This window comes from Longispora urticae (genome assembly GCF_053902585.1).
In genome coordinates this window covers 227,866-403,580 of the sequence record NZ_JAQZSH010000041.1, presented here as the reverse complement: position 1 = coordinate 403,580, position 175,715 = coordinate 227,866, and the positions used below count along the sequence as shown (strand labels likewise).

At 73.4% G+C, this 175,715-nt stretch carries 166 protein-coding genes, 4 pseudogenes and 1 riboswitch (1 of these 171 running past the window's edge); of the genes and pseudogenes, 84 read left to right on the top strand and 86 right to left on the bottom strand.

The window, feature by feature from the left end; genetic code table 11:
• Nucleotides 1-5 precede the first annotated feature (5 nt).
• On the bottom strand, nt 6-371 hold the full coding sequence (locus tag PT931_RS29595; protein WP_456248989.1) for an ArsR/SmtB family transcription factor: 366 nt from the start codon (nt 369-371) through the stop codon (nt 6-8).
• Nucleotides 372-556: 185 nt separating this feature from the next.
• Between PT931_RS29595 and PT931_RS29590 the strand changes: the two genes are divergently transcribed.
• Nucleotides 557-1,393, top strand: coding sequence for a hypothetical protein (locus tag PT931_RS29590; RefSeq protein WP_456248988.1), 837 nt, complete (start codon nt 557-559; stop codon nt 1,391-1,393).
• A 122-nt stretch (nt 1,394-1,515) separates the two neighbouring features.
• Here PT931_RS29590 and PT931_RS29585 read toward each other — a convergent pair whose 3' ends face one another.
• Entirely contained in the window at nt 1,516-1,614 is a 99-nt protein-coding gene (locus tag PT931_RS29585) for an ArsR family transcriptional regulator (protein ID WP_456249005.1), read from the bottom strand.
• Nucleotides 1,615-2,159: 545 nt separating this feature from the next.
• Between PT931_RS29585 and PT931_RS29580 the strand changes: the two genes are divergently transcribed.
• The gene (locus tag PT931_RS29580) at nt 2,160-3,143 is read left to right on the top strand and encodes a hypothetical protein (RefSeq protein WP_456248987.1); all 984 of its coding nucleotides are present in this window, start codon (nt 2,160-2,162) and stop codon (nt 3,141-3,143) included.
• Between the two features lie 37 nt (nt 3,144-3,180).
• Here the strand turns inward: PT931_RS29580 and PT931_RS29575 are convergent, their stop codons facing one another.
• From PT931_RS29575 to PT931_RS29560, 4 genes are all read right to left on the bottom strand, one after another.
• Entirely contained in the window at nt 3,181-3,456 is a 276-nt protein-coding gene (locus PT931_RS29575) for a hypothetical protein (RefSeq protein WP_456248986.1), read from the bottom strand.
• A gap of 206 nt (nt 3,457-3,662) precedes the next feature.
• Nucleotides 3,663-4,223, bottom strand: a complete 561-nt coding sequence (locus PT931_RS29570) for a DUF4352 domain-containing protein (RefSeq protein WP_456248985.1) — start codon at nt 4,221-4,223, stop codon at nt 3,663-3,665.
• A 123-nt stretch (nt 4,224-4,346) separates the two neighbouring features.
• Nucleotides 4,347-5,333 (bottom strand): methyltransferase, encoded by a 987-nt coding sequence (locus PT931_RS29565; protein ID WP_456248984.1) that lies wholly within the window; start codon nt 5,331-5,333, stop codon nt 4,347-4,349.
• A complete protein-coding gene (locus PT931_RS29560) occupies nt 5,330-5,536 on the bottom strand; it encodes a hypothetical protein (protein WP_456248983.1) in 207 nt (68 codons plus the stop codon). The genes PT931_RS29565 and PT931_RS29560 overlap by 4 nt, the downstream gene beginning before the upstream one ends.
• 3 nt (nt 5,537-5,539) lie before the next feature.
• On the opposite strand from PT931_RS29560, the pseudogene PT931_RS29555 reads away from it, so the two are divergent.
• The 3 genes and pseudogenes from PT931_RS29555 to PT931_RS29545 form a co-directional block, all read left to right on the top strand.
• A pseudogene (locus PT931_RS29555) lies at nt 5,540-5,863 on the top strand (transposase); the annotation flags it as partial.
• Between the two features lie 57 nt (nt 5,864-5,920).
• The gene (locus tag PT931_RS29550; RefSeq protein WP_456249004.1) at nt 5,921-6,046 is read left to right on the top strand and encodes a DUF6308 family protein; all 126 of its coding nucleotides are present in this window, start codon (nt 5,921-5,923) and stop codon (nt 6,044-6,046) included.
• On the top strand, nt 6,010-7,137 hold the full coding sequence (locus PT931_RS29545; protein WP_456248982.1) for an ROK family protein: 1,128 nt from the start codon (nt 6,010-6,012) through the stop codon (nt 7,135-7,137). The genes PT931_RS29550 and PT931_RS29545 overlap by 37 nt, the downstream gene beginning before the upstream one ends.
• A 27-nt stretch (nt 7,138-7,164) precedes the next feature.
• Here PT931_RS29545 and PT931_RS29540 read toward each other — a convergent pair whose 3' ends face one another.
• Nucleotides 7,165-7,668: a hypothetical protein gene (locus PT931_RS29540; RefSeq protein ID WP_456248981.1), complete on the bottom strand. Its 504-nt coding sequence runs from the start codon at nt 7,666-7,668 to the stop codon at nt 7,165-7,167.
• 94 nt (nt 7,669-7,762) lie between these two features.
• Between PT931_RS29540 and PT931_RS29535 the strand changes: the two genes are divergently transcribed.
• Complete coding sequence (locus PT931_RS29535; RefSeq protein ID WP_456248980.1) at nt 7,763-8,428, top strand: type 1 glutamine amidotransferase domain-containing protein; 666 nt, start codon at nt 7,763-7,765, stop codon at nt 8,426-8,428.
• Nucleotides 8,425-9,063, top strand: a complete 639-nt coding sequence (locus PT931_RS29530; RefSeq protein WP_456248979.1) for a TetR/AcrR family transcriptional regulator — start codon at nt 8,425-8,427, stop codon at nt 9,061-9,063. Before PT931_RS29535 ends, PT931_RS29530 begins: the two co-directional genes overlap by 4 nt.
• Nucleotides 9,064-9,117: 54 nt before the next feature.
• Here PT931_RS29530 and PT931_RS29525 read toward each other — a convergent pair.
• Both PT931_RS29525 and PT931_RS29520 read right to left on the bottom strand, forming a co-directional pair.
• Nucleotides 9,118-9,294: pseudogene (locus PT931_RS29525) on the bottom strand (MerR family transcriptional regulator); the annotation flags it as partial.
• A 717-nt stretch (nt 9,295-10,011) separates the two neighbouring features.
• Nucleotides 10,012-10,974, bottom strand: a complete 963-nt coding sequence (locus PT931_RS29520) for a helix-turn-helix domain-containing protein (protein ID WP_456248978.1) — start codon at nt 10,972-10,974, stop codon at nt 10,012-10,014.
• Between the two features lie 66 nt (nt 10,975-11,040).
• Here PT931_RS29520 and PT931_RS29515 point away from each other — a divergent pair, with 66 nt between their 5' ends.
• The 5 genes from PT931_RS29515 to PT931_RS29495 all read left to right on the top strand — a co-directional run bounded on the left by PT931_RS29515 (nt 11,041) and on the right by PT931_RS29495 (nt 17,499).
• Complete coding sequence (locus PT931_RS29515) at nt 11,041-11,880, top strand: inositol monophosphatase family protein (RefSeq protein ID WP_456248977.1); 840 nt, start codon at nt 11,041-11,043, stop codon at nt 11,878-11,880.
• Nucleotides 11,881-11,972: 92 nt separating this feature from the next.
• Nucleotides 11,973-12,302 carry a hypothetical protein gene (locus PT931_RS29510; RefSeq protein WP_456248976.1) on the top strand — a complete coding sequence of 110 codons (330 nt, stop codon included), beginning with the start codon at nt 11,973-11,975 and terminating at the stop codon, nt 12,300-12,302.
• A 110-nt stretch (nt 12,303-12,412) separates the two neighbouring features.
• Nucleotides 12,413-15,673 carry a BTAD domain-containing putative transcriptional regulator gene (locus PT931_RS29505; RefSeq protein ID WP_456248975.1) on the top strand — a complete coding sequence of 1,087 codons (3,261 nt, stop codon included), beginning with the start codon at nt 12,413-12,415 and terminating at the stop codon, nt 15,671-15,673.
• Nucleotides 15,670-16,419: a VOC family protein gene (locus tag PT931_RS29500; protein ID WP_456248974.1), complete on the top strand. Its 750-nt coding sequence runs from the start codon at nt 15,670-15,672 to the stop codon at nt 16,417-16,419. Before PT931_RS29505 ends, PT931_RS29500 begins: the two co-directional genes overlap by 4 nt.
• 141 nt (nt 16,420-16,560) lie before the next feature.
• A complete protein-coding gene (locus PT931_RS29495; protein ID WP_456248973.1) occupies nt 16,561-17,499 on the top strand; it encodes a hypothetical protein in 939 nt (312 codons plus the stop codon).
• Nucleotides 17,500-17,551: 52 nt separating this feature from the next.
• Here PT931_RS29495 and PT931_RS29490 read toward each other — a convergent pair whose 3' ends face one another.
• Nucleotides 17,552-18,274 (bottom strand): hypothetical protein, encoded by a 723-nt coding sequence (locus PT931_RS29490; protein WP_456248972.1) that lies wholly within the window; start codon nt 18,272-18,274, stop codon nt 17,552-17,554.
• Nucleotides 18,275-18,553: 279 nt separating this feature from the next.
• Here PT931_RS29490 and PT931_RS29485 point away from each other — a divergent pair, with 279 nt between their 5' ends.
• Complete coding sequence (locus tag PT931_RS29485; RefSeq protein WP_456248971.1) at nt 18,554-18,913, top strand: cupin domain-containing protein; 360 nt, start codon at nt 18,554-18,556, stop codon at nt 18,911-18,913.
• Between the two features lie 60 nt (nt 18,914-18,973).
• Here the strand turns inward: PT931_RS29485 and PT931_RS29480 are convergent, their stop codons facing one another.
• Both PT931_RS29480 and PT931_RS29475 read right to left on the bottom strand, forming a co-directional pair.
• A complete protein-coding gene (locus PT931_RS29480; protein ID WP_456248970.1) occupies nt 18,974-19,294 on the bottom strand; it encodes an NIPSNAP family protein in 321 nt (106 codons plus the stop codon).
• Nucleotides 19,295-19,371: 77 nt separating this feature from the next.
• On the bottom strand, nt 19,372-20,121 hold the full coding sequence (locus PT931_RS29475; protein WP_456248969.1) for an alpha/beta fold hydrolase: 750 nt from the start codon (nt 20,119-20,121) through the stop codon (nt 19,372-19,374).
• Between the two features lie 239 nt (nt 20,122-20,360).
• On the opposite strand from PT931_RS29475, the pseudogene PT931_RS29470 reads away from it, so the two are divergent.
• A pseudogene (locus PT931_RS29470) lies at nt 20,361-20,758 on the top strand (CoA-binding protein).
• A 103-nt stretch (nt 20,759-20,861) separates the two neighbouring features.
• On the opposite strand, the gene PT931_RS29465 reads toward PT931_RS29470, so the two are convergent.
• On the bottom strand, nt 20,862-22,793 hold the full coding sequence (locus PT931_RS29465) for a M4 family metallopeptidase (RefSeq protein WP_456248968.1): 1,932 nt from the start codon (nt 22,791-22,793) through the stop codon (nt 20,862-20,864).
• A 517-nt stretch (nt 22,794-23,310) separates the two neighbouring features.
• Nucleotides 23,311-23,658, bottom strand: a complete 348-nt coding sequence (gene pth2 / locus PT931_RS29460) for a peptidyl-tRNA hydrolase Pth2 (RefSeq protein WP_456248967.1) — start codon at nt 23,656-23,658, stop codon at nt 23,311-23,313.
• 41 nt (nt 23,659-23,699) lie between these two features.
• Here pth2 and PT931_RS29455 point away from each other — a divergent pair, with 41 nt between their 5' ends.
• The 4 genes from PT931_RS29455 to PT931_RS29440 all read left to right on the top strand — a co-directional run bounded on the left by PT931_RS29455 (nt 23,700) and on the right by PT931_RS29440 (nt 26,753).
• Nucleotides 23,700-24,029 carry a DHCW motif cupin fold protein gene (locus PT931_RS29455; protein WP_456248966.1) on the top strand — a complete coding sequence of 110 codons (330 nt, stop codon included), beginning with the start codon at nt 23,700-23,702 and terminating at the stop codon, nt 24,027-24,029.
• Nucleotides 24,030-24,160: 131 nt separating this feature from the next.
• Complete coding sequence (locus PT931_RS29450; RefSeq protein WP_456248965.1) at nt 24,161-24,814, top strand: response regulator; 654 nt, start codon at nt 24,161-24,163, stop codon at nt 24,812-24,814.
• A 251-nt stretch (nt 24,815-25,065) separates the two neighbouring features.
• Nucleotides 25,066-26,349: a sensor histidine kinase gene (locus PT931_RS29445; RefSeq protein WP_456248964.1), complete on the top strand. Its 1,284-nt coding sequence runs from the start codon at nt 25,066-25,068 to the stop codon at nt 26,347-26,349.
• Nucleotides 26,334-26,753: a VOC family protein gene (locus tag PT931_RS29440; protein ID WP_363720830.1), complete on the top strand. Its 420-nt coding sequence runs from the start codon at nt 26,334-26,336 to the stop codon at nt 26,751-26,753. Before PT931_RS29445 ends, PT931_RS29440 begins: the two co-directional genes overlap by 16 nt.
• 115 nt (nt 26,754-26,868) lie before the next feature.
• Here the strand turns inward: PT931_RS29440 and PT931_RS29435 are convergent, their stop codons facing one another.
• Both PT931_RS29435 and PT931_RS29430 read right to left on the bottom strand, forming a co-directional pair.
• Nucleotides 26,869-27,192 (bottom strand): hypothetical protein, encoded by a 324-nt coding sequence (locus tag PT931_RS29435; protein WP_456248963.1) that lies wholly within the window; start codon nt 27,190-27,192, stop codon nt 26,869-26,871.
• Nucleotides 27,193-27,407: 215 nt separating this feature from the next.
• Nucleotides 27,408-28,610: a trypsin-like serine protease gene (locus PT931_RS29430; protein WP_456248962.1), complete on the bottom strand. Its 1,203-nt coding sequence runs from the start codon at nt 28,608-28,610 to the stop codon at nt 27,408-27,410.
• 433 nt (nt 28,611-29,043) lie between these two features.
• Between PT931_RS29430 and PT931_RS29425 the strand changes: the two genes are divergently transcribed.
• The 4 genes from PT931_RS29425 (at nt 29,044) to PT931_RS29410 (ending at nt 33,599) form a co-directional block, all read left to right on the top strand.
• Nucleotides 29,044-30,015, top strand: coding sequence for a fatty acid desaturase family protein (locus PT931_RS29425; protein WP_456249003.1), 972 nt, complete (start codon nt 29,044-29,046; stop codon nt 30,013-30,015).
• A gap of 135 nt (nt 30,016-30,150) precedes the next feature.
• Nucleotides 30,151-30,852: a GAF and ANTAR domain-containing protein gene (locus tag PT931_RS29420; RefSeq protein WP_456248961.1), complete on the top strand. Its 702-nt coding sequence runs from the start codon at nt 30,151-30,153 to the stop codon at nt 30,850-30,852.
• 160 nt (nt 30,853-31,012) lie between these two features.
• Entirely contained in the window at nt 31,013-31,777 is a 765-nt protein-coding gene (locus PT931_RS29415) for a SigB/SigF/SigG family RNA polymerase sigma factor (protein WP_456248960.1), read from the top strand.
• Between the two features lie 238 nt (nt 31,778-32,015).
• Nucleotides 32,016-33,599 (top strand): putative Ig domain-containing protein, encoded by a 1,584-nt coding sequence (locus PT931_RS29410; protein ID WP_456248959.1) that lies wholly within the window; start codon nt 32,016-32,018, stop codon nt 33,597-33,599.
• A gap of 120 nt (nt 33,600-33,719) precedes the next feature.
• Here PT931_RS29410 and PT931_RS29405 read toward each other — a convergent pair whose 3' ends face one another.
• Nucleotides 33,720-34,736: a LysR family transcriptional regulator gene (locus PT931_RS29405; protein ID WP_456248958.1), complete on the bottom strand. Its 1,017-nt coding sequence runs from the start codon at nt 34,734-34,736 to the stop codon at nt 33,720-33,722.
• 84 nt (nt 34,737-34,820) lie between these two features.
• Here PT931_RS29405 and PT931_RS29400 point away from each other — a divergent pair, with 84 nt between their 5' ends.
• From PT931_RS29400 to PT931_RS29390, 3 genes are all read left to right on the top strand, one after another.
• Nucleotides 34,821-35,162 carry a hypothetical protein gene (locus PT931_RS29400; RefSeq protein ID WP_456248957.1) on the top strand — a complete coding sequence of 114 codons (342 nt, stop codon included), beginning with the start codon at nt 34,821-34,823 and terminating at the stop codon, nt 35,160-35,162.
• A gap of 230 nt (nt 35,163-35,392) precedes the next feature.
• On the top strand, nt 35,393-35,827 hold the full coding sequence (locus PT931_RS29395) for an AAA family ATPase (protein ID WP_456248956.1): 435 nt from the start codon (nt 35,393-35,395) through the stop codon (nt 35,825-35,827).
• A gap of 182 nt (nt 35,828-36,009) precedes the next feature.
• Complete coding sequence (locus PT931_RS29390) at nt 36,010-36,582, top strand: hypothetical protein (RefSeq protein ID WP_456248955.1); 573 nt, start codon at nt 36,010-36,012, stop codon at nt 36,580-36,582.
• Here the strand turns inward: PT931_RS29390 and PT931_RS29385 are convergent.
• A complete protein-coding gene (locus tag PT931_RS29385) occupies nt 36,545-37,366 on the bottom strand; it encodes a hypothetical protein (RefSeq protein WP_456248954.1) in 822 nt (273 codons plus the stop codon). The two genes, PT931_RS29390 and PT931_RS29385, sit on opposite strands and share 38 nt — an antisense overlap.
• Nucleotides 37,367-37,637: 271 nt before the next feature.
• Between PT931_RS29385 and PT931_RS29380 the strand changes: the two genes are divergently transcribed.
• The gene (locus PT931_RS29380) at nt 37,638-38,810 is read left to right on the top strand and encodes an alanine--tRNA ligase-related protein (protein ID WP_456248953.1); all 1,173 of its coding nucleotides are present in this window, start codon (nt 37,638-37,640) and stop codon (nt 38,808-38,810) included.
• Between the two features lie 81 nt (nt 38,811-38,891).
• Here the strand turns inward: PT931_RS29380 and PT931_RS29375 are convergent, their stop codons facing one another.
• Nucleotides 38,892-39,461, bottom strand: a complete 570-nt coding sequence (locus tag PT931_RS29375) for a TMEM165/GDT1 family protein (RefSeq protein WP_456248952.1) — start codon at nt 39,459-39,461, stop codon at nt 38,892-38,894.
• Nucleotides 39,462-39,845: 384 nt separating this feature from the next.
• On the opposite strand from PT931_RS29375, the gene PT931_RS29370 reads away from it, so the two are divergent.
• Together PT931_RS29370 and PT931_RS29365 are read left to right on the top strand one after the other, a co-directional pair.
• Complete coding sequence (locus PT931_RS29370; RefSeq protein ID WP_456248951.1) at nt 39,846-40,097, top strand: hypothetical protein; 252 nt, start codon at nt 39,846-39,848, stop codon at nt 40,095-40,097.
• Nucleotides 40,098-40,192: 95 nt separating this feature from the next.
• Complete coding sequence (locus PT931_RS29365) at nt 40,193-40,498, top strand: hypothetical protein (protein WP_456248950.1); 306 nt, start codon at nt 40,193-40,195, stop codon at nt 40,496-40,498.
• 15 nt (nt 40,499-40,513) lie between these two features.
• Here the strand turns inward: PT931_RS29365 and PT931_RS29360 are convergent, their stop codons facing one another.
• Entirely contained in the window at nt 40,514-41,389 is an 876-nt protein-coding gene (locus tag PT931_RS29360; RefSeq protein WP_456248949.1) for an SMP-30/gluconolactonase/LRE family protein, read from the bottom strand.
• Nucleotides 41,390-41,589: 200 nt separating this feature from the next.
• Between PT931_RS29360 and PT931_RS29355 the strand changes: the two genes are divergently transcribed.
• Together PT931_RS29355 and PT931_RS29350 are read left to right on the top strand one after the other, a co-directional pair.
• Nucleotides 41,590-41,937, top strand: a complete 348-nt coding sequence (locus PT931_RS29355; RefSeq protein ID WP_456248948.1) for a PadR family transcriptional regulator — start codon at nt 41,590-41,592, stop codon at nt 41,935-41,937.
• A complete protein-coding gene (locus PT931_RS29350; RefSeq protein ID WP_456248947.1) occupies nt 41,934-42,950 on the top strand; it encodes a hypothetical protein in 1,017 nt (338 codons plus the stop codon). The genes PT931_RS29355 and PT931_RS29350 overlap by 4 nt, the downstream gene beginning before the upstream one ends.
• 453 nt (nt 42,951-43,403) lie before the next feature.
• Here the strand turns inward: PT931_RS29350 and PT931_RS29345 are convergent, their stop codons facing one another.
• Nucleotides 43,404-43,535, bottom strand: coding sequence for a hypothetical protein (locus tag PT931_RS29345; RefSeq protein ID WP_456248946.1), 132 nt, complete (start codon nt 43,533-43,535; stop codon nt 43,404-43,406).
• Between the two features lie 518 nt (nt 43,536-44,053).
• Between PT931_RS29345 and PT931_RS29340 the strand changes: the two genes are divergently transcribed.
• On the top strand, nt 44,054-45,040 hold the full coding sequence (locus tag PT931_RS29340) for a serine hydrolase domain-containing protein (RefSeq protein ID WP_456248945.1): 987 nt from the start codon (nt 44,054-44,056) through the stop codon (nt 45,038-45,040).
• Here the strand turns inward: PT931_RS29340 and PT931_RS29335 are convergent.
• The 3 genes from PT931_RS29335 to PT931_RS29325 form a co-directional block, all read right to left on the bottom strand.
• Nucleotides 45,037-46,053 carry a carcinine hydrolase/isopenicillin-N N-acyltransferase family protein gene (locus tag PT931_RS29335; RefSeq protein ID WP_456248944.1) on the bottom strand — a complete coding sequence of 339 codons (1,017 nt, stop codon included), beginning with the start codon at nt 46,051-46,053 and terminating at the stop codon, nt 45,037-45,039. The genes PT931_RS29340 and PT931_RS29335 overlap by 4 nt on opposite strands.
• A gap of 156 nt (nt 46,054-46,209) precedes the next feature.
• The gene (locus PT931_RS29330) at nt 46,210-46,617 is read right to left on the bottom strand and encodes a VOC family protein (RefSeq protein WP_456248943.1); all 408 of its coding nucleotides are present in this window, start codon (nt 46,615-46,617) and stop codon (nt 46,210-46,212) included.
• 106 nt (nt 46,618-46,723) lie between these two features.
• Complete coding sequence (locus PT931_RS29325; RefSeq protein WP_456248942.1) at nt 46,724-47,539, bottom strand: NAD(P)H-binding protein; 816 nt, start codon at nt 47,537-47,539, stop codon at nt 46,724-46,726.
• A gap of 136 nt (nt 47,540-47,675) precedes the next feature.
• Between PT931_RS29325 and PT931_RS29320 the strand changes: the two genes are divergently transcribed.
• Together PT931_RS29320 and PT931_RS29315 are read left to right on the top strand one after the other, a co-directional pair.
• Nucleotides 47,676-48,644 (top strand): AraC family transcriptional regulator, encoded by a 969-nt coding sequence (locus tag PT931_RS29320; RefSeq protein ID WP_456248941.1) that lies wholly within the window; start codon nt 47,676-47,678, stop codon nt 48,642-48,644.
• A 136-nt stretch (nt 48,645-48,780) separates the two neighbouring features.
• On the top strand, nt 48,781-49,302 hold the full coding sequence (locus tag PT931_RS29315; RefSeq protein WP_456248940.1) for a hypothetical protein: 522 nt from the start codon (nt 48,781-48,783) through the stop codon (nt 49,300-49,302).
• 67 nt (nt 49,303-49,369) lie between these two features.
• Here the strand turns inward: PT931_RS29315 and PT931_RS29310 are convergent, their stop codons facing one another.
• The 6 genes from PT931_RS29310 to PT931_RS29285 form a co-directional block, all read right to left on the bottom strand.
• Complete coding sequence (locus tag PT931_RS29310; protein ID WP_456248939.1) at nt 49,370-49,555, bottom strand: hypothetical protein; 186 nt, start codon at nt 49,553-49,555, stop codon at nt 49,370-49,372.
• A gap of 10 nt (nt 49,556-49,565) precedes the next feature.
• A complete protein-coding gene (locus PT931_RS29305; protein WP_456248938.1) occupies nt 49,566-50,117 on the bottom strand; it encodes a hypothetical protein in 552 nt (183 codons plus the stop codon).
• A complete protein-coding gene (locus tag PT931_RS29300) occupies nt 50,114-51,727 on the bottom strand; it encodes a WG repeat-containing protein (RefSeq protein WP_456248937.1) in 1,614 nt (537 codons plus the stop codon). The genes PT931_RS29305 and PT931_RS29300 overlap by 4 nt, the downstream gene beginning before the upstream one ends.
• 72 nt (nt 51,728-51,799) lie before the next feature.
• Entirely contained in the window at nt 51,800-54,052 is a 2,253-nt protein-coding gene (metE, locus tag PT931_RS29295; RefSeq protein WP_456248936.1) for a 5-methyltetrahydropteroyltriglutamate--homocysteine S-methyltransferase, read from the bottom strand.
• A gap of 254 nt (nt 54,053-54,306) precedes the next feature.
• The gene (locus tag PT931_RS29290) at nt 54,307-54,513 is read right to left on the bottom strand and encodes a cold-shock protein (protein WP_363720878.1); all 207 of its coding nucleotides are present in this window, start codon (nt 54,511-54,513) and stop codon (nt 54,307-54,309) included.
• Between the two features lie 260 nt (nt 54,514-54,773).
• Nucleotides 54,774-57,818: a proprotein convertase P-domain-containing protein gene (locus tag PT931_RS29285; RefSeq protein ID WP_456248935.1), complete on the bottom strand. Its 3,045-nt coding sequence runs from the start codon at nt 57,816-57,818 to the stop codon at nt 54,774-54,776.
• Between the two features lie 193 nt (nt 57,819-58,011).
• On the opposite strand from PT931_RS29285, the gene PT931_RS29280 reads away from it, so the two are divergent.
• Complete coding sequence (locus tag PT931_RS29280) at nt 58,012-58,734, top strand: hypothetical protein (protein ID WP_456248934.1); 723 nt, start codon at nt 58,012-58,014, stop codon at nt 58,732-58,734.
• Nucleotides 58,735-58,759: 25 nt separating this feature from the next.
• On the opposite strand, the gene PT931_RS29275 is transcribed toward PT931_RS29280, so the two are convergent.
• Nucleotides 58,760-58,948 carry a DNA-binding protein gene (locus PT931_RS29275; RefSeq protein ID WP_456248933.1) on the bottom strand — a complete coding sequence of 63 codons (189 nt, stop codon included), beginning with the start codon at nt 58,946-58,948 and terminating at the stop codon, nt 58,760-58,762.
• A 94-nt stretch (nt 58,949-59,042) separates the two neighbouring features.
• Between PT931_RS29275 and PT931_RS29270 the strand changes: the two genes are divergently transcribed.
• The 4 genes from PT931_RS29270 (at nt 59,043) to PT931_RS29255 (ending at nt 62,904) form a co-directional block, all read left to right on the top strand.
• The gene (locus tag PT931_RS29270; protein WP_456248932.1) at nt 59,043-59,603 is read left to right on the top strand and encodes a uridine kinase family protein; all 561 of its coding nucleotides are present in this window, start codon (nt 59,043-59,045) and stop codon (nt 59,601-59,603) included.
• Between the two features lie 106 nt (nt 59,604-59,709).
• Complete coding sequence (locus tag PT931_RS29265) at nt 59,710-60,597, top strand: MurR/RpiR family transcriptional regulator (protein ID WP_456248931.1); 888 nt, start codon at nt 59,710-59,712, stop codon at nt 60,595-60,597.
• A 21-nt stretch (nt 60,598-60,618) separates the two neighbouring features.
• Complete coding sequence (locus PT931_RS29260) at nt 60,619-61,380, top strand: sugar isomerase domain-containing protein (protein ID WP_456248930.1); 762 nt, start codon at nt 60,619-60,621, stop codon at nt 61,378-61,380.
• 246 nt (nt 61,381-61,626) lie between these two features.
• Nucleotides 61,627-62,904, top strand: a complete 1,278-nt coding sequence (locus tag PT931_RS29255) for an MFS transporter (RefSeq protein WP_456248929.1) — start codon at nt 61,627-61,629, stop codon at nt 62,902-62,904.
• 47 nt (nt 62,905-62,951) lie between these two features.
• Here the strand turns inward: PT931_RS29255 and PT931_RS29250 are convergent, their stop codons facing one another.
• Nucleotides 62,952-64,892, bottom strand: a complete 1,941-nt coding sequence (locus PT931_RS29250) for an ABC transporter ATP-binding protein (RefSeq protein WP_456248928.1) — start codon at nt 64,890-64,892, stop codon at nt 62,952-62,954.
• Between the two features lie 207 nt (nt 64,893-65,099).
• On the opposite strand from PT931_RS29250, the gene PT931_RS29245 reads away from it, so the two are divergent.
• The gene (locus tag PT931_RS29245; protein WP_456248927.1) at nt 65,100-65,957 is read left to right on the top strand and encodes an ion transporter; all 858 of its coding nucleotides are present in this window, start codon (nt 65,100-65,102) and stop codon (nt 65,955-65,957) included.
• A 51-nt stretch (nt 65,958-66,008) separates the two neighbouring features.
• Here PT931_RS29245 and PT931_RS29240 read toward each other — a convergent pair whose 3' ends face one another.
• Entirely contained in the window at nt 66,009-66,740 is a 732-nt protein-coding gene (locus PT931_RS29240; protein WP_456248926.1) for a LamG-like jellyroll fold domain-containing protein, read from the bottom strand.
• 307 nt (nt 66,741-67,047) lie between these two features.
• On the opposite strand from PT931_RS29240, the gene PT931_RS29235 reads away from it, so the two are divergent.
• Together PT931_RS29235 and PT931_RS29230 are read left to right on the top strand one after the other, a co-directional pair.
• Nucleotides 67,048-68,238: a LuxR C-terminal-related transcriptional regulator gene (locus tag PT931_RS29235; RefSeq protein ID WP_456248925.1), complete on the top strand. Its 1,191-nt coding sequence runs from the start codon at nt 67,048-67,050 to the stop codon at nt 68,236-68,238.
• Entirely contained in the window at nt 68,235-68,387 is a 153-nt protein-coding gene (locus PT931_RS29230; RefSeq protein WP_456248924.1) for a hypothetical protein, read from the top strand. Before PT931_RS29235 ends, PT931_RS29230 begins: the two co-directional genes overlap by 4 nt.
• On the opposite strand, the gene PT931_RS29225 is transcribed toward PT931_RS29230, so the two are convergent.
• The 3 genes from PT931_RS29225 to PT931_RS29215 all read right to left on the bottom strand — a co-directional run bounded on the left by PT931_RS29225 (nt 68,371) and on the right by PT931_RS29215 (nt 71,806).
• Nucleotides 68,371-69,069: an adenylate kinase family protein gene (locus PT931_RS29225; protein WP_456248923.1), complete on the bottom strand. Its 699-nt coding sequence runs from the start codon at nt 69,067-69,069 to the stop codon at nt 68,371-68,373. The two genes, PT931_RS29230 and PT931_RS29225, sit on opposite strands and share 17 nt — an antisense overlap.
• A 117-nt stretch (nt 69,070-69,186) precedes the next feature.
• Nucleotides 69,187-69,681, bottom strand: coding sequence for an N-acetyltransferase family protein (locus tag PT931_RS29220; protein ID WP_456248922.1), 495 nt, complete (start codon nt 69,679-69,681; stop codon nt 69,187-69,189).
• A 61-nt stretch (nt 69,682-69,742) separates the two neighbouring features.
• Nucleotides 69,743-71,806, bottom strand: a complete 2,064-nt coding sequence (locus tag PT931_RS29215) for an MMPL family transporter (protein ID WP_456248921.1) — start codon at nt 71,804-71,806, stop codon at nt 69,743-69,745.
• A 234-nt stretch (nt 71,807-72,040) separates the two neighbouring features.
• Between PT931_RS29215 and PT931_RS29210 the strand changes: the two genes are divergently transcribed.
• A complete protein-coding gene (locus PT931_RS29210; RefSeq protein WP_456248920.1) occupies nt 72,041-73,402 on the top strand; it encodes a UDP-N-acetylmuramoyl-tripeptide--D-alanyl-D-alanine ligase in 1,362 nt (453 codons plus the stop codon).
• On the opposite strand, the gene PT931_RS29205 is transcribed toward PT931_RS29210, so the two are convergent.
• Nucleotides 73,399-74,847 carry a UDP-N-acetylmuramate--L-alanine ligase gene (locus PT931_RS29205; RefSeq protein ID WP_456248919.1) on the bottom strand — a complete coding sequence of 483 codons (1,449 nt, stop codon included), beginning with the start codon at nt 74,845-74,847 and terminating at the stop codon, nt 73,399-73,401. The genes PT931_RS29210 and PT931_RS29205 overlap by 4 nt on opposite strands.
• A 358-nt stretch (nt 74,848-75,205) precedes the next feature.
• On the opposite strand from PT931_RS29205, the gene PT931_RS29200 reads away from it, so the two are divergent.
• Both PT931_RS29200 and PT931_RS29195 read left to right on the top strand, forming a co-directional pair.
• Nucleotides 75,206-76,507 carry a Tat pathway signal protein gene (locus PT931_RS29200; protein WP_456248918.1) on the top strand — a complete coding sequence of 434 codons (1,302 nt, stop codon included), beginning with the start codon at nt 75,206-75,208 and terminating at the stop codon, nt 76,505-76,507.
• Nucleotides 76,508-76,531: 24 nt separating this feature from the next.
• Entirely contained in the window at nt 76,532-77,026 is a 495-nt protein-coding gene (locus PT931_RS29195) for an SAM-dependent methyltransferase (protein WP_456248917.1), read from the top strand.
• Between the two features lie 61 nt (nt 77,027-77,087).
• On the opposite strand, the gene PT931_RS29190 is transcribed toward PT931_RS29195, so the two are convergent.
• Nucleotides 77,088-79,166, bottom strand: a complete 2,079-nt coding sequence (locus PT931_RS29190; protein ID WP_456248916.1) for a restriction endonuclease — start codon at nt 79,164-79,166, stop codon at nt 77,088-77,090.
• A gap of 239 nt (nt 79,167-79,405) precedes the next feature.
• Nucleotides 79,406-80,347, bottom strand: coding sequence for a LysR substrate-binding domain-containing protein (locus PT931_RS29185; protein WP_456248915.1), 942 nt, complete (start codon nt 80,345-80,347; stop codon nt 79,406-79,408).
• Between the two features lie 106 nt (nt 80,348-80,453).
• Here PT931_RS29185 and PT931_RS29180 point away from each other — a divergent pair, with 106 nt between their 5' ends.
• The 10 genes from PT931_RS29180 (at nt 80,454) to PT931_RS29135 (ending at nt 90,597) form a co-directional block, all read left to right on the top strand.
• Nucleotides 80,454-81,872, top strand: a complete 1,419-nt coding sequence (locus tag PT931_RS29180; RefSeq protein WP_456248914.1) for a 2-hydroxymuconic semialdehyde dehydrogenase — start codon at nt 80,454-80,456, stop codon at nt 81,870-81,872.
• Nucleotides 81,869-82,642, top strand: coding sequence for a 2-keto-4-pentenoate hydratase (locus PT931_RS29175; RefSeq protein WP_456248913.1), 774 nt, complete (start codon nt 81,869-81,871; stop codon nt 82,640-82,642). The genes PT931_RS29180 and PT931_RS29175 overlap by 4 nt, the downstream gene beginning before the upstream one ends.
• A complete protein-coding gene (locus PT931_RS29170; RefSeq protein WP_456248912.1) occupies nt 82,639-83,430 on the top strand; it encodes a 2-keto-4-pentenoate hydratase in 792 nt (263 codons plus the stop codon). The genes PT931_RS29175 and PT931_RS29170 overlap by 4 nt, the downstream gene beginning before the upstream one ends.
• Nucleotides 83,431-83,495: 65 nt before the next feature.
• Complete coding sequence (locus tag PT931_RS29165; protein ID WP_456249002.1) at nt 83,496-83,957, top strand: RidA family protein; 462 nt, start codon at nt 83,496-83,498, stop codon at nt 83,955-83,957.
• Complete coding sequence (locus PT931_RS29160) at nt 83,954-84,505, top strand: 3-hydroxyanthranilate 3,4-dioxygenase (RefSeq protein ID WP_456248911.1); 552 nt, start codon at nt 83,954-83,956, stop codon at nt 84,503-84,505. The genes PT931_RS29165 and PT931_RS29160 overlap by 4 nt, the downstream gene beginning before the upstream one ends.
• Nucleotides 84,502-85,509: an amidohydrolase family protein gene (locus PT931_RS29155; RefSeq protein WP_456248910.1), complete on the top strand. Its 1,008-nt coding sequence runs from the start codon at nt 84,502-84,504 to the stop codon at nt 85,507-85,509. Before PT931_RS29160 ends, PT931_RS29155 begins: the two co-directional genes overlap by 4 nt.
• Nucleotides 85,506-86,408 (top strand): acetaldehyde dehydrogenase (acetylating), encoded by a 903-nt coding sequence (locus PT931_RS29150; protein ID WP_456248909.1) that lies wholly within the window; start codon nt 85,506-85,508, stop codon nt 86,406-86,408. The genes PT931_RS29155 and PT931_RS29150 overlap by 4 nt, the downstream gene beginning before the upstream one ends.
• Entirely contained in the window at nt 86,405-87,529 is a 1,125-nt protein-coding gene (gene dmpG / locus PT931_RS29145) for a 4-hydroxy-2-oxovalerate aldolase (protein WP_456248908.1), read from the top strand. Before PT931_RS29150 ends, dmpG begins: the two co-directional genes overlap by 4 nt.
• Nucleotides 87,526-88,791 (top strand): kynureninase, encoded by a 1,266-nt coding sequence (kynU, locus tag PT931_RS29140; protein WP_456248907.1) that lies wholly within the window; start codon nt 87,526-87,528, stop codon nt 88,789-88,791. Before dmpG ends, kynU begins: the two co-directional genes overlap by 4 nt.
• Before the next feature lie 24 nt (nt 88,792-88,815).
• Complete coding sequence (locus PT931_RS29135; protein WP_456248906.1) at nt 88,816-90,597, top strand: hypothetical protein; 1,782 nt, start codon at nt 88,816-88,818, stop codon at nt 90,595-90,597.
• A 147-nt stretch (nt 90,598-90,744) separates the two neighbouring features.
• Here PT931_RS29135 and PT931_RS29130 read toward each other — a convergent pair whose 3' ends face one another.
• The 3 genes from PT931_RS29130 to PT931_RS29120 all read right to left on the bottom strand — a co-directional run bounded on the left by PT931_RS29130 (nt 90,745) and on the right by PT931_RS29120 (nt 92,482).
• A complete protein-coding gene (locus PT931_RS29130; protein ID WP_456248905.1) occupies nt 90,745-90,975 on the bottom strand; it encodes a helix-turn-helix transcriptional regulator in 231 nt (76 codons plus the stop codon).
• Nucleotides 90,969-91,397 (bottom strand): hypothetical protein, encoded by a 429-nt coding sequence (locus tag PT931_RS29125; RefSeq protein WP_456248904.1) that lies wholly within the window; start codon nt 91,395-91,397, stop codon nt 90,969-90,971. The genes PT931_RS29130 and PT931_RS29125 overlap by 7 nt, the downstream gene beginning before the upstream one ends.
• A 101-nt stretch (nt 91,398-91,498) precedes the next feature.
• Nucleotides 91,499-92,482, bottom strand: a complete 984-nt coding sequence (locus PT931_RS29120; RefSeq protein WP_456248903.1) for a DUF5937 family protein — start codon at nt 92,480-92,482, stop codon at nt 91,499-91,501.
• A 158-nt stretch (nt 92,483-92,640) separates the two neighbouring features.
• On the opposite strand from PT931_RS29120, the gene PT931_RS29115 reads away from it, so the two are divergent.
• Both PT931_RS29115 and PT931_RS29110 read left to right on the top strand, forming a co-directional pair.
• Complete coding sequence (locus PT931_RS29115) at nt 92,641-93,204, top strand: tetratricopeptide repeat protein (RefSeq protein ID WP_456248902.1); 564 nt, start codon at nt 92,641-92,643, stop codon at nt 93,202-93,204.
• Between the two features lie 64 nt (nt 93,205-93,268).
• Nucleotides 93,269-93,877: an NIPSNAP family protein gene (locus PT931_RS29110; protein WP_456248901.1), complete on the top strand. Its 609-nt coding sequence runs from the start codon at nt 93,269-93,271 to the stop codon at nt 93,875-93,877.
• A 30-nt stretch (nt 93,878-93,907) separates the two neighbouring features.
• Here PT931_RS29110 and PT931_RS29105 read toward each other — a convergent pair whose 3' ends face one another.
• Both PT931_RS29105 and PT931_RS29100 read right to left on the bottom strand, forming a co-directional pair.
• A complete protein-coding gene (locus PT931_RS29105) occupies nt 93,908-94,279 on the bottom strand; it encodes a VOC family protein (RefSeq protein ID WP_456248900.1) in 372 nt (123 codons plus the stop codon).
• Nucleotides 94,280-94,439: 160 nt separating this feature from the next.
• A complete protein-coding gene (locus PT931_RS29100) occupies nt 94,440-94,841 on the bottom strand; it encodes a hypothetical protein (RefSeq protein WP_456248899.1) in 402 nt (133 codons plus the stop codon).
• Between the two features lie 230 nt (nt 94,842-95,071).
• On the opposite strand from PT931_RS29100, the gene PT931_RS29095 reads away from it, so the two are divergent.
• Entirely contained in the window at nt 95,072-96,484 is a 1,413-nt protein-coding gene (locus PT931_RS29095; protein ID WP_456248898.1) for an alkaline phosphatase PhoX, read from the top strand.
• 56 nt (nt 96,485-96,540) lie between these two features.
• Here the strand turns inward: PT931_RS29095 and PT931_RS29090 are convergent, their stop codons facing one another.
• The 3 genes from PT931_RS29090 to PT931_RS29080 form a co-directional block, all read right to left on the bottom strand.
• Nucleotides 96,541-97,827, bottom strand: coding sequence for an alpha/beta hydrolase family protein (locus PT931_RS29090; protein ID WP_456248897.1), 1,287 nt, complete (start codon nt 97,825-97,827; stop codon nt 96,541-96,543).
• Between the two features lie 61 nt (nt 97,828-97,888).
• A complete protein-coding gene (locus tag PT931_RS29085) occupies nt 97,889-98,857 on the bottom strand; it encodes a class I SAM-dependent methyltransferase (protein WP_456248896.1) in 969 nt (322 codons plus the stop codon).
• Complete coding sequence (locus PT931_RS29080) at nt 98,857-99,150, bottom strand: hypothetical protein (protein ID WP_363723382.1); 294 nt, start codon at nt 99,148-99,150, stop codon at nt 98,857-98,859. Before PT931_RS29080 ends, PT931_RS29085 begins: the two co-directional genes overlap by 1 nt.
• A 58-nt stretch (nt 99,151-99,208) precedes the next feature.
• Here PT931_RS29080 and PT931_RS29075 point away from each other — a divergent pair, with 58 nt between their 5' ends.
• Entirely contained in the window at nt 99,209-99,844 is a 636-nt protein-coding gene (locus PT931_RS29075) for a TetR/AcrR family transcriptional regulator (RefSeq protein ID WP_456248895.1), read from the top strand.
• A gap of 69 nt (nt 99,845-99,913) precedes the next feature.
• Here the strand turns inward: PT931_RS29075 and PT931_RS29070 are convergent, their stop codons facing one another.
• Nucleotides 99,914-103,018 carry a BTAD domain-containing putative transcriptional regulator gene (locus PT931_RS29070; protein WP_456248894.1) on the bottom strand — a complete coding sequence of 1,035 codons (3,105 nt, stop codon included), beginning with the start codon at nt 103,016-103,018 and terminating at the stop codon, nt 99,914-99,916.
• Nucleotides 103,019-103,998: 980 nt separating this feature from the next.
• Between PT931_RS29070 and PT931_RS29065 the strand changes: the two genes are divergently transcribed.
• Complete coding sequence (locus PT931_RS29065) at nt 103,999-104,397, top strand: hypothetical protein (RefSeq protein WP_456248893.1); 399 nt, start codon at nt 103,999-104,001, stop codon at nt 104,395-104,397.
• Nucleotides 104,398-104,454: 57 nt separating this feature from the next.
• Here the strand turns inward: PT931_RS29065 and PT931_RS29060 are convergent, their stop codons facing one another.
• Nucleotides 104,455-105,750: an MFS transporter gene (locus PT931_RS29060; RefSeq protein ID WP_456248892.1), complete on the bottom strand. Its 1,296-nt coding sequence runs from the start codon at nt 105,748-105,750 to the stop codon at nt 104,455-104,457.
• A 373-nt stretch (nt 105,751-106,123) separates the two neighbouring features.
• On the opposite strand from PT931_RS29060, the gene PT931_RS29055 reads away from it, so the two are divergent.
• The gene (locus tag PT931_RS29055) at nt 106,124-107,125 is read left to right on the top strand and encodes a GNAT family N-acetyltransferase (protein WP_456248891.1); all 1,002 of its coding nucleotides are present in this window, start codon (nt 106,124-106,126) and stop codon (nt 107,123-107,125) included.
• A 125-nt stretch (nt 107,126-107,250) separates the two neighbouring features.
• Here the strand turns inward: PT931_RS29055 and PT931_RS29050 are convergent, their stop codons facing one another.
• The 8 genes from PT931_RS29050 to PT931_RS29015 all read right to left on the bottom strand — a co-directional run bounded on the left by PT931_RS29050 (nt 107,251) and on the right by PT931_RS29015 (nt 114,934).
• Nucleotides 107,251-107,886: a hypothetical protein gene (locus tag PT931_RS29050; RefSeq protein ID WP_456248890.1), complete on the bottom strand. Its 636-nt coding sequence runs from the start codon at nt 107,884-107,886 to the stop codon at nt 107,251-107,253.
• Between the two features lie 13 nt (nt 107,887-107,899).
• Nucleotides 107,900-110,302, bottom strand: a complete 2,403-nt coding sequence (locus PT931_RS29045; RefSeq protein WP_456248889.1) for an ATP-binding cassette domain-containing protein — start codon at nt 110,300-110,302, stop codon at nt 107,900-107,902.
• Nucleotides 110,303-110,305: 3 nt separating this feature from the next.
• Nucleotides 110,306-112,285, bottom strand: a complete 1,980-nt coding sequence (locus tag PT931_RS29040) for a serine/threonine protein kinase (protein ID WP_456248888.1) — start codon at nt 112,283-112,285, stop codon at nt 110,306-110,308.
• A gap of 119 nt (nt 112,286-112,404) precedes the next feature.
• Nucleotides 112,405-112,986 (bottom strand): SRPBCC domain-containing protein, encoded by a 582-nt coding sequence (locus tag PT931_RS29035; RefSeq protein WP_456248887.1) that lies wholly within the window; start codon nt 112,984-112,986, stop codon nt 112,405-112,407.
• Nucleotides 112,983-113,345: an ArsR/SmtB family transcription factor gene (locus PT931_RS29030; RefSeq protein WP_456248886.1), complete on the bottom strand. Its 363-nt coding sequence runs from the start codon at nt 113,343-113,345 to the stop codon at nt 112,983-112,985. The genes PT931_RS29035 and PT931_RS29030 overlap by 4 nt, the downstream gene beginning before the upstream one ends.
• Nucleotides 113,346-113,459: 114 nt before the next feature.
• Nucleotides 113,460-113,798, bottom strand: coding sequence for a hypothetical protein (locus PT931_RS29025; protein WP_456248885.1), 339 nt, complete (start codon nt 113,796-113,798; stop codon nt 113,460-113,462).
• Between the two features lie 123 nt (nt 113,799-113,921).
• The gene (locus PT931_RS29020) at nt 113,922-114,125 is read right to left on the bottom strand and encodes a hypothetical protein (protein WP_456248884.1); all 204 of its coding nucleotides are present in this window, start codon (nt 114,123-114,125) and stop codon (nt 113,922-113,924) included.
• Between the two features lie 155 nt (nt 114,126-114,280).
• Nucleotides 114,281-114,934, bottom strand: a complete 654-nt coding sequence (locus PT931_RS29015; protein ID WP_456248883.1) for a 3'-5' exonuclease — start codon at nt 114,932-114,934, stop codon at nt 114,281-114,283.
• A gap of 230 nt (nt 114,935-115,164) precedes the next feature.
• Here PT931_RS29015 and PT931_RS29010 point away from each other — a divergent pair, with 230 nt between their 5' ends.
• Both PT931_RS29010 and PT931_RS29005 read left to right on the top strand, forming a co-directional pair.
• The gene (locus tag PT931_RS29010) at nt 115,165-115,791 is read left to right on the top strand and encodes a flavin reductase family protein (RefSeq protein WP_456248882.1); all 627 of its coding nucleotides are present in this window, start codon (nt 115,165-115,167) and stop codon (nt 115,789-115,791) included.
• Between the two features lie 10 nt (nt 115,792-115,801).
• Nucleotides 115,802-116,458, top strand: coding sequence for an NAD(P)H-binding protein (locus PT931_RS29005; protein ID WP_456248881.1), 657 nt, complete (start codon nt 115,802-115,804; stop codon nt 116,456-116,458).
• 3 nt (nt 116,459-116,461) lie between these two features.
• Here the strand turns inward: PT931_RS29005 and PT931_RS29000 are convergent, their stop codons facing one another.
• Nucleotides 116,462-117,115, bottom strand: a complete 654-nt coding sequence (locus tag PT931_RS29000) for a GNAT family N-acetyltransferase (RefSeq protein WP_456248880.1) — start codon at nt 117,113-117,115, stop codon at nt 116,462-116,464.
• A gap of 285 nt (nt 117,116-117,400) precedes the next feature.
• Between PT931_RS29000 and PT931_RS28995 the strand changes: the two genes are divergently transcribed.
• On the top strand, nt 117,401-118,777 hold the full coding sequence (locus PT931_RS28995; protein WP_456248879.1) for a serine hydrolase domain-containing protein: 1,377 nt from the start codon (nt 117,401-117,403) through the stop codon (nt 118,775-118,777).
• A gap of 47 nt (nt 118,778-118,824) precedes the next feature.
• Nucleotides 118,825-119,181, top strand: coding sequence for a hypothetical protein (locus PT931_RS28990; protein WP_456248878.1), 357 nt, complete (start codon nt 118,825-118,827; stop codon nt 119,179-119,181).
• A 99-nt stretch (nt 119,182-119,280) separates the two neighbouring features.
• Here the strand turns inward: PT931_RS28990 and PT931_RS28985 are convergent, their stop codons facing one another.
• The 7 genes from PT931_RS28985 to PT931_RS28955 form a co-directional block, all read right to left on the bottom strand.
• The gene (locus PT931_RS28985) at nt 119,281-120,219 is read right to left on the bottom strand and encodes a coiled-coil domain-containing protein (RefSeq protein ID WP_456249001.1); all 939 of its coding nucleotides are present in this window, start codon (nt 120,217-120,219) and stop codon (nt 119,281-119,283) included.
• Between the two features lie 65 nt (nt 120,220-120,284).
• A riboswitch (cyclic di-AMP (ydaO/yuaA leader) is annotated at nt 120,285-120,433 on the bottom strand.
• Nucleotides 120,434-120,645: 212 nt separating this feature from the next.
• Entirely contained in the window at nt 120,646-121,125 is a 480-nt protein-coding gene (locus PT931_RS28980; protein WP_456248877.1) for a universal stress protein, read from the bottom strand.
• Entirely contained in the window at nt 121,122-122,360 is a 1,239-nt protein-coding gene (locus PT931_RS28975) for an ArsB/NhaD family transporter (RefSeq protein ID WP_456248876.1), read from the bottom strand. The genes PT931_RS28980 and PT931_RS28975 overlap by 4 nt, the downstream gene beginning before the upstream one ends.
• A gap of 227 nt (nt 122,361-122,587) precedes the next feature.
• Nucleotides 122,588-123,415 (bottom strand): PhzF family phenazine biosynthesis protein, encoded by an 828-nt coding sequence (locus PT931_RS28970; RefSeq protein ID WP_456248875.1) that lies wholly within the window; start codon nt 123,413-123,415, stop codon nt 122,588-122,590.
• A gap of 107 nt (nt 123,416-123,522) precedes the next feature.
• The gene (locus tag PT931_RS28965; RefSeq protein WP_456248874.1) at nt 123,523-124,611 is read right to left on the bottom strand and encodes a DUF7638 domain-containing protein; all 1,089 of its coding nucleotides are present in this window, start codon (nt 124,609-124,611) and stop codon (nt 123,523-123,525) included.
• Nucleotides 124,612-124,732: 121 nt separating this feature from the next.
• Nucleotides 124,733-126,001, bottom strand: coding sequence for an MFS transporter (locus tag PT931_RS28960; RefSeq protein ID WP_456248873.1), 1,269 nt, complete (start codon nt 125,999-126,001; stop codon nt 124,733-124,735).
• A gap of 73 nt (nt 126,002-126,074) precedes the next feature.
• Nucleotides 126,075-127,310, bottom strand: a complete 1,236-nt coding sequence (locus tag PT931_RS28955) for an aminotransferase class V-fold PLP-dependent enzyme (RefSeq protein ID WP_456248872.1) — start codon at nt 127,308-127,310, stop codon at nt 126,075-126,077.
• Between PT931_RS28955 and PT931_RS28950 the strand changes: the two genes are divergently transcribed.
• Entirely contained in the window at nt 127,309-128,700 is a 1,392-nt protein-coding gene (locus PT931_RS28950) for an aminotransferase-like domain-containing protein (RefSeq protein ID WP_456248871.1), read from the top strand. The two genes, PT931_RS28955 and PT931_RS28950, sit on opposite strands and share 2 nt — an antisense overlap.
• Before the next feature lie 18 nt (nt 128,701-128,718).
• Here PT931_RS28950 and PT931_RS28945 read toward each other — a convergent pair whose 3' ends face one another.
• Nucleotides 128,719-130,353: an FAD-dependent oxidoreductase gene (locus tag PT931_RS28945; protein WP_456248870.1), complete on the bottom strand. Its 1,635-nt coding sequence runs from the start codon at nt 130,351-130,353 to the stop codon at nt 128,719-128,721.
• Nucleotides 130,354-130,437: 84 nt separating this feature from the next.
• On the opposite strand from PT931_RS28945, the gene PT931_RS28940 reads away from it, so the two are divergent.
• The 3 genes and pseudogenes from PT931_RS28940 to PT931_RS28930 form a co-directional block, all read left to right on the top strand.
• Nucleotides 130,438-131,811: a hypothetical protein gene (locus tag PT931_RS28940; RefSeq protein ID WP_456248869.1), complete on the top strand. Its 1,374-nt coding sequence runs from the start codon at nt 130,438-130,440 to the stop codon at nt 131,809-131,811.
• A 66-nt stretch (nt 131,812-131,877) separates the two neighbouring features.
• Nucleotides 131,878-132,516, top strand: a complete 639-nt coding sequence (locus PT931_RS28935) for a maleylpyruvate isomerase N-terminal domain-containing protein (RefSeq protein ID WP_456248868.1) — start codon at nt 131,878-131,880, stop codon at nt 132,514-132,516.
• Nucleotides 132,517-132,541: 25 nt separating this feature from the next.
• Nucleotides 132,542-132,937: pseudogene (locus PT931_RS28930) on the top strand (alkaline phosphatase D family protein); the annotation flags it as partial.
• Nucleotides 132,938-132,990: 53 nt separating this feature from the next.
• Here PT931_RS28930 and PT931_RS28925 read toward each other — a convergent pair.
• On the bottom strand, nt 132,991-133,821 hold the full coding sequence (locus PT931_RS28925; protein WP_456248867.1) for an NmrA family NAD(P)-binding protein: 831 nt from the start codon (nt 133,819-133,821) through the stop codon (nt 132,991-132,993).
• A gap of 97 nt (nt 133,822-133,918) precedes the next feature.
• Between PT931_RS28925 and PT931_RS28920 the strand changes: the two genes are divergently transcribed.
• Both PT931_RS28920 and PT931_RS28915 read left to right on the top strand, forming a co-directional pair.
• Complete coding sequence (locus tag PT931_RS28920; RefSeq protein WP_456248866.1) at nt 133,919-134,896, top strand: helix-turn-helix transcriptional regulator; 978 nt, start codon at nt 133,919-133,921, stop codon at nt 134,894-134,896.
• Nucleotides 134,893-135,285 (top strand): hypothetical protein, encoded by a 393-nt coding sequence (locus tag PT931_RS28915; protein WP_456248865.1) that lies wholly within the window; start codon nt 134,893-134,895, stop codon nt 135,283-135,285. The genes PT931_RS28920 and PT931_RS28915 overlap by 4 nt, the downstream gene beginning before the upstream one ends.
• On the opposite strand, the gene PT931_RS28910 is transcribed toward PT931_RS28915, so the two are convergent.
• From PT931_RS28910 to PT931_RS28880, 7 genes are all read right to left on the bottom strand, one after another.
• On the bottom strand, nt 135,275-137,509 hold the full coding sequence (locus PT931_RS28910) for a protein kinase domain-containing protein (RefSeq protein WP_456248864.1): 2,235 nt from the start codon (nt 137,507-137,509) through the stop codon (nt 135,275-135,277). The two genes, PT931_RS28915 and PT931_RS28910, sit on opposite strands and share 11 nt — an antisense overlap.
• A 207-nt stretch (nt 137,510-137,716) precedes the next feature.
• Nucleotides 137,717-142,759 carry a DNA repair ATPase gene (locus PT931_RS28905; RefSeq protein WP_456248863.1) on the bottom strand — a complete coding sequence of 1,681 codons (5,043 nt, stop codon included), beginning with the start codon at nt 142,757-142,759 and terminating at the stop codon, nt 137,717-137,719.
• Nucleotides 142,760-142,769: 10 nt separating this feature from the next.
• Complete coding sequence (locus PT931_RS28900; RefSeq protein WP_456248862.1) at nt 142,770-144,833, bottom strand: flotillin family protein; 2,064 nt, start codon at nt 144,831-144,833, stop codon at nt 142,770-142,772.
• 9 nt (nt 144,834-144,842) lie between these two features.
• On the bottom strand, nt 144,843-145,484 hold the full coding sequence (locus PT931_RS28895; protein ID WP_456248861.1) for a hypothetical protein: 642 nt from the start codon (nt 145,482-145,484) through the stop codon (nt 144,843-144,845).
• Nucleotides 145,485-145,716: 232 nt separating this feature from the next.
• On the bottom strand, nt 145,717-147,165 hold the full coding sequence (locus tag PT931_RS28890; protein ID WP_456248860.1) for a vWA domain-containing protein: 1,449 nt from the start codon (nt 147,163-147,165) through the stop codon (nt 145,717-145,719).
• A 291-nt stretch (nt 147,166-147,456) separates the two neighbouring features.
• Nucleotides 147,457-148,518, bottom strand: coding sequence for an ATP-binding protein (locus PT931_RS28885; RefSeq protein WP_456248859.1), 1,062 nt, complete (start codon nt 148,516-148,518; stop codon nt 147,457-147,459).
• Between the two features lie 73 nt (nt 148,519-148,591).
• A complete protein-coding gene (locus PT931_RS28880) occupies nt 148,592-149,257 on the bottom strand; it encodes a TetR/AcrR family transcriptional regulator (protein WP_456248858.1) in 666 nt (221 codons plus the stop codon).
• Nucleotides 149,258-149,328: 71 nt separating this feature from the next.
• Here PT931_RS28880 and PT931_RS28875 point away from each other — a divergent pair, with 71 nt between their 5' ends.
• Nucleotides 149,329-150,951 (top strand): MFS transporter, encoded by a 1,623-nt coding sequence (locus PT931_RS28875; RefSeq protein WP_456248857.1) that lies wholly within the window; start codon nt 149,329-149,331, stop codon nt 150,949-150,951.
• Between the two features lie 14 nt (nt 150,952-150,965).
• On the opposite strand, the gene PT931_RS28870 is transcribed toward PT931_RS28875, so the two are convergent.
• Complete coding sequence (locus PT931_RS28870) at nt 150,966-152,282, bottom strand: MFS transporter (RefSeq protein ID WP_456248856.1); 1,317 nt, start codon at nt 152,280-152,282, stop codon at nt 150,966-150,968.
• 286 nt (nt 152,283-152,568) lie between these two features.
• Here PT931_RS28870 and PT931_RS28865 point away from each other — a divergent pair, with 286 nt between their 5' ends.
• A complete protein-coding gene (locus PT931_RS28865; RefSeq protein WP_456248855.1) occupies nt 152,569-153,465 on the top strand; it encodes a LysR family transcriptional regulator in 897 nt (298 codons plus the stop codon).
• 22 nt (nt 153,466-153,487) lie between these two features.
• Here the strand turns inward: PT931_RS28865 and PT931_RS28860 are convergent, their stop codons facing one another.
• Nucleotides 153,488-153,844, bottom strand: coding sequence for a hypothetical protein (locus tag PT931_RS28860; protein ID WP_456248854.1), 357 nt, complete (start codon nt 153,842-153,844; stop codon nt 153,488-153,490).
• 363 nt (nt 153,845-154,207) lie between these two features.
• On the opposite strand from PT931_RS28860, the gene PT931_RS28855 reads away from it, so the two are divergent.
• Together PT931_RS28855 and PT931_RS28850 are read left to right on the top strand one after the other, a co-directional pair.
• The gene (locus PT931_RS28855; protein WP_456248853.1) at nt 154,208-155,404 is read left to right on the top strand and encodes a hypothetical protein; all 1,197 of its coding nucleotides are present in this window, start codon (nt 154,208-154,210) and stop codon (nt 155,402-155,404) included.
• A gap of 20 nt (nt 155,405-155,424) precedes the next feature.
• Nucleotides 155,425-156,333 carry an inositol monophosphatase family protein gene (locus PT931_RS28850; protein WP_456248852.1) on the top strand — a complete coding sequence of 303 codons (909 nt, stop codon included), beginning with the start codon at nt 155,425-155,427 and terminating at the stop codon, nt 156,331-156,333.
• Nucleotides 156,334-156,486: 153 nt separating this feature from the next.
• Here PT931_RS28850 and PT931_RS28845 read toward each other — a convergent pair whose 3' ends face one another.
• Nucleotides 156,487-157,902: an MFS transporter gene (locus PT931_RS28845; RefSeq protein WP_456248851.1), complete on the bottom strand. Its 1,416-nt coding sequence runs from the start codon at nt 157,900-157,902 to the stop codon at nt 156,487-156,489.
• Nucleotides 157,903-157,982: 80 nt separating this feature from the next.
• On the opposite strand from PT931_RS28845, the gene PT931_RS28840 reads away from it, so the two are divergent.
• A complete protein-coding gene (locus PT931_RS28840; RefSeq protein ID WP_363723471.1) occupies nt 157,983-158,414 on the top strand; it encodes a winged helix-turn-helix transcriptional regulator in 432 nt (143 codons plus the stop codon).
• Between the two features lie 104 nt (nt 158,415-158,518).
• On the opposite strand, the gene PT931_RS28835 is transcribed toward PT931_RS28840, so the two are convergent.
• Both PT931_RS28835 and PT931_RS28830 read right to left on the bottom strand, forming a co-directional pair.
• On the bottom strand, nt 158,519-159,682 hold the full coding sequence (locus tag PT931_RS28835) for an NAD(P)/FAD-dependent oxidoreductase (protein ID WP_456248850.1): 1,164 nt from the start codon (nt 159,680-159,682) through the stop codon (nt 158,519-158,521).
• The gene (locus tag PT931_RS28830; protein WP_456249000.1) at nt 159,679-160,848 is read right to left on the bottom strand and encodes an MFS transporter; all 1,170 of its coding nucleotides are present in this window, start codon (nt 160,846-160,848) and stop codon (nt 159,679-159,681) included. Before PT931_RS28830 ends, PT931_RS28835 begins: the two co-directional genes overlap by 4 nt.
• 59 nt (nt 160,849-160,907) lie before the next feature.
• Here PT931_RS28830 and PT931_RS28825 point away from each other — a divergent pair, with 59 nt between their 5' ends.
• Nucleotides 160,908-161,654, top strand: a complete 747-nt coding sequence (locus PT931_RS28825; protein WP_456248849.1) for an AraC family transcriptional regulator — start codon at nt 160,908-160,910, stop codon at nt 161,652-161,654.
• Nucleotides 161,655-161,768: 114 nt separating this feature from the next.
• On the opposite strand, the gene PT931_RS28820 is transcribed toward PT931_RS28825, so the two are convergent.
• Nucleotides 161,769-162,602, bottom strand: a complete 834-nt coding sequence (locus tag PT931_RS28820) for an alpha/beta fold hydrolase (RefSeq protein ID WP_456248848.1) — start codon at nt 162,600-162,602, stop codon at nt 161,769-161,771.
• Between PT931_RS28820 and PT931_RS28815 the strand changes: the two genes are divergently transcribed.
• The 4 genes from PT931_RS28815 (at nt 162,601) to PT931_RS28800 (ending at nt 165,982) form a co-directional block, all read left to right on the top strand.
• Nucleotides 162,601-162,807, top strand: coding sequence for a putative leader peptide (locus tag PT931_RS28815; protein ID WP_456248999.1), 207 nt, complete (start codon nt 162,601-162,603; stop codon nt 162,805-162,807). The genes PT931_RS28820 and PT931_RS28815 overlap by 2 nt on opposite strands.
• A 94-nt stretch (nt 162,808-162,901) precedes the next feature.
• A complete protein-coding gene (locus tag PT931_RS28810; protein ID WP_456248847.1) occupies nt 162,902-164,317 on the top strand; it encodes a sulfatase family protein in 1,416 nt (471 codons plus the stop codon).
• A gap of 224 nt (nt 164,318-164,541) precedes the next feature.
• A complete protein-coding gene (locus PT931_RS28805) occupies nt 164,542-165,375 on the top strand; it encodes a formylglycine-generating enzyme family protein (RefSeq protein WP_456248846.1) in 834 nt (277 codons plus the stop codon).
• A 58-nt stretch (nt 165,376-165,433) separates the two neighbouring features.
• Nucleotides 165,434-165,982, top strand: coding sequence for a histidine phosphatase family protein (locus tag PT931_RS28800; protein WP_456248845.1), 549 nt, complete (start codon nt 165,434-165,436; stop codon nt 165,980-165,982).
• A gap of 154 nt (nt 165,983-166,136) precedes the next feature.
• Here the strand turns inward: PT931_RS28800 and PT931_RS28795 are convergent, their stop codons facing one another.
• From PT931_RS28795 to PT931_RS28780, 4 genes are all read right to left on the bottom strand, one after another.
• Nucleotides 166,137-167,522, bottom strand: a complete 1,386-nt coding sequence (locus tag PT931_RS28795) for a UDP-glucose dehydrogenase family protein (protein WP_456248844.1) — start codon at nt 167,520-167,522, stop codon at nt 166,137-166,139.
• 146 nt (nt 167,523-167,668) lie between these two features.
• Nucleotides 167,669-169,114 carry a DHA2 family efflux MFS transporter permease subunit gene (locus tag PT931_RS28790; protein ID WP_456248843.1) on the bottom strand — a complete coding sequence of 482 codons (1,446 nt, stop codon included), beginning with the start codon at nt 169,112-169,114 and terminating at the stop codon, nt 167,669-167,671.
• Between the two features lie 77 nt (nt 169,115-169,191).
• On the bottom strand, nt 169,192-169,668 hold the full coding sequence (locus tag PT931_RS28785; protein ID WP_456248842.1) for a MarR family winged helix-turn-helix transcriptional regulator: 477 nt from the start codon (nt 169,666-169,668) through the stop codon (nt 169,192-169,194).
• A gap of 64 nt (nt 169,669-169,732) precedes the next feature.
• Nucleotides 169,733-170,977, bottom strand: coding sequence for a M23 family metallopeptidase (locus tag PT931_RS28780; RefSeq protein ID WP_456248841.1), 1,245 nt, complete (start codon nt 170,975-170,977; stop codon nt 169,733-169,735).
• Between the two features lie 297 nt (nt 170,978-171,274).
• On the opposite strand from PT931_RS28780, the gene PT931_RS28775 reads away from it, so the two are divergent.
• Complete coding sequence (locus PT931_RS28775; RefSeq protein WP_456248840.1) at nt 171,275-172,186, top strand: hypothetical protein; 912 nt, start codon at nt 171,275-171,277, stop codon at nt 172,184-172,186.
• Between the two features lie 7 nt (nt 172,187-172,193).
• Here the strand turns inward: PT931_RS28775 and PT931_RS28770 are convergent, their stop codons facing one another.
• On the bottom strand, nt 172,194-173,390 hold the full coding sequence (locus PT931_RS28770; RefSeq protein WP_456248839.1) for an FAD-dependent monooxygenase: 1,197 nt from the start codon (nt 173,388-173,390) through the stop codon (nt 172,194-172,196).
• Between the two features lie 93 nt (nt 173,391-173,483).
• Here PT931_RS28770 and PT931_RS28765 point away from each other — a divergent pair, with 93 nt between their 5' ends.
• Nucleotides 173,484-173,978 carry a MarR family winged helix-turn-helix transcriptional regulator gene (locus tag PT931_RS28765; RefSeq protein ID WP_456248838.1) on the top strand — a complete coding sequence of 165 codons (495 nt, stop codon included), beginning with the start codon at nt 173,484-173,486 and terminating at the stop codon, nt 173,976-173,978.
• A gap of 2 nt (nt 173,979-173,980) precedes the next feature.
• Complete coding sequence (locus tag PT931_RS28760) at nt 173,981-174,415, top strand: hypothetical protein (RefSeq protein WP_456248837.1); 435 nt, start codon at nt 173,981-173,983, stop codon at nt 174,413-174,415.
• 85 nt (nt 174,416-174,500) lie between these two features.
• Here PT931_RS28760 and PT931_RS28755 read toward each other — a convergent pair whose 3' ends face one another.
• Nucleotides 174,501-174,647 carry a hypothetical protein gene (locus PT931_RS28755; protein ID WP_456248836.1) on the bottom strand — a complete coding sequence of 49 codons (147 nt, stop codon included), beginning with the start codon at nt 174,645-174,647 and terminating at the stop codon, nt 174,501-174,503.
• Between the two features lie 220 nt (nt 174,648-174,867).
• Here PT931_RS28755 and PT931_RS28750 point away from each other — a divergent pair, with 220 nt between their 5' ends.
• Nucleotides 174,868-175,715, top strand: the beginning of a protein-coding gene (locus PT931_RS28750) for a helix-turn-helix transcriptional regulator (RefSeq protein WP_456248835.1). 1,909 nt of this gene lie beyond the right edge of the window; only the first 848 of its 2,757 coding nucleotides appear in the window; its start codon is at nt 174,868-174,870; its stop codon lies beyond the right edge, outside the window.

The window sequence follows — 175,715 nt, the reverse complement described above, 5'->3', positions numbered from 1 at the left end:
GGCGGTCATGCGACCGCCCCCACGGCCGTTTCCTCGACGTCGCCGGGGTTCACGGACAGCGCGTCGAGGAGTTCAACCCGACCGGACACGATCGCGGTCAGGAACCGGCGGGCGGCGGCCATCAGGTCGGCGACGTCCGGGCCGGCCAGGGCGTACATCACAGTGGACCCCTCGCGGTGGGAGGTGACGATCCCGGCCCGGCGCAGCACCGCCAACTGCTGCGACAGGCTGGACGCCTCGATCGCAACGTCGGCGAGGATATCTCGCACCGGCAACGGCCCGTCGCCGAGCAGTTCCAGGACCCGGATACGCACCGGGTGTCCGAGCGTGCGGAAGAACTCCGACTTGGCCTCATACAGCGGAACCGCCACGTGCCCTCCCTGCATTCACGCCAAGCCACTACAGCAATTGAACACCTCTTCAATTGCATAGGTAACCGCCCGAGGCGGGACTGTGACCCATGCCACTACCGTGCCGCACCCCGGGTCGCCCCGCACTAAGCTCATGTCGAGTTGCGTAACTTCTAAACTTGTAAGGTCGACGAGGATGGGGCCCTGTGCCGACACATCTGTTTCTGCATGACCTCCACGATGGCCGGGCTTCGACCGGCCACCCACGCGTCCCCTCGCACGCGCCGTCGACCTACCGGGGCTTCGCCCTGCTGACCATTGCCGGGGCGCTGGACGAACGTGCCGTGACGGACCTGCGCACGCGCATGGACTCCGCACGCGACCAGGGCGCCAGCCGGATACTGGTCAACCTCGAACAGGTCATCGGCTGGACCCACGCGGGCCTGGTAGAACTCGACCGGCTCGCCCACGCCGCTGCACCCGAATACCTGGGATTCGCCGCGCCACCCGCCGCGCTCGTGGTCGCAGCTCCCTGTCTGATCGAACGGGCCACGTTCCCATCCTTGGAAACCGCCACCGCAGTCCTGACCGCTCCCGTCGGCCCCCTCCCGCACCTACCGGCCGGTGGAATACGCCCCATCCGCCACGCCCACCGCCCGTTTCCCACGGAGCCCGCATCCGTATTCGCGGCCCGCCACTGGGCCCGCACCCTGCTCACCGAATGGAAACTACGCACCCATATCGACCCGATACTGTCCGCGCTCGGCGAACTGGCCGCCCACACCGTCGCCACCACTGCGGCGACGAATGCCAGCTTTCAAGCCGCAGCCCACACGTGGCGCGACTACGAACGGCGCCTGCACCTCACCGTCAGCGTCACCGACACCAACCCCCACCTCGGCGCCCCCGATGACCGGCAGGCGACAGACGCCTACCAGCGCGGACTACGCCAGATCGCCACCCTCGCCGACCAACTCGGCTGTTACCGACAACACACGTCACCTACCAGCAAAGTCGTCTGGTTCACTATCAACGTCCCCTGATCGCACGCGCGGGATGGCGGCGTGCACGAAGGTGGCGCGCACGTTCGACGACAAGACTGCTCCGAACAGCGCAGCCACCGCGATCAGCGCGCCTGGTCGGCGTCGACCTACCACGGGCGCGCTCACACCGGGGCCCGGCGGCGGTCGGCCAGTCCAGCCTGCGGCAGTACTTTGAGGTGCTCGGAGATCGTCGGCTCGGGCAACTCGATGGAGTCGGAGATGCCGCACTTTCACGCCCCGCTCCCTCGGAGGAGGCGATCAGCGAGATCAGCCGCAGCCAGAGCGACTGGACATCCGCATGCGGTCGGTCCGCAAGGGGCTCGTCGTGATGCCGCACAACGTGACGAGTTTTGTTACCTACCCGGGAATTCACGACCTGCCAGGGCGGCTCTTGACAGTCGACTGGCTTCCTGGGGCTCGAACCCATGACCCACGGATTATGAGTCTTCTGGTCAGTGCCTCTAGCGCTTCTACCAGGCACTACAGTATCCGATCTTGGCTCAATAGTGCACTGCCGTGTCTCTGGCTTCTTCAGTTCGCACCACGTGCGCCACCACGCAGCCTCGGCTGTACGCCGGCCCGAGCGAACTCTTTCGCCTCTTCAGGCCGCACCGCCGGCTGCGGCTGATCCTGGCGTTGACACAGAACGTCGGCTACTGGGGCTGAGCGCAGCGCAGCCCCACACCTGAAGCCGGCGGGGCGGGCCGCGCTCTCCGGCGTATCGTGGCCGTCAGCTGTTTGCCTGCGACGGAGGCGGTGCTCTGATTTGGTCGAGCTGATGGCGTTCGATGGCGAGGATGTCCCTGGTGGCCTCGCCGAGCTGGTTGCCGCCTGCGGGTCGGCGTTGGATGGACATGTTGCGCTGCCGGACAACGTTCGTGTGTCGGTGGTGTTCGCGGGGAACTTCGAGGCAACTGTCGAGGAAGCGTGGCGGCGAGCGGGGATCGGCTATGGCGGGTTCGGTTCACAGCGCCTGGGCGGGACGGTGCAGGGTAAGTCCGTTGCGGTCACCGCCGACCAGACTGCGTGGTGGGTGATTGTGAACGCGGGCTGGTGGGCGCAGGCCGGCGCGCGTCCCAGTAGTCCGCTGGAGCACGTCCGTCTTCTGGCGCATGAACTGTTTCACCCGCGCTGGGGTCGACTTCGTGTGGAGTCCGGATGCCCGTGTCCACCGGTGCAGACGCACCGCCCGTTGGACGCCGCGGTGTGGATGGTGGAAAACGCGTTGGAGGAGCTGTACTGCGACCTGGCTGCCGACCGTGTCCTGCACCAGTTGTGCGCGATAGATCAGGGAGAAGGGCCGCGCCCGGTACCGTTTGGGTTGGTCGGAGCGCTGGCCGAAAACAGCTATCTGGACGCCTTGTACGACGCCCTCTTTGAGGTCGAAGCCGCGTGGGCGGAGGCGCTGGGCGATGCTCACCAGCCGCCGCTCGCGCGGTTCGCCGCAGTGGGGCGTTCGACCGGGCGCCTCCTAACACTCCTCGCGCACGCGGAAGCCGAGGCCGTGTCCCTCGGTGGCCCCGGAGCGTTCGGGCTCCCCGAAATCGACAACCACACCCTTGCCCCGTTGGTCAAGCCGACCTGGGACGCGGTACGCAATATCCGCACCGTCCACCCCGAACCGTGGGGCGACTGGGCTGCCTACACCGCGACGGTTGAGGCGACCGCTGGTCAGGCCCTGTTTGAACTGTGGACCCGGTTGGGTCTGGATCCCCACCGGGTACAGCGGGAGACCGCAACTTTCGGGTGACAGCTGCGGGCTGGCCCGCCTGGCTCGCTGACGGAGTTCACCGCAGATCGCGCCGTTGGAAAGCTGCCCAACCGACGGCGAACAGCACGGCCGACATCGTCAGGGATGTGATGAGTGCTGCGGGTGGTAGGCCCTGGGCGAGGATATTGCGTTGCAGGTACCAGTACCAGGGCAGCACGTAGCGGACCGGGGCGAGGACTTCGACCATGGCCAGCAGGCTGTGGATGAGGTAGGTGCCGATCGCGAGGGCGGCGGGGATGGCGACGGCGAGGCCGCGTCGGCCGATGGCGTAGGCGAGGCTCAGGTGCAGCATGGCAAGGGCGAGCATCGCGGCGCTGGCGGCGATCAGGTATCCCCCGGGAATCCGTGCGGCGTTGGAGCGCGAGAGGCGACGTATCGGTGCGGCGGCATGGCAGTGGCCACTGCCCGTCCGTGCTCATGGATTTCACGTGGGAGCTGACTTCGCTGACCAGCAGGTGAGCCACCGCCACCGCCAGAAGAGGCTCCAGATCCCTCATTTCACAGCGCTACGGTCGCTCCGGTGGAGCCCAGGTATGCGTGAACCTCCAGTCCGCGTAGTCGGGTTCCGCGGGGTACGTCGAAAACGAGCGGTCCTTGACGTGTTTGGCCCGGCTGAAGTTCGGCGTTCCATACGTCTGCGTTTCCGCGCTGTGCGGCGAACGCCGCTCCCGCTGCCACATTCGCCGGGTAGCGTTTCCCCTCTGGCCCGAGGCCCACCTGCGCGGATTCGACGAAACGGGCGGAGCGCCCTGCCGTGTTGCGCACCGAAAGCCGCAGCGCGCAGAACTCCTCGGCCGCTTCGACCTGCTCGACGCGAATCAGCCCACATCGCATCGCCGTCACCGTGAACTCGAGGTCACCGTCGCGGACCGGGCCCACCGGATCGAAGCCTCCGGGACCACGGGTCCGCGTCGATGACGCACTGGACAGGAGAGGTTCGACGAATACCGAATCCTGTGGACCGGGAAGGATGAACAGCACCGCACCGACGCACAGGTACGCGGCGAGCAGGCCGCCGGCCATGGAGAAATGCAGCCGGCCACGGGTCGAAGCATCCATAGGCTTATTGAACATCGTTACCGGCCACTAGGTGTCGGTGCTCGCCGATCCAGGGCGTATCGGCAGCCCAGCTCGCCGGGTGAGCTTCTGGCAGAGGCATCCGGTCGCCCGGGGGTCGATGGATCATGTCGCGGTGGCTTCGATGGCGCTGGGCGCGTGCGCGTAGGGCACCGGAGGGGGGAGTACCTGCTGGATGTGGAATCCGGCCCGGGTGAGTAGGTTGGTGTACTGCTCTCGGGTACGGTCGTGTCCTTCGAGTTGGACGAGCATGAGTAGGTCGATGAGGGATACGTCGTCGGTGGTGAGGTCTTCGACGACGAGGAGTCTGCTGTCGGCTTTCATGGCGGCGTGGACCTGGCGGAGGATGCGCAGGGCGTTGTCGTCGTTCCAGTTGTGCAGGCAGCGGGCCAGGACGTAGACGTCACCACCGGTGGGGACGGTGTCGAAGAAGCTGCCCTTGACCAGATCGACCCGGTCGGTGAGGCCCTGGGCGGCGATCAGTTCGGCGGCCTGGTCAACGGCGGTGGACAGTTCCAGGAGTGTTCCGCGCAGGTGCGGGTTGTCGGTGAGGACCTGGGCGAGGAGCCGGCCGGTGCCGCCGCCCACGTCGACGACGGTCGTGGCGGTGCTGAAGTCACACGAGGAGATGACGTCGGGGATCCGGTTGCGACTCATGGACGCGTTCCATGTCCGTGCGGCGTCGGCGTCCGCGTCGAGGTGGTCGTAGACTGACTTTCCCGTAATCTTCTCGAAGCCGGGCCGGCCTTCCAGGAGTGGGTGCATGATTTCGGCGAAGGAGCGGTACACGTCCTCGCCGTAGATGATGGCTGTGCCGTGCATCGTGGTCGGGGTGTTACGGCGCAGCAGTTCGGTGACCGGGGTGAGCGCGAACGTGTCGGGTTCGGGTTGCTCGAGCAGGTCCACAAACACCAGTGCCCGCAGCAGTCGGTGCAGTGCCTGCGGGTGCGCTCCGCAGGCCGCGGCAAGCTCCTTGACGTGCCTAGGGCCGTCGGCCAGGAGGTCGGGAACCTCTAGTTTTGCCAGCGCGTAGCAGGCCTGGGCGACCCAAGGTCCCTGCAGGATGGAGATGAGTCGTCCGCGCTCGTTCATCGATGCTCCAGGGCCAGCGTGTAATCCAACCCTTGAACATCATTGTCAGCACTGAAGTCGTTACAAAGTGACGGGAATGTTCTGCCGGACAGCCAGTCGACCTCGGCGGCCACCTGTTCGACCGCTACCGCCTCCTGGCCGCCATCGTCGACACCGACCTGCAGGCCGCAGGCCAACAGGCCCGGGCCCGGGGGCACGGTCACTGCCTACACGCCTACCCACACGCCCCAGTCGTCGCCGTGATCTGCGACAACGGAACCATCCACCACAGCGGTATCACCCGCCGCTGGCTCGCCGACCATCCACGCCTACTCCTGCTCCACGGCGCCCGATACAGCCCCCAGGACAACCCGACCGAACGCGTCTGGGCCGCGATGAAAGCCGACATCGCCAACACCGCGCCCGCGACCATGGCCGACCGAATCCGCCAAGCCCACGCGTTCTTCAGAAACCACACACCAGCCCAGATGCTCGCCGCAACCGTACCCTGGACATCACCCCGGCTACCCGAAGGTTACGGACAAGACTTCCCCAGGCGCTTAGCCGACGAGGCCGCTTCGTGGCCTGCGGACTGGGCGGGGTGGCGGTTGCGGGCCGCACTCCTGGATTTGGACGGGGTGGGCGTGACGACGGCGACTAAGCTGATGGCCCGCAAACGGCCCCGGCTGCGCCCAATGTGGGACCCGCCACCGGCCTGTCCCGCCCCGCCGTGACCCGGGCCCTGGCCGACCTGCGCGACGCCGACCTCGTCGAACTCGTCGCCGACGAGACGAGCCGGATCGGCCGCCCCGCCCAACGCGCCCGGTTCCGGGCCGAACTCGGCCACGTGGCCGGCGTCGACGTCGGCCCGCACAAGATCCTGATCAAGATCGCCGACCTCGCCGGCGAGGTCCTCACCACCCACCGGACCACCACCCCACCCACAGCCACCGGACCCGAGGTGTTCGACCTGGTCACCGCAGGACTCGACCAGGCCGTCGCCGCCGCCGGGCTGACCCACGCCGACCTGTGGGCGGTGTGCGTCGGTACCCCCGGCATCGTCGACCGCGACCACGGCGAGGTCGTCCTCGCCCCCAGCATCCCCGGCTGGGCCGGACTACCCGTCGTCCCCGCACTCCGCGACCAACTGCACTGCCCCGTCCTCATCGACAACGACGTCAACCTCGCCGTCCTCGCCGAACGCTGGCAAGGCACCGCCGTCGGCGTCGAATCCCTCGTCTTCGTCCAATGGGGCGAACGCATCGGCACCGGCCTCATCATCGACGGCGCACCCTACCGCGGCGCCCACGCCGCCGCCGGCGAACTCGGCTTCCTCGACCTCGGCCTCCCCCCCAACGACCCCACCGGCCGACCCGCCACCAACGAAGGCACCGGCCCCTTCGAACGCCTCGTCGGAGCCGCCGCCATCCACGAACTCGCCACCGCCATGACCGCCGGCGGACGCGACCGGGACCTGCACGCCCAACTCACCGCGCCCGGGGAACGCGACATCGCGCCGCTGTTCGCCGCCGCCGCAGCCGGGAGCCCCGTCGCCGTGGCCGTCGTCGACCGGGTCGCCGCCCGCTTCGCCCAGGGGCTCGGCGCGCTCATCCTGCTCATGGACCCCGAACAGGTCGTCATCGGCGGCGGACTGTCCCGCGCCGGCGACACGCTGCTCGACCCGGTCCGCCGGCACCTGCTCGGCCGGACGCTGTCCTCCCCCACCGAGGTGCGGGCGTCGACGCTCGGCGAGGACGCGGTGGCGCTCGGGGCGGTCCGGCACGCGTTGGACGCTACGGCGGACCGGTTGACGGCGCTGGCGTAGCGCGGGCGCGGGCGCGCCCGGTCGGGCTCAGTCGCCGTGTGACTCGCGGACGACGGCCAGCGGGCCGCCCACCCGCAGCAGCGCCGAGCTGAGCGCCCGCTCGGCGGCCACGTCCGTGCGGCCCGGGCGGGTGACGAGGCGCTGGCCGTCGAGGGTGATCCACAGGGTGGTGGACTTCTCCCGCCCGCGGTACCGGATGATCTCCAGCCTCTTCAACGCGGACGCCGGGTGGGTGAGCAGTTGGCCGTCGACCCGGCGGAGCACGACCCGGTCGGGGAGCACGAACCGCACCTCCACGATCCGCGCACGGTCCCGCGACCAGTCCCATCCACAGAGGACCAGCGCCAGGACCGGGATCACGAGGGCGTACGCCATCGCCGGGCCGGCCAGGCCGGAGTCGCCGGTCAGGGTGCCGGCCGCGCAGCCCAGCACGGGCACGGCGGCGAGCGAGATCCCGACCACCTTGGCGAACTGGCGCGTCATGTCATCGGGATCGTCCGACATGGAGCGCCACGCGAGAGAATCGTCCACCCGCCGAGTGTCACCGACGGAGGCAACAAACCGGTAAACAAGAAAGTTCGCAAAGAAATTTGGGTGTACTAAAATTTCTGTGTACGCTCACAATATGACTCAGCGCATCCTGATGGTCCTCACCTCCCACGGCGAGCTCGGCGCGAGCGGCACGGCCACCGGCTTCTGGCTGGAGGAGCTCGCCGCCCCGCTCGCCGCGTTCCGGTCCGCCGGGTTCGACGTCGAACTCGCGTCCGTCCGGGGCGGCCGGCCCCCGCTCGACCCGGGCAGCGCGGAGTACGACGCGGGCGCCGTCCCCGACCTCGACGACCTGCTGGCGGCCACCACGGCCCTGGACACGGTCGACCCGGCGCGGTACGCGGGCGTGTTCCTCGTCGGCGGGCACGGCACCATGTGGGACTTCCCCGACGACCCGCACCTCGCCCGCCTCGTCACCGACGTGCACCGGACCGGCGCGGTCGGGGCCGTCTGCCACGGCGTCGCCGGGCTGCTCGGGGCCACGGCCGACGACGGCACCCCGCTGGTGGCCGGCCGCCTGGTCACCGGGTTCAGCGACGCGGAGGAGAAGATGATCGGCGCGGACGCGGTCATCCCGTTCCACCTCCAGCAGCGGCTCACCGGGCTCGGCGCGACCGTCGAGGTGGGCGCGCCGTTCACCGGATGCGTCCGGCGGGACGGCCGCCTGGTCACGGGGCAGAACCCGCAGTCGTCCGCCGCCACCGCCGCCGCGCTGGTCGAGGTGCTGGCCAGCGTCCGGTGACCCTCGAACCGGCGGCCCTGGCGGCCCTCCCCCTCCGGGAACGCAAACGCGCCCGGACCCGGGTCGGGCTGTGGCGGGCGCTGCGGGACCGGATCGAGCACACCCCGTTCACGGACATCACGGTCCGGGAACTGGCCGCCGCCGTGGAGATCTCCGAGCCGACGTTCTTCGCGCACTTCGCGTCGAAGACCGAGCTGCTGGCGTACCACATCTGCCTGTGGCGGATCGAGACCGTCCTCGCGTCGGCGTCGGCCCCGGACGGCGCGGCCTTCCTCCGCCGGTTCTTCGCCGCCACGGCCGCGTCGGTGCTCGCCGGGCCCCGGATGTGGTTCGAGATCACCGGGGAGGTCGCCCGGGGCGGCGGGCTGTGCGCGGTGCTGGACGTCGGGGCGGCCGAACGGCTGCTGGTGTTCGGCACACCGGCCGCCCTCGACGTCGCGATCGTGCCGCAGGGGGACCTGTTCGCCGGGCACCTGGCGGTCGCCGCCGGGCGGGGCGAGCTGACCGGGCCGGTGGACGCGGCGGTGACCGCCCTGCTCGCCGGGTTCTACGGGGTGCCGCTGGCCCTCGGGGAGTCCCGGCTGGCGGAGCTGGAAGCGGCCTACTCGGCCCACCTGGACCAGGTGCTGACCTGACCCGTCGGGCCCCGGACCGGCGAGTCCGGGGCCGCGCGGGCTCAGCCGGTGCCGTTCGTGTTCGGCGGTGACGCGCAGGGCCTCGGCGGGCTGGTCCTCGAGGACGATGATCCGACAGGCGGATTCCAGCGGGGTACCGCCGTCGACGAGTTCACGGGCGCGTGCGGCGAGGCGCAGCTGGTACCGGGAGTAGCGGCGGTGTCCGCCGTCGGAGCGTTGCGGGGCGATCAGCCCGAGGGGCCCCGGCGCGGTTGCGCCGGAGCCCGGAGTCCGTCCAACACCATCTACCGGCAACGAGCACCGGTGTCATCTTGCGTCCCAACCCCGTACCGGCGGCTGGAGCGCGATCGCGTAATCGTGACCGTAGACCACCTTCCTATCCGTGGGACTGCGGTGTCCGTGCGGCGACAGCTCAAGCCGGCACGGGCGATCTGCGATGGCGTCGAAACCCCTTTCCCATGAACTACGAGTACATCCACACACGGCCCCACACGCTGACCGCCTTGGCCTCGATCAGAGCCCTCACATCACAACCTGGCCCCGACACGCCTGACCTGTACTTCTACGTGCCTGTCGGGCGGCCCGGAACAACACCGCCCCTCACCGGCCAGGACCCTGACGTCGAACTCGGCCCTGGCGCGCGTGCCGTACACGTTCTGTCTTGCTTGTTGCCGTGTCGCGTCGTGCCGTTGATCCGTTCGCGGCCTTCGTGACCGCCGGCAGCGCCACCGCCCGGAGCCCCGTGCAAGAACTCGGCCCCGACACGCCTGACCTGCCTATCCATTCGAACGAGCGACTAGTCTCTGTCGCCCCACATGGACTCTTTCTCGCTCTAACAGGAGTAAAGCTAACACGCACCGACAGGGATGTCTACCGTGACCCCTACAGATTTTCTGGACCCTGGCGCAGAGACCACGCCGCCCCGGCGGCCAGGTCACGGTGCCGGAGTCACGCCGTGGCGTCGAGGAGGACCGTGCCCGCGTGGGTGACCAGGTAGAGGACGCTGCGGCCGTGCGGGGTGCGGGCGACCAGGCCGGCCGCGAGCAGGACGTGCAGGTGCTGGGACACCGCGGCCGGGGACAGCCCGACCCGCCGGGCCAGTTCCGTGGTGGTCGCGGGGCCGCGCAACAGGGCCAGCAGCCGGGCCCGGGACGCCCCGATCGCGCCGGCGAGCCCGTCCGGCGCGGGCGCGCCCTCCCACAGCAGCGCGGCGGCCCGGGCCGGGTAGACGGCCACCGGGGGCGAGTCGGGCCGGATGTTCCACAGCACCCGCCGGTCGACGAAGACGCTGGGCATCAGGGGCAGGCCCCGGCCGCGCAGGTCGAGGTCGAGGTCCCACGGGTCGTCGGCGAGCAGACGGTCCCCCGCCCAGCGGACCGTCGGGTGCAGGGTGTCGAACAGCCGCCGGGGGCCGCCCTCGGCGAGCTGCCGGGACCGGTGCGCGATGTCGCCCTCCAGCAGGGCCCGCATCCGGGGCCAGTACGGCAGGATCGCGGCCCCGTGCCAGGCGGAGACGGCGTCGGCGAGTACCCCCAGCAGCTGTTCCGGGTCTCGCAGTCCGGCCCGGATCCGGGGCGCCAGAGGCCGGCGGGCGGTGGTGGCGGTCAGGTCGGCGGTGACGACGTCGGGTGGGGTGGCGCGCAGCCGGGCGAGCTCCTCCTCGAACTCCACCAGCGGGCCGGCCGGCGGCGGGGTCAGGAAGTCCGGCACCCACGCGCCGGGGGCGGCGACGTCCCGCAGGAGCGGCAGGTGGGCGGTCGCCCGGTGCCGGACCTCGCGGACCCAGGGCAGGTGCACGGCGTGCCGGCCGGGGTCGGCCAGCGCGTACAGGCTGCGGACCGTCTCCCAGAGCGGGGAGATGCCGAACCGGACGTCGGCGACGTCGGCGACCTCGAAGCGGATCACGCTCACCGGTACTCCATTCGGTGTGGGCTTAATCCTTGAGGGTTCCACACCGGCCGGCCGTTGACTGGACGCATGACGACGACGATGAACGGACCGGCCGTGGACCGGGAACTGCTCGACTTCGCGGTGTCCGTGGCGGGGCGGGCCGGCGCGCTGTCCGCCGAGATGTTCTTCGCGGGGGCGCCGAGCACCCTCAAGCCGGACGGCAGCGAGGTCACCGACGCCGACCTCGCGGTGGAGGACCTGATCCGGGCGGAGCTCGGCAGGTACGCGCCCGACGACGGGGTCCTCGGCGAGGAGGCCGGGGAGAGCCCCGGCAGCTCGGGGCGGCGCTGGATCACCGACCCGATCTCGGGCACCGCGTACTTCAGCCGCCGGATGCCGCTGTTCGCCAACCTGCTCGCCTACGAGGACGAGTACGGCCCGGCGATCGGCGTCATCAACATGCCGATCCAGCGGGAACTGGTCTTCGCCGCCCGGGGCCTGGGCTGCTGGGTCCTGACCGGCCCGACCGACGACCGCACCGCCGCCCGCCGGACCCGGGTGGGCGACCGGGCCCGGCTGGACGGCGCGCTGACCCTGGCCATGAACCAGCACACCTGGTCGGAGGAGCTGCTCGTCGCGCTGCACCGCCGGGTGGCCGTCGTCGGCGCGATCCACCACGTGGCCGTGCACCTGGTGACCGGCCGGGCGGACGCCGCCGTGATCACCCAGCAGGGGTACGACGACCTCGCCCCGCTGCCCGTGATCCTGCACGAGGCCGGCGGCCGGGTGACGGACCTCGACGGCGCGCCCGTGCTGACCGGGGACGGCAGCGTCCTCGCCACGAACGGGGTGCTGCACGACGAGTTCCTGGGGCTCGTGGCGGGGCTGCCCCGGGCCGGGCGACCGAAGGCGCTCAGCAGGGCGTGAACAGCGTTTTCCAAGTCCGGCTTCCCACAAAATGTCAGGGTGGCGTAAGGAGCCCGCGCCCGGTCTCCGGTACCTGAGGAAAGGACGGACCCATGCGACGTCGTTTCACGGCACTCGCCCTGCTCTGCGGCGGCCTGCTGTCCACCGTGGCCCTGGCCGCGCCGGCCCACGCCGATCCCGCCGAACCCGCCGCCGCGTCGATCTCGGCCCGGTGCGTGGACGGCACCCGGATCCGGTCCTCGCCGCCGGACGGCGCGGTCGTCGGGCTGTGCTACGCGCCGCACTCCGTGACCGCGCACTGCCGGCCGAGCACCACCAACGGCTACTGGGTGCGGATCACCGACGTCACGACGGACGTCAGCGGCTGGGTGAGCGGGAACCTCGTCAAGGCCGTGGGCTGGGAGACCCTGCCGTACTGCTAGGAACGCGCCGCCGCCGCGCCCCCGCCGGGCCCCCGCCCGGCGGCGGCACCCTTCCCAGGCGACCGTCACTGTGCGTATTGTGTGGGCTTGGGCGAGACAAGGGGATCTTGGTGGAGTTTCGAATCCTGGGTCCGTTGGAGATCCGGGCCGACGACGGAACGGTACGGCAACCGGCCCGGCGGCGGCAGCGCCTCCTCCTCGCGATCCTCCTGACCCGCCCCAACCAGCAGGTGTCCGCCGCCCGGCTCGTGGACGAGCTGTGGGCGGGCGACCCGCCGGACTCCGCGGGCGCGAACCTGCAGTCCTACGTGTCCGACCTGCGCCGGCTCCTCGGCCGGGACCGGCTGCCGCACCAGAACGGCGGCTACCTGATCCGGGTCGACGACTCCGAGCTGGACACGCACGCGTTCACGGAGCGGCACGCGCTCGGCCGGGCGGCCCTCGACCGGGGCGAGCACGACGAGGCGGGCGAGCAGCTGGCCGCCGCGCTGGACCTGTGGCGGGGCGACGTCCTGGAGGACCTGCCGGAGCTGGACTGGCCCGAGGCCAGCCGGTGGGAGGACCTGCGCCAGGTGGCCGCCGAGGACGCGATGGCGGCGATGCTGGGCCTGGGCCGGCACGACGAGGCGGCCGCCGAGCTACGGATCCTCACCCGCCGGTACCCGCAGCGCGAGCGGTTGTGGAGCCAGCTGATGCTCGCCCTGTACCGCTCGGGCCGCCAGACCGAGGCCCTGGCCGCCTACCGGGAGTTCTACCGGCTGATCACGGCCGAGTTCGGCGTCGAGCCGGGGGCGGAGCTGCGCCGGCTGCACGCCCGGATCCTGGCCACCGACCCCGAACTGGACGCGCCGGCCACCTCGACCGCCCCCCGGCCCCGGCAGCTCCCGGCGTCCGGGTCGGCGTTCACCGGCCGGGAGGAGCACCTGGCCACCCTGGACGGGCTGCCCGGCGATGTCACCGTCGCGGCCATCGTCGGCGGCGGCGGGGTCGGCAAGACCACCCTCTCCGTGTACTGGGCCCAGCGCGCCGCCGCCCGGTTCCCCGACGGCCAGCTGTACGTGGACCTGCGCGGCCACGCCCCGCCGCCGGCCCGCCCGCTGCGCCCCGCCGAGGCGCTCGCCGGGTTCCTCCGCGCGCTCGGGGTGCCCGCCGAGCGGGTGCCCACCGACGTGCACGAGGCGGCCGGCATGTTCCGCACCCTGCTCGCGGGCCGCCGGGTGCTGGTGCTCCTGGACAACGCGGCGTCGGCGGAGCAGGTCCGGCCGCTGCTGCCCGGCGGGAACAGCTGCCTGACGGTGGTGACCAGCCGGGACCGGCTGTCGGGGCTGGTCGCCGTGGACGGCGCGCACCGGCTGACCCTGGGCGCGCTGACCCCTGCCGAGGCGCGGGCCCTGCTGGCCCGGGTGCTGGGCGCCGGGCGGCTCGACGCGGAGCCCGCCGAGGTCGACGCGCTGATCCGGCTGTGCGCGGCGCTGCCCCTCGCGCTGCGGGTCGCCGCCGCCGTGCTCGCCGACCACCCGGACCGGACCCTCGCCGGGTACGTGGCGGAACTGTCCGGCGGCCGGGGGCTCGACGCGCTGGAGATCAGCGGGGACGGGCAGGCCGCCGCGCGCGCCACGTTCGACCTGTCGTACGCGCGGCTCGGGTCCGACGCGCGCCGGCTGTTCCGGCTGGTCGGCCTGGCCCCGGGCACGGACATCAGTCCCGCCTCGGCGGCGGCCGTCGCCGGGATCGGGGTCGCGGAGGCCACCCGGCTGCTCGACCAGCTCGCGGCGGCGCACCTGGTGAGCGCCGGCCCGGACCGGTACGGCTGCCACGACCTGCTCCGGCTGTACGCGGTCGAGCGGGCCGAGCGGGAGGACTCCCCCGCCGAGCGCGCCGACGCCCTGGACCGGCTCACCCGGTACTACCTGGGGACGGCGGACGCGGCGGCCCGGCTGCTGTACCCGAACAAGATCCGGCTGGCCCCCGAGACGGACCCGGCGGAACCGGAGGGCGGCCCGCTGGCCGGGCGGTCGGACGCCTCGGCCTGGCTGGAGGCCGAACTGGCCAACCTGGTCGCCATGGTCACCGCCGCCGTGGACCGGGGCGCGCTGGCCGACGCGGCCCTGCTCGCCGACGCGCTGCGCGGCTACTTCTCCACCCGGCCGCACCCGCTGGACTGGTTCACGGTCGCCGACGCGGGCCTGGCCGCCGCGACCGGCACCGGGGACCTGCGCGCCCAGGCCGCCGCGCACCTGAGCCTGGCCAGCGCGCACAGCTGCGTCGGCCGGCACGACGAGGCCAACCACCACTTCGGCATCGCCATCGAGCTCGGCGACAAGGCCGAGTGGCCCGAGCTGACCGCCACCGCGCTGACCAGCGTCGGGTCCGGCCACGCCATGCGCGGCGAGTGGCCGGCGGCCATCGACCACTACCAGCGGGCCCTCACCCTCAACGAGGAGATCGGCCGGGTGACCGGCGCCGCGGTGAACCTGACCGAGATGGGCCTGGCCTACATGGAACTCGGCCGACCGGAGCTGTCCGTCGAGCACCAGCGCCGGGCGATCGACACGTTCCGCCGGGCCGGGCAGCGCAACGGCGAGGCGCACGCGCGCAACCGGCTCGGGATGGCCTACCACGCGCTCGGCCGGCTGGCCGCCGCCGTCGAGCACCTGACCGCCGCCCTGGACCTGGCCCGCGAGCTGGGCGACCGCACCGCCGAGTGGGCCGTCCTGGACAGCGCCGCGCTCGCCTATCTGGATGTCGGGGACCAGGACCGGGCCGACGGGTACGCGCGGGCCGCCCTGGAACTGACCCCGCAGGTCCCGCAGCAGAACCTGGCCGCGTACGTGCACAACACGGTCGCGTTCGTGGCCCTGCGCGGCGGCCGGCTCGACGAGGCCGCCGCCGAGTTCGCCACCGGGCTGCGGCTGGCCCGGCAGAGCGGCCACCGGCCGGCCGAGGGCGGGGCGCTCGTCGGGCAGAGCGCGGTGCACCTGGCCCAGGGCCGGGCGGCGGAGGCCTGCGAGGACGCCCGCCGGGCCCTGGTGCTGGCCACCGACGAGGAGGGCAGCGAACTGCGGGCCCGGGCCGGGGTGGCGCTCGCCGACGCGCTGGTCGGGCTGGGCCGGCACGCGGAGGCCGCCGGGCACGCCGAACGGGCCGCCGAGGTGCACCGGGCGGGCGGGTACCGGCTCGGGTACGCCCGCGCGCTCGTCGCCCTCGGCCATGCCCGGGCCGGGCTGGACGGGGCCGACCCGGCGGAGTGCTGGCGGGAGGCGTACGCGATCCTCGCGCGGGCCGGGGCGACCCCGGAGGCGGCGGCGGTGGCGCAGTACCCGCAGAATCGTTCCGAAGGGGTCGTGAGCCCGGCAGAATGGGGCGCGTGAAGGTCGACGCGCCGTACGCGCAGGGCACGCCCTGCTGGGTCGAGCTGATGGCCCCCACCGACCAGCGGGCCGCCCTCGGGTTCTACCGGGACGTGTTCGGCTGGACCGGGGAGCCCGGGCCGGCGGAGTACGGCGGGTACACGATGATGCTCCTCGACGGCCGGCCCGTCGCCGGCATCGGCGTCACGGTGCCCCGCCAGCCGCCCCCGTTCTGGGCCACCTACCTGGCCACCGACGCGGCCGACGCCGTCGCGGGCCGGATCCCGGGGGCCGGCGGGCAGGTGCTGGTGCCGCCGACCGACGTGCCGACCGCGGGCCGGATGTTCCTCGCCGCCGACCCGACCGGCGGCGTGTTCGGCGTGTGGCAGGCGGACGACTTCTTCGGCGCGGGCATCGTCAACGAGCCCGGCGCGTGGACGTGGAACGAGCTGGACACCCCCGACGCGGGGGCCGCCGCGCCGTTCTACGCCGACGCGTTCGGGATCGCCGTGGAGCCGGTGACCGACCGGCCCGACTACCGGGTGTTCACCGTCGCCGACCGGGCCGTGGCGGGCCTGCGGCAGGGCGGGGGCGCGCCGCGCTGGGCGGTGTACTTCGCGGTCACCGACCCGGACGCGACGGCCGCGGCGGTGGTCCGGGCCGGCGGCCAGGTCGTGCGGGAGCCGGAGGACGTGCCCGGGGTGGGGCGGGTGGCGGTGCTGGTGGACCCGCAGGACGCGGAGTTCTCGGTGCTGCGGTCCGGATAGCACCCACGGTCGACACCCTCCGACGGGTACCGGCGGGGAGCGGTCGGTTCCGCCGCCACGGCCGGGGCGCACGGCGCCGGTCGCCGGTCGCCGGTCGCCGGTCGCCGGTCGCCGGTCGCCGGTCGCCTAGAGTCTGGCGGCATGGATGTGGTTTCGCGGGTGGTGACCCGGAGTGTGGGCGGGCGGATTCTCGGCTTCGACGTGTCCGGCCCGGCCGGGGAGGACGCGGTCCTCGCACCGGACGTGACGTTCGTCGTGCCCGACGGCGACCGGCCCCAGGGCCCGTCGGTGGCCCCGGACCTGGGCGCCGCCGTGTACGCGACCTCCGACGCCGTGGTGTGCCTCGCCCCCGACGGCCACCCGGTCTGGCGGCTCGACCTCGGTGCCGGCCCGGCGACCCACCACACCGCGTGGTCGACCTGCCGGTACTCCCCCGACGGCGCCACGGTCTGGGTCTACCTGCCGGACATCATGGCCGGGCGCGGGGACACGGACCAGTGGCTCGTCCTGGACCCCCGGTCCGGGGCCGTCCTCGCCCGGGCCGCCCTGGACACCACCGGCCAGGGCGGTCACCAGGTACCCGACCCCGACGGCGTCCACATGCTCCTCGACGTGGGCGAGGGCCAGGACGGCACCGTCGTGTACCGGGGCAGGCTGGACGGAGGGACGCTCGCGCTGACGGAGTACCCGTGGAGTGATCGCGTTCTGACGGGGTTGGCGCCCGACGGGCGGCGGGGCATGACCGTCGACCACAGCCAGCAGGACGTCGCCTTCCACGCGCACCCCGACGGCGAGGTCCTGGTCCGGGTCACGGTCGCCGACCTCGGCGACGAGGAGGCCGCCATGGAGTGGAGCGGCGGCTATCTCGAACCGGGGACCGCCGTCGTGACCCTGGTCGGCGAGACGGAGGACGGCGAGGACTGGCACCGGCACACGCTGCTCGACCCGGACACCGGAGCCGTGCTCGGGGACCTGGCGGCCGGGTCCAGCGACCCCTACGACCTCGAACTCGTCGGCGACGGGTCGTGGCTGACGACCGACGCCGACGGCAGGGTGTGGCGACGCGTCCGCCGCACCTGAGCGACCGGTTCCACGGCCTCGACCCCGGCCCGGCTACTACTTTCCCCGGGGCCTACGGGCGCGCGGTGCCGGCCATCTCGGCGGCGCTCCGTGCCTCGGCATCCCCGGAGAAGTAGCCGGTCAGGCGGCCGATCCCGCCGTCGCGGACCTCCGCCAGCAGCATGCCGTTCTCCTCGTGCCCCGGCCGGCCCGGCGCGTCGGCGGTCCGCCCGGCCCAGCGGAGCACGAACCCGTCCGCGGTCGGGGTCCAGTGCCGTTCCGTCACGTGCCGGCCGGCGGGCGCGTCCTCGACGAGCAGCCCGGTCAGGTCCGCGACGCCGGTCGGCGGGCGGTGCGCCCGGGGCAGGTGCACGTCCAGGGCGGCGTCGGGCGCGAACAGTCCGGGGCGGGCCGCGTTGGTCTCCAGGTACGCGGCGAGCCGGTCGACCAGGCCCGTCGCGTCGCACAGCTCGTGCAGGAAGGTCAGGTCCGCCAGGTTCGGGCGGTGCCGGCCCTCGACCCGTTCGAGGTTGGTGAACGTGACCGGGCCGGTACACAGCTCGGCGAGCCGGCGCGCGGCGTCGTCCGTCTCGGGGAGGGCGGAGTTGACCATGGCCGACGCGTACGAGGCGAACTCGTTGACGGCGACGTAGCGGCCCGGGACGTCCCGGTCGGCGTACAGCTCGTCCCGCAGCAGGGTGCGCCTGCCCTCGGTGGCCGCCCACCACCCGGCCTCGAGCCGGCGGAACTCGTCCACCCGGTCGGTACTGAACGTGATGATCTGCACGAAAGACATGGCTTCCTCCAGCACGCCGCACGGCCGCTCCGTACCGGATCCTATGACGCGCACCCCCGGCCCGCCGGGGAACGGAGGAGGCGCCGGGGCCCTGCGGGACGCCCGGCGCCCGGGTGCGGAACGGCACCGACCGCCCCGAACCGCGGCGCCCTGCGGGGAGATCGCCCGGCCGCGCCCGTTGTCCGCTGTGCGGGCTCGGCAAAGCCCGGCACCGGGCGGGGCCGCGTGCCTACGCTCAGGAGGAACGCGCCTGCGCTCAGCGTGGAAGAGGTGGTCATCATGTCCGAACTGCTGAACAAGAGCTTCGACAAGCCCGACGAGACCCGGATGTTCGAGGGGCACGGGCACGCGGACGTCCTGATGATGGGTGACCGTCCGGTGGCGCGCGGCCAGTTCGAGCCGGGGTGGCGCTGGTCGAACGACGTCAAGCCGATCGCGAAGACCGAGTCCTGTCAGGTCTCGCACCTGGGCTACGTCCTGGAGGGCCGGATGCGGATCTTCATGGACGACGGCAGCGAGTACGACCTGACGCCCGGCCACGTCGTCGCGATCCCGCCGGGGCACGACGCCGAGGTGCTCGGTGACGGTGCGTGCGTGATGCTCGACTTCGGGGAGATCGCCGAGTACGCCAAGCGGTGACGGCGCGGCCCGAGGTCGCCGGTCCGGCCCGGGCGACCCCGGGTGGCCCGTGCGGGTGGCTCAGCCCCGGAGGTCCTCGGCGCGGTCCACCTCGATCACCGTCGTGTGGTACGACGCGATCATGGCCATCACCTCGTCCTCCAGGCCGCCGAGCCACTCCGGTCCGCCGTAGAACGCGTCCTTCTGTTTCGCGCGCGCCTCCAGGGACGCGAACGCGCGGATCAGCACGTACCCGTCCGCGTCGTCCAGGGACGGGCCCGCGCGGACGACGTCGATCCCGTACCCGTCGGACACGGGTCGGATCCGTTCCCGGAAGACCCGGTCGAAGGTGTCGCGGAGGCCGGGGCGCAGCTGGTACCCGCGGATCTCGAGAATGCTCATCGGCCCAGCATGCCCGGCTCCCCTGACATCCTGTGTCAGGACGCGCTGATCCAGCGGTCGGGACGCGCGTGTCCCGGTCAGGACGCGCGCAGGAAGTCCAGCAGGAGTGCCGTGGTCTCCGCCGGGCGCTCCAGGCTCGGGAAGTGCCCGGCCCACGGCAGCGCGACGTGCTCCGCGTCCGGGACGAGCCCGGCCAGTTCGGTGGCGATCTCCTGGAAGTCGACGACGTCGTGGCCGCCGGAGACCACCAGGGTCCGGGCCGTGATCGCGGTGACGTCGACGGGCTCGGCCCGGGGCTGGTACTCCCCCGCCGCCAGTTCCCGGGACAGGCCGTGCCGGCACATCGTCCGGACCAGCGCGCGGGTCGCGTCGTCGGCGTCCGGGCCGACCCAGGTGGCCATGTTGCACTCGACAGCCGCGTCGAGGTCGCCCGCCGCGAGGGCGGCCTCCTCCGCGTCGTAGAACGCCCGCAGCCGCGGTGACGGCGCGCGACCGGCCCGGGCGGCGCACAGCAGGGCCAGGGCGGTCACCCGGTCCGGCCAGCGCGCGGCGACCTCCTGGGCGATCCGGCCGCCGTAGGACGAGCCGACCAGCGCGGCGTCCGCCACCCCGAGCGCGTCGAGCAGCGCGGTGACCTCCTCGGCCTCGTTGTATCCGGGCGGCAGGGCCGGGGAGTCGCCGAAGCCGGGCAGGTCGACGCGGACCACGCGGAAGCCGGCGTCGAGGAGGGGCTCCCACTCCGGGGCCCACATCCGTCGGTCGCACACGCCGGAGTGCAGCAGGACCAGGGTCGGGCCGGTACCGGCCTCGTCATAACGGAGCGTCACGGCACCGAGGATAGCCAGCCCCCGCCCCACCGTCGATCGGGTTCCCCGCCGGGCGGGGCGGCCGGGCCGACGCGGCGGCGTCCGGGGCGTCCGGCCCCGGCGGGAGCCCGGCCGGGTGCGGGCGGTCCGTGCCGGTCGTGCCAGACGGCCGGTGCCGGGTCGGTCACGGCGATCCGGAGCCGGGGTCGGCCGCTGGGCGGTCGCGGCGGCCCGGCACCGGGGCGGAGCACAATGGTGCGATGGAGATCGCCGAGATTCTCGCTCTGAAGACCTGGGCCGTCGTCGGCCTCACCGACCACCCGCACCGCCCCGCGCACGGGGTGGCCCGCTTCCTGCTCGACCACGGCCGCGAGGTGATCCCGGTCAACCCCGCCGGCGAGGCGGTGCACGGGCGGCAGGGGTTCGAGAAGCTGGCGGACATCCCGGTACCCGTCGATGTGGTGGACATCTTCCGTCGTTCCACCGAGGCCGGGCGCACGTGGACGAGGCGATCGCGATCGGCGCGAAGGTGGTGTGGCTGCAACTCGGCGTGATCGACGAGGCGGCGGCCGACCGGGCCCGGGCCGCGGGACTCACCGTGGTGATGGACCGCTGCCCGGCCATCGAGTGGCGCGCGCACGGCCCCCGACCTGCCTGACAGACCCCCGAAACCCCGACCTCGAGGGGTACCGGCGCCACTGCCGCGCGCACGGGAGGGGCCGGCCGCCTGACGGCGACCGGCCCCTCGACGAACGCGATACCTAGAGCGTGAGCGTCCAGGTGTCGATCTTGCCGGTGTCGATCGAGGCAGCGTCCTGGACGCGCAGGCGCCAGGTGCCGTTCTTGGCCTCGCTGGACAGGTTCACGGTGTAGGTCGTGTTGATGTTGTCAGTGCTGCCGCCGGCGCGGTTGTGCAGCACGTATGCCGAACCGTCCGGAGCGACGAGGCTGACGACCAGGTCACCGATGTAGGTGTGCACGATGTTCACCGCGACCTTGGAGGTGGCCGAGGCGTTGCCGGCGCAGCCGGCGACGGTGACGTTGCTGTACACCGTGGTGTTGTCCGGGATCGCGACGTCGGTGCCGTTGGTGACGGCGGCACAGGTCGGGCCACCGGTCGGCGACGAGGTCGCGGTCGGGCTGGCGGTCGGGGTGCCGCCACACGGGGCGTCCTCACCGGCGACGGTCACACCGGTCCACACAGCCTGGACGGCCTTGTACTCCGGGGAGCACAGCCCGTGCAGGTCGGTGGCCGCCGAGAGGGTCGCGGCGCGGACGTCGTTGGTGCCGGAGGCGACGTACTTCGTGGAGCTGGTGAAGTAGACGTCCATGGCCCGGTACCAGATCTTCTCGGCCTTGGACCGACCGATACCGGCCAGCGTGGTGCCGTTGCAGGTCGTGGCGACACCGTACTCGGTGGAGTCGTTGCCCTCGGCCAGCAGGAAGTACGCCAGGTTGCCGACGCCCGAGGAGTAGTGCACGTCGATGCTGCCGAGACCGGAGTACCAGCAGTTCTTCGACGAGCCGTCCTTCTTCGGGTCGTACATGTAGCGCAGCGGGGTGCCGTTGCCGTTGATGTCGATCTTCTCACCGACGTTGTAGTCGCCCGGGTCCGAGGCGTTGGCGGCGTAGAACTCCACCATGTTGCCCCAGATGTCCGAGGCGGACTCGTTCAGACCGCCGGACTCGCCCGAGTAGGTCAGACCACCGGGGATGATGCTCTCGGTGATGCCGTGGCCCATCTCGTGGCCCGCGACGTCGATGGACACCAGCGGCTTGCCGTTGCCGTCACCGTACGTCATCTGGGTGCCGTCCCAGAACGCGTTCACGTAGTTGTTGCCGTAGTGCACCCGGCTCTTGACGCCCGCGCCGTTGCCGAAGATGCCGTTGCGGCCGTGCACGTTCTTGAAGTAGTCGAACGTCTCGGCGGCACCGTAGTGCGCGTCGACACCCGCCGACTGCCGGTTCGAGTTCGCGCCCGTGCCCCAGGTGTTGTCGGGGTCGGTGAACGTCGTACACGTGCTCGAACCGTTGTTCATGTCACAGGTGGTGCCGTTGCCACGGACCGGGTCGACCATCGAGTACGTGCTACCCGACTGGGTCGTGTCGATCGGAACCTGGCCGAGGTACAGGCTGTTGCCCGTGCCCGTGACGTGCTTGACGTCGTCGGACGCGCCACGGATCGCGCCCGTGTTGGCGTCGACGACCACGTGCAGGTTGCTCGGGGTCTGGTCGGCCTTGACGCCCGACATCTCGACCTCGTACGCGAGGACGGCCGCGCCGTCACCGGAGGCGTCCACCACGAGGGTCGGCGTCGCCACCTTCTCCAGCTTGCCCGAGAACGCGCGGGTCGCCGAGGAGGCCGCGGCGTCCGCGGTGATCCCCGGGGTCGTGCTGATCCGCAGCGCGGCGCTCAGCCCGACCGTCGCGCTGGAGAACGAGCCACCCGGCGCGTTGTGCACGACGAAGTCACCGCCGAGCACCTCGAGCCCCTTGTAGGTCCGGGTGTAGCGCGTGTGCGTCGCGCCGGTGTTCTTGTCGATGATGGTGCGGTTGACGGCGTACGCGTCGCCGTCCGCTCCACGGATCGCGTCACGGTTCGCCGCGAGGGCGGCGTTCGCCTGCGCGATGGCCGTGCTCTGACTGGGTATTGACGGTGTCGCGTTCGCAAGCGAAGCGACCCCTGCTGCCATTCCGGCGATCAAGACCACGGTTCCCACCGCGGCGACAGATCTGTTCACCGGAGCCTCCCATTCACTGAGGGGTTCGTGACGTGCGTCACGAGGGCATGTATAACAGCGCACGTAACCTGAGTAAAGACAGGTGAAACACATTGACGCTCACCAACTCCGTGGAGTTACGTTCACCCCGCGTTTCCCCAGGATTCGGCCACGGAGCGTGACAAAGGCGTCCGATCGGTCGGACAGTCGACCGACGCCGATGGATGCCCCATCCGCCCCACGGACCACTCTGGACGTCTTCCGTCCCACGGGATGGGCGGCGCGTGTCCCACCTGCCCGGACGGGATGCGGGTCCTCGGTGGATCGGCGCCGGGCGTGGATCGGTGCGTCAGTGCCACGGTCGGGGCGGGCTCGCGCGTCGTCGCCGCGACCGGGCGGGTCTGAGTCGCTTCGTGGTCGCTGCGACCGGACGGGGCGGAGTCGCGTCGCGGTCGCTAGGGCCGAGCGGTTCGACCGGCCGGGGCGGCGGTCAGAGCAGGGAGAGGGTGCCGGCCACCGCGTCGATGTCGGCGATCGTCGCCGGTCCGATGGCGCAGCAGGTCGCCGTCCCCGGGTCCACCTGGGTCCGGCCGGCGTCGTGGATCACCTCGACGGGCAGCCCTGCCGCCTCCGCCGCCGCGCACACCTCGGCCAGCTGCTCCGCGCCCGACACCCGCAGGACGACCTTCGGCTGGCCGTCGCGCAGCCAGTCCATCAGCACGGGCGAGTCCAGGTTGCGCAGTACCGCGCCCACCGCCGCGTGCGCCGCCTGGGCCGCGATCTTGCCCTTGCCCATGGCGAGGTCGGTCCGCACCACGACGACGAGTTTGTGAGCCACGACCGGACTCTACGGTGCGGCCCCCGCGCTACGGTGGCCGGATGATGATCACCTCGGTCCCGTTCGGCACGACCGACTGGGCGCGGGTGCCCGTCACCGAGCACCCCGGCACGACCGGCACCGCGACCTGGCGGACCCGGCAGTTCGGCGACGTGCGGGTCCGGATGGTCGACTACAGCCCGGGCTACCTCGCCGACCACTGGTGCGACAAGGGGCACGTCCTGCTGGTGCTGGAGGGCACGCTGACCACCGAACTCGCGGGCGGCGGCACGGTCACCCTGGAGGCCGGAAGCAGCTACCAGGTGGGCGACGACACCGAGGCGCACCGGTCGAGCACGGCGACGGGGGCCCGGCTGTTCGTCGTCGACTAGCGGCGGCCGGCTTCCCCCGACCGGCGGGCGGCTACCCGCCGGTTCGGTGTGATTCGCGCCTCTTGTACAGCCCAGACTCTGGCCCCCGACGACCGACACTCGACATGATCAGGTGTCTTGAGGGGGTACACGTGGTGCGAGTGCTTGTGGTCGACGACGAGGCATTGGTACGTTCGGGCCTCGGCGCGATCCTCGGGTCGGCCGGCGACTTCGAGGTTCTGACCGCGACCGGCGCCGAGGCCGTGGAGGTGACCCGGCGGCACCGGCCCCGGGTGGCGCTGGTCGACATCCGGATGCCCGATGTGGACGGCCTGACCCTGCTGCGCAGGCTGCGCGCGCTGACCACCCCGGTCGCGGTCGCGATGCTGACCACGTTCGACATGGACGCGCACGTGCACGAGGCGCTGCGGTCCGGGGCGTCCGGCTTCCTGCTGAAGGACACCGAGCCCGCCGAGCTGATCGCGGCCGTCCGGGCGCTCGCCGCCGGGGGCACGGTGCTGTCGCCGCAGGTCGCGACACTGGTGGTCGACGGGTACCTGCGGTCGGGCCCCTGCCCCGCCGCGCGCGCCCGGGTCGCGGAACTGTCCGGCAGGGAACTCGACGTGCTGGCGCTGCTGGCCACCGGCCTGTCCAACGCGGAGATCGCCGACCGGCTGTACCTGGCGTCCGGCACGGTCAAGGACCACGTGAGCGCCCTGCTGGTCAAGCTGCGCGCCGTCAACCGGGTGCAGGCCGCCGGCATCGCGCACAAGGCCGGGGTCGTCGTCGACCACGGCGGGGCGTGATCGGCCGCCCGTCCGGGACGCCCGGGTCGCGGGGCCCAGGGCGACCGTCCGGTGTGCGGTGGCCGTTCCGGCGGGTGTCCGGCCCGTGGTGGCTCGGCGGACCGACACCCGACCTGGGGCGGCCCTCCCGGCCGACACCCGGCCTGTGGCGACAGCGTCGACCGGCCCCCGGCGTGCGGAGGCCCTCCCGGCCCGGACCCGGCCCGTGGCGGCCGTTCAGGCGGGTGTCCGGAGTCCGTCCCGGTCCGGCGGTGCGGCGCGGGCTGGTCGACGCGGCCCTGGTCGCGACCGCCGCGACGGACGTGCTGCTCACCGCCCCGACCGGCGGACACCCCGTCTACACCTGTTCGCTGCTGGCCGCCGCCGCCCTGCCGCTGCGGCGCCGGTGGCCCCGGACCACCCTGCTGCTGGTCCTGCCCGGGCTGTTCGCCGGCGTGGCCGTCCTCGCCGCCGTGTTCGCCCTCTACGCCGTCGCGGCCACCGAGCACCGCCGCCGGTGGCTGTACGCGGCCACGGGCGTCGTCGCCGTCGGCGCGATCCTGCCGTGGCCCGTGGCCGAACTGTCCACCCAGCCGCCGGACGAACTGGCCGAACGCCGGGCCCGCGAACAGGAATGGACCACCCAGCGGGTACTGGCCGCCGAGCGCGCCCGGCTCGCCCGCGAGATGCACGACGTGGTGTCCCACCAGGTCAGCCTCATCGCCGTGACGGCCGGCGCGTGGCGGGTCGGTGCCGCCGACGACGCGGGCCGGGCGGCCGCCGAGGAGATCCGCCGCCGGGCGGCCCGCACCCTGGTGGAGCTGCGGCACATGGTCGGCGTCCTGCGCGCCTGCCCGTCCGCGCCGTTGACCCCCGGGCCGGTGCCGCAGGCGGGGCTCGCGGACGTGCCCGCGCTGGTCGGCGAGCACGAGGGGGCCGTGCTCACCGGGCTGCCCGACGCGGCGGGGGTCCCCGAGGCGCAGCAGCGGGCCGCGTACCGGACGGTCCAGGAGGCCCTGACCAATGTCCGCAAGCACGCGCCTGGGGCCGCGACGACCGTCTCGGTGTCCACCACGGCCGACGAACTCCACGTCATGGTCGCCAACACCTCCCCCACGCCCCACCGGGTCCCAGGGCCGCCCGGGGTGGAGCGCCGCCCCAACGGATCCCGGACACCCGGATCGGCCAGGCCGCCCACCGGCGGAGCCGCGACGCAAGGGCCGACCGGGTGCGAAGGGAACCAGCGCGGGCCGACCGGCATGGACGGGAGCAGGCACGGGCAGACCGGGTGGGACGGGAGCATGCACGGGCCGTTCGGATGGGACGTCGACTCCGACGGGCCCGGGGGCGGGCGGCAGTCCGGGGCCGAGGAGTTGCCCGGGGGTGGGCACGGGCTGCTGGGGCTGCGGGAGCGGGCCGCGCTGCTCGGCGGCCGGCTGGTGGCCGGCCCGACCGGGGACGGCTACGTCATCCGGCTCGCGCTCCCGTTGGGGGACCGTGGCAGGATGACCCTCCCGCCACCGCGACCAGGAGAAGCACCATGCGCCGACGACTGAACCTGATCCTGCTCGGCGTCCGCGACGTGCTGGGCTCCGTGGCGTTCTACGAGGCCCTGGGCTGGAAGCGCGCGGCCGCCGGTTCCGACGAGTTCGCGCTGTTCGAGCTGGGCGGGGTCGCGGTCGCGTTCCAGTCCCGGGAGGCGTTCGCCGCCGACGCCCGGCTCACCGACCACGGGGCGGGCGGGTTCGCCGGGTTCGCGCTCGCGTACGTGGCCCGCAGCGCCGACGAGGTCTACCAGGTGATGGCGCGCGCCGAGGAGCTGGGCGCAACGGTGACCCGGCCGGCGGGGGCCAACGCCTGGGGCCACAACGGTTACTTCACGGACCCCGACGGCCACCTGTTCGAGGTCCTGTACGAGGACGGCTGGATCTTCGACGAGCACGACGACCTGGTGCTCTGAACGGACCCGCACCGGTCGCCGCGCCGACGGCCGGGTTCCGTGAGCAGGCCCGCTGGCTGACGTGGTGTCCTCGGCGGACCGGGAGCGGGTCGGACCTGGCGCGGGCCGGCCGGTGTCACGGCTCGTCGGCGAGGTGTCGACACGAGGTGCCCGTCACCGTGGGGTCGCGGGCGACGCCGGACAGGACGGCGTCGAGGGCGGGGCCCGCGTCGGCGGTACCCGTCAGATCGGCCCTGATCTGGATCGTGCCCTCGACCTGGAGCGTCTCCACGGCCCGGACCCGGGCGCCGCCGACGGTCCGCAGCGCCGTCAGCAGCGCCGTGCGGACCCGGCCGTCGTCGGGCAGCACGATGGTCGTCTCGACCCGCCAGCCGGTGACGACCTCGTCGCCCGAGCCGGGTTCGCGGTCGATCCGGCAGCCGGCGGCGCGGAGCACCACGGCGTGGTGACCCGATCGTGGGGCCGGGGCGGCGTGGCCGGCGGGGTGGGGTGTCGCATGTCGCCGTTCTCCTGACGTGGGCGGGAGAGCACACGTCCGCGTGCGCCGTCCGGCAGTCTCACCCGCCCCGGCGGTGCCGGTCCCCCGCCGGTCGGCGGGCCCACCGCCCGCCGGGCGGCCCGGAGGACGGGGGGACATCCTCCGGGCCTGGTCGGTCAGTTGCAGAACAGGAACGTCCCGACCTGCTGGCAGCTGATGGCGCGGGTGGCCGTGCCGGTCCGCCCCGAGTTGTCGGTCACGGTCAGCCGCGCCGTGTAGGTACCGGCGCGCGCCGGATAGCCGTGGTTCACCTGGCGGCCGGAGCCGGTCGTCCCGTCGCCGAAGTCCCAGGCGTAGCCGACGATCGTGCCGTCGGGGTCCCGGGAGTACTGCCCGTCGAACTGGCACGCCGACTGCTGGCAGAACGCGAAGATGCTCGCGGTCGGCGACTGGCCGGGGCCGCCCGTCGGGGTCGGGGTCGGCTTCGTGGGGGTCGGTGTCGGGGCGGTCGGGGTCGGCGACGGGCCGGGGCCGGTGCCGCTGATCTCCCGGTTGGCCCAGTCACCCATGGCGTTGGTGAGCCGGCCGAAGCCCGCCACCCCGTTGCACCCGGACTTGACGAACGAGGACACCCCCACGATCACGCCGTCCACGAGCGCGCCTCCCCCGCTGTCGCCCTGGCAGATGCTGTCGTGGCCGTCGGAGTAGCCGGCGCAGACCATGTACTCCGCGTTGTAGGTCCCCAGGATCGACTTGCACGGGCTGGCCGCCAGGATCGGGAAGTCGGCCTGCTTGAGGATGCTGCTGGTGTTCTCGTCGAGCGCGATCCGGCCGTACCCGACGAAGTGGATCGTCTTGCCGACCTCGGTGAGCGCGGTGTCGCCCGAACCCGCCACCCGGGGGTACTTGTACCCCGCCGGCACCGGGATGTCCCGGTCCACGGTGACGACCGCGACGTCCCAGCCGGTCTGCCAGCCGTTGTTGGAGTTGTAGTTCGGGTGCGCCTTGTAGTCGAGGACCTCGACCCAGGTGCCGCCGGCGGGGTTGGAGAAGTTGTCGAGCCCGTAGAGGAACCGCTTCTCCCCGTCGGCGTACTTGCAGTGCGCGGCGATCAGGATCTTGCGCGGGGCGACGACCGACCCGGTACAGGAGGCGCCCTGGGGTCGGGGGCCGCCCGCCCGGGTGCCGACGATGACGTACGGGTAGTCGGCGACGTGCGCCTCCGTACCTCCGACGATCCCGGGCCCTTGCGTCACGTACTGGGACTCCGGTGTGACCGCGTCACCGACGGCGGGTGCGGCACCGAGCGCCGAGAGGGGTACCAGCGCCGCGACGACCGCGAGGCCGAGCAGGGCGCTGAAGCGTGTTGATGTGCTCACCGTTCTCCTTCCATGTCCTTGGCGGGGTGGTGGCGCGAGACTATGGTCGGGGAAACCTCCGCGAACAGCCCCTTTCAACCGTCTTGTGCCAGGCAACCGCAGTTTCTGTCACGAGGTGTGGAAACGGAGCAGGTCCGCCGGTGCTCCCGGGGCACGGGTGCGCGCCGGGTGGCGGGGGCTACACTCTGGGTGTCGCCCTAGACCCCGGTGGCTGCATTCCGCGCGTGCGGAGGCGCACCACTTTCCAGCAGGGCGGCTCCCCATGAACACCACAGACCAGGCCGCTCCGGGCCAGGCGGTCCCGCACGCCCCCGCGAGCCGGGCCGCCGACAGCAGGACCGCCGCGGGCCGGACGCCCCAGCAGGCCGCCCCCGGCGCCGCACAGCGGGTCCCCTCCCCCCGCCGCCCCGCCGGCAGCGACTACGCCGAGCTGATGAACCGGGTCCGCGCCGCCGGCCTCCTCGACCGCCGCACCGGCCCGTACGCGGTCCGGATCGCCGTCAACGCCGCGCTGATGGTCGCCGGCTGGACGGCGTTCGCGCTGCTCGGCGACTCGTGGTGGCAGCTCGTCGTCGCCGTGTTCCTGGCGTTCGTGTTCACCCAGTCCGGTTTCCTCGGGCACGAGGCGGGGCACCGGCAGATCTTCCGGTCCAGGCGGGCCAACCAGCTCGTGGGGCTGACGCACGGCAACCTGGCGATCGGGCTCGCGTTCGGCTGGTGGGTGGACAAGCACCACCGGCACCACGCGCACCCCAACCAGGAGGGCCACGACCCCGACATCAGCGGCGAGGCCATCGTGTTCACCGAGGCGCAGGCCCGGGGGCGGCGCGGGGCGGGGCTGCGGATCGCCCGGTACCAGGCGCATCTGTTCTTCCCCATGCTGCTCCTGGAGGGCCTGGCCCTGCACGTGGCCAGTGTCCGCGCGGTGCTCCAGAAGAGCTACCGGCAGCGGGGGCTGGAGGCGGGGCTGCTCGCCCTGCACGCGGTCGCCTACGTCGGCGCGCTCGTCCTCGTCCTGCCCCCGGGCAAGGCGCTGGCCTTCGCCGCCGTGCAACAAGGGCTGTTCGGGGTGTACCTGGGCTGCGCGTTCGCCCCCAACCACAAGGGCATGCCGATCCTGTCGGCGGACGACGACACGGACTTCCTTCGCCGCCAGGTGCTCACCGCGCGCAACGTGCGGGGCGGCCGGCTGGTCGACGCGCTGTTCGGCGGGCTGAACTACCAGATCGAGCACCACCTGTTCCCCAGCATGCCGCGCGGTGCGCTGCGCCGGGCCCGGCCGATCGTCCGGGCGTACTGCGGGGAGCTGGGCGTCCCGTACGCGGAGACCGGGATCGTCGACTCCTACCGCCAGGCGCTGGGCCACCTGCACGCCGTGGGTCGCGGAGTACCGGGAGCCCCGTGACCGGTGGGCGCGCCGCGCCGGGACGTGGCCCGCGACGCCGTCGGACGCGTGCCGCGGTGCGGGCCGGAACCGCCCCCGGAGGTCCAGAACGAACGGTGAGGCGTTGCGTCGAGAGGGCTACCGAGGTGGGCGACGATGACTGAGCACCTGCTGGCCGAGACGTTCGTCGAGCTCGCGGACACCCTGGTCGACGACTTCGACGTCCTCGACTTCCTGCACCAGGTGACGGTGCGCTGCGCCCAGGTGCTGGGGGTCGCGGCGGCCGGGGTGCTGCTCACCGACCAGCGCGGCGCGCTGCGGGTGGTGGCGGCGTCCACGGAGCGGACCCGGATGCTGGAGCTGCTCCAGATCCAGACCGACGAGGGCCCGTGCCCGGAGTGTTTCCACACCGGCCGGCCGATCGCCGTGCCCGACGTGTCCGCCGTCGCCGACCGGTGGCCCCGGTTCGCGGCCGAGGCCCGCGCCGTCGGGTTCGCCGCCGTGCACGCGCTGCCGATGCGGCTGCGCGCCGACGTGATCGGGACGCTCAACCTGTTCGACGCGGAGCCCGGCGCCCTCAGCCCGGAGACGATCCGGCTCGGTCAGGCCCTGGCCGACGTGGCCACCATCGGGCTGTTGCAGGCCCGCGCGATCCGGCACCGCGAGACCCTCGCCGAGCAGTTGCAGACCGCGCTCAACAGCCGGGTCGTCATCGAGCAGGCCAAGGGTGTCATCGCCGAGCGCCGGGGGTTGGACATGGACCAGGCGTTCACCCTGCTGCGGGACACGGCCCGGTCCGGCAACCTCGGGCTGTCCGATCTCGCCCGCTCGGTGGTCGACGGCGTGACCGTTCTCTGAAAGCGGCCGGCGATCCGGTTCGGGGGGCGCTTTCCGGCGTAGGGTACACACAGGCTCTCCGCGCGGGCGCGTCGCCGCCCGGACCCCGCGGTCGCTCCGACGGCACCCTTCCACGGTGCCGTACCAGACCGCGGCGTGTCCCGTAAGGGCGTTGATCCTCATGAGTACCCGACTGTTCCCCACCCGCCAGACCTCCGAGCTCCTGCTCGCCGAACGGGCCGGCCTGCCCGAGGGGGACCCGCGCCGCGCGGCCCTGCGGGCCCGGGTGATCGAGAAGAACCTGCCGATGGCCCACCAGCTGGCCCGGCGCTACTCCGGCCGGGGCGAGCCCGGTGACGACCTGGCCCAGGTGGCCGCGCTCGCCCTGGTCAGAGCGGTCGACGGGTACGACCCGGACCGGGAGGTGCCCTTCCTCGGGTACGCCGTGCCCTGCGTCCTCGGCGCGCTCAAGCGGCACTTCCGGGACTCCTGCTGGGACATCCGGGTGCCCCGGTCCGTCCAGGAGCTGTCCCGGCACGTGCTAACCGCGACCGCCGACCTCGGCCAGCGGCTGGGCCGGCAGCCCACGCCCGGGGAACTGGCCGCGCACCTGCGGGTCGACGTCCCCACCGTGGCCGCGGCCCTCGGTGCGACGCACTCCTACCGGCTGGCCTCCCTGGACGTGCCACACCCGGGCCACGCGCACGGCGACCTCGGCGAGGTGCTCGGCGAGGTCGATCCGCGCTTCGCCGGGGTGGACGACCGGTTGGCCCTCGGGCCGCTGGTCGAGGCGCTGCCGGCGCGGGAGCGGCGCATCCTGCGGATGCGGTACTCCGGCGAGATGAGCCAGAGCAGCATCGCCGCCGAGATCGGGATCTCGCAGATGCAGGTGTCGCGGTTGCTGAAGCGTTCCCTGGCCCGGTTGCGGTCCGGGATCGCGGCCTGAGGGCGGGCGGCCGGGCGACCGCCGCACGCACCGGACCGGGCGACCGCCACCTGCCCGGACCGGACGGCCGGTCACCGCGCCGCCGCCGGCCGCCCGGCCCGGTGTCCGCCCGGTGTCCACGCAGGTCGGCCTGCCAGGGGCGTCCCCTGAACGCTCGCTAAGTAGTACAGTGCCATCGACGGTGGACTATCACCTGGTGGTCGACCGTCTACTGTCACCCCTCTCACATGGAGTTTCCATGCGCAAACGACTCGTCACCGGGTTCGGTGCGGTCCTGCTCGCGGCGGCTGTGATCGCCGGCGGCGCCGCCACCCCCGCCACGGCCGCCCCGGCGACCCCGGGCGTCCTGGCCACCGGACTCAACGCGACCATCGCGCTGAACAATTGCTCGGCGTCGCTCGTGCGGTACCCGGACTCGGTGGACTCCGACCGGGCCCTGATGCTGACGAACGGCCACTGCTACGAGGGCGGCATGCCCGGCGCGGGCGTGGTGCTGCAGAACAAGACCAGCACCCGTTCCGGGACGCTGCTCAACGACGCGGGTACCGGCCTGGGGACGGTCCGCGCCGACAAGCTGATCTACGCGACGATGACGAACACCGACGTCGCGCTGTACCAGCTGAACACGACCTTCGCCTCGATCAAGACCAGCTTCGGCGTGACGGCGATGACGATCGCGCCCACCCACCCGGTGAGCGGCATCGCGATCACGATCCCGTCGGGCTACTGGAAGACGACCTACAACTGCGGGATCACCGGGTACGTGCCCACCCTGCGCGAGGACGCGTGGACGTGGCACGACTCCATCAAGTACACGGAGCCGTGCGCCACGATCGGCGGCACGTCCGGCTCCCCGATCCTGGACAGCGCCCGCAACGTCATCGGTGTCAACAACACCGGTAACGAGGACGGCGCGATGTGCACCCTGAACAACCCGTGCGAGGTGGACCCCGACGGCACCACCCACGCGTACCGGGACCAGAGCTACGGCCAGCAGACCTACTGGTTCACCACGTGCCTGACCTCGGCGCGGGTGCTCGACCTCACGGTCCCCGGCTGCCTGCTCACCGGGGCCAGCACCCCGGGCAACACGGTCACGGTCACCAACCCGGGCAACCAGACGTCCACGGTCAACGTGGCCGACAGCGTGCAGATCCAGGCGTCCTCCTCGGGCTCCGGCCAGACCCTGACCTACTCGGCCACGGGCCTGCCGGCCGGCCTGACGATCAACGCCTCGACGGGCCTGATCTCGGGCACCCCGACCGCGACCGGCACCTCGAACGTCACGGTCACGGCCAAGGACACCACCAACGCGACGGGTACGACCAGCTTCACGTGGACCGTCAGCGGTACGGGCGGCTGCACGGCCGCGCAGGTGATCGGCAACTCGGGCTTCGAGGCCACCACCGCCACGCCGTGGACCGCCTCGACCGGCGTCATCCGGGCCGGCACGACGACCCAGCCGGCGCACGGCGGCACCAAGCTCGCGCTGCTCGGCGGCAAGGGCAGCACCAACACGACCTCCGTGTCGCAGTCGGTGGCCGTCCCGGCGGGCTGCTCCACCTACACCCTGTCGTACTGGCTGCACATCGACACCAAGGAGACCACCACCTCCACGCAGTACGACAAGCTCACGGTGAAGGTCGGCTCGACCACCCTGGCCAGCTACAGCAACCTGAACAAGGCAACGGGCTACAGCCAGAAGACCTTCAACCTGTCCGCGTACGCCGGCCAGACCGTCACCCTGACGTTCACCGGTACCGAGGACTCCAGCCTGGTCACGAACTTCGTCATCGACGACGTGACGCTGAACGTCAGCTGATCCGGCTCTGAGTAGGGGGCGGGCATCTCCGGGTGCCCGCCCCTTCCCGTGTCCGGGGCCGACGAACCCCACCGCAGGCGGCCCGCGACCGGTGCCGCCGGCTGTGGGGCCCGGGTCCGGCTAGGACGCGCGCCGCTGGTCCGGGGCCGGGGGCTGGGCCGGAGCCTGCGGGACGTCCGGGGGCCACATCACCGGGTGGGTCTCCGGATGGCGTTCCCACCAGGGCAGGGTGGTCGTGTTGCGGCGCAGCGCGTCGGAGTACACGTCGATGGTCGCGCGGTGGATCACGTCCACCTCGGCGGCCGACACCGCGTCCGGCCGCCAGCGGAGCACCCGGTGGCCCTGGAGCGGCTGGCCGGCGAGCGGCAGGACGACGACCTCGCGCCGGCCCGGGTACGTCGGCGCGCACATCATCGCGCCCTGCCCCGTGGCGACCAGCTGCTCGGCGTCCATCGCCTCCAGGCTCGTGTACCGCAGCCGGGGCGAGAACCCCGCCGCCTCGCACGCCTCCCGGAACACCGCCAGGGTGCCGTCGTCCCCGCCGGGCGGCCCGATCCACCAGTCCTTCGCCAGGTCGGCCAGTTCGATCATGTCGAGGCAGGCCATCCGGTGGTCGGCGGCCAGCACCACGTACAGCGGCTCGGGGTCGACGATGATCCGTTCGAGGACGCCGGGCGGGCAGGCCGGCAGGTGGCCCTTGTGCGCGCCGATCACCACCACGTCGGCGAGGTCGTTGGCGAGCAGCTGCGCGACGACGGTGCCGGAGGAGTCGACCCGGGTCGTGACGTCGCGACCGGGGAGGTCCTGCTGGAGCCGGACGAGCAACGTACCGATGAAGCTGCTGCGCAGGGCGCCCAGCCGCAACGCGCCGACGTTCCCGGGACGGCCGCCGGCGACGAGCTCCCCCATCTCGGACAGGATGCCCCGCGCCCTTTTCAGCACGAACTGTCCGAGCGCGGTCGGTTCCACGCCCTGTGGCCCGCGCTCGAAGAGCCTGCCCCCCAGGGCCGTTTCGATCCGGCCGAGTTTGGCGGTGAGCGCGGGCTGGGAAACTCCCAGCGCGACGGCAGCCCGGGAGACGCTCCCGGACTCTGCGACCTGGCACAACACCCGAAGGTGCCGAAGATCCAGCTCCATAAGATCAACGTTATACCCGATCGGGATATCACAGAACGTAGGCGACGTGGCACCCTGACCTAGTCATTACATAGGAGGCTCGCCATGCCCATCGCCCAACTCACCGCTACCGCCCTCGGTACGCTCGCCACCCTGAGCGCCGCCGATCGGTTCCGGGTCAGTTGTCTGCGTCTGGACGGTGGTGGGGCATTCGTGTACTGGATGACCGCGGGCGAGACCTACCGGATCGAGCACGACGGCGTCGACTGGGCCGTGACCGGCGGCGCATGGTTCACGCCGGGCCGGACCTACCGGCTGCGCCGCGCCGGACTGCCGGTCGGCGCGCTGCCCACGGCCCCGCACGGCCGGGTCACCCTCCGACCCGGCACGGTGTACGAACTCCGCGCCACCTCCCCCACCCGCTGGACCCTGTACGTCCTCGACTGACCCACCCACCCGGCCGACCACCCCTCACCGGCCGGGCGACGACGGCTTCCGGGCCGGTGCCGCGTGATCGGCCTGACGCGACCCGCCCCGGAAGCCGTCGCGCCGCCCGGGGCTTCCCCACCGGGTGCCGTCGGGCGGTGCACGGATCCCCGCCGGCCCTCCCTCGCAGGAGGGGCCACGGACGAGCCGGCGGGGCGGCCCGGCGGACGGCGCTCTGGGAGACTGGCGCGATGCTGGTGGTCTTCGGAGGGTTGCCCGGGGTCGGGAAGACCGGCCTGAGCCGGGCGGTCGCCGAGCGGCTGGCGATGACCTGGCTGCGGATCGACGCCATCGAGGCCGCGCTGTGGCGGGCGGGGATCGACCGGGCGCACCCGACGGGCCTGGGCGCGTACGTCGTGGCCAACAGCGTCGCCGGAGTCCAGATCGGCCTGGGACTCGGCGTCGTGGTGGACGCGGTGAACCCCGTCGAGGCCGCCCGGCGGGGCTGGCGCGACCTGGCGGCGGCGCACGGCGTACCCCTCAAGGTCGTGGAAGTGGTCTGTTCCGACCCGGCCGAGCACCGCCGACGGATCGAGGGCCGCGCCCCGGAGCCCGACCAGCCGGCACCCCCGACTGGGCGGACGTGCGCGCCCTGGCCTACGAGCCGTGGTCGGAACCCCGCCTGACCGTCGACGCGGCCCGGGACTCCGGGGAGTGCCTCGCCGCGATCCTCGCCTACTGCGGGGTCGACAATGCGACAGCCGGACCGGGATCCGCACGCGAAAGCCGACAAAGCCCGACCCCGCGACATTGACAGGCGTGCGTCGGTGACCGAGGCTGCGGTGGCCTCTCACCGCTTGGAGACCCGATGCTTCCCTCCTGCCGCTCCCTCCTGACCGTGCTCGCCGCCGGCCTGCTCGCCCTGCCCGCACTGGCCGGCTGCGAGGGCGATCCGGCGGGCGACCCGACGGTCAGCGCGTCCGCGAAGACCGGCCCGGACTCCGCCGCGCCGGCCGCCGCGTTCGACCCGTGCAAAGTGCTGACCGTGGCCGACGTGGGCGCGATCCTGGGCGGCCCGGTGACGATGAAGGAGACGCCCGGCGGCGGCTGCCAGTTCGACCAGGAGGACCCGCGCGCACCGTCCTTCGGGATCACCAAGGCCATGCCCGCGGACCAGGGCGGCGGCATCGCCAGCTCGAAGCTCGGCGCGGAGGGCACGATCGACGGGAAGGCGGAGACGCTGTCCGGGGTCGGCGAGGCGGCCTACGTCGTGGTCGGCAGGGGGAAGGCGATCCCGAGCGAGTCGGTGCAGGCGGCCGGGGGCGTGCAGGTGAAGGGGCAGCTGGTCGACGTCACCCTGATCCAGGGCAACAAGCTTTCGGCTGCCGCGGTCACCAAGATGATCAAGGATGTGCTGGCGCTGATCGCTGCCAAGGCCTGACCTCCCCGTCCGCCGGATCGCTCAGCCCGGAAGCCCGGTCAGCCGCAGCTTCGCGTCCCGCGATGCGGCGCGCGGAGGTGACCTGGCGCGCGCCCTCGGGTCCCCGCGTCCAGATCTGGACACCGCGCCCCCGGGGGCTCGTGTCCGCCCACGTCCGGTAGTCCCTGACCGCAACCGTGGCCGACAGCCGCCAGGTCTCGACAGCGCCCGATGCCTCCGGGACGGGTTCGAGCCCCTCCAGCCTGTCGACCACGTCCATGCCGAGGTCACTGCCGACCCACGGTTCCAGGGCTCCGGGAGCCGGGTCCCACGACGCCACCATGTCCGTCATCGCGTGGGTCTCGATCAGGTGCGGCACGGAGGCGGCGATCTCCAGGAACGGCCCGCCGTCGCTGACCCCCACCCGTCCGTCGCTGTGCGCGAGGAACCGCACCGGACACGACACGTGTGGCCCCAGCCAGGAGAAGCACCACCCACGACGGTCGCCGGTCAGGCCGTCGTCGTCCACGTGGAAGTCCCACGACCGGGTGTGGTCGTGGCGGACCCCGCCGATGAGCACGCTTCCCCGGACGTCGTAGCGCAGCCCGCCGTACCTGGCCAGGAAGGTCTCGCGACGGACCACCAGCTCGATCGGAGCCGGGACGAGCCGTCCCTCGGCGTTCCGCACCCGGAGGACGTCGGTGGGGATCCGAAACGCGTCGGGCGGATCGCGCCGCCCGGTCCGTCGCAGCAGGTCCTGAGCCCGTCCGGTCAGGCCGTCGAGGTCATCCAGCAGATGTGGCACAGAACTTCCCTGAGATCGCGATGGTGCGCCCGACTCTAGCGCCCCACAGGAGGTGCTCCCGAAATCACTCGGCGGGTGGCGGGGCGCCGCCGTAGAGTCGGGGGATGAGAAGTCACGTCACCGCGGCCGCACGAGCTACCAGCTCGTCGGTCGTCGCTGCCTGACCCTCACCATCCCCGGCGACCGGAAGCGGTTCGCCGGCGCCCCCTGACCTGTTCACGGCCGTGCCAGCGGTCCCTTCCGGTTGCCCGCCACCGGAAGGCCCACCGCCATGAACACCCAGGAAACCCTCGACACCTTCATCGGGTACTACCGCGAGCACGGCCACCACCGCCTCACCGGCAGCACCCTGCGCCCGCCGCCCGGCGACCCCGTCCTGTTCACGACGTCGGGGATGCACCCGCTCACCCCGTACCTGGAGGGCCGCCCGCATCCCGGCGGTACCCGACTGGTCAACGTGCAACGCTGCCTGCGCACCACGGACCTCGACGAGGTGGGCGACGACACCCACCTGACGGTCTTCGAGATGCTCGGCACCTGGTCGCTCGGCGACTACGACGGCCCGACGAGCCTGCGCTGGGGCCACGACCTGCTCCGGTACGGGTTCTGCGTCGACCCGGGGCGGATGCACGTCACCGTGTTCGGCGGCGACGACCAGGTCGGCCCCGACACGGAGTCCCTCGACGTGTGGACGGAGCTCGGCGTACCCGTCGAACTGACCAGCGACGACAACTGGTGGTCCAACGGGCCGACCGGTCCGTGCGGGCCGGACTCCGAGATCTTCGTGTGGACCGGGGACGGCCCGCCCGAGGGCACCCCGACCGGCGATCCGCGCTGGGTGGAGGTGTGGAACCACGTGATGATGCGGTACCGCCGGCACCCCGACGGCAGCCTCGAACCCCTCGTGCGGCGCAACGTGGACACCGGCATGGGCCTGGAACGGATGGTCACCGTGCTCCAGGGCCACCGGTCCGTGTACGGGTCCGACGGGTTCGAGCCGTGGATGACCCGGATCCCCCCAATCTGGGACCTCGACGGGGAGTCGCTGCGGATCGTCTGCGACCACCTGCGCTCCGGGATCGTCGTGCTCGGCGACGGGATCCGGCCGTCGAACACCGGCCAGGGGTACGTGCTCCGCCGGCTCGTGCGCCGGGTGCTCACCCGGCTGTGGCGCGGCGACGGGTCCCGGACACTGTCCGACCTGCCGGACGTGCTGATCGGCCACACCCTCGACCACTTCGGGCAGGAGGTGGGGGTGGGACCCGTCCGGGACGTCCTGCTCGACGAGGAGCGGCGGTTCCGGGAGCTGCTCCGTCGGGGGCGGCCCGTGGTGGACCGGCAGCGGTCGCGCGGGCGGCTGCGGGAGGAGGACTTCCACTACCTGCACGACACGCACGGCCTGCCCCGCGAGCTGGTGACGGGGCTGCTGTCGGAGGTCGAGTAGGCCACGGCCCACCCCGGAGTCGGAGACCGACCCGGGGCGGGCCGTGCGCGGCGTACCCGGAGAAGGGGTTCCGGGGTGGGGTCAGAGGAGGGCCGTGGCCGCGCGGATCAGGAGGACCGTGCCGAAGATCGCGAACAGGGCCGCCGCGCCGAGCTGGATGGTGCGTTGCGGGAGGCGGCGGCCCAGGTGGTACCCGATCAGGATCGCCAGGCCGTCCGCCGTGATCATGCCGGCCGTGGCCCCCGCCCACACCGCCACCGGGTTCTCGCCCGCCGCGAGGGTCAGGGAGGCCAGCATCGTCTTGTCGCCCAGCTCGGACAGGAAGAACGTGGTGGCCACGCCCAGCAGCACCCGGCGGCCCAGCGGCCGGGCCTCCTCCTCGCCGTCGGGCTCCGGGCGCAGCGACCAGGCCGCGAACCCGAGGAACGCCAGGCCCCCGGCCAGCGAGATCCACGCCGTGGGCAGGGCCAGGCCGAGGCCGTAGCCGACCCCGACGGAGACGGCGTGCACGCAGGCGGTGGCGGCGGCGATCGCGCCGAGCACGGGCCAGGCCCGGTACCGGGCGGCGAACGCCATCGCGGTCAGTTGACTCTTGTCGCCCATCTCGGCGAGGAAGATCGCGCCGAAGGACAGGGCGAGGGCGGTGAACACGTGGATGGTTCCTTCCGGTCGACCGGACCGGAGACACGCGAGACTCCGACCCGGCAGCGAACTGCCTGAGTCGAAGGTCTCGCCCACCCGGTCACCGACCGGGCCGTGCGACCGGGCGAGGATCCGCCAGTATGTCGACCGCACGTGTGGGGGCTACTCCCCTTCGCTGGACCGACCCTACCGGGTGACGCGCGCCGGGCCCCAGCCCGCGCGGGACGGATCACACCCGGGGCCGGTCGGGGCCGCCCGGTCGGGACGACGTGGACGGGTCCGGGGCCGAGGATTCCCCCTCGCGGCGGGGGGCCGGACCCTGCCTCACTGTGTAACATTCCCAATACGGACCGTTCCCAGGATGCAGTCGACGTTCGTCGCGCGGGAGGCGTCATGTACTACACGATCGAGCGCTGCGAACTCGCCGAGGTCAGGCGGGGAGTGCCGTCGGAGTACCGGCTGTGGCGCCCGGCCTACAGTTCCCTGACCAGCGGGGACACCCACCCCCAACGCCTGGCCGCCGGGGTGCTGGAGAACTATCTGCGGGTCACCGGCGCCGCACCGGAGACCGTGCGGGTGTCGGTCAGTTCCGGCGCGGTCGCGTTGTGCACCGTGCACGGTGAGGTCCACGGGGGCGGTTCCTAGGCGGGTCCGGCCGGCCGGTGCGGGGCCCGGCGGACAGAACACTTGCGCGGGTCGGCGATCATCAGGGCACGTACCCCCGATGATCTGGAGCGTGCATGACCGCGTGGCGCCTCGTACTCCTCGCCGGAGCCGTCCTGACCCTGGCCGGCTGCGGCGCCGATCCCGCCCCGTCGTCCAGGCGGCCGGTGTCCGTGCCGGAGGGCTACACCGAGACGTACACCGCTGTGCCGACCCAACCGACGTCCACCGTGGTCAGCACGCCGTCGCCCACCCCGTCGCCGACCTATCCGACGGCCACTCCGACCCCGCCCGGCCGCGGCGGAGCGACGACCACCGTCAGGCAGACGACGTACAGCCGCCCGCCGCAGCCGCCGGCGCCCCGCACCACCCGGCGGCGGTAGTCCGCGCGGTCGGGGTCAGGGCGCGGCGGCGTCGCCCGGGGTCACCGCGCTGATCGTGAACGGCGGTCCGGCCTGGCCGGACCGGTCCGCCATCAGCTGGGAGTTCACCAGGTAGAACCGGTCCGCCAGGTACGCCACCGTCGTCGGGGTGTCCGCCGCCGACCGTTCCAGCCGGCCGACCAGTTCCCCGCTACGGGCGTCGGCCGCCAACCGGAACGCGCTCAGGAAGAACCGGACCGCACCGTCGGGCTCCTCGACGTTGTCGCACGTGTACAGCAGGCCGTCGACCAGCACCATCCCGTCGGCGGACAGCGCGAGCCCGCCCAGGTCCACCCGTTCGGCCGCCCGGGTCGCCACGTCCACCCGCCACAGCACCTCGGTACCCTGCGCGGCGACCAGCAGGGTCGCGCCGTCGTGCACGGCGACGATCCCGTTCAGGAACGGCGTCCGGTCCGCGTCCCCCAGGTCGACCCACTCCTCGGGCTCACCGAGCCGGTCCCCGAGCGCGCACCGCCACACCACGGGCCGCTGGGAGTCCGTGACGAAGGCGTGGCCGCCGACGACACACACGTCGTTGAGCAGGGTACCTTCGTCGGTCGGCACCCGGACCCGGTCGACCAGCGCGCCGGTGGCCGTGTCGTAGCCGAACACGTACCCGGTCTCCGAGCCGCAGACCAGCAGCCGCCCGGAGCCGTCCACGGCCATGCCGAGCGCGCTCGTGCGACCGTCGGCGCCCGCCGGCTGCCAGACCTCCAGTTCGGGCGCGTCGATCCGGCCCCGGAAGATCGTGCCGTCCCGCGAGCTGGACACATAGAACGTGCTCCCGTCGGGGTCCCCGGTGATCCCCTCGGGGAAGACCGCCCCACCAGGCACTGTGTACTCCGTGATCATGACCTCCGAGCCTAGTCACCGTCGGCGGGCGGCACAGCCGGAATACGTACGGTCCGCGCCGGCGGTCGTCGTCGCCGTTCTCCGTCGCCGGCACCGGACGGGGCGACCACCACCGTGGTCGCCCCGGAACGACCACGCCTCGGCCGGTACCCATATCGGGGTTGGTTGCATACGTAGCGAACACGTATATGCTTGACGGCATGACAGACGGACCCCTGCGGGAACCCGCGTTCCTCATCCTCACCGCGCTGGCCGCCGAGCCCCAGCACGGCTACGGCGTGATCGAGGACGTGCTGCGCATCTCCGACGGCCAGGTCAAGCTGCACACCGGCACGCTCTACGCCGTGCTGGACCGGCTGCGTTCGGACGGACTCATCGAGGTGGAGCGCGAGGAGATCGTGCAGTCCCGCCTCCGCCGGTACTACCGGCTGACCGGCGCGGGCGCCCAACGCCTCGTCGCCGAGACCGCGCGGCTCCGCCGGCACGCCGACGCGGCGGGGCAGCGGCTGCGGCAGGTCGGGCTGGCGTTCGGGCCGGGTGCGGCGTGAGCGCGGCCCTCGAGGGTCGGTACCGGCGACTGCTCGCCCTGTATCCGGCGGACTACCGGGCCGCGTACGAGGAGGAGATGCTCGGCGTCCTGCTCGCCGGTTCGACGCCGGACCGGCGGTTCCCGGCCCTCGGCGAGACGATGAGCCTGGTGTGGTCCGCGGGCTGGCGACGCCTGCGCCAGGCCAGGTCCGGCAGTCCCGACACGTGGTGGGGCGACGCGTTGGCGGCGGTGGGCGTGCTGGCCACGCTGCTGATGCTGGGTCGGCACCTGCGGCCGTTCAGCATCTCCGGGGGCTGGGCCGTCATGGCGGGCCACCCGCTCCCCGCCCTGCCGGCCGTCCACTGGCTCCGGGTGGCGTTCTGGGCGGCGATCGTCGTCGCGGTGCTGTGCCGCGGCCGGCGGCTGGCGGCGGCCGGGGCGTGGCTGGCGGCGCTGGGCGAGCTGGTCTCCCTCGTGATCCGCCCGGCCTACCCGGATCTGCCTCCACTGGCCCTGGCCTGGCCGGTCGGCCTGGCCGTGATCGTCGCGGTGGCATTGAGCGTCCCCGGCGGCGCGCGCCGGGGCGTCGCCGTGCTCCGTCGGCGGGGGGCGGCGTTGTGCGCGGCGGCCGGGGTGCTGCTCGCGGTGGCGCCGCTGGTCGTGCCGGCGCTGACCACGGTGGGTGTGATCACCGTGCTCCGGCTCGGGGACTCCGTCGGGCTGGACGAGCGGTGGTTCCGCGCGGAGGCGGCGTCCTCGGGCACGGCCGTCCTGGCGCTCACGGTGTGGATGGTGGTGACACTGGACCCGCCGGTCCGGCGCAGGGCGCTGGCGCTGTGCGCGCCGGCGGTCACGTTGTGGGGCGTCGCGCAGGTCGGGTCGGAGCGGCCGTTCGGCGGGATGTTCCCGATGGCCCTGGTGTGGGGGCCGGGGCACTGGGTGCTGCTGGTCGTCGGGCCGGTGCTGGTCCTGGCCGCGAGCGTGTTCCTGGTGTACCGGTCGGAGCGGGTCGCCCACCGACCGACCACGTAGCCCACCGGGCCGGGTGGTGCACCGCCGCACTGGGCGGCCCCACAGCCCAGCTGGGCTGTGGGGCCGGGGCACTGGGTGCTGCTGGTCGCCGGGCCGTTGCTGGTCCTGGCCGCGAGCGTGTTCCTGGTGTACCGGTCGGAGCGGGTCGCCCACCGACCGACCACCTAGCCACCGGGCCACCCGGCTGGGCGATGTGCCACTGCGCTGGAGGGTGCGCCGCCCAGCTGGACCGTGGGCCCACTGCCTGGTGGTGGGTCCCTGAGCTGTGGGTGGGCCGGGCGGTGGGCCGCTGAGCTGTGGGTGGGCCGGTCAGCGGGGCGGCGGGCCGCCTGGGCAGGCCGGGCGCCCGCCCGGCGGGATCGTCGCCTGCCCGGCCGCGCGTCATCCCCCGGGTGACGCGCGGCGGGCCCTCCGGCATGGCCACGGAGTCCGGCCCGCCGCCCCGGTGCGCGGTCAGACCGGGCTGCCGCCGCCCGGCACCGGGTTCTCGATGATCATCACCACGATGGCCACGATCCACGCCGCCACGACCACGACCCCCAGCAGCACGGCGTGTCGACGTATGAACGCCCTGGCTCTGCTCATCCCGTGTATCCCTACGTGTGTGGGCCCGATCCCGTGTCACCGGCCGCCGTCCAGGCTAGCCCTACCGCCGGGCCTGCGATCCGATTCCGGGACGTCGAACACGACGACAGGGCCGAGGGATGCTCGGTGGCGCCGTGACCGGTACCGCCTGAGCGGTCGGCATGCTCGCCGCCCCGGACACCACCCGGCCCGGACACGGCCCGGACACCACTCGGCCCCGCGGCCCGGACGCCACCCGGCCTGGACAGCACCTCGCCCAGCCCCGGACACCACCCGGCCTGCACACCACCCCACCCCGCGACCCAGGCACCACCGGGCCTGGGCACCACCCGGCCCGGGCACCACCCCGCCCAGGCACCGCCTGCCCCGGACACCACCCGCCCCGGAGTCCCCCGACCCGGATCCCCCGGTCCGGTCGCTCCCACACCACCGTCGCGGCCGAGCCCCCCACCCTCCGACCCGCGTGGACGGACCCCCGAAATTCCTGGTAGAACGGGAAACCTGTCGAAGGAGCGCCCGTGAAGACAACCCCCGGCGAACGGCTCGCCGAGCTGGCCCGAGCCGGTCAGCTGCCCGGACTGCACGCCGTGGTGGCGGTGCGCGGCGGCCGGACGATCCTGGAGCACTACGGCGTCGGCGAGGACTTCCGCTGGGGCGACGCGCTGGGTGAGGTCGCGTTCGACGCCGGGCGGCGGCACGACATCCGGTCGGTCACCAAGAGCGTCACGGCCCTGGTGTACGGGATCGCGCTCGGCGAAGGCCTGGTCCCCAGGCCGCACGAGCCGCTCCTGCGCTCGTTCCCGCGCTATCCGGCGTTGGCGGTCGATCCCGCGCGCGCCCGGCTCACCGTGGAACACGCGCTGACGATGTCGCTCGGTCTGGAGTGGAGCGAGGATGTGCCCTACGACAGTCCGGACAACGCCGAGATCGCGATGGAGCTCGCGCCGGACCGCTACCGGTATGTCCTGGAACGGCCGGTCGTCGAGCCTCCGGGCACCCGGTGGACCTACTGCGGCGGCGCGACGGCCCTGCTCGGGCACCTGATCGCCGAGGGCACCGGCCGGTCGCTGCCGGAGTACGCGCAGGCCGTGCTCTTCTCCCCGCTGGGCATCGACGACGTGGAGTGGATGGCGGGCGAGGACGGTGTCGCCTCCGCCGCGTCGGGGCTGCGCCTCACGCCGCGCGCCCTGGCCCGGATCGGCGAGCTGGTGCTGGCCGGCGGCGGGTGGGACGGTCACCCGGTCGTGCCGGCCGACTGGCTGGACGCGATGCTCCGGCCCCGCCTGGAGACCGACTGGGGCGGCCGGTACGGCTATCAGTGGTATCTCGAGTCCGTCGACGGGCTCCGGATGGTCGCCGGGTTCGGCAACGGTGGCCAGCGCCTGTTCGTCCTGCCCGAGCTGGACCTCTCCGTGGCCGTCACCGCCGGCAACTACGACCAGCCGGAGCAGTGGCGGACCCCGATGACGGTCCTGGGGCGGGTGCTGCTGCCCGCGCTGGCCTAGGGCCGCCGCAGCGGGAAGGTGTGCACCTTCTCCCAACGGCCGGCGGTGGTGACCCGCACGTCGTGGCTGTCCAGCTGGTAGGTGACCGACCACCGGGTGTGCGACTGGGCCACGTCGCGGAGCAGCCCCATCGCGGACTCGGGCGTCAGCACTCCCCCGGCGCGGGTGAGCCGGGCCCGCAGGGTCTCGTACCGCCGGTCGGCGCGGCGGGTCGCCTCGTCCGCGCCGGTCAGGCGGATGTTGGTGAGCGCCTGCCACGGCGGGCCGCCCCGGAGGACCTCCATCCGGCCGTCCACGAACTCCACCACGGCCGAGGCGCCGGAGGAGTCCGCGAGCAGGTAGTGCAGCGCCGGCCCGTCGGTGAAGTCGAGGTTGTACCGGCCCAGCAGCTCCACCGCCTGGTCCACGGTCGCCGCGTGGTCCAGGATGATCCGCTGGATCCGCACGCCCCCCACGGTCGGCAGGGCCGGGTTCTTCCCCGCCCGGCCGGAGTTGTCCGCCGCCAGGCCCACCGCGAGGCCCCGCTCGTTCAGCCCGTCGAAGGGCAGCAGCGGGGCGTTGAGCAGCTCCCGGCGGGTCTTCGGGGCGGTGGTCAGGTCGTCGCCCTTCGCGACCCCGAGGTAGGACAGGTCGACGACCGACACCGCCGCGTACCCGTCCGGGGGTGCGGTGTGCAGGACCATGGCGGCGTGCGGGTCCCAGTCGAAGTTGCGGCCGAAGACGGGGGCCGGGCCGCCGGAGGCCACGAAGAGCGAACAGCCGAACGGGCTGGCCGTCGGGACCATGGGCACGCCGGTCAGCTCGTCGTAGTCGCCGACGTAGTTCATCTCGTAGAGCGGGAGGTCGTCGACCTTGCGCAGGCTCGCGAGGGTGGCGTCGGCCTCGGACGCGGTCTGCCGGGACGCCGACACCGTGGTCGGCCCGGACCCGGGCCCCGGGGCGGTGGTCCCGGCGGGGGCCGCCGTGCACCCGCCGAGGACCAGCACCAGGAGACCCGCCAGCACGATACGCATGCCTCGACGGTATCGCGGACGCGCCCGGGGCGGGAGTGCCGTTCGGCAGGGTGCCCCGGGGCGGCCCCGCCGCGCCGGCGTCCCCGGCCCGAGCACGCTGCCGCCGGACGCCGCCACCCGGTCACCGCACCGCGCGGTGTGGCCCACTGTGGAGCCTCAGCGCGCGGCGAGATACAGCTCCAGCTGGATGTCGTCCGGGTCCCGGAACGCGACCAGCGTGAAGCCCGTGGCCGGCGTGACCGCGATGCCGGAGTGCGTGACCCCGGCGTCGGTCAGCCGCCGGACCCACGCCTCCAGCGCCGCCATCGTGTCCACCCCGAACGCCAGGTGGTCGAGGCCGGTGCGGTGCTCGCTGAACGCCGTGCCGGCCTCCGGGTGCCGGTGCCGGGTCAGGGCGATCACGACCCCGCTCGGGTGCCGCATCAGGCGGCGGTCGAAGTCCTCGGTGTCCCACGGGAACCAGGGCGCGAAGTCCAGGACCTCGGAGTACCAGCGCACGGAGGCGTCGAGGTCGCGCACGTTCAGCGCGAGGTGGTGGATCCCTGAGAAGGTCGCTTCCGACACGGGTACCGCCTTTCGTCGCGGCCACCGTCCACCCCGGACCCGGGCCCCGGCCCTCGAACCTACGGCACGCCGGCGGCCCGCGGAACCGGCCGGCGCCGGTACCCGGCTAGCTCTTCCACGCCCCGGTCTCCGCCGCCGCCCGGCAGAAGTCCCCGAAGTCGCGGGGCCCGCGGCCGAGCGCCTCCCGCACGCCGTGGGCCACCGACGCGTTGCGCCCGTCGAGCACCTCGGCGCACAGCCCGGTGAGCAGGTCGGCGTACTCGGGGCCGGCGGCCTCGGTGAGCGCGGCCCGGAACTCCTCGGAGGTCACCGGGACGTAGCTGACCTGGCGCCCGGCGGCGGCGGAGATCTCGGCGGCGGCCTCGGCGAAGGTCAGCAGGCGCGGTCCGGTGAGTTCGTACAGCTTGCCGGAGTGCCGGTCGTCGGTCAGCGCGGCGAGGGCGACCTCGGCGATGTCGTCGACGTCCACGAACGGCTCGGCCACCTGGCCGGCCGGCAGCGCGACCACGCCCCCGAGGACCGGCTCCAGCAGGTGTCCCTCGCTGAAGTTCTGCGCGAACCAGCTGGCCCGCAGCAGGGTGTGGTCCAGCCCGGACTCCTGGACGATCCGCTCGCAGAGCTGCGCGTTGCGCTCGCCCCGCCCGGACAGCAGCACGAACCGACCGACGCCCGCCTCGACGGCTGCGGCGGTGAGGGCCTCGATGGCGGCGGGCGCGCCGGGGGCGGCGAGGTCGGGGAAGTAGGAGACGCAGAGGTTGCCGACGCCCGCCAGCGCGTCCGCCCAGGTCCCGGGGCTGTCCCAGTCGAAGGCGGGGTCGGAGCGCCGGGAGCCGGCCCGGGTCGGGAGGCCCTGCCCGGCGAGCAGGTCGAGGACGCGCCGGCCGACCTTGCCGGTGGCACCGATGACGAGGGTGGGTCGCATGGGAACTCCTTCAGTAGGTGATGGAGTCCAGCCTGGTGGGCATGATCTGGACTCTCAATGCTCAGGAATCCGGGTTTCTTTGCCGTTCGTCCAGGATCGTGGACGCACCGGGACGACCGGTGTCACGATGGCTGCCATGCCCGGTGCTCCCCGTACGGTCCCGCCGCCCGCCGACCTCCTCGGTGAGGCGCTGCACCTGCTCCGCCTCACCGGCACGCTGTACTGCCGGGCGGAACTCACCGCCCCCTGGGGCGTGGCCGTGCCGACCCTGCCCGGCCTGATGACGTTCCAGATCGTCACGGCGGGCGCGTGCTGGCTGGACGTCGACGGCGCGGAGCCGCTCCTGCTGCGGCAGGGCAGCCTGGCGCTGATCCCGCACGGCACCCCGCACCGGATGCGCAGCGCCCCCGACGCGGCCACCCTGCCCCTGTTCGACCTGCCGGTGGAGCAGATCAGCGAGCGGTACGAGATCATGCGGCACGGCGGCGGCGGGGAGTTCACCCACATCACCTACGGGGCGATGACCTTCGACCACGTGACCGCCCAGCGCCTCGTCGCCCAGCTCCCGGCCGTGCTGCACGTGGACACGTGGGACGAGGACGACGCCAGCTGGCTGCACAGCACGCTGCGGTTCATCACCCGCGAGGCCCTGACCCTGCGCCCCGGCGGGGAGGCGGTGATCACCCGGCTCGCCGACATCCTGGTCATCCAGGCGATCCGGTCCTGGCTCGACTCGGCGCCCGAGGCCCGGCAGGGCTGGCTGGCGGCGTTGCGCGATCCGCAGATCGGTCGGGCGCTGTCCTCGATGCACCGCTCGTCCGGGCTGTCGTGGACGGTCGCAGCGCTGGCCCGGGAGGCGGGGATGTCCCGGTCGGCGTTCGCGGCGCGGTTCACGGAGCTGGTGGGCGAGCCGGCGATGCGGTACCTGGCGGAGTGGCGCATGCAGCTCGCCCGCACCCACCTGCGGCAGTCCACGGAGCCGCTGTCGGCGGTCGCGCACCGGTTCGGCTACCAGTCCGAGGCGGCGTTCTGCAGAGCCTTCAAACGCTCTTTCGGGATACCGCCCGGCAGCGCCCGCCACCAGCCCGCCCCGACATCGGGTTGACCTCTAGTCGGACGGCCGGGGCGCCCGTGCGTCAGACTACAATGGACGGACGCACCGCGCGGCTGCCGGCCAGCGGTCGATACCAGGTGAGGCTGTGGGCGAGACGATGCGGCGATGGACCCGGGATCAGCGTGTCATGGCTGGCGGCATCCTCGCGGCGGCGATGACCGCCCTGACCATGGGCGTCTGCGCCCTGTCCGGCATCGGCCCCTTCCATGACGTCAGTGACCGGCGGGGCGGCGGCCCGACCCGCGCGACGTCTGAGGCGCGTGCGGTCGCGTCCTCCCCGGACGTGCAGGTCATGCTGAGCGCGCCGCCGAGACCACTCCAGGGCTACGAGGGCACGTGGAACGGGTCGGTGAAACAGGCCGACGACAACCCCGCGTACCAGGTGGTCCTCAAGCTCGGCGTGATCGAACTCGGGAAGGTGGCCGGGACCTCGGAGTATCCGGGGCTGCCCTGTTCGGGGAGCCTGACGGTGACCGCCGCGAGCGAGGAGGAGCTGGACGTGACCGAGAACATCGTCCGCAACAACGGGAGATGCGTCGCGGTCGCCCAGCTGCGGTTCCGGCTCCAGGCGAACGGCACGCTGCTGTACCTCACCGACGCGGCTCCGGGCGTCTCCCGTTCGGAGGGCACCCTGAGCCGGACGGGCTGAGCGGCCCGTGCCCGGGAGGCCGTGGCGTCGTCACCGATGGCGTGCGCCCGCCTGACCGCCCTGACCGCTACCCGGCGGCCGGGTCCGCCGGCCCGTCTGCCGCCGCACGCTCCGAGCGGACCCGCTCCAACGCCGCCCGCGCGACCGCCGTCGACTCGGCGATCTGGCGTTCGAGCTCCTCGATCCGCTGCCGGCGCTGCTCCGGCGTCAGCCCTGTCAGGCCCAGACGGGCGTCTCTCTCCTCCTGCGACACGGCATTCCTCTCAGGAATTCGGCCCCGGCCCACGGGCGTCAGGCCACAGGTTCGGGTGGTACTTCGGGCAGACGCAGTTCCTGGTGTCCCGGGGCGGGTCGATCACCAGGTCGGCCACGGGTTCGAGGAGTGGTTCGATCCGGCGGGCCCCGGCGATGGTGCGGTCCGTGACGTCGTAGTACGGGTCGGTCTCGTCGAAGAGGGCGAGGTCGAGGCGCCCCCGTCCCACCCACGCGTGGGCCCGGACCCCGCCGAGTGTCAGCCAGCCGGGCTGCGCGACGTCGGGGTGTTCGGCGACGGGCTGCCGGAACGCCGCGTACCCGGCGGCGGTGTAGGCCTGTCCGGGGACCGGCCGCGGCTCGTCCGGGGGCAGCGTGACCACCGGGATGCCCAGCCGGTCGAGCAGGGCCACCAGGAGCTGGTCGCTGTCGTTCGCGTGGCCGCCGGCCGCCCGGCAGTACCGGAAGTAGCGCAGGGTCGGCGCCCACGTCGCCAGGGCCGCCCGGGAGTGCCGCTCGTACAGGTACCGTTCCCACCGTTCGGTGTCCCCGGCGCCCGTCATGCCAGCGCCGCCAGCCACACCTCGTGTTGGAAGTCCCCGTCTCCGTAGTGGACGGACAGTTCCAGGACCAGTCGCCGCTCCCCGGCCGTCCACACCCGGGTGCTGGTGTCGTCGGAGTAGTGCAGGCACACGGTGTCCACCTCCGGCGTCCCGAACCGCGCCGTCAGCTGCTTCTCCCAGCCCGCGAGGAGCGCCCCGAACGCGGCCCCGCGCTGCTCGGCCAGGAAGTGGTACTCCCCGTACTGTTCCTCGTCGACGTGGTCGCCGGCCAGTGGGAGCGCGGCGCCGCGGGAGCCCTCGTTCTCCTCGAGTTCGGACGGGTCCAGGGAGCCGCCGTCCTCCGGGGTGAACGACCGCACCGGCACGGGCTCGGCGGCCAGCAGGCCCTCGGCCACCGCGACCACGTCGCCCCGCAGGTCGTCCAGGTCGCCAGGCCCCTTGTCGAACAGCACCGGCGGCAGGCTGAACACCCCGGCCGCCGGATCGCTCGCCCACAGGGTCGCGCCGTCCGGGTCGGTGAGCCTGGCCCGGCCGTCGGAGACCTCCAGGCGGGCGACCGGGCGGGCGTGGGTGTCCAGGTACACCCAGTGGCCGTGGTCGTCGAGGAACGGCGCGAGACCCTGGCCCGCGTCGAAACCCAGCACCCAGCCGCCGTCGTCGGTGCCCGGTTCGCGGAGGCCGGGCAGGAACGTCCCGTCGGCGCGGAGCACCCCCCACCGGTCCCCGGACAGCGCCACGGCCGCGCCGCACCGGTCGAAGTCGTCCGCCCACGCGAACGGGCCGCTGATCCGGGACCGGCCGACGAAACCGAGCCCGGTCAGGTCGTCGCGGGCCAGGCCGCAGGTCATCGTGCTGGACAGGTGCCGCCGGCCGACCACCACGGCCGCGCCGGTGGAGTCGAGGTAGCGGTGGCCGTTCTCCCAGGAGTCCGGCTCGGAGCAGAACGCGAGGCCGTCCTCGTTGAACGGTTCCATGGCCTCGAACCGGGGCTCGACGATCCAGCCGCCGGCCCGGTCGACCAGGCCCCACCGGCCGTCGAGCCGCACCGGGGCCGCGCCGTCGGCGGAGAAGGGGTGCGCCTGCTGGAACCTCGGCCCGATCACCGTCGCACCCGACCGGTCGATGAAGCCGACCGGGGATCCTGCACCGGTCCGCACCGCGGCCAGCCCCGACGTGAACGCGTCCGCCCGGTGGAACGGTCCCTCGATCACCGTGGTGCCGGTCGTGTCGATGTAGCGGAACCTGTCGCCCGTGCGCACGGCCGCGAGGCCCTCGCTGAAGAACCCGACCTCGGGGTACGTCGGCTCGACCGCCACCGCGCCCCGCCCGTCAACGAACCCCCAGCCGGAGTCGGTCCGGAACCGGGCGTATCCGTCGGCCAGGCGCATCGCGTCCAGCAGCGTGGGCTCCACGAGCCACCGGCCGTCGGAGCCGACGTAGCCCCACCGGCCGTCGGGGGCCTGCGCCGGGGCCGCCCAGCCGCCGGCGCCGTCGGGTTCGAAGGTGCCCACCGCCATCAGGTCGGGGGCGCGCAGCAGCCGGCCGGCGGGGTCGATCAGGCCGTACAGGTCGCCGTCGGGACCGGGCACACACAGGACGCGAGGATGCACGACCGACACTGTACGACGGGGGTGTGACACCCGGCCGGGAACGGGGCCGTGGCCCCGTTCCCGGCCGGCGGTTCAGGCGGAGAGCTCGGCGCGGACCACCCGGGCGGCGGCGACCAGGGCGGCCAGGGCCGGTCCGACCTCGGCGTAGCCCCGCGTCTTCAGGCCGCAGTCGGGATTGACCCACACCCGTTCGGCGGGTACCGCCCGCACGGCCGCCCGCAGCGCCGCCACCATCTCCTCCACCTCGGGGATCCGGGGCGAGTGGATGTCGTACACGCCGGGGCCGACTCCCCGGGCGTAGCCGGCGGCGGCCAGGTCGGCCAGGACCTCCATCTGCGACCGGGACGCCTCGATGCTGGTGGCGTCCGCGTCGAGGTCGGCGATGGCGTCGATGACCTCGCCGAACTCCGAGTAGCACAGGTGGGTGTGGATCGAGGTGGCCGGTGCCGCCCCGCCGGTGGCCAGCCGGAACGCGGCGACCGCCCAGTCCAGGTACTCCGGGTGGTCCCGGCGGCGCGGCGGCAGCAGTTCCCGGAGCGCCGGCTCGTCGACCTGGATGATCGCGGTACCGGCCGCCTCCAGGTCGGCCACCTCGTCGCGCAGGGCCAGGGCCACCTGCGCGGCGGTGTCGGCCAGGGGCTGGTCGGTGCGGACGAAGGACCAGGCCAGGATGGTGACGGGCCCGGTGAGCATGCCCTTGACCGGCAGGTCGGTGAGCGACTGGGCGTAGGACGTCCACTCCACGGTCATCGGCTCGGGGCGGGTGACGTCGCCGTACAGGATCGGCGGGCGCACGCAGCGCGAGCCGTAGGACTGCACCCAGCCCCGGGTGGTGGCGGCGAACCCGTCGAGCTGTTCGGCGAAGTACTGCACCATGTCGTTGCGTTCCGGCTCGCCGTGCACGAGGACGTCGAGGCCCAGCTTCTCCTGTAGCCGGATCACCGCGGCGATCTCGGCGCGCATCCGCTCCCGGTAGGTGGCGTCGTCGATCCGGGCCGCGACGAGGTCCGCGCGGGCGGCGCGTACCTCCCGGGTCTGCGGGAACGAGCCGATCGTCGTCGTCGGCAGGACGGGCAGGGCGAGGCCGGCGGCCCGGGCGCGGGCCCGGTCGGCGTAGGGCGCGCGGCCGTTGCCGTACCGCAGCGCGGCCAGCCGGGCCCGGACCGTCGGGTGGTGCCAGCCGGCGGGCGGCTGCGGTCGGGCGGCCCTCGAAGGTGCCACGGCGCCGTCGCGCAGGCCGGCCGCCAGGGTGACGACCTCGTCGACCTTCTGCCGGGCGAACGCCAGCCGCCCCCGCAGCGCCGGCTCCAGGTCGGCCTCGGCGTCGAGGTCGACGGGTACGTGCAGCAGGGAGCAGGAGGTGCCGACGGCGACCCGGCCGGCGGCGGCGCGCACCGTGGCCAACAGGTCGTCGGCCGCCGCCAGGTCCGTCCGCCACACGTTGCGTCCGTCGACGACCCCGGCGACGATCAGCGGGGCCACCGGGGCGTGCCGGGTGAGGCGGGCGGCGTCGGCGGGCCCGGACACCAGGTCCACGCCGAGGCCGTCGACCGGGGTGGCCAGCAGGACGTCGAGCGCCGGGCCGAGTTCGCCGTAGGAGCCGGTGACCAGCAGCTTCGGCCGGCCGGGGACATCGGCGAGCCGGCGGTACGCGCGGTCCAGGGCGCGCAGCTCGGCCTCGGTGCGGTCGGCGGTGAACGCCGGCTCGTCCAGCTGCACCCAGCCGGCGCCGGCCTCGGCGAGCGCGGACAACAGGCGGGCGTAGCAGTCCAACAGGGAGTCGAGCAGTTCCAGGGTGCCGAACCGGTCCGGGGCGTCCGCCGACGGCTTGGCCAGCAGCAGGAACGTGACCGGGCCGAGGAGTACGGGGCGGGTGTCCACGCCTAGGGCCAGGGCCTCGCGGTACTCGTCGACGGCCTTGTCCGGGCGGGCCGTGAACGCGGTGTCGGGGCCGAGTTCGGGCACCAGGTAGTGGTAGTTGGTGTCGAACCACTTGGTCAGTTCCAGCGGCGCCACGTCGGCGGTGCCCCGGGCCATCGCGAAGTACGTGTCCAGCGGGTCCAGGCCCAGCGCGGCGAACCGGGGCGGCACGGCGTCCACGGCCACGGCCGCGTCGAGCACCTGGTCGTACAGGGAGAAGGTGCCGGAGGGCACGGCGTCCAGGCCGGCGCCGCGCAGGGTGGTCCACACCTCGGCGCGCAGCCCCCGGGCGGTGTGGCGCAGGGCGTCGGCGTCGAGCCTGCCGGCCCAGTACCCCTCGACGGCTCTCTTGAGTTCCCGGTCTCCGCCGATCCGCGGATAACCGGTGACAGTGCTGGTGAACATCGATCTGGGTCCTTCCCTCGGGACGGACCGCCGGTCCCCGGGAAGGCGCACGCGGGCAGCGTCGACGACGGTGCCCGCCGCTGGACCCACCCGAGAGGTCGACGGCCGCGCGCACGGTCGTGCACGCGGGGCCGCCGAACGGTCCGGACCGCGCCGTCCCCGGGCCCGGCCGCAGCCCGCGCCCGGGGGTGGACAGCAGACAGGCCGGCAGCCCCGCGTGGGGCTGCCGGCCTGTCGCAAGCCTGTGGTGAAGCTTAGATCGGACGGATGTTCTCCGCCTGCGGGCCCTTCTGGCCAGCGGTGATGTCGAACTCGACCCGCTGGTTCTCTTCGAGGCTCCGGTAGCCGCTGGACGCGATCGCCGAGAAGTGGGCGAAGACGTCAGCGCCGCCGTCGTCCGGGGAGATGAAGCCGAAGCCCTTTTCGGCATTGAACCACTTGACAGTGCCCTGAACAGCCATTTTCGTTTCCTCTGTACTGATGTGGGCGCCACATTGCGTGGCTCCCGTCGCGGCTGAGGCCGAAAGAAAAAGCACCCGTGATGATCACAGGTGCTTCGGAAGATCTTTCACCCTCAACTGCAATAGGAAAACCGTAGCACGAACCTGGAAAATCGACGGCGAAGCTGGCCAGATCAGCCCCGAAAGGGCCGTGACAGTCGACACCCTCCCCGCCGGGAAGGACCCCCTCGCGTACCCGCGAAAGGGTCCTTCCCGGGTTTCTACAGGGTCAGGGTCCAGGTGTCGATCCTGCCGACGTCGCCGCCCGCCGTGTCCTGCACCCGCAGGGTCCAGGTGCCGTTGCGGACCTCCGCCGACGCGTCGACGGTGTACGTCCTGTCGATGTTCTGCGTGTTGCCGCCGGCCTTGTTGTGCAGCAGGTAGGCGGTGCCGTCCGGCGCGACCAGGTTCACCACCAGGTCACCCTGGTAGGAGTGCACGATGTGCACCTCCGCCGTCGAGGTGGCCGACGCGTTCCCGGCGCACCCGGCCAGGGTGATCGTGCTGGTCACCGTCGTGTTGTCGGGGACCGCCACGTCGGTGCCGTTGGTGCCCGTGCACGGTGCCGGGCCGGCCACGGCGGCCCCCAGGGCGAGGGTCCAGGTGTCGATCCGGCCGACGTCACCGTTCGCGGTGTCCTGGACGCGGAGCTTCCACGTCCCGTTGGCCACCTCGCCCGACACGTTCACCGTGTACGTCTTGTTGATGTCCTTCGTGCCGGCACCCGCCTTGTTGTGCAGCAGGTAGGCGGTGCCGTCCGGCGCGACCAGGTTCACCACCAGGTCACCCTGGTAGGAGTGCACGATGTGCACCTCCGCGGTCGAGGTCGCCGAGGCGTTGCCCGCGCAGCCGGCCACGACCACGGAGCTCTCCACCGTCGTGTTGTCCGCGATGTTCACGTCGTTCGCGTTGGTGACCGTGCAGCCGCCGGCCGGCGCCGGGGCCGGGTCGGCGACGGAACCGCTGGTGACCAGCGCGTACGTCTGCGGGCCGTTGGGGACGTTGAAGCCGCGCACCCGGACCGTCCAGGTGCCCGCGGCCGGGTTCTGGAGGTAGACGTTCTCGACGTTGTTGCGCCGGTCCGCGTTGCCGCCGGCCGGGGTCCAGCCGTTGGCGAACACGTTGCCCCGGTACACGGTGCCGTTCGGGGCGACCACTTCCAGGTCGAGGTCGTTGACCAGGCTGACCGCCGCGGCGACGGCGCCCTCGCGGTCGGTGTAGGCCATGCTGACCCGCAGCGGCTGGCCGGCCGCGACCTGGTACTGGACCTCGCGCACGCCGTTCGTCGCCAGGCCGGCGCCCTCGTCCACGTACTTGGCGGTACCCGCCGTGGCCCGGTCGAGGTTGATCCGGCCCCAGCCCTCGTGGCTGTTCGGGATCGGGAAGTCGTTGTCGTCGGCGCCGTCGTTGTTCTCGTCGAGCAGATCGTCGGCGCTGTTGATCAGCGTGGCCTTGACCAGCGCGGCGCTGGCGGCGGCGTGCTGGTGGTGCTTGTTGTAGAAGTCGCGCACGATCACCGCGCCGCTGGCCGCGATCGGGTTGGACATCGAGGTGCCGCTGAAGTACTTGTACTGGTTGCTGACCGGGAAGCCGTACCCGTCGTGCTGCCAGGCGTTGCCGCGCGGGTTGGCGGCCGCGTCGTAGCCCTGCTGGTACTGGTCGGAGTAGCCGGACACGATCCACGAACCGGGCGCGACGATGTCGGGCTTGATCCGGCCGTCGTCCGTGGGGCCACGGCTGGAGAAGGCCGCCATCTGCTGGTCGTTGTTGGCCTGCGGGTCGGCGTTCAACGGCGCGACCGGGTACTTCGCCGGCCACCAGTCGCCCCAGCTCGGCATCGGGTTCTCACCGTTGAGCTGCGCGCACGACCGGTTGCCCGTGGTGTTGATCTCGTTGGCGGAGGTCGGCAGGTACTGCAGGTTGCGGTCGCACGGGTAGCTCGCCCGCTCGTTCTCCGACGCGCCCACCGTGATCACGTTCTTCGCCGTGCCCGGGGAGCCGATCGAGTCGTTGTCGATCACCCCGTCGCGGTTGGCGTCCGTGCCCGAGTTGCCGGCGGAGAAGGTGACCGCCATGTCCCGGTGGCCGTTGACGAACGCGTCGGCCTCCCGGGCGTTCTCGTTGTAGGCCCCGGCGACCGCCGCGCCCCACGAGTTGGCGTGCACGCGGGCGCCCAGGTCGTAGGCCTCCTGGAACAGGTCGCCGAGCGCGTCGGGCAGGCCGAACAGGTAGTACCCGTCCTGCTGGTCCTCGGTCTCGCACTGGCCCTGCATGTCCACGTACTCCTCGACGGCCTGGAAGACCAGGCGCGCGGCGGGGGCGCCGGCCTTGCCGACCCCGTTCGCGTCGCCGTCACCGACGACGGACACCGCGACGTGGGTACCGTGGCCGCTGTCGACGTCGGCGGCGCCGTTGCCGACCACGTCGTAGCAGCCGGCCGCGTCGGGCTTGGTCCAGCTCCGGATCGCCGTGATCCGCGCGGCGGGGATGTCCGCGTGCGCCGTGGCCGCCGTGCCGCCGCCGAGGCCGGTGTCGGCCACCGCCGCGATCTGGGTGGACCCGTCGTAGCCGCGCGCGTCGGCGGCCGGGATCCGGATCAGCGCGCCGGCGGACTCGTTGTGCTTCTCCGGGACCTGGAACTTCTCGATCCAGCCGGTCTCGTCCAGGTTCACCAGACCCTTGACCTGCTCCGGGGTACCGGCCACCAGCACGGTCGCCCCGGACTCGCGGACCACGACGGCACCCGCCCGGGCCGCCGCGTCGTGGATCGCCGCCCCGTTGGCGCGGGGCTCGACGCTCAACCGGTACACGGCCGGCCTGCCCGCGGCCAGCTTGTCCTTCGCCGAGGGCGCGACCTTCCACGACGGGTCGAACCGGGTCACGGAGGACACGCCGCCGAGTTCCCCGATGGCGCGCGCCACTGCCGGGGTGGCCCGGAGCTTGAACGCGAAGTCGGGCAGGTACTCCAGCAGGTCGCCGCCGGCCGCCGTCACGGAGCGTTTCCACTCCTCGCGCACGGGGCCGTCGAACTGCACCAGGTACGTGCCGGCGCGCTGCTCGCCGAGCGCGAGGCTGGACAGCCCCGGGAGCTTGGCGGGCGCGGCCTTGCCGGGTACGAAGGTGCCGGCGACCAGCCGGATCGGCGCGCCCTCCTCGGCGGAGGGCTGCGCGTGGGCCGGGAGGCTGGAGACGCCCAGCGCGGCGACGAGCAGTGCGGCCGAGGCGAGCCCGGCCCCGCCCCTGCGCGCGACGTGTTTCCTGATCATGAGAGGGGTCCCGTTCCTTGAGGGGTGAGGGCGGGAGCCTAAACGCAGAGTGATCAAGGGCATGTGAAATGTGGCTTAAGAACACCTCAGTAACAGCCGTGTGTCACGAAGGGCCAGGTCGGTGGCCGCGCCGTCACAGTCGTCGGTGTCCCGTGGTTGTCGAGGTGGGCGTCCGGCGGCCACAATGGCCGGCATGTCCCGATGGCGGAACAGGTTCACCGCACTGGCCCGGACGGGCATGCCCGAGGCGTTCGGGTGCCCGGTCCCCGACGCCGACCGGGTCTGGATCGACGAGCACCTGATCTGGCTCGCCGACGAGTTCGGCCCGCAGGCGTTCCAGGGCCCGGTGGTGCTGCCCACGGCGGAGTTCTTCCCCGAGCCGTACCACGGCGGCATCGAGGACGCGGCCCGGCTGCTCGACCGGGTCGCCGGCCTCCTCGGCGTCGAGTCGCGCAGGATCGACCTGGAGGTCTACTCGGCGGAGCAGGCCCCGGGCACGGCGGGCCACTACCAGCTGCGCCACGGCCGGCCGGTGATCTCCATCGAGCGCGGCCAGCTGGAACGGTCCGGCGCCGTGATCGCCACGATCGCGCACGAACTGTGCCACGACCGGCTGATCGGGGAGGGCCGGATCGAACGCCCCCTGCGGGAGGACCACGAGCAGCTCACCGACCTGCTGGCCGTCTTCCTCGGCTTCGGGGTGATCCAGGCCAACAACCGGACCCAGATCTCCGCGAACGGGGGCGGGCTGCGGATCGTCCGGGTGGGGTACCTGACCGAGCCGATGTACGGGTACGCGCTGGCCCGGTACGCGTGGCTGCGCAACGAGTACGACCCGGGCTGGGCCGCGCACCTGGATCTGGGGCCGGGCGGGCAGTACCACCGGGCGCGGCTGTACCTGGACACCCAGGGCTAGCGCTCGGGGAGGTGACCGCCGCCGGTCAGTCCGCGAACGACGCGCCGCGCTCCCCCAGCGCCGCGCGCAGGATGCGCAACGCCTTCGGCCCGACGCCGTGCAGCGCGCCCAGTTCCTTCTCCGTGACCGCGGTCAGCTGGTCGAGGCGTACGTAGCCGGCGAGGGCGAGCGCCCGGCGGGCCGGCGCGCCGATCGCCGGCAGGTCGTCGTCCATGGCCCCCAGCCTAGGGTTCCAGTCGGACAGGGGCGGCCGAACCAGCAGGGTTCCGGGTCTGACAGCGGCGGGCCGAGCCGGCATCATGGGCCGGATGGGAACACATGTCGCCGAGGCGATCGCGGCCGAGGTCCTCCGCCGCGAGCCGGTCAACGGGATCCGGATCATCGGCGTGGACGGGCCGAGCGGCTCCGGCAAGAGCGTGCTGGCCGGTGAGCTCGCCGCCGTGCTGGCCGCGCCGGTCGTCGAGGTGGACGACTTCGTGTCCTGGGCCGACTTCGCCGGCTGGTGGCCGCGCTTCGAGGAGCAGGTGCTCACGCCGCTCCTCGCCGGCCGGGACGCGCACTACCAGGTCAGGGACTGGCAGAACGACTTCGAGGGCGCCTCGCTCGGCGGCTGGCGGACGCTGCCGTGGACGCCGACGGTGATCGTGGAGGGCGTGACCTGCACCCGGCGGGCCACCGTGGGCCGGCTCGCCTACGCCGCGTGGGTGGAGGCTCCCCCGGCCCTGCGCCTCGCCCGGGGGCTGGCCCGGACCACCCGGCCCGTCCGCGAGCTGTGGGACCGGTGGATGGTCGAGGAGGACGCGTTCTTCCTGGCGGACGGCGCCCGGGAACGCGCGGACCTCGTGGTCGACACGACGGTGCACGGCTAGCCGCGCGCAACAGACCACAACCCTTTCGACGGGTACGCCGTCCGGCAGCACGCTCCGATTCTGGCAATGGTTGACGCGATTTCGAAGATCTGCGTAATCTGTTGCCATGGTCACGCAGAACACGCCACTCGGGGTCCGGATCAGGGCGCTGATGCCGGAGCTCACCGGCACGGAACAGCGCGTGGCCGGCCTGGTGCTGGCCGACCCGGCGGCCGTCGCGGGGCTGACGATCGGCGAGCTCGCGGCCGCCAGCGACACGTCGACGTCGACGGTGCTCCGGTTCTGCAAGGCGCTGGACCTGCACGGGTACCGCGCGCTCCAGCACGCCCTCACCGCCGAGGTCGCCCGGGCCGCCGAGCCGCGGCTGTCGACCGGCGCTGACGGCGGGATCGACCCGAACGACCGGCTGGCCGAGATCGTCGCCGCCGTCGCCGGGGCCGATGTCCGGGCCATCGCCGAGACCGCCGCCCAGCTCGACCTCGACGCGCTGGCCGCCGTGGTGGACGCGATGGCGGGGGCGTACCGGGTCGACGTCTTCGCCGTCGGCGGCAGCGCCCAGCCGGCCGCCGGCTTCCAGGCCCGGATGGCCTACACCGGCATCCCCTGCTGGGCCTGGTCGGACGTGCACACGGCGGTCACCGCCGCCGCGCTGCTGCGGCCCGGCGCGGTGGCGCTCGGCGTCTCGCACAGCGGCCGGACCGTGGAGGTGATCGAGGCGTTGGACACCGCCCGGTCGGCCGGCGCGACCACGGTGGCCCTGACCAACTTCCCGCGCTCCCCGCTCGCCGAGGTCGCCGACCTCGTGCTGACCACGGCCGTCCGGGAGGGCACCTTCCGCCCCGGCGACCTGTCCGGCGTGCACCCGCAGACCACCGTCCTGGACTGCGTGTACGCGGCGCTGGCCCAGCGGGACCGGGCCGCCACCGAGGCCGCCCTGCAGGCGGCCACCCGGGCCATCGCGAGCCACCGCACCGGCGGGCCGCGGCACCGCTAGTACCCGTCGAACAGGAGTCCCATGTCCACCACCCTCAGCTCCGCCAGCTACCTGGACGCCGTGCGGGCGATGACCGCGCACATCGTCGACACCCAGACCCCGGCCATCGCCGCCGCCGCCGACCTGATCGCCGCCTCGCTCGCCGACGGCGGGGTGCTGCAGGCCTTCGGTTCGGGGCACTCCGAGGCTGCCTCCATGGAACTCGCCGGCCGCGCCGGTGGCCTGGTCGCCACCAACAAGCTCGCGCTGCGCGACGTCATCCTGTACGGCGGCGAACCGGCCGACACCCTCGCGGACCCGTTCGCCGAACGCGACCCGGCCCTCGCCCGCCGGGTCTACGACCTGGCCCGCACGGAACCCGGCGACGTCTTCGTGATCACCTCGCAGTCCGGCGGCAACGGCTCCGTCGTGGAGATGGCCCGGATCGCCCGGGAGCAGGGCCACCCGGTGGTCGCGATCACCTCCCTGCCGCACTCCACGGGCATCGTCTCCCGGCACCCGAGCGGCCAGCGGCTGTTCGAACTCGCCGACGTGGTGATCGACAACGGCGCCCCGCACGGCGACGCGGTCCTCCCGCTGCCCGACGGCGGGTCGGTGTGCGCGGTGTCCTCGGTGGCCAACGCGCTGATCAGTCAGCTGATCACCGCCGAGGTCGTGATCCGGCTGCTCGCGAAGGGCATCGCCCCCGACGTGTACCTGTCGATGAACGTCGCCGGCGGTGACACCCGCAACGCGGCCGCCGAGGCGCGCTACGCCGGCCGGATCCGCCGCTCGGCCGGCTGAGCTCCGCGCACCGGCCGGAGCTCCACCGCAGGAGCGGGATGCCCCCGCGCCACGGCCGGGACCAGGTGGTTTCCAGGTCTCCACCGCCGGAACCGGGTGGCCGCCCGGTTCCGCTGCCGGGGACGGCCCCCGCCGGCCGTCCCCGGCACGCCACCGCACAGCCCGGCACGCGACGACGGCCCCCCAGGCGGCCCCGGGTTCGCCTACGCTGGCGGCTCACCCGTCGCCCACCGCTAGGACTCCGGCGTGCGCCCCACACCCCGCTTCGGCCTGTTCCGCGACCGCGACTTCCGGCACCTGTTCGCCGCCACGGCCGCCGGCCAGCTCGGCGACCGGGTGGTGTTCGTCGCGTTGCCCCTGGTCGCGATCGTCGTGCTACGGGTCGACGAGTTCCAGGTGGGGCTGTTGACCGCCGCGACGATGGCGGGCTCGCTGCTGGTCGGGCTGCCCGCCGGGGCCTGGGTCGACCGGCTGCGCAGGCGCCCCGTGCTGATCACCGTCGACCTCGCCCGCGCCGTGCTGCTCCTGGCGGTCCCCGTCGCCTGGTGGGCCGGGCTGCTCACGATCTGGCTGCTGTACGCGGTGGCCGTGCTGCACGGCGTACTCACCGTCTTCTTCGACGTCGCCTACGTCAGCTACCTGCCGCACCTGGTCGGGCGGGACAACCTGGTCGAGGGCAACGCGAAGCTGGCGGCGGTGCGCTCGGCGGTCAGCGTGGGCGGTCCGGGCCTCGCCGGTCCGCTGGTGGGCCTGCTGGGCGCGCCGGTCGCGCTGGTGGCGAGCTCACTGGGGATGGCCGTGTCGGCCCTCCATGTCACCAGGATCCGCCGCCGCGAACCGGTACCGGAGGCGCGGGAGCGGGCGCACCTGGGCCGGGAGATCGCGGAGGGGCTCCGGTTCGTCCTCGGGCACCCGATGCTCCGGCCGATCGTGGTCGCCGACGGGATGTTCTGCCTGTCCCTGATCATGTACCAGACCATGTTGATGGTGTTCCTCGCCCGGGAGCTGCACCTCGACTCCTTCGGGATCGGCCTCGTACTGTCCACCATGGGCTGTGGCGGACTCCTCGGCGCGCTCACCGCCCGCCGGGTCGCCGCCCGGGTCGGCCGCGGCCGGATCCTGTGGCTGGCGCCCCTGCTCACCTGTCCGCTGACCGCCCTGATGCCCCTGGCCGGTCCCGGGTGGAGCGTGGTGCCGGCCGCCGCCGGACTGATGCTGCTGTCCGCGGGCGGCGTGGTCCGGCTGGTCACCCAGGCCGGGGTCCAGCAGGCCGTCACGCCCGACCAGCTCCTGGGGCGGATGAGCGCCACCTCGCGGTTCGTGGCGTGGGGCGGCATGCCGGTGGGCGGCCTCCTGGGTGGCGCCGCCGGTGCCGCGTTCGGGGCGACGGCCGCGTTGTGGATCGCGGCGGCCGGGATGACGTTGACGTTCCTGCCGACGTTCCTGTCGCCGCTGCGGACCCTGCGCGAGCTGCCGGCCAGAACCGACCCCGCACTCGTCGCCGGGGCGCGGGCGGCGCCGTAGCCGACGGAACTCGGGCGGCGCCATGACCGGCGGTGGTCAGGCGGTGGTCAGGCGTCGCCGTAGCCGGCCGCCTGGAGGACGAACAGCTCGCGGTACAGGCCGTCGGGGCGTCCCATCAGCTCCTCGTGGCTGCCGGACTCGGTGATCCGGCCGTGGTCGAGGACGTAGATCCGGTCGGCGTGCCGGACGTTGGCGAGCCGGTGGGTGATCAGGACGGTCATCCGGTCGGCGGCGGTGGCGCGGAGTTCCTGGAAGAGCGCGTGTTCGGCGCGCGGGTCGAGCGCGGCGGACGGTTCGTCGCAGATCAGCAGGGGCGCGTCGCGGAAGAAGCCCCGGGCGGCGGCCACCCGTTGCCACTGGCCCTGGGACAGTTCCTGGCCGCCCTTGAAGCTGCGGTCCAGCAGGGTGCGGTACCCGTCGGGCAGGTCCGTGATCATGTCGTGCGCCTCGGCGGCGCGCGCGGCGGACTCCAGATCGGCCCGGGTGGCGGTCCGGGACTGGTCCCCGATCCGGATGTCCTCGCCGGCGGTGAAGGGCCAGTGCGCGAAGTCCTGGCTGATCACGGACACGTGCTCGCGGAGCTGGGCGGCGCCGTAGCCGGCGATGTCGACGCCGTCCCACAGCACCCGGCCGCCGGTCGGTTCGTAGGTGCAGCCGAGCAGTTTGGAGATCGTGGACTTGCCGCCGCCGTTGGCCCCGACCAGGGCGATGGTCTCCCCGGTCCGGACGGTCAGCGACACCTCCGACAGGGCCGGGGAGTCCGCGCCGGGGTAGGTGAGCGTGACCGCGTCGAGGGCGATCTCCTTCGGGGCGGGCGCGTGCCGGTCGCTGACGCGTTCGGCGCGGCGGGCCGTGGTGTCGCGGACCTCGGCGTAGTCGTGGACGTAGAGGCCGTTCTCGTACACCCCGTTGATGTTGAAGATCAGCATGGACAGGGCGCCGGAGCCGGCCTGGAGGGCGAACACGGCGGTGCCGGCGGCGGCCAGTTCCAGGTTGCCGGAGATGAGCAGGGCGCCGAGGAGCACGTACACGCCGGCGGTGGCGACGCCCGACAGGGAGCCGCCGATCGCGCGGGCGGCCGTCTGCTCGCGGGCCACCTGGAGATCGGTGCCGAGGATGGCGCGCAGCAGCCGGCCGTACCGGGTCAGCAGGTACCCGGACAGGTTGAACGCGCGGACCTCGCCGGCGTGCCTGCGATCGGACAGCAGGTACCCGAACGTCCACGACCGCCGGGCCCGGGCCAGCCAGTGCACCTGCCCCAGGTACGACGCCCGGGCGGCGCGCACCGCCCCCCAGCCCTCCGGTAGCGCGGCGACGACCAGGACCGGCAGCAGGACGGGGTGGATGACCAGCAGGGCCGCGCCGACGGCGGAGAACCGGACCGCGCTGGTGATCAGGTCGACGGCGTTGTCCACCAGCTGGCCGAGGGAGTGCAGGCCCCGGTTGCGGGCGCGCTGCACGTCGTCGGCGTAGGAGTCGTCGTCGTAGGCGGACAGTTCCACCCGGCTGGTCACGCCGAGCAGGTGCAGTTCGGCGGCGGTCTGGACCCGGGGCGACAGCCGGGCCTGGGCCCAGCCGGCCGCCGTGGACAGCGTGGCGCGCGCGGCGGTCGCGGCCATCACCCAGGCCAGCGCGGGGATCGCGGCCCGGACCCGGTCCGGCGTGGGGCCGGCGGACAGCAGGGACTCCAGGACGCCCCGGGTGGCGAGCAGCCCGAACGCGGTCATCAGGCCGGCGGCCACCTGGAGCACCACGGTCGCGGCGGTGTCGAACCTGCTCGCCGACCACGCGAGGCCGAACGCCGTCCGCAGCAGGGCCGGCAGCCGCAGCAGTACGGTCCGGAACCGGGTGTCGACCAGCTGGGCCGTGAACTTGTGCCAGTGCGCGTCGTCGGCCAGTTCCAGGTCGACCTCGAGGTCGAGGATCCCCTCGTCCGGGGCGGGGGTCGCGGGCCGGGCGGGGACGTGCTCGCGGGTCGTGTCGTCCATGGACCGCCTCCAGACAGAGTGGGACAGACCATTCCAACATCGGAAACCCCCACTGTGGGGTACCGGGTGCGTCCGGTAGCCGATAGCGGAATCCGCCGCCGGCCGTCACCTGTGGGCGACGCGCGTGCCGCACACATGAAACCGGACTAAATATCCCATAGTATTCGGCGCGCACCCTCTGCCCCCGACGATCGGAAGTTCTCCGCCATGCTCACCCGTCGCATCGTCGCCGTCTGCGCGCAGGCGGTCGAGGCCCCGTGGTTCCACACCGTCAGCGCCGCCGTCATCGTGCTCAACGCGGTCGTGCTGGCCGTCGAGACGTACCAGTCGGCCGTCGACTCGATCGGCCCGCTGCTCACGTTCCTGGACACCGCGTGCCTGACGTTCTTCGTCCTCGAACTCGCCACCCGGTTCGTCGCGTGCGGCCGGCGGCCACAGGACTTCTTCGCCAACCCGTGGAACATCTTCGACCTCGTGGTCGTCCTGCTGGCCTTCACGCCGGGCGTCCGGGAGAACGCGACCCTGCTCCGGCTGGCCCGGCTCGCCCGGGTGCTGCGGGTGATCCGGATCTTCCCCACGATGCGGATCCTGGCCCGCGCGGTGTGGCGGAGCCTGCCCGGGGCGGCGAGCCTGCTCGTGATGGGCATGATCATGCTGTTCCTGTACGGCATGCTCGGCTGGATGCTGTTCAGCGAGCGGCTGCCGGAGCAGTACGGCTCGATCGGGCAGGCCGTCCTCACCCTGTTCTTCCTGATGGTGTTCGACAACCTCACGGACACGGTGCGCGCCGGGATGGCGGTGTCCCCGTGGACGGTGCTGTACTTCGTGTCGTTCGTGCTGCTGGCCGGCTTCCTGATGGTCAACATCCTGCTCGGCGTGGTGCTCAACTCCCTCGACGAGGCGCGCACCATCGAACTCGCGGAGAACGACGAGGACCCGCGGCCGTCGACCGGCCCGCCCCCGTTGGCCGAGCGGTTGGCGGCGCTGCGGATCTCGATCACCGAGATGGAGGCCGAGGTGGCCGCGACCGAGGCCAGCCGGGAACGCGAGGAGGTCCGGGCCTGAGCCCCCGCGGCCCGGCCCGGGGATCGCCTCCCCGGGCCGGGCCGGTCGCCGTTACGGCAGCGCGTACTTCGTGCGCAGGTAGCTGTCCGTGGCGGTCCGGTCGGCGTCCGACAGGGCGCTCTGGTAGACGATGACCTCGGCGAGGTCGCCGACCATGAAGTACGACCCGAACCAGGCGCCGATCTGCACCAGGGTCCAGCCCGTGTTGGTGGAGAAGGTGTGGCTGGACTTCAGGACGCCGTCGCGGTACACCCGCATGGTGTTGCCGTCGTAGCGGGCCGACAGCGCGTGGTACACCTTGTTGTTCCCGATCGTGCTCGTACAGACCGGCATGTTGTTGCCCAGCCCCACGAACAGCGCCTGGTTGCTGTTCTCCCACCGCATCTGGTTGTTGGGGTAGTTGCCACCCGGGCCGAGGATCATGCTGTAGCCCGAGGACTTGCTGTTCTTCCCCACGACGAACACCGAGAACGTGTACGGGTTCACCGGCGACGGGAAGTACATCGACTGCGCGCCGTTGAACCGCAGCGCCGGCTGGCCGTTCACCGCGTTCTGCACGAGCTGGGGCTGCCGGGCCGGCGTCGCCATGACGGCGTGGTGGCCGCCGCCGCTCTGGTCGGCCCAGTTGGACACGCTGGACCCGTTCACCGTCACGCCCGCGTCGGCGCGCAACCAGGCGATGGACCCGGCGGCGGGCGCACCGGCCGCCTGGGCGGGCATGGGAACCGCCAGTATCCCGGCCAGCACGAGTGCGAGACCTACCGCGTATCGCCGTAGCTTCATGAGTCAGCCCTTCCGTCGTCGCGTCGGGCGGCCGGTCGGGCAGCCCGAGCAACAGAGTCAGGGTCACACAGATGACGGTCAATGAATATCGACCCCCGTGCGCGATCACGCACGGGCCCGACTCCCACCCGTTCCGGGCCACAACCAGCAAGGACACCGAACATCCGACGGGTACGCGGGTGCGCGATCACGCACTCTGTCCATCGTGGATCTGGCTGATGCCATCGACATTCGTCATCCGCTATGGTGGGCCTCACGCTCGGCCCGGCACACCTCGGCACGTGGGTGCGCCGGCACGGTCTGGGAGGTGATCGACGTGGCCGACCCGGACCCGGTCGTCCCCGGCGCCCCGGTGCCGTCGCTCGTCCGCTGGGGCCGGTCCCCCGACGCGGACCTCGTCTACCGGACCCTCGTCACCTGCGGCCCCCGGTCCGTGGCCCGGCTCGCCGCCGACCTCGGCCTGCCGGCGCGCCGGGTCCGCGACGCCCTGGCCGAACTGTGCGCCATCGGGGCCGTCCGGACCGACGCCCAGCGGCGCTGGTGGCCGCACCCGCCCGCCGACGTCATCGCCGAACTCCGCCGGAGCAGGACCCGCCTCGTCGACCACGACGAACAGGCCCACCGGCACGAGTACCTGGTGGGACAGCTCGTACCCGACCGGGCGCTCGTCCTGGGCGCGGGCATCCGGCACCTGCCCAGCCGGCAGGCCGCCCGGGACCGGCTCGCCACGCTGGTGGCCGTCGAGCGGTACGAACACCTGGCCATGAACACCGAGCAGACCGTCAACGCCGAGGTCGCCCGCGCCGCGATCCCGATCCACCGGACCCTCCTCGCCCGGGGCGTGCGGACCAGGGCCCTCGGCCCGCCGCCCGCCGACGGCGACAGCCTGCGCCCCGAGATCCGGGAACTGCGCCGGCTGCGGATCGAGGGCCGCGAAACCCTGGACGTACCCCTCAAGTTGTTCGTCGTCGACCGCAGGGTCGCGCTGTTCCCCGTCGTCCCGCACGACTACGACCGGGGCTTCCTGGAGATCTCCCAGCCGCCGATCGTCGAGGCGCTGCTCGCCCAGTTCGAACGGCACTGGGAGCGGGCGACCCACCCGGAGGAGCACGCCGTGTCGCAGATCGTCCTGACGGCCCGGGAGCAGGCCCTGATCGCGCTGCTCGTCCAGGGCCACACCGATCAGACGGCGGCGCGGGAACTCCAGATCGGGCTCCGCACCGTGAGCAAGATCCTCCGGGGGCTGATGGACCGGCTGGAAGTGGAGAACCGGTTCCAGCTCGGGCTGGCCCTCGGCACCCTGCGTGCGGCCCGCCTCCCGGACCGTCCGGGCTGGTCCGAGGTCGCCGCCGCCCCTTCGCCCCGGGGTGCGGCGCCTGATGACGGGTCCGCCGCCCGGCACCCGTCGGCCGCGCCCGACGCCCGGCCCGGCGCACCAGGACGTTCCGGGTCCCCCGCACCACCACCGCCCACCCCGCACCCCCAGGAGCCCCGATGAGTACCCATCGCCGCCTTGCCCTTCTTCTCCTCGCACTCGTCGCCGGGCTCGCGATCGCCGGGGCCGGCGGAGGAGGTGGCAGCGTGACCAGCTTCGACGATCCGCCGGCGTGGCCGTGGTGCGGGGGCTGCATCACCGACTACCAGTAGCGGGGCGCGCCGGCCGGCCCGTGGACGGGAGCGGGCCAGCCGGCGGGAGCCGTGGTGCTGTCGCCGCGGCGCAGATCTCCGCTGGCGGGAGGGTCGCGTCGATCGACCTCAGTTTGTTCAGTGACCGGTAGTGCTCGACGGCGGACGCGAGCGCGGGCCGGTAGGACCGCAGTCCGAGGGTGACGCGTTCGGCGCTGTCGTCGGGGCGCTGGAACAACTCGCCGCCGCACTGGTCGCAGACGTCCGTGCGTGACGGGGGCGCGAACTCGAGGTGCCAGACCCGACCGCAGGCACGGCAGAGGCGCCGCCCGGACAGCCGACGCAGGACCTCGGCGTCGGGCAGGACCAGTTCGACCGCCCGGTCGACGGGGGTGCCCCGTTCGTCGAGCAGGGCGTCGACCGCCGCCGCCGGGACCGTGTGGCCCGGGAGTCCGTCGAGGACGAAGCCGGCGGCGCCGAGCCGGGCCAGGTGGTCGCGGATCAGGGACACCAGCAGCTGCTCCGGCACGGGTTCGCCCGCGTCCATGTGCCGCCTCGCCTGGACTACGAACGGGGCGTCCGCCCGGGTTCCGGTCTGGAAGACGTCGCCCGAGGTGATCACCGGCACGCCGAGGTGCGCGGCGAGGAGACCGGAGATGGTCTCCCGTTCGCTACCGGGCGGTCCGAGGACGATCAGACGCATCGGCGCATCCTAGCGGCCTGTGGCCGGTGACCGCGTGGCGCTGGCGGTACTGCCGTGCCCGGGCCTCCCGCTCTCCACGGTCGCTCCGGTGCCGGCCGTGACCGCGCGGTCGTGCGCTCAGCGCGCCTCGTGACCTGTCGGGTCGAGGCGGCGGAATCCGAGTGCGGTGTAGAGGCGCAGCGCGGGCGTGTTGGTCGGGTCGACGCGGAGTGCGACCTGGGGTCGGTCGGTGTGCGCGGCGAGGGTGAGTACGGTGGCCAGCAGCCGGTGGGCGAGGCCGGTGCGTCGGTGGGCCGGGGCGACGTGCAGGTCGATGACGAACGGGCAGTCAGGGGTGTCCGGCCACGGTGCGCGGTGCACGGTGTAGACGGCGGCGACCGGCTGACCGTCGTGGTCGACGCGCAGGCACGCTCCATGCCAGAGCGCACCGTACTGGCCGTGGAAGCTCGACCGAATGTCGTGGATGGACTCTTCCACGGTCGACCAGGAGACCCCCGGATCGTAGGCGGAGAAGTACAGGCGGCCGAGGGGTTCGTAGTCCTCGACGCACGCCCGCCGGATCCCGTGGCCGGACACGGGCATCGGGGTGGCGTCGGCGATGAGGACGGTCACAGCGGCAGCCTAGCCTCATCGCGATCTGGGCTGGCGCTGCGACCGGGCCACGTCCGGCGGTTCAGTCGCGCCGCCCCATCCTCCCCGGCCACCAGATCCGGTCCCCCAACTGGTGGGCCAGCGCCGGCACGAGCAGCGAACGCACCACGATCGTGTCCAGCAGGACCCCGACCATCACCGCCACACCCACCTCGACCAGGGCCACCAGCGGCAGCACCGCCAGCGCCGCGAACGTGGCCGCCAGCACCACCCCGGCCGACGTGATCACCCCGCCGGTGACCGCCAGCCCCCGCAGGGTGCCCTCCCGCGTGCCGTGCCGCCCGGACTCCTCCCGGACCCGGGACATCAGGAAGATGTTGTAGTCGATGCCGAGCGCGATCAGGAACACGAACGCGAACAACGGGAACGACGTGTCGGCCCCGGCGAAGCCGAACACGTACTCGAACAGCAGCGTGCACAGGCCCAGCGTCGCGACGAACGACAGCACCACGGTGCCGATCAGCAGCAGCGGGGCCAGCAGCGAACGCAGCAGCAGGGCAAGGATCAGCGTGATCAGGGCCAGGACCAGCGGAATGATCACCGTCAGGTCCCGCCGGGACGCCGCCCGGGTGTCGAGCTGCACGGCCGTGAACCCGCCGACCACGGCTGAGGCGTCGGGCACCGCGTGCACCGCCTCGCGGAGCCGGCGGACCGTCTCCGCGGCGGCGTCGCTGTCCGCGGGATCGGTCAGAGTCGCGTCGATCCGGACGAGACCGTCCACGACCTTCGGCGGTGCGGCCGGCGTGCCCGGCCGGCTCGGGTAGGGCACGACGGCGGCGACGCCCGGCACCCGGGCGGCAGCGACCACGGCGTCCAGGTCCGACGCGCGGGCGATCACGACGGCGGGACTGCCCGCGCCGGCCGGGAAGTGCCGGCCGATCGCCTGCTGCCCCTCGACCGAGTCGACGGTCTTCGTGAACGACTCGCTCTGCGGCACGCCCCCGGCGTCGAGCCGGAACAGCCCGCCGGCCAGGACGAGGAGCAGCAGGGACGGCACGATCCAGGCCAGCCGGGCGTTGCGCCCGACGAACCCGGCGATCCGGGTCCACCAGGGATGGTCGTCCCCGGGCTGCCCCGGCCGGGGCACGAGCGGCCAGAACGCCCACCGGCCGCCGAGCAGCAGCAGCGCGGGCAGCAGGGTCAGCATGACGACCAGGGCGGCGAGCACCCCGGCGGCCCCGACCGGCCCGAGCGCCCGGTTGGAGTTGAGGTCGGAGACCAGCAGGCACAGCATGCTCGCGGCGACGGTCAGCGCGGAGGCGACGATCGCGGGCGCCGCGCCGCGCAGGGCCGCGAGCATCGCGTCGACGGGCCGGTCGTGGCGGCGGAGCTCCTCGCGGTACCGGGCGATGAGCAGCAGCGCGTAGTCGGTACCGGCGCCGAACACCAGGACCGTGAGGATGCCCTGGGCCTGCCCGTTGAGGTCGACGACGTCGTTCTTCGCGAGGGCGTACACGACGGCGGCGGCCGCCGCGTAGGCCACGCCGACCGAGGCCATGGGGATGATCCAGAGCACCGGGCTGCGGTACACGACGAGCAGGATGACCAGCACGACCCCGGCCGTGACCAGCAACAACTGCACGTCGATGCCACCGAACACCGCGACCAGGTCGGCCACCAGCCCGGCGGGCCCGGCCACGTGCACGACGAGGCCGGGCGGCGCGCCGTCGCGGGCCAACTCCCGGAGCCCGGCCACGGTGGGCCCGACCTTCTGGCCGCCGGCGGTGACCGGTACGAAGACCTGCACGGCCTCCTTGTCGTCGCTCTCCGTGGCGAAGGCCGCGCCGCCGACCCCGGGCACCTGGGGAACCTTGGCGACCACGGCCGCGATGGCGGCGCGGTCCGGGTCGGTCAGGCCGCCACGGCGCTCGAAGACGACGACGGCCGGGGTGGTCGGCGTACCGGTGAAGGCGGCCGCGCTCTGCTGGGCGCGGGTCGCCTCGGCGCTGGCCGGCAGGAACGCGGCGTTGTCGTTCGTCTGGACCTCGGACAGTTTGCCGGACAGCGGGCCGAGGACTCCGGCGGCCACGAACCAGCCGAGCACGACGAGGGCGGCGACGCCGAACGCGTAGCGGGACTTGGACATGGGGCACACGATAAACCCCACCCAGGGGGCCATCCGGAGCACTCCCCACTCCGAATGCAGCTGTGAACAGGCGAAATCTCGACGGGTACCGGCACCTGCGGGCGCTCCCGGGTCCGGTACCCGTCACGCCCGTGGGTCTGGTCCTCCCGTCCGATGCGGTGGGTTACGGTGGCGGGCGTACCCGGATAGTTCGTTGATGTGGGGATTTCCGTGTTGCCTGTGACTGTGGGGACCGTGGCCGAGTTGACGGGTGGCCGGTTGGTCGATGTCGCCGATGACCAGGTGTTAGTGATGGGTCCGGTGGTGATGGATTCGCGGCAGGTGGCTCCGGGTGGCCTGTTCTGCGCGTTCGACGGCGAGCATGCCGACGGGCACGCCTTCGCCGGGGCCGCTGTCGCCGCCGGTGCCGTGGCGGTGCTCGCGTCGCGTCCGGTCGGCGTGCCGGCGGTGGTTGTCGAGGATGTGCAGACGGCGTTGGGGCGGCTGGCGGCCGGGGTGCTGCGGGAGTTGCCTGCCGTGGTGGTGGCGGTGACCGGGTCGGCGGGTAAGACGAGCACGAAGGACCTTCTCGGACAGGTACTCGCCGATGTGGGTCCTACGATCGCGCCGGTCGGTTCGTTTAACAACGAACTGGGTTTGCCGTTGACGGTGTTGCGGGCTGACGGGTCGACCCGGTTCCTGGTGTTGGAGATGGGCGCGCGGGGTAAGGGGCATATCGCGTACCTGACGACGATCGCCCCGCCGACCGTGGCGGTGGTGACCAATGTCGGGCATGCGCATGCCGGTGAGTTCGGCGGTGGTCCGGAGAAGATCGCCGAGGCCAAGGCGGAGCTGGTGGAAGCCCTCGGGACGGACGGGTTCGCGGTCCTCAACGCCGACGACCCCCTCGTGGCGGCCATGGCCAGCCGGACCTGCGGTCAGGTCGTCACCTACGGGCGGTCGGCCACTGCGCGGGTCCGGGCTGTCGAGGTCGTGCTCGATGAGCTGGCCCGTCCGTCGTTCACCCTTGTCGCCCCGGATGGCCAGGCCCCGGTGCGGCTTGACCTGCACGGCGTGCACCAGGTGGCCAACGCGCTCGCCGCCGCTGGAGCAGCTCACGCGCTCGGCGTGCCGGTCGGGCGGATCGCGGCGAGCCTGTCGCGTGCGCGTCGGCTGTCGGGCGGTCGGATGGAGGTGTCCACCCGCACGGACGGGGTGACGGTGGTCAACGACGCGTACAACGCGAACCCGGAGTCCGTGCGCGCAGCCCTCGACGCGTTGGCGCTGTTGGCGGGGAGCCGCCGGCAGGTGGTGGTGCTGGGTGCGATGCGGGAGCTGGGTGAAGAGTCGCCGGCCGCACATGTGCGGGTGGGCGAGGGGGCGGGCGGTCAGGCGGCCGTCCTCGTCGTGATCGGCGACGGACCCGAGGCCGGTTCCCTGGCTGAGGGCGCACGCCGGGCCGGGGTCGAAGCGCTGCGCGCGGTGGATGTGCCGGCCGCTGTCGAGCTGCTCGACGCGGTGCTGCGTTCTGGGGATGTGGTGTTGGTAAAGGCGTCCAACGGTGTGGGGCTCCAGGGACTGGCACGCCAGCTCGCGGAGCCCCACCGTCTGGCCTAGGAGACCGGCACGAGCCTTGTGGCCAGCCAGGCTGCGATGTCGGTGCGCAGCTCGGCGAGGCCGTCGGAGCCGAGCAGGATGACGACGTCGCCGGGGTGGGCGGTGTAGCTGACGAGGTCGGGCACCTCGACGGCGAGTACCTGATGCAGGGGTTTGCCGCTGTGCAAAATCTCCGCGGTGATGGCGTGCCCCGCGTCGTCCGTGGGCGCGGTGCTGTTGGCGGCGTTGACGTCGAGGAGGAAGATCCGGTCAGCGCCGGTGGCGAGTTCGTGGCCGATCTGCGGGCCGTGGGCGGTGACACGCGTCCAGTCGACGGGTTCGCACACCGCGATGACCTTCCCACCCTCACAGGTCATCAGCCGCGCGGCGGCGAGGTCGGCGGCGATGGCTGTCGGGTGGTGGGCGTGGGAATCGAGGATGACCACCCCGCCGGCCTCGGAGCGTTCCAGCCGGCGCCGCACTCCGGTGTACCCGGCGAGTGCTGCCACGGCCTCGCGGGTGTCGACGCCCAGGTGCGCGGCGGCGGCGAGCGCGCCGACGGCGTTGTGGGCCATGTGCGCGCCGGGCACGTCCAGTTCCATCGTGATCCGGCCGTGGGGACTGTCGAGGACGAGGGTGCTGGACGTCGGGTGCGCGGTGACGCTGTCGATGCGCCACATCGCGGTGTCGGCCCGGCCGTAGGTGACGATCCGCAACTGCGGTGCCGACACCGCCAGGCGAGTGGCCAGCTGCCTGGTGCCGGGGTCGTCGAGGTTGATGATCAGCGTGCCGCCGTCGGTGATCGAGGCGGCGAACTGTTCGGCGGCATCGAGAAGGTCCTCCAGCGTCGGGTACTCCTCGGTGTGGTCGTTGTCGAGGTTGGTGATGAGCGCCATCGAGGGGCGCAGGGCCAGGAAGGAGCGGTCGGACTCATCCGCCTCGCACACGAACAGCCGACTGGTCGGGTTGAAGTGCGCCGGGCCGAATCCGGCGGCGGGTACGGCGCCGATCATGTGGGAGGGATACATGCCCGCGCCGCGCAGGATCGTGGTGAGCATCGTGGTCGTGGAGGACTTGCCGTGACAGCCGGCGACCGCGATCGTGCAGCGCCAGGCCATCAGATGCGCCATCGCCACGGCCCGGTGCACAACCGGCAAACCCCGCCTGTGCGCCTCGGCCACCTCGGGGTTGTCGGGGCCGATCGCGGAGGTGACGACGACGCAGGTGGCGTCCGCAGGAACAAACCTCGGGTCGTGGCCGAGGTGCACCCGGCCGAACTCCTGCACCCGGGCGAACGCCACACCCGGATTCGCGTCGCTGCCGGACACGACGGAGCACGCCTGGTGCAACAGCTCCGCCAGGGCGCTCATGCCGGCCCCGGCGATGCCGACCAGATGCGGCCTCGACAGGTCCAACTGGTCGGGGGCGGTCGCGTCGGGCTGGAAGTTGCCACCTCGAGAACTCATGGTCATTCCCTTCATTCGTGGAGCCGGCACACGGTGCCGCCGCGTGTCGGGCAGGCCCGCTCCGCCGCCGGACTCGGGGTCAGCAGCGACGGAGCGGGAGACGATGGCGACTCGGAGAAACCAGCGGGCCGCAGGACTTCGAGTCCACTCGGGCCGGTGAACCGGCCACGTTCAGCAAACCGCGATTCGCGGAGTGTGAGTAGGCTGTCAAGGCCCCAGACGTGGTGAAAGCGGTGAAAGATCGACTTCCCGGCAGAGGTACGACATGGCGCACAGTCGCACTAGCAACGACCGACTAGCAGCAGTTATCGCAGAGACCGGGCTGTCGCATGCCCAGATCGCGCGGGCGTTCACCCGGGTGGCCGACGAGGTCGGAGCGCCGGAGTTCGCGGCGGTCAGCCGGTCGCACGTGTCGCACTGGGTGACCGGCACGGTCCCGTCCGGACGAGCGCCGACGATCCTGTGTGAGTCGCTGTCCCGCCGCCTCGGCAGGGAGATCACCCTGGCGGACATCGGTCTGGGAACCGAGAAAGACTCATCGGCCCCAAGGCCTGACTGGCACGCCGATACGCTGGTGGCGTTGGCCGATCTCGGGAGAGTGGACGTGGACGCAGACCGACGCCGCCTCATGCAGGGCGCCGCGTACTCCCTGGCCTCGCTCGCGGTTCCCGCCCCGGACTGGTGGGAGCAGATGCCCGAAGCGTCTGCCTGTCGTCATCCCGTAGGCGGCCGTGGGGTCGGACACGGTGATGTCGAGGCGGTCCGGGACATGGTTTCGATGTTCTCGACCGTCGACCAGCGCCGCGGCGGAGGCCACGCCCACACCGCGGTCGTCGGCTACCTCACCCGTGATGTCACGGCCTACCTACGCGGAGCGTTCGCCGACGAACATGTTCGTCGTGGCATGTTCTCCGCAGCCTCGGAGCTGGCCTATCTGGCGGGCTGGATGGCGTTCGACAACTCCGAACACGCCATCGCCCAGCACTATTTCACCAATGCGGTGAAACTCGCCGCCGAAGCCGATGACGCACCACTGGCGGGCCACGTACTTCGCGCCATGGCGCACCAGGCCGTCGACCTAGGCCACCCACAGCACGCGCTGCACCTGGCTGAAGCCTCAGTGGATGGCCGCCGGTACACCGACTCGAGTCCCCGGGAACGCGCGCTGCTCAAGATCGTGCATGCCCGCGCGTTGGCCGCCGCTGGACGGAAGTCGGACGCCGCAGTCGCCTTGCTGCGTGCGGAGGATGACCTTGCCACAGCCACGGCCGGGGACGAGGAGCCTTCGCGGGTGTTCTTCTTCGCCGAGGCGAGCCTGGCGCACGAGACCGCCTGCACCCTGCGCGACTGCGGCGACCTGGCCGGTGCCGCCAGTCATTTCCGTCGCAGCGTGCGGACCCGCAAGGCCGCGAAGTTCACGCGCACGCACGCCGTGACCCTCGGCTACCTCGGAGCTGTCCAAGCCCGTCAGGGAAATCTCGAAGAAGCCTGCGGCACGTGGTCGGCGTCCCTGGACGCAATGGACGGCATCCGCTCCGGCCGCACCCGCCAGGTCGCCGCCGACATCCGCTCCACCCTCAGTCCTTTCCGCGCGCGGGGCACCCGCACCGTGGCCGACCTGGAAACCCGCGCGGCCGACTACCTGGCCAACAACACCTGACCCACCAACGAGAGGAACCCTGCGATGCCCGAGTCCTTCCCCGTCGAGGTGATCGGCCACGTCATCGGCGGACGCACCGAACCCACCGACGACAACTGGGGCGGCAGCCGCTGCGTCATCCGCATCGACCCGAGCATGTTCCCCACCGACGCCACCCTCGGCCTGGAGGACTTCTCCCACCTCGAAGTCGTCTGGCACTTCCACCTCCAAGACCTCGACGGCCTGTTCCTCGGCGCCCGCAGCGCCCGCGACAACCCCGCCTGGCCCAAAGCCGGCAGCCTCGCCCACCGCAACATGAAACGCGTCAACCGCATCGGCGTCTCCCGCTGCCGACTCCTGAAAGTCGACGGACTCGACCTGCACGTCGAAGACCTCGACGCCGTCCACGGCAGCCCCGTACTCGACATCAAACCCTGGTTCCCCGAATTCGGCCCCCGCGGACCCATCCACCAAGCCGACTGGTCGCGGAAGATGCTGGGCGCGTACTTCGCCCCCATGGTGCCTGTGATCGAGGTATAGCGCCGATTGCCTTGTCAGCGAGGACACAGAGAACCGTTCTGGCGAGCTGCAGCCACACTTCTTACGAGCCTGCGTGTCTCTGGGATTCGTATGACTTCAAGACACGAACGACCTCATGCCTCCGTGCGTGCAGCACATTGATCGAGCCGAGGGTGATGGCGCCCAGCTCGGGTAGAAACTGTGGGCCGCCGCCAAACACGTCGAACTCGGGGAACAAGTTCGCGTAGGGAGTCCACGCCACGATGTGTTGATAGGTTCGCACCTTAATCACATCAATCTTGGTGATGACCTCCCAGGGGATCCATGCTGCCTCCGTGCGGGAGTAGACCTGGAGACCGGCCACCCCGACCTCGATTCGGACTGGAGATCTGGCCATCCGAAAGAACCCGACGGTAACCACGGCCAGGAAGACCACTCCGATCACGGCTCCCACCCGACCGATACCCGAGAATTCCGACGACAGCGAGATGACCAGAAGAAGCAACGCCAGGATGGTATTCAGCACGACGATGAACCAATAGACCTTGCGATGTGATTCCAGGGTGGTGAACCCGCCTTCGGGGTTCCCGCGATCAATGCGTGTCACGTTCCACGGCGGCGACGGGTGTTGCGATTCGGCCGCGCTCGACAACGCGGGTTGAGATGTTGAGGCTGCGCGAGTCGGCGCAGACGCATCCGTTCGCTGGTCATGCATTCTGGTCCGAGGGTCCGTCTGCGGTGAAACATCCGACACGGCAGCAGGTCGAGCATTCAGTCGAGTCAATTCATCAGGTGTCACCGCGATCGATGACAGCGGCGAAATCGAGAGTCGGGCCACAGCGACAGACATCTGCTCGGCGTCGGTCTCGTCATAACAGGCGATGAAGACATCGCCTGTCGGACCTTGACTGAGCTCTGTGACGGATGGACGGAGACGAAGCTGAGCGATCTCCTGGTAGTCGCCGCTCAAGATGTCGGTGCTCCCAAGGCTCACCGCGTCTGACGCAGTTAAGATCGTGCTGCCGCCGTTCATGACGAGTAACCCCATAGGGTTTGTCATGGTTCGCGGGATCCGTCGAGCGTCCCCCGCTCCCAAGGCGGTGATCAGCGTGCCGGCGTTCCCGATGACGACTAGCTCATGTGAGTTTATCCAAGCGGCGTTAGTGGCTACCGCAGTCGGGTACGCCAACTCGTAGCCGCGCTGGTCACCTAGTCGCCTGCCGAGCTGAACCATGGACGGACCCGGCCGCCCTTCCAAACTCCCATTACTCAACGCCCATGCCTCACCCTGGGGATGCGCGAGCAAGCAGGTAGCCCCAGGTAGCGCTCCAGCGATGACGGTAACCCGGCCATCATGGAATCGTCCGACCCCTGAACCTCTAGCGAAGAGGAACCCGCCGTCAGAGTCAACGAGAGGGCTGCGGTGACACCCCGGTATCGGCACGGCCCATCCGATGGTTCGGCGCTTCAGGTCAGCAGCCAGAACACCTCGGTCGGTCGTCACCAGGAGACGGTCGCGGTCGATACTGGCAAGTCCCAGTTGCCTCGATGAGTCGACCGTCAAAATCACTTGGCCTTCCACGCCAGGTACACCAGAACGGATCAGACCGCCCCTTTCCCCCGGCTGCGTCCATCGCCCTGGCGGCGCCTCTGTCGTCGCCATCAAGTCGGTGAGCGTGGTGTGAGCCTCACCCCGGAAGGCTGCCCGATCGTGTACACGTGAAAGCAATTCCTGCGGCGGAACCAGCCCGCTCAACATCGCCTCGAAATGATCGACGTCGAGCAGTAGCACCTCTAGGCGGTCACCGTCAGCCACGTCGGCGAGCGCCTCATCGCTATAGCCGGACATCGACAGAAATACCCCGTACGTACCAGCCAGCCGCTGCCGCACACGCTTCTGTAACTTCGCGATGTACCCCGTGTCGGCTCTCGGCCTCTCCCACTTGGCCTCCAACACATACCGGATGCCATCGACAGCGAATGCGACATCAATCTCGCCCTTGGCCCGCACCGAGGCCTCGGCAACTAAGCCCCAACAGCGCAGCATCTCAGCGATGACCTCGTTGAAGCGTTGGCCGCGAGACTGCGGCGTGTGGCCGTCAAGCCGCGCAAGTCTGCCGTACTCTTCTATCAGCCGTCGTAGGCCCAGAATGTCCTGCACACCGACAGTCTGCACGTCGACCAGTCGTAATGTCTCCCGCCGCAGGTAGATGCCTCTTCACCGGTACTGCAGCGTTGCCGTGGCTGGCTCGCGAGATCCCGATAAGCGCTCAGAGAGCCGAGCGAGGTTGCTGCGGACCGAGCGAACTGTCCGGTTCGGCCTTGAGTTGATGCGAGTCGGACAACCTGCTGTCCGTAGTCTCAGGCCGCCCGGTAGCTGACCTAGCCCATCACGGTCGCTTAGTGCCCGGCCGTGTCCAGTGCCCCGCGCAGCTCCTCCGCCCGCCCCCGCAGATGCGCCAACATCAACCCCGCCGAGGGCGTCAGCAACCGCTCGGACAACAACGTCACCCCGACGGCCCGCCGCACCGACTCCAACGCCACCGGCAACGCCACCAACCGTTCATCGGTACTCACCACCAGCCCGGGCAGCGCCGCGATCATGTCGGTCTCCACGAGCAGCGCCCGCATCGTCAGGATCGACGTGCACTCGACCCGGTCGGCGGGCAACTCCAGGTGATGCCGGGCCAGAACCTGTTCGAGCTCCTGCCGGAGCGCCGTCTGGGTGAGCGGCAGGATCCACGGATAGTCCATCAGGTCGGCCAGCGTCAGATCGGCCCGACCGACGGCCGGGTGTCCGGCGCGGACGACGAGACGCACGGGCTCGCTGTACAGGGTCACCTGGCGCAGCTCAGGACGGGTGTGCACCGGGTTGAGCCGCCCCACGATCAGGTCGACCTCCCCGGCGAGCAGCGCCGGCACCAGCGTGTCGAACGTCGACTCGCGGACGACGACCGTGACGCCGGGCCGGTCGCGTTTCAGGGAGGCGATGGCCCGGGGCAGCAGGACGTTGGAGCCGGCGAGCAGGGTGCCGATGGTGACGGTGCCGACCTCGGCGTCGGCGAGGCCGACGATCCGTTCGCCGGCCCGGCGCAGTTCGGTGAGCACCGCGCGGGCGTGCTCCAGGAAGGCCTCGCCGTAGACGGTCGGGCGCATGCCGCGCGGGCCGCGGGTGAACAGGTCGACGCCGAGGAGGTCCTCGACCTCGCGGAGGGCGCGGGTGGCGGCGGGTTGGGCGAGCCGGAGGTGTTCGGCGGCGCGGAGGACGCTGCCGTGGTCGGCGATGGCGGTGACCAGGACGAGGTGGCGGAGTTTGAGTTTGCCGCCGAGCAGGTCCGGCACGGGGTCTCCTATATCAAACTTGTTATGCCTAAGGCGCAGATCAGTATTAGTCAAGCATAGCTCTGGGGGTCAGAGTGATGGGCACAACCCGACCCGAGGAGATCCGGTGCTGTACATCGACGGAGCTTTCGAGTCCGCCGCCGACACGTTCGCGCTGGTGGACCCCACGGACGGCCGCACGACCGGTGTGGTGCCCGAGGCGTCCGCCGGGCACGTGGACCGGGCCGTGGCCGCCGCCCGGCGCGCGCTGGGTGGGCCGTGGGGCGACGCGGGGGTCGAGGAACGCCGGGCCGTGCTGCGCCGGATCGCCGACGGGATCGAGGCCCGGTTCGACGAGTTCGTGGCCGCCGAGGTGGCCGACACCGGGAAGCCCCGCGCGCTGGCCGCGACCGTGGACATCCCGCGCGCGGTGGGCAACTTCCGGGCGTACGCGGATCTGCTGTACGGGCGGGCCGAGGAGGCGTACCCGACGGCGGCGCACGGTTGGAACTCCGGCGCGGCGCTGTCGTACACGCTGCGCCGGCCGCTGGGTGTGGTCGCGGTGGTCGCGCCGTGGAACCTGCCGCTCCTGCTGCTGACCTGGAAGGTCGCGCCGGCGCTGGCCATGGGCAACACGGTGGTGGCCAAGCCCAGCGAGCTGACCCCGCGCACGGCGACCCTGCTCGCGGAGGTGATCGACGCGGCCGGCGTACCCGCCGGGGTGTTCAACCTGGTGCACGGGGCCGCCGCGACCGGGGCGCTGCTGGTGGCGCATCCCGGGGTGGACGCGATCGCGTTCACCGGGGCCACCGCGACCGGTCGGACGATCATGAAGGCTGCCGCCGAGCACCTGACCCCGGTGTCGTTCGAGCTGGGCGGGAAGAACGCGGCCGTGGTGTTCGCCGACGCGGATCTGGAGGCGGCGGTCGCCGGTACGGTCCGGTCGAGTTTCACGCACGCCGGGCAGATCTGCCTGTGCACCGAGCGGGTGTACGTGCAGCGTCCCGTCTATGACCGCTTCGTCCGGGCACTGGCCGAACAGACCCGGGCACTCAGACCGGGCGTCGACTACGGCCCGATGATCTCCGCCGAGCACCGCGCGAAGGTTCTGGGCTACTACCGGCTGGCCGAGGAGGAGGGCGCGACGGTCGAGGTGGGCGGCAACGCCATGGACCAGGGCTTCTTCGTCGAACCGACCGTGCTGACCGGGCTCGGCGACGACACTCGGACCGTGCGGGAGGAGATCTTCGGGCCGGTGTGCCATGTGGCGCCGTTCGACACGGAGACCGAGGTGGTGGGGCGGGTGAACGACTCGGAGTACGGGCTGGCGGCCACCGTGTGGACCACCGACCTGTCCCGGGCGCACCGGGTCGCGGCGCGGATCGAGGCCGGCATCGTGTGGGTGAACTGCTGGAACCTGCGGGATCTGCGTACCCCCTTCGGAGGTCTGCGTTCTTCGGGGATCGGCCGGGAGGGCGGCGCGCACTCGCTGGACTTCTTCTCGGAGCCGGTGACGGTGTGCGTCGGGATCGGGGCGGAGCAGTGATCCGGGAAGCAGCCGACAGACTCGCCGAGGCCCGGCGGACCGGGGTGCCGTGCGCGCCCGTCCGGGACCTGGTCGGCACCGCCGCCGAGGCCTATGCCGTCCAGGCTCTGGGCACGGAGCGCGCGCTGCTCGACGGCCGCCGGCTCGTGGGGCGCAAGATCGGGCTGACCTCGGTGGCCGTGCAGCGCCAGCTCGGGGTGGACTCGCCGGACTTCGGCGCGCTGTTCGCCGACATGTGCCTGCCCGACGGCGCGGAGGTGCCGGCCGGGGCGGTGCTGCAACCCAAGGCCGAGGCGGAGGTGGCGTTGGTTCTCGACCGCGACCTCGACCGCGGGCGGCACACCGTGGCGGACCTGATCCGGGCCACCGCGTTCGCGCTGCCGGCGATCGAGGTCGTGGGCAGCCGGATCCGGGACTGGGACATCACGCTGGTGGACACGGTGGCCGACAACGCGTCCTCGGGCCTCTACGTGCTCGGCAACCGGCCCGTGGCCCTCGCCGACGTGGACCTGCGGCTCGCCGGCATGGTCATGGAGCGCCGGGGCGAGCAGGTCTCCGTCGGGCTCGGTGCGGCCTGCCTCGGGCATCCGCTGCACGCCGCGCTGTGGCTCGCCGACACCCTCTCGGCCCTGGGCACCCCGCTGCGGGCCGGGGACACGGTGCTCACCGGGGCGCTCGGCCCGATGGTCGCGGCGGTGCCCGGGGACGTGCTGGAGGCCCGGATCGACGGTCTGGGTTCGGTGCGGGTCGCGTTCGGAGGAGAATCATGAAACACCTCGACGGGTACGCGGGGCAGAGCGCCCTCGACGGGTACGCGCGGCAGCTCGACGACGCCGTCCGCGACCGTCGGGCGATCCCCCGGCTGACCAGCGCCGGACCGCTCGACGTCGCGTCGGCGTACGCGGTGCAGCGCGCGGCCCTCGACCTGCGGGTCGCCCGGGGCGAGACCTTCGTGGGCGTGAAGATGGGCTTCACCAGCCGGGCGAAGATGGCCCAGATGGGCGTCGCGGACCTGATCTGGGGCCTGCTCACCGACGCCATGGTCGTGGAGGACGGCGGCCGGCTCGACCACGCGGCGCTGATCCACCCCCGGGTGGAACCGGAGCTCGCGTTCCTGCTCGGCGAGCCCCTCTCCGGGCCGGTCACCCCGGCCACGGCGGCCCGCGCGGTCGCCGGCGTCGCGGTCGCGTACGAGGTGCTCGACTCCCGGTTCGCCGACTTCTCCTTCTCGCTGCCCGACGTGATCGCCGACAACGCCTCGGCCGCCGCGTTCGGGGTCGGCCCGTGGCACGACCCGTCGTCGGTGGACCTGGCGAACCTGGGCATGCTGCTGGAGATCGACGGCCGGGTCGCGGCGGCGGGGTCCTCGGCGGCGATCCTCGGGCACCCGCTGCGGTCGCTCGTGGCGGCGGCCCGGCTCGCGGGGGCTGCCGGTCTGGCGCTGGAGCCGGGCTGGGTCGTGCTGGCCGGGGCCGCGACGGCTGCGGTGGAGCTGCCGGCGGGCGCGCACGTCCGGGTGGTCGCGGCGGGTCTGGGACACGTGGAGGTGACGACGTGACCGGCCACGACCCGCGACCGGCGACCGCTCCGGGCCCGGACGGTCCGGCCGACGCCGTACCGGCAGTGTCCGGCGAGGATGCCGCCGCCCCGACCGTGACCGGTCGAGGCGAGGCGCTGACCGTGGCCGGGGCCGCGCCGCCCCGGGGCCGGTTCCCGCACGTCCGCCGGGCCGGTGACCTGCTCTTCGTGTCCGGTACCAGTTCGCGGCGGCCCGACGGCACGTTCGCGGGGGCCACCGCCGACCCGATGGGCGTCACCGACCTCGACATCCGCGCGCAGACCACGGCCGTGCTCGACAACGTGGCGGCCATCCTCCGGGCGGCCGGCGCGGACCTCGCCGACGTGGTGAACGTGACCACGTACCTGGTGAGCATGAACGACTTCGGCGGGTACGACGCCGTCTACTCCGAGTACTTCGACGAGTCCGGGCCGGCCCGCACCACGGTCGCCGTGCACCAGCTCCCGCACCCGCACCTGTTGATCGAGATCGCCTGTGTGGCGTACGCGCCGAGGAGGCCGCAGTGAGGCAACCGTTCAACTTCCAGCGCTGGATCGACGAGCACCGCGACCTGCTCCGCCCGCCCGTGGGCAACGTGCAGGTCTGGCAGGGCACCGACCTGATGGTCACCGTCGTCGGCGGTCCCAACCAGCGCACCGACTTCCACGACGACCCGGTGGAGGAGTTCTTCTACCAGCTCCGGGGCAACATGGTCCTGCGGATCATGGAGGAGCCGGGCCGGCCGCCGGTGGACGTGCAGCTCAACGAGGGCGACGTGTACCTGCTGCCCGCGCACGTCCGGCACTCCCCCCAGCGCCCAGAGCCGGACAGCATCGGCCTCGTGGTCGAGTACGCCCGGCCGGAGGGCCACCTCGACGCCTTCGAGTGGTACTGCCTGGAGTGCCACCACCTCGTCCGCCGCTCCGAGGTGCGGGTCACGTCCATCGTGGACGACCTACCCCCGGTGTTCACCGCGTTCTACGACTCCGACCGGCTGTGCCCGCACTGCGGCGCGACCCATCCCGGGAAGCAGTGGCCGGAGTCCGCGCGGCCCGTGGTCGAGGTGCGCCCGTGAGGCCGCCGGTGGTGGACAGCCACGCGCACGTGTTCCCCGAGATCAGCCGGGCGGAGGGCCGGGCCCTGGGCGTGGCCGACGAGCCGTGGCTGCGCCGGGACGCCGACGGCGCGGGCATGATGATGACCGGCGGGGCCGAGTACCGGCCGGTGACCGCCGGGTTGTGGGACCCCGTCGAACGGCTGGCCGCGATGGACGCCACCGGGGTCGACATCCAGGTCGTGTCGTCCACGCCCCTGATGTTCGGCTACGACGCGCCCGCCGACCGGGCCGCCGACTGGTGCGCGCTCGTCAACGAGCGGATCCTGGCGCACTGCGCGGCGGCGCCCGAGCGCCTCGTACCCCTCTGCCAGGTGCCCTTGCAGGATGTCGACCTCGCCTGCGAGGCGGTCACCGCGGCGGTGGCGGCCGGGCACCACGGCGTGCACATCGGCAACCATGTCGGCACCGACTACCTCGACGACGGCGCGATGGTCGAGTTCCTCACGCACTGCGCCCAGCTCGGCGCGCCCGTGCTCGTGCACCCGTGGGACATGCTCGGCGCGGACCGGATGGCCGGCCACATGCTGCCCTGGCTCGTCGGGATGGCCGCCGAGACCCAGCTGACCATGTTGCGGCTGGCCCTGTCCGGGGCGTTCGACCGGCTGCCGGCGTCGCTGCGGCTGTGCTTCGCGCACGGCGGCGGCAGCTTCCCCTACCTGCTCGGCCGGGCCGACAACGCCTGGCACCGCCGCGACCTGGTGCGGGCGGACTCCGCGAAGCCGCCGTCGGGCTACCTCGACCGGTTCACCGTGGACTCCGCCGTGTTCGACCCGCGCGCGCTGCGGCTGCTCGTCGAGGTGATGGGGGCCGACCGGGTGCTGCTCGGCTCGGACTACCCGTTCCCGCTCGGCGAGGAGACCCCCGGCGACGTGGTCCGGGCCGGCATCGCCGCCCCCGACGACCGGGACCTCATCCTCGGCGGCAACGCCGTCGGCTTCTTCGACCTGAAAGGCAACCGATGACGGGCACCGTCGCGATCATCGGCTCGGGCAACATCGGCACCGACCTGATGATCAAGGTACTGCGCTCCCCCGCGCTCCGACTCGCCGCCCTGGCCGGCATCGACCCCGACTCCGAAGGGCTCGCCCGGGCCCGCGCGCTCGGCGTGCCCACCACCCACGAGGGCGTCGAGGGACTCGTGGCGATGCCCGGCTTCGACCAGGTGACGGTCGTGTTCGACGCCACCTCGGCCGGCGCGCACCGCCACCACGAGCAGGTCCTGCGCCCGTACGGGGTCCGGCTCGTCGACCTGACCCCGGCCGCGATCGGCCCGCACGTGGTGCCCGCCGTCAACCTCGACGAGCACCTCGACGCGCCCAACCTGAACATGGTCACCTGCGGCGGGCAGGCCACCGTGCCGATCGTCGCGGCCGTGCACCGGGTCGCCCCGGTCGCCTACGCCGAGATCGTCGCGTCCATCGCCTCGCGCTCGGCGGGCCCCGGTACCCGGGCCAACATCGACGAGTTCACCGAGACCACCGGGCGGGCGCTGTGCACCGTCGGCGGGGCGGCCCGGGGCAAGGCGATCATCGTGCTCAACCCGGCCGAGCCGGCCCTGATCATGCGCGACACCGTGTACTGCCTTGTCGGGGACTGCGACCCGGCCCAGGTCACGGCGTCGGTGGAGAAGATGGTCGCGGAGGTGGCGGCCTACGTGCCCGGGTACCGGCTCAAGCAGGAGGTCCAGTTCCGGGCCGTCGCTGCCGGCGACCCCCTCGCGGACCTGGGTGGACCCGGGTATCTCGTGTCCGTGTTCCTCGAGGTCGAGGGCGCGGGCGACCATCTGCCGGCGTACGCCGGGAACCTCGACATCATGACCTCCGCCGCGTTGCGGGTGGCGGAACGGCTGGTGAAGGCATGACCACGCACGACTCCCCGGCCGTGACCGGCGGCACGCACGTCTTCGTCCAGGACGTCACCCTCCGCGACGGCATGCACGCCAGCCGGCACCGGTTCAGCACCGCCCAGGTGGCCACGATCGCCGCGGCGCTGGACGCCGCCGGGGTCGCCGGCATCGAGGTCGCGCACGGCGACGGCCTCGCCGGCTCCTCCGTGAACTACGGCCCCGGCGCGCACACCGACGACGAGTGGCTGGCCGCTGCGGCCCCGGTGACCCGGAACGCGGTGCTCACCACCCTGCTGCTGCCCGGGATCGGCACCGTGGCCGACCTGCGCCGCGCGCACGCCCTCGGGGTGCGGTCCGTCCGGGTCGCCACGCACTGCACCGAGGCCGACGTGTCCGCCCAGCACATCGCCACCGCCCGCGAACTCGGCATGGACGTCGCCGGCTTCCTGATGATGTCGCACCTGGCCGAGCCGATGGAACTGGCCCGGCAGGCCCGGCTGATGGAGTCCTACGGCGCGCACTGCGTCTACGTCACCGACTCCGGCGGCCGGCTCACCATGAACGACGTCGCCGACCGGGTCCGCGCGTACCGCGACGTGCTCGACGACGCGACCGAGGTCGGCATCCACGCACACCACAACCTGGGCCTCGGGGTCGCGAACTCCGTGGTGGCCGTGGAGAACGGCGCCCGCCGGGTCGACGCGTCCCTCGCGGGGCACGGCGCGGGCGCGGGCAACTGCCCGCTGGAGGCTTTCGTGGCCGTGGCCGACCTGATGGGCTGGACCCACGGCTGCGACCTGTACGCGCTGATGGACGCGGCCGACGACCTGGTCCGGCCGTTGCAGGACCGCCCGGTGCGGGTCGACCGGGAGACGTTGACGCTCGGCTACGCCGGGGTCTACTCCAGCTTCCTGCGGCACGCCGAGGCGGCGGCCGCCCGATACGGGCTCGACACCCGCGACATCCTCGCGGAGGCCGGGCGACGCCGCATGGTCGGCGGACAGGAGGACATGATCGTGGACATCGCCCTGGACCTGGCCCGCGCCGGGGCCACCGCGCGACCGGCGCCGGCCACCGGGGCCGCACCGGCCCAGGCCGCGCCCTTCGGGGGTCTCCTCCCGGGTGGTGCCCGGTGACGAGCACCGACTACACCGAGGCCGCCGCCTTCCGCCGCGACGCCGACGACCCGCTGCCGACCCTGCGCCCCGAGTTCCACATCCCGCCGGCACCCGGCGGCCGGTACCCGGAGGCCGCCTACCTGGCCGGCAACTCCCTCGGCCTGCAACCCCGGGAGACCCGGTTCCTGATCGCCCGGGAACTCGACGACTGGGGCCGGTACGGCGTGGAGGGCCACCACCGCGCGGAGCGCCCCTGGTACCGCTACCACGAGCTGCTCCGCGAACCGGCGGCCCGCCTGGTCGGCGCGCTCCCGCACGAGACCGTGGTGATGAACTCCCTCACGGTGAACCTGCACCTGATGATGGCCACGTTCTACCGGCCGGCCGGCGAGCGGACCCGGATCGTGATCGAGGACTCGGCGTTCCCGTCGGACTCGTACGTGGTGCGCAGCCAGGCCGTCCACCATGGACTGGACCCGGACGCCACCGTGGTCCGGCTGCGGCCCCGGGCGGGCGAGGAGTGCCTGCGCACCGCCGACGTGACCGCGTTCCTGGCCGCCGAGGGGCACACCGTGGCCCTGGTGCTGCTCGGCGGGGTGAACTACCTGACCGGCGAGCTGATGGACATCGGGGCCATCACGGCGGCCACCCGGGCGGCCGGCGCGGTGTCGGGCTGGGACCTGGCGCACGCCGTGGGCAACGTGCCCCTCGCGCTGCACGACTGGGGTGTGGACTTCGCGGCCTGGTGCTCGTACAAGTACCTGAACAGCGCGCCGGGGGCGGTGGCCGGCTGCTTCGTGCACGAGCGGCACACCGCCGACCGGAGCCTGCCGCGGCTGTCGGGCTGGTGGGGCACCGATCCGGACACCCGGTTCCGGATGCCGGCGGAGTTCGAGCCGGTGGCCTCCGCCGACTCCTGGCAGCTGTCGAACCCGCCGGTGCTCGCGATGGCCCCGGTGCTGGCGTCGCTGAGGCTGTTCGACCGGATCGGGATGGCCACCCTGCGGGCGAAGAGCCTGCGGATGACGGGGTACCTGGCGGGACTGCTCGCCGAGGCCCCCGGCCTGACCGTGATCACGCCGAAGAACAGGGGCTGTCAGCTGTCCGTCCGGGTGCCCGGGGACGCGGACAAGCTGGCCGCGCGGATGGCCGAGGCGGACGGGGTGATCGCCGACGCGCGGTACCCGGACGTGATCCGGCTCGCGCCCGTGCCCCTGTACTCGACGTTCCATGACTGCTGGCGCGCCGCCGACGCGCTGGTCCACCACTCGGGGGTCTAGTTCCACCACAGGAGAGAAGGACTGATGCGCAAGAGAGTTCTCGCGGCGTCCGCCACCGCACTCGGGCTGCTCGTCGGCCTGGGTCCGGCGACGGTCCAGGCCGCGCCGACCGGACCGGGCGTCCCCACGGTGTGCGGCGACCGCCGCCCGGCCGACGCGGACCCCGGCAGCTACGGCATGCAGCTCGACGGCAGTTTCCGGCACCCCGACCTGACCCCGGCGAACGAGGAGCGCCGCGCGTTCCCGGGCGGGGCGCAGGAGCTGTTCCCGAAGACGTTCGGCTACGACCCGAACAGCTACACGTCCGGGGACGTCAAGGTGGAGGCCTCCTACCGGGGGGCCCAGTTCACCCCCGACTACTTCCACACCTGGCAGAACATCGTCGACTTCGACGGCCGGCGGTACATGTTCCAGTACGACCGCAGCGCCGGCCGGGTGTACGACATCACCGACGTGAAGAACGTGAAGGTCGTCGAGACCATGAGCCGCGACGACGTCTCGGTGCCCTACGGCGAGAACGTCGAGAAGTACGCCGGGAAGGACTGGGCGGCCTACGACTACTGGGGCGCGTCCACGATCCAGTGGAACGCGAAGCTCAAGGCCTACGTCATGGTGCAGAGCTTCGAGCAGAAGCGCCAGGTCGGGGAGCTGGGCGACAGTCCGGAGCACTCCAAGTTCCACAACCCGGAGGGCGTGGCCGCGCTGCGGGAGACCAAGGGCCTCAAGGGCTTCAAGGTGTACCAGCTCAACGGGCCGCGCAAGAAGGACTGGAAGCTGCTGTCCACGGTCAGCACGGACGCCTCGATCGCCGACCCGCTGAACTCGAACCCGACCGGCGCGCCGCAGCAGGGCTCGGGCTCGATCGACACGCCGTACTACATCGGCGAGAAGTACATGTTCATCGCCACCGCGCCGCTGGACTCGTGGAGCAACACCGAGGTGCCCACGTACCTCTACTCCCCCGGCTACCAGGCCTGGGACATGTCGAACCCGGCGGCGCCGAAGAAGCTCGGCGAGTGGCACTACCCGGGCCAGCTGGCCTCCGAGGCGGCGGCCTACGCGAAGAACCAGCGGTGCGGCAACCAGACGTCCTGGATGGGCGCGCGGATGTCGCTGTTCATCCCGCAGCCCGTGGAGCACGGCGGCAAGTACGCGTTCGCCGCGCTCGCCGGGTTCGGCATGTCCATCCTGGACATCTCCGATCCGGCGAACATGAGGCAGGTCGGGCACGTGGACCTGCCGGCCAGCGTCGGCGGCACCGAGGCGGACAACGTCGACGTGTCGCAGTACGCGAAGACCGGATACGTGTACGTGTCCGGGTACCCGCTCGGTGAGGACTGCTACGAGCCGTACAAGGACGTGTTCCAGATCGACGCCCGGAACCCGGCCCAGCCCCGGATCGTCGGCGCCCTGCCCCGGCCGGAGCCCGCGAAGAAGGCGAAGTTCGACGACTACTGCCAGCGCGGCGGCAGCTTCGGGCCGAAGCGGACCGGTTCGTACACGTCGCCGGGCGACCCGGACCAGGGCCTGCTGCCCTACGCGTTCTACAACGCCGGGGTGCAGTTCTACGACACGTCCGACCCGAAGCGGCCGAGGATCGCGGCCCAGTTCGTGCCGGCCGGGTACAGCAAGGACGTGCCCGACTACGCCCGGGGCAACCAGACCCACGCCGTGTACGTGGAGTGGGACCGCAACCTGGTGTGGGTGTTCACGAACGACGGCATCTACGCGCTGTCGTCGGACAAGCTGATCGGCCGGCCGGACCTGAACGCGCCCCGGCAGCCGTTCCGCAACAGCTGGCGCTAGGCACGCAGTGAGGGCCGTGCGTCCCGGAGGACCCCGGGGCGCACGGCTCCCGTCCTACGTGACCGTCGCCGTCGCGGTCCCGGTCGCCGCCGCCGGGTCGATGAGCAGGGTGTACACCCCAGCCACCGGCCGCGTCACGCTCGCCCCCTAGGAGCCGTCCTCCGCGTCGGGATAGCCGAACACGTCGTCGAGCCGGACCCCGAACACCCGGGCGATCTGGAAGGCCATCTCCAACGACGGCGAGTACCGGCCGGCCTCGATGGCGATGACGGTCTGGCGGGTCACGCCGATCCGTTCCGCCAGCTCCGCCTGGGTCATCTCGCCGCGCGCGAACCGCAGCGCCCGGATCGCGTTGGTCACCCTGGTCGGCTTCACCACGAGTGGAACCCCCGCCGGTAGGCCACGATCTTCGCCACGGACCCGAGGATCGCCGACAGGAAGAACGACAGGCAGATGACGTTGGCGATCCAGAAGTGGTCCCACTCGGCCAGCGCCATGGCCAGCGCCGCGATCCCGCCGGCGACGACCAGGGACTGCCCGGTGTACTCGCCGAACCGGTTGATCTCGCGGTCCCGCTGGTCGGTGTGCCGCGCCTCGCGGGGGCCGGCGATCGACGCCAGGATGGTCAGCACGATCGAGGCGACGATCGCCGCGCCCACCGTCCACAGCAGGGTGGCCACGTAGGGCACGTCGGCGAGCGGGGTAGGGCCCGCCCGGCCGAGGATGATGACGGCGTAGGTCGCGTAGGCGACGGCGGAGACCACCACCATGATCCATGCGCGTTTCTCTTCGGTCGGCATGCCATCAATGTAAAGCAACTTTGACATGATGTCTAGTTTCCTTAACCCCATTCGAGGGGTACCGGCCTCCGGCGCCCCGCTTCCCCGGTCTCCGGCACAGGTCAGCGGCCCGGCTGGCTGGCCGCGTCGCCGAGGGCCGTGCGCCGGTAGCGGATCTCGTGCCGGTGGCGCTCCCCCACCACGAACCCCGCGTCCCGCAGGATCGTCAGGTGCTCCGACACGGTGCCCGCCGCGAGCGCGTACCGGTGGGCCAGCGCGGTCGTGGTCGCCGGCCCGGTCAGGCCGGTGAGCAGCGCGGCCCGGGTCCGGCCGATCAGGCGGGCGAGGGCCGCGTCGGGGGTGCCGTGCGCCGGTTCCCACAGGGCCCCGATCCCGCGCGCCGGGTAGATCACGGCCGGCTGCCAGGGCGGGTCGAGGACGACGACCACCTGGTCCCACTTGAAGACGCTCGGCATCAGGAGCACGCCCTCGCCGCGCAGGTCGCGGTGGTCGTCGTCGCCCCGCGCCCGGGTCAGGGTGTTGTCCTGCCAGCGCAGCGCCGGGTGCAGCTCCGCGAACAGCCGGTCGAGGCCGCCCTCCGCGAGCCGGCGGGACTGGAAGCCCACGTCGGCGTCGAGCAGCGCGCGGACCCGGGGCCAGACCGGCTCGACCAGGACGTGCCACGCCTCCCGGAGCAGCCCGGTCAGCAGCCGGAGCACCTCGGCCGGGTCGCCGAGCAGCAGCCGGCCCGTGGCGCTGTCGGCCGCGCCGGGGGTGTCGCGCAGCGAGAGCTCGATCTCCGCGCGGACCCGCTCGGGCGGGGTCGCCGCGATCCGGGCCAGGTCCTCGTCGAACCGCACCAGCGGGCCGGTCGGCGGCGGGGCGAGGAAGTCGGGGGCGTACCCGCGCCGCGGCTGCAGGAGCGTGACCGGGCGCAGGTCCAGGCCCGCGAGCCGGGGGCGGGCGGCGTCCAGCCAGCGCTGGTGGTGCCCGGGGCTCTCCTCCGGGGACGTCAGGCGGATCGCGGACACGGTCTCGAACACGGCGGACATCCCGAACCGGCAGCGCAGCAGGTCGGTGGGGCCGAACCGCAGCGAAGCGGCCATGACCTGCTCCTTTCCGGTCGGTCGACGGCGGCCGGGCGGCTCCGGACGCGGGCGGGCCACGGCACACCGGCGTCTCCGACCCGACGATCCCGGACGCGAGATTCGGGGAGGGCCGAATCAGTGGTGCCGACCCTAGCAGTACCCGCAGGATGGCTTTCATGATCACCCGCCGGCACGGCGGGCCTGCCACGGAGGAGCACACCATGACGCACCCGACCCCCGCACCGTCCGCCGAGTGGGAGCGGCGGAGCGTGGCCCTGTGGGCGACGATCGACGCGCACACCGAGGAGGAGTTCGTGGCGCTGGTCGACGAGCTGGTCGCGGACCTGCCGGCCGACAGCGGGCTGGCCCTGTTCGAGCGCGCGGCGGCCCAGGACTCCACGGGGCACTCGGACCGGGCCGTGCCGCTGTACGCCCGGGCCCTGGAGGCCGGGCTGCCCGGGGAGCGCCGGCGCCGGGCCGTGATCCAGATGTCCAGCTCGCTGCGGAACCTGGGCCGGGCGGAGGAGAGCGTGCGGCTGCTGACCGCCGAGCGCGCCCTCGGCACGGACCACCTCAGCGACGCGGTCGCGGCGACCCTGGCCCTGGCGCTCGCCGACACCGGCCGCGAGCGCGAGGCCGTGTCGGTGGCCGTGGCGGCGCTCGCCCCGCACCTGCCCCGGTACCAGCGCTCGATGGCCAACTACGCGCGCCTGCTCGTGGAGCCGGACGAGGAGGCCTGACTCCTCAGGTCCGGGCGGGATCACTGACAGGGGATGTCAGGGGGGCCGGCGTAGCGTCCGGGGCATGATGATCGTGGAACTGCGGCAGTACACCCTGCGGCCCGGGCGGCGGGACACACTGATCGACCTGTTCGAGCGGGAGTTCGTCACCGGACAGGAGGCGGCCGGGATCCGGGTCGGCGGCCGGTACCGCGACCTCGACGACCCGGACCGGTTCGTCTGGCTGCGGGCGTTCCCCGACATGGTCGCCCGGGCGGCCGCGCTCACGGAGTTCTACACCGGACCGGTCTGGCGGGAGCACCGCGACGCGGCCAACGGCACGATGCTCGACTCCGACGACGTACTGCTGCTGCGCGGCCCCGGGTTCGACACCCCGCCCGGGGCCGGGCTGGTCACGGCCACGATCTGCCACCCGCGCGACCCGGCGACGTTCCCGGACCTGTTCGCGCGCCGCCTGCGCCCGGCACTGACGGCCGCCGGGGCCGGGCCGCTGGCCCCGCACCGGACCGAACACGCGGAGAACACGTTCCCGGCGCTGCCCGTCCGGACCGGCGAGGACGTGTACTGCTGGTTCGGCACCGGACCGGCCGACGTCGCGTGGCCGGCGGACGTGACCGCCGCGCTCCTGTCGACGCCCCGCCAGCTCCGCCTGGAGCCGGTCCGACCGCGCTGAGCCCCCGAGGGGTCAGCGGGGCTGGAGCGGTCAGCGGGGCTGGAGGACCGACAGGATGTTGCCGGCCGGGTCCGTGAACCACGCGATGTCCGGACCGTGGCCGCGCATGACCCCCTTGTCGTCCTGCCGGAAGCCCTCGTAGCGCTCGAACACCACCCCGCGCGCCGTCAGCTCGTCCACCGCCTCGTCGATGTCGTCGACCGGGAAGTTGAGGATCGTGAAGGTGGCCGGGACGTGGCCCTCCTTCGGGTACACGACGACCTCGCCGCCGCCCGCGAGGTGCAGGGTGAGCATGCCGTTCTCCTCCGTCACCCGCAGGCCGAGGATGTCGCCGTAGAACTGTCGCGCCCGGGACACGTCCCCGACCGCGAACCCGCTGAACGCCCTGGTCTCCGCGAACATGCCGTCTCCTCTCGCCGAACTCTCCACCGTTGCCGTGCCCCCGGGCGCTCCCGGCGAAACCCACCCGCGCGCCTGGATATTCCGGACAGAACGCTGATTCTGCCAGGGACCCGGGGGCGCGGCGCGCACCGTGCCCCCGCGTACCCCTCCGAACGGGTTTCTAGAGGGCGCGGCAGACCGGGGGTGCCGTGGCGACGTGGGGGCTGGTGCGTTTCGCCGAGACACACCACCGCTGGCTGCCGGCGGGGTTGCTCGCGGACGTCGTGACGGTGCAGGTCAGGGCGCGGCAGGACTTGTTCGCGCTGGTCGGGAGGGCGCCGTCGCGGGTCAGCGTCACGGTCACGCCCAGGTTCGTCACCACCCCCGGGCAGCCGGCGGTGGCCTCGGCGACCACCCGGCCGCCGTTGAGGTAGGGCGCCTTCGCCGTGATCGTGCACTCGACCAGGATCCCCGCCTCCCCCGTGCCGGCCGCGCCCGCCGGGGCGCCCGCGCCGAGCAGCACCCCCGCGGCGACTGTGGACAAAAGGAACAGGGTGCGGGCGGTCTGCCATCGGGTCGTCATGGTTCCTCGTTTCGGTAAGTGATCCGTGCGGACAGGTCAATTCGATGCGGACGGGGGTTGTCCCGCCACCTGACCAGCCGTCCGGGACTGACTCGGACGCCCGATACGCCCGATGGTCCCATGGATTTGCCCCGTGTTCGCCTGTCGTTCACCCGCTGCGGCCCGGGCGTTCGGACGCCCTGACTTGGGTGCTCCTAGTACCCCTGAGCTTCCACTGGAAGGTGTCCACCGTGACGTCCCCACTGTCCCGTCGCACGCTGCTGCGCACCAGCGCTGTCGGAGGCCTCGGCATCGCCGTCGCCGGAAGCATCGAAGCCATCGCCGGCCCCGTCGCCGCCCAGGCCTGGCGCCCGGACGGCACCTACGGTGCCCTCGTCGCCGACCCGAAGGGTCTGCTCGCGCTCCCGCCCGGCTTCACCTACGAGATCGTCGCCCAGGCCGGCGTCACCAAGCTGGAGACCGGCGAGTTCACCCCCGGCGCCCAGGACGGCACCGGCTGGTTCCGCGGCCCGAACGGCACCGTGCTCGTCAACAACCACGAGCTCAGCGGCAACCCGGCCAACCGGGTCCCCGCCCTGCCGGGCCTGACGTACGACCCGGGCGCGCCGGGCGGCACCACCAACATCGAGACCGACCGCTGTGGCGTCCGGATCCGCGAGTACGTGAGCCTCGCCGGCACCCTGACCAACTGCGCGGGCGGCACCACCCCGTGGAAGACGTGGCTGACCTGCGAGGAGACCGAGCAGAAGGCCAACGCCACGTACAAGAAGGACCACGGGTACGTCTTCGAGGTCGACCCGCTGGACAACACCGCGAACCTCAACCCGGTGCCGCTGAAGTTCCTCGGCCGCTTCGCCCACGAGGCCGTCGCCGTGGACCCGACCACGCACCAGATCTACGAGACCGAGGACGCGGGCAACCCGCTGGGCCTGTACTTCCGCTGGACCCCGCCGGCCGGCTGGCGCGGCAGGAAGGGTGCCCTGCGCGACCTGGCCCTCAGCGAGGGTGGCGACACGGCCGGCACCCTGGAGGCCATGAGCTGCTACGACGGCATGAACCACGTGGCCAACCTGGCCGAGGCCACCGTGCCGGGCACGAAGTACTCGGTCAAGTGGGTGAACGTGCCCGACCGCGACGCGAAGACCGTCTCGGTGCGCAAGCAGTTCACCACCGACCAGGTGACCCGGAGCAAGAAGCTCGAGGGCCAGTGGTGGGCGGACAACGGCGTCTACTTCGTCGCCAGCTTCTCCCGCAAGTCCGACGGGCACATCAACGAGCACGACGGCCAGGTCTGGTACTACGACCCGGCGACCCAGACCGTCACCCTGAAGACCATCTTCGGCGTCAACACCGACCCCGACTCCGAGGGTACGAACTGGGACGGCCCCGACAACATCACGGTCTCCCCGTACGGCGGCGTGATCCTCGCCGAGGACGGCGGCGGCGTGTCGCACCTCGTCGGCGTGAACCGGCAGGGCAAGTCGTTCGCGATGGCGCGCAACGAGCTGAACGACTCCGAGTTCACCGGTCCGGTGTTCAGCGGCGACGCCCGGGTGCTGTTCGCGAACATCCAGACCCCGGGGTACGTGCTGGCGATCCTCGGGCCGTGGGGCGCCGTGGACCGCACGCCCGGCGTGTACTAGGAACCAACGGCGCCGCCCCCGTGTGGAGCGGGGGGCGGCGCCGCGTGCACGGCCGGCTACGTCGTGCGGGTGGCTCCCGGCAGCGCGCGCCGTCCCGGTGCGACCCGGGAACGGAGGGCCGGGTGCGGCCGGCCCGCGCGCCAGCGCACCTCCACCTCCGGGAACCCCGCCGCCGGCCCGTCGAACAGCTCCGTCGCCCGGCCGCGCAGCCACAGGTCGAAGTAGGCCCGCAGGTAGGTCCGGGCCACCCGGGAGGACCGGTCGGGCGCGATGGTCCCGAACAGCACCGCGAACAGGTCCGCCGGCCACAGGTCCGCCAGCCCGGCCGGCTCGACGAACCACGGCGGGTCCACCTGGGAGTAGTGGCCCGAGCCGGCGAGGACCAGGTGGCGGCCCCAGCCCCGGTGCCGGGCGCGGAACACCGGCCACGTGTCGTGGTCCCAGTCGGCCGTGGCGAGCAGGAACGGCCGGTCCAGGCCGATCTCCGGCGCGCGGGTGCCGAAGAACGCGCCGTCGAGGTTCACGCCGCACCGCACCCGGCGGTCCCGCAGCATCCAGTCCGCCGCCGCCGGACCGCCCATGGAGTGGCCGAGCACGCCGAGCCGGGTCACGTCCGCCACCGGCCAGCGGGCGCACCAGTCGGCGACGAAGCGCAGGTCCGCGACGCGTACCCCGATGTTGAGGGTGTCGTCGGCGGCGGTCGGCTCGGCGGGCAGCCGGGAGGTCTCCAGCCGGCCGCCCGGGAACTCCACCGCGTCCGCGTCGTAGGTGTGGTCCACGGCCACGACCAGGTATCCGTGGCTGGCGAGGTCCTCGGCGAGGGTGGTCGCGTTGGTCCGGCCGCCGCCCCAGCCGTGCGAGAACAGGACCACCGGGCAGCCGGTGCGCGCGGGCGGGGCGCCCGTGCGGGCGTACGGGCGCAGCTGGGCGAGCGAGCCGGCGGGTACGCCGAGGCCGGCCTCGAGGTGCGCGACGGCCTTCGGGGCGAGGTAGGCGGCCCGGGGGCCGGGGGCCGGGGCCGCCGGGTACCAGGCCTGGACCATCAGCTCGCGCCAGCGCTGGCCGGGGGCGTACGGGTCCCGTCGGGAGTGGTCGACGAGGCGGGTGGACAGGGTGCCGACGGGCCGGGGGCCGGTGGGGGCGGGGAGCCACTCGCGGGGCGGGGTGGGGCCGCCGGGCTCGGCCGGGTCGCCGGGCCGGTCCGGGTCGCCGGGCGGGGCGGGCGGGGCGGCCCCGGGTGGGCCTCCGGGTGCCGCCGAGGCCGTCGAGGGAGCCAGGCCCGCCCCGGTCACCCCCGCTCCGGCCAGCGCGAACCCGGACAGCAGCACGGCACGACGGTCCACGGCGGCCACCTTCAGTTAAGAGTCCTAAGTGAAGTCAGGCTAGGGGCGCCGTCGACCGGGGTCAATGGTCCGGCGCCCGCGCGGTGAGCAGCCAGAGGCCGGCCGGCAGGCGGTACCCGACGCCGCGTTCCCGGTACCGGGAAAGGAGTTTCGCCGCCCCGGCCCGCGCGGCGGCCTGCCGGGCCGGGGACGCCGCCCGGTACGCGGCCCCCGCCGGCCCGACCTCCACGAGCCACGCCGCGACCGTCTCGGGCTGGTCGGGCGCGCGCAGCTCGACGTCGTGCGCCTCGACCCCGACCTCGGCGAACCCGGCGGCGACCAGGACCCGGCGGGCGCGCCCGGCGTCGGCGAACGCGAACGGGCCCGGCTCGTCGCCGACCGGCAGCGGTGGGAGCGCCCCGACGTGCGGCGCGGCCCCGAGCAGCGCCGCCGCCAGCCACGGGTTCGCGCCCCCGTCGCGGAACACGGTCGCCGCGAGCCGCCCGCCCGGCCGCAGCGCCCGGCGGACCGTCGCGCAGCCGGCGACGGGGTCGGTCAACAGCATCAGGGCCATCCGGGAGTACGCGGCGTCGAACGGCGCGCCGGGCACCTCCGGCACGGTCTCGATGTCGGCGGCGAGGAACCGCGGCCCCGGAAACCGTTCGGCGGCGGCGCGCACCATGTCCACGGAGAGGTCCAGGCCGACGGCCGTGCCGGTCGGCCCGACGGCGGCGGCCAGCTCGGCCGTGGTGCCGCCGCAGCCGCAGCCGACGTCGAGGATCCGTTCGCCGGGGCGCGGGCGGAGCCGGTCGACGGCCACGGCGCCCAGCGGCCGGCCGAGCGCGTCCTGGCGGTCGGCGTGCCGGATCCAGCCGGCAGCGGCCCCGGCCCAGAAGTCGGCGTTGCGGGCCCGGGCGGCCGCGCGGGCGGGCGGCTCTCCCACACGCCGGGGGCCGTCGAGGTCCGGGCCGGACACGCCGGACCCCGGGCCGGACGGGCCGACATCCGGGTCGGACAGTCCCACGACGGGGCCGGACAGGTGGCCGGGCATCAGAACGGCATCTCCGCACCGGTCACCACGACGGACCGGAACCCCGCCGCCTTGCCCGCGTCGAACCCGTCCTCCTGGGCGGCCAGCCCCGCGGCCCGCAGCAGCCGCTCGGACTGGAACCGGCGGAACGCGTCCTCGTCCCGCCACACGTTGATGATCCGCCAACCGCCCTCGACGGGGCCGGCGACGTGCGCGAGCAGCCCGGGCGGCCGGTCGGGCCCGAGGTGCTTCTCCACCATCCGGTACTCGGCCTCGTCGACCCCGGGCATCTCCTGCAGCACTCCGTACGGCACGGCCACCACCTCTTTCAATAGAGTGAACCTCTATCCAATAGAGCACTACACTACTCCGGTGGTTGTCAAGAGGCGGTACGACGCGAGCGGGCGGCAGGAACAGGCCCGCCGGACCCGCCGGGCGATCCTGGACGCGGCCGGCAGGCTGTTCGTGGACCCCGGCTACGCGGCCACCCCCCTGACCGCCGTCGCCACCGAGGCCGGTGTCGCGGTCCAGACGGTCTACGCGGTGTTCGGCACCAAGCAGCGGCTGCTGTCCGCTCTGGTCGACGTCACGATCGCCGGGGACGACGAGCCCGTGGCGCTGCCCGACCGGCCGTTCGTCGCCGAGATCCGGGCCCTGCCGGACGCCCGGGCGAAGCTCGCGCGGTACGCCCGGCACCTCGTCGAGACCCACGCCCGGCAGACCGACGTGATGCTCGCGCTGGCCGGGGCGGCCACGGCGGACCCCGAGGCGGCCGAGATCTGGCGGCGCAACGTCGAGGACCGCCGGCGCGGCATGGGCATGTTCGCCGCCGAGCTGGTCGGGACCGGGCAGGTCCGGGCCGATCAGGACGTCGAGGGCGTCACCGACGTGCTCTGGCTGGCGATGGACTTCCGCAACTACGACTGGCTGGTCCGGCAGCGCGGCTGGCCGGCCGAACGGTTCGAGCGGTGGTTCGTGGCGACGGTGGCGGCGGTGGTCCTGGCCTGAGGGCCGCGCCCGACCCAAGCCATGACGCCCGGTCCGGCCCGGGCCACCATGCCCGGGCCCGGGGCGCGCCTAGCCCGGCCCGCGCACCACCACGTCACACGACGCGAACTCCTCCAGGTACGCCCGCAGCTGCCGCTCCTCCACCACCCCGAGCCGCCCGTACATCCCCAGCGCCCGCTCCCAGCAGGACACCGCCTCCCGGAGCTCCCCGAGCCCGTGGTGCCCGCGCCCCAGCCCCTCGACGGCCCTGGCCCGCGCGTAGGCGTCCCCGGTCTCCAGCGCGACGGCCTCGGCGAGGGCGTGCAGCCGCAGTACCTCCTCCGGGTCGCGGCTGGCGGCGCCCAGGCCGTTGAGGGCGTGCGCCTCCAGGTTGCGGTCGCCGAGTTCGCGGGCGAGGTCCAGGGCGCGGCGGTGGTGGTCGCGGGCCAGGTCCAGGTCGCCGGCGCGGTGGTGCACGTCGCCGATGCCGGTGAGCGAGTAGCCCTCCGAGGACCGGTGGCCGATCTCGCGGTGCAGGCGGCGGGCCCGCGCGTAGTGGTCGAGGGCCAGGTCGTACTGGTCGAGCCGGCCGTGGATCAGGCCCAGGTTGGCCAGGGTGTTGGCCTCGCCGCGCCGGTTGCCGGTCTCCCGCGTGACGGCGAGCGCCCGCCGGCAGTGGTCGAGGGCCTCCTCGTACCGGCCCAGCCGGTGGTACACGGTCGCCAGGTTGGCCAGCGCCGTGCCCTCGACCTCCCGGTTGCCGACGTCGCGGGTGGCCACCAGCGCCTGGCGGAAGTGCTCGGCGGCCTGCCGGTAGTCGCCGAGCCGGCCGTGGATGCCGCCGAGGGTGTTCAGCGCGATGGTCTCGCCGAGCCGGTGGCCGGCGGCCCGGTGCAGCGCCAGGGCCTGCCGCAGGTTGTCGAGGGCCAGGCCGAGGTCGCCCCGGTGGCCGTGGATCATGCCGAGGACGTCGAGCGCGCCGGCCTCGCCCTGCCGGTCGCCGGCCGCGCGGTGCAGCTCCAGCGCGCGGTGGACGTGGTCGAGGGCGAGGTCGTAGCCGGACCAGCGGAAGTGCACCTGGCCGAGGAAGCGGAGCAGGTCGGCCTGCCGGGCGGGCTCGTCGGTGGCCCGGAGGGCGTGGCCGTACAGGGTGAGGGAGTCGGCGTAGTGCGCGTGCGCGTCGAGGTAGCGCATCAGGGTGGTCGACAGGTCGTAGCCGAGCCCGGGCCGGCCGGCGGTGGGGGCCACCTCGGCGGCGGCGAGCAGGGTGGCCCGTTCGGCGGTCAGCCAGGCGAGCGCGGCGTCCTTGCCGGCGAACGCGACGGGGGTGGGGCGCCCGACCACGGGCCCGGGGTACCGGCCGGGCGGCACGACCAGGTTCGTCAGGCCGACCGCGGCGGCGGCCGTGGACACGTAGTGGTCGAACAGCCGGCCCAGGGCCTCCTCGCGGTCGGCGGGGGCCTCGGCGGCGCGGGCGGCCGCGTACACCCGGACCAGGTCGTGGAAGGTGTAGCGGTCGTCGGCCGACCGCCCCAGCAGGTGCGCGTCGGCGAGCCGTTCCAGGAGGTCCTCCGTCTCCTCCGGGGTGCGGTCGGCGAGGGCCGCCACCGAGTCGGGGGCGAAGTCCGCGCCGGGGTGCAGGCCGAGGAGCCGGAACAGGCGGCGCTGGTCGGCGGGCAGCGCGTCGTAGGACAGGTTGAACGCGGCGGTCACGTCCCGGTCGTCGAGGGACAGTTCCGCGAGCCGCTGGTGTTCGGCGCGCAGCAGCTCCGCCAGGCGGGCGACGGGGCGGTGCCGGCGCAGCCCGATCCGGGCGGCGGCGATCCGGACGGCCAGTGGCAGGTACCCGCACAGCCGGAGGACCTCCGCGACGGCCTCGGGTTCGGCGAGCACCGCCTCCCCGGCGGCGGCCACGAACAGGGCGTGCGCGTCCTCGGCCGGCAGCACCTCCAGCAGCAGCGACTCGGCCCCTTCGAGGGTGGCGAGCCGCCGCCGGCTGGTGATCAGGACCAGATTTCCGGGGGTACCGGGCAGCAGCGGCCGGACCTGCCGCGCGTCGACCGCGTTGTCCAGCAGGATCAGCACCCGTCTGCCGGCGAGCCGGTCCCGCCACAGGGCGGCCCGCTCGTCGAGGTCGGCGGGCACCTGGTGCTCGGGGACGCCGAGCGCGCGCAGCAGCAGGCTCAGCGCCGCCCCGGAGTCGACGGGCGCCCGTCCGGGGGTGTATCCGTGCAGGTCGACGAACAGTTGCCCGTCGGGGAACCGGTCGGCGAGGGCGTGCGCGATGTGCACGGCCGTCGCGGTCTTGCCGATCCCGGGCATCCCGTCGATCGCGGAGATGACGACGGTGCGCGCGGCCCCCTCGGCGAGCGTCATCAGATACGCGACCTCCGCGACCCGCCCCGTGAAGTCCGGCACGTCGTACGGCAGCAGCCGGGGCACCCTGCGGGCGGCGGCCACCGGCGCGGCCGGGTTCAGGTCGGGGTCGTCGCGCAGGATCCGGGCGTGCAGCGCGGCGAGCTCCGGGGTCGGGTCGAGGCCGAGCTCGTCGGCGAGCTGCCGGCGCGCGTCCTCGTACCGGCGCAGGGCCTCGGACCGCCGGCCGTCCCGGTACAGCGCGAGCAGCAGCAGGCTCAGGAACCGTTCGCGCAGCGGGTGCTCGGCGTGCAGCCGGGCGAGTTCGGCGACGGCCCCGTGGTGCCCGCCGGCCCGCAGCTCCCGGTCGAGGCACTCCTCGGCGGCGGCCAGCCGTTCCTCGGCGAGCCCGGCGCGGAGCCGGTCGACCAGGGGCGTGCCGCGCAGGTCGGCGAGGGGGTCGCCCCGCCACAGGGCCAGCGCCGCCCGGAGCGGGGCCGGGTCGGGGCCGGTCAGGGCGTCGGCGACGGCCGCCTGGAACGCCCGGACGTCCACGTCGGCGGGCGGGACCTCCAACGCGTACCCCTGGCCGCTGCGGCGGATCTCGACCCCGGCGGGCCGGAACACGGCGCGCAGCCGGGACACGTAGGTCTGGATCAGGCCGGAGGTGCGGTCGGGCGGCGCCTCGCCCCACAGGCCGTCCACCAGCCGGTCGACGGGGACCACCCGGCCGGCGTCGAGCGCGAGCAGCGCCAGCACCGTCCGTTGCATCGCGGACCCCAGCGGAAGGGCCACCCCGCCGTGCCGGACCTCGACCGTCCCCAACAGTCCCACCCACATGGCCGGAAATGTAGCCGGCCGGACGGCGTTGACCTAGTAGATGTTCATCACTACCCACTGTCGACTACGGGGCGCGCCGCTCCGAGCACTGCCCGGGTTCGTCGCACCCCGTGACCCCACCCCTACCCGAGGGTAATATTTGCCCAGTCAACCATCTACGACCACCGCCCCACCTGCGAAGACATCCCCATCGACGCCGGTGTCACCGTCCCCGAGGCCATCGATCAACCCCACTCGACGGGTACGCCGCGCCGCGCCGCCCGACCCCGCGCCCCGGTCGCGCACGGTAACAGTTCCGCGTCCGCCCGGGCCGCCGTCCGGGCCCGGGCGGGCGCGGCCCGGTCGCCCCGGCGGCGCTTGCTGGTCGGCTCACAAGGACGCCTCGGCGTCGTGGTCGCGGTACACGGTGACCTCCAGGTTCGATCCGGCCCCCGGACGTCACCGGGTACCCGGCCACGCCGCGACCGAATTCACCGCGTCCGACCGGGGCCGGACCGGCCGCGTCGGCGGGCCGTGGACGGCCCCCGGAGTGCGGCGCGTAGGCTACTCCCCCGCGAGCCCCGATGGGGCCACAATGGCTCTGACCTGGCTGGATGTCCAGGTCGGAGGCCCACGGGCGGGCAGTCCGAACTGACTGATCAGGCGAACCGCCGGCCCCCGAACCGGGCGTAGCGTCAGGTCAGGCGCAGGAGAACCCAACCCACTCCGAACAGCTCACCACCTTGCGGCTGGCGCCTGCACCGCACCCTCGATGTCCTCGAGTATCCCGCCCGTCACAGCTGGGGGTGCGAAGGAACGAGCGGCGTCCGCCCTGGGCCATGGGGGCGGGCGCCGCTCGTCCGTCAGGCCGTCCCGGAGCCGCGCACCCGCCGGGCGATGCGTGTCCGCCAGTCGTCCGCCGGCTCCGGCTACCGCGCGCCCCCGGTCGGGGGCCGGGACGGGCCTGGGTCTGGCAGGCTGGACGGGTGCAGGCTGGAGAGGTGCGACCGCTGGTCGTCGTGGACTCCGCCAACGTGGTCGGCTCGCGGCCCGACGGCTGGTGGCGGGACCGGGCCGGGGCGGCGCGACGGCTCCTGGCGGAACTGCGCGGGTACCCGGGGGACGCGGAACTCGTCCTCGTCACGGAGGGCCGGGCCCGGATCGCCCCGCCCGACGGACCCGACGGGGCGGACGAACGCGTCGCGGTCGTGCACGCGCCCGGCTCCGGGGACGACCGGATCGTGGAACTCGTCGCCGGGGCGGTGGCCGCCGGGCCCGGCCGGTCGGTCACGGTGGTGACCGCCGACCGGGGACTGCGCGACCGGGTCACGGCGCTCGGCGCGGCGACGGTCGGCCCGCGCTGGCTGTGGGACCGCCTCGACCGCCCCGACGCGACGTGACCCGCACGGCGGTCCGACCGGGCCGGCGGCGGCACGGTCCGGCCTCCGCGCCACTGGTCAGATCGGCGGAGTCCGGGGCGGGGTGTCCGCCGCGCGCAGGCTCCGGGCCGCGTAGCCCCCGGCGGCCAGGACGAGCACGGCGCTCACCCCGAACACGGTGTCGATCCGGCCCAGGTGGACACCGGCCACGGCGAGGTGCGGGTCGCGGAGCACGGTGCTGACCAGCAGGCTGGCGAGCGACGCCGAGACCAGGGCCGGCAGGTGGTACGACAGCGTCAGCACCGCGCTGACCCGGCCCTGGTGGTCGCGCGGGACGAGCCGTTGGAACAGTGGCATCGCGGCCGAGGCCAGGACGCCCACGGTCAGGCTCTCGCAGAACGCGAGGACCAGCGCCGGGCCGATCGCGTCCGCCCGGGAGTAGCCGAGCAGCAGGGCGCCGTTGGCGAGCACCGCGGCCGTGTACACCCGGGCCGGGCCGTACCGGTCCGCGCACCGGCCGCCGACCAGGCCACCGGCGAGCGCGCCCACACCGAGGACCGCGCTCAGCACCCCGTACCAGATCCGGGGTTCGGCGTGCAGGTTCTCGGCGACGAAGTACACGTCCAGGGCCGTGACGGCTCCCGCGCCGACGACGGCGACCGTGCGGGTGAGCAGGACCGTGCGCAGGATCCGGTCGCGGGCGACGAACCGGAGCCCGGCCAGGTACTCCCGCCGCCAGGACGGCCTCCGGCGCGCGGCCGGGACCGCGGCCGTCGGGGCGACCCGGACCGCGCGGATCGCCGCGTAGGACACCAGGAACGACGCGGCGTTGGCCGCCAGCGCCCACTGGGGGCCGGCCGCGAACAGCAACGGACCGGCCAGCGGCGGGCCGACCAGGGCGGCGGACGCGACGACGGCCTGGTGGTGACCGGCGGCGCGCCCCCGCTGGTCGGTCGGCACGACATCGCCGAGCAGGACGAACCGGGCGGCGTTGAAGAACTGGGCCACGGCGGTGCTGGCGGCGACCAGTACCCCGATGAGGCCGAGCAGGACCGGCAGCGGGACCGTGCCGTCGGGCAGGGCCGCGACCAGGGTCAACGCCCCGATCAACCCGGCGCGGAGCAGGTCGGCGCGCAGCATGGTCCGGCGCTTGTCGGGCCAGCGGTCGACCAGGGCGCCGGCGACCGGGCCGACGAGCACCACGGTCCCGGCGACGACCGCGAGCACCGCGCCACTGACCAGCGGTGCGGACGGCCGGTCGGCGAGCAGCACCGTGGCCACCCAGAGCAGGACCGTGGCGTCGAACACGACGTCGCCCAGTGTGGACACCGCCCTGCCGACCCACAGCCAGGTGTGGTTCCGATTGATCATCATGTCGTTCCGCCTCGTCCTCGCGGGGATGCCCTGGTTCCGGGCACAAAAAAGCCTCGGATCCGTGGGATCGGATCCGAGGCGGGCCGTCGCGCGGCGGACGTTCGGGGGGCCGGGCGGAGTCACCGGCGCAGACAACCTAGCGGACGGCGGCTCCGGGCACCAGCCCACACCGATGAGCCCGTGGACCGGGCAGGCCACTCCCGGAGCCATGGGGGTCGAGGCACGGCGGGGCCAGCGGGTCCCCGGCGGACCCACGATCGGACGCACCCGCACCGGCGCCCCGGCCACACCCTGGAACGGTGAGTTCCGGGGGCGGTGTCGATTGCGGGGTTTGGCTATCGTGGGTCGTCGGACCACGACACGGGGAGTACCGATGCGGATCACGCTGTTCGAGCCCGACGCCGTCACGGAAGAGGACTGGGACGACCTGGTCGAGGTGAACCGCGCGGCGGCCGCCGCCGACCGCCCCGCCGAACCCGCGCCGACCCGCGACATGACGGTCACCCGGTTCACCGCGCCGCCGACGCCGACGCGCCGCCTGCCACGGTGGACACTCCGGGACGGCGGGCGGATCGTCGGCCACGCCATGCTCGTGCTCTTCGACGAAGAGAACACCGACCTGGCCGGCCTCGACGTCACGGTGCACCCGGACCACCGGCGGCGCGGCCTGGGCACGGCACTGCTGCGCACCCTGGTCGGAGCGGCCGGGAACCGGTCGACCCTCTTCCTGGAGGGCCTGCCAGAGGGCGGGCCGGGCGCGGCCTGGGCCGGGGCGCACGGCTTCGCGGTGGCGCAGCGCACCGCCCGGCAGGCGCTCGACCTGACCGCGGTGGACCGGTCCCGCTGGCGGACGCCGGCCGCCCCCGGCTACCGGCTGGCCCGGTGGCGGGACACCGTGCCGGAGGAGTTCCTGGTCTCCTACGCCACCGCCCGCAACGCCCTGCACGACGCTCCGCGGGGCGACCTGGACTTCGCGATGCCCACGTGGGATCCGCGCCGGGTGCGCGAGGCCGAGGAGACCACCCGCGGCCGGGGCGGCGAGACCCGGATCGTGGCGGCGGTGCACGAGGCGACGGGTACGGTGGCGGGCCTGACCCTCCTGGAGGTGTACGCGCACTCCCCCGCCGTCGGCCGCCAGCAGGACACCTGTGTGCTCGCCGCGCACCGGGGCCACCGGCTCGGCCTGTGGATGAAGGCGGACAACCTGCTGTGGCTCGCCGGGGACCGCCCGGAGGTCACCCGGGTGGCCACGTTCTCGGCGGCCGACAACGGGCCGATGCTGCACGTCAACCGGCAGGTCGGGTTCGTCGTGGAGGCCTCGACGCGCAACATGCGGGCCGACCGGGCGGCGCTGGCGGCACGCCTCGGCGTCTGACCGCCTCAGACGCGGTCGGCCGCGCGCCCCGGCCACGGGCCCACCCTGCCGGACGCACGGCCTGGCACGTCCGTAGGCGCCGGTCCCGGGTCGGCTCGGGCCAGGGGCGCCGGGCCCGGCCCGGCTCAGGCCGGGGGCACGATCTCCCCGGTGATGGCCCGCTGCCGTTCCGCGACCGCCGCCGCCAACGGCGCGAACGCCGGCAGCAACACCCCCTGCGGCCCGTACACCACGCGGGCGGCGAGGACCGCGAACCACGGGGCGGCCGGGCCGTGCAGCATCAGCGGCTCGCCGACCTCGTAGCGGAGCACGAACGACCACCGTTGCAGGTCGCACGCGAACTCGACGACGCCGTTGTGCCAGAAGCTCAGCCACTGGCCCTGGTAGTCGCACAGGAACCGTTGGCTGGTCAGGGACGTGCGCACGTGCGCCTGGTCACGCCACTGCACGGCGGCCATCGCCTCGGCCTTGCGGCGGGCCGCGGAGTTGCCGATCGCGTCGGCGGCCATGCCCATGGCCACGAAGGACGCGGAGCCGAACCAGAACGAGTTGCTCTGGTTGTACGTCACGGACATGCCGTACAGCCGGGCGTAGCCGAGCACCGCGTCGCCGTAGCGGACCTCGTCGGGCTGCATCCGCAGCGCGGACGGCGGGAGGGCCAGGGGTTCGCCGCCCCGGGCCAGGTGCTCGTACAGCCGGCAGGCGCTGAGCCAGCCGTCCTTCAGCGCCGCGTCGAGCGGGTCGTTGCCCGGTTTCGCCATCCCTACCGTCCCCTCATCTGCCGGGTTCGTGCCGGCGGAGTGCCCACCGGGTCGCGAAGGTCAGCAGCACGGCCTGGACGACCAGCACCCAGAGCGCCCACAGCCAGCCGGTGACCTGGTGCCGCCACAGCGCGTCGGCGGGCGGTTCCACCATGATGCCGCGCAGGTCGACGGTACCGGCGGCGGCCGCGTAGCCCCAACGGGACGGGGACAGCCAGGACAGTTGCTCGACCCCGGTGCGGCCGACGACCTCGAACAGCCCGCCGCTGAGGACGAGCTGGGCCATCACGAGGCCGACGAGCACGGGCATGGTCTGCTCGCCGGTGGTCACGTACGCGCTGACCAGCAGGCCCAGGGTCGTGCAGGTCAGGGCGGTGAGCCAGACGGCCACGAACAGTTCGAGCACGGGGAGGCCCAGGACGAGCGCGTCGCGCCCGCCGGGGCGGCCGAGCAGGCCCAGGAACACGAACAGCGCGGACTGCACGGCGGTGACGACGGTGAAGACCAGGAGCTTGGAGGCCAGGTACGCGCCCGGGGACAGGCCGACCGCGCGTTCCCGGCGGTAGATGGCGCGTTCGCCGACGAGTTCGCGGACGCCGCCGGCGAGGCCGAAGAAGACGGCGCCGACGATCAGTACCACCAGGAGTTGCTGGGCTTCGGTGCTGCGGCCGAGGGCGTTGGCGGGCCGGCCCAGCCCGTCGTCGCCGGGGATCACGTGCAGCAGCGCGGCCAGGCCCAGGGGCAGGCCGAGGAGCAGGGCCGCGTACATCCGGTCGGCGACGGTCACGGCGGACATCCGGCGGGTCAGGATCCCCACCTGGCGCAGCCAGCCCTGCCGGGGCCGGGGCGCGGCACCCGGCGAACCGGGCTCCACCCGGGGCGGGGCGGGGACCGGTGCCTGGCCGACGGTGGCCGCGAACCGGGCCGCCCAGCCCTCCGGGTCCTGGTAGACCTGCTGGAACACGTCGGCGTACTCCCGCGCTCCGAAGAACGCCAGCACCTCCCCCGGCGGCCCGAAGTACGCGACGGTGCCGCCCCGACCGAGGACCAGCACCCGGTCGCACACGCTCAGGTGCAGGGGGCTGTGCGTGACCACCACGACGGTGCGGCCCCGGTCGGCGAGGTCGCGCAGTCCGACCATGACGTCGCGGTCCAGCGCCGGGTCGAGGCCCGAGGTGGGCTCGTCCAGGAACAGCAGCGAGGGTTCGGTCAGGAGTTCCAGCGCGACCGAGGTGCGTTTGCGCTGGCCGCCGGACAGGGTGTCGATCCGCTGGTCGGCGTGCGGGGTGAGCGCGAGCTGGCCGAGGACCTCGTCGATGCGCTGGTCGCGTTCGGCGACCGTCACGTCGGGGCCGAACCGCAGCGCCGCCGCGAACCGCAGGGCGCGGCGGACCGTCAGCTGGCTGTGCAGGATGTCGTCCTGGGGCACGAGGCCGATCCGGTGCCGCAGGTCGTCGTACTCCGCGTACAGGTCGCGGCCCTCGTAGGTGACCGTGCCGCGCTGCGCCGGCCGGTTGCCGGTCAGCGCGCCGAGCAGCGTGGACTTCCCCGCCCCGCTCGGGCCGACGACGGCGAGCAGGCTGCACTCGGAGAGATCGAAGGACACCCCCGCCAGGAGGGTACGCGCCCCCACGGTCACCGTGAGCCCCTCCGCGCGCAGGGACACCCGGCCCGTGTCCACGTACTCGCGCAGTTCCCGGCCGTCGAACACCATCTGGTGGTGCCCGAACGACAGCAGGTCCCCCGGCCGGAGCTGGGCGTGGGTCACCTCGCGGCCGTTGACGAACGTGCCGTTGCGGGTGCCGTGGTCGAGGATCCGGGTGCCGGAGGAGTCGCGGATCAGGTCCGCGTGGTAGCCGGAGACGAGCAGGTCGGCGAGGACGATGTCGTTGTCGGGGGCCCGGCCGATCCGGGTCCGGGTGCCGGGCTGGTAGCGGGCGGACGGCACCCGGCCGGCCTCGAACCGCATCCCGGGCGGGGCCCCGGCGGCGGGCTGGGCAGCCGGGTGGGCCTGGTGGACCGGGGCGGGCACCGGTGGGCTGGTCAGGACGGTCGGCGTGGCCCCCGACGGTGCCTCGTCCGGCACCAGGTGGGTCGGCGGCGGCAGCGGCCCGGCCGCCAGTTCGGGCCGGAAGAGCACGGTCGGCCCGTCGGCGGCCCCGAGCCGTACCGCGCACGGCCCGACGATGTCGAGCACCCCGATCGGCCCGGCCGCCGTGTACGTGCCGTTGCTGCTGCCCAGGTCGCGGAGCCGCCACCGCCCGTCGCGGTACCCGACCTCGACGTGCTGGCGGGACACCCGGGGGTCGTCGACCACCAGGGGACACAGCGGATCCCGCCCGATGATCACCACCCCGTCGGCGGGGGTGAAGCGGCGTTCGCCGTGCGGGAGCCGGATCAGGAGCGCGTCGGTCACGCCTCAGCCCTTCGGTAGCCGGGCGGCCATCGCGGTGGCCAACTCCACGGTGTCGGACTGGTACGCGCCGTAGCCGCCGCTGTTGGTCGCCGTCACCATGAACACGACCTGGCCGGAGCGCACGAACACGGCCGCCTGGGAGCGCTCGGAGTACCCGGAGCCCTCGGAGAAGTACACCCCGAACGCCTCCTGGCCGATCTTCGGCACCGCGAACGGTTTCCAGCCGCACCGCTCGGAGCTGGTGCGCGCCGCCGCGAGGAACGTGGTGGCCGACGTGCCGTAGAAGCCGGCGACGGCCGAGGCGATGTACGGGTAGCCGGACATGCTCACCAGGTACGTGTTGGAGATGTGCGCGCCGACCGCGTCGCCGTTCACCGCCGGTTCCGCGCACATCTTCAGCTTGGTGAGGCCGCCGTTGAGCGCCTTGGGGTCGCCGCCCTTGGTGATGCCGTCCTCGGGGGCCTTCGTCGCCGCGAGGATGTCGCCGACGGAGACGAGCACCGGTTCCAGGACGGTGACGTCCGGCGGGGGCACGCTGCGGTCGACCGGGGCCCTGGTCTCCTTGCCGAGGCCGTCCAGGCCGGTGCCGCCCTTGCCGAACATGTTGCTCACCGAGGACAGGCAGCACAGCCCGACCAGGACGGCGACGAGGCCCCCGGCGACCCAGGCGATGATCTTGCCGGTGGAGGCCTTCTTCTTCGGGGGCGGGCCGCCCAGGTAGCCGGCGGCGGCCATGCCGAGGCCGGTGGGCATCGGGTACCCGCCGGGCGGGCCCATCGGCGGCCCGGACGGCCCGGGCGGCGGCAGCGAGCCGGGCGGCATGGGGTAGCCGGCCGGCGGGCGCGGGCCGGACGTCGGCGGCACGGTGGGGGAACCCGGCTGCGCGGGGTGGCGGTCGGGCGAGCCGGGCGGCATCGGGTAACCGGCGGGGGCGCCGGGGCCGGAGGTCGGCGGCACGGTCGGGGAGCCCGGGTGCGCGGGGTGACCGGCGGGCGGGACGTCCAGCGAGCCCGGGGGCATGGGATACCCGGCCGGCGGCCCCAGCGGGCGCCCGGCCGACGTCGGCGCGACGGCGGGCGGCCCGAACGGCGTCCCCGCCGGCGCGCCCAGCGTCGTCTCCGGCGGCGCGGTGCGCATCGCCTTCAGCCAGGCGGCGGCGCTCTCCGGCCGCGCCTCGGCCCGCACGGCGAGCATCGACAGCACCCCGCGCACGACCCGGTCGTGGCCGGGGCCGAGCGCGGCGGTCATCCGCGCGCCCATGCCCTCGAAGTCGCCGGGGACGGGCATCTCGGCGGTCAGCGCGTAGTACACCGTCGCGCCGAGGGTGTAGCGGTCGGTCGCCGGGGTGTACTCGCCCCGGGCCAGCGACTCCGGGGCCATGAACGGCGCGGTGCCGAAGATCCGGGAGGTGGCCGCCGCGTGCTGGAACCGGACCAGCCCGAGGTCGACGAGGTAGACCCGGCCGTCGTCGGCGAGCAGCACGTTCGCCGGCTTGATGTCGCGGTGCAGCACGGCGACGCCGTTGGTGTCGCGGCCGCTGTGCAGGTAGTCGATGGCCTCGGCGATCGGCTCCAGCGGGGCGAGGACGTCGAGGCCGCGGATCCGGCCGCTCTCCAGGGCCTCCTGGAGGCTGTGGCCCTCGATCCACTTCATGACGAAGTAGAGCCGCTGGCCCTCGGTGCTGGCGGCGGCGCCGGCCGGGTGCGGCGGGGCGCCGACGAACACCTCCTTGACCTTGACCACGGCGGGGTGTTCGAGGTGGGTGGCGAGCGCGGCCTGCAGGCGCAGATCCTCGAGGGAACGGTCGGTCCGGTCGCCCGCGACCTCGATGATCTTCACCGCGTAGGCGAAGGGGGCTCCCCCGTGGTACTCCTCGGCCCGCCAGACCTCGCCCTCGCCGCCGGCGGCCCGGCGTTCGGCCAGCTCATAGCGGTCGGGGGCTTCGGTGGGGCCGGCATGGGTACGTTCCTCGGGCTGCGACACGCGCCCATCTTGCCAGCCGGGCGCAACCCCGCACATCCACGGTGGATCCGGGACGCTCCGTAGGGACCCGGTCACGAGGGGGCTGGTGGGGCACCGGGCTGCCGGTGCCCCGTACCCGGCTAGCGGTTCTTGTCCTTCTCCACGAGTTCGGCGAGCGCGGCCATGCTCGACTCGATCGCCGGGCGGTAGTCCTCCACCATGTGCAGGGCCCGCGCGTCGACCTCCTCGGGCAGCGTGCCGCGCAGGTACTCGTCGAGGGTGAGCAGGCGGGGGCCGTAGCCGCCACCCATGCAGTACACCGCGTCGAAGATCTGGCCGCCGATCTCGTGGGTGTCGATCGTGGTGGCGTGCTCGAACTCCAGCACGGTGGTGCCGTCCGGGTTCGCGGTGAGGCGGAGCACGATCTCGTCGGGCGCGGGGTCGACGCCGCCGAGCTCGACGGTCAGCAGGTGCGGCGCCTCGCAGCGGGTGACCTTCCCGGGGCCGAAGTCGCCCTGGGTGAAGGTACCGCCGACGGTGAGGTCGCCCTCGACGGGCGCGTACCACCGGCGGAGGCGGGCGGGGTCGGTGCACGCGTCCCAGACGTCGGCGATGTCGGCGTCGTAGGTGCGGCGGAACACGGCGCAGCGGGCCTCGCCGGCGGCGATCTCGCGCCGGTACAGCTCGTGCTGGGTGTCGCGGTGGTCAGCGGTGACGGTCATGGCGTGTCCGTGCCTTTCGTGGTGGGTTCCGCCCCGCGCCGTTCGCGCTTGCCGCGCGCGAGTTCGGTGGCCAGGGCGTCGAGTCGTTGGGTCCAGAAGTGTCGGTAGGGGTCGAGCCATTCGTCGACCTGCCGGAGGGGTTCGGCGTCGACGGCGTAGAGCCGCCGGGTCCCCTCGGCGCGCACCGTCGCGAAGCCCGCGTCCCGCAGCACCCGGAGGTGCTGGGAGACGGCCGGTTGCGAGATGCCGAACTCGGCCTGCACCACGGCCCCGAGGTCACCCGCGGCCCGCTCGCCGTCGGCGAGGAGTTCGAGGATGCGCCGGCGGACCGGGTCTCCGAGGATGTCGAATGCGTGCACCCCCAAAGAGTATGCGCACCAGCTTATATAAGCAACCCCTAAACCTTCGTGCGCGGGGTACGGGAAGGGCCGGGCCCATCCGTCGCTGGATGGACCCGGCCCGAACCTCTCGCCCTAGCGGCCCAGCAGGCCACCGAGACCGCCGTGGTGCGCGGCCGGCGACGTGCTCGGCGCCACGCTGGCGGGGGCCGGCGCGGGCGGCTTCACGGTCGTCGGGCTGGCCGACGGCTTCTTCGCGGCCGGGGCGGAGGTCTTCGGCGGCCGCACGGCCTTCGTCGCCGACGGCCGCACCTTGGGCGCCACCGCGGCGCTGGGCGTGGCCGACGGCTTGGCCGGGGTCATGAACTGCAGCAGCGGACCCTGCAGCGAGGGCGCGGCACTGGCCACCCCGCCCGCCAGGGCCAGTCCGCCCGCCACCACGAGCCCGGCAGTCAGCCACCATCTCTTTTGCACAACCGCATCCCTTCAGCGTCTGGACGTCCGCAACAGAGTACGCGAATCGCCCATAACCTCAGAAATCGATGCAGTTTGGCCCCGGTGGGCCGGATGCCGCGACGCCTCGCAGGCCCGGTGCGGTCACGCCTCGGCGGCCAGCAGGCTCATGGCGTAGACCTCGACGCCCTCCTGGTACAGCACGACGCGTTCCGTGCCGCCGTCGCGGAGCTCCTGCCACACCTCCCCCACCCACGCCTCGGCGTCGGCCTGGGTCTCGAACTCCTCCGGCGCGACGGCCGGCGGCGCCTCGGTGCCCGCGGAGTTCTGGAATCGCCACGTCCACATGGTGGTACCCCTCTGCTCGGTTGGGTTCTTCCTACCCGACCCGCGCCCTGGGCACACGAGAAGCCCGGCTCGTTCGTTTCGGCATCTCTGCTTCACGATCGGGTCGGGCTTCACCTCAGACTCTAACCGAACTCTTACTCACCGTCAAGAGGCGATTACCTACGGTGGCGGAGTCCGACCCGACCGGCGAGGACCCCCAGGTCGGTGGTGTCGTGCAGGCGCAGCCCGGCGAGCATCACGTGCGCGGCGGCCCGGGCGTCGGACAGCGCGGCGTGGTGCTCCAGGGTGCGGAAACCGGTCGCGGTGGCCACCGTCGGCAGCTTGTGGTCGTCCAGGTGCGGCCAGAGCTGCCGGGACAGCTGGAGGGTGCAGTACATCCGGGGCGACGGCACCGGGCGGCCGACCAGCTCGTGCGCGCGGGTCAGCACGCTGTTGTCGAACGGGGCGTTGTGCGCGACGAGGGGCCGGCCCGCCGTGAACCGGTCGATCAGGTCCAGCGCGTCCGCGCAGCTCGGGGCGCCCCGCACGTCGCGCGCCGTGATGCCGTGCACCCGCACGTTCCACGGGTTGAACTCCGCCGCCAGCTCCGGCGGCCGCACCAGGGTGCCGAACGCGTCGGTGACCTCCCCGTCGGTCACCGCGACCATGCCGACGGCGCACATGCTGCCCCGCCGCGGATTGGCGGTCTCGAAGTCGATCGCCACCCAGGACGTGAGCGCGTCGACCGGCGCGGCCTGGCCGGGCACGGCACGGACGGACGGCGGGCGGGTCGAACGGGACGCGGACCTCGACGTGCCAGTGGTGTCCACCGGTCCACTATGCACCGGGGGCGCGCGGGGTCGGCGGGGACACGCGGAACACCCGCCGTCGGGTACCGGACGGGGCGGCCACGCGGTCGCCGCGTCCGGCGCTCGAGGCCGGCGCGCGGGGCCGGCGCGCGGGGCCGGCGCGCGCCCGAACGCGAAGTCCGTTCCCCGCCAGCACGACCGGCCGGCCCCGGGCAGGCTCGACGGAGACCCGAACTCACGGAGGACGTTCCATGCACAAGGTCACCGACCTCAAGGTGCTGTACTTCGGCACCCCCGTGGTGCTGATCAGCTCCCGCAACGCCGACGGCACCGCCAACCTCGCCCCGATGTCCTCGGCCTGGTGGCTCGGCCAGAACTGCATGCTCGGCCTGGGCAACAGCGGACACACCACGGCCAACCTGCTCCGCGACGGCGGCTGCGTCCTCAACCTCGTGCCGTCCGACCTGGTGGAGGCCGTCGACCGGCTCGCGATGACCACCGGCGCCCAGGACGTGCCCGAGAACAAGGCCGCACAGGGGTACCGGTACGAGCCGGACAAGTTCTGGATCGCGGGGCTGACCCCGCAGCCCTCGGAGCTGGTCGGCGCGCCCCGGGTGGCCGAGTGCCCGGTCCAGCTGGAGTGCGAGGTGGTCTCGGCGCACCCGTTCGGCACCCGGGCCACGGCGTTCGAGGTGGCGGTGCGACGCGCGCACGTCGAGGAGAGCCTGCTGATCCCGGGCACCCAGTACGTCGACCCGGTCGGCTGGGACCCGCTGATCATGAAGTTCTGCGAGTTCTTCGGCGGCGGCGGGTACGTGCACCCGTCCCGGCTCGCCGAGGGCTGGAACATGCCGCACCAGCTCGCCCCGGCCGCCTAGGGTCAAAGCCATGCGGATTGTCATCGCCGGCGGCCACGGTCAGATCGCGCTGCGCCTGGAGCGGCTCCTCGCCGGGCGCGGGGACACCGCGACCGGGCTGATCCGCCGCCCGGAGCAGGCCGACGACCTGCGCGCGGCGGGGGCCGTGCCGGCGGTGTGCGACCTGGAGTCCGCCACGGTCGCGGAGGTGGCCGCGCACCTGGCCGGGGCGGACGCGGCCGTGTTCGCGGCCGGCGCGGGCCCGGGCAGCGGCATCGACCGCAAGGACAGCGTCGACCGGGGCGCGGCGGCCCTGTTCGCCGACGCGGCGGAGCGGGCCGGGGTCCGCCGGTTCGTGGTGGTCTCCAGCATGGGCGCCGACACCGAACCCCCGGCCGGTACGGACCCGGTGTTCGCCGCCTACCTGCGCGCGAAGGGCGCGGCCGACGAGGACGTCCGGGCCCGGGCCGGGCTCGACTGGACGGTCCTGCGGCCGGGGCGGCTCACCGACGGACCGGGCACCGGGCTGGTCACGCTGGCGGAGCGGACCGGGCGCGGCGACGTGACCCGCGACGACGTGGCGGCGGTCCTGCTGGCGCTCCTCGACGCGCCGGGCACGGCCGGGCGCACCCTGGAACTGATCGGCGGGGACACGCCCGTCGCCGGGGCGGTCGCCGGCCTCGGCTGAGCGTCAGGGCTGGCGGGCGATGAGGACGTCGGCCTCGCGCCTCCAGCCCAGGCGGGAGTACAGGTGCTGGCCGTCGGCGCTCGCGATCAGCAGCCCGGTCCGCGCGCCCTGCTCCACGGCCGCCCCGGCGAGCGCGCCCATCACGGCGCTGGCCAGGCCCCGGCGGCGGTGCTCGGGCGTGGTCTCGATCCGGTCGGCCACCGCGTCGGTACCGGAGACGGCGAGCTGGCCGCGGGCCGCCAGTACCCCCGAGGGGTCGTGGATCGAGACCGTGACGACCGGGCCGTCGACCTCGACCGTCGAGCGGTAGCCGTCCGCCGGGGCGTGCCGCGGGTGCGCCGTCAGGTCGACGCTCATCAGCCACTCGGGGCGGTCCAGCAGCTCCAGGCCGCCGGCCGCGAGGGCGGTGCCGACCTCCTCGGGGCGGGTGGTGGTCACCGTCAGCCACGTGCGCAGGTCGGCGGCCGCGACCCGGGCGGCCAGCCGGGCCACCGAGTCGGGTTCCTCGTCGGCGCGGAGCGCGAACACCTCGACCTGCCGGCCGGGCTGGTCCCACCGGACCCGCAGGCCGCCGTCGACCGGCTCGGGGGCGGGCAGCCGCCGGGCCAGGCTCCAGCCCCGCAGCCACCGTCGGACCAGGTCCGCCATGATGATCATCCGGCAATTACAGCACGCCGCCCCGGCCCCGGACAGGGTCTGTGGCCCGCGCCATGGCACCGAACGGCGTCCCGCGCGGGTCGCGTCATCCCCCACCAGGGCCGGGTCGATCCACCCGGCCCTGGTCGCCCCGCCCGGCCCTGGTCGCTCCGCCCGGCCCTGGTCGCGCCCCGTCCGGCGCTGGTCGCCCCGTCGGCGAGGGGCAGCCCGGCTCCCCGGGCTGAGGCATGATTCTCAGTGACCCCGCCCCCGACGGACTCCACGATGGAGTCACAAGGAGTCACCGTGTCCGTGCTGCGCGCCCTCATGCGGGAGATCGACCTCGGCCGCCCGCACTCCGCCCCGCCGTCCGACCTGGCCGAGGGCCTGGCCGTCTGCCAGATCCCCGGCGCGAGCCTGGCCCTGATCGAGGACGGGCGGATCACCGAGACCCTGACCTCGGGGGTCCTGCGCGCCGGCGGCCCCGACCCCGTCACCGACCGGTCGCTGTTCCAGGCCGCCTCGATCAGCAAGGCCGTGGCGGCCGCGTGCGCGCTGCGCCTGGTGGCCGCCGGGGACCTGGACCTCGACGGGGACGTCAACGACCGGCTCACCTCGTGGCGGTTGCCGGCCAACGACGGCTGGCAGCCCCGGGTGACGCTCCGCCAGCTGCTCGGGCACACGGCGGGCACCACGGTGTCGGGCCTGCTCGGGTACCCGGACGGCGCCCCCGTCCCCACCGTCCCGGCCCTGCTCGACGGCGGGGGCAACAGCGACCCGGTCCGGGTGGTCTCCGTGCCGGGGACGCGGTTCGGCTACTCCGGCGGCGGGTACACCGTCGTGCAGCAGCTGGTGTGCGACGTGACCGGCCGGGACTTCCCGGACCTGGCCACCGACCTGGTCCTCGGCCCGCTGGGGATGACCCGGAGCACGTTCGCCCAGCCGCTGCCCGCCGCGCTCGCCGGCGACGCCGCCTCGGGGCACCGGGTGGGGCCGACGGCGCTGGCGGGCGTCGGGCACACGTACCCGGAGATGGCCGCAGCCGGCCTGTGGACCACGCCCACCGACCTGGCCCGGTTCTTCCTCGCCCTGCGGTCCGCCCTGGCCGGCGAGCCCGGCGCGCTCCTCCCCCGGGACCTGGCCGACGCGATGGCCACCCGGTCCGGGCCGACCACCCCCTACGGCCTGGGGCTGCAGTTGTCCGAGCCCGACCTGCCCGCGTCGATCGGGCACGGCGGCGGCAACGAGGGCTTCAAGTGCCAGGCCACGCTGTTCCTCGACGGCGGCCGGGGCGCGGTCGTCATGACCAACGGCGACTACGGGCACGCGCTGATCACCGAGGCGCTGCTGCCCGCCCTCGCGAAGGGGCTCGGCTGGCCGACCCGCCCGGCCCCGGTGGGCGGCCCGCCGGTCGCCGGCCGGTTCACGGGTGACGACGGCGAGTTCCTCGTGACCGGCGACGCCGCCGACCTCGCGTTGACCGCGCCGGGGCAGGCGCCGGTGGTGCTGCGGCCCGTCGGGGACGGGGCCTGGCGGGCGGGCGGCCTGAACGTGACGGTCCGGTTCCCGACGCCGGACTCGGTGGTGATCACGCAGGACGCGGCCCCCGGCCAGGACATCCACGCGACGCTGGCCCCGTGGAGCCCGGCGGGGCAGCCATCGACATCTATAGACACTGTCTAAAGTAGACTGTTACGGTCGCCTCTCCGCCTCCCGAAGGAGAAGCGCTCATGTCACGACTGCTCAGGACGGCCCTGGCCGCCACGTTCACGCTCGCCGCCACCGGCGTGAGCCTCGCCGTCACCGCACCAGCCCAGGCCGCCCCGCCGTGCAGGGTCGCGTACTTCCTCACCGACGGCGGGACCGCGATCGGCGCGGAGGCCTGGATGATCTGCTACGACGGGCAACCGGAGCGCCAGATCTACGTCTCGCTTCAACGACTGAACCCCGGCACCGGCACCTGGACCACCGTGTCGAGCTACTGGGAGACCACCACCTACATGTGTGTCGGCACGGCCACGAACACCTACCGCAGCATCAACGACACCACGAACGTGGTGAGGACGATCACCGCCAACTGCGGCTGACGCCCGGCGGCGGGCACCACCCGGTGCCCGCCGGCCGGCGCGGAGCCGGCCGCACGCCCGGTCCCGTGAGCGCCGGACCGGCCGGAAGCCCGGCACCCGTCAGCGCATCGACAGGTGCACGTGGTTCGTGTGTTCCGACGACGGGTCCCCGCTGCCGAAGTACGAGCGCCAGCCCGTGCCCGGCATCCAGATCTGCCGGAACCAGATGACGTAGAGCACCCCGAGCCGGTCCGCGTTGGCGATGTACCAGGCGGCGAGCTTGTTGCCGTAGTCCTTCTCCGCGCCGACCGCCATCCCGCCGAAGCCCTTCGCTGCCGAGGACCAGTCGCAGGCCTTGCCGCGCGGGTGCTCCCCGCCGTCCTCGGCCGAGCGGTAGCAGGACACGTAGTGGTCGAAGTTCGCCTTCTTCGTCTCGTTGTACGCGTGCAGGGTGCGCGGCGACAGGCAGCCGCTGGTGGTCGGGTCCTTCACGGAGCAGCCCTCGGACGGGAAGCTGCCGTCGGGGTTGCGCGGCGCGGGGGTCGCGTTGGCCGGCAGGTCGCCGAAGCCGAGGGTCGGGTCGCCGCCGCCGGCCGAGCGCAGCGCCTTGAGCGCCTCGTCCTGGCGTTTGCGCAGCTCCTTGAGCTGGTTCTCCTGTTCGAGGATCGCCGCGTCGAGGTCCTTGCGCTGCCGAGCGAGGGTGGCCTGGGCGGCCTTGAGCGCGGTGACCTGGGCCCCGTCGCGCTCGGACAGGTAGCGCACCGTCGCCGCCGTGTCCAGGAAGCTCTCCGGTGACCCGCTGGACAGCAGCGCCTGCAACTGGGCCGACGAGCCGCCCCGGTACTGCGCCGCGGCCAGCCGGCCCACCGCCGCGCTCAGGTCGGCCACCTTGGCCTGGGAGGCGAGGATCTCCTCGGACAGTTCGCCCTCGCGCTTCTTGGCGTTGGCGATCGCGGTGCGCGCGTCCTGGTACCCCTGGGAGGCGGCCCGGAGCGCGTCGCGCAGCGGCTTCGTACCCCCCTCGGGCTCGGCCTGGGCCGGGGTGATCGCGACCAGCATGGTGGCGGCGACGGCGACGACTGTCAGGGCGGCACGACGTGCTAAGACGGACAAGACAGACAGAACCCTTCTCCCGTACCCGCCTACCAGGTCAGCTGACGGATTCGGGCGGGAAGAGCGCCCTACCGGCCGGCCCTCCACAGAGGAGCCGGGCGGATTCACCCCACGTACCTTGGGTCCCCGGCTCGCGAGTGCGACTCGGCGGTGACTCCCGGTGCCACCCGTCGGCGGCGAGGGTCCGGTCGTCTGCACGCCGATGCTAGGACAGAGCGTGACTCTCGGCAACTACCACGCGTTCAATCACACACTGTGGAGAGATCGTCGTCACGCAGAGCGACAATTCGAGCAGAGGGGTACCCGGCGGGACGGTTCCGCCGTGCGGCCCGGCCGGCGCGGGCGCGGCCGCCGCCGGACCGGTCGGCGGGGCTACCCGGCCGGCGGGAGCAGTCTCGGGGAGGTCGCCGCGTCCGGCCACAGCAGCAGCACCCGGCACGGCGCGTGGTCCACCACGAACCGGGTAGCCGGCCCCAGGCTGCCCGGGCCGGGCCGGGAGTGGTCGCCGTCCCGGGCCAGGACCAGCAGGTCCGCCGCCTCGCACGCCTCGACCACCAGCCGCTCGGCCCGGCCGGAGGTGGCGGCGATGTGCGCCGGGCGGCCCAGCCGGGCCACGGCCGCGTTCAGCAGGGTGCGTTCGGCCGCCCGGACCGCCGCCTCGACCGTGTCCCCGGGATCGGTACCGTGCCCGCCCCGGCCCAGCCGGCCCAGGAACGCGCCGTGCAGGCTCTCGGCCACGCCGGGGTCCGTGACGTGCAGGAGTGTGATGTCCGCTCCCGGCGGCGCCAGGTCGGCCGCCGCGTCGACGCAGGCCGGCCACGTGCCCTCGGTGAGCCAGACGAGAATCCTCATACCCCCCACAGTCGCAGCCCCAGCCACAGGGCGACCACCCCCGAGGCCAGACACGCCGGTACGGTCAGCGCGCCGAGCCGGAGGAACTCCGCCACCGTGGGCCGGGCGTCGTGCGCGTGCAGGATCCGCCGCCACAGCAGGGTGGCCAGCGAACCGACGTACGTGAGGTTCGGGCCGACGTTCACGCCGATCAGGACCGCGAGCACCAGGCCGGGCGAGTGCGCGACGGCGGGCACCAGGACCAGGGTGGCGGGCAGGTTGTTGACCAGGTTCGCCAGCACCGCCGCGAGGGCCGCCACCGCCAGCAGGCCCAGCAGGTCGCCGCGCCCGGGGACCAGGCCGTCGAGCAGCGCGCCCAGGCCATGCCGGCGGACCGCGAGCACCACCACGCCCAGGGCCAGCACGAACCCGCAGAACGCCGGGTTGGTCTCGGCGAGGATCCGGCCCAGTCGGCGCGGGGTCCGGCGCAGCTCGGGCAGGGCCAGCAGGGCCGCTCCCCCGGCGGCGGTCCAGGCCGGGTGCACGCCCAGCGGCTCGGCCACGGCGAAGCCCGCCAGGGTCAGGGCCAGCACCGCGAGGGCGTAGCGCGGGGCGGGCGGGGCGGGCACGGGCACCGGCTGCGCGGGGGTGCCCAGGTCGGCGGCGAAGAACCGGCGGAACACCAGGTACTCGGTGCCGATCACCGCCAGCCACGGCAGCGCCATCAGCCCGGCGAACCCGGCGAACGTGAGCCCGGTGGCCGCGAAGGCGAGCAGGTTCGTCAGGTTCGACACCGGCAGCAGGAGCGAGGCGGAGTTCGCCAGGTGGGTGCAGGCGTACACGTGCGGGCGGGCCCGGACCCCGACCGCCGCCGTCGTCGCGAACACCACCGGGGTGAGCAGCACCACCGTCGCGTCCAGGCTCAGCACCGCCGTGACCAGGGCGGCGATCACAAACACCACCCCGAGCAACCGGTGAGGGGTACCGCCGCCGAGCCGGGCCGCGAGCGCGCCCGCGTACCGGAACACGCCCGCCGTGTCGGCCAGGTGCGCCAGGACCAGGACCGCCGCCAGGAAGCCGACCGTCGGGGCCAGCGCGACGATCTCCGCCCACGCGGCGCCCGGGGACACCAGCCCGAGGAGCACCGCGAGGGCCGCCGCCGGGCCCGCGACCAGCACCTCCGGCAGCCGGGCCGGCGCGGCCACCGCGAAGCCCAGCACGCCCACCAGCAGCGCCACCGCGATCACCATCTGCACGGGCATACGCTACGGGCGCCCGTGTACTCCTCCTCACGGTGCCCGGCCGGCTGGGCGGCGCGCGCCGTGGAGCGTCGCGGGGACGCGGAACAGCACCGACGCCCCGGCCCTCGCCGAAGCCCGTGGCGGCAGACACCACGGCGGGAACGGGCGGGGCCCCACCGCACCGGGCGCGGCTGCCAGCACCAACGACCGACCGCAGGCCCCGCGTACCCGAAGAGTCGGGTCTAGAGGTCGACCTCGCCCGTCACGCAGGTCACGGTGCCGCCGGCCACCCAGAGCGCGCCGTCGGCGTCGACGGTGACGTGCACCCTGCCGGCCCGGCCGAGCGCCGCGCCCTGGCTCGCGACATAGGGCGCGGTGACCCGGCCGGTGCGCAGCAGCCACCCCGCGACGGAGGCGTTCAGGCTGCCGGTCACCGGATCCTCGACCGTCGCGCCGTCCTTCGGGAAGAACGCGCGGACCTCCAGCGCGGCCGGCGAACCGGGCGGATACAGGCCGACGACGCCGAGGTCGAGGTCCACGGCCGTCGGGCGCACCGCCGCGACGGCCGCCGCGTCGGCGAGCAGCACCGCCACCCAGCCGGGGCCGTTGTCGACCCACTCGGCGTCCACGACCGCCGACCGGTCCAGGCCGAGCAGGCCCGCGATCCGCACTACCAGCGCCTCGTCGACCGGCCCGGACCGCACCAGCGGCGGCGCTGCGAACGCCAGGCCGTCGGCCGTGCGGCGCACCCGGACCAGGCCGGCCCCGCACTCCTGCACCACGACCTCGGATTTCGGGGTACCGCCCGCCGACAGCCACGCGTGGCACGTGCCCAGGGTCGGGTGCCCGGCGAAGGGCAGCTCCTCGGTGGGGGTGAAGATCCGCACCCGGTAGTCGGCGTCCGGGGTGCCCGGCGGCAGCACGAACGTCGTCTCGGACAGGTTCGTCCAGTGCGCGAACCGGTGCATCTCGTCCGTGGTCAGGCCGGTGGCGTCGAGGACCACGGCGACGGGGTTGCCCCGGTACGGGGTGGTGGTGAAGACGTCGACCTGCCGGAAGGGGCGCAGCATCCGGCCAGTGTAGGACCGGGGACGGGTGCGCCGTCCCCACCGGCCGGCGAGGGCGGGGCGTCGGGCACAGCCTGCCGTGGCCTACGGCCGGGCGGGGCGGGTCCCGGTCACAGCAGGCCCGCGCGGGCCGCCGCGAGTTCGGCGCGGACCTGTTCGAGGACGCGGCCCATCCGGTCCCGGACGTCGAGGAACCCGGAGTCCGTGCCCCGGTACTCGATCCGAGCGTCGCCCGTCGCCAGCAGCACCTCCGCCAGCTCCGGATGCTGCCGGCACCGCGCCCGGTGCAGTTCGGCCACCACCGCCTCGCGCGCCGCCGTCCACCCCGGGCGGTGCCCGCCGGCCGCGAGCAGTCTCCGGGCGTCCCAGTCGCCGCGCGCGTCCCGGATCGCGTCCCGCACCCCGGGGTCGGCGGCGGCCAGGGCCAGGTAGGCCCGGCTGAGGGTCGGGTAGGTGTGCCCGCCGAACTCCACCGGTGCCGGGTACTCCGCGCGCAGCACGTGCACGCTCGGCGGCCCCGGCCAGCTCCCGAAGACGGAGTCCAGCACGACGGTCGGGTGCCCGGACTCCGAGGGGCCGTCCGCGTGCCGTCGGGTGTCCGCGTCGGCGGCGGCCCGGGCCCGGTCGGCGAAGAACTCCAGCGCCTCCTCGTGGTCCTCGGCGGTCACCGGGTCCCCGTCCCCGTCGAGGGGTTCGCCGACCGGGGTGGTCAGCGCCCGGTACGGCCAGTCCTTGACGTCCATGTCGCCCAGGTACATCCGCTCGTGTTCCGGCACCGCCAGGTACGCCGCGCGCAGGGCGGCCCGGTTCTCCTCGGTGGGCACCCGGCGGAACTCCTCGACGGCCTCGTCGCACCGGGACTCGGCGGTGGGCCGGCCGGCCAGCCGGTCCATCTCGTTGCTGACCTCGGCGAACAGGTCGTCGGCGGTGAGATACCCGTCGGAGCGGGCGAACTCCCAGGTGGCCAGCTCGAACGCTGAGGCCCGCTCGCCGTCGCGGGGCGTGACCGTGATCCAGCCGGAGTCGAGTTTCGCGCGCAGCTCGTCGAGGGTGAGCAGGCCCCAGCACTCGACGAGCCCGTCGGCGTACACGATGAGGTCGGTGAGGAAATAGGTGTCGCCGTTCCGGACGAAGACCGGCCGCCAGGTGCCGTCGATCCGTTCCTCGTCCGCCATCCGGTACGCGCGCCGCTTCGTCACGGGCCCAGTATGGCCACCGCCCGCCACCCCGCCGCCGGGCTCGGGGAGGGCACGTGCGCGGGCCGGCCGCGCGGACACCCCCGTCGCCGCCCGCGCGGACCGGCCCCCGCTCGGCCGCGCGTCACCCGCCCCGGGGTTCCGGCAGTTCCCGCAGCCGGCTGACCGGCGACACCACCAGCGCGATCACCACCAGCGCGGACGCCACGGCCGCGACGGTCAGCGCGCCCCGGGCCCCGAGCGCGCCGGACAGCAGCCCGGCCGCCAGTCCGCCGAGGGCGCCGCCGCCGAACAGCAGGGTCCGGAACACGGCCGTCATCCGGCCCATCATCGACTGCGGGGTGGCGGTCTGCCGCAGGCTCACGATGATCACCCCGGCGACGCCGAGCCCCAGGTACGTCAGGAAGAACGACGCCACGAACAGGGCCACCATGACCGGCCGGGGGCCGGCGGCGAGCGGGATCAGCGCGGGGCCGAGGACCAGCGCCGACTGGGCGACGAGGTAGACCCGGCCCAGGGGGAAGCGCCGGATCACCCGCCGGGAGACGGTGGCCCCGATCAGGCCGCCGACGGAGGCGGTCGCGAACACCCCGCCGAGGGTGGCGGCGCCCAGGCCCAGGTCGTGCGTGCCGTACAGCAGGAACATGGTCCACACCGTGACCAGGGAGAAGTTGCAGCAGAACCCGACGAGGGCCAGGGCCCGCAGCACCGGGTCGCCGAACACCCAGGCCAGTCCCTCGCGGAGTTCCGGGCCGAGCCGGCGCCGCCCGGCGGGTGCGGGCCGCGGTTCGGGGGTGCGGATCAGCAGCAGGGAGACCACGGACGCCAGGTAGGAACACGCGTCGACGATCAGCGCGACCGGGGCGGTCACGGCGCTGACCAGGGCACCGGCCAGCCCCGGGCCGGCCACGTCGGCGGCCGAGGAGCTGACCCCCATCTTGGCGCCGGCCTCCACGTAGTGCTCCGGGTCGCGGACCAGGGTGGGCACATAGGACATCCAGCTCACGTCGAACAGCACCGACGCGACGCCGATCGCGCAGGCGATCAGCAGCAGCGGGGTCATCCGCAGCACGTCCAGGGCGGCCAGCGCCGGGATCAGGGCCAGCAGGACCAGCCGGACCACGTTCGCGCCGAGCATCACCGGTCGCCGCCGGACCCGGTCGACCCACACCCCGAAGACCAGGGCGAGTCCGAGGTACGGCGCGAGCTGCAGGAACCGCAGCAGCCCCACCTGGGCGTCGGTGGCCCCGAAGGCGTGGATCGCGGTGAGCGGCAGGGCCAGGTTCGTGACCTGGGTGCCGAGCAGCGACAGGGTCTCGCCGAGCCAGAACTTGAGGAAGTCGCCGTTTCGCCACAGGCTCGCGGGCCGGGCCGGAGAGTCCAGGACGGTCACGGGGCGCTCCGTCCGGTCGGGACCGCCGGGTTCGGCCACGGCGCGGCGGCCGGGGTCGCGGGTCGGGTCGGGGTCACCGGAGGCCCGCCGCGGCCAGTTCCGCCACGAGCCCCGCGACCCGCTCGATCTCGTCGTGGGTGTTGTAGTAGTGCGGGGACAGCCGCAGGCACCAGTCCACGTCCTTGTCCCCGAAGTCGAACTGCGCGAACTCGCGGAAGCTCAGCGCCGAGTTCACGCCCCGGGCGTCGAGCGCGGCCTTGAACGGCTGCGCCTGCCACCCCTCGACGGCGAACGTGACCAGCGCGCCCAGTTCCGGCCCCCGGTCGAGGACCCCCACCCCGTCGATGACCTCCAGCCAGCTGCGCAGCCGGGCGGCCAGCGCCGGGGTGCGCCGGGAGATCGCCTCCATGCCGACGTCGCGGGCGTACCGGGTGGCGGCGGCGCAGCCCAGCACCGTCGCGTACGGGAACTCCCACTCCTCGAACCGGGCGGCCGTGTCCGACCGGCGGTACGCGTCGGGGGCCGTCCACCTCGCGCCGTGCATGTCGGGGAACAGCGGCTCGTACCCGGCGTGCAGGAACCGGTCGGACACGTAGAGGAAGCCGGAGCCGCGCGGGCCGCGGAGGAACTTGCGGCAGGTGGCGGTGAGCAGGTCGCAGCCGAGGGCGGTCACGTCGAGGGGGTACTGCCCCACGGACTGGCACGCGTCCACCAGGTACAGCAGGTCCAGTTCCCGGCAGTGCGCGCCGATCTCGGCGACGGGTTGGACGAGGCCGGAGTTGGTGGGGATGTGGGTGGCGGCCACCAGCCGGGGGCGGTGCTCGCGCATCAGGGCGGCCATCGCGGGGACGTCGACCCCGCCCTCGGGCGCGTCGGGGGCGTGCACGACCCGTACCCCGAACCGCTTCTTCAGGGACAGGAAGGCGATCTGGTTCGAGACGAAGTCGTTGCGGGTGGTGAGGATGACGTCGCCGGCCGCGAAGGGGATCGACGACAGCGCGGTGGCGTAGGCGTGGGTGGCGCTGCCGGCGAAGGCGATGTTGTGCGGCTGGGCGCCGATCAGGGCCGCGATCTCGGTGTAGAAGGCGCGCACCCCGTCGGCGCGGGCGGCGGACGCCTCGTAGCCGCCGATCTGGGATTCGAGGGTCAGGTGGTCGAGCATCGTGGCCAGCACGGGGGCGGCGAGCAGCCCGCAGCCGGCGTTGTTGAGGTGGGTGACCCGCTCGCAGCCGGGGGTGTCGGCCCGCAGCGCGGCGACGTCGAGTAGCGATTCCCCCGGGGAAACAAAAGCGCTATCCTTGGTACTCATGTCAGACAGTAGCACTTCTGTCGATCTGGTCACCACCCTCCGGGCGCTGCTCCGCGGGCTGTCCCCCGGCGACCGCCTGCCCAGCAGCCGCGAACTGATCGCGCGCCACCACGTCAGCCCCGTGACCGTCGCCCGGGCCATCGCCCAGCTGGCCGCCGAGGGCGCGGTCGTCACCCGGCCGGGCAGCGGCACCTACGCCGCGACGCCCCGGACCCGGCCCGGCGAGGGCCCCGCCGACACCGCCTGGCAGACGATCGCGCTCACCGACCGGGCCGTGGACACCCGGTCCATCACGGACGGTCTGGGCCCCGCGCCCGCCGGCACCCTCATGCTCGACGGCGGCTACCTGCACCGGTCCCTGCAGCCCACCCGGGCCCTGGGCGCGGCCCTGGCCCGGGCCGCCCGCCGCCCCGACGCCTGGGACCGGGCCCCCACCAGCGGGCTGGCCGCGCTGCGCGCCGTGTTCGCCGGCGTCGCGGGCGGCGGGGTGACCCCGGAGGACGTCCTCGTCACGGCCGGAGGCCAGAGCGCGCTGTCCATGGTGTTCCGCGCGGTCGCCGCCCCCGGCAGCCCGGTACTCGTCGAATGTCCCACCTATCCCGGGGCGCTCGCCTCCGCCCGGGCCGCCGGCCTGCGCCCTGTGCCGGTGCCGATGGACGACGACGGGGTCCGGCCCGACCTGCTCGCCGACGCGTTCGCGATGACCGGCGCCCGGCTGTTCTACTGCCAGCCGACGTACCACAACCCGACCGGGACCGTGCTGTCCGCGGACCGCCGCCGGCAGGTGCTGGACGTGGCCCGGGCGGCCGGCGCGTTCGTGGTCGAGGACGACTTCGCCCGGCACCTCGGGCACGGCGGCCCGACGCCCCGGCCGCTGGTCGCCGACGACCGGGACGGCACCGTCGTGTACCTCACCTCGCTGACCAAGCCCGCCGCGCCCAGCCTGCGGGTCGGGGCCCTGGTGGCCCGGGGCCCGGTGATGGAACGGCTGCGGGCCCTGCGCCGGGTCGACGACTTCTTCGTCCCCCGGCCGCTCCAGGAGGCGGCGTTGGAGCTGGTCAGCTCGCCCGGGTGGGACCGGCACGTCCGGGGCCTGGCGGCGGCGCTGCGCGACCGGCACGCGGAGCTGGCCGCCGCCCTGGCCCGGGAGGTGCCCGGGTGGACCGTGGCCCGGCCGGTCGGCGGCGGGCTGCACCTGTGGATCCGGCTGCCGGCGGGTGCCGACGCCCCGGCGGAGGCCCGGGCCGCGCGCCAGGTGGGGGTGGCGGTGAGCGTCGGCGACCGGTACTTCGCGGCCGAGCCGCCCGAGGCGTGCCTGCGGTTGGGGTTCGCGGCGACGGCGGACCGGGCGGAGCTGGCCGAGGCGGCGAGGCGGCTCGGCCAGCTGTAACCCTGGGGCGGCTCTCGGTCAGCCCCGCAGGTACTGGGTGATCGCCTGGGTCGCCACCGCGCCCTGCCCGACCGCCGACCCGACCCGCTTCACCGACCCGGCCCGCACGTCACCCGCCGCGAACACCCCCGGCATCGACGTCTCCATCAGCAGCGGCTCCCGGTCGGCCGCCCACGGCACGGGCAGCCGGTCGGGCCGGGACCGCACGTCCGGTCCGGTGAGGACGAAGCCGAACTCGTCCAGCCCGACCGCGTCGGCCACCCAGGAGCTGCACGGGGTGGTGCCGATCAGGATGTACAGCGAGCCGGCCGGCACGGTCTCCGTCTCCCCGGTCGCGACGTCGCGGAGCACCAGCGCGGCCAGCCGGCCCTGCCCGATCGCCTCGGCCAGCTCGACGCCCTCGCGCAGCACGACGGCCGGGTGGTCGACGAGGCGCTCGATCAGGTAGTTCGAGGTGGCCGAGGCGTGGATGGACTTCTCCCGGACCAGGACGGTGACGGAGCGGGCGTGCTCGGCGAAGTACAGGGCCGCCTGGCCGGCGGAGTTGCCCGACCCGAGGATGTAGACGTCCTCCCCCGTGGTCTGGCCGGCCTCGGTGAGCGACGCTCCGTAGTAGACCCCGGCGTTGAGCAGGTCCGCCACGCCCGGGGCCTCCAGCCGCCGGTAGGACATGCCGGTCGCGACGAGTACGGCCCGGGCGGCCAGTTCCGCCCCGTCGGCGAGCACCACCCGGTTCACGCCGTCGTCGCCCGCGCGCAGCCCGGCGGCGACGCTGGTGCACAGCCACTCCACCCCGAACCTCTTGGCCTGGGCGAGGGCGCGCTGGGCCAGGTCCGCGCCGGTGAGGCCGGACGGGAAGCCCAGGTAGTTCTCGATCGTGGACGTACTGCCGGCCTGCCCGCCCGGGGCGTCGTCCTCGATGATCAGCACGGAGAAGCCCTCGCAGGCGCCGTACACGGCGGCGGCCAGGCCGGCCGGTCCGCCGCCGACGATGACCAGGTCGTACGTGTCGCGGGTCGCCTCCTGGGTCAGGCCCAGCTCCCGGGCCAGCTCCGCGAGGCTCGGGTCCGTGAACGACCGGCCGTCGCCGAGCGCGACCGTGGTCGGGGCCGCCTCGTCCTCGGTGTCGACCCACTCGAAGGGCACCACGTTGCGGGCGAGGAAGTCCTTGACCTCGTACGACCGGGCGGCGAACCGGTGGCCGGTGACCCGGACCCCGAGGTGCGCGGCCATGTTCTGCGCGTCCCAGTCGAACAGCACGTCGTCCAGCGCCGGGTACAGCCGCTCCTCGGCGGGCAGGTACGGCGCCACCAGGTAGCGGTCCAGCCCGGTCCGGTTGATCGCGTCCAAGGCGGCGTCGGCGTCGGTGGCCGCGCACAGCAGGACCCGCTTCGCGCCGGGCTGGTCGTCGCGGAGCGTCGCGAGCAGTTCGGTGCCCAGGCCGTCGGTCAGGTGCTGCTGGGTGACGACGAGCGCGACCGGCGAGCCGACCTGCGGCAACCGGCGGGCCAGGGCCAGGGCCTCGGTGCGGCCGGACGCGCCGACCACCCGGAACCGGTCCAGGTAGCGGGCCCGGAGCCCGGCGACGAGCTCCTCGCGGGCCAGGACGTCGCCGTCGACGAGGACGACGGCGGGCTGTGGGGCGGCGTTCATACCGGGGACCTCCAGGGTGCGGGTGCGCGCGGATGTGCGGTTAGAGTCAGGTCAAATGTCTTTAATATTCTATTTGGAGGGTTGATGTCTCTTATCCCCACCCTCGACCGGCGCCCGCCATCCGGGGCGGGTGCCCGGACGGAGGTCGCCACGGCCGTGCGGGAGGCCGCCGCCGGGGTGCCCGTCGCGCCGCCCGCCCGGGGACTCGCCCGGGTCGGGGCCGCCGACCACCTGCGGTTCGGGCTGCGGCACCGGGTGCCGGCCCTGCTCCGGCGGGCGCTGGTCCCCCGGCGGTGGGCGGCCCGGGACGACACCGTCCGCCTGCCCGGCGCGCTGCTCGCCCGGTTCCGCGCGACCTACGGCGACGCCGTCTGGGTCGGGGATCCCCGGGGCCCGGCACTGCTGGTGCTGGGCACGAACGGCCTGCTCCGGGTACTGCACGGGCCCGCCGCCCCGGGGCACCCGCACGCCGCGATCGTCCGTCGGGTGATCGACGAGGAGGTCGGTCGGCTGCTCGCGGCCCGGGCGGTGCTGACCCGGGCGGTGTTCCAGAACTCCGTGGACCGGATGGCCCGCCGGATCGTGCTCGGCGACGCGGCGGCCGACGACGCCGAGGTCACGGGCCTGTACCTGGAGCTGCGGTCCGAGGGGAACTGGCTCGGCACCCGCCCCTGGCGGACCGAGCGGGCCCGGGCCGCGCACGACCGGCTCGCCGAACGGTTCCGGTCCTACCTGGACGCCGCCGCCCCGGGCAGCCTCGTCGCGGCCCTCGCCGCCGAGACCACGGCTGGCGGCCGGGCGGCCCCCACCTCGGACCTCGTGGCTGGCGACCAGATGGCGGCCCGCCGCACCGGCGACACGACGGCCGGCACCGGTGGCCCCACGGCGGCGGGCGGCCTCGGCGCGGCGTCCAACGGCCCGGCGGGGCCCGACGGCGTCCCGGTCGGTCGGATCGCGCACTGGTTCCTCGCTTTCGACATCCTCGCCGACACCGGCCTGACCACCCTCGTCGTGCTCGCCGGGGAACCCGCCCTCGGCGACCGGGCCCGCAGGGACCCCGAGGCGGCGCGGGCGTGCGTCCTGGAGACCCTGCGGCTGTGGCCGCCGGCCGGCGACCTGTTCCGGGAGACCACCCGGGACCTGGACTGGGACGGCGAGCTCCTCCCCGCGGGCACCCCCCTCCTGGTGCCGGCCGCGTTCCACGAGCGCGCGCGGTCCGTCGAGGAGCCCGACGCGTTCCGGCCCGACCTCCGGGACCCGCGCCCGGGCGCCGGGTTCTTCCCCCTCGGCCCGGGCGGGACGGGCGAGGACCTCGGGCTGCTGATGGCCACGGAGCTGGTGGGCCGGTCCCTGGACCGGGGCCGGTACCGGCTGCTGTCGGCGGGGCTGCCCGTGCGGGGGCCGTTGCCGCTGGCGCTGGACCCGGGGGCGTTCCGGCTCGCGGTGGGCCGGCGCTGACCGGTGTTCCGGGCGACCGGATACGGTCGGAGCGGCACACCGACCAGCACCTGTGGAGGGTATGGGATGACCGGCATCCGAGACGACTTCCTGGCCACGGCCCGCACCGCCGCCCGCCTGCTGCGGGACCCGGCGGTCGCCGCCCGGTGGGACGGGCCGAGCGCGCTCGCCGAGTTCAGCGTCGGCGGCCTGGCGGGCCACCTGGCGTACCAGGTCCTGGCCGTGCCGACGATCCTCGCCGGCCCGGTGCCGGAGGAGCGCACCATCCCGGTCCTGGAGCACTACGGCCGGGTCGCGTGGGTCGGCACGGCCCCGGACGAGGACATCAACGTCCGGATCCGCGCCGGGGGCGACCAGGAGGCGGCCGACGGGCCCGACGCCCTGGCCGCGCGGGTGGACGCCGCCATCGCGGAACTGGACGCGACGCTGGCGAGGGAGCCGGACCGGGCGGTGCGGATCCCGTTCTGGGGCCCGTGGTCGTTGACGCTCGACGACCTGCTCGTCACCCGGATGATGGAGCTCGCGGTGCACTCCGACGACCTGGCGGTCAGCGTGGGCGTGCCGACGCCGGAGCTGCCGGGCGGCGCGGTCGACACGGTGGTGGACCTGCTGTCCCGGCTGGCGGTGCGCCGGCACGGTCCGACGGCGGTGCTGCGGGCCCTCAGCCGCGCCGAACGCGCCCCGACCACGATCACGGCCTTCTGACCGCCCGGCCTGCCGATCCGGCCCCGGCAAGACCATGCTCGGCGAGCGGCAGTTCCGCTGGCTGCTCAGCAAGGTCCGGGACAGCTCGGCCCGCTGGAAGGTCCTCGTCACCTCGTGCCCGGTGTCCACGATGCGCTCGACGGAGCCCCCGTACGACGACTGGGTCGCCTACGAGCACGAGCTGGGCGAACTGCTCGGCGCGTGGAGGAAGGCGAACGTGCGCAACCTGGTGTGGCTGACCGCCGACGTGCACTACGCGCAGGCCGTGCGGTACCCGGACATGAACATGTGGGAGTTCCTCGGCGCGCCGATCGGGGCGAACCCGCGGGTGGTGGGCTCGCCGCTGTCGCCGACGTTCGGGGCGCGGGAGCGGTTCCTGGACGGCACGCTCAAGCACCGGGAGGTGCTGGTCGCGGAGTGACCGCGTCCGGTGTGCGGGCGGCGCGTCGCGTGCCACCCGCACACCGCGGGCGCTCAGCCCCGGAACGCGTCCGCGTGCTCCGCCGCCCACTGCTCGAACGACCGCGCCGGCCGCCCCGTGACCTGCTCGACCGTCGGCACCACGGTGTACCCGATCTCCGGGGTGTTCCCGTGCACCTCGACGAAGAACTCGATCACCTCCGCCGGGTACCCCTCCCCCGCCCAGCGCGCCCGCGCCTCCGCCTCGCTCAACTCGACGTAGCGCACCTCGCGCCCGATGGCCTCGGCGATGGTGCGCACCTTCTCCGGCCGGGTGACCGCCTCGGGGCCGGTCAGCGTCAGGGTCCGGCCGGCGTACCCGCCCTCGACCAGCACCGTCGCCGCCACCGCGCCGATGTCGGTCTCGTGCACCAGCGCGCTGCGGGTGCGCGCGAACGCCTCCCGGACCACGCCCTCCGACCGCACCGACGGCGCCCACTCCAGCAGGTTGGCCATGAACTCCACCGGCGCCAGGTGCGTCCACTCCAGACCGCTGGCCTCCACCGCCGCCTGGAGCGGGCCGGGCGCGCCGCCGAGCAGCACCGTGATCCGCCGCACCCCGGCCCGCACCGCCAGGTCGACGATCTCGGGACCGGTCGCCAGCGGCGCGTACGGGTTCGCGCCCCCGCCGCCGAACGTGATCAGGTGCAGCCCGGTCACGCCCTGCAGCGCGGGCGCGACGCTCGCCGGGTCGGTCAGGTCGCCGGCCACCACCTCGACCCCGTCGGGCAGTCCGGCCGTGGCCGGGTTCCGGGTGAGCGCGCGGACCCGCTGGCCGGCCCGGAGGAGCTGACCGACCACCTGGCGGCCGACCGTACCGGTCGCTCCGGTCACGAGAAACGTCATGGCTGGTACCCCTTTGCGCGTGGTTTCGATCTCCTGGAAACCACACTAGGAGCCATTCCGGCCACTTTCTGACCGCAATCTCGGCCACACTGGGACCATGGCGAACACGAGCTCCCGGACCCTGCGGCTGCTGTCCCTGTTGCAGACCCACCGGTACTGGCCCGGCGCGGAACTGGCCGACCGGCTCGACGTCTCCCCGCGCACCCTGCGCCGCGACGTCGACCGGCTCCGCGAACTCGGCTACCCGGTCGACGCCCAACGCGGCGTGGACGGCGGCTACCAGCTGGCCGCCGGCGCGTCCCTGCCCCCGCTGCTGGTCGACGACGAGGAGGCCGTGGCCCTCGCGATCGGCCTGCAGACGGCGGCCCTGGGCGCGGTCGCCGGCATCGAGGAGTCCTCGATCAGCGCGCTCACCAAGGTCGTGCAGGTCATGCCGCCCCGGCTCCGGAAGCGGATGGCCGCACTGCGCGCCGTCACGGTGCCCGCACGGCTCGACGACGGCCCCACAGTGGACGCCGGCGTGCTCACCACCGTCGCCCAGTCCTGCCGGGACGAGGAGCGGCTCCGGTTCTCCTACACCGCGCAGGGCGGCGCGTCCTCCGAGCGGCACGTCGAACCGCACCGTCTGGTCTGCCTGGGCCGGCGCTGGTACCTGGTCGCCTACGACCTGACCCGCAACGACTGGCGCAGCTTCCGCCTCGACCGGCTGACCGCGCCCGACGGCACGGGGGCCCGGTTCCGGCCCCGGGACCTGCCGGCCGCCGACGCCGCCGCGTTCGTCCGGGCCGGGCTGGACGGGCGGCCCGCCGGGCGGTACCAGGTCGAGGCGCTGGTCGAGGCCGAAGCGGCGGACGTGCGGCCCCGGATCGGCCAGTGGGCGACGGTGACCGAGGCGGGCCCGGGGCGGTGCCGGGTCGCGATGGGTACCGACTCGCTGGACTGGGGCCTGTTCGCGCTGGGGATCACCGGGGCGGAGTTCGAGGTGCTGGGGCCGCCGGAGTTCACCGCGCACCTGCGGGCCTGGTCCGACCGTCTCGGCCGCGCCGCGGGACCGCGTGCGACAGTGGCAGAGTGACGATCTTTCTGCGGTACCAGAGTCCCGTCGCGGACGCGAAAGGCCGGTTCGTCGGGGTGTTCGGGCTGGTCAACACCCTCGCGAAGCAGGGCAGGCTGACCGAGGAGCAGGAACGGTTCCGGCGCGCCAACAACGACTGGTACGACGCCGCCTACACCGACCCCAGCACCGTCGACCCGACCGTCTACGACGAGGACCTGCACCCGGGCGCCGCGGCCTGGTTCAAGGTGGACGCCGCGCACCTGCTCGACCGGATCGACGGGTACCTGGACATCCTCGCCGCGCACGCCGTCCCGTGTGTCCGGGTGGAGTCCGCCGACCCCGGACGGGTCGTCTACGAGGACGAACACCAGATCATCGTGGTACCGCACCGGCCTGTCAGCGGGTGACGTTCCGGGGGCCGGCCGTGGCCATCGCCCTCTCCACCGCGGCCTGCAGGGCCGGCCCGTCCCGGGTGTCCTCCCGCATGTCGACGAACACGGCGTCGGCGTCGATCACGTACCGGTACTCGCTGCCGACCTGGCCCTTCTTCACGGCCCGCTTGAACGTCTCGCTGTAGTCCCCGTCGCAGACCGTCGCGCCCGGGCCGGACTGCGGGCAGTAGATGCCCGAGGCGCCCACCGGGGTCTTCGCCAACGCGTCGTGCACGGTCTTGGCCGTGGCCCGGTCCTTCAACGCCCGGATCTTGACGCTGACCAGGATCGTGTCGTCCGCGTCGATGTAACTGCCGGTCATGGCGCTGACGCAGCGGTTCCGGGTCAGCAGGTCCTGGACCTCCTGGGTCTGGCTCGTCGTGACGCAGGACCAGGAGCCCGCCGCCTTGAGAGTGAAACGGCGGCCGTTGCTGTCCGTGAAGCTGTCCGGCAACAGGGCGTCGGACGTCTGCGGGGTACGGTCCGTGTCCGCGTCGTTCATCGTGTCCGGGTCGAACGACGGCGTGGGGCTCGGCGGTTCGTAGGTGGGCCTGGTCGACGCCTCGGGGGTGCCGCGGGTCGACGCCGGAGTCCGGTCGGAGTCCGAGCTGGACGCGTTGTGGGCGACCATCCTGCTGACCATGCCGTACGCCCGCAGGGAGCCGAAGGCGCACAGGGCCAGCACGACCACGCCGGCCGCCACGACCGCGAGGATCTTCGCCGTGTTGCCGGACCTGCCGGGGCCCGGGCCGACCGGCGGTCCGAAGGCGGGGGCGCTCCAGCCGGGGGCGGGCTGGGCGTAGGGTCCCGGTCCGGCGTGCGGGCCGGTCCCGGGGTAGGGTCCGACACCCGCGTCGGGTCCGCTCCCGGGGTAGGGGGCGCCACTCGCGGGTCCGCTGCCGGGGTGGGGAGTGGCGCCCGCGTCCGGTCCGCTGCCCGGGTAGGGGGCGGCGCCCTGGTGGGGCCCGCTCCCCGGGTGGGGCCACGGGCCGACGGGAGGTTCGGTGCCGGGGTTCCGGCCGGCGCCCGGCCCCACCTCGAACGCCTGCCCCACCACGGATCCGGTTCCGGGCTCGCGCCCTCCGATGACCGTGACGTCGTCCATGTGCCCGGCTCCGCCGCCCGTTCCGGCCACCGGCGGCGGCGTCGTCCCGGGCAGGGGCGTCGTCCCGGGCAGCGGCGGCACCCCGGCCCCCTGCCCAGCTGCGGGCGTCGGCCCCGCCCCGGACCCCTGACCCGCCTCTGGGGCGCCGCCCGGCGGCACGGGTGCCGTCACCTCGGCCCAGGTCGGGGCCAGCCGCGGGTCCACCGCCGTCGCGTACTCCCCCAGGGAGGTCACCACCGCCGGGGGCAGCCAGGAGCCCGCGAACAGCATGGTCTGGCCCTGGGTCTGGGCCCGCGCGTACGCCATCACCTCGGTCAGGTCCGGCCGGTCGCCGGGCTCCTTGGCCAGGCAGCGCTCCACGATGGCGCGCAGCTCGGGCGGGCTGGCGGACAGGTCGGCGGGTTCGTTGACGATCCGGAACAGCAGGGCGTCCGGGTGGCCCTCGCCGAACGCGGTCGCGCCGGTCGCGGCGAACACGGCCAGGTTGCCCAGGGCGAACACGTCGGCGGCCGGGGTGACCGACAGGCCCCTGACCTGCTCGGGGGCCATGAACGCGGGCGTGCCGACCCGGGTGTCGATCCGGGTGACCGTGGTGGCGTTGGCCGCGTGCGCGATGCCGAAGTCGATGACGCGCGGGCCGTCGTCGGCGAGCAGGACGTTGGCCGGCTTGAGGTCGCGGTGCGTGATCCGGCACGCGTGGATCGCGGCCAGACCCTCGGCGACCCCGGCGAGCAGCCGGAACACGGTCGGCAGCGGGAGCGGGCCGTGCTCAGCGACGGCCTGGTGCAGGGGCGGGCCGGGCACGTACGCCGTGGCGAGCCAGGGCAGCGCCGCGTGGGCGTCGGCGTCCACGACCTGCGCCGTGTAGAGGCCCTGGACGCGTTGGGCGGCGGCGACCTCCTGCGCGAAGCGGCGGCGGAACTCGGGGTCCTGCGCGAACTCCGGCCGGACCACCTTGACGGCCAGGGCCCGGCCGCCGGGGCTGAACGACAGATACACCCGGCCCATGCCGCCCGCCCCGATCAGGGCACGGAGCGGGTAGCCGGCGACCATGGGCGGGTCGTCCGGGGACATGGGCGCGAACCTGACAGCCATCCGTACCCCCGAGTGATCTTGAAGTGCCCTGACTCTATAACAGGATTATAGGGAGCCTCCGCCACCCCTCGACGGGCAGTGTCCACACTCGACCCCGGGCTGGGCGCGACAGCGAGATACCCCTGCTCAGCACGCCGGGGCCGACCCTCGGTGAGGATCGGCCCCGGTGCGTGGTGGTGACCGGTCGGGAAGCGTCCCGGCCCCGCGCTAGCCGGCCAGGCGTTCGGCGGCCCGTTCGATCGCCGACTCCACGCCGCCCATCCGGTCGGCGAGCAGCCCCACGGCCCCCACCGCCCGGCTCATCGGGTCGTCGGAGTCGCCGCCGAGGGCCCGGGCCCGCAGGTACCCGGCCTTCACCTCGGCCCAGCGGGCGGCCCCGGCGGCGGTCAGGGTGCCGCGCAGCTCGGCGAGCTTGAGCAGGTTGGCCTCCGCGCCGGAGGTCAGGGTCTGCGCCTCGCCGAGGTAGTGGTCGTCGATCAGCGCCTCCAGCTCGGCGTCGTTCATCACGGGCACGATCCGTTCGGCCAGCTTGTTCATGTTCCGGTAGGAACCCTGGAGCTGGAACGGCGGTTCGGTGCGCGAGGCGTCGGACTGCGCCGCCGAGGCGATGTAGGCCCGGTTGTTGGCCATCACCACCTGCTGGGCGCGGAGCAGGTTGCGCAGGACGGCCCGGATCTGCTCCAGCTCGGGCCCCGAGTAGGGGTGGCTGAGCTGGTCGGGGCGGGCCGTGTCGTCGCCCCGGGCGAGCCGGAGCAGCAGTTCGATGTCGCCGCGGTCGCGGGTGGACAGGGGCGCGAGCACCGGGTTGGAGGTGAGCGCGTTCTCCACGTAGCTGAGCGCGAACAGGTCCTCGCGGCCGGACAGCACGTCGCCCAGGTTCCACACGTCGGCCCGGTTGGCGAGCATGTCCGGGATCCGGAACCGCTGGCCCGACTCGGTGTACGGGTTGCCGGCCATGCACACCGCGAACCGCTTGCCCCGCAGGTCGTACGTCCGCGTCTTCCCGTCCCACACGCCCTCGATCCGGCGCTGGGCGTCACAGAGCGAGATGAACTTCTGCAGCAGCTCCGGCGAGGTGTGCTGGATGTCGTCGAGGTAGAGGAGGACGTTGCTGCCCATCTCCAGCGCGAACGAGATCTTCTCCACCTCCTGGCGCGCGGTCGCGTTGGGCGCCTCGGCCGGGTCGAGCGAGGTGACCCCGTGCCCGAGCGCCGGCCCGTTGACCTTCACGAAGGCGAGACCGAGCCGGTTGGCCACGTACTCCATCAGGGTGGTCTTGCCGTACCCCGGCGGCGAGATGAGCAGCAGCAGGCCCATCTGGTCGGTGCGCTTGGCGTCCCCGGCCGCGCCGAGCTGCCGGGCGAGGTTGTCGCCGATCAGCGGCAGGTAGACCTCGTCGAGCAGCCGGTTGCGGACGAAGGCGCTCATCACCTTCGGCTGGTACTCCTCCAGCCGCAGCCGGGACCGTTCCGCCGCGACCAGCTCGTTGCGGCGGCGCTGGTAGGCCCGGAACGCCGGCACCCGTTCGGCGCGGAACCTCCGGGTCCGGGCGACGGTCTCGTCCAGACGGAGGTCCAGCCGGCGGGAGCTGATCCGGGGGTGCGAGCCGAGCAGGCCGTCCACCGTGGCGGTGAGGGCGGCGGAGGACTCGTGCCGGGGCAGGTGCTTGCCGCACAGCTCGATGGCGACGGCCTCGGCGAGGTCCTGCGCCGCGCTGGCGTCCCCGGACCCGCCGGTGGCCAGGAACGCCGTCAACCAGGCCGTCACCAGCTGGTACCGCGCCGCAAGGTCGTCGCCCAGCGCCCGCAGGTCCTCCTCGTAGTCCAGCCCCGACTTCGACGCCGGCCCGCCGAGCGCCCGCCGGAACCGGTCGAGCAGCGTGCGCGCCCCCGCGCTGGTCACGAAGCCGAGCGGGGTGCCGGCGAGCTCCTCGAACAGGTACTCACCCGCGAGCGCCGCGTGCCCGCCCAGGTCGTCGAGCCCGGCCGCGCCGAGGAACTCCCCGACGGCCGCGCCCAGTTCGCCGCAGAGTTCGCCGATCGCGCCCGTCCGGCCGAACGCGGCGCGGGCCCGGGACAGCGAGCCCGCCCGGCGCGACCACAGCGCCTTGGTGGCCTCGTCGGAACCGAACGCCCAGAACAGCGCCGCCGCCGACCGGGCCGCCGCCGGGTAGCGCAGCAGGCCAGCGCCGGTGTGCAGCCGGAGCATCGCGTCGAGGAGCGCGGCGGCGTCGTGGTCGTGCACGCCCCGCTCGTACCCCTCGTCGTAGCGGGTCTCGGCGACCTTGCGGACCAGGTCGCGCAGGCCGCCGTCGACCACGGCCGCCTCGTGCAGCGCGGTCAGGGTGCCGGCGTCCTCCGCGTCGGCGAGCACCGAGGCGGCCAGGTGCTCGGCCCGGTACACCTCCGGGGACTCCGACACCAGGAGCTGGTCCCAGAACTCCCGGGTCGTCTCGAACCCTTCGTCGAGCACCGCCGAGCGGTAGTCCGTCGCCGTGATCGCGAACGCCATCCGCCCGTCGGAGGGCACCAGGGTCAGGTCGATGGACTGGGTGTTCACGGCGAACCGGTGCCGGCCGAGCCGGATGGTCTCGCCGCCGTCCGCGTACAGGTCGAGCCGGTCGCGCAGGGCCCGGCCGGCCTCCTGGCGCGCGGCCTTGACCCGGCCCTCCAGCTCCTCGGCCCGCACCGCGTCGCCGAGCGCGCGCAGCTCGTCGGCCACCGTGCGCAGCTTGGCCACCATCGGGTCGGAGCCGAAGTACGTGTTGACCTCGTCCAGGGAGGACAGGCCGGCGACCCGGCGGTGCACGCTGCCGAGGATCCGCTCGGCCGACTCGACCAGGCGGTCGGACCGGCGGGCGCGCTCGTCGAGCAGGCCCTGGCGGCGGGTGGCGAAGGCCTCGTACACGTCGGTGCGCTTGGAGCCCAGCTCGGTGAGGAAGTCGTCGAAGTCGGAGAACCGGGACTCCAGGCCCTCCAGCCGCAGCAGCAGCCGGCCCAGCTGCTCCTCGCACCGCTCGGGGCTGTCCGCCGAGGCCAGCGCCCCGGTGATGGCCTGCCCCAGCAGCGCGAACTCGGCCGCGAACGCCGCGCGGCCCTCGACGTCGAGCAGTTCGCGGCGCCGGCCGTCGAGGGTGGCCCGGGCCCGGTTGACCCCGCCGAGCACCTCGCTGATCCGTTCCAGGATGGCGACCCGGACCGTGGCGTCGGCGATCTCCAGCCCGCCGACCACCTCGGTGATCACCTCCAGGCCCTCGGCTTGGGCGGCGAGCCGCTCCCCGACCGGACCGGACTCGGCCACCGTGCCGATCGCGCCCGCGTCGACCACGAGCCGTTCGACCTCGGCGTGGTACCCGGTGAACGCGTCCGGCTTCTGGAGGAACCCGACCGCGCGCTGGGCGGCGGCGGCGAGCTCCGTGTCCAGCTCGGCGGTCAGGGTGTCGATCCGGGCGGTGTCCACATAGCGCAGTTCGCGGAGGGTGACGAGCTGGCCGCGCGCCTGGCGCAGGTTCGCCAGCTGGCCGACCCAGCCCTCGGTCGTCTCCGGGGCCTCGCCGCGCGCGAGCCGGACCAGGGACGCGATCCGGTTCGCCGACTCGGTGAGCGCGGCCGTGGCCTGCTCGGTGAGCGCGCGCACCGTCTCGAACTCGTCGAGCACCTGCTCGGCCGTGCCGCGCAGGGCCGCGAGCGGGCCGCTCAGGTCGCCCAGCTCCGCCTCGCCGAGCCAGTGGTAGTTGTCGGCCGCGCGGGCGCACGAGGCGATGATGCCCTCGAACACCGGGCCGGACGGGGCCATCTCCCCGACCATCCTGGCCACCGACAGGCACTCGGAGATGCCCCGGACCAGCTCGGCGTTGCCGATCCTTTCCAGCGGGCCGGTGCCGACGGGCTGCGAAGCGGCGTAGGTGTCCGACTGGTACGGGGTCTGCCAGACCTGCATCGCGTGTACCCGGGTCGGCTCCTCGGAGGTGGCCCGGAACACGACGAGCGTGCCATCGTCGAACAGCGAGTACCCGTGGCAGGCCAGCGGGGCCGCCACCTCCTTGCGGATCAGGTTGTACGGCAGCAGCAGCGTGCGGCCCTCGGCCCGGGCGTGGAAGACGTAGAGCACGTCCTCGCCGTTCGTCGCCCGGATCGCCCGCTCGAACTCCAGGCTCGTCACGTCCGTGTCGAAGGTGCGGCTGACGCCCGTGACCAGGTAGTACCCGCCGGGGAAGATGATGCCGTGGTCCTCGGGGAGCCGCTGGCACGCCTGGCCGATCGCGTCGAGGCGCACCACGTCGCGGGTCTTGGTGTTGAAGACCAGGTACCGCCAGACCGTCTCCTTGTACGGCCGGATCTTCAACAGGATCAGCGAACCGACCCGGGCGTGGTACACCTCCGCGTCGGCGAGGCTCTGCAACGGCTCGTCCACCGGCTCGCTGTAGACGCCCGCGCCCGACTCGGTGTTGTTCTCGACCTTGACCGTCAGGTCGCCGCCGACCGTCTCGACGAACACCTCGTCGCCGATGGAGATGTGCGGGTGCCGGCCCAGGACGTGGTCGTCGCGGGTAGCCTCCACCCATTCCAGGTCGTGCGGGGCGGGGAACACGTGGTCGCGTTCGCCGCGGGCGTCCAGGTAGGACACCGTGCCGTCGACCGCGACGTTCCACCGCAGCACCCGCAGGTCGTCGGGGCGCGGGCCGGTCTGGAACACGGCGAGCAGCCGGTCGTCGAGCCGGCGGAGCTGGAGCAGGCGGGCCTCGCGGTAGTACCGGTACAGCTCCGCGAAGTCCCGGCCGAACTGCGGGTCGCGCAGCAGGCCGGGCAGCTCGTCGGGGCCCGGGGCCTCGAAGCCGAGGGTGTCGCCGTCCCGGGTGAACCGGTGCAGGGAGAACACGTCGTCCACGGCCGTCTCGCGCTTGAGGCCGATGAACACGTTGTACCCGAACAGCATCAGCCCGCCGACCGAGACGATGTCCCGCGGCACGCAGTTGTGCTCGGTACGGATCCGCTCCGTGCCGACCAGGCGGAGTTCCGCGCCGCCGAACACGCCCAGGCGGCGGGCGTTGAGGGCCTCGGCGCGGGCGGCCAGGTCGGCGGCCTGGGCGGCCAGCCGGGTGCGGAGGACCTCGTAGGTGCCGGCGTCGAGGGCCGCGCCGGGGGTGGTTCCGGCGCCGGCCGGGGAGGTGGCCCCGGTGGTGCCCGGGGAGCTGGTCCCCGGGCCCGCCGTGGAGCCCGTCCCCGCCGTGGGCGGTGTCGTCTCCGTCATCCGCGCCGCGCTACTTCGCCGCGCCGAGGGCGGCGACCGGCACGTCCGCGAGCCCGAGGCCGCGCAGCGTGACCAGCAGTTCCTTCAGCTTGTCGGCCTCGGAGCCGCCCTGGGTGATCTGCTGGAGCAGCAGCGCGGACAGGGTCATGCCCTGGATGCCGCCGCCGCCGAGCGCCTGGCCGACGTCCTCGATCAGGTTCGCCTGGCCCTCGATGTAGGGCTTGGCGACGGCCTGCGCGACGTCCGAGTGGTCCATGAAGCCGTCGATGCTCTTGCCGAGCGTGATGGAGCCGACCAGCTTGTCGAAGAACAGGGTGTCGCCGCCGACGATGTCGATCTTCGCCTTCTCCAGCGCGGCGGACAGCACCAGCGCCTGGGACTCGGCGACGGAGCGCTGCACCTCGATGCCCGCGAGCCGGACCTCCTTGTCGGCCTCCAGCCGCAGCCGGTACTCCTCGTGCTGGCGGGTCGCGTCGTCCAGCGCGCCGAGCGCGGCGGCCTTGTCGGTGAGACCCTCGGCCTCGCCCTTGAGCTTCTCGCGGATCGTCTCGGCGTCGGCCAGGCCCTGCTCGCGGGTCACCGCGGCCTCGACCATGCCCTGCTCGCGGGTGACGGCGGCCTCGACCAGGCCCTTCTCCTTCTCCACGGTCGCCTCGGCCCGGCCGACCTTCTCGATCGCGGCGGCGTCGCGCTCGCGGACCTGGGCCTGGGCCAGACCGGGCGCGGCGGCCTCGGCCTGGATGCCCTCGGCGAGCCGGATCCGGGCCCGGGTGTCGAGCTCGGCGGCCTGCTGGCGGGCCTCGGCGAGCAGGATCTCCTCGCGGGCCTTGAACTTCGCGGACGCCTCGCCGGCCTCCGCGGCCTTGATGTCCTTGACCAGGGACTCCTGCGCCTCGGCCTCGGCCTGGATCACGACGGCCTGCCGGGTGCGCTCGGCCTCCTCGACCACGCGGAGCCGCTTGATGTGCTCCTCCTGCTCGGCGACCGTGCGGTCGACGGCGATCCGCTCGCGGACCACCTCGGCGACGGCGCGCTTCTCGCCCTCGACCTCCTTGGTCTTGGAGATCGTGGACAGCTCGGTCTCGCGCTCGCGGGCGATGACCTCGAGCATCCGGTCCTTCTCGATCCGCTCGGTCTCGATGGCGATGACGCGTTCCTTGTTCTTCTCCGCCACCGCGATCTCGCGGGCCTGGTTCTGCGCCTGGATCCCGAGCTGCTCGTCGGTGCGCAGGTCGGCGGCGCGGGACTTCAGCCGCTCCTCGGCGCGGACCTTGTCGGTCTCGGCCTGCTCGCGGGCGCGCATCGTCTCGATCTCGCGGGTCTGCTTGATCTCGGCCTCGCTCTGCCGGCGTTCGAGTTCCAGGATCGCCTCCCGGGCGTCGACGTTCTGCCGGGTGATCTCCTTCTCCTCGTGCCGGCGGAACTCGTTGGTCTTCACGTGCTCGATCGCCGTCAGCTCGGTGATCTTCCGGATGCCCTGCGAGTCGAGGATGTTGGCCGGGTCGAGCTTGGCCATCGGGGTCTGCTCGAGGTAGTCGATCGCGGCGTCCTCCAGGCTGTACCCGTTGAGGTCGGTGCCGATCACCTGGATGATCTGGTCGCGGAACTCGTCCCGCTTGGTGTACAGGTCCACGAAGTCGAGCTGCTTGCCCACGGTCTTGAGCGCCTCGGAGAACTTCGCGCTGAACAGTTCCTGCAGCGTGGTCTCGTCGCTGGCCCGCATGGTGCCGATCGCCTGGGCGACCTTGATGACGTCCTCGACGGTCTTGTTGACCCGGACGAAGAAGGTGATCCGGATGTCCGCCCGGATGTTGTCCTGGCAGATCAGGCCCTCACCCGCGGTCCGGGTGATCTCGATGGTCTTGACCGAGATGTCCATGATCTCGGCCTTGTGCAGCACGGGCAGCACGATCGCCCCGGTGAACGTGACGTCCACCCGGCGCACCTTGGAGACGATGAGCGCCTTGCCCTGCTCGACCTTGCGGAACAGCCGACTGACCATGAACAACAGGGCGAGGATGAGGAGGAGGGCGACGGCGAGGGACACGCCGATCCCGGTGCTGATGGCATTCATCGTGTTGTGCTACCTCTGTCCGTGGGGCGGGAGACCGGCGTCGAGCACGGGGTCGAGAGGGGTGACCCAGAAGAACTCGCCGTCGGCGTCGTAGTCGAAGATCAGGGCCTTGCTGCCGGCACTGAACGCTTCCGTGCCGGGTTGGCGGACCTGGACGATGGCCGAGGAGCCGTCGTCGGACGTGACCTCGGCCTGGCCGAAGTCGGGCGTCACCCGGCCGGTGCGGATCACGCACGGCCGGCCGACGAAGTCGGTGCGGGAGGGGCCGTTGTCGGCCGGGAGCAGCCGGCGCAGCGGCGGGGCGAGGAGCCGGGTGACGGCCCAGCCGCAGGCCAGGGCCGCGAGGAGGGCGGCGAGGCCGGCCAGGAGCCCGGCAAGACCGGTGAGGCCCGCGGTCAGCACGGTGCCCACCAGGCTGACGAACCAGGCCACCAGGATCAGGACGGACAGCGCGACCATCGGCGGGATCCCGCCGAAGCCCAGCGTCGCCAGCGCGCCCGCGAACCCGCCGGCCGCGCCCGGATCGCCCTCCAGGGCGTCGGCGTCGGCGCCGCCGGCCACGACGAGCAGCCAGTAGCCGATGACGACGAGCAGGAGGAAACCGAAGATCACCGCTGGGAAACCGAGTGCCGCGTCGACAAACTCGATCATGAACCTACTTCCGTCGTGCAGCCCCGTTACAAAAACTATGACACGCAATGTCAATGACTATTGAGCTGCGAAAACGCACCCTCCACACCGGACTGTGATCATGGCGGCGCAGGCGAAACGAGGCATTCGCCGAACGTTCGGGCGGATGGCGATGATTGGGCGGCCCCCGTCATGTGTGTCCTGTTCGGCCCGGCGGCCGGCGGCCCCGGCACCGCCTGGCCCGGGAGCCGGTTCAGCGCAGCCGGAACACCGGGCCGCGCGGGGTGAACGGCAGCCGGGCGCCCGCCGGTACCAGGAAGGCGTGCTCGCGGCGGATCCGCACCACGTCGCAGCCGGCGTCGGTGATGACCAGGATCGGCCCGTCCGCCGGGAAGTCCTCCGCCCGTTCCAGGAGCCGGATCCCGGGCTGGAGCACCGTGCCGCCCCGGCCCCGGACCTTCACCCGGCCGGCGATCTCGGACACGGGCAGGTAGCCGGCGTCGTAGGCCGCCGCGTCGCAGAACACCACCCGGGCGGCGGGTACGTCGCGGGCGGTGGCGTAGGAGGCGATGGCGCCGAGGGCCTTGCCGAGCAGGGCGGGGTCCATGGAGCCGGAGGTGTCGAGTACCACTCCGAAGGTGTTCCTGCGTTCGAGGTCCTCGGGGCGCAGCCAGCCCGGGCGCGGGATGTCGGGGCTCGCGGACTGCCGGCGCGACATCCGGGCGTAGGACCGGCGCCGTTCCGGGGCGCGGACGTGCTCGTCGAACCAGCGGGCGAGCCGCGCGTCCCACGGCGGGGGCGGCTGGTCGAGCACCCGGATCTCGTCCACCAGCCCGCGCGGCAGCAGCCCCCGGCCCTGGGACTCGTGGAAGACGAGGCCGGTGAGCAGGGCGCGGCGGTAGTACTCGTCGAGGTCGACGCCGCGCGGCGGGGTGCCCACCCCGGACAGCACGTCGCCGAGCCCCCGGCCGCGCAGGGTGGCCAGCTTGCGGTACCGGCGCAGGTTCCTCGTGATCTGGTCGTAGACGGCCTCGGCGGACAGGCCGGCCAGCGCCGGGTCGTACAGCAGCCCGTCGGGCAGCTCGCCGACGGCCATCTCGACCAGCCAGCCGTTGATGACGAAATCGGAGGCCACATTCCACAGGTACGGGTCCCGGTGCGCGATCCGGTCCCCCGTCCGCAGCGCGGCGTGCAGCATCTCGTGGGCGAGCACGAACCGCCACTCCGGCTCGGACAGCCGGTGCAGCGGGTTGACGTAGATCTCGCCGGCCGCCGGGTCGATCGCGGCGACCGAGATCTCCCAGCCCCGGGCGAGCTCGGCGTCCGCGACGATCCGGAACTGCCCGGCCAGGGCCCCCAGCAGCGGGTACGAGGACACGAACCAGCCCCGGGCCCGCTCCCACGGCGTGGACCGGTCCGGCAGCCCGGCGCGGGAGTCGGTGCCCGCCGCGCGGACGGCCTCCGAGGCGGCGGCGACCAGCCCGAGGGCGAAGGCCTCCTGCCACCGGTGGGTCCGGGGCGGCCCCCAGCCCGGCGGCGGTTCGACCGCGTCGGACAGGTCGCAGAACCGGCCGCGGTACTCCGCCGGCACGCCCTCCAGCCGCCACCGCTCGGCGAGGCGCCCCTCGTCGGCCACGGGCAGCACGGCGGGCAGCGCGAACGGCGACCGGCCGAGCTTGAGCTCCCCCTGGAACCGGAGCACGGCGACGCAGCACGCGGCCCGGTACGCGTCGTCGAACGGGCGGGGGCGGTCGGCGTCGAGGTGGCCGAGGCCGAGGTGCAGCGCGCAGTGCGCGAGGACCCAGGCCCACTCGTCGGCGTCCGCGCGCCGGTGGTCGCTGGTCGTAGGCCAGCTCCCAGGGGTCGGGCTTCGCGGGCTTGCGGGCCACGTCAGGCCTCCTGACCGGTGGTCACAGTCGACGCCGCGGTCACAGCCGGGAACAGGCCGCGGGGCTCGATCGCGACACGGGCCCGGGGCGGCACGCCGGCCATGTCAGGACCGGGCCGCGACGAGGCGGGGCAGGTCGCGGCCGACCTCGACCAGGAACCACGTGGGGAGTACCGGCAGGCCGTCGGCGCCGGGTGCGATGACGAGCTGCGCGCACTCCTGGGACAGCTCCGCCAGCTCGACCAGCAGCCCCTTCGCCCGGTGCGAGAGCTGCCGAAGCCGGGCCGAGCCGTGCTCCCGGTCGGCGGGCAGCTCCTTGGCGAGGCGGGCCCGGAACGTCTCGGCCAGGAAGTACAGCAGGTCGCGGTCCTGGGGCGCGGCCGGCCAGCCGACGTCGCCGCGCAGGATCGCGTCCAGCCCGAACCGGTGCCGGACCACCTTCACGTACGCGGTGAACGCCGAGGCGTGCGGCGGGCTGAGCGCGCCGTTGGCCAGTACCCGGAGAATGTCCTCCCCGACGTCGTCGCCGTAGGAGTGCAGCAGGTCGGAGAGCATGTGCCAGCTGCGCGGGGTGGAGAACGGCTCCTCGGTCTTCGGCGGGTCCCGCCACAGCTGGTCGGGCCGCTCGGTCAGGTAGTCCACCACCCACGGGTGCACGCCCGCCGGCACGGCCCACGCCATCCAGTCGGCGGCCGACGCGCGCAGGTGCACGTGGATCAGCCGGTTGACCAGCGCGGACGCCATCGGCCGGGCGAGGGCGTTGTCGGTGGCCCGGTTGCCGGCGCCGATGACGATGGAGCCGGCCGGGAGTTCGTACCCGCCGATCCGGCGGTCCAGGATCAGCGAGTAGAAGGCCTTCTGCACCTCCGGGGCGGAGGAGTTGAGCTCGTCGAGGAAGAGGCAGTAGGGCTCGTCGCGCGCGATGGACTCCGGCGGCGCGAACCGGCTGCGCCCGTCGACCAGCTGCGGCACCCCGATCAGGTCCTCCGGGGCGAGCTGGGTGCCGACGAGGGTCACGCAGTCCAGGCCGAGGGAGGCGGCGAAGTCCCTGACCAGGGAGCTCTTGCCGATGCCGGGGGCGCCCCACACGAAGACGGGCCGGACCACGGCGGCGTGCAGCAGCACGTCGGGGAGCTGGCCCGGGGTGACGGTGATCGCGGAGTGCACGCGGCCTCGATTCTCGGTGGGGTCCCGAGTGTGGCAAGTGGCCGGTGGGGCCGGCGACCCGTTTTCGCCCCCGTCAGGCCGGCGGCAGGCGGGTGGCCAGGCCGTCGAGGATGCGTTCGAGGCCGTAGCCGAACCGGTCGTCCATCGTCGGTCCGGTCAGGTCGCCGGCCAGTTCCACCAGGTTCGGGAAGGAGTCCGCCGGCAGCGCGCGCAGCTGGTCGGCGACGGCCGAGGCGACCTCGCGCCGCCCCGCGCCCGTCGTCTCGGCGGCGGTCAACGGCGACTGTTCCTGCAGGACGAAACCCTGCACATAGGTACCGAGGAGATAGGTCGCCATCGTCGCGTCCGCGTCGGAGAACCCGGCCTCGCGCAGCCGGGACAGCTGGTCCTCGGCGAACCGCAGCATGTTCGGTCCGAGGCCGAACCGGCCCGCGATCACCTTGGCGGCGTCGCGCCGGTCGAGGAGGTGCCGGCGGTAGGCGGTGAAGTACTCCCGGAACTGGGCGCGCCAGTCCCCGCGCCGGGGCGGGGGCTCGGCGTCGGCCATCAGCGCGTCGGTGAGCAGGTCGAGGAGCTCCTCCTTGTTGCGGACGTGCCAGTACAGCGAGGCGGCCTTCACGTCGAGCTCGGCGGCCACCTTGCGCATGGACAGGCCGGCGACGCCCTCGCGGTCCAGGACCGCGACCGCGGCCCGGACCAGGGCGTCGCGGGTCAGTCCGGGCGTCGCTTCGGAATTCACGGTTGCAATCTAACACCGTTAGAGGCATCCTCTGCGGGGACCAACCATCTAACACCGTTAGGGACTCTCCGATGGAGGCTCGACGCAAGAGACTGGTGCTCGCCACGCTGTGCGGCACCATGTTCATGGCGATGCTCGACAACGTCATCGTCAACAACGCGCTCCCCCGGATCGGGCAGCAGCTGCACGCCGGGGTCGGCGGGCTCCAGTGGGTGGTCGAGGGCTACAGCCTCGTGTTCGCCGCCCTGCTGCTCACCGGCGGAACCCTCGGCGACCGGTACGGGCGGCGGCGGATCTTCCTGACCGGCCTCGTCCTGTTCACGGCGGGGTCGGCCGGTGCCGCGCTGTCCGGCTCGATCGGCACGCTGGTCGCCGCCCGGATGCTCCAGGGGCTCGGGGCGGCCCTGCTCACCCCGGGCAGCATGGCGATGCTGCGGCACGTGTTCACCGGGCCCCGGGAGCAGGCCCGCGCGATCGGGCTGTGGTCGGGGGTCTCGGCCCTGGGGCTCGCGGTCGGGCCGGTCGTCGGCGGGCCGATGGTCGAGGCGTTCGGCTGGGCCAGCGTGTTCTGGGTCAACGTCCCGGTCGGGATCGCGGCGCTGGCGCTCGGCCTGCGGGTACTCCCGGAGATGGCCACCCGGACGCGCCGCACCGACCTGCCCGGCGCCCGGGTCCGTCGGCTGGCCCTGCCCGGTGTCCGGGTCCGCACGTCGGACGCGCCCGGGGCTCCGGCCCGCACGCTGGACCTGCCCGGCGCCCGGGTCCGCACGCTGGACCTGCCCGGCCAGGTGCTCGCCGCCCTCGGCCTCGGCGGGCTCGTGTACGCGCTCGTCGAGGGCCCGGTGCGCGGCTGGACCGACCCGGTGGTCCTCGGCTGGGGCGCGTTCGCCCTGGTCACGCTGGCCGCGTTCGTCCTCGTCGAGCACCGGACCGCCGACCCGATGCTGGACCTGCGTTTCTTCCGCGACCGGGTCCTCACCGGGGCCGTGCTGTCCGGGTTCATGGTCACCTTCGGCGTCTTCGGGACCTCGTTCTTCCTGCCGCTGCTGCTCCAGGGCGTGATGGGCTGGACCCCGTCGGACGCCGGCCTGGCCGGGCTGCCCATGACGGCCATGATCGTGGTCGCCTCGCCGCTGTCCGGGGCGGTCGCCGCCCGGATCGGTCCCCGGTGGCCCGTGGTGACGGGCGTGGCCCTGTGCGCGGTCGCCCTCGCCGGCCTCTCCCTGTACGACGAGCACGCGCGCTACGCCCAGTACGTCTGGGTGCTGTGCGTGCTGGGCGCCGGCATGGGACTGACGTTCGCGCCGGTGTCCATCGCGGTACTGGGCAGGGTCGCCCCGGCCGAGGCGGGCATGGCCTCGGCCACCGTCAACATGCTGCGCGAACTGGGCGGGGTGGTGGGCGTCGCCGTCCTGGGCGCGGTGCTGTCCAGCCGGATGTCCGCCGCGCTGGCCGGTCCGCTGGGCGGCCTCGGGGTGCCGGAAAGCGAGCGGCAGCGGATCGCGGTCGGCGGCGCGGACCTGTCCGGACCGGTGCGCGCTGCGGCGGACGCGGCGTTCGTGGACGGCCTGCACCTGGCGCTGCGGGTCGGCGCGCTGGCGCTGCTGGCCACGGCGCTCCTGGCCGCGGTCCTGCTCCGCCCCGCGCCGAGGCCCGTGCGGGAGGCGACGCGGGCACCCGTACCCGTCGGATGATCGTGCTCTTCGGGTCAGGTCCCGGTCCTGCCGAACCAGAGCAGGACCGGGACCGCGCCCAGGGCCAGCACCACCGCCACGATCCGGTACCCGGTCGCCGTCGCGTGCGTGAAGTCCGCGCCCGGCGCGTTGAGCACCGTCCCGATCGTGGCCACCCCCAGCGCGCTGCCGAGCTCGCGCGCCGCCCCGTTGAGCCCCGACCCCATGCCGGCCCGCCCCGGCGGCAACGCCCCGATGATCCCCCCGGACAGCGCCGGCGTCGCCAGCCCCATCCCGACGGCCATCACGAGCAGGAACACCAGATACACGGGGTACGGGGTCCCCGCGTCCGCCGTCGACAACGCCCCCAGCCCCACGACCAGCGCCCCGAGCCCGACCCCGACCACCCGGCGCGCCCCGAACCGCGCGGCCAGCCGCACACTGCGCCGGGACACCACGAACATGGCGGCCGGCATCGGCAGGATCGCCAACCCGGTGAGCCCGGCGGAGAACCCGAGACTCGTCTGCAGGTACTGCGCGTTGACGTAGAACATCGCGAACAGCGCGAAGAAGCCCAGCCCCACGCCCAGGGTGCCGGACCGCAGCCGGGGCGCGGCGAACACCCGGGGATCCAGCAGCGGATGCGCGGCCCGGAGCTGGTGCCCGACGAACCCGGCGAACACCACGGCGGCCAGCCCGAACGCGCCCAGCACCTCCGGCGCGGACCAGCCGGCGACCGGTCCCTCGATGATGCCGTACAGCAGCGCGACCATCGCGGCCGTGAGCAGCCCCGAGCCGACCGGGTCGAGCGGCGCCGCGTGCCGGGGGACGCGCGGGGCGGTGCGGGCGACCAGTACCAGCAGAATGGCCGCCAGGGGCACCACGGTCCCGAACAGGCCGCGCCACGAGGACCACTGCACGATCAGGCCCCCGAACACGTTGCCGAGCATGCCCCCCACCCCGGTGGCGGCCGTCCAGGTGGCGATCACCCGGCCCCGCCCGGTCGGCGGGTACGCGGCCACGGCCAGCGACAGGGTCGCCGGCATCACGAGCGCGGCTCCGATCCCGGTGAGCACCCTGCCCACCAGCAGGACCGCGACGCCGGGCGCGACGGCCGACACCAGTCCGCCCGCGCCGAGGACCGCCAGGCCGACCAGCAGCGCGCCCTTGCGGCCGTACCGGTCGCCGGCCGCGCCCGCCGGGATCAGCAGGCAGGCGAAGACGAGGACGTAGGCGTCGACGATCCAGAGGAGGTGGGTGGGGCCGGGGTGCAGGGTGCTGGACCGCAGCGCCGGGATCGCGAGGTTGACGGCGGCGACGAGGGCCACGGTCAGGGCCACGCAGGCCGACATGACGGTCAGCACGGTTCCGGGTGCCGCGCCGGGGCGGGTCGCCGGTGGGGCGCCGGGGCCGGGCACGGGTGTCGTCGGGGGTGTCGCCTCGGCCTGGGTCGCGGGCGCCGCCCCGAGGCCGGGCGCAGGTGTCGCGTTGGCGCGGGCCGCCGGCGCCCTCTCTGGGCCGGGAGCTGCTGTCGTCGCGGGGTGAGTCCCGGGTGTCCTGGGTGGGGTCATGTTCCGAACGCTAGGCTCGGGGTGACATGACGGCAAATGCATGTTAGTTAAGCGAAGGTTTACCCAGATGCATTTAGACCTGAATCTCTTGATCGCCCTGGACGCGCTCCTGGAGGAGGAGAGCGTCGGCGGGGCCGCCGCGCGCCTGCACCTGTCCGCGCCGGCCATGAGCCGCACCCTGGGCCGGATCCGACGCGCGCTCGGCGACCCCGTGCTGGTCCGCGCCGGCCGGACCATGGTGCCCACACCCCGCGCGGTGGCGCTCCGTGCCGAGGTCCGCGCCCTGGTCCGACGCGCCCAGGCAGTGCTGGCCCCCGAGGGCGAACCCGACCTGTCCACCCTGGACCGCACGTTCACCGTGCAGGCCAACGACGCGGTGGTGGCGTCGATCGGCGGCCCGCTGCTCGCCGCGGCGTACGCGGCCGCCCCGCACGTGACGCTCCGGATGCGCGCCGAGGCCCCGGCCGACACCGCCGACCTGCGCGAGGGCCGGGTCGACCTGGAGATCGGCGTGATCGGCGAGCCCGGGCCGGAGATCCGCCGGGAGTTCCTGCTCGCCGACCGGATCATGGGCGTGGTGCGCGCCGGTCACCCGCTCGCGTCCGGTCGGATGACCCCGGCCCGGTTCGCGGCCGGCCTGCACCTGGTCACGTCGCGCCGCGGCCGGCTGTCCGGGCCGATCGACACGGCCCTCGCCGAACTGGGCCTGACCCGACGGGTACTCGCCGCCGCCCCGACCTACGCCACCTCGCTCATGCTGCTGCCCGGCACCGATCTGGTCGGGTCGATCGCGGGGCGGTTGTGCCGGCCGGCCGTCGCGGCGCTGGGCCTGGTGACGTTCCCGCTGCCCCTGGAGCTGCCCGCGTTGGAGATCTCCCAGGCATGGCACCCGAGGTACGACGCGGACGGGGCGCACCGGTGGCTGCGGGGGTTGGTGGCACAGGTGTTCGCAACCCTGGCCTGAAGGCAGGCAGCCCGTCGCCTTCTCAGTCCACGTATCCCCCGATCCGCACCGGTCCCGCCGCACCGTCGACCTGCCACGGATCCAGCCACAACACTTCGGAGCGGCCGCCGTGTCCGTGCACGCGCATCAGGTCGTCCAGCGACATGAAGACGCAGATCTGCCGCACTCCGGTCGTCGTCCCCAGCCACCGCAGCACCACAGTGTCGTCCGACCACGCGACACCGTCGGCCACCGTCCCGAGGCCGGATACTCCGCTGGGATCCTGCCAACGGCGCAGCAGGAACCGTCGCATCGGCTGCACGCCGGGCGCGACCTCCTGTCCGCGCAGCTCGGGCGTGGCCGGTTCCGTCGACCGGTTCGCTGAGCGATACTCACCCACCGTTGACCACCTCCGACACATCCTCGGCGAGACGCGCGGGTCCGCATGGCGCGGGCTGTCCTCGGCCCGATGTCACGGTGCATCCGACACACAATCCGTCAGCGCCCGGTCGGTGGACGTCCAGCACGAGCTCAGCCAGAAGGCGGATCACCGCCTTGATCGGTGACGTGGGAACCGCACCGTCGACAGTCCCACGCGCGTCGTCCGCGATCACCGCATTGCCCATCGCCTACCTCCAGAGTCCGTCGCCCGTTGACGCGGCCAGCCGCCCGGCCGTGTCCACAACCGTCGCAATTCCGGAACGCGCAACGCACCTGTCACGCGGAGGGCACCCGGTCGGATCTGTGGGCATTCCCTACCTGCGTGCCCGTCGCGCCGGAGCGGCATTGCCCATCCAAATGGGTAATCTGGAAGCTACGCGGCGATTCCTCGGTCCAGGAGGGTTCATTGGAGACACCGGTGCCGCAACGCACCAGCCCGCAGACCCGGGGACGGGAACTCGCACGTCAGGGCCAGCAGTTGTGGCAGGAGCTGGGATCGGTGCAGCGCGCGGCCGCCGAGCTGATGAACCGGCACCGGGACATCCCGAGCCTCCAGGCGTACCGGTACGCCGCAGGCCTCTCGCAGGATCAGGCAGCCGCCCGCTACAACCAGGTAGCCGACCACCAGACGAGTCTGGGCGGTACGACGATCAACGCGTGGGAGACCTGGGCCCGGGGCAGGGGCTCTGGTTCACCTCCGCCGTTCTCCAGCCTGCTGATCCTCGCCACCGCCTACGGGCGTGGTCCACTCAGCGTGGCCGACGAGGAAATCTCCCCCGGTGACCTGGTGGCTGAAGCCTACGAGCGGCTACCTCCGGAGGACCAGCTGTCGCTCAAGAGGTTCGCGGCCCACCGGCCTCCCACCCAGCGGACGGCCGCGCCGGATGTTGCGGCCTCGTCTGCCAGACACGGAACCACGATCGGCTCCGACTTCACGCTCGCCGTCCCGACAGTGGACAACGGAAATCCCTCGATCCGGGTGTTCACCCTGCCCAATCCGGAGCCCGGCCAGCTACTGGATCTCTCCTGGGAGACCTTCGGTTTCGGCATCGAGCGGCTCGCGCGCCAGATCAGGAATCTGGGAAGGCGCCTGGAGGTCGACGTCTGCTTCGGGATCAACGAGGCTGGCCTGGTCATGGCCACCTTCCTGGCCTCGGCGCAGTTCAGCCGTTGTGCCATCGGATACCTGAGGTGCAACAAGGTGCGCGACGACATCGCTCTCGACGCGGCCTCGTTCTACCCGGCAGCGGGCGAGGCGCCCACCATCCTGATCTGCGACTTCGAGGTCAAGCACGCTGACGTGGTCGGCTTCATCGCCCGCGAGATCCGTGAGCGCTACCCGGACGCCGCGCTGTACTTCGCCGTGTTCGGAGCGATGACCAAGGGCAGCGACCTGGATGTCGACAGTTTCGACGACCTGACAGGCGCGCGCATCATGAGGGCCGCCGACTTCTCGGCCGTGTTCATCGCGGCGACGATGAGCCCGCCCGGCATCGAACCCCCGCTCGAACTCCGGTAGCGACGTGAAGGTGACCTCCCATGGCTGACGACATCCCCGCCCTCGCGGACAGCACCGTCGACCTGGTCCGGCTCGTGATGGCCGAGGTGCGGCCGAAGCTGGTCCGGGCGGCGCTGACCGGCGAGCGGGGCGAGAGCGACAACCTCCGGCACGCCGACAACTTCCTGTCGGTGCACGACCTGTGGATGCACGACCGCTACCGGGAGCTGCTGAGCGAGGTGCTGCCCTCCTTCGTGTACGCCTCCGAGGAGGCTGAGCCCCAGGTCATCGGCCCGGACCCGGACCCGGATCTGTGCGTGCTGGTTGATCCGTTGGATACCAGCGAACTGGCCGTGCGGGGGCTGCACGGGTACACGCACGTCATGGTCTACTCCCGCGCGGCGAGGCGGCCGGTCGTGTCGGTGGTGGGCGACATCTTCCACCACTTCCAGGTGTACGTCGCCGCCCACGACGACGCCTTCGTGGTCACCTCCGACGGCGACAGACACCCCCTCCACCAGGGCCAGCCCCGGCGGCTACGGGAGGCACTGGTCACCAACTACCTGATGCGCCCCACCGAGCGCTTCGCGCCCCTCGCCCACCAGGTCCGCGTCCTGGAAGAGCTCGGTCAGCCCGGCGAGGACGGAAAGCGGGCCGGCCGGATCGGGGTGGACTTCGGGTCGGTGAGTCTGTGTCACGTCGCCGCCGGGTTCACCGACGCCACGGTGGAGTTCGCCAAGGGCTTCGCCATCTGGGACCTCGCCCCGGGTCACCACATCCTGCACGCCGCAGGTGGGGTGGTCCTCGACCTCGACGGCAATCCGCTGTCCCTCGACCACGGGCTGGACTCGTTGGCGGACATCGCCCGCGCGATGGACGGCCGGCGGACGTTCGTCGCGGCGGGGAGCCCGGCTGTAGCTCACGAGATCCTCGACCTCTTGGACAGGTAGGCGAGCGGGTCCAGCCGGTCCCGGAGCCGTCCACGGCACGGATGCAGGCGTCACCTGCCATCGCGCGACCAGGCTTGAACGAAGCAACGCACGCCACCCGCCCGGCTGGGGGCCCGCCCGTTGTCGGCACGGACCGGCCCCCGCACAGGACGGTCAGCGCGCGACCAGTTCCGGGGCCGGGGCCGCCGCCCGTCGCCGTAGTCCGGTTCCGATCACCAGGGCTGCCAGCACGGCGGCCGCCAAGGGGACGACCAGCGCCGTCCGGTATCCGTCGAGTAGTGCCCCCGGGGAGCCGTCCACCGTGGCCGCCACGTTCACGGCCGTGACCGCCGCCAGGCCGAGGGCCGTGCCGAACTGGAGCGACGTGTAGAGCAGCCCGCCGGCGAGGCCCTGTTCCTCCTCGGTGACCCCGTCGGCGCCGGCGATGGTGAGCGGGCCGTACACCAGGGAGAACGCCAGGCCGAGCAGCAGCATGGTGGGGAACATCGCCAGGTACGCCCAGTCGGCGCCGAGGGGCACGAACAGCGCGTAGCCGAGCGCCGCGAGGACGAGGCCGGCGAACACGACCCGGGAGTTGCCGAACCGGTGCACGAGGCGGGGCGTCAGGGTGGGGGCGAGGATCGCGTCCACGCCGACGGCCAGCAGGGCGAGGCTGGTGGCGAGGGTGGACCAGCCGCGGAGTTCGCGCAGGTAGAGCACCACGATGAACTGGAAGCCCGCGAAGCCGGCGATGAACAGCAGCCCGGCGAGGTTGGCGCGGACCAGGGCGGCGTTGCGCAGGATGCCGAACCGGACCAGGGGCGCGGCCGAGCGCCTCTCGATGACCACGAAGGCGGCGAACGCGGCCAGGGCGGCGGCGACCGTGCCGGCGGTCACCGGTGCGGGGGTGTGGCCGGCGCGTTCGACGGCGAGGACGGACAGCATGAGCGCCGCCGTCACGCTGACCGCCCCGGCGAGGTCGACGCCCCGGCCGTCGCGGGTGGGGCGGGGTGACCTGGGGAGGACGGCGAGGGCCGCGAGCAGCAGGACGGCCGAGAACAGGACCGGGGCGAAGAACACCCAGCGCCAGCCGAACGCGGTCAGGAGCCCGCCGATGACGAGGCCGAGGGAGAAGCCGCCGGCGGCCGTGCCGGCGTAGACGAGCAGGGCGCGGTTGCGGGGCGGGCCCTCCGGGACGGTCGTCGTGATGATGGACAGGCCGGCGGGGGCCATGAACGCGGCGGCCACGCCGGTGGCGAACCGGGCCAGTACGAGCATCCAGCTCTCGGTGGCCAGGCCGCCGAGTCCGGAGAAGTCCAGGAACACCACGAGCCAGAGCAGGAACATCCGGCGCCGGCCGAACAGGTCGGCCGCCCGGCCGCCGAGCAGCATGAAGCCGCCGTAGCCGAGGACGTAGGCGCTGATCACCCACTGGAGGGAGCCGGTGGACAGGTGCAGGTCGGCCCGGATCGAGGGCAGCGCGACGTTGAGCATGGCCACGTCGATGCCCTCGAGGAAGATGGCGCCGCACAGGACGAGCAGGACGCTCCAGGCGCGCGGGCTCATCCGGTCGGGTCGGGGTGATGGCATGGAACGGCTCCTCACGGTTACGTGTGGGAGGGTCGGTTCCCTCTTGTAACCATGACGATCGTGCGCCAGGATCGGGAGCTATGGAAGAAGGCACTTCGGCGGTACAGAGTTACTGCGAGGGAACCGACGACGACTACTCCGCGCGGCAGTGGGACGGCCGGGAGGGCTGCGAGGTGCGGCAGATCCTCGACCGGGTCGCCGACAAGTGGTCGCTGCTCGCCATCGCGTTGCTCGCCCGGCGCACCCTGCGGTTCACCGAGCTCAAGCGGGAGATCGACGGGATCAGCCAGCGGATGCTCACGGTCACGCTCCGGCAGTTGGAGCGCGACGGGCTGGTCCGGCGCACGGTGTACCCGGTGGTGCCGCCCCGGGTCGACTACGAGCTGACCCCGCTGGGCGGCACCCTGCACGAGACGATCCAGTCGCTGGTGAGATGGACCGAGGACCACCAGTCGGAGATCGCCGACGCCCGGGCGGACTACGACCGGCGGGCGGATCCGGTGGCGGTCTGAGGCCCGGGGCCGAGCGCCCGCCCCACGGCCAGCGGGGGCGCCGTCGCAGGTCACCGCCGACGCGGAGACGCCACCCAGGTCACCGCCGACGCGGAGACCCCGACTCAGGCGACCGTCGACGCGGGAACCGTCGCCGGGTCGGCGCGCCGGAGCAACTCCCCCGCGTCGTTGAGCGGCGGGTAGATGTACTCCTCGTTGATCCTGTTCTTGCGGTCCTTCGCCTCCTGCCCGACGTGCAGCACCGACCGCTCCCAACCCGTGGTGTACACCGCGCCGGCCGCGCCGAGGTCCAGGCACGTCACGTACGGGTTGGCCCGGAACGGGGCGAGCGGCAGCCCGAGCAGGTCCGCGGCGGCGTTGGCCCCGGCCCGTTTGCCGGTCTGGATGGCGTGCTGGCAGCTCTGGGTGACCAGGTGCGCGTCCCCTGCCGGTGCGGCGGCGGTGTCGCCGGCCGCGTAGACCGTCGGGGTGCCCTCGATCCGCAGGTACGGGTCGACGTGCAGGCGGCCGAGGTGGTCGCGGGGCGCGTCGAACTGGGCGGTGAGCGCGCTGGCCCGCTGACCGGCGGTCCACACGACGGTGTCGGCGGGCAGGGTCGTGCCGTCGGACAGGTCCACATGCGACCGGCCGACCTGCCGCACGGTGACGCCCAGCCGGAGTTCGACGCCGAGGCGGGCGAGGGCGTCGAGGGCCACCGGGCGCGGGCCGGGGCCGAGGTCCGGGGCGAGGACGAGGGCGCGTTCGACGAGGACCACCCTCGGGTCCGGTCCGATGGCTCTGAGCCGGTGGACCAGTTCGGTCGCGAGTTCCAGGCCGGTGAAGCCCGCCCCGACGACGACCGCCGTGGTCCTGCGGAGTCCGGCCAGGCCGTGCAGGTGCGTGTCGAGGGCGGCCGCCGCGCCGATGGTGTCGATGTCGTGCAGGTACCCGGCGCCCGGCACGTCGGGGGTGACGAGGTGGCTGCCGCTGGCCAGGACGAGGCGGTCGAAGGCGTACGTCGTGGCGCCGGCGTGGACCTGTCCGGCCGCGACGTCGATCCCGGTCACGGCCGCCCGCTGGTGGTCGACGCCGATCGGGCCGAGGACGTGCGCCAACGGCACCCGCATCGCGGCCGGGTTCGCCTGGTACAGCCGCGGGCGCAGCACCAGGTCCGGCCCGGGGCTGACGACGGCGATCTCCAGGTCGTCCGCCGCCAGGTGGCGGACCCGGGCCGCCGCCGCTGCCGCCCACACCCCGGCGAAGCCGCCGCCGACAATGACCAGTCTCATCGCTGTAGCTCCCTGCTCGTCGTGGCGAACGCCATCGGTCGGGGCTCCGGCAGCCGGCGGGACAGCGCCCAGGCCAGCGCCGGAAGGATCGTCAGGGTGGCGAGGGCCGTGGGCAGCGACCATGCCTGCGCCATCGCGCCGAGGACGGGCGCGGTGAGGCCGCCGACGCTGACGGCGAGCCCGAGGGTGAGCCCGCTCGCCGTGCCGACCCGGTGCGGCAGGTAGTCCTGCCCGAGGGTGACGTGCAGCGAGAACGGCACGTACGCGCAGACGCCGACCGCGGCGACGAACAGGTACACCGCCGGCCCCGGGGTGCACGCGACGCCGGCGAGCGCCACGACGGTGGCGGCGTAGGCCGGCCGGACCACGCGCACCCGGCCGTACCGGTCGGCCAGGCGTCCACCGAGGAGGGTGCCGAGAGCTCCGGCGCCGAACAGCACCACCAGGGCCACGGCCCCCGCCGCCGGGCCGCCGTGCACGCGCTGCTGGACGTGCACCGCCAGGAACGTGCTCAGGCCGAACACCACGACCGACCGGCAGACCACCAGGGCCGACAGCCGCAGGAAGGATCCCCAGTCCCCGGTTCCGCCGGGCCCCCGGGTCGGGCCCCCGGCGGGCGCGGCGCCGACTCCGCGCAGGCAGGCGACCGTGACGAGCGCGCAGAGCACCGCCGGGATCCCCAGCCACACCGTCCCCGGGAGCCCGGCGCCGGCCACGACCGGGGTGACCGCGAGCGGGGCGAGGGCGAAGCCGACCGTGCCGCCCAGCGAGAACCAGCTCATGCCGACGTGGCTGCCCCGGGTCGCCAGGCGTGCGAGCCGCGCCGACTCGGGGTGGTAGGCCGCGACGCCGAGCCCGGACAGCGCCACGGCGGTCCAGGTCCAGGCGTAGGACTCCCCCAGGCCGGAGCACGCGATGCCCAGGCCCGCGAGGGTCATGCCGGCGGGCACGAGCGCGGGCAGCGGGCGGCGGTCGGTCAGCCAGCCGAACACGGGCTGCGCCAGCGAGGACAGCACGGCGGCGGCCAGCGCGACGCCGGCCGCCGCGACGTACCCGTAGTGCCGCTGGGTGATCCAGAACGGCACGAGCGCCGGCACCGCGCCCTGATACAGGTCATTGACGGCGTGCCCGGCCACCAGCACCGGCACCCGCCACGATCGGATCATCCCCACCCGTCGATCCTGGGCCGGGCCGGGTCAGCGGGCTTCCGATAAACTGCCAGATGATGTCGACTTCACGCCACTCTCCGATCGGTACCGTCCGCCGCGCGCTACCGGCCGGCGCGTCGATCGACCCGCACCACCACGACGAGCACCAGATCGTCTACGCCAGCCGGGGCGTGCTCTCGATCGTCACCCCGGCCGGTACGTGGGTCGCGCCGACCGACCGCGCCCTGTGGATCCCGGCGGGCACCACGCACGAACACCGCGCGTACGGCCGCACCGACCTCAACACCGTCGGCATCGCCCTCGCGGACGGGCCGCCGGAGCTGACCGGCCCGGCGGTGCTCGCCGTCGGCCCCCTGTTCCGCGAGCTGATCGTCGCGTTCACCTCCGACGGGTACGGGGGCCCGCAGCGCGAACGGCTCTACCGGGTCCTCCTCGACCAGGTCCGGCACGCGCCCCACCAGCCGATCCACCTGCCCGCCGCGCGCGACCCCCGGCTCGTCGAACTGTGCGCGCTGCTGCTCGCCGACCCTGCCGACGACCGGACGCTCGCCGAACTGGGTCACCAGGTCGGCTCCAGTGCGCGCACGCTCAGCCGACTGTTCGGCGTCGACCTGGGCATGACGTTCCCGCAGTGGCGCACCCAGGTCCGGCTGCACCGGGCGCTCGTCCTGCTCGCCGAGGGCGGCTCCGTCACCCAGGTCGCGCACCGCTGCGGGTGGGCGACGCCGAGCGCGTTCATTGACGTGTTCCGGCGCACGCTCGGCTACACGCCCGGCAGGGCACCGGTGCGGCGCGACCCGTGAAGGACGGGGCGGCGACCGCGCCGGGCCGGACGCCCCGCCCCGTCAACGACCCGCGCCCGGCCGGTTCCCCACCCGGTCAGACGTCCGCAGGCCAGTCCCCCGGACAACCATCGCCTAGGCGGCCACCAGCCAGCGCAGCAACCCCGGCGTGGCGTCGAAGTGCCCCGCGTGCCCGGCACCCTCCTCCACCGTCAACTCGGCCCCCGGGATCCGCCCGGCGAGCCACCGCCCGTGCGCCGCCGGCACCAACATGTCCAGCGCGCCGTGCCACATCCGTACCCGACGGGTGATCGTGCCCGGGTCGAAGCCCCACGGCTCCCCGAACAGCGCGACCACGTCGTCCACCCAGCCGCCCAGCCCGGGCCGCACGGCCTCCGCGAACGCCGGCCCGACCATGCCGCCGATCTCCGGCCGGGCGAGGACCGCGCGTTCGATCTCCGGGAGCGGGGGCAGCGCCGCCGAGCCGACGGCCGTCAGGTGGGTCTCCACCGCCGCGCGCCCGCGCAGGGCCGCGCCGGCGCTGACCTGGTTGCCGTCGGTCATGCCCGCCGTCCAGTCCAGCCCGGTCGCGTCGCGGGGCGCGAGGCTGGCCAGGGTGCCGATCCGGGTGACCCGGTCGGGCAGGAGGGCCGCGCAGGCGAGGGCGTGCGGCGCGCCGCCGGAGACGCCGAAGACGGCGAACCGGTCGAGGTCGAGCGCGTCGGCGATGGCGGCGACGTCGGCGGCCGCGTCGCGTACCCGTCGGGTGGGGTGCGGGGTGGAGGCGCCGAAGCCGGGGCGGTCGTAGGTGACCAGGCGGATGCCGAGTTCGGCGAACAGCGCGTCGTCGGGGTAGCGGGCCAGGCGGCTCATCGGGCTGCCGTGCAGGGAGAACACCGGGGTGCCGCCGGGGACACCCCACTCCTCGACGGCGAGGGTCCGGCCGGCCGTGGTGATCACTGTGCGCATGGCCGCGAACGTAGCCGGCGGATCCGGCGACCCGCGAGTCGATCTGCTGACGGCAGAATGGCCGGCGCGGGCTGACACCACCCTGACACGGAACGTGTTGACTCCGCCGACCCGCAATCCCTACCATTCCAGTATGGAATTGGTGGAGCCGCTCGTGGCCCGCCTGCACGTCGATCTGCGACGGCAGGCCAGCGCCCTCTGTTAGGGCGCCGGTTCCGCACCCCGCACGGCCTTCCGCCCGCACCCCCGCACGGCCCTCCCGCTACCTCCGTCTGCCCACGATGAGGAGCCACTCCACCATGCCCGCTATCAGACGACGCGACTTCCTCGCCGGAACCGCCGCGGTCACCGCCGCCGGCCTGACCGCATTCGCCCACCCCGACGACGCCCGGGCCGCCGAGCCCGGAACCGTCGCCGCCCGGCCCAACATCCTGGTCATCGTCACCGACGACCAGCCCCTGCACACCGCCTGGGCCACCCCGAAGACCCTCGACTGGATCGCGGGCGAGGGCGTGATCTACGCCAACGGGTACGCGGCGACCCCGCTCTGCGCGCCGTCGCGGTCCTCGATCTTCTCGGGGCGGTACGCGCACAACCACGGGGTGCTCGACAACGGGCACCCGCACAAGCTGGACCAGCAGGCGACGGTGCAGCGGTACCTGAAGCAGGCCGGCTACCGCACCGGGCTGTACGGCAAGTACCTCAACGCGTGGAACGTCGCCGACAACCCGCCGCACTTCGACGAGTTCGCGCTGCTGGACCCGGTGGCCTACAACGACGGGCAGTACAACGTCAACGGCACCGTGCGGACCATCGCCGGGTACTCGACGACGGTCCTCAAGGACCAGGCGTTGCAGTTCCTCCAGCGGAGCACCACCGACCAGCGGCCCTGGTTCCTGTACGTCGCCCCGAAGGCCCCGCACGGCCCGAACACCCCGGAGCCGAAGTACGCGAACACGGCCGTGCCCGCGTGGAACGGCCGGCCGTCGGTGCCGGAGGGCAACCGGGCGGACAAACCGCAGTACATCAAGGACGCGACGGGTACGCTCGCCGACGGCCAGGCCATCCGCACCGCCCAGCTGCGCACCCTGCTCTCGGTGGACGACGCCGTGCAGGCGCTGCGCGACAAGCTCGCCGCGCTCGGCCAGCTCGACAACACCCTCGTCTTCTACATCGGCGACAACGGGTACGGCTGGGCCGACCACGGCTGGACCAAGAAGTCGGTGCCGTACAGCCCCTCGATCAAGGTGCCGTTCTACGTGTCCTGGCCGGCCGGCGGCCTCAACTCCGGGGCCACCTCGCAGCGGCTGGTCGCGAACATCGACATCGCGCCCACGATCCTCGACGCGGCCGGGATCACGCCGCCCGCACCGCTCGACGGCAGGTCGCTGCTGTCCGGGCCGGCCCGGGACCGGATCCTCACCGAGTGGTGGAAGTCGGGAACCGGGGCCGGCGGGCCGCACACGTGGTCCTCGCACGTGACGGCGACGACGCAGTACACCGAGTACCGGGCCCTGCACACCGACGGCGCCGGCAACCCGGTCGGCACCGGCAACCTGCTGTTCCGCGAGTACTACGACCTGACCGCCGACCCGCACCAGCTCACGAACCTGCTGTACCAGGCGACGCCCGCCCAGGAGCAGGCGCTGGGCATCCCGGCCCTGGCCGCCCAGCTCGCCGCCGACCGGCAGAGCTCCGGGGCGTCCGCGCCGTGATCCATGGTCTCCGCCCACCCGGCCCCGGCACCGGGTGGGCGGCCCCACCGCCCTGTTGCGCCCCGGCGGCCGTCGACGGGGGCGCCGGGGAACCCGCTCCCGCCAGTGCGCAAGGCGGTCGCGGCCCGTCGCTCCTCGCGTCGCCCGTCACGCGGCGGGAGTCCACCCCGCGTCCAGGGCCCAACGCCGACGGCGACTCCGCCAGCGCGGCCGTCATCGGGACGGTGTCCGGACCACTGGCGGAGGTGGAGCTGGTCTCGTTGCCGGGTGGGCGGTTCCTGATGGGCACCGACGACGCCGAAGGGGCCCCGGACGACGGCGAGGGCCCGGTGCGCGCCGTCACGGTCGGGCCGTTCGCGATCGCGGCGACGACGGTCACGGTCGCGGAGTTCGCCGGGTTCGTGGCCGACACCGGGCACGTGACGGACGCCGAGCGCTTCGGGTACTCCTACGTCTTCGACGGCTCCCCCCGGGCACGCCGGGGCACTCCCCTGCCGGGCGCGCCCTGGTGGCACGGTGTCGGCGGCGCGACGTGGCGCACCCCGGGCGGGCTGGACTCCACAGTGGATGAAGACCACCCCGTCACCCACGTCTCCTGGCACGACGCGATGGCCTACTGCGCCTGGTCCGGCACCCGGCTGCCCACGGAGGCCGAATGGGAGTACGCGGCGCGCGGCGGCCTGGAGCAGCGCCGCTACCCGTGGGGCGACGAGCTGGACCACGACCGGTGCAACATCTGGCGGGGCGTGTTCCCGGTGCTGCACCTGGGGCCGTACCGGGGAACGGCGCCGGCCCGCTCGTACCCGCCGAATGGTTTCGGTCTGTTCCAGGTCTCCGGGAACGTGTGGGAGTGGTGTGCCGACTGGTTCAGCGCCGACTTCCACGTCACCGGGCCGCGTGCCGATCCGGTGGGGCCGGCGGCGGGCACGGCGCGGGTGATGCGGGGCGGTTCGCACCTGTGCCACCGGTCCTACTGCAACCGGTACCGGGTCGCGGCGCGGTCGGCCAACACCCCGGACAGCTCTACGGGCAACATCGGCTTCCGGGTGGCCCGCTGACCCGGGCGTGCGCCGAAATTGGGTCGCCCGCGCCGCCCACACCCGGCAGGCTGGCCGCATGACTGTGTTCCACCTGGTCCAGCACGGCGAGAAGGCCCGCACCCCCGGCGACCCCGGCCTCACCGACCTGGGCCACCGGCACGCCGCCCTGACCGGCGCGCACCTGCGCGGCGCCGGCCTCACCGCCGTCTACAGCAGCGACCTGCTCCGGGCCCGCCAGACCGCCGGGGCGGTGGCTGACGCGTGCGGCCTGACGACCACGGTCGACCGCCGGGTCCGCGAACGGATGAACTGGGACGGCGCCCAGCCGATCGCGGAGTTCCTCGCCGACTGGGAACGCAGCGTCCGCGACCGGGAGTTCACGCCGGTCAGCGGCGACTCCTCGCACGCGGCCGGCGAGCGGTTCCGCGCGTTCCTGCTGGAGCTGGCCGGCGCGCCGGGCCCGGTGGCGGTGGCCACCCACGGCGGCGTGACCGTGGACCTGCTGCGCACCCTCAGCGCGGACGTGCCCGACGAGCTGCTCTGGGAGGGCGTCCCGTCCTGCGCGATCACCACCCTGGACGACCTGACCGTCCTCGACATCGCCTCCCGCCGCCACCTCACCTGAAAGACCCCCATCGGGGTACGGGGTCCCGCGCGCCGGCCGGCGGGCGCGCCATCGGCGGGGAACGGTCGACGCGCCGGCCGGGGCGATGCCAGGGGGCCGCGGTCCGGCCGGGGCGCCGACCAGAGACCGACGGCGCCCCGGCCGGGGGCCGTGTCTAGGAGGCCGTCGGCGTCGACCGGCCCGCCATCGACAGGTAGCGGTAACCGAGCTGGGTGAGCCGGGCCGGGTCGAGGGCGTGCCGGCCGTCGAGCAGCACCGGGGTCCGCATCAGGCCGACGAACTTCGCCCAGTCCAGCTCCAGGTACTGCGACCACTCGGTCACCAGGACCACCGCGTCGCTGTCGTCGAAGACCTCGTCGACGGTGTCGGCCAGGAACGGGGCCAGCTCGGGCTGTTCGATCCGGAACCGCTCGGCGGCCACCGGGTCGTGCAGCTTCACCCGGGCGCCCCGGGCGATCAGCCGCTCGGCGATGTGGATGGCCGGGGCGTCGCGCAGGTCGTCGGTCTGCGGCTTGAAGGCCAGGCCCAGCAGTCCGATCTTGCGGCCCTTGATGATCTGCAGCTCGTCGAGGAGCTTGTCGACCACGGACTCGCGCTGCCGATCGTTGACCTCGCGGGCGGCCCGGACGATCGGCATGTCGTGGTGGTACTCCTCGGCCGTCGCGATCAGCGCCGCGGTGTCCTTGCCGAAGCACGAGCCGCCCCAGCCGACGCCCGGCTGGAGGAAGCGCGAACCGATCCGGGCGTCGAGGCCGGTGCCCCGGGCCACCTGGATGATGTCGGCGCCCACCTTGCCGGCGAGCCGCCCGATCTCGTTGATGTAGCTGATCTTCAGCGCGAGGAAGGCGTTCGCCGCGTACTTGATCAGCTCCGCCGACGCGAGGTCCGTGGCCACCAGCGCGACCGCGCCCACCCCGTCCGGCCGGGCCAGGAAGGACGGCGGCGTGAACGACTGGTCCAGGATGGGCCGGTAGAGCCGGTTGAGCACCTCGAGGCTGCGCGGGTCGTCGGAGCCGATCACGATCCGGTCCGGGTACAGGGTGTCGTGGATCGCCGAGCCCTCGCGGAGGAACTCCGGGTTGGACGCCACCGCGAACTCGCCGTCCGCGCGCCGGCCGTGCAGCTCCTCGAAGGACTCCCGCAGGATCGCGTCGACCCAGTTGCCGCTGCCGATCGGCACGGTGGACTTGTTGACCACGACCGTGAACGCGCCGTCGACGCTCTGGCCGACGCTCGCGGCCGCCTTGCGCAGGAACCGCAGGTCGGGGCTCCCGTCGGGCAGCGAGGGCGTCTGGACGGCGATGAACACGACGTCCGCCCCGCCGACGCCCTCGGCGTAGTCGGTGGTGAACCGGAGCCGGTCGCCGGCCTCGGCCAGCAGGTCCTCCAGGAAGGGTTCGTAGATGGGGGAACGCCCGCCGCGCAACATCTCGATCTTCGCGTGATCCAGGTCGAGGCACGTCACCTCGTGGCCCAGGAAGGCCAGACTGGCGCCCGTCGTGAGGCCGACGTATCCCGTTCCAACGACACAAACCTTCACTGCGCGCCTCCAAGTCAGGAAGCGTCCGATGGTACCTGCGCCGGACGGCAACCGCCGGCACCGACTGTCACCTGACCAGCACTCAGGGGAGTCGGCCGGAGCCAACTCCCCTGCTCACCCGTGCGGGGACGTCTTCCGCAGGCCGGTCAGCCCGCGTGCACCGGGACCTTCTCGACCCCGGCCGGCGCGACCGCCCCCGTCGGCCGCAGCAGGACCGCCGCCAGGACGGTCGCCGCCGCCACGATCCCCACCCCGATCCCGAACGCCAGGTGGTACCCGCCGGTGAGCGCCGCCCGCGGGTCCGCCCCGCCGGCGAGCAGCTCGTCGGTCCGCGCGGTGGCCAGGGTCAGCAGCACGGCGAGCCCGAAGGCGCCACCCACCTGCTGCGTCGTGTTCACCAGCCCGGACGCGATCCCGGAGTCCTCGGGCCGGGTGCCGGACATCGCCAGCGTGGCCACCGCCGGCAGCGCCAGGCCCACCCCGAGTCCGAGGAGGAGCATCGACGGGAGCAGGTCGGCGACGTACGTGCCGTCGACGGGGAGGCGGGCCAGCAGGACGAAGCCCGCGCCGATCAGCGGCAGGCCGACGAGGGACACGGTCCGCGCGCCGAACCGGGTGATCAGCCGGGCGGAGAGCCCGAGGGCGACGAGCCCGATCGCGGCCGTGACGGGCAGGAAGGACACGCCGGTCTCCAGGGAGCTGAAGCCGAGGACCTGCTGCACGTACAGCGCGACCGGGATCTGGAAGCCGAACATGGCCGCGACCATGAGCGCCTGGACGGCGTTGCCGACCGTGACCTGGCGGGACCGGAAGATCCGGAGCGGCAGCAGCGGGTTGCCGGCCCGGGCCTGGCGGAGGACGAACGCCGCGAGCAGGGCCACGGACAGCGCGCCGAGGGCGGCGGTCGCGGCCGGGCCCTGTTCGGCGGACCGGACGATCGTGTAGATGGCGAGCATCAGGCCCGAGGTGCCGAGGACGGCGCCGAGGATGTCGGCGCCCGCGCCGAGCCCGATGCCCCGGTCCGGGGCGACCAGGCGGGTGGCCAGCAGGGTGGCGATCCCGATCGGGAGGTTCACGAGGAAGATCCAGTGCCAGGTGAGGGCCTGGGTGAGGACGCCGCCGCCGAGCACACCGAGGGAGGCTCCGGCGGCGCCCACGAAGCTGTAGACGCCGATGGCCCGGGCGGTCTCCTCAGGCGTGTCGAACATGGTGACGAGCATGCCGAGGATGACGGCGGAGGTCATGGCCCCGCCGACGCCCTGGACGAACCGGGCGGCGACCAGCAGGCCCTGGCTGTCGGCGAGCCCGCAGAGCAGGGACGCGAGGGTGAACACGACCAGGCCGAGGGCGAACATCCGGCGCCGGCCGATCAGGTCGCCGAGCCGGCCGGCGAGGAGCAGCAGGCCGCCGAAGGGGATCAGGTAGGCGTTGACGACCCAGCCGAGGCCGGACTGGGTGAAGCCGAGGTCGTGCCGGATGGCCGGCAGCGCGACGTTCACGATGGTCGCGTCAAGAATGATCATGAGCTGCCCGACGCACAGGACGAGGAGCGCGAGCCAACGGGCACGGTGGGACTGGACGGTCTGGGACATCGGGGGTCGCCTCCTGGTGACGAAGTCTCAGGAGTGACCGTAGCAGATAGTTTTGAAGTAGACGATCTATTCCGGGATTACTTTTGGGGCCGCCGGGCGCGCCGCACCGGGGTCGCGGACTCCACCGGCTTCGCCAGATGCCCGTCGACCAGCCGGGTCAGCGCGGACACGAACGGCTCCCGCTCGGCCTCGGGCAGCGCGTCCAGCACCGCCCGGTGCACCCCGGTCGAGATCCGCCGTCCCTGCTCCACGGCCGCGAGCCCCGCCTCGGTGACCCGCACGACCCGGGCCCGGCGGTCGGTCGCCGACGGCCGGCGTTCCGCGAGCCCCGCGCTCTCCAGGGCGTCGAGGGTGACCACCATCGTGGTCTTGTCGAGGTCGGAGAGCTCCGCCAGCTGGTTCTGGGTGAGTTCGGCCTGGCTCGCGTGGTTCAGCACGCAGAAGCCGCGCGGGGAGATGCCGAGTTCCTCGAAGGCGGCCGTCATCTGGGTCGACAGCACGTGGCCCGCGTGGGACAGCAGGAAGCTGACATCGGTGACTGTCGGTGCGCTCATGCCCCCGAGGATAGCAAGATAGGTCCGCTGCGGGATTATCCCGCAGCGGACCTATCTGGGGGTACTAGCAGGCCGGGACGGTGGCCGTGGTCGAGACGAGGGCGGCTGCGACGTAGTCCGCGTCGGTCAGTCGGTACCAGACGTTGCTGTTGTTGACGGTGCTGCCGGTGGTCCGGCAGCTGAGACTGAGCGCGCGCCCGTTGGGGGCGAGGTACATGACGGAGCTGGTCGAGGTGCTGGTGTTGTACCGGACGTTGGCGCCGCCGCTGGTGTTGACGGTGCCGGCGTAGGGGCCGTTGCCGGCGTAGACGCCGTAGTTGGTGAGGCTGTCGTTGGCGGTGCCGGCGACGGCCTTCCTGTCGGCGTGCGTGGCCGGGCCGGTGTAGTTGGAACCGCCGGAGTGGAAGGTCCAGCCGCCGATCGTCCTACCGACGACGGATTCGAAGGACGGGTTGGTGTTGTTGCCGCTGCGCAGGGTGAAGTGCACGTGCGCGCCGTTGGCGCTGCCGCCGCAGGCGGTGTTGGTACCGGCGGTGCCGAGGTAGTACTCGACGCCGATCTGGGTGCCGTCCGCCGGGAAGTCGGTGCGCTGGTTGAGGTGGTAGTAGCCGGTGACGTAGCCGTTGGGGTGCACGATCAGAATCAGCGCCTTCGCCGTGGAGCCGGCGTCGACGCAGGCCCGGTAGACCCTGCCCGGCCCGGCGGAGTGGATCTCGGTGCCGGTGCCGCCGAAGTCGATGGAGCTGTACAGCGAGCCCGAGCCGTCGTTGGCGTGCGGGCCGCCGCCCATGCCGGCGCTGGTGCCCTTGCGGAACGGCAGGGCCAGGCCGGTGTCGGCGGGCAGGGCGGCCGCGGCGAGTCCGGTGGTCGGGGCCGCCGCGGCGTGGTTCGCGGCGAACAGCGTCTTCTCGTCGGCGGAGACCACCGACGCCGGGGCCTGGCGGGCCAGGGCCACGAACTCGGGGCTGCCGAGGATCGCGACCTGCCAGCGGCCGGCGGTGCGGCGGGCCACGTACAGGCTCGGGTCCGGGGCGCCGTGGCCGTCGGCCGCGCCCGGGATGGTCGCCACGCCGAAGGACCAGGAGCCCTCGGACCGGCGCGGCTCGACGATGGCCTCGGGGGCGATCCGGGCGAGTCCGCGTTGGCGGGCCACGGTCGGGCCGCGTTCGGCCAGTACGGTGGCGCGGACCTGGTCGGCGAGACCGGTCGTGGGGGCGGCCGCGGCGGGGGCCATCGGGACGGCGGCGGCCACGGTGGCGGCCGCCAGTCCGGTGACCACCAGGGACCAGTGCGGGGTGAAACGTCGCATGAGGGGGGCTCCGTTCGTTCCGGCAGGGCCGCCGGGCGGCGACCTGGGCAGTAACGTAGGGCCCCCGGTGGCGCCGTGAACAGGGCAACGGAAACGTCCACGTTATGGGGCGGCGCACCGGCACGCGGGGGCTGACGCGCGCACGCGTACCCCTCTGAGCAGGGCTTTTGGGGTGTGGGTGTGAATGCTCGCCGGTTCGGGAACTGTGGGCCGTTCACAGAATTGCGGCTTAAGGACGGCTGGTGGACGGCCGACCCGGGCATCGGCGACCATGAGGGCCTGAGAGAGGAGGTCGGGATGGCGACGATGGATCGCGAACTCGCCCGCGCCCTGCACTCCGGCCCCTTCGCGCTCGCCCTGGACCTGTCGATCGGCGCCAGCGGGCTCAGCCTGGAGCGGATCCGGCACCACCTCGCCGAGCGCGGCGTCACGGTCGGCCGGACCACGCTCAGCTACTGGCGCCGGGGCCGCAGCCGCCCCGAACGCGACACGTCCCTCGCGGCGATCCGGGCCCTGGAGTCGGTGCTGGGCCTCCCGCCGGACGCGCTGATCGTCCTGCTCGGCCCGCCCCGGCCCCGGGGCCGCTGGGTGCACCACCCGCCGGGCACCTTCGACCGGGCGCAGCTGTGGCCCGCCAACGGCCCGATCATGGCCCAGCTCCAGGCCCCGCCGCACGAACAGCTCCGGGTGCACACCATCCACGACCTGGTCACCCTGGACAACCGGGGCGCGGAACGCTCCGTCCGGACCCGGCTCGTCGTCGAGGCGCTCGTCGACCGGGTGCACCGCTGCCTGGTGTACTACCAGACCGACGACCTGCGCCGCCCCCTGCCCGAACTCGCCGACGTCCGGCACTGCCGGCCCGGCCGGATCCGCACGGACCCGGTGACCGGGTCGATGGTCGCCGAGCTGATCCTCGACCGCCGGCTCGACACCGGCGACCACACGGTCCTGGAGTACGAGCTCGCGTCACGCCCCGGGGAGGCGCTGACCTTCTACCACCGCCGGCTGACCCGCCCGGTCCGCGACCTCCTGCTCCAGGTCCAGTTCACCGGGGCCGTGCCGTCCCAGTGCCACGCCTACCGGCAGCGGTCGCTGGGCGCGCCGGAGCGGGACGTGCGCGAACTGTGGATCGGGGCGTTCGACACGGTGCACCTGATCGGGCGGGACGTGCAGCCCGGGGTGGTGGGGGTGCGCTGGGCGTGGTGAGCCGGGGTCAGTAGTCCTTCAGGACCAGCCCGTTGGCGATGTCCCCGAAGTCCTGGAAGTCGACCTCCGCCGCCCCACCGCCGCCGGCCGCCGCCTCACCGCCACCCGCCGCCGCCGCGGTCTGCGCCTCCACCCGGGCCTTGTTGGTGAGCGCGAGCTGCTGGTTCGCGGCGACGTACCCGCCCAGTTCCTTCTGGTAGTTCGCGAAAGCCAGCTCGTGGTCCCCGCCGGCCGCCTTCAGTTCGCCCGCGAGGACGTACGCGCCGACCATCGCCATGCTGGTGCCCTGGCCGGACAGGGGTGAGCCGCAGTACCCGGCGTCGCCGAGCAGCACGACCCGGCCGCGCGACCAGCTGTCCATCCGGATCTGGCTCATTGAGTCGAAATGGAAGTCCGGCGCGTCCCACATGTACGACAGGGCGCGGGGGAACTCCCAGCCGGCGTCGGCGTACCGCTCGGCCAGGAGCCGCTTCTGCGCGGCCACGTCGCGGTAGTCGTACTCGACCGGGTCGGGGGTGGCGAAACCGATGTACACCCGGGCCTCTGCGTTGTCCCGGGCGCTCATCATGCCGCCGCCGAAGTCACCGGCCTGGCAGAACACCTGCCAGTGGTCGAGGTCCAGGAAGTTGGGCGCGGTGAACACGGCGAGGTAGGTGCCCAGGTGGCTGATGAACTCCTCCTCGGGGCCGAACACGAGCCGGCGCACGTTGGAGTGCAGGCCGTCCGCGCCGACCAGCAGGTCGAACGTGCGGGGCGCGGCGTTCTCGAAGGTGACCCGCACCCCGTGTTCGTCCTGCTCGACGGCCGTGATCGAGTCGTCGAACAGGTACCCGACCTCCGGGCCGGCCGCCTCGGCGAGCAGCCGGGCCAGGTCGTCGCGGAGGATCTCGACGTCGGGGCTGGACAGGTCGCCGCCGGTGAAGGTGTGCCCGGTGGTGGAGTAGATCTCGGCGCCGTCGCGGCCGTACACCGTCATGCCCCGCATGCCGGTGCTGTGCGCGCGCAGCTCGGCGGCCAGGCCCATCCGGTCGGCCACCTCCAGGGCGGGGCCGCGCACGTCGACGGCCTGGCCACCGGCCCGCAGCGCCGGGGCGCGCTCGACGACCGTGACGGCGAAACCGTGCCGGGTGAGCCAGTACGCGAGGGCCGGGCCGCCGACGCTGGCACCGGAGATCAGGACTGTGGTGTTCCGCGTGTTCGTCATGGGGACACCGTGCCGAGGGGCGCTGACCGGCCGCTGACCGTGTGCTGACCGTCATACTAGCCATGGAGATAATGTCTATGTACAGTTTCCCGCATGAGCAGCTCAGAGGGCCCCACCCCCGGTTTCCTGGTCTGGCGGCTGTCCACGCGGTGGCGGGTGGCCGTCGACCGGGCGCTCGCGCCGCTGGGGCTGACCCACGCGCAGTACACCCTGGTGGGTTCGTTGCACGGGTTGCACGGGGCCGGGCGGCGGCCCAGTCAGCGGCAGCTCGCCGACCACACCGGGCTCGAACCGCTCTACGTCTCCAAACTCGCCCGGAGCCTCGAGGCCGCCGGTCTCGTGATCCGGACCCCGGACCCCGCCGACACCCGCGCGGTCCAGCTGTCGCTCACCGCCCACGGCCTCGACGTCGCGGGGCGGGCGGTCACCGTCGTCCACCAGCTCGTCGACCGGCTGATGGCCCCGCTGGGCGGCCTCGACGGGGACCGGGCCCGGGTGTTCGCCGGGGAGCTGTCCCTGCTGCTCGACGTCCCCCTCGACCTCGGCGCGCCTCCCGGCGCCGGGCTCCCTCTCGACCCCCAGGAGTAGCCATGTCCACCGCACCACTGCTCACCGGCCAGGTCATCGGCCAGACCGCGCTCGCCATCTTCGCCGTCCGCGACCGGGTGCTCGCCCGGGCCGGCATCACGTTCCACCAGTCCGTGGCCCTCACCACGGCGGCGGCCGCCGGCGGGTCCGTCGACCGGGCGGCGGTCCTCGACCGGATGACCGGCACCCTCCAGATCGGCGAACCGGCCGCTGTGGCGGTGCTCGCCGAGCTGGTCGACGCCGGCCTGGTGCGCGACACCGCCGGCGTGGTCACGCTCACCGACGCCGGGCGGGGGCTCGACGACGGGGTCCGCGCCGAGTTCGACGAGATCACCTCGGCCGTCTACGGCGACCTCTCCGAGGAGGACCGCGCCACGGCCGGCCGCCTGCTCGTGACCGTGACGGCCAGGGCCAACGCCCTCCTGGCGAACCTCTAGCGCACTTTCCGGGTACTTCGACCACAGTGGCCGGACCTCACTCCCCCGGGCCGGCACGGCACACCGACCCGGGGCGGTCGGACAGTCAGTCGTAGGGCATGAAGTCGTCGGTCTGGGCCGCGCCGTCCGCCGACACGACCACCGCGTTGTCCACCGCGGCCACGGCCGGGGCGACGGTCGCGGCGATACCCAGGGCCACCAGGACGGCGGCGCACAGTCGTCTGATCCTCATCGTCCACCTCGTGTGGTCGTCGTAGGTCCGGGAGTTGGACAAACAATCACAGAGGACGAAGAACGGCAGATACCGCTTCGTGAACGGGGGCCGGACACCCGACGGCGGTTCCCCGCACGCGGCCGGAACGCCGGGCGACCTGCGGGCGACCGGTACCCGAAAGCGGGGTTGCCTGGGGGTTTCCTTGTTCGGCACCCGGGGGCCTTGTAGCGTCTGATCTATGGCGAAAGCTCCTGACCTGGTGCTGGGCCGCGATCCGGAGCTGTCCCGCCTCTCGGGCTGGGTGGACGACGTCGTGGCCGGCCGCGGGCGCGCCACCCTCGTCGAGGGCGAGTTGGGGATCGGCAAGTCCACCCTGGTGCGGGCCGCGACCCGGGCCGCCGCCGACCGGGGCTGCCAGGTGTTCTGGGGCGCCGGCGACGAACTCGGCCAGGCCCTGCCCCTGTTGCCGCTGCTGGAGGCGCTGCGGGTCCGGGAGTCCGACGATCCCCGGCGGGCGGCCGTCGTGCGCACCCTGCGCGGCGAGTTCACCCACGGCGGCACCGCCGGTCCGGCCGCGGCCGCCGCCGAGCAGGTCGTGGCCCTCGTGGAGGAGCTGTGCGCGGGCCCGACGATCCTCGTCGTCGACGACCTGCAGTGGGCCGACGAGACCAGCCTCGCGGTGTGGGAACGGCTCGCCCGCTCCGTGCGCCAACTCCCCCTGCTGCTCGTCGGAGTGCTCAGAGCCGGCCCCCGACCCGGCCGGCTGGCGGCACTGCGCCGCGCCGTCGGGCCCGGCTCGACCCTGCGCCTCGGCCGGCTCGGCGAACCATCCATCGTGGACCTCGTCGGCGCGCTCGCCGGCGGGCGGCCCGGTGCGGGGCTGCTCGGGCTGGCCGCCGGGGCCGCCGGCAACCCGCTGTACCTGACGGAGCTGGTCGGGGCCCTGTCCCGGGGCGGCGGGCTGGCCGTCGACGCCGACGGGTCGGTCGAGTCCACCGGCGAGCCGCCGACCTCGCTGTCCGCCGCCATCGCCGACCGGCTCGACTTCCTGCCCGAACCCGTCCGCGGGGTACTGCGCGCCGCCGC

What these genes read in the sequence shown, in the direction of transcription:
- PT931_RS28820 (WP_456248848.1), bottom strand. Translation starts at nt 162,602, where the DNA reads ATGCGCACAGTGATCACCACGGCCGGCCGGACCCTCGCCGTCGAGGAG.
- PT931_RS29135 (WP_456248906.1), top strand. Translation starts at nt 88,816, where the DNA reads ATGCGCAAGAGAGTTCTCGCGGCGTCCGCCACCGCACTCGGGCTGCTC.
- PT931_RS29070 (WP_456248894.1), bottom strand. Translation starts at nt 103,018, where the DNA reads ATGTGGGTGGGACTGTTGGGGACGGTCGAGGTCCGGCACGGCGGGGTG.
- PT931_RS29355 (WP_456248948.1), top strand. Translation starts at nt 41,590, where the DNA reads ATGACAGACGGACCCCTGCGGGAACCCGCGTTCCTCATCCTCACCGCG.
- PT931_RS28845 (WP_456248851.1), bottom strand. Translation starts at nt 157,902, where the DNA reads ATGCCATCACCCCGACCCGACCGGATGAGCCCGCGCGCCTGGAGCGTC.
- PT931_RS29105 (WP_456248900.1), bottom strand. Translation starts at nt 94,279, where the DNA reads ATGTTCGCGGAGACCAGGGCGTTCAGCGGGTTCGCGGTCGGGGACGTG.
- PT931_RS29405 (WP_456248958.1), bottom strand. Translation starts at nt 34,736, where the DNA reads ATGGAGCTGGATCTTCGGCACCTTCGGGTGTTGTGCCAGGTCGCAGAG.
- PT931_RS29485 (WP_456248971.1), top strand. Translation starts at nt 18,554, where the DNA reads ATGTCCGAACTGCTGAACAAGAGCTTCGACAAGCCCGACGAGACCCGG.
- PT931_RS29110 (WP_456248901.1), top strand. Translation starts at nt 93,269, where the DNA reads ATGATGATCGTGGAACTGCGGCAGTACACCCTGCGGCCCGGGCGGCGG.
- PT931_RS28850 (WP_456248852.1), top strand. Translation starts at nt 155,425, where the DNA reads ATGGCTGACGACATCCCCGCCCTCGCGGACAGCACCGTCGACCTGGTC.
- PT931_RS29420 (WP_456248961.1), top strand. Translation starts at nt 30,151, where the DNA reads ATGACTGAGCACCTGCTGGCCGAGACGTTCGTCGAGCTCGCGGACACC.
- PT931_RS29245 (WP_456248927.1), top strand. Translation starts at nt 65,100, where the DNA reads ATGCTCACCCGTCGCATCGTCGCCGTCTGCGCGCAGGCGGTCGAGGCC.
- PT931_RS29195 (WP_456248917.1), top strand. Translation starts at nt 76,532, where the DNA reads ATGCCCGAGTCCTTCCCCGTCGAGGTGATCGGCCACGTCATCGGCGGA.
- PT931_RS28810 (WP_456248847.1), top strand. Translation starts at nt 162,902, where the DNA reads ATGCCCGCTATCAGACGACGCGACTTCCTCGCCGGAACCGCCGCGGTC.
- PT931_RS28895 (WP_456248861.1), bottom strand. Translation starts at nt 145,484, where the DNA reads ATGATCGAGTTTGTCGACGCGGCACTCGGTTTCCCAGCGGTGATCTTC.
- PT931_RS29035 (WP_456248887.1), bottom strand. Translation starts at nt 112,986, where the DNA reads ATGACCGTCACCGCTGACCACCGCGACACCCAGCACGAGCTGTACCGG.
- PT931_RS28925 (WP_456248867.1), bottom strand. Translation starts at nt 133,821, where the DNA reads ATGACGTTTCTCGTGACCGGAGCGACCGGTACGGTCGGCCGCCAGGTG.
- PT931_RS29495 (WP_456248973.1), top strand. Translation starts at nt 16,561, where the DNA reads ATGGATGTGGTTTCGCGGGTGGTGACCCGGAGTGTGGGCGGGCGGATT.
- PT931_RS29060 (WP_456248892.1), bottom strand. Translation starts at nt 105,750, where the DNA reads ATGATGATCAATCGGAACCACACCTGGCTGTGGGTCGGCAGGGCGGTG.
- PT931_RS29315 (WP_456248940.1), top strand. Translation starts at nt 48,781, where the DNA reads ATGGCTGGCGGCATCCTCGCGGCGGCGATGACCGCCCTGACCATGGGC.
- PT931_RS29240 (WP_456248926.1), bottom strand. Translation starts at nt 66,740, where the DNA reads ATGAAGCTACGGCGATACGCGGTAGGTCTCGCACTCGTGCTGGCCGGG.
- PT931_RS29305 (WP_456248938.1), bottom strand. Translation starts at nt 50,117, where the DNA reads ATGACGGGCGCCGGGGACACCGAACGGTGGGAACGGTACCTGTACGAG.
- PT931_RS28950 (WP_456248871.1), top strand. Translation starts at nt 127,309, where the DNA reads ATGTCAGACAGTAGCACTTCTGTCGATCTGGTCACCACCCTCCGGGCG.
- PT931_RS28755 (WP_456248836.1), bottom strand. Translation starts at nt 174,647, where the DNA reads ATGAGGATCAGACGACTGTGCGCCGCCGTCCTGGTGGCCCTGGGTATC.
- PT931_RS29335 (WP_456248944.1), bottom strand. Translation starts at nt 46,053, where the DNA reads ATGCGTATCGTGCTGGCGGGTCTCCTGGTGCTGGTCCTCGGCGGGTGC.
- PT931_RS29285 (WP_456248935.1), bottom strand. Translation starts at nt 57,818, where the DNA reads ATGATCAGGAAACACGTCGCGCGCAGGGGCGGGGCCGGGCTCGCCTCG.
- PT931_RS29400 (WP_456248957.1), top strand. Translation starts at nt 34,821, where the DNA reads ATGCCCATCGCCCAACTCACCGCTACCGCCCTCGGTACGCTCGCCACC.
- PT931_RS29000 (WP_456248880.1), bottom strand. Translation starts at nt 117,115, where the DNA reads ATGATCATCATGGCGGACCTGGTCCGACGGTGGCTGCGGGGCTGGAGC.
- PT931_RS29115 (WP_456248902.1), top strand. Translation starts at nt 92,641, where the DNA reads ATGATCACCCGCCGGCACGGCGGGCCTGCCACGGAGGAGCACACCATG.
- PT931_RS28765 (WP_456248838.1), top strand. Translation starts at nt 173,484, where the DNA reads ATGAGCAGCTCAGAGGGCCCCACCCCCGGTTTCCTGGTCTGGCGGCTG.
- PT931_RS29510 (WP_456248976.1), top strand. Translation starts at nt 11,973, where the DNA reads ATGCGACGTCGTTTCACGGCACTCGCCCTGCTCTGCGGCGGCCTGCTG.
- PT931_RS28865 (WP_456248855.1), top strand. Translation starts at nt 152,569, where the DNA reads ATGCATTTAGACCTGAATCTCTTGATCGCCCTGGACGCGCTCCTGGAG.
- PT931_RS29390 (WP_456248955.1), top strand. Translation starts at nt 36,010, where the DNA reads ATGCTTCCCTCCTGCCGCTCCCTCCTGACCGTGCTCGCCGCCGGCCTG.
- PT931_RS28985 (WP_456249001.1), bottom strand. Translation starts at nt 120,219, where the DNA reads ATGCTGGTCGCGATCACCCCGGCCCAGGCCGAGCCCGAGGGGGGTACG.
- PT931_RS28840 (WP_363723471.1), top strand. Translation starts at nt 157,983, where the DNA reads ATGGAAGAAGGCACTTCGGCGGTACAGAGTTACTGCGAGGGAACCGAC.
- PT931_RS29440 (WP_363720830.1), top strand. Translation starts at nt 26,334, where the DNA reads ATGCGCCGACGACTGAACCTGATCCTGCTCGGCGTCCGCGACGTGCTG.
- PT931_RS29280 (WP_456248934.1), top strand. Translation starts at nt 58,012, where the DNA reads ATGTCCCGATGGCGGAACAGGTTCACCGCACTGGCCCGGACGGGCATG.
- PT931_RS29565 (WP_456248984.1), bottom strand. Translation starts at nt 5,333, where the DNA reads ATGAACGAGCGCGGACGACTCATCTCCATCCTGCAGGGACCTTGGGTC.
- PT931_RS29205 (WP_456248919.1), bottom strand. Translation starts at nt 74,847, where the DNA reads ATGAGTTCTCGAGGTGGCAACTTCCAGCCCGACGCGACCGCCCCCGAC.
- PT931_RS29055 (WP_456248891.1), top strand. Translation starts at nt 106,124, where the DNA reads ATGCGGATCACGCTGTTCGAGCCCGACGCCGTCACGGAAGAGGACTGG.
- PT931_RS29325 (WP_456248942.1), bottom strand. Translation starts at nt 47,539, where the DNA reads ATGCGACCCACCCTCGTCATCGGTGCCACCGGCAAGGTCGGCCGGCGC.
- PT931_RS29320 (WP_456248941.1), top strand. Translation starts at nt 47,676, where the DNA reads ATGCCCGGTGCTCCCCGTACGGTCCCGCCGCCCGCCGACCTCCTCGGT.
- PT931_RS29085 (WP_456248896.1), bottom strand. Translation starts at nt 98,857, where the DNA reads ATGCCCGGCCACCTGTCCGGCCCCGTCGTGGGACTGTCCGACCCGGAT.
- PT931_RS29290 (WP_363720878.1), bottom strand. Translation starts at nt 54,513, where the DNA reads ATGGCTGTTCAGGGCACTGTCAAGTGGTTCAATGCCGAAAAGGGCTTC.
- PT931_RS29465 (WP_456248968.1), bottom strand. Translation starts at nt 22,793, where the DNA reads ATGGCAGCAGGGGTCGCTTCGCTTGCGAACGCGACACCGTCAATACCC.
- PT931_RS28945 (WP_456248870.1), bottom strand. Translation starts at nt 130,353, where the DNA reads ATGAACGCCGCCCCACAGCCCGCCGTCGTCCTCGTCGACGGCGACGTC.
- PT931_RS29415 (WP_456248960.1), top strand. Translation starts at nt 31,013, where the DNA reads ATGAGTACCCGACTGTTCCCCACCCGCCAGACCTCCGAGCTCCTGCTC.
- PT931_RS29150 (WP_456248909.1), top strand. Translation starts at nt 85,506, where the DNA reads ATGACGGGCACCGTCGCGATCATCGGCTCGGGCAACATCGGCACCGAC.
- PT931_RS29250 (WP_456248928.1), bottom strand. Translation starts at nt 64,892, where the DNA reads ATGGACGACACGACCCGCGAGCACGTCCCCGCCCGGCCCGCGACCCCC.
- PT931_RS29575 (WP_456248986.1), bottom strand. Translation starts at nt 3,456, where the DNA reads ATGCTGCACCTGAGCCTCGCCTACGCCATCGGCCGACGCGGCCTCGCC.
- PT931_RS29480 (WP_456248970.1), bottom strand. Translation starts at nt 19,294, where the DNA reads ATGAGCATTCTCGAGATCCGCGGGTACCAGCTGCGCCCCGGCCTCCGC.
- PT931_RS28875 (WP_456248857.1), top strand. Translation starts at nt 149,329, where the DNA reads ATGGAGGCTCGACGCAAGAGACTGGTGCTCGCCACGCTGTGCGGCACC.
- PT931_RS28935 (WP_456248868.1), top strand. Translation starts at nt 131,878, where the DNA reads ATGACCGGCATCCGAGACGACTTCCTGGCCACGGCCCGCACCGCCGCC.
- PT931_RS28920 (WP_456248866.1), top strand. Translation starts at nt 133,919, where the DNA reads ATGGCGAACACGAGCTCCCGGACCCTGCGGCTGCTGTCCCTGTTGCAG.
- dmpG (WP_456248908.1), top strand. Translation starts at nt 86,405, where the DNA reads ATGACCACGCACGACTCCCCGGCCGTGACCGGCGGCACGCACGTCTTC.
- PT931_RS29490 (WP_456248972.1), bottom strand. Translation starts at nt 18,274, where the DNA reads ATGTCTTTCGTGCAGATCATCACGTTCAGTACCGACCGGGTGGACGAG.
- PT931_RS28900 (WP_456248862.1), bottom strand. Translation starts at nt 144,833, where the DNA reads ATGAATGCCATCAGCACCGGGATCGGCGTGTCCCTCGCCGTCGCCCTC.
- PT931_RS28905 (WP_456248863.1), bottom strand. Translation starts at nt 142,759, where the DNA reads ATGACGGAGACGACACCGCCCACGGCGGGGACGGGCTCCACGGCGGGC.
- PT931_RS28870 (WP_456248856.1), bottom strand. Translation starts at nt 152,282, where the DNA reads ATGTCGGCCTGCGTGGCCCTGACCGTGGCCCTCGTCGCCGCCGTCAAC.
- PT931_RS29225 (WP_456248923.1), bottom strand. Translation starts at nt 69,069, where the DNA reads ATGCGTCTGATCGTCCTCGGACCGCCCGGTAGCGAACGGGAGACCATC.
- PT931_RS28980 (WP_456248877.1), bottom strand. Translation starts at nt 121,125, where the DNA reads ATGAGGATTCTCGTCTGGCTCACCGAGGGCACGTGGCCGGCCTGCGTC.
- PT931_RS29100 (WP_456248899.1), bottom strand. Translation starts at nt 94,841, where the DNA reads ATGACGACCCGATGGCAGACCGCCCGCACCCTGTTCCTTTTGTCCACA.
- PT931_RS28780 (WP_456248841.1), bottom strand. Translation starts at nt 170,977, where the DNA reads ATGCGACGTTTCACCCCGCACTGGTCCCTGGTGGTCACCGGACTGGCG.
- PT931_RS29345 (WP_456248946.1), bottom strand. Translation starts at nt 43,535, where the DNA reads ATGAGCAGAGCCAGGGCGTTCATACGTCGACACGCCGTGCTGCTGGGG.
- PT931_RS29370 (WP_456248951.1), top strand. Translation starts at nt 39,846, where the DNA reads ATGTACTACACGATCGAGCGCTGCGAACTCGCCGAGGTCAGGCGGGGA.
- PT931_RS29005 (WP_456248881.1), top strand. Translation starts at nt 115,802, where the DNA reads ATGCGGATTGTCATCGCCGGCGGCCACGGTCAGATCGCGCTGCGCCTG.
- PT931_RS28910 (WP_456248864.1), bottom strand. Translation starts at nt 137,509, where the DNA reads ATGGCTGTCAGGTTCGCGCCCATGTCCCCGGACGACCCGCCCATGGTC.
- PT931_RS29425 (WP_456249003.1), top strand. Translation starts at nt 29,044, where the DNA reads ATGAACCGGGTCCGCGCCGCCGGCCTCCTCGACCGCCGCACCGGCCCG.
- PT931_RS29215 (WP_456248921.1), bottom strand. Translation starts at nt 71,806, where the DNA reads ATGTCCAAGTCCCGCTACGCGTTCGGCGTCGCCGCCCTCGTCGTGCTC.
- PT931_RS28970 (WP_456248875.1), bottom strand. Translation starts at nt 123,415, where the DNA reads ATGCTGCGCCCCTTCCGGCAGGTCGACGTCTTCACCACCACCCCGTAC.
- PT931_RS29020 (WP_456248884.1), bottom strand. Translation starts at nt 114,125, where the DNA reads ATGTGGACGTGGCGATTCCAGAACTCCGCGGGCACCGAGGCGCCGCCG.
- PT931_RS29010 (WP_456248882.1), top strand. Translation starts at nt 115,165, where the DNA reads ATGCACAAGGTCACCGACCTCAAGGTGCTGTACTTCGGCACCCCCGTG.
- PT931_RS29365 (WP_456248950.1), top strand. Translation starts at nt 40,193, where the DNA reads ATGACCGCGTGGCGCCTCGTACTCCTCGCCGGAGCCGTCCTGACCCTG.
- PT931_RS28825 (WP_456248849.1), top strand. Translation starts at nt 160,908, where the DNA reads ATGTCGACTTCACGCCACTCTCCGATCGGTACCGTCCGCCGCGCGCTA.
- PT931_RS29535 (WP_456248980.1), top strand. Translation starts at nt 7,763, where the DNA reads ATGACTCAGCGCATCCTGATGGTCCTCACCTCCCACGGCGAGCTCGGC.
- PT931_RS28815 (WP_456248999.1), top strand. Translation starts at nt 162,601, where the DNA reads ATGGCCGCGAACGTAGCCGGCGGATCCGGCGACCCGCGAGTCGATCTG.
- PT931_RS29170 (WP_456248912.1), top strand. Translation starts at nt 82,639, where the DNA reads ATGAAACACCTCGACGGGTACGCGGGGCAGAGCGCCCTCGACGGGTAC.
- PT931_RS28785 (WP_456248842.1), bottom strand. Translation starts at nt 169,668, where the DNA reads ATGAGCGCACCGACAGTCACCGATGTCAGCTTCCTGCTGTCCCACGCG.
- PT931_RS29230 (WP_456248924.1), top strand. Translation starts at nt 68,235, where the DNA reads ATGAGTACCCATCGCCGCCTTGCCCTTCTTCTCCTCGCACTCGTCGCC.
- PT931_RS28835 (WP_456248850.1), bottom strand. Translation starts at nt 159,682, where the DNA reads ATGAGACTGGTCATTGTCGGCGGCGGCTTCGCCGGGGTGTGGGCGGCA.
- PT931_RS29270 (WP_456248932.1), top strand. Translation starts at nt 59,043, where the DNA reads ATGGGAACACATGTCGCCGAGGCGATCGCGGCCGAGGTCCTCCGCCGC.
- PT931_RS28770 (WP_456248839.1), bottom strand. Translation starts at nt 173,390, where the DNA reads ATGACGAACACGCGGAACACCACAGTCCTGATCTCCGGTGCCAGCGTC.
- PT931_RS29125 (WP_456248904.1), bottom strand. Translation starts at nt 91,397, where the DNA reads ATGCCGACCGAAGAGAAACGCGCATGGATCATGGTGGTGGTCTCCGCC.
- PT931_RS29380 (WP_456248953.1), top strand. Translation starts at nt 37,638, where the DNA reads ATGAACACCCAGGAAACCCTCGACACCTTCATCGGGTACTACCGCGAG.
- PT931_RS28955 (WP_456248872.1), bottom strand. Translation starts at nt 127,310, where the DNA reads ATGAGTACCAAGGATAGCGCTTTTGTTTCCCCGGGGGAATCGCTACTC.
- PT931_RS28800 (WP_456248845.1), top strand. Translation starts at nt 165,434, where the DNA reads ATGACTGTGTTCCACCTGGTCCAGCACGGCGAGAAGGCCCGCACCCCC.
- PT931_RS29260 (WP_456248930.1), top strand. Translation starts at nt 60,619, where the DNA reads ATGTCCACCACCCTCAGCTCCGCCAGCTACCTGGACGCCGTGCGGGCG.
- PT931_RS28830 (WP_456249000.1), bottom strand. Translation starts at nt 160,848, where the DNA reads ATGATCCGATCGTGGCGGGTGCCGGTGCTGGTGGCCGGGCACGCCGTC.
- PT931_RS28940 (WP_456248869.1), top strand. Translation starts at nt 130,438, where the DNA reads ATGTCTCTTATCCCCACCCTCGACCGGCGCCCGCCATCCGGGGCGGGT.
- PT931_RS29515 (WP_456248977.1), top strand. Translation starts at nt 11,041, where the DNA reads ATGACGACGACGATGAACGGACCGGCCGTGGACCGGGAACTGCTCGAC.
- PT931_RS29120 (WP_456248903.1), bottom strand. Translation starts at nt 92,482, where the DNA reads ATGGCCGCTTCGCTGCGGTTCGGCCCCACCGACCTGCTGCGCTGCCGG.
- PT931_RS29360 (WP_456248949.1), bottom strand. Translation starts at nt 41,389, where the DNA reads ATGATCACGGAGTACACAGTGCCTGGTGGGGCGGTCTTCCCCGAGGGG.
- PT931_RS28775 (WP_456248840.1), top strand. Translation starts at nt 171,275, where the DNA reads ATGGCGACGATGGATCGCGAACTCGCCCGCGCCCTGCACTCCGGCCCC.
- PT931_RS29275 (WP_456248933.1), bottom strand. Translation starts at nt 58,948, where the DNA reads ATGGACGACGACCTGCCGGCGATCGGCGCGCCGGCCCGCCGGGCGCTC.
- PT931_RS29410 (WP_456248959.1), top strand. Translation starts at nt 32,016, where the DNA reads ATGCGCAAACGACTCGTCACCGGGTTCGGTGCGGTCCTGCTCGCGGCG.
- PT931_RS29455 (WP_456248966.1), top strand. Translation starts at nt 23,700, where the DNA reads ATGATGATCACCTCGGTCCCGTTCGGCACGACCGACTGGGCGCGGGTG.
- PT931_RS29395 (WP_456248956.1), top strand. Translation starts at nt 35,393, where the DNA reads ATGCTGGTGGTCTTCGGAGGGTTGCCCGGGGTCGGGAAGACCGGCCTG.
- metE (WP_456248936.1), bottom strand. Translation starts at nt 54,052, where the DNA reads ATGTTCACCAGCACTGTCACCGGTTATCCGCGGATCGGCGGAGACCGG.
- PT931_RS28990 (WP_456248878.1), top strand. Translation starts at nt 118,825, where the DNA reads ATGTCACGACTGCTCAGGACGGCCCTGGCCGCCACGTTCACGCTCGCC.
- PT931_RS29265 (WP_456248931.1), top strand. Translation starts at nt 59,710, where the DNA reads ATGGTCACGCAGAACACGCCACTCGGGGTCCGGATCAGGGCGCTGATG.
- PT931_RS28760 (WP_456248837.1), top strand. Translation starts at nt 173,981, where the DNA reads ATGTCCACCGCACCACTGCTCACCGGCCAGGTCATCGGCCAGACCGCG.
- PT931_RS29050 (WP_456248890.1), bottom strand. Translation starts at nt 107,886, where the DNA reads ATGGCGAAACCGGGCAACGACCCGCTCGACGCGGCGCTGAAGGACGGC.
- PT931_RS28790 (WP_456248843.1), bottom strand. Translation starts at nt 169,114, where the DNA reads ATGTCCCAGACCGTCCAGTCCCACCGTGCCCGTTGGCTCGCGCTCCTC.
- PT931_RS29570 (WP_456248985.1), bottom strand. Translation starts at nt 4,223, where the DNA reads ATGGATGCTTCGACCCGTGGCCGGCTGCATTTCTCCATGGCCGGCGGC.